General features: G+C 60.3%; 206 protein-coding genes, 1 pseudogene and 3 riboswitches (1 of these 210 cut by a window edge). Of the genes and pseudogenes, 103 read left to right on the top strand and 104 right to left on the bottom strand.

Annotation, left to right across the window (positions count from 1 at the left end; all coding sequences use genetic code 11):
• Nucleotides 1–299: 299 nt before the first annotated feature.
• Nucleotides 300–803, top strand: a complete 504-nt coding sequence (locus ABVN19_RS09570) for a hypothetical protein (RefSeq protein WP_105642558.1) — start codon at nt 300–302, stop codon at nt 801–803.
• A gap of 25 nt (nt 804–828) precedes the next feature.
• The gene (locus tag ABVN19_RS09565; protein ID WP_105642557.1) at nt 829–1,239 is read left to right on the top strand and encodes a hypothetical protein; all 411 of its coding nucleotides are present in this window, start codon (nt 829–831) and stop codon (nt 1,237–1,239) included.
• A gap of 89 nt (nt 1,240–1,328) precedes the next feature.
• Here the strand turns inward: ABVN19_RS09565 and ABVN19_RS09560 are convergent, their stop codons facing one another.
• The gene (locus ABVN19_RS09560; protein ID WP_256585927.1) at nt 1,329–1,721 is read right to left on the bottom strand and encodes a helix-turn-helix domain-containing protein; all 393 of its coding nucleotides are present in this window, start codon (nt 1,719–1,721) and stop codon (nt 1,329–1,331) included.
• Between the two features lie 317 nt (nt 1,722–2,038).
• On the opposite strand from ABVN19_RS09560, the gene ABVN19_RS09555 reads away from it, so the two are divergent.
• The 3 genes from ABVN19_RS09555 to ABVN19_RS09545 all read left to right on the top strand — a co-directional run bounded on the left by ABVN19_RS09555 (nt 2,039) and on the right by ABVN19_RS09545 (nt 3,790).
• Nucleotides 2,039–2,773 (top strand): metallophosphoesterase family protein, encoded by a 735-nt coding sequence (locus ABVN19_RS09555; RefSeq protein WP_105642555.1) that lies wholly within the window; start codon nt 2,039–2,041, stop codon nt 2,771–2,773.
• Between the two features lie 14 nt (nt 2,774–2,787).
• The gene (locus ABVN19_RS09550) at nt 2,788–3,096 is read left to right on the top strand and encodes a hypothetical protein (protein WP_256585926.1); all 309 of its coding nucleotides are present in this window, start codon (nt 2,788–2,790) and stop codon (nt 3,094–3,096) included.
• A 196-nt stretch (nt 3,097–3,292) separates the two neighbouring features.
• Nucleotides 3,293–3,790, top strand: coding sequence for a hypothetical protein (locus ABVN19_RS09545; RefSeq protein WP_105642553.1), 498 nt, complete (start codon nt 3,293–3,295; stop codon nt 3,788–3,790).
• Nucleotides 3,791–4,254: 464 nt separating this feature from the next.
• Here the strand turns inward: ABVN19_RS09545 and ABVN19_RS09540 are convergent, their stop codons facing one another.
• The 3 genes from ABVN19_RS09540 to ABVN19_RS09530 form a co-directional block, all read right to left on the bottom strand.
• The gene (locus ABVN19_RS09540) at nt 4,255–5,238 is read right to left on the bottom strand and encodes a restriction endonuclease (protein ID WP_158259245.1); all 984 of its coding nucleotides are present in this window, start codon (nt 5,236–5,238) and stop codon (nt 4,255–4,257) included.
• 783 nt (nt 5,239–6,021) lie between these two features.
• Complete coding sequence (locus ABVN19_RS09535) at nt 6,022–6,291, bottom strand: twin-arginine translocase TatA/TatE family subunit (protein WP_105642551.1); 270 nt, start codon at nt 6,289–6,291, stop codon at nt 6,022–6,024.
• Between the two features lie 305 nt (nt 6,292–6,596).
• Entirely contained in the window at nt 6,597–6,806 is a 210-nt protein-coding gene (locus tag ABVN19_RS09530; protein ID WP_105642550.1) for a helix-turn-helix domain-containing protein, read from the bottom strand.
• 348 nt (nt 6,807–7,154) lie between these two features.
• Between ABVN19_RS09530 and ABVN19_RS09525 the strand changes: the two genes are divergently transcribed.
• Genes ABVN19_RS09525 through ABVN19_RS09505 form a run of 5 tightly spaced genes read left to right on the top strand, consistent with a single transcriptional unit; the run spans nt 7,155 to nt 12,535 of the window.
• Nucleotides 7,155–7,595 carry a nuclear transport factor 2 family protein gene (locus ABVN19_RS09525; protein ID WP_105642549.1) on the top strand — a complete coding sequence of 147 codons (441 nt, stop codon included), beginning with the start codon at nt 7,155–7,157 and terminating at the stop codon, nt 7,593–7,595.
• A gap of 10 nt (nt 7,596–7,605) precedes the next feature.
• Nucleotides 7,606–8,940, top strand: coding sequence for an MBL fold metallo-hydrolase (locus ABVN19_RS09520; RefSeq protein WP_105642548.1), 1,335 nt, complete (start codon nt 7,606–7,608; stop codon nt 8,938–8,940).
• The gene (locus ABVN19_RS09515) at nt 8,937–9,692 is read left to right on the top strand and encodes an SDR family oxidoreductase (RefSeq protein ID WP_105642547.1); all 756 of its coding nucleotides are present in this window, start codon (nt 8,937–8,939) and stop codon (nt 9,690–9,692) included. The genes ABVN19_RS09520 and ABVN19_RS09515 overlap by 4 nt, the downstream gene beginning before the upstream one ends.
• A gap of 26 nt (nt 9,693–9,718) precedes the next feature.
• On the top strand, nt 9,719–10,885 hold the full coding sequence (locus ABVN19_RS09510; protein WP_105642546.1) for a serine hydrolase domain-containing protein: 1,167 nt from the start codon (nt 9,719–9,721) through the stop codon (nt 10,883–10,885).
• A gap of 9 nt (nt 10,886–10,894) precedes the next feature.
• Nucleotides 10,895–12,535, top strand: coding sequence for a GMC family oxidoreductase N-terminal domain-containing protein (locus tag ABVN19_RS09505; protein WP_105642545.1), 1,641 nt, complete (start codon nt 10,895–10,897; stop codon nt 12,533–12,535).
• Nucleotides 12,536–12,677: 142 nt separating this feature from the next.
• Here the strand turns inward: ABVN19_RS09505 and fdhA are convergent, their stop codons facing one another.
• From fdhA to ABVN19_RS09405, 20 genes are all read right to left on the bottom strand, one after another.
• Nucleotides 12,678–13,874, bottom strand: a complete 1,197-nt coding sequence (gene fdhA / locus ABVN19_RS09500) for a formaldehyde dehydrogenase, glutathione-independent (protein WP_353632800.1) — start codon at nt 13,872–13,874, stop codon at nt 12,678–12,680.
• 116 nt (nt 13,875–13,990) lie between these two features.
• Nucleotides 13,991–14,374 (bottom strand): VOC family protein, encoded by a 384-nt coding sequence (locus ABVN19_RS09495; protein WP_105642543.1) that lies wholly within the window; start codon nt 14,372–14,374, stop codon nt 13,991–13,993.
• Between the two features lie 269 nt (nt 14,375–14,643).
• Nucleotides 14,644–15,939, bottom strand: a complete 1,296-nt coding sequence (locus tag ABVN19_RS09490; RefSeq protein ID WP_105642542.1) for an NAD(P)/FAD-dependent oxidoreductase — start codon at nt 15,937–15,939, stop codon at nt 14,644–14,646.
• Nucleotides 15,940–15,977: 38 nt separating this feature from the next.
• Entirely contained in the window at nt 15,978–16,355 is a 378-nt protein-coding gene (locus tag ABVN19_RS09485; RefSeq protein WP_105642541.1) for a nuclear transport factor 2 family protein, read from the bottom strand.
• Nucleotides 16,356–16,364: 9 nt separating this feature from the next.
• Nucleotides 16,365–16,568 carry a hypothetical protein gene (locus ABVN19_RS09480; RefSeq protein WP_105642540.1) on the bottom strand — a complete coding sequence of 68 codons (204 nt, stop codon included), beginning with the start codon at nt 16,566–16,568 and terminating at the stop codon, nt 16,365–16,367.
• A gap of 4 nt (nt 16,569–16,572) precedes the next feature.
• On the bottom strand, nt 16,573–18,159 hold the full coding sequence (locus tag ABVN19_RS09475) for an NAD(P)/FAD-dependent oxidoreductase (RefSeq protein ID WP_105642539.1): 1,587 nt from the start codon (nt 18,157–18,159) through the stop codon (nt 16,573–16,575).
• Nucleotides 18,160–18,283: 124 nt separating this feature from the next.
• Nucleotides 18,284–21,040: a LuxR C-terminal-related transcriptional regulator gene (locus tag ABVN19_RS09470; protein ID WP_158259244.1), complete on the bottom strand. Its 2,757-nt coding sequence runs from the start codon at nt 21,038–21,040 to the stop codon at nt 18,284–18,286.
• 106 nt (nt 21,041–21,146) lie between these two features.
• Entirely contained in the window at nt 21,147–21,959 is an 813-nt protein-coding gene (locus ABVN19_RS09465) for an N-acyl homoserine lactonase family protein (RefSeq protein WP_105642537.1), read from the bottom strand.
• Nucleotides 21,960–22,010: 51 nt separating this feature from the next.
• Nucleotides 22,011–22,397 (bottom strand): carboxymuconolactone decarboxylase family protein, encoded by a 387-nt coding sequence (locus tag ABVN19_RS09460; protein WP_105642536.1) that lies wholly within the window; start codon nt 22,395–22,397, stop codon nt 22,011–22,013.
• Nucleotides 22,398–22,412: 15 nt separating this feature from the next.
• Nucleotides 22,413–23,324 carry an NAD(P)-dependent oxidoreductase gene (locus tag ABVN19_RS09455; RefSeq protein ID WP_105642535.1) on the bottom strand — a complete coding sequence of 304 codons (912 nt, stop codon included), beginning with the start codon at nt 23,322–23,324 and terminating at the stop codon, nt 22,413–22,415.
• Between the two features lie 28 nt (nt 23,325–23,352).
• The gene (locus ABVN19_RS09450; protein ID WP_105642534.1) at nt 23,353–24,012 is read right to left on the bottom strand and encodes a dienelactone hydrolase family protein; all 660 of its coding nucleotides are present in this window, start codon (nt 24,010–24,012) and stop codon (nt 23,353–23,355) included.
• A gap of 8 nt (nt 24,013–24,020) precedes the next feature.
• A complete protein-coding gene (locus tag ABVN19_RS09445) occupies nt 24,021–24,977 on the bottom strand; it encodes a VOC family protein (protein ID WP_105642533.1) in 957 nt (318 codons plus the stop codon).
• Nucleotides 24,978–25,013: 36 nt separating this feature from the next.
• Nucleotides 25,014–26,072, bottom strand: a complete 1,059-nt coding sequence (locus ABVN19_RS09440) for a maleylacetate reductase (RefSeq protein WP_105642532.1) — start codon at nt 26,070–26,072, stop codon at nt 25,014–25,016.
• A 100-nt stretch (nt 26,073–26,172) separates the two neighbouring features.
• Nucleotides 26,173–26,976 carry an alpha/beta hydrolase gene (locus ABVN19_RS09435; RefSeq protein ID WP_105642531.1) on the bottom strand — a complete coding sequence of 268 codons (804 nt, stop codon included), beginning with the start codon at nt 26,974–26,976 and terminating at the stop codon, nt 26,173–26,175.
• A gap of 68 nt (nt 26,977–27,044) precedes the next feature.
• Nucleotides 27,045–27,245 carry a hypothetical protein gene (locus ABVN19_RS09430; protein WP_105642530.1) on the bottom strand — a complete coding sequence of 67 codons (201 nt, stop codon included), beginning with the start codon at nt 27,243–27,245 and terminating at the stop codon, nt 27,045–27,047.
• 1 nt (nt 27,246) lies between these two features.
• Complete coding sequence (gene azu, locus ABVN19_RS09425) at nt 27,247–27,657, bottom strand: azurin (protein ID WP_105642582.1); 411 nt, start codon at nt 27,655–27,657, stop codon at nt 27,247–27,249.
• Between the two features lie 53 nt (nt 27,658–27,710).
• Nucleotides 27,711–28,019, bottom strand: coding sequence for a cytochrome c (locus ABVN19_RS09420; protein ID WP_218274692.1), 309 nt, complete (start codon nt 28,017–28,019; stop codon nt 27,711–27,713).
• Between the two features lie 26 nt (nt 28,020–28,045).
• Nucleotides 28,046–29,719 carry an FAD-binding oxidoreductase gene (locus ABVN19_RS09415; RefSeq protein ID WP_105642528.1) on the bottom strand — a complete coding sequence of 558 codons (1,674 nt, stop codon included), beginning with the start codon at nt 29,717–29,719 and terminating at the stop codon, nt 28,046–28,048.
• 51 nt (nt 29,720–29,770) lie between these two features.
• Complete coding sequence (locus ABVN19_RS09410) at nt 29,771–30,361, bottom strand: hypothetical protein (protein WP_105642527.1); 591 nt, start codon at nt 30,359–30,361, stop codon at nt 29,771–29,773.
• Nucleotides 30,362–30,525: 164 nt separating this feature from the next.
• Nucleotides 30,526–31,491 carry an AraC family transcriptional regulator gene (locus ABVN19_RS09405; RefSeq protein ID WP_105642526.1) on the bottom strand — a complete coding sequence of 322 codons (966 nt, stop codon included), beginning with the start codon at nt 31,489–31,491 and terminating at the stop codon, nt 30,526–30,528.
• Nucleotides 31,492–31,618: 127 nt separating this feature from the next.
• Here ABVN19_RS09405 and ABVN19_RS09400 point away from each other — a divergent pair, with 127 nt between their 5' ends.
• From ABVN19_RS09400 to ABVN19_RS09370, 7 genes are all read left to right on the top strand, one after another.
• Nucleotides 31,619–32,695, top strand: coding sequence for an aromatic ring-hydroxylating dioxygenase subunit alpha (locus ABVN19_RS09400; protein WP_105642525.1), 1,077 nt, complete (start codon nt 31,619–31,621; stop codon nt 32,693–32,695).
• A 355-nt stretch (nt 32,696–33,050) separates the two neighbouring features.
• Nucleotides 33,051–34,637 carry a DUF1302 domain-containing protein gene (locus ABVN19_RS09395; RefSeq protein ID WP_105642524.1) on the top strand — a complete coding sequence of 529 codons (1,587 nt, stop codon included), beginning with the start codon at nt 33,051–33,053 and terminating at the stop codon, nt 34,635–34,637.
• Between the two features lie 493 nt (nt 34,638–35,130).
• Nucleotides 35,131–36,696 carry a methyl-accepting chemotaxis protein gene (locus tag ABVN19_RS09390; protein WP_105642523.1) on the top strand — a complete coding sequence of 522 codons (1,566 nt, stop codon included), beginning with the start codon at nt 35,131–35,133 and terminating at the stop codon, nt 36,694–36,696.
• Nucleotides 36,697–37,349: 653 nt separating this feature from the next.
• On the top strand, nt 37,350–38,690 hold the full coding sequence (locus ABVN19_RS09385) for a DUF1329 domain-containing protein (RefSeq protein ID WP_158259243.1): 1,341 nt from the start codon (nt 37,350–37,352) through the stop codon (nt 38,688–38,690).
• A gap of 70 nt (nt 38,691–38,760) precedes the next feature.
• Nucleotides 38,761–39,852 (top strand): YCF48-related protein, encoded by a 1,092-nt coding sequence (locus tag ABVN19_RS09380; RefSeq protein WP_105642521.1) that lies wholly within the window; start codon nt 38,761–38,763, stop codon nt 39,850–39,852.
• Complete coding sequence (locus tag ABVN19_RS09375; RefSeq protein ID WP_105642520.1) at nt 39,849–42,281, top strand: MMPL family transporter; 2,433 nt, start codon at nt 39,849–39,851, stop codon at nt 42,279–42,281. The genes ABVN19_RS09380 and ABVN19_RS09375 overlap by 4 nt, the downstream gene beginning before the upstream one ends.
• Nucleotides 42,278–43,036 (top strand): glucose 1-dehydrogenase, encoded by a 759-nt coding sequence (locus ABVN19_RS09370; RefSeq protein WP_158259242.1) that lies wholly within the window; start codon nt 42,278–42,280, stop codon nt 43,034–43,036. Before ABVN19_RS09375 ends, ABVN19_RS09370 begins: the two co-directional genes overlap by 4 nt.
• A 654-nt stretch (nt 43,037–43,690) precedes the next feature.
• Here ABVN19_RS09370 and ABVN19_RS09365 read toward each other — a convergent pair.
• The 3 genes from ABVN19_RS09365 to ABVN19_RS09355 all read right to left on the bottom strand — a co-directional run bounded on the left by ABVN19_RS09365 (nt 43,691) and on the right by ABVN19_RS09355 (nt 46,227).
• A complete protein-coding gene (locus ABVN19_RS09365) occupies nt 43,691–43,942 on the bottom strand; it encodes a hypothetical protein (protein WP_105642518.1) in 252 nt (83 codons plus the stop codon).
• A gap of 273 nt (nt 43,943–44,215) precedes the next feature.
• A complete protein-coding gene (locus ABVN19_RS09360; RefSeq protein WP_105642517.1) occupies nt 44,216–45,169 on the bottom strand; it encodes a PDR/VanB family oxidoreductase in 954 nt (317 codons plus the stop codon).
• Entirely contained in the window at nt 45,166–46,227 is a 1,062-nt protein-coding gene (locus ABVN19_RS09355; RefSeq protein WP_105642516.1) for an aromatic ring-hydroxylating dioxygenase subunit alpha, read from the bottom strand. Before ABVN19_RS09355 ends, ABVN19_RS09360 begins: the two co-directional genes overlap by 4 nt.
• A 209-nt stretch (nt 46,228–46,436) precedes the next feature.
• Here ABVN19_RS09355 and ABVN19_RS09350 point away from each other — a divergent pair, with 209 nt between their 5' ends.
• Nucleotides 46,437–47,108: a GntR family transcriptional regulator gene (locus ABVN19_RS09350; RefSeq protein WP_105642515.1), complete on the top strand. Its 672-nt coding sequence runs from the start codon at nt 46,437–46,439 to the stop codon at nt 47,106–47,108.
• A 69-nt stretch (nt 47,109–47,177) separates the two neighbouring features.
• Nucleotides 47,178–48,425 carry an IS256 family transposase gene (locus ABVN19_RS09345; protein ID WP_105642849.1) on the top strand — a complete coding sequence of 416 codons (1,248 nt, stop codon included), beginning with the start codon at nt 47,178–47,180 and terminating at the stop codon, nt 48,423–48,425.
• Nucleotides 48,426–48,565: 140 nt separating this feature from the next.
• Here ABVN19_RS09345 and ABVN19_RS09340 read toward each other — a convergent pair whose 3' ends face one another.
• Nucleotides 48,566–49,495 (bottom strand): tyrosine-type recombinase/integrase, encoded by a 930-nt coding sequence (locus tag ABVN19_RS09340; RefSeq protein ID WP_146117311.1) that lies wholly within the window; start codon nt 49,493–49,495, stop codon nt 48,566–48,568.
• A gap of 216 nt (nt 49,496–49,711) precedes the next feature.
• On the opposite strand from ABVN19_RS09340, the gene ABVN19_RS09335 reads away from it, so the two are divergent.
• Complete coding sequence (locus ABVN19_RS09335) at nt 49,712–50,701, top strand: DNA-binding protein (protein ID WP_105641257.1); 990 nt, start codon at nt 49,712–49,714, stop codon at nt 50,699–50,701.
• A gap of 398 nt (nt 50,702–51,099) precedes the next feature.
• On the opposite strand, the gene ABVN19_RS09330 is transcribed toward ABVN19_RS09335, so the two are convergent.
• The 6 genes from ABVN19_RS09330 to ABVN19_RS09305 form a co-directional block, all read right to left on the bottom strand.
• Complete coding sequence (locus tag ABVN19_RS09330) at nt 51,100–51,969, bottom strand: endonuclease (protein ID WP_105641258.1); 870 nt, start codon at nt 51,967–51,969, stop codon at nt 51,100–51,102.
• Nucleotides 51,966–53,549 carry an AAA family ATPase gene (locus tag ABVN19_RS09325; protein WP_105641259.1) on the bottom strand — a complete coding sequence of 528 codons (1,584 nt, stop codon included), beginning with the start codon at nt 53,547–53,549 and terminating at the stop codon, nt 51,966–51,968. The genes ABVN19_RS09330 and ABVN19_RS09325 overlap by 4 nt, the downstream gene beginning before the upstream one ends.
• 366 nt (nt 53,550–53,915) lie before the next feature.
• The gene (locus ABVN19_RS09320; protein WP_177431035.1) at nt 53,916–56,099 is read right to left on the bottom strand and encodes a DEAD/DEAH box helicase; all 2,184 of its coding nucleotides are present in this window, start codon (nt 56,097–56,099) and stop codon (nt 53,916–53,918) included.
• A gap of 43 nt (nt 56,100–56,142) precedes the next feature.
• Nucleotides 56,143–57,438: an ATP-binding protein gene (locus tag ABVN19_RS09315; RefSeq protein ID WP_017135672.1), complete on the bottom strand. Its 1,296-nt coding sequence runs from the start codon at nt 57,436–57,438 to the stop codon at nt 56,143–56,145.
• Nucleotides 57,435–59,855, bottom strand: coding sequence for a TerB N-terminal domain-containing protein (locus ABVN19_RS09310; protein ID WP_105641261.1), 2,421 nt, complete (start codon nt 59,853–59,855; stop codon nt 57,435–57,437). Before ABVN19_RS09310 ends, ABVN19_RS09315 begins: the two co-directional genes overlap by 4 nt.
• 332 nt (nt 59,856–60,187) lie before the next feature.
• The gene (locus ABVN19_RS09305) at nt 60,188–60,340 is read right to left on the bottom strand and encodes a hypothetical protein (RefSeq protein WP_168216556.1); all 153 of its coding nucleotides are present in this window, start codon (nt 60,338–60,340) and stop codon (nt 60,188–60,190) included.
• Between the two features lie 102 nt (nt 60,341–60,442).
• Between ABVN19_RS09305 and ABVN19_RS09300 the strand changes: the two genes are divergently transcribed.
• On the top strand, nt 60,443–60,784 hold the full coding sequence (locus tag ABVN19_RS09300) for a hypothetical protein (protein WP_105641262.1): 342 nt from the start codon (nt 60,443–60,445) through the stop codon (nt 60,782–60,784).
• Nucleotides 60,785–60,806: 22 nt separating this feature from the next.
• Here the strand turns inward: ABVN19_RS09300 and ABVN19_RS09295 are convergent, their stop codons facing one another.
• Nucleotides 60,807–61,208, bottom strand: a complete 402-nt coding sequence (locus tag ABVN19_RS09295) for a helix-turn-helix transcriptional regulator (RefSeq protein WP_105641263.1) — start codon at nt 61,206–61,208, stop codon at nt 60,807–60,809.
• A gap of 648 nt (nt 61,209–61,856) precedes the next feature.
• Between ABVN19_RS09295 and ABVN19_RS09290 the strand changes: the two genes are divergently transcribed.
• The 6 genes from ABVN19_RS09290 to ABVN19_RS09265 all read left to right on the top strand — a co-directional run bounded on the left by ABVN19_RS09290 (nt 61,857) and on the right by ABVN19_RS09265 (nt 69,610).
• Complete coding sequence (locus tag ABVN19_RS09290; RefSeq protein WP_105641264.1) at nt 61,857–63,587, top strand: ATP-binding protein; 1,731 nt, start codon at nt 61,857–61,859, stop codon at nt 63,585–63,587.
• Complete coding sequence (locus ABVN19_RS09285; RefSeq protein ID WP_105641265.1) at nt 63,577–64,995, top strand: UvrD-helicase domain-containing protein; 1,419 nt, start codon at nt 63,577–63,579, stop codon at nt 64,993–64,995. Before ABVN19_RS09290 ends, ABVN19_RS09285 begins: the two co-directional genes overlap by 11 nt.
• A gap of 427 nt (nt 64,996–65,422) precedes the next feature.
• Entirely contained in the window at nt 65,423–66,130 is a 708-nt protein-coding gene (locus ABVN19_RS09280) for a hypothetical protein (RefSeq protein ID WP_105641266.1), read from the top strand.
• A gap of 198 nt (nt 66,131–66,328) precedes the next feature.
• Nucleotides 66,329–67,261 (top strand): ATPase, encoded by a 933-nt coding sequence (locus ABVN19_RS09275; protein WP_146117312.1) that lies wholly within the window; start codon nt 66,329–66,331, stop codon nt 67,259–67,261.
• 128 nt (nt 67,262–67,389) lie between these two features.
• On the top strand, nt 67,390–68,736 hold the full coding sequence (locus ABVN19_RS09270; protein WP_105641268.1) for an RES domain-containing protein: 1,347 nt from the start codon (nt 67,390–67,392) through the stop codon (nt 68,734–68,736).
• 181 nt (nt 68,737–68,917) lie between these two features.
• Entirely contained in the window at nt 68,918–69,610 is a 693-nt protein-coding gene (locus tag ABVN19_RS09265; protein WP_053256027.1) for an ImmA/IrrE family metallo-endopeptidase, read from the top strand.
• 132 nt (nt 69,611–69,742) lie between these two features.
• On the opposite strand, the gene ABVN19_RS09260 is transcribed toward ABVN19_RS09265, so the two are convergent.
• Nucleotides 69,743–70,111 (bottom strand): histone-like nucleoid-structuring protein, MvaT/MvaU family, encoded by a 369-nt coding sequence (locus tag ABVN19_RS09260; RefSeq protein WP_105641269.1) that lies wholly within the window; start codon nt 70,109–70,111, stop codon nt 69,743–69,745.
• A gap of 235 nt (nt 70,112–70,346) precedes the next feature.
• Between ABVN19_RS09260 and ABVN19_RS09255 the strand changes: the two genes are divergently transcribed.
• Nucleotides 70,347–71,509 (top strand): IS3 family transposase gene (locus ABVN19_RS09255; protein ID WP_105641270.1). Its coding sequence is split into 2 segments (ribosomal slippage): nt 70,347–70,602 and nt 70,602–71,509, totalling 1,164 coding nucleotides; the frame shifts between segments, so codons are not numbered across the junction.
• Nucleotides 71,510–71,601: 92 nt separating this feature from the next.
• Here the strand turns inward: ABVN19_RS09255 and ABVN19_RS09250 are convergent.
• Nucleotides 71,602–73,227 (bottom strand): hypothetical protein, encoded by a 1,626-nt coding sequence (locus ABVN19_RS09250; protein WP_146117313.1) that lies wholly within the window; start codon nt 73,225–73,227, stop codon nt 71,602–71,604.
• A gap of 730 nt (nt 73,228–73,957) precedes the next feature.
• On the bottom strand, nt 73,958–74,314 hold the full coding sequence (locus ABVN19_RS09245) for a hypothetical protein (protein ID WP_256585748.1): 357 nt from the start codon (nt 74,312–74,314) through the stop codon (nt 73,958–73,960).
• Nucleotides 74,315–74,887: 573 nt separating this feature from the next.
• On the opposite strand from ABVN19_RS09245, the gene ABVN19_RS09240 reads away from it, so the two are divergent.
• From ABVN19_RS09240 to ABVN19_RS09220, 5 genes are all read left to right on the top strand, one after another.
• Complete coding sequence (locus tag ABVN19_RS09240) at nt 74,888–75,445, top strand: hypothetical protein (RefSeq protein ID WP_028945210.1); 558 nt, start codon at nt 74,888–74,890, stop codon at nt 75,443–75,445.
• Between the two features lie 122 nt (nt 75,446–75,567).
• The gene (locus ABVN19_RS09235; protein ID WP_105641285.1) at nt 75,568–76,593 is read left to right on the top strand and encodes an AraC family transcriptional regulator; all 1,026 of its coding nucleotides are present in this window, start codon (nt 75,568–75,570) and stop codon (nt 76,591–76,593) included.
• A gap of 223 nt (nt 76,594–76,816) precedes the next feature.
• Nucleotides 76,817–78,160: an MFS transporter gene (locus tag ABVN19_RS09230; RefSeq protein WP_105641286.1), complete on the top strand. Its 1,344-nt coding sequence runs from the start codon at nt 76,817–76,819 to the stop codon at nt 78,158–78,160.
• A 30-nt stretch (nt 78,161–78,190) separates the two neighbouring features.
• Nucleotides 78,191–78,940 carry a nitroreductase gene (locus ABVN19_RS09225; protein WP_105641287.1) on the top strand — a complete coding sequence of 250 codons (750 nt, stop codon included), beginning with the start codon at nt 78,191–78,193 and terminating at the stop codon, nt 78,938–78,940.
• A complete protein-coding gene (locus ABVN19_RS09220) occupies nt 78,940–80,202 on the top strand; it encodes an OprD family porin (protein WP_028945207.1) in 1,263 nt (420 codons plus the stop codon). The genes ABVN19_RS09225 and ABVN19_RS09220 overlap by 1 nt, the downstream gene beginning before the upstream one ends.
• 117 nt (nt 80,203–80,319) lie before the next feature.
• On the opposite strand, the gene ABVN19_RS09215 is transcribed toward ABVN19_RS09220, so the two are convergent.
• The 7 genes from ABVN19_RS09215 to ABVN19_RS09185 all read right to left on the bottom strand — a co-directional run bounded on the left by ABVN19_RS09215 (nt 80,320) and on the right by ABVN19_RS09185 (nt 87,791).
• Entirely contained in the window at nt 80,320–81,552 is a 1,233-nt protein-coding gene (locus ABVN19_RS09215; RefSeq protein ID WP_105641288.1) for an MFS transporter, read from the bottom strand.
• Nucleotides 81,549–82,274 (bottom strand): 2OG-Fe dioxygenase family protein, encoded by a 726-nt coding sequence (locus tag ABVN19_RS09210; protein ID WP_028945205.1) that lies wholly within the window; start codon nt 82,272–82,274, stop codon nt 81,549–81,551. The genes ABVN19_RS09215 and ABVN19_RS09210 overlap by 4 nt, the downstream gene beginning before the upstream one ends.
• A gap of 4 nt (nt 82,275–82,278) precedes the next feature.
• Entirely contained in the window at nt 82,279–82,620 is a 342-nt protein-coding gene (locus tag ABVN19_RS09205) for a hypothetical protein (RefSeq protein WP_256585751.1), read from the bottom strand.
• Entirely contained in the window at nt 82,584–83,645 is a 1,062-nt protein-coding gene (locus ABVN19_RS09200; RefSeq protein ID WP_256585752.1) for an ATP-grasp domain-containing protein, read from the bottom strand. Before ABVN19_RS09200 ends, ABVN19_RS09205 begins: the two co-directional genes overlap by 37 nt.
• A 30-nt stretch (nt 83,646–83,675) precedes the next feature.
• Complete coding sequence (locus ABVN19_RS09195) at nt 83,676–84,758, bottom strand: radical SAM protein (RefSeq protein WP_256585753.1); 1,083 nt, start codon at nt 84,756–84,758, stop codon at nt 83,676–83,678.
• 275 nt (nt 84,759–85,033) lie between these two features.
• Nucleotides 85,034–86,725 carry an aspartate-alanine antiporter gene (aspT, locus tag ABVN19_RS09190; protein WP_028945202.1) on the bottom strand — a complete coding sequence of 564 codons (1,692 nt, stop codon included), beginning with the start codon at nt 86,723–86,725 and terminating at the stop codon, nt 85,034–85,036.
• Nucleotides 86,726–86,780: 55 nt separating this feature from the next.
• A complete protein-coding gene (locus ABVN19_RS09185; RefSeq protein ID WP_028945201.1) occupies nt 86,781–87,791 on the bottom strand; it encodes an AraC family transcriptional regulator in 1,011 nt (336 codons plus the stop codon).
• A 121-nt stretch (nt 87,792–87,912) separates the two neighbouring features.
• Here ABVN19_RS09185 and ABVN19_RS09180 point away from each other — a divergent pair, with 121 nt between their 5' ends.
• The 11 genes from ABVN19_RS09180 (at nt 87,913) to ABVN19_RS09130 (ending at nt 103,369) form a co-directional block, all read left to right on the top strand.
• Nucleotides 87,913–88,749 (top strand): SDR family NAD(P)-dependent oxidoreductase, encoded by an 837-nt coding sequence (locus ABVN19_RS09180; protein WP_084168013.1) that lies wholly within the window; start codon nt 87,913–87,915, stop codon nt 88,747–88,749.
• On the top strand, nt 88,746–89,846 hold the full coding sequence (locus ABVN19_RS09175; protein WP_218274685.1) for a hypothetical protein: 1,101 nt from the start codon (nt 88,746–88,748) through the stop codon (nt 89,844–89,846). The genes ABVN19_RS09180 and ABVN19_RS09175 overlap by 4 nt, the downstream gene beginning before the upstream one ends.
• A 31-nt stretch (nt 89,847–89,877) precedes the next feature.
• Nucleotides 89,878–91,410, top strand: coding sequence for an arylsulfatase (locus ABVN19_RS09170; RefSeq protein WP_051270648.1), 1,533 nt, complete (start codon nt 89,878–89,880; stop codon nt 91,408–91,410).
• 81 nt (nt 91,411–91,491) lie between these two features.
• A complete protein-coding gene (locus ABVN19_RS09165; protein ID WP_218274686.1) occupies nt 91,492–92,928 on the top strand; it encodes a DUF1254 domain-containing protein in 1,437 nt (478 codons plus the stop codon).
• Entirely contained in the window at nt 92,921–94,402 is a 1,482-nt protein-coding gene (locus tag ABVN19_RS09160; RefSeq protein ID WP_028945198.1) for a DUF1254 domain-containing protein, read from the top strand. The genes ABVN19_RS09165 and ABVN19_RS09160 overlap by 8 nt, the downstream gene beginning before the upstream one ends.
• Before the next feature lie 95 nt (nt 94,403–94,497).
• Nucleotides 94,498–95,502, top strand: a complete 1,005-nt coding sequence (locus tag ABVN19_RS09155; protein WP_105641291.1) for an AraC family transcriptional regulator — start codon at nt 94,498–94,500, stop codon at nt 95,500–95,502.
• Between the two features lie 199 nt (nt 95,503–95,701).
• On the top strand, nt 95,702–97,573 hold the full coding sequence (locus tag ABVN19_RS09150; RefSeq protein WP_105641292.1) for a DUF1302 domain-containing protein: 1,872 nt from the start codon (nt 95,702–95,704) through the stop codon (nt 97,571–97,573).
• Nucleotides 97,574–97,589: 16 nt separating this feature from the next.
• Entirely contained in the window at nt 97,590–98,942 is a 1,353-nt protein-coding gene (locus ABVN19_RS09145) for a DUF1329 domain-containing protein (protein WP_028945196.1), read from the top strand.
• 74 nt (nt 98,943–99,016) lie between these two features.
• Nucleotides 99,017–100,147 carry a YCF48-related protein gene (locus ABVN19_RS09140; RefSeq protein ID WP_105641293.1) on the top strand — a complete coding sequence of 377 codons (1,131 nt, stop codon included), beginning with the start codon at nt 99,017–99,019 and terminating at the stop codon, nt 100,145–100,147.
• The gene (locus ABVN19_RS09135) at nt 100,144–102,513 is read left to right on the top strand and encodes an MMPL family transporter (protein WP_105641294.1); all 2,370 of its coding nucleotides are present in this window, start codon (nt 100,144–100,146) and stop codon (nt 102,511–102,513) included. Before ABVN19_RS09140 ends, ABVN19_RS09135 begins: the two co-directional genes overlap by 4 nt.
• An 82-nt stretch (nt 102,514–102,595) precedes the next feature.
• Complete coding sequence (locus ABVN19_RS09130) at nt 102,596–103,369, top strand: DUF3313 domain-containing protein (protein ID WP_028945195.1); 774 nt, start codon at nt 102,596–102,598, stop codon at nt 103,367–103,369.
• Nucleotides 103,370–103,417: 48 nt separating this feature from the next.
• Here the strand turns inward: ABVN19_RS09130 and ABVN19_RS09125 are convergent, their stop codons facing one another.
• The 8 genes and pseudogenes from ABVN19_RS09125 to ABVN19_RS09090 form a co-directional block, all read right to left on the bottom strand.
• A complete protein-coding gene (locus tag ABVN19_RS09125) occupies nt 103,418–104,458 on the bottom strand; it encodes an ABC transporter substrate-binding protein (protein ID WP_028945194.1) in 1,041 nt (346 codons plus the stop codon).
• Nucleotides 104,459–104,510: 52 nt separating this feature from the next.
• Entirely contained in the window at nt 104,511–105,893 is a 1,383-nt protein-coding gene (locus tag ABVN19_RS09120; RefSeq protein WP_028945193.1) for an aspartate aminotransferase family protein, read from the bottom strand.
• The gene (locus ABVN19_RS09115; RefSeq protein WP_105641295.1) at nt 105,890–107,329 is read right to left on the bottom strand and encodes an APC family permease; all 1,440 of its coding nucleotides are present in this window, start codon (nt 107,327–107,329) and stop codon (nt 105,890–105,892) included. Before ABVN19_RS09115 ends, ABVN19_RS09120 begins: the two co-directional genes overlap by 4 nt.
• Before the next feature lie 69 nt (nt 107,330–107,398).
• Nucleotides 107,399–108,893: pseudogene (locus ABVN19_RS09110) on the bottom strand (aldehyde dehydrogenase).
• 34 nt (nt 108,894–108,927) lie between these two features.
• Complete coding sequence (gene argE, locus ABVN19_RS09105) at nt 108,928–110,088, bottom strand: acetylornithine deacetylase (RefSeq protein WP_105641296.1); 1,161 nt, start codon at nt 110,086–110,088, stop codon at nt 108,928–108,930.
• The gene (locus tag ABVN19_RS09100) at nt 110,081–110,755 is read right to left on the bottom strand and encodes a DUF1028 domain-containing protein (RefSeq protein WP_028945189.1); all 675 of its coding nucleotides are present in this window, start codon (nt 110,753–110,755) and stop codon (nt 110,081–110,083) included. The genes argE and ABVN19_RS09100 overlap by 8 nt, the downstream gene beginning before the upstream one ends.
• Before the next feature lie 10 nt (nt 110,756–110,765).
• Nucleotides 110,766–111,176, bottom strand: coding sequence for a RidA family protein (locus tag ABVN19_RS09095; protein ID WP_003201555.1), 411 nt, complete (start codon nt 111,174–111,176; stop codon nt 110,766–110,768).
• A complete protein-coding gene (locus tag ABVN19_RS09090; RefSeq protein ID WP_028945188.1) occupies nt 111,176–112,495 on the bottom strand; it encodes an NAD(P)/FAD-dependent oxidoreductase in 1,320 nt (439 codons plus the stop codon). The genes ABVN19_RS09095 and ABVN19_RS09090 overlap by 1 nt, the downstream gene beginning before the upstream one ends.
• 273 nt (nt 112,496–112,768) lie before the next feature.
• Between ABVN19_RS09090 and ABVN19_RS09085 the strand changes: the two genes are divergently transcribed.
• Nucleotides 112,769–113,290: a GNAT family N-acetyltransferase gene (locus tag ABVN19_RS09085; protein ID WP_036990193.1), complete on the top strand. Its 522-nt coding sequence runs from the start codon at nt 112,769–112,771 to the stop codon at nt 113,288–113,290.
• Here ABVN19_RS09085 and ABVN19_RS09080 read toward each other — a convergent pair.
• Complete coding sequence (locus ABVN19_RS09080; RefSeq protein WP_105641297.1) at nt 113,275–114,249, bottom strand: DNA-binding protein; 975 nt, start codon at nt 114,247–114,249, stop codon at nt 113,275–113,277. The two genes, ABVN19_RS09085 and ABVN19_RS09080, sit on opposite strands and share 16 nt — an antisense overlap.
• Before the next feature lie 343 nt (nt 114,250–114,592).
• Between ABVN19_RS09080 and ABVN19_RS09075 the strand changes: the two genes are divergently transcribed.
• The 4 genes from ABVN19_RS09075 to ABVN19_RS09060 all read left to right on the top strand — a co-directional run bounded on the left by ABVN19_RS09075 (nt 114,593) and on the right by ABVN19_RS09060 (nt 120,792).
• Entirely contained in the window at nt 114,593–115,555 is a 963-nt protein-coding gene (locus ABVN19_RS09075) for a site-specific integrase (RefSeq protein WP_028945185.1), read from the top strand.
• Nucleotides 115,556–115,914: 359 nt separating this feature from the next.
• Complete coding sequence (locus ABVN19_RS09070) at nt 115,915–119,223, top strand: Ig-like domain-containing protein (protein ID WP_256585786.1); 3,309 nt, start codon at nt 115,915–115,917, stop codon at nt 119,221–119,223.
• A gap of 54 nt (nt 119,224–119,277) precedes the next feature.
• Nucleotides 119,278–120,261 (top strand): SCO family protein, encoded by a 984-nt coding sequence (locus ABVN19_RS09065; protein ID WP_105641299.1) that lies wholly within the window; start codon nt 119,278–119,280, stop codon nt 120,259–120,261.
• 36 nt (nt 120,262–120,297) lie between these two features.
• Complete coding sequence (locus ABVN19_RS09060; protein ID WP_036990191.1) at nt 120,298–120,792, top strand: copper chaperone PCu(A)C; 495 nt, start codon at nt 120,298–120,300, stop codon at nt 120,790–120,792.
• Here the strand turns inward: ABVN19_RS09060 and ABVN19_RS09055 are convergent.
• Together ABVN19_RS09055 and ABVN19_RS09050 are read right to left on the bottom strand one after the other, a co-directional pair.
• On the bottom strand, nt 120,783–121,928 hold the full coding sequence (locus ABVN19_RS09055; protein WP_028945181.1) for a glycerate kinase: 1,146 nt from the start codon (nt 121,926–121,928) through the stop codon (nt 120,783–120,785). The two genes, ABVN19_RS09060 and ABVN19_RS09055, sit on opposite strands and share 10 nt — an antisense overlap.
• 104 nt (nt 121,929–122,032) lie before the next feature.
• Nucleotides 122,033–123,133 (bottom strand): sugar diacid recognition domain-containing protein, encoded by a 1,101-nt coding sequence (locus ABVN19_RS09050; RefSeq protein WP_028945180.1) that lies wholly within the window; start codon nt 123,131–123,133, stop codon nt 122,033–122,035.
• Nucleotides 123,134–123,292: 159 nt separating this feature from the next.
• Between ABVN19_RS09050 and ABVN19_RS09045 the strand changes: the two genes are divergently transcribed.
• Nucleotides 123,293–124,624: an MFS transporter gene (locus ABVN19_RS09045; protein ID WP_028945179.1), complete on the top strand. Its 1,332-nt coding sequence runs from the start codon at nt 123,293–123,295 to the stop codon at nt 124,622–124,624.
• A 200-nt stretch (nt 124,625–124,824) separates the two neighbouring features.
• Entirely contained in the window at nt 124,825–125,832 is a 1,008-nt protein-coding gene (locus ABVN19_RS09040; protein WP_105641300.1) for an aldo/keto reductase, read from the top strand.
• Here ABVN19_RS09040 and nahK read toward each other — a convergent pair.
• The 3 genes from nahK to ABVN19_RS09025 all read right to left on the bottom strand — a co-directional run bounded on the left by nahK (nt 125,810) and on the right by ABVN19_RS09025 (nt 130,885).
• Complete coding sequence (nahK, locus tag ABVN19_RS09035; RefSeq protein ID WP_105641301.1) at nt 125,810–128,380, bottom strand: hybrid sensor histidine kinase/response regulator NahK/ErcS'; 2,571 nt, start codon at nt 128,378–128,380, stop codon at nt 125,810–125,812. The two genes, ABVN19_RS09040 and nahK, sit on opposite strands and share 23 nt — an antisense overlap.
• Entirely contained in the window at nt 128,310–129,473 is a 1,164-nt protein-coding gene (gene nosP / locus ABVN19_RS09030) for a nitric oxide-sensing protein NosP (RefSeq protein ID WP_105641302.1), read from the bottom strand. Before nosP ends, nahK begins: the two co-directional genes overlap by 71 nt.
• Nucleotides 129,474–129,703: 230 nt before the next feature.
• Entirely contained in the window at nt 129,704–130,885 is a 1,182-nt protein-coding gene (locus tag ABVN19_RS09025) for a porin (protein ID WP_105641303.1), read from the bottom strand.
• Between the two features lie 335 nt (nt 130,886–131,220).
• On the opposite strand from ABVN19_RS09025, the gene ABVN19_RS09020 reads away from it, so the two are divergent.
• Nucleotides 131,221–132,291, top strand: coding sequence for an enoyl-CoA hydratase/isomerase family protein (locus ABVN19_RS09020; RefSeq protein ID WP_105641304.1), 1,071 nt, complete (start codon nt 131,221–131,223; stop codon nt 132,289–132,291).
• A 16-nt stretch (nt 132,292–132,307) separates the two neighbouring features.
• On the top strand, nt 132,308–133,459 hold the full coding sequence (locus ABVN19_RS09015; RefSeq protein WP_028945173.1) for an acyl-CoA dehydrogenase family protein: 1,152 nt from the start codon (nt 132,308–132,310) through the stop codon (nt 133,457–133,459).
• Nucleotides 133,460–133,585: 126 nt separating this feature from the next.
• On the opposite strand, the gene pedF is transcribed toward ABVN19_RS09015, so the two are convergent.
• The gene (gene pedF / locus ABVN19_RS09010; RefSeq protein WP_028945172.1) at nt 133,586–134,023 is read right to left on the bottom strand and encodes a cytochrome c-550 PedF; all 438 of its coding nucleotides are present in this window, start codon (nt 134,021–134,023) and stop codon (nt 133,586–133,588) included.
• Nucleotides 134,024–134,282: 259 nt separating this feature from the next.
• Between pedF and exaA the strand changes: the two genes are divergently transcribed.
• Nucleotides 134,283–136,154, top strand: coding sequence for a quinoprotein ethanol dehydrogenase (gene exaA, locus ABVN19_RS09005; RefSeq protein ID WP_028945171.1), 1,872 nt, complete (start codon nt 134,283–134,285; stop codon nt 136,152–136,154).
• An 83-nt stretch (nt 136,155–136,237) separates the two neighbouring features.
• Nucleotides 136,238–136,876, top strand: coding sequence for a pentapeptide repeat-containing protein (locus tag ABVN19_RS09000; RefSeq protein WP_105641305.1), 639 nt, complete (start codon nt 136,238–136,240; stop codon nt 136,874–136,876).
• Here the strand turns inward: ABVN19_RS09000 and ABVN19_RS08995 are convergent.
• The gene (locus ABVN19_RS08995) at nt 136,873–137,514 is read right to left on the bottom strand and encodes a response regulator transcription factor (protein WP_105641306.1); all 642 of its coding nucleotides are present in this window, start codon (nt 137,512–137,514) and stop codon (nt 136,873–136,875) included. The two genes, ABVN19_RS09000 and ABVN19_RS08995, sit on opposite strands and share 4 nt — an antisense overlap.
• A 169-nt stretch (nt 137,515–137,683) precedes the next feature.
• On the opposite strand from ABVN19_RS08995, the gene ABVN19_RS08990 reads away from it, so the two are divergent.
• The 12 genes from ABVN19_RS08990 (at nt 137,684) to ABVN19_RS08935 (ending at nt 150,977) form a co-directional block, all read left to right on the top strand.
• On the top strand, nt 137,684–138,349 hold the full coding sequence (locus tag ABVN19_RS08990) for a response regulator transcription factor (protein ID WP_028945168.1): 666 nt from the start codon (nt 137,684–137,686) through the stop codon (nt 138,347–138,349).
• A gap of 552 nt (nt 138,350–138,901) precedes the next feature.
• Nucleotides 138,902–139,999, top strand: coding sequence for a 3-deoxy-7-phosphoheptulonate synthase (locus tag ABVN19_RS08985; RefSeq protein ID WP_051270642.1), 1,098 nt, complete (start codon nt 138,902–138,904; stop codon nt 139,997–139,999).
• 32 nt (nt 140,000–140,031) lie between these two features.
• Nucleotides 140,032–140,313, top strand: coding sequence for a peptidylprolyl isomerase (locus ABVN19_RS08980; RefSeq protein ID WP_010226518.1), 282 nt, complete (start codon nt 140,032–140,034; stop codon nt 140,311–140,313).
• A 131-nt stretch (nt 140,314–140,444) separates the two neighbouring features.
• The gene (locus tag ABVN19_RS08975; RefSeq protein ID WP_256585756.1) at nt 140,445–142,262 is read left to right on the top strand and encodes an extracellular solute-binding protein; all 1,818 of its coding nucleotides are present in this window, start codon (nt 140,445–140,447) and stop codon (nt 142,260–142,262) included.
• Nucleotides 142,259–143,317 (top strand): microcin C ABC transporter permease YejB, encoded by a 1,059-nt coding sequence (yejB, locus tag ABVN19_RS08970; protein WP_105641308.1) that lies wholly within the window; start codon nt 142,259–142,261, stop codon nt 143,315–143,317. Before ABVN19_RS08975 ends, yejB begins: the two co-directional genes overlap by 4 nt.
• The gene (locus ABVN19_RS08965; RefSeq protein WP_028945166.1) at nt 143,317–144,339 is read left to right on the top strand and encodes an ABC transporter permease; all 1,023 of its coding nucleotides are present in this window, start codon (nt 143,317–143,319) and stop codon (nt 144,337–144,339) included. The genes yejB and ABVN19_RS08965 overlap by 1 nt, the downstream gene beginning before the upstream one ends.
• 30 nt (nt 144,340–144,369) lie before the next feature.
• On the top strand, nt 144,370–145,761 hold the full coding sequence (locus ABVN19_RS08960) for a sigma-54-dependent Fis family transcriptional regulator (protein ID WP_028945165.1): 1,392 nt from the start codon (nt 144,370–144,372) through the stop codon (nt 145,759–145,761).
• A 211-nt stretch (nt 145,762–145,972) separates the two neighbouring features.
• The gene (locus tag ABVN19_RS08955) at nt 145,973–147,364 is read left to right on the top strand and encodes a GntP family permease (RefSeq protein WP_028945164.1); all 1,392 of its coding nucleotides are present in this window, start codon (nt 145,973–145,975) and stop codon (nt 147,362–147,364) included.
• Nucleotides 147,365–147,374: 10 nt separating this feature from the next.
• On the top strand, nt 147,375–148,145 hold the full coding sequence (gene hbdH, locus ABVN19_RS08950; protein ID WP_105641309.1) for a 3-hydroxybutyrate dehydrogenase: 771 nt from the start codon (nt 147,375–147,377) through the stop codon (nt 148,143–148,145).
• A 56-nt stretch (nt 148,146–148,201) separates the two neighbouring features.
• The gene (eco, locus tag ABVN19_RS08945) at nt 148,202–148,681 is read left to right on the top strand and encodes a serine protease inhibitor ecotin (protein WP_105641310.1); all 480 of its coding nucleotides are present in this window, start codon (nt 148,202–148,204) and stop codon (nt 148,679–148,681) included.
• Between the two features lie 24 nt (nt 148,682–148,705).
• Nucleotides 148,706–150,667 carry an acetoacetate--CoA ligase gene (locus tag ABVN19_RS08940; protein ID WP_105641311.1) on the top strand — a complete coding sequence of 654 codons (1,962 nt, stop codon included), beginning with the start codon at nt 148,706–148,708 and terminating at the stop codon, nt 150,665–150,667.
• A 34-nt stretch (nt 150,668–150,701) separates the two neighbouring features.
• Nucleotides 150,702–150,977: a peptidylprolyl isomerase gene (locus tag ABVN19_RS08935; RefSeq protein WP_105641312.1), complete on the top strand. Its 276-nt coding sequence runs from the start codon at nt 150,702–150,704 to the stop codon at nt 150,975–150,977.
• On the opposite strand, the gene ABVN19_RS08930 is transcribed toward ABVN19_RS08935, so the two are convergent.
• Nucleotides 150,974–151,234 (bottom strand): DUF1652 domain-containing protein, encoded by a 261-nt coding sequence (locus tag ABVN19_RS08930; protein WP_028945160.1) that lies wholly within the window; start codon nt 151,232–151,234, stop codon nt 150,974–150,976. The genes ABVN19_RS08935 and ABVN19_RS08930 overlap by 4 nt on opposite strands.
• 120 nt (nt 151,235–151,354) lie before the next feature.
• Nucleotides 151,355–151,981: a LysE family translocator gene (locus ABVN19_RS08925; RefSeq protein ID WP_028945159.1), complete on the bottom strand. Its 627-nt coding sequence runs from the start codon at nt 151,979–151,981 to the stop codon at nt 151,355–151,357.
• 164 nt (nt 151,982–152,145) lie between these two features.
• Between ABVN19_RS08925 and ABVN19_RS08920 the strand changes: the two genes are divergently transcribed.
• The 3 genes from ABVN19_RS08920 to ABVN19_RS08910 all read left to right on the top strand — a co-directional run bounded on the left by ABVN19_RS08920 (nt 152,146) and on the right by ABVN19_RS08910 (nt 154,550).
• Complete coding sequence (locus tag ABVN19_RS08920) at nt 152,146–153,039, top strand: alpha/beta fold hydrolase (protein ID WP_105641313.1); 894 nt, start codon at nt 152,146–152,148, stop codon at nt 153,037–153,039.
• Nucleotides 153,023–153,841 (top strand): AraC family transcriptional regulator, encoded by an 819-nt coding sequence (locus tag ABVN19_RS08915; protein WP_105641314.1) that lies wholly within the window; start codon nt 153,023–153,025, stop codon nt 153,839–153,841. Before ABVN19_RS08920 ends, ABVN19_RS08915 begins: the two co-directional genes overlap by 17 nt.
• Before the next feature lie 82 nt (nt 153,842–153,923).
• Entirely contained in the window at nt 153,924–154,550 is a 627-nt protein-coding gene (locus ABVN19_RS08910) for a LysE family translocator (RefSeq protein WP_105641315.1), read from the top strand.
• Here ABVN19_RS08910 and ABVN19_RS08905 read toward each other — a convergent pair.
• Entirely contained in the window at nt 154,519–155,214 is a 696-nt protein-coding gene (locus ABVN19_RS08905; protein ID WP_105641316.1) for a metallophosphoesterase, read from the bottom strand. The two genes, ABVN19_RS08910 and ABVN19_RS08905, sit on opposite strands and share 32 nt — an antisense overlap.
• Before the next feature lie 76 nt (nt 155,215–155,290).
• Between ABVN19_RS08905 and ABVN19_RS08900 the strand changes: the two genes are divergently transcribed.
• Together ABVN19_RS08900 and ABVN19_RS08895 are read left to right on the top strand one after the other, a co-directional pair.
• Entirely contained in the window at nt 155,291–155,809 is a 519-nt protein-coding gene (locus tag ABVN19_RS08900) for a DUF3016 domain-containing protein (protein ID WP_105641317.1), read from the top strand.
• Nucleotides 155,810–155,888: 79 nt separating this feature from the next.
• Nucleotides 155,889–156,173, top strand: coding sequence for a hypothetical protein (locus ABVN19_RS08895; protein WP_028945154.1), 285 nt, complete (start codon nt 155,889–155,891; stop codon nt 156,171–156,173).
• Here the strand turns inward: ABVN19_RS08895 and ABVN19_RS08890 are convergent.
• A complete protein-coding gene (locus ABVN19_RS08890) occupies nt 156,170–156,700 on the bottom strand; it encodes a DUF2867 domain-containing protein (protein WP_105641318.1) in 531 nt (176 codons plus the stop codon). The genes ABVN19_RS08895 and ABVN19_RS08890 overlap by 4 nt on opposite strands.
• A 145-nt stretch (nt 156,701–156,845) precedes the next feature.
• Here ABVN19_RS08890 and ABVN19_RS08885 point away from each other — a divergent pair, with 145 nt between their 5' ends.
• Nucleotides 156,846–157,517 (top strand): SOS response-associated peptidase family protein, encoded by a 672-nt coding sequence (locus ABVN19_RS08885; RefSeq protein ID WP_105641319.1) that lies wholly within the window; start codon nt 156,846–156,848, stop codon nt 157,515–157,517.
• 23 nt (nt 157,518–157,540) lie between these two features.
• Here the strand turns inward: ABVN19_RS08885 and ABVN19_RS08880 are convergent, their stop codons facing one another.
• Nucleotides 157,541–157,873 (bottom strand): YceK/YidQ family lipoprotein, encoded by a 333-nt coding sequence (locus ABVN19_RS08880; protein WP_105641320.1) that lies wholly within the window; start codon nt 157,871–157,873, stop codon nt 157,541–157,543.
• Between the two features lie 225 nt (nt 157,874–158,098).
• Between ABVN19_RS08880 and ABVN19_RS08875 the strand changes: the two genes are divergently transcribed.
• Together ABVN19_RS08875 and ABVN19_RS08870 are read left to right on the top strand one after the other, a co-directional pair.
• Nucleotides 158,099–159,685, top strand: coding sequence for an ABC-F family ATPase (locus ABVN19_RS08875; protein WP_028945150.1), 1,587 nt, complete (start codon nt 158,099–158,101; stop codon nt 159,683–159,685).
• Nucleotides 159,686–159,908: 223 nt separating this feature from the next.
• Nucleotides 159,909–161,099 (top strand): MFS transporter, encoded by a 1,191-nt coding sequence (locus tag ABVN19_RS08870; protein WP_028945149.1) that lies wholly within the window; start codon nt 159,909–159,911, stop codon nt 161,097–161,099.
• Here ABVN19_RS08870 and ABVN19_RS08865 read toward each other — a convergent pair.
• Both ABVN19_RS08865 and ABVN19_RS08860 read right to left on the bottom strand, forming a co-directional pair.
• Complete coding sequence (locus ABVN19_RS08865; RefSeq protein ID WP_105641321.1) at nt 161,093–162,124, bottom strand: dienelactone hydrolase; 1,032 nt, start codon at nt 162,122–162,124, stop codon at nt 161,093–161,095. The genes ABVN19_RS08870 and ABVN19_RS08865 overlap by 7 nt on opposite strands.
• Nucleotides 162,125–162,265: 141 nt before the next feature.
• Nucleotides 162,266–162,877 (bottom strand): FMN-dependent NADH-azoreductase, encoded by a 612-nt coding sequence (locus ABVN19_RS08860; RefSeq protein ID WP_105641322.1) that lies wholly within the window; start codon nt 162,875–162,877, stop codon nt 162,266–162,268.
• A gap of 128 nt (nt 162,878–163,005) precedes the next feature.
• Between ABVN19_RS08860 and ABVN19_RS08855 the strand changes: the two genes are divergently transcribed.
• Nucleotides 163,006–163,914, top strand: a complete 909-nt coding sequence (locus tag ABVN19_RS08855; RefSeq protein ID WP_105641323.1) for a LysR substrate-binding domain-containing protein — start codon at nt 163,006–163,008, stop codon at nt 163,912–163,914.
• Nucleotides 163,907–164,266: an MmcQ/YjbR family DNA-binding protein gene (locus ABVN19_RS08850; protein WP_028945145.1), complete on the top strand. Its 360-nt coding sequence runs from the start codon at nt 163,907–163,909 to the stop codon at nt 164,264–164,266. Before ABVN19_RS08855 ends, ABVN19_RS08850 begins: the two co-directional genes overlap by 8 nt.
• On the opposite strand, the gene ABVN19_RS08845 is transcribed toward ABVN19_RS08850, so the two are convergent.
• Together ABVN19_RS08845 and ABVN19_RS08840 are read right to left on the bottom strand one after the other, a co-directional pair.
• Entirely contained in the window at nt 164,259–164,705 is a 447-nt protein-coding gene (locus tag ABVN19_RS08845; protein ID WP_105641324.1) for a DUF1294 domain-containing protein, read from the bottom strand. The two genes, ABVN19_RS08850 and ABVN19_RS08845, sit on opposite strands and share 8 nt — an antisense overlap.
• A gap of 4 nt (nt 164,706–164,709) precedes the next feature.
• Nucleotides 164,710–165,540, bottom strand: coding sequence for an undecaprenyl-diphosphate phosphatase (locus tag ABVN19_RS08840; protein ID WP_028945143.1), 831 nt, complete (start codon nt 165,538–165,540; stop codon nt 164,710–164,712).
• Nucleotides 165,541–165,819: 279 nt separating this feature from the next.
• Here ABVN19_RS08840 and pnuC point away from each other — a divergent pair, with 279 nt between their 5' ends.
• From pnuC to ABVN19_RS08800, 8 genes are all read left to right on the top strand, one after another.
• Nucleotides 165,820–166,386, top strand: coding sequence for a nicotinamide riboside transporter PnuC (gene pnuC / locus ABVN19_RS08835; RefSeq protein WP_028945142.1), 567 nt, complete (start codon nt 165,820–165,822; stop codon nt 166,384–166,386).
• Complete coding sequence (locus tag ABVN19_RS08830) at nt 166,383–166,907, top strand: AAA family ATPase (protein WP_105641325.1); 525 nt, start codon at nt 166,383–166,385, stop codon at nt 166,905–166,907. Before pnuC ends, ABVN19_RS08830 begins: the two co-directional genes overlap by 4 nt.
• Before the next feature lie 326 nt (nt 166,908–167,233).
• A complete protein-coding gene (locus ABVN19_RS08825) occupies nt 167,234–167,671 on the top strand; it encodes a hypothetical protein (RefSeq protein WP_028945140.1) in 438 nt (145 codons plus the stop codon).
• Between the two features lies 1 nt (nt 167,672).
• Nucleotides 167,673–168,245: a hypothetical protein gene (locus ABVN19_RS08820; protein ID WP_028945139.1), complete on the top strand. Its 573-nt coding sequence runs from the start codon at nt 167,673–167,675 to the stop codon at nt 168,243–168,245.
• A gap of 51 nt (nt 168,246–168,296) precedes the next feature.
• Nucleotides 168,297–169,571: a heme utilization protein gene (locus ABVN19_RS08815; RefSeq protein WP_105641326.1), complete on the top strand. Its 1,275-nt coding sequence runs from the start codon at nt 168,297–168,299 to the stop codon at nt 169,569–169,571.
• Between the two features lie 64 nt (nt 169,572–169,635).
• A complete protein-coding gene (locus ABVN19_RS08810) occupies nt 169,636–170,319 on the top strand; it encodes a C39 family peptidase (RefSeq protein ID WP_028945137.1) in 684 nt (227 codons plus the stop codon).
• A gap of 33 nt (nt 170,320–170,352) precedes the next feature.
• Nucleotides 170,353–171,129 (top strand): hypothetical protein, encoded by a 777-nt coding sequence (locus ABVN19_RS08805; protein WP_028945136.1) that lies wholly within the window; start codon nt 170,353–170,355, stop codon nt 171,127–171,129.
• A gap of 46 nt (nt 171,130–171,175) precedes the next feature.
• The gene (locus tag ABVN19_RS08800; protein ID WP_028945135.1) at nt 171,176–172,456 is read left to right on the top strand and encodes a transporter; all 1,281 of its coding nucleotides are present in this window, start codon (nt 171,176–171,178) and stop codon (nt 172,454–172,456) included.
• Nucleotides 172,457–172,560: 104 nt separating this feature from the next.
• Here the strand turns inward: ABVN19_RS08800 and ABVN19_RS08795 are convergent, their stop codons facing one another.
• Nucleotides 172,561–173,886, bottom strand: coding sequence for a sigma-54 dependent transcriptional regulator (locus ABVN19_RS08795; RefSeq protein ID WP_028945134.1), 1,326 nt, complete (start codon nt 173,884–173,886; stop codon nt 172,561–172,563).
• A gap of 318 nt (nt 173,887–174,204) precedes the next feature.
• On the opposite strand from ABVN19_RS08795, the gene ABVN19_RS08790 reads away from it, so the two are divergent.
• Nucleotides 174,205–174,471 (top strand): hypothetical protein, encoded by a 267-nt coding sequence (locus tag ABVN19_RS08790; protein ID WP_028945133.1) that lies wholly within the window; start codon nt 174,205–174,207, stop codon nt 174,469–174,471.
• A gap of 98 nt (nt 174,472–174,569) precedes the next feature.
• Here ABVN19_RS08790 and ABVN19_RS08785 read toward each other — a convergent pair whose 3' ends face one another.
• From ABVN19_RS08785 to cobW, 4 genes are read right to left on the bottom strand one after another with little or no spacing between them, the layout of a single operon-like run.
• Complete coding sequence (locus ABVN19_RS08785; protein ID WP_256585787.1) at nt 174,570–175,184, bottom strand: VWA domain-containing protein; 615 nt, start codon at nt 175,182–175,184, stop codon at nt 174,570–174,572.
• A 47-nt stretch (nt 175,185–175,231) separates the two neighbouring features.
• Complete coding sequence (locus ABVN19_RS08780; protein ID WP_105641328.1) at nt 175,232–176,230, bottom strand: AAA family ATPase; 999 nt, start codon at nt 176,228–176,230, stop codon at nt 175,232–175,234.
• Between the two features lies 1 nt (nt 176,231).
• A complete protein-coding gene (gene cobN / locus ABVN19_RS08775; protein WP_105641329.1) occupies nt 176,232–179,993 on the bottom strand; it encodes a cobaltochelatase subunit CobN in 3,762 nt (1,253 codons plus the stop codon).
• 3 nt (nt 179,994–179,996) lie between these two features.
• Nucleotides 179,997–181,067 (bottom strand): cobalamin biosynthesis protein CobW, encoded by a 1,071-nt coding sequence (gene cobW / locus ABVN19_RS08770; RefSeq protein WP_028945129.1) that lies wholly within the window; start codon nt 181,065–181,067, stop codon nt 179,997–179,999.
• 97 nt (nt 181,068–181,164) lie between these two features.
• Nucleotides 181,165–181,362, bottom strand: a riboswitch (cobalamin riboswitch).
• Between the two features lie 60 nt (nt 181,363–181,422).
• Nucleotides 181,423–181,652, top strand: a riboswitch (cobalamin riboswitch).
• A gap of 96 nt (nt 181,653–181,748) precedes the next feature.
• Between cobW and ABVN19_RS08765 the strand changes: the two genes are divergently transcribed.
• From ABVN19_RS08765 to ABVN19_RS08745, 5 genes are read left to right on the top strand one after another with little or no spacing between them, the layout of a single operon-like run.
• The gene (locus ABVN19_RS08765; RefSeq protein WP_028945128.1) at nt 181,749–181,934 is read left to right on the top strand and encodes a CbtB-domain containing protein; all 186 of its coding nucleotides are present in this window, start codon (nt 181,749–181,751) and stop codon (nt 181,932–181,934) included.
• 10 nt (nt 181,935–181,944) lie between these two features.
• Nucleotides 181,945–182,637: a CbtA family protein gene (locus ABVN19_RS08760; protein ID WP_028945127.1), complete on the top strand. Its 693-nt coding sequence runs from the start codon at nt 181,945–181,947 to the stop codon at nt 182,635–182,637.
• A 1-nt stretch (nt 182,638) separates the two neighbouring features.
• A complete protein-coding gene (locus ABVN19_RS08755) occupies nt 182,639–183,040 on the top strand; it encodes a cobalamin biosynthesis protein (protein ID WP_028945126.1) in 402 nt (133 codons plus the stop codon).
• A gap of 28 nt (nt 183,041–183,068) precedes the next feature.
• Complete coding sequence (gene cobM / locus ABVN19_RS08750; RefSeq protein WP_105641330.1) at nt 183,069–183,815, top strand: precorrin-4 C(11)-methyltransferase; 747 nt, start codon at nt 183,069–183,071, stop codon at nt 183,813–183,815.
• 26 nt (nt 183,816–183,841) lie between these two features.
• Nucleotides 183,842–184,087: a DUF1272 domain-containing protein gene (locus ABVN19_RS08745; RefSeq protein ID WP_028945124.1), complete on the top strand. Its 246-nt coding sequence runs from the start codon at nt 183,842–183,844 to the stop codon at nt 184,085–184,087.
• A 740-nt stretch (nt 184,088–184,827) separates the two neighbouring features.
• Here the strand turns inward: ABVN19_RS08745 and ABVN19_RS08740 are convergent.
• From ABVN19_RS08740 to ABVN19_RS08645, 20 genes are all read right to left on the bottom strand, one after another.
• A complete protein-coding gene (locus ABVN19_RS08740; RefSeq protein ID WP_105641331.1) occupies nt 184,828–185,670 on the bottom strand; it encodes a CsgG/HfaB family protein in 843 nt (280 codons plus the stop codon).
• A gap of 27 nt (nt 185,671–185,697) precedes the next feature.
• Entirely contained in the window at nt 185,698–186,114 is a 417-nt protein-coding gene (locus ABVN19_RS08735; RefSeq protein WP_028945122.1) for a curli assembly protein CsgF, read from the bottom strand.
• Nucleotides 186,111–186,506 (bottom strand): curli production assembly/transport protein CsgE, encoded by a 396-nt coding sequence (gene csgE / locus ABVN19_RS08730; RefSeq protein ID WP_028945121.1) that lies wholly within the window; start codon nt 186,504–186,506, stop codon nt 186,111–186,113. The genes ABVN19_RS08735 and csgE overlap by 4 nt, the downstream gene beginning before the upstream one ends.
• Nucleotides 186,503–187,030 (bottom strand): type II secretion system protein, encoded by a 528-nt coding sequence (locus ABVN19_RS08725; protein ID WP_028945120.1) that lies wholly within the window; start codon nt 187,028–187,030, stop codon nt 186,503–186,505. The genes csgE and ABVN19_RS08725 overlap by 4 nt, the downstream gene beginning before the upstream one ends.
• Nucleotides 187,005–187,379, bottom strand: coding sequence for a type II secretion system protein (locus ABVN19_RS08720; protein ID WP_028945119.1), 375 nt, complete (start codon nt 187,377–187,379; stop codon nt 187,005–187,007). The genes ABVN19_RS08725 and ABVN19_RS08720 overlap by 26 nt, the downstream gene beginning before the upstream one ends.
• A 5-nt stretch (nt 187,380–187,384) precedes the next feature.
• On the bottom strand, nt 187,385–187,858 hold the full coding sequence (locus ABVN19_RS08715; RefSeq protein WP_028945118.1) for a type II secretion system protein: 474 nt from the start codon (nt 187,856–187,858) through the stop codon (nt 187,385–187,387).
• A 3-nt stretch (nt 187,859–187,861) separates the two neighbouring features.
• Nucleotides 187,862–189,691 carry a secretin N-terminal domain-containing protein gene (locus tag ABVN19_RS08710; protein WP_036990180.1) on the bottom strand — a complete coding sequence of 610 codons (1,830 nt, stop codon included), beginning with the start codon at nt 189,689–189,691 and terminating at the stop codon, nt 187,862–187,864.
• Nucleotides 189,688–190,188, bottom strand: coding sequence for a hypothetical protein (locus ABVN19_RS08705; RefSeq protein ID WP_028945117.1), 501 nt, complete (start codon nt 190,186–190,188; stop codon nt 189,688–189,690). Before ABVN19_RS08705 ends, ABVN19_RS08710 begins: the two co-directional genes overlap by 4 nt.
• On the bottom strand, nt 190,188–190,736 hold the full coding sequence (gene pilO / locus ABVN19_RS08700; RefSeq protein ID WP_028945116.1) for a type 4a pilus biogenesis protein PilO: 549 nt from the start codon (nt 190,734–190,736) through the stop codon (nt 190,188–190,190). Before pilO ends, ABVN19_RS08705 begins: the two co-directional genes overlap by 1 nt.
• Nucleotides 190,723–191,265 (bottom strand): pilus assembly protein, encoded by a 543-nt coding sequence (locus ABVN19_RS08695; RefSeq protein ID WP_028945115.1) that lies wholly within the window; start codon nt 191,263–191,265, stop codon nt 190,723–190,725. The genes pilO and ABVN19_RS08695 overlap by 14 nt, the downstream gene beginning before the upstream one ends.
• A gap of 1 nt (nt 191,266) precedes the next feature.
• Entirely contained in the window at nt 191,267–192,055 is a 789-nt protein-coding gene (locus ABVN19_RS08690) for a hypothetical protein (protein WP_028945114.1), read from the bottom strand.
• Nucleotides 192,036–193,739 carry a GspE/PulE family protein gene (locus ABVN19_RS08685; protein ID WP_105641332.1) on the bottom strand — a complete coding sequence of 568 codons (1,704 nt, stop codon included), beginning with the start codon at nt 193,737–193,739 and terminating at the stop codon, nt 192,036–192,038. The genes ABVN19_RS08690 and ABVN19_RS08685 overlap by 20 nt, the downstream gene beginning before the upstream one ends.
• A 53-nt stretch (nt 193,740–193,792) precedes the next feature.
• The gene (locus ABVN19_RS08680; RefSeq protein WP_028945112.1) at nt 193,793–194,326 is read right to left on the bottom strand and encodes a response regulator; all 534 of its coding nucleotides are present in this window, start codon (nt 194,324–194,326) and stop codon (nt 193,793–193,795) included.
• Nucleotides 194,327–194,556: 230 nt separating this feature from the next.
• Nucleotides 194,557–195,201 (bottom strand): SurA N-terminal domain-containing protein, encoded by a 645-nt coding sequence (locus ABVN19_RS08675; RefSeq protein ID WP_105641333.1) that lies wholly within the window; start codon nt 195,199–195,201, stop codon nt 194,557–194,559.
• Nucleotides 195,198–196,733: an ABC transporter substrate-binding protein gene (locus ABVN19_RS08670; RefSeq protein WP_084168008.1), complete on the bottom strand. Its 1,536-nt coding sequence runs from the start codon at nt 196,731–196,733 to the stop codon at nt 195,198–195,200. Before ABVN19_RS08670 ends, ABVN19_RS08675 begins: the two co-directional genes overlap by 4 nt.
• Nucleotides 196,734–196,738: 5 nt before the next feature.
• Complete coding sequence (locus ABVN19_RS08665; RefSeq protein ID WP_028945109.1) at nt 196,739–197,377, bottom strand: SCO family protein; 639 nt, start codon at nt 197,375–197,377, stop codon at nt 196,739–196,741.
• A 26-nt stretch (nt 197,378–197,403) separates the two neighbouring features.
• A complete protein-coding gene (locus ABVN19_RS08660; RefSeq protein ID WP_028945108.1) occupies nt 197,404–198,051 on the bottom strand; it encodes an SCO family protein in 648 nt (215 codons plus the stop codon).
• On the bottom strand, nt 198,048–200,042 hold the full coding sequence (locus ABVN19_RS08655; RefSeq protein ID WP_105641334.1) for a cytochrome D1 domain-containing protein: 1,995 nt from the start codon (nt 200,040–200,042) through the stop codon (nt 198,048–198,050). The genes ABVN19_RS08660 and ABVN19_RS08655 overlap by 4 nt, the downstream gene beginning before the upstream one ends.
• Before the next feature lie 18 nt (nt 200,043–200,060).
• Nucleotides 200,061–205,934, bottom strand: a complete 5,874-nt coding sequence (gene mnxG / locus ABVN19_RS08650) for a manganese-oxidizing multicopper oxidase MnxG (protein WP_105641335.1) — start codon at nt 205,932–205,934, stop codon at nt 200,061–200,063.
• Between the two features lie 199 nt (nt 205,935–206,133).
• Nucleotides 206,134–206,739, bottom strand: coding sequence for a lytic transglycosylase domain-containing protein (locus tag ABVN19_RS08645; RefSeq protein ID WP_028945105.1), 606 nt, complete (start codon nt 206,737–206,739; stop codon nt 206,134–206,136).
• 176 nt (nt 206,740–206,915) lie between these two features.
• Between ABVN19_RS08645 and gspG the strand changes: the two genes are divergently transcribed.
• From gspG to ABVN19_RS08625, 4 genes are all read left to right on the top strand, one after another.
• A complete protein-coding gene (gene gspG / locus ABVN19_RS08640; protein ID WP_028945104.1) occupies nt 206,916–207,338 on the top strand; it encodes a type II secretion system major pseudopilin GspG in 423 nt (140 codons plus the stop codon).
• A 15-nt stretch (nt 207,339–207,353) separates the two neighbouring features.
• Nucleotides 207,354–208,541, top strand: a complete 1,188-nt coding sequence (locus ABVN19_RS08635) for a type II secretion system F family protein (RefSeq protein WP_028945103.1) — start codon at nt 207,354–207,356, stop codon at nt 208,539–208,541.
• A gap of 39 nt (nt 208,542–208,580) precedes the next feature.
• Nucleotides 208,581–208,695, top strand: a riboswitch (TPP riboswitch).
• Between the two features lie 79 nt (nt 208,696–208,774).
• Entirely contained in the window at nt 208,775–209,422 is a 648-nt protein-coding gene (locus tag ABVN19_RS08630; protein ID WP_105641336.1) for a TenA family protein, read from the top strand.
• Between the two features lie 3 nt (nt 209,423–209,425).
• Entirely contained in the window at nt 209,426–210,085 is a 660-nt protein-coding gene (locus ABVN19_RS08625) for a TenA family protein (protein WP_105641337.1), read from the top strand.
• Between the two features lie 23 nt (nt 210,086–210,108).
• Here the strand turns inward: ABVN19_RS08625 and ABVN19_RS08620 are convergent, their stop codons facing one another.
• The 7 genes from ABVN19_RS08620 to ABVN19_RS08590 form a co-directional block, all read right to left on the bottom strand.
• Nucleotides 210,109–211,119 (bottom strand): putative sulfate exporter family transporter, encoded by a 1,011-nt coding sequence (locus tag ABVN19_RS08620; protein WP_028945100.1) that lies wholly within the window; start codon nt 211,117–211,119, stop codon nt 210,109–210,111.
• Nucleotides 211,116–211,442, bottom strand: a complete 327-nt coding sequence (locus tag ABVN19_RS08615) for a Rieske 2Fe-2S domain-containing protein (protein ID WP_028945099.1) — start codon at nt 211,440–211,442, stop codon at nt 211,116–211,118. The genes ABVN19_RS08620 and ABVN19_RS08615 overlap by 4 nt, the downstream gene beginning before the upstream one ends.
• The gene (locus ABVN19_RS08610; protein ID WP_105641338.1) at nt 211,439–212,089 is read right to left on the bottom strand and encodes a DsbA family oxidoreductase; all 651 of its coding nucleotides are present in this window, start codon (nt 212,087–212,089) and stop codon (nt 211,439–211,441) included. The genes ABVN19_RS08615 and ABVN19_RS08610 overlap by 4 nt, the downstream gene beginning before the upstream one ends.
• Complete coding sequence (locus tag ABVN19_RS08605; protein ID WP_028945097.1) at nt 212,086–213,402, bottom strand: MFS transporter; 1,317 nt, start codon at nt 213,400–213,402, stop codon at nt 212,086–212,088. The genes ABVN19_RS08610 and ABVN19_RS08605 overlap by 4 nt, the downstream gene beginning before the upstream one ends.
• A 108-nt stretch (nt 213,403–213,510) precedes the next feature.
• The gene (locus ABVN19_RS08600) at nt 213,511–214,563 is read right to left on the bottom strand and encodes a 3-keto-5-aminohexanoate cleavage protein (RefSeq protein ID WP_028945096.1); all 1,053 of its coding nucleotides are present in this window, start codon (nt 214,561–214,563) and stop codon (nt 213,511–213,513) included.
• A gap of 58 nt (nt 214,564–214,621) precedes the next feature.
• On the bottom strand, nt 214,622–215,470 hold the full coding sequence (locus tag ABVN19_RS08595; protein ID WP_028945095.1) for a TauD/TfdA family dioxygenase: 849 nt from the start codon (nt 215,468–215,470) through the stop codon (nt 214,622–214,624).
• A 12-nt stretch (nt 215,471–215,482) separates the two neighbouring features.
• Nucleotides 215,483–216,463: a quinone oxidoreductase gene (locus ABVN19_RS08590; protein WP_028945094.1), complete on the bottom strand. Its 981-nt coding sequence runs from the start codon at nt 216,461–216,463 to the stop codon at nt 215,483–215,485.
• 195 nt (nt 216,464–216,658) lie between these two features.
• On the opposite strand from ABVN19_RS08590, the gene ABVN19_RS08585 reads away from it, so the two are divergent.
• From ABVN19_RS08585 to ABVN19_RS08575, 3 genes are all read left to right on the top strand, one after another.
• Entirely contained in the window at nt 216,659–218,158 is a 1,500-nt protein-coding gene (locus ABVN19_RS08585; protein ID WP_105641339.1) for a PLP-dependent aminotransferase family protein, read from the top strand.
• A 112-nt stretch (nt 218,159–218,270) separates the two neighbouring features.
• Nucleotides 218,271–219,332, top strand: a complete 1,062-nt coding sequence (locus ABVN19_RS08580) for a TIM barrel protein (RefSeq protein WP_105641340.1) — start codon at nt 218,271–218,273, stop codon at nt 219,330–219,332.
• Between the two features lie 31 nt (nt 219,333–219,363).
• Complete coding sequence (locus ABVN19_RS08575; RefSeq protein WP_105641341.1) at nt 219,364–220,632, top strand: MFS transporter; 1,269 nt, start codon at nt 219,364–219,366, stop codon at nt 220,630–220,632.
• A 62-nt stretch (nt 220,633–220,694) separates the two neighbouring features.
• Here ABVN19_RS08575 and ABVN19_RS08570 read toward each other — a convergent pair whose 3' ends face one another.
• Nucleotides 220,695–222,596 (bottom strand): potassium transporter Kup, encoded by a 1,902-nt coding sequence (locus ABVN19_RS08570; RefSeq protein WP_177431033.1) that lies wholly within the window; start codon nt 222,594–222,596, stop codon nt 220,695–220,697.
• Between the two features lie 144 nt (nt 222,597–222,740).
• Nucleotides 222,741–223,664, bottom strand: a complete 924-nt coding sequence (locus ABVN19_RS08565; protein WP_105641342.1) for a LysR family transcriptional regulator — start codon at nt 223,662–223,664, stop codon at nt 222,741–222,743.
• 130 nt (nt 223,665–223,794) lie between these two features.
• Between ABVN19_RS08565 and ABVN19_RS08560 the strand changes: the two genes are divergently transcribed.
• The 5 genes from ABVN19_RS08560 to ABVN19_RS08540 all read left to right on the top strand — a co-directional run.
• Nucleotides 223,795–224,958, top strand: coding sequence for an acyl-CoA dehydrogenase family protein (locus tag ABVN19_RS08560; protein ID WP_105641386.1), 1,164 nt, complete (start codon nt 223,795–223,797; stop codon nt 224,956–224,958).
• A 73-nt stretch (nt 224,959–225,031) separates the two neighbouring features.
• Nucleotides 225,032–226,234 carry a CaiB/BaiF CoA-transferase family protein gene (locus tag ABVN19_RS08555; RefSeq protein ID WP_028945087.1) on the top strand — a complete coding sequence of 401 codons (1,203 nt, stop codon included), beginning with the start codon at nt 225,032–225,034 and terminating at the stop codon, nt 226,232–226,234.
• Between the two features lie 39 nt (nt 226,235–226,273).
• Nucleotides 226,274–227,116, top strand: a complete 843-nt coding sequence (locus tag ABVN19_RS08550) for a MaoC family dehydratase N-terminal domain-containing protein (RefSeq protein WP_105641343.1) — start codon at nt 226,274–226,276, stop codon at nt 227,114–227,116.
• Entirely contained in the window at nt 227,113–227,934 is an 822-nt protein-coding gene (locus tag ABVN19_RS08545) for a CoA ester lyase (RefSeq protein ID WP_028945085.1), read from the top strand. The genes ABVN19_RS08550 and ABVN19_RS08545 overlap by 4 nt, the downstream gene beginning before the upstream one ends.
• A 196-nt stretch (nt 227,935–228,130) precedes the next feature.
• Nucleotides 228,131–230,686: the beginning of a VCBS domain-containing protein gene (locus tag ABVN19_RS08540; protein WP_353632799.1), read on the top strand. Its footprint extends 8,733 nt past the window's final position; the window shows 2,556 of its 11,289 coding nt (coding positions 1–2,556); the start codon lies at nt 228,131–228,133; its stop codon lies beyond the right edge, outside the window.

Genomic DNA, 230,686 nt, shown 5'->3' with positions numbered 1-230,686 from the left:
TTGAGCTCATGGGGATGTCACAGTCCGACTTCAAGGGTTTCGATACAACAAGCTCGTGGTTGATACCCCGATACTATCGAGGGGCGTTCTGCTACCAGTGCTTCTGTGAGCACATTAGGCATTTTCGGCTGCCAACGATGCTAACGGAGTGGTGTTCCGTCTTTCACACAGTTTGCCCTCGGCACTTGGTTCCCATACTCGATACTCCTGGGATATATAATTACAAACTCAACATGGCTTTAAAGCTATTCGGTCACTACCATTCCAATTCCAATATTGTTTCAAAGGAGTCATCAAGTATGGAGACTGGTGTACTATCGGCATTGCTGAAAGTACAGTCTCTGATGTCAAAATTTGAGATGCAATGCCAGAAGAGGGAAGATGATCGTCAGTGGCGACTGATACAATTGATTATCCGAGTGTTGCTCTATCCAAGGCACGGATTAATAACTTCCCTGTTCCCCAAGCAGCCGGTCAGCACTGATTCTCAACTGTTCAGGTATAACCTCAACCTCGGGCCTTTAATCAGTCAGGCGATTCGTCGACGGGTTGCTGTGCTCCTCACAGGCCTGCTTTTTAATTATGTCGAACAAGCAGATAGACCTGCAGCGGAGCGGTATTTGGAGTCTTATGATCATCGCCACCACTACTTCGACAATATGTACGGACTGGGCAGGTCAGCAAATATATTTACTCCTGAACGGGGACTGCAGCTCCTAAGTCAATTATTGGAACTCTCTCAAGATACTGAGAGCCCTTATCTTAGGGACTTCATCGCTGGATTCGGTAGCGGGCGTGGATAGCAAACGATCGGAGGTGGAGTTGCAAATGAATCTTGTTATTCAAGTCACATTCTCACTGGCTGTGGCTATGACTGAGGAGGGCGAGTTTTTTGGCGAGCAAGCGAAGGTCGGAATGCTTGTTTTGTTGCCCTCTCGGCGGATCATAACGTGGTTCCACGTAGCGAAGTATCCGGTAGTATCGCCTCGCATGATTTTTCCTGGACTGCTGGCGTCCGGCCTAACAAAGACATCGAAGTTCAACGCCAACAAAACATCAGACACCCAGAAGCACGAGGATGTGGTAGACGCCTTCCTGGACATCTTTTACGACTTTCCAGTTACAGTCTATGGCAGTCGCGCGACCGTGCGCGAGATCGCGAAACGAAATTTTGATTCGTTAATGCGTAGCGCGGTTGCACGTTACAACCGGCAGGTCGGAAGCTTACTCAACGAATGACCGCAGTGAACACTATTATCTTGCTAAGTGGCAGCTGGACGGGTATTAGAAATCTTTTTAAAAGGCGCAAATCTCTGTCCAAATCAGATTTACTGAATAGGTTCGCCGTCCGGCTGCTTTCTCCACAGCACGCTCACCGTCGACTTCGCAAGCCCCAGCAGCTCCGCGGTCTCCTTCTGCGTCTTTCCTTCAGCCTTGCATTGAAGCACCGCCGCTCGATTGGCAGCGCCTGACCGAATGCGACCGTGCACTGATTGAAGCTTGCCGTCGGTAAACTCGCCGTCGAGCTTGTCCAGGACACCGAGCTTCTCAAGTTTGGTGATCTCACCGGCCAGGTGTTTCAAAAATTCCTTCGGGGTCTGGCTACGGACATGAGCGCTGGCGACCGCCACGAGCGCTACAAGGTCAACGTCCAATGCAATGGCGATGTCTTCGAGCGAGGACAGGGTGGGGCTGCTTTTCGCGCGCTCGAGGTTATTCATGTGCCGAGCTTCGACCCGGCCATGAAAATCTTCTTGAGACAGGTTTCGGGCGGTACGTGTCAGTCTTAAGACTGCAGCCAGTGGTTCTCTCAACGACATTTGGTATACCCAAAGCCGAGGATAAAGCCATATTGCAAGGTTCGACTCCATGCAATATAGTGCTGTGAAATGAACTGTGCGCCACGCTTGGTGCGTTGTCCTGGTCGAGTAACTGAAGGCTGGGATGCTTGCGCTCCATCGCGCCGGCAGTCTCGGCAAGCATGCGCTCTGTAACCCAGTCTGCATCAATTTATAGCTAAATCCTCAAGGTCAGCGTTTTGAGAATCAGAATCTACTCAGACCTCCACGCCGAGTTCCACCGTTTCGACCCGCCACCCCTCGACGCTGGTGTTGAGCTGGTAATCCTCGCGGGTGACATCAACAAAAAGGCCAGGGGCGTCCACTGGGCCAACGAGACGTTCGCCTGCCAAGTCGTATACGTCACAGGGAACCACGAGTATTACGACGGGCACCTTGATCGCACCTTGCAGAAGATGAAGGACGCCGCGGCCGGCCACGTGCATGTTCTGGACAACGAATCGCTGACTCTGGGGGATGTCAGAATCCTCGGCAGCACAGCATGGACTGACTTCACGTCAACAGGGAACCAGGTCGCGGCCACCAACGCTGCCAGGCAAGGCATGAACGACTTCAAGTACATCAGGGCAGACTCGAACTACAGAAGATTGAGACCGGATGACCTGGTTACCCGGAACCACATCGCCAAGGACTGGCTCACCCAAGAGCTTGCTCAACCGTTTGATGGCAAAACGGTAGTGGTAACCCATCACTCACCATCTCCCGTGGTGATTGGTGAGCAGCATGAAGGGCATCTTACTGCAGCGTACACCAACGACTGGCAGCACCTAATCGAGGAGGCCAATGTGTGGGTGTTCGGTCACACGCATGAGGCTACAGATGTTGAGCTGGCTGGCTGCCGGGTGATCTCAAACCCCCGTGGCTACCCCGGAGAGAACACCGGTTTTGACCCTTACTTCGAGATCCAAATCTAATGGCCACTTCGGCGATGAAGCACTTTATTGACCACGCCGTCGAGCCGATAGAGCTCGAGCGGGATCTTCCCTCTGAGGTCATTCAGGCGCAGGGCATAGACTGGGGAGTAGTAGTGGATGCTTACCTGATCAAGGCCGCGAGGGCAGGGCAGAGCTACGCGGCGCTTGTTTACAGCGATCAGTCTGGGGTTTGCTCGGACGGAATGACAGTTGCTACCCCTCCACTTTGCCTGGTTGAGTCGAGGGCGGGCTTCAAGCTGATGCGCAGCTTCGATGGTCAAGACCACTTCGTGATCGCTAGCGAGCTAAGTGAGTCGCAGTGATCAGCCTTGTTGGGTTGGCTTACCAGCCAGCCTGAAGGCCCTTTAAAGCTGTAACGGTTGGTGAGGCGCGACGAGCGCCTCTGATTTACGTTCTTTGTATCCCGCTGACACAACCCGTGGACTTTTTGTGTGCGTGCGTATTCCGGTGGTATCGAGCTACCGGCAGTCTCAAAACTAAATGCACTAAGGAAAATGCATGTCTGATCTGAAAAAGATGACATTGACTGTCAAAAACTATCACCTCAAAGCCAGCGGCGAGCTCGATGCACTTTATACTCAAGTTCGATGTGAGGACAGTGAGGGTAATACATTCCACTTCAAAGAAGTCTGCATGCTGAGCTACCTGCAGAGACACGGCGCGATTGCGACTGACAGTCCTAGGGTCTGGTATTACAAGCATCTCGGTAAGAAATCTATCGTTCTAGTTGCTTGCGAAAAGGGCAATGGTAAGGTTGAGTATGACCTTGATCACATGAAGCTTGTTGCCAGATCTAGCGTGCTAAAAGGAATTGTATTCACTTTGGCTGCGGTTCCTGCAGGATTGATTATCGCCACGGCGACTTTTGGAATTGGTCTCCTGGTTATCCCCGTGGGTTTGTTTTACGGATATCGAAGCCTCTTCACAATTCCTAGAATGCTACGGCGAGAGACGCTGGTAGGCGACCTGCAAAGCCACGGCATCATGGTTCGATAGCGTTCAGAAATTGAATTGACCGCTACCTATCCATGGGGAGAGCCAGATTATATTTGGGTGATTTTCGATACCTTGAGCACGCTTCTCGAGATTCAGAGCCAACAGAACCCCTAGTGAGGCTTCTGCGGCCAGGCTTGCAGCAGGGGCGCGTCATATCACCTGACGATCTACCCTGGCTTTTGATTCACGGCCATGGAGTCGAGGCCACGGCAGCTGCATGCGGAATCAAAATCTCGCCTACCTCGCTAGCCGTGCCCCAGGATGCCCCAGAGCTGGGATCGCAGTCGATTCGGGTGTTTGAAGACGCATGGCCAGCGATAAATTTGCCGAGATCTCCTCTACGAGAAAAGGTAGAGGAGGTTTCGAGACTCATAGCATGTTCCAAGTTTCAATTTGGGCACGGTCGACACTTGGATGTTGGATATCACTCTATAGCTGGCGCCAGCATAAAAATAACTTAAAGGTTAAGCGGTCTCAGAAAATAAAGAGTCCGTTAGGTTTTCTTCAGGAGACCACAATCCTTGATTAACTCTCGTATATGTTTTGCATAGCGCAACAATCTTTGTTTCGCCTCCGAATTTTAAAGCCTCTCTCTGTATTTTGGTTAGTGATTCAAAGGCATTGCCAGTAAAGCCGTAGGTTGATATAAAAACTCCCCCGTCATATTTTTCTTTGATGAGAACGTTCATGAATGACTCTACTGCAAGCTGCCCAACCCTGTTTCCCGCTCGCCAGTGCTTGATTTCGACAGCATAGGTTTTGAGTGAGCCTTTCACTTCACCCTGTAAGATTAAATCTTTACCTCCATCTTTGCTTGAGGGCGTAAGAGTTACCGAAAATCCTATGCCTTCAAAAGCTTCAGCCATTAATCTTTCTAGGTCTCGCCACTCAAGAGTGTCAAGCGCCCTTGGGTTGCTCGCTACCGCATTGATAAGAAGCTTAGATGCGGTTTTTATAATAAGTTGTACTTCGCGCTTTGCCTCGTCATCAGATTTGGTATTTATCCCTGAAGCCCAATTTCTTAGAGCTTGCGCGTCGAATAATTCAAGTTGCTGCGGTTTATACTTGGCAGCCAAAGCTAAAGCACTCTGACTAAAGCCTGTTTTTGAAAATATCAAGGTTCTTTTTAGGCCGGAGCAGTGGGCTCTGCTTAAAGTGTGCTCTACAGTATTTCTCTCTACTTTCTGCCTGGCATAGGTTTTAACTTCGACGCCAATAGAATCCGCCATGAAAATGTCATTTCCTTGACGCTCAACCACTAGATCCCATTGGTCGACTGCACGAGTGTGCGTAGATTTAATAGAGTGATTATGCCTGATCGAACCATACCCCTCATGCTCCAGTAGCGGGAGAAGAATCTCTGAAAGCAATAACTCGGATTGGCGAGGATCATTTTCCGACAAAAACACATCAATTCTGTCGAGCAACTCGGCGGTCTCTATTTTCACAGTTCTAGGCTCTATTTTTGTGGCCTCGGGCTTATTCCGCGATGGAGTGCGAAGCGCTCCTGCACTCGAATCAACTAATGTCAAAGACGCCGCGAATGCCGGGCGCGGTAGGTCGTGGGGGCAGCCCTTTCCCGGAGCGATGGATGGGACAAACTCTTCGTACAAAGCCTAGCCAACGCAACGGCGATCCCTCGTGTGAAGATGGCTACTTCCCTTTGACTCTTACTCTTAGTCACGAACTCGCTTCCGTTTTGAGGCCAGCCGGAAGATTACCCGAAGACGATCTGCGCTGCTGTAGAGCTTAAAGGAGGTGACATGCACAGTAAGAAAAAAACCGGAGCCCTGACAGCTCTGGAGTTCGAAGCGATGATGCAAGAGTTCGACTACGCGCTGGAGGATGGCAGCAAAGCTGCGCTAAAGGTCAGATGAGCTCACGGACGCCATCGAGCGTGATGAGAAACGCCCAGATCCGAAGTTTGGTCGCTACCGGAAAACGCTCTAAGTCATAGGTTGCGGAGGGGGGAACCCGATGGTAACCGAGTCTTCGGATTGCCGCTTCCGGTCACTGTGAGTTACTCCCATTAGAGAAGACCTATCCTGTCATTTCCCTGACGAAGCCCCTAGGCCCGCATTCCAGGCATTTCAGTCCTCAAACTGGGTCAGGTTCGGGATGGCTTGCGAAAGTACTTACATGGCTACCAGCAGCGCTCAACCGGTGCGTTTCCGGGCCGAGTACCAGAAGGGCGACCAAGCCGATGAGAAGCCGTTCGCTAAAGCTAAGGATCAACCTTTATGGTGGGACTCGTTAACCGCTTGGGCCAGGCCGTCGACGGTGGATTCCTGCCGGCTCGAAATGCCTGGCGCATATGGCTTGGAATGGACTGATGCTGAGACCGGTACGTCCGACCTCTGATCCTCATCACTCATCGCCTTACGAAAGCCTTTGAGCGATTCGCCCAGATCGCCACCTAGGTTTTTCAGCTTTTTCGTACCGAAGACCAGTACCACGACGAGGAGCAGAACGATCCAGTGTTTCCAGTCAAAAATACCCACGGTGCTTCCCTCAATTCTATGTAATCAAAGCACCAACAGCCTCTCGCCGATCGCCGTGGAAATGCTCTACGCAGTTTCAGGACGGCGAAATCAGCAGCGTGGCTGTTGGCTCAGAAGGCTGGCCATTAAGGGGGCAGCCTGCGGTAGTAAAATGGGTGGTAGCTGTTCATCACGGCGATTATTTGCTCGTGAGGACAGTCCTGGTGCTTATCAATCAGGCCGCTCTCACGACCTGATCCCGCCTGTGCCGTGTGGGCCGGATAGGCTCAAGCTATCCCGGCAATTGAGTGCGACGCAGCCTCGACTCAACCATTCCCTTCAGAAGGATGCGCTGAGTTTTCGGATTGATCTTGAACCGTCACATGCATCGCTGACTTGCAAGGCTGATACCCAAGCCCGCAGGCGATCTTCCAAGCCTTTCTTGTAGTCTCCAATGCAACGTTCCCCCGGGTACCCGATAGCACCCGAGAAACGGTGGCAATAGAGACCTGGGCTTGATCTGCAACCTCCTGCATGGTTACCCGCGGGCGCTGTCTTTCCATATCGCTAACGCTTCCCGGTATTCAATGATCTAGCGGAAATATTGAAGTCGGTCGGGAAGGTACTGGGTGCGATTGCATCGAGTCGACGGTCACTGCACTCATTTTTGTTCTCCTTTCACAGCTCGGAAGGGCTGAAAAATCAGTCCGAAGCGGGATGCTCGCCACCTGTTAGGAACAAGGAAGTGCGTGCATCTCCACGACATTCAAGGGTGTGGAGGGGATCATACGAATGCAGGTTTGTACGGGCGCCTATCTTTCGAGAGGCGATTCGCACGCAGAGATGACGGGAACATGGGATCACCATAATAAAAGGAGAACCCCATGTCCCAAGCCATCTCTCGTGAAGAGCGTATAGCTGCCGAGTGGGCGTGTGAGCGTCTGGTTAAGCAGTTCGCTCAGTTGAATGACGCCCAAGATCATGACGGTATTGCCGCGCTTTTCGTTGAGGACGCACGCTTCTCGCGCCCTCTGGCCCCAGAGGATTACTTCGAGGGCCGTGAAGCGATCCGTGCGATGTTCCGTGACCGGCCGCAACGGCTGGCTCTGCACATTATGACCACCATCTTGATTGAGCCGACCTCTGCGACTACCGCACGTGGCCGCTGCTACCTCATGTATGTCTCCAACAGTGATGCTTCGGCAGCTCAGCCTGCTCCAGTAGAAGGAGCGCCCATGTACGGCCAGTTTGACGATGAGTTCGTTCTGACAGGCGAGGGCTGGCGGTTCTCAAAACGCCGCGGCAGCGTAGTCCTCAAAGGCTGAGGGACTTGCCATGACCGTTCAGAATTTTCGTCGCTGGCAGGTTGGTGATGTACGCATCACCCGCATTGTCGAGACAGCACCCGTTGGTGCCCCCGTGTCCCTCATGTTTCCCGAGGATGACGATTCGCTTATCGCGCCCCATCAGGAGTGGCTCCAGCCTCATTTCCTGAATGACGAAGGGCAGATGCTTGTGGCATGGCAGTGTTTTGTCGTTGAAACCCCTGATCGTCGAATCATGGTCGACACCTGCATTGGTAACGATCGTAAGCGCTACTTCGACATCTTCAACGATATGCAGAACCCCTTTTTGCAGGATCTGCACAGTGCAGGTTATCCACCAGAAAGCATCGACACCGTCCTTTGCACGCACCTGCATTACGACCATGTCGGGTGGAACACGCAACTGGTCAATGGAAAATGGGTACCGACGTTCCCCAACGCCCGCTACCTGTTCGGAAAGGTCGAGTGGGAGTACATGCTGGGGCTCGCGGAGGCGGGGGATTGGCATCACGCAGGGCATGTTCCTGACTGCCTGATTCCCATCCAGGAGGCGGGGTTGGCAGACTTGATCGACACTGATTTTGAGGTGTGTTCCGAGATCAGACTGCTCCCCACTCCTGGCCATACACCTGGGCACGTCAGCATCCATATCGAGTCTCAGGGGCAAGTCGCGGTAATCACCGGCGACATCATGCATCACCCCCTGCAGATGGCCATTCCGAACAAGCCGTGTGCGTTCGATCACGACAAGGCCCAGGCCTGCTGCACCCGTCAAACTTTTCTGACCCGCTACCAAGACAGCGATGCCTTGGTCATCGGTAGTCACTTCCCTGAACCCACCGCAGGCCATGTGCTCAGTTACGAATCCGCTTGGCGTTTCGAGGGGCAGGTTAGTGATACCCAGACAACCTCAAAAGGAGAACCTAGCGTGACCAAGGCAGCCAATGCGAATGAACAACTGGTGCTGGATTTCTTTGCGACTCTGAGCACGGGCGATCTCGAAAAACTGGGCACTTTCATCGATGCTGATACCACCTGGACGCCCATGATCGAAAATGTGCCAGGCGCGGGTACCCATACGGGCAAAGCTATTTGCGGAGAGTTTCTTGCTCCAGTCCGTGGCCTGTTCGTCGATGGTGATCCCAAGGTGCACGTCGACAACATCGTCTCCAGTCATGACAAGGTCATGTGCGAAACACGAGGTATCGGCCAGCTACGCAACGGGCGCTCTTACACCAACCTTTACGCTTGGGCATTCCAGATTCGCGACGGTCGTATCAAAGCCATCCGCGAGTACATGGACAGTCACTACGTGGTGACCAATATTTTGGATGGGCAGCCATGAACCACGACTTCTCTGGCTTCAATGTGTTCATTTCGGGAGCGGGAAGGGGGCTTGGGCGTTCGACGGCTGCGTACTTGGCGACCTTGGGTGCAACAGTTGGTATCGCCGACATTGATGCTGTCGGCTGCGAGGAAACGGTAGAACTGATTCGCAAGGCCGGTGGAAAAGCTCACGGTTACGTGGCAGACCTGGCGTCACGCGCCGAGTTTCTACGCGTTGCTTCGGCCTTTTCGGAGGAGGTGGGGCCGCTGCATGCCGTCCTCAACAACGCCTCGATTCTGCGCTATGCGCCTATCGACTCGATCGATGAACAGACGCTTGATCTCATGGTTGGCGCAGGCCTGAAGACAGTGTTCTGGGGCGCTCAAGCGCTGCTCGCCAATATGGATGGTGCGGTTGGCGGCACGATCATCAATTACGCATCGCCGGTATCTCATAAAGGCTTCGCGAACACCTCTGCCTATACCGCCGTGAAGGGTGCCGTGCATGCAGTGACACGTTCGATGGCGGCTGAGCTGGGGCCGCGTGGTGTGCGCGTAAACGCTATTTCTCCAGGTTCGGTACCGACTCCCGGTGCCGTCGCCTATGTCTCCCAGGATGAGTACGCCAAACGCGCTGCGAGCATACCTTTGCGCCGCTTGGGAGAGGACGCGGACATTGCCCAGGCGATTGCTTTTCTACTTAGCCCTCACGCCGCTTTTGTTCACGGCTCTGTCTTTTGTGTTGACGGCGGCATCGTCGCTGCGGGTTAACGGCCAATTTCATTTTCGAGGTGCACATGAGTGCAGATAAGGTAGAGCGGCAATTTGATGAAGGTCGCCTTCAGGAACTCCGGGCAGTCATTGAACGTGATATTGCCCAAGGGGACTATCACGGTGCTGTAATTCGCGTGTCGTTGGGCGGGAAAGTCGGTCTGGATGCTGCGATCGGCAGCGCCGACGCCGATCAGACCAAACCCTTGTCGGTTGACTCTGTTTTCAGCATCTTCTCCCTGACCAAGGCGCTCACCAACGTGCTGGCGCTGCGTTCGATCGAGCTTGGGCGCCTGGCGCTCACTACGCGCGTTGTCGACATCATTCCTGAGTTCAAAGGGGCCCCGCGTGAGCAGGTGACCTTGCTTCATCTGCTTACCCACACGACCGGGATGCCTGGGGTATGGATTCCTAAAGCAGACATGTACCAGGATCGCCTGGACGAGCTGGTGCAGGCAGTCTGCGAAAACGTTCATGGGAGCGTTCCGCCCGGCGAACGTTGCGACTACTCACCTGTTGCTAACCAAGTATTGATTGGCGAAATGCTGCGTCGTACTGATCCTAAGGGTCGTAGCTTCAGTGATTTGATCCGCGAAGACCTTTTCGAACCACTCGGGATGCATGACACCCACATGGGTGTTCGTCCAGACCTGCGGGCGCGCAAGATCGTCCCCGACATGCGTGGCGTCATTCCGATCAAATGCCTTGGGCGCACGCAGCCTGGGCCGTTCAGCTTGTTTGAAGAGGAGGTCTGCGAGGCTCCTCATGTAGGCGCTGTGTCGACGACGCGTGACATGTGGCGGTTTGCAGAGATGCTTCGTCGGGGTGGTGAACTCGATGGCGCTCGAATCCTCTCTCCCCGCATGATCGAGGTCGCACGTCGCAACCATACTGGCGATCTTTACAACGAGCTTTATCGTGCTGTCGCGCTCCGCGCTGGTTGGCTTACTCCACCACCTGCATACATCGGGTTGGGCTTCAGCGTACGGGGCGAGAAAATCGTGCATCACCAGTTCGGGACGCTCACGTCCAGGGAGACGTTCGGTAACTACGGTGCAGGCACCACGATGTTCTGGATCGATCCGACCTTGGATCTGGTGTTCAGCTGCCTTACTGCAGGTGTCATGACTCAAGCCGCCAACATCCAGCGCTTCCAGCGTCTGTCTGATCTCGCCGTTTCGGCCGTAGTGTGAGCTGAGCCCATGAACGACATCTTTGACTATGTGATCGTCGGCGGTGGATCGGCTGGCTGTGTCTTGGCCAATCGCCTGTCGGCTGATGGTCGCAACACCGTGGCGCTTATTGAGGCCGGCCCAAAAGACGATCACTGGGTACTGACCATACCCACTGGCGTGGCTGCGGCATTGAGCAAGCCGCAGTTCAGCTGGGGGTATGAAAGCACGCCTCAACTCGGGCTAGGATCTCGTCCATTCCCAATCCCGCGGGGTAGGGTTTTGGGTGGCTCAAGCTCAGTTAATGGCATGGTCTATTTCCGTGGCCATCCGGCTGACTTTGACGACTGGGCTGAGAATGAGGGCGCGACTGGGTGGAGCTATCGCGAGGTACTCCCTTACTTCATTCGCTCAGAAGACAACCCGGCGTTCGCGAACTCCCCATATCACGGTGACAAGGGCGAAATGCGGGTTTCCAGCCCGCCACGCCCTAACAAATTGGTACACAGCTTCCTTGAAGCCAGCGGCGAAATGGGACTGCCACAATGCGATGACTTCAATGCCGCGAATCCTGAGGGGCTGGGGTTGCGCCAGGCGACGATTCGTAAAGGTCGTCGTGAGTCGATGTCGACCGCCTTCCTACGTCCAGCGCTGCAGCGTAAGAATCTGACCGTCATTACCGATGCCTTGGTGGACAAAGTCTTGCTCGACAATGGCCAGGCGGTCGGCGTCAGCTTCTTGGTCAAAGGCGAGCCTCGCAACGTTCGCGCTCGTCTGGAAGTGATCCTCTCCGCAGGTGCATACGGCTCACCTGCGGTGCTGCTTCGCTCAGGTGTAGGTGACACGGCAGAACTGGTACGTCATGGCATTCCTGTGCAGCATCATCTCCCGAGCGTGGGCGTTGGGTTGCGAGACCACCCCAGTGCTGCAGTGCAGATGTACACAGACAAGGACTACACGTCGTATGGCGTATCGGCCCGTTCGATGCTCCGTAACATCGGCAACGTGGCCGAATATATGCTTTGGCGTCGTGGCCCGATCGGTGGCAATGTCTTCGAAGCGACGGGGTTCTTGCGTACCTCCCCAGAACTCGATCGCCCTGACCTGCAGCTGGTGTTTATGCCTGCACACCGCGGGCCTAAGCCAACGCTGCTGCCCATTGGCCATGGATATGGCGTGCTCTCCATCGCAGCCCGCCCGAAAAGTTACGGGCGAGTGCGCTTGGCAGACGCTAATCCAGCAACGAAGCCTCTCATCGATCCGGAGTTCTATGCACATAAGGACGACCTTGCTGTGGTACGGCACGGGTTAACCCTGGCGCGGAGAATTCTCGGTCAGTCGTCCTTTGATCGCTACAAAGCCAGGGAAATTCTTCCTGGGACGGAGGTGCAGCAGGACTCGGCGTTGGACGACTACATTCGCCGAACGACTGTGACCGTGCACCACCCAGGCTGCACATGCCGGATGGGCAGTGATCCAGAAACGACTGTGGTGGATCCTCAGCTCAAGGTTCGGGGCATCCGCGGGCTGAGGGTTGTCGATGCTTCGGTGTTCCCGACACTGATCGCTGGCAACACCAACGCCGCGGTAGTCATGATTGCTGAGAAGGCCGCCGATATGATCCTGGGTAGGCGCGCCCCTGCAGCAATAGACGTCCCTTACGCCAAGTAAACCGGCTAGCCAGGGGCGGCGTACATCGCGCCCCCGGTTATCTAAAGTCGTTACACCTGGTGGCGTATGAATCGTTGGGGCAGGAACAAAAAATCCCGGGCAAGCCCGGGATTTTTCATTGTCAACGAGTAAGGGGCAGGGGTCAGCCAACGAGCATTTTGTGCGGATCGATGACGAATTTCTTCGGCACCCCCGCGTCGAACTCGCCATACCCTTTCGGCGCATCATCCAGGCTGATGACCTGAACGCCTACGATTTCGGCGATGTTCAGTCGATCCCACATGATGGCCTGCATCAGTTGACGGTTGTACTTCATCACTGGGGTTTGTCCGGTGTGGAAGCTGTGCGACTTCGCCCAGCCGAGACCGAAGCGGATACTCAAGCTGCCAATTTTGGCGGCGGCATCAACTGCGCCTGGGTCTTCGGTAACGTACAGACCAGGGATGCCGATCTTGCCCGCTACCCGAGTGACCTGCATCAGAGAGTTGAGTACCGTAGCTGGAGCCTCCTGCTTGACGCCCGCATGGCCATGGCCACGTGCCTCGAAACCGACAGCATCGACCGCGCAATCCACTTCCGGCTCGCCCAGCAGCGCTGCGATCTGCTCATGCAGCGGGGTGTCCAGAGACAGGTCGGCGATCTCGAATCCGACGGCTTTCGCATGGGCCAAACGCACTGGGTTGACGTCACCCACGATAACTACCGCGGCGCCCAGCAAGCGTGCAGAGGCGGCCGCCGCGAGTCCTACCGGGCCGGCGCTGGCAACATAGACAGTGCTTCCTGGGCCAACGCCGGCGGTGACAGCACCGTGATAGCCAGTGGGAAGGATGTCGGAAAGGCAGGTGAGGTCTCGGATCTTCTCCATCGCTTTGTCACGGTCAGGCAGCTTGAGCAGGTTGAAGTCCGCGTACGGCACCATGACGTACTCGGCCTGGCCACCTGTCCAGTCCCCCATGTCCACGTATCCATAAGCACCACCGGCCCGTGCGGGGTTGACGGTCAAGCAGACACCGGTGTGTTGCTCCTTGCACGACCGGCAGCGTCCGCATGCGACGTTGAACGGAACCGATACCAGGTCACCAATTTTCAGGTGTTCGACATCGCGTCCCTTTTCAATCACCTCGCCGGTGATTTCATGCCCCAGCACGAGGCCCACCTGAGCTGAAGTTCGACCCCGCACCATGTGTTGATCAGAGCCGCAGATGTTTGTAGAGACGACCTTCAAAATGACACCATGCTCAATCTTCTTGCCGCGCGGATCTTGCATTTTGGGGTAGTCGATTTTTTGGACTTCAACTTTCCCAGCGCCAAGATAAACCACGCCACGATTACCAGACATACCGATACCTCTTGTTATTAGGCCCCGTACGGTGCCAAAGGGTGTAGATGCAAAGGGGTAGGGCTCAACCAACAGAGAGGATGCGCTCATAAGCTGTCTGGCGCCCCGAGAACCGTTTAGGCAGGCTGGAAGCAGTAGACTGCCAGTTTGTTGCCATCTAGATCGCGTGCGTAGGCGGCATAGGCGTTGTCCGCCCAACCACGAGGGCCAGGTGCCCCCTCATCCTTGGCTCCGGCATTCAGAGCTGCGGCGTGGAAAGCATCGACTGCGGATCGGCTTGGAGCTTCGAAGCTAACAGTGACACCATTGCCGACCGTGGCTGGAGCGCCATTGGCAGGTTTCAGCACAAAAAACGATGGGGCATTCTGCCCCCAGATCGAACCGTTCTCCTCAAGGTCTGCAATGCGCTTCAACCCCAACTGACCCAGGACATCGTCGTAAAAAAACCGGGCTTTTTCTAAGTCATTGGTACCGACGGTCACGTGCGTAAAAACGCTCATCTGCGTCCTCCTGTTTGGCATAAAGTGGGCTGCTGCAAACCAACTGCACATGTCGAAAATCATAAGAATGCTCGTATTGTTTGCTGCCCCAACATGCCGAAGAGGTAGAGTACAGGCACCTATCGATGGATAGCGGTGCACTCGACTGAGCCTTAATGGTTTGAATGCAAAATACCGAATTCCTAGAAACAAAAAACCCGGCCGCGGGCCGGGATTTGAATAGGTCTAAAGGAAGGTGACTCTGCCCAACCAAGTCGTTGCCTAGAAGGTCATTCGATCTCGCTGGTCTGACGGAGCGTGCTGGTAGTGCCGCCGACTAACTCTTTTTGTTTATCTGCTTCACTTCGCTCCGCATCCTGCCTGACCAGCGTTTCTTTCCAGTCGGGTTGATATGCCCGACTTTCCAGGCCGAAAATCGACATCAACGCACCACGCAGAATGTCGGGTTTGTTGGTCATGAAGAGGAAATTGCGCTCGTCCTCAGCTCGCTTGTCGGGATCGGATTCTTGAGTTCTGCGCTTGAATTCGATCGCCGTCGGGTTCGCCACTTCCAGGAAGATACGGCGGCGCTCATAGGCGTACCAATCGAGCACATCATCATCGGCCTGGCCGTTGAAGAGCTTCTCAAAGCAATCAATGAGTGTGACCGCATCCTGGACACCCGAGGTGAAGCCCATGCCGCCGATAGGGTTGGTTGCATGTGCAGCATCGCCGGCGAGCAGCACTCGACCATTACGGAAGGTGGATGCAGCTCGTTGGTGAACACGGTAAGAGTTCGCTCGCTCCAGGCGGTACTCAGCTCCTTCAGGGAGCCAATAACGAAGCCGCTGGTCTACACGGGCGAGACGTTCTTCATCCGTTGCATCGCTATCTTCGCCATACGCTACACGCCACAGGTTATCGCTATTGACCCTTGCGATCACAGCCCAATTAACCGGGTCTGAAATCATGTTCGACGCCGCATAGCCGTGCTTGCTGAAGTCGAAGAAGATGTTGGTGGCCATGAAGGTGTCTGGCCAAGTGAAGCCATCAAAACTTGCGCCCATCAGCTTTCGAACCGTGCTGCGTGCACCATCAGCGCCGATCAGCCAATCGGCTTCAATCATGCGCTGGCCATCTTTGTCACTGACGCGTGCAACGACGCCATGGTCATTCTGCTCAATGCCTTCCAGGGTGGTTCCCCACTGGATTTCGCTACCCGGAATCGCCAGGAATCGCTGCAGGATCATATGGGCAAGCTCGTCCTGCCCAAAATGCAGAATGTAGTGGTAGGGCGTAAGGTCTTCAACCAAACGCTGATCCATGCGCCCCACGTTGCCTGACTGCGCGAAGTAGCATTGGTACTCATAGCTCTCCGGCCCCAGTTTTTTGGCGGTTTCCAGCAGTCCGATCTTATCCAGGGCTTTAACCGTCGAGGGGAGGTAGACCATCGCTCTTGGCGAGTCGATTACCGTGGCTTCACGATCAATGACGGTCACCTGAGCGCCCCGTTGAGCCAGCCCAAATGCAGTTACAAGACCGGCAGGCCCGGCCCCCACAATGATGATGCGTTTACCAGCAGCCATCGAGAATTCCTCTTGTTGTTTTATCCTGGCGATTTGGCTCAGGGCCTGAAAGCTTCTGCGGCTGGTGCGGTGTCGGTGAACTCTTTCACCTGTTGCAGCAACCCATCTCTGATAATGAAAAGGAAGTGGTAGTGGTTGGCGTAGATCCGCTTGTTGCTCAGCTCAGCACGGCCATCTACTTCGACGGCAACACGTTCACCTTCCTCCGTCACGCCGCGAACCGTGAATTTCATGGTATGGATGACAGGCAGGACGGCCCCGAGAAAGTTTGAGAATGCCGCTTTATCCATGTCTCCGGTGTTAGGCAGCCAAAAGACCGCATCGTCGCTTGCAAGCTCCAGGGCTGCCGATAGATTGCCAGCCTCGATACGGGCCAGGTACTCCAGAGCGAGCAGCCGGTTCGGTGAAGTTTTCATGAGAATCCCCTAGCGCCTTACCAGCATGCTGATCAGGAAAAGGGCCAGCTTCGTGCTCAACAGCCGAAAACCGCCACGCAACTCTTCAGGGCGAAGCTGGGCAGAAATTGGCATAGCGCCGAAAGCGGTGCCTTTCAAAACCAGGCGATTACCATCGCGCTCCAGGGCTTCGATCTTCATTAGTTCGCTGCCATCGGGGGAATAAAGTTTCATTGCGTCAGGCCTTATTGAATTTGCTGAAGTTCATCTTGAGGTCGTCAAACACGCGCATAGCGGCTGCACGGCCGGCCCCGAAAACACCGCCGCCCGGGTGCTGGAATGGGCCAACGAGGTAAAGTCGCTCCACTCCAGGTACCGTGTTGCGCCCCAATTCTGGAGTTGGACGGTGAGAGCCGAACTGGTGCTGGTGCCCGGCAATGCCATGCAGATCGCCGCGCTGGAAGCTAGGGGAAGTGCGCTGCATATCGAGTGGCGTGTCGACATGGCGGCCGATGATCAAATCGTTGGTGAGGTTGTGGAAATAGGGCGACATACGCTCGACTAGCTGGCTTGCATAAGCTTCCTTGATCTCGTCCCAATACTCGGCAGGATGATTTCCGACTTCAAAGGGTACGTACGCCCAGGCGTGCATGGTGGCCTTCCCTGCGGGAGCGCGACTTGGGTCGAGATTGGTCGGAGACGCGAGAGCGAGCAGGGGGTCTTTCGGGAGCTCTCCATAGCGAACATCGTCGAATGAACGACGGAAGCGGGACTCACTGACTGGGAGGAGTTCGATGAAGGCTGCCTGGTCGACATGTTCACCCGCTTTGAAACGCAGCTTTTCGTGCAGCGACGCATGAATGGTGATGCAGGCACAAGGCGATGTCGTGGTTCGCTCGGCACGCTCAAATACATGAGGTGCGACCCCTGCATCCTGCAAATAACCACGCAAAAGGTGAGGGTGGATACCGCCAATCACAGCATCCCGAGCTTCGTAGCGACGACCGTCATGGGTCTGAACTGCAGTAGCACGCCCAGATTTGGTTTCAATAACCGATACGTCCACTTCGGAGATGATCTCTCCACCGTGGTCTTCAATGCAGCGAATCAGCGCAGCGGTGAGTGCGCCGCTGCCACCTACCGGAATGCCGATACCGTACTTTTCCATGAAGGCCAGGAACATAAACAAGCTGATGCCCGAGCCAAGCTCTTCGGGGCTTGCCAGGTTCTCGCCTACCATGCGCGCGAAGTGCAGGCGTACCTTCTCGTGCTCGAACCAGTCGGTGATGATCTCCCAACTGCTCTTCATCATGGTGGCAAACATCTCCCGGCCTTCCGGGCTCTGATCCATCATGGCGAACTGCGCACCCATTGGCACAGGGGCAGAGTAGAGGGTACCGATCAGCATCGGCAGGTAGTGAGCTGCAATCTCCGAAAACTTGAGGTAGGCCTCAGCATCCTTCTGGGAGAATTTCGCCAGTTCCTGGTAGTTACGCTGACGATCGCGGTACAAGCTCAACGTAGTGCCGTCATCGAACACCGAGATCAGAGGAACTTCAGGGTAGATGTACTTCAAGCCGTACTTGCTGATGAGACCCAGCTCATCGTTGCGAATCAGCGGGTTCGCCTGGATGAAGATATGGCCAACGCTGTGTTGGTCATGTTTGAACCCCGGCACCGTGAGTTCACGGGTGACCACGCCACCGCCAAACCAGGCGTTACGTTCGAGCACCAGGACTTTTTTGCCGGCTGCTGCGAGATATGCAGCGGCTACCAGGCCATTGTGGCCGGAGCCGATGGCTACAACGTCGTAAGCCGTGGACATGCTTGGTTCCTCTTGTTTTTATCGAATCGATAAGTTCACGATGCGACAAGCAATCAGACCAAGCACCTATCCATGGATAGCGTAGAGGAAGGTTAAAAGCTGCAAGCCTGGCTTGCAGCTTCACTTATCGAAGGATGCCGAGCTGACGGGCCCGTTCAGCAGCCTGGGAACGCCGCCGAACTCCGATTTTGTCGTAGATCTGCTGGAGGTACCATTTGATGGAGCCTTCTGTCATGCCCAGTTTGATCCCTATTTCACGGTTAAGCATCCCGATGCTGACCATCTCCAGGATATCTAGCTCACGACTGTTCAAGGCGCCGAAAATGGCACTCCCTTGCTCGGGGGAGACGGCGGCCTGCGCCTGGGAGGTTGGGATCTCACCACCCGCACGTTCCAACAGGTCGCTGGCAAACGCATCCACAGGCTCTCCATCAAGCTTTGCCGCCTGGAGTTGATCACGCAGCAAGCGTACCAACCACTCACCCTCATCAAGGAATACGCGAATGAACCCGCAAGGAGCCGCTTGGAACAAGGCCCGACGCAGTGCTCGTTGTGCAGCTCGTTGATCCCCAGTCAGCAGCGCAAGATGAGCAATGATGACGCTCCAGCGCAGCGCACTACGAATTGCATTGGCGGCTTCAAGGTGACGATGCCAGAGCTTGGCAAGGTTCAACGCCTCTGGTAGCCGATCCTCAGCTTGGGCGACCCTGACCCAGCACAATGCTCGGGCCTCATCACGAGTACTCACCCCCTTCTGCGGTGCAACGTCGCTTGCCGGCCCTCTGAGTTTGTTTTTACGTCCAAGCCGAATAACCTCATCTACTTCGCCTTGGCGTAAGAGCCACTTCATACGCTCCGCCAAGCTGAAAAGTCGGAGCCGTTCGAAACCGTGCTCATTGGCAAAGACATCTGCCTCGTCGAGCATGCGGAAGGCGTTAGCCTTATCGCCATCGAACATTGAAATGCGAGCGCAAGTCAACCAACCTGCGATGGCTTGGTCGACAAAGCCAATGTAGGTGGCCTGGTGAAGGTACTGTTCAAGCAATACACGAGCCTGCTGAAGCTCATCACGTTCGTAATGCACCTTTGCCAAATGAACGGCAAGCATCGCGGGCAACGGCGAACCATGTCCGGAGATGTTGACGGCTGAGCGCAACGCTATAGTCAGAGCTTGGATGGCTGCATGCGTGCGTCCTGCCAGCAGCCTTGCTGGTGCGAGAACCGCATTGTGGAACACGTGGGCGGCTTCATGCGGAAGACGATTGAGGCATTCCATACTCAGAGTATTCAAACGCTCAACCTCATCGAGTTGGTAGTGCTCCCGACGAGCATAGAGCTCGGCAGTATAAAAGCTGCCCTTCACCAACGGTGCTGCATCCGAATAATTTGCCTGCAGGTACTGTGCTTGAGATTGGATAGTAGAAGGGTCATCGCCCATCATGCCTAGCATCAGCTCACGGTGTAGCCACTCATTGCGCAGCGTTTGAATACGCTCTCGCGGGAGGAGGTGGTCTCGCTCAATTTGGTTGAGGCGTAGGCGAGCTTTTTCGAGCAATGTACGGCACGTTTCGAACTGCCAGCGCACCTCCAACTGCCAAATTTGACTGAGGATGATTGCAGGAAATCGCATGGCGATATCTTCCGGAAGCCTATCTACAAGCGCCCAGGCATTTACGTACGACGAAAAAATTTCAACGTTGTAGGTGTCGATAATCTCGGCTGCACGAAGATAATCTTTCGTGGCAAAGGCCTGGTTGAAAGCCCCCACGTAGTCACCTGTTTGTATCAAGAGTTCGCTGGCGACCATGTGAAGTTGAAGCATGAGCTTCTCATTGGTCTGACGGAGTTCGCGCTTAAGAAACTCAGCGAAGAGGGGATGGTATCGATAGCTCTTTTGCTCCTCATCCATCGCCATCAAGAACAACCCCCGACTCTCACAGTCCCGCAGCCGTGCTTGACTGTCCAACCGGCCAGTGAGGGCGTTGCAGACATCTGCATCGAGCCGATCCAAAATGGAGGTGTGGAGTAAAAACTCCCGAATATCCTGGGGTTGACGAGACAAAACGTCCTGCAGAAAAAACTCTGAAAACTGGCGTCTCTCACCTGAGAAGTTGGCCAAGTTGTAAACCTGATCAGGATCATGGCGCAGCAAGAGCGCGACCAAGACCAGTCCCCCAGCCCAGCCTTCAAGACGGTTTTGGAGCTGCCTCAATTGCTCTTCGGGAACAGACTCGACTCCAAGATGATTGAGAAGGCACAGCGCCTCCTCATGCCCCAAGCGGAGCTCGCGTACGTTGATGTCGGATACCAATCCTTGCATCCGCTGTCGAGCTACGGAGAGACAGGGCTCTCCTCTGAAACTGAGGACGAAGTGCAAGTGTGGAGGGGCGCGCTCGATCAGCATGGACAAACAACGAACAGCATCGCTCCCAGCAAGATGATGGACATCGTCGATAAACAGGTAAATCGGCGATTGGTCTCCCTGAAGCAGCTCCAGAAGGGCTGTGAGCGCTTTGCTGAGACTGGTCTCCCCAACACGAGTCAGAAGGCCATTGACGGGTATCGGCTGGCCAACGAGCTCCAGCGTTGCCTTGAGGTAGGCACTGAAGTGGGGCAGATCTCCGTCACCGTCTTCGAGTGACAGCCAAGCCGTTCTCGCACCATCTTGTTTAAGCTGTTGATAATACTGCTTAAGCAATCCGGTCTTTCCGTAGCCTGGGGGCGCTTGCACCAGAGCCATTGGAATTGTGGATGATTCCATCATGCGCTTGAGGAGCCGAGGAAACGGCACCAAGCTGTTGCAGGCAGTGAACGGGCAGAGCTTGGAGGCAATCAAAGACAATTGCAGCGGGGCATGCTGGGTCTGGAACAGGCTATTCATGCTTGTGCGCATGGAGCGGTTCTCCGCGGCTAGGGTCGATTTTTCGACCTCTTGTTACTTTAAGCCCTTCAAAGGGGCGTATAGCTCGTTATCTCTTATCAGCGGGCTATTTGTCTACGTCGCGATTCGGGGGCAGATGAAGTGCGACAATGTCATCGTCAGGATCGCCATGATACGGGTAGATTTCACGCACACGAGGGTCATGGCCAGGCACTATATGATCCGGGGAGCTGGCCCTTGCAAGGAGCTTTCGATAGCCATCCAGCATGGCACCCACGTCCAAGACGACTGGGAATGGGCAGTCTTCTTCCATGTTTGAGTAATAGTGGCTGGCATCAGAGGCAAGCACGACCCACCCTCTTGCGGTATGCACTCGCACGGCCTGCAGGCCCATCGTATGGCCACCGATGTGGAGTAGTTCAATGCCTGGGGTCAACTCGACATCCCCCTCGTGGAACACCACCCTCTGTTGATGAACGCCTCGAACGAGGTTGACCACATCCTCCACGTTGAATGACTGACGTAGCGGGCGATACAGCATGTATCGCCCGGTGGCGAATCGCATTTCCGACTCTTGCAGGTGGAATCGGGCTTGCGGGAGCAGATCCACGTTTCCGGCGTGGTCATAATGCATGTGGGTGATGATCACCTCGGTGACATCCGCTGTACTCAACCCCAGCGCTTCCAGTGCGCGTATTGGGCAGCGGAGCAGACGACGACCACGCGCGTCTGCAGCAGCTTGATTGAAACCGGTATCAACAAGGAAAACTTGCTCTTCGCGACGAATCAGCCAGATGAAATAGTCCATTGGCATGGGCAGATCATGGGCGTCGTGGGTATCGATGAAGTTTTCTCGACGCACACGATCCACATAGGCATATCGAATCGCGAATACCTGGTACTCGGGTAGTGCGTTCATGGTGCCTCCAAATTGCGTTTAGGCCACTGATCATTGATCAGTGGCCTCAGATCAGGCGTGCTCTGCTTCCCAGGCTTTTATTGCCTCGCTAGCCACTCGGAATGCAGCGAGGGCTGCGGGTACTCCGCAGTAAATTGCGGCTTGCATCAGCACGGCGCGGATTTCTTCCTTGGTAACGCCATTGGTCAGAGCTCCCTTCACATGAACACCTAGCTCGTGATGCTGGTTCATGGCCGTCAGGGCGGACAGGTTGATGATGCTGCGTGTTTTGAAGGGTAGGGTGTCATCGCCCCATACAGCGCCCCAGCAGTACTCAGTGACGAGTGCCTGCATCGGGCGATTGAAGTCATCTGCAGCCGACCAGGACTTTTCGACATGCGCGGCACCGAGTACTGCTTTTCGGTTGGCAAAGCCTTTATCAAAGAGATCATTGCTCATTGCGAGATCCTAATTTCAGTTGGGGTTATGAGGACGGGTTGGAACTTCGACGCCGGCCCATTGCTCGATCAGGCAGGTGATGCGGGTGAAGTCAGCGTTATCTCCAAAGGCTGCGCGAGTCATGTTGAGCACCTGGCGAACGCTGCTTCCAACTGGCATAGGAACACCCATAGCCTCAGCCTCGTCGAGGCAGAGACGGGTATCTTTCAATGACAGCGCAGTGGTAAATCCGAAATCGAAGGTGCGCGGCAACACGGCGCGCGGCAGCTTATCTGCGGTAGCGCTGTTACGCGCACTGCCGGCGTTGAACACGTCAAGCATGACTTGCGGGTCGAGCCCCGCCTTCACGCCCATTACAAGAGCTTCGCAGGAAACTGCCAGTGCGGTTACGGATACCAGGTTGTTGACCAGTTTCATGGTCTGGCCGAGCCCTGGCGCCTCTCCACAGAACAGCGGCTTTCCGATGCACTTCAGAATCGGAAGCAGCTCCTCATAGGTGGCATTCGGGCAAGCCACCATCAGTGCGAGGGTGCCTTTCTCCGCACCTGCTGCGCCGCCACTGACCGGACAGTCTACGGCTACAACATTCTTGGATTGAAGTCCTGTGGCCACCGCTTTGGCAGTGCGTGGCCCGGTGGTGGACAAGTCGACGAAAACGCGAACCTTATCGCCGTGTATTACCCCGGCATCGCCCAGCGCAACCTTCTGGACGATGTCCGGCGTCGGGAGGCTGGCAAATACGATTTCAGCATTGTCAGCGACGGTTTTCGGATCAGCCGCATGGGTAGCTCCCAGTGCCTGTAGGCGATCGACAGCCGCTTCATTCAGATCAAAAACAGTGAGCGCGTAACCTGCCTGAACCAGGCGACGAGCCATTGGCTCTCCCATGGTTCCAAGGCCAATAAATCCGAACTTAGGAGTGGACATCGAACTGCGTTCTCCGGTGAGGTGCCATTCAGGCAATGGTGTTTTGGGATGTGAGTAAGCGCTGGAGAAGAGAGCGCGCGAGATTGATCTCCACATCGCTCACTTCGTGCGGTCGCTTCGGGAAAATGCTTAACCGACCGCGGCCTCCCATCTGGGTGAAGACTTGGAGAGTTTCTTTTGTGCGCTCCAAAGGAACCCACTCATCCTCGTCCCCGTTGGTCATAACGATCGGGGTTTCCCCCAGGTCAGCTCCGGTTGACCATGTCATCCCCCTTGGGCCGATGAGCCCTCCAGTGAGCGAGATCAATCCACCGTAGGTGCCTGGATTGCGGTACACGTACTCACACGCCAGGCATGCGCCTTGAGAGAACCCCAGGAGTACGAGCTTTTCCCGCTTGACGGACATCTGCTCAAGCGTGGTGAGGGCAGTGGTGATGCTGTCTAGGGCGAAATCCAGCCATGGGCTGTTTTCCTCAACAGGTGCCATGAACCGGTTTGGGTACCAGGTGTTGTCTGCCGCCTCCAGTGCCAGATAAGGCATTTCGTCGAGGCCAATGCGTTGAGCCACCGCAAACATGTCCGCAGGTGATTGGTGTCGACCGTGAATCAACACTGTGGCTACGCCTACTTCCCCAGGCTGAGGCCCGAGGAAGTGGATAGATTTAGATAGGTGGGGGTTAGTGGTCATGAACCACCTCAGTACTTCAGGGGTTCAAGGTAGGCGGCAATCTCTTGGGCGCGAGCACCTAACTGCGGAGGGATCTGAATGGTTTTGCCCAGATCCTCGAACGGTTCGTCTACAAGGAAGCCTTCAGGCTTAGATACAGCAGCCTCGAACAACGCCCCACCTGGAGTACGCACGTATACGGAGTCGAAGTAACCACGGTCTTTCCGGTCGGAAACGTCGGTGTAACCCATGCCTTCGAGATGAAGCTTCACGCTGCGTTGCACATCGAGGTCGGCGACCTCGAAGGCGCAGTGGTGCACTGTGCCTTCGCCATATGCCCAGGAACCTTGAGGCAAGTTGGGCTCCAGCTGGAAATCGATGATGGTGCCCGAGCCACCATTACCCACCTGATAACGGGAGAACCCTCCGTCGGTGTCGAGCAGTTTGCCTGTCCAGCCGTAATGCATGAATTCAGCGGAGTTCTCCATGTCGCGCACAGATACAGTGATGCCATGAGTACCTCGGATGCCGAACTCCGATGGGATGACACCATTGGAGTACGGTTTGCGGTTGTCGTCTTTGATACCGACGAGCTCGTACTCGATGCCACACGGGTGCGTGAAATGCAGCAGTCGCTCACCGAACCGCTCCACCAGAATGGGGGTGAACCCGTGGCTGGCCAGGTGCCGTGCCCAGAACGTCAGGGACGACTCCGGAACCGAAAGCGCCAAGGTCTTCACCTGGCCGCTTCCGCGGCGCGCTTTTCGACCGGATTGCCGCATTGGGAAGCAAGTGATCAGCGTGCTTTCCTCGCCGATATCGTTGCCGTAGTAGAAGTGGTAGATCGGCTCTGAGCCGTCGTACAAGCCAGTTTTCTTGACGCTTTTCAGGCCAAGGACTTTGGTGTGAAAGTCGTAATCTTCCTGCGCACCACCCACGTTCAGCGTGATGTGGTGATGGCGAAGAATGTGCGGATTAAGTTCCATGGTTATCTCCAGGGGCGTTGGGTCAACAAACGCCTGTTAAGGGCGGCGGCCGAGAAACGCGTTAGCAAGCAGTTGTTTAATGCCGTCCGCCTCAATCGGCCTCGGATTCCAATACGGAGAGGAACAGGCAATTTCGACGGCCTGCGCCAGGTCTTGCTCGCGCAAACCGATATCTTTCAGTTGGGTCGGAGCTCCAAGGCTCACAGCCAGGTCATACAGGCCTGCTGCCGCATCACTCACACCTCCCAATGCCCGACAGATGCGTGCCATTGCATCCGGGGCGGCCGCGGAGTTGTAGGCGGTGGCGTGCGGGAGGACGATGCTGTGGGTTTCGGCGTGGGGGAGATTGAAGGTGCCACCCAGGGTGTGGCAGAGCTTGTGATGGATCGACATCCCCACCGCGCCCAGGCATACGCCGCATGCCCATGCTCCGAACAGCGCATCGGAGCGGGCTTCCAGGTCTTCTGGATTCTTTTGGATACGGGGCAACGCACTCGCCAAGGACGCAATACCTTGTTCGGCCAGTTGCGAGATCAGCGGATTTGCATCTTTGGAGTAGAGCGCTTCAACTGCATGAGCAATGGCATTCAGCCCGCTTGTCACGGTGATTTCAGGGGGAAGCGTGAGGGTCAGGTCGACGTCGTAGAGCACAACTTCTGGCAGCACCTTCAGCGTGCGCTGGGTTGTTTTCAGGCCGTTCTCTGTTTGGCCAATGATCGGGGTGGCTTCCGAGCCTGCATAGGTGGTCGGGATGACGACCTGCGGCAGGTCGGTATGAAGTGCAATTGCCTTACCAAGGCCAATGGTTGAGCCACCACCCAGCGCAACTACGCAGTCAGCTCTGGTGCGAGCAACATACTCCAAGGCATCATTTGTCACGTCGACTGGAGTGTGCATGGTCGCGTTTGCGTAGAGCCCTACAGCCAAGCTTCCCAGTTGCTCACAAAGGCGCTCACCATCGCGCTGTTGATGCTTGGTTGTAAGAACCAAGGCGCGGGAAGCACCCAGGGCTTTGATCTCGTCAGCAAGCTGCACGATGGTGCCGGAGCCGAAAATCACACGACTTGGCAGGGCGTTGTAAACAAAAGGTTGCATTGAAGCTCCAGGATGTTGGGCGGTTTCAGGTGAGTTTTGCGATTGAGTCACCCAGCAGCACCTGCCGAAAGATAGTGCTCTGGCTTATCGCATCACTGCTTCAGCCCAAGAATTCCAGGAGGGCTTGGCGCGCTTCTGCGGATTCATCAAGTGGCAGGTGACCGGCGTCCTCAACAACTTTCACTTGAGCTCCGAAGATGTTGTTTTTCCAAGACGCGGCTTGGCCAACCGGAAGCATTCGGTCTAGACGACCCCAGATAATCAAGGTGGGGGCGTCGATATGTTGAAGCTGCTCCGCCATATTGGGGTTATCCAGCCCGCTCTGACTTAGCAGTCGCATAACAGCGCCACCCTCTCTGGCTCGCATGCTCATGAACTCTTCGTCTGGCCCATTTGGAAGAAATGGCAGAAGAACTTGCATGTCGTTTACGAGGTAGGAAGGGAAATCTTGGGGCGGGATGGCCGAGAGATCAGGCAGTGGGTGCTCTGGGACGGTGAGGCCCGCCGGTGCGGCGAGAACGAGCTTGGTGACACGGTCTGGGTAACGAGCCGCAAACTCTGCAGCGATGCGTCCACCTAATGAACTACCGATAAGGTGCACGCGCTCTAGACCCAGTGTGTCGAGCAGCTTGGCGTAATGGTCGACGCAATCCGAAACAGAGTTGATGCTTGCGTTATCCTCAGACAGACCGAAACCTGGGTGATGTGGCAGATAGACTTTGTGCCGATCCATCAGGCCCGACGCAAAGCCGAGGCCATGCCATGTACCTCCGCCATGCAGGTACATCACTGGGGTACCTTCACCTGCTTGGTGAACAGCAACGACCGCGCCGTCGATCTGGTAGTACTGGCGTTGCCAGCCCGAAAAATCGACACGGCGATCCCCACTCGGAAGCGTGCTCATAGATACCTTCTTTTTATGATTGTGATATTGGATGGTCAGAGAGTGCTGCTAGGGGAGCTGCCCTACACCTATCTATGGATAGGGAGGGCAGCCTCCAGAGCGCTGGAGAGTTGGTCTGCTGCACCAGGCTTGAGCCGCACTTGAAATCGTTTATTGGCTGCTGCGCGATGAGTGCTTTCAAATTCAATCACGAGATCACCTGTCTCTGGCTCTTGCCGCACTACGATTGGGCCGTCGATGACCGCAAGCTGGAAGACCATTTTCTCCATGTCAGTCCACCAGCTTTAGCTGCCCCTTCATCAAGGCCGAGTGGCCAGGGAATGAACAGAAATAGGTGTAACTTTCGGCAGGCGACAGTTCACTTACGTTGAAGGTGACGCTGGTGCTTTCACCCCCTCCAATCACTTTCGTGTGGGCAACCACTCGACTGTCATCCTCCCTCAGGTAGCTTTTTGCGCTACCAGCAGCGATACCGTCAGTGGCGATCGCCTGAACGTCACTGGTTTTACTCAAGACCCAGTTGTGCCCCATTGCCGCGGCTGGCATTCGTCCAGTGTGCTGAAGCGTTACGGTGAACTGCTTGCAGCTACGGCTGACGGAAACCTCTTTCTGCAGGTAGGTCATTTGGTCGGTCGAAGCTACGGTTGTCTCGCATTGCTGTGCGAAAACCGGGGAGCTCATTACCAACAGGGAAGCTAAAAGAATGCGGGGCAACTTGATATCTCCGATGGTGATCACTGCTTTGTTCCTTGTTTGGTTAGGTAGTCCGCGATCGCATTGAGCTCCACATCGGAAATCTCAGTCTTGCGGAAGAACGGCATGATGGTGACCCCGTTGCGCACGAAGTACTTGACCATGTCCGGCGTCAGATCGGAGCGTTGCTCCAGAGCCTCAGGCAGGGCTCCCTTGTATTTAGCTCTCAGGGCCAAGGTTCCAGGATAGGCATCACCAGGTGCGTGGCATGCAGAGCACCACTTTTCGTAAACCTGCTTGCCGAGATCCGGATTACCTTCTGCGGCGAAGCACTGGGCGGCGGCGAGCAAGGAGCTCGTGAGAACGACTAGGAGCCTCATACGGAGTCGCCTCCTTTGTACCGATGCTTATCTCGAAGATGTTTCGGCCAGATGCCATAACGCCCTGGTGAAAGAATCCCTTTGGGATCTACAGCATCCTTAATCGACTCATGGAAGCGCAGCAGGGCATGGTCACCGAAGGAATAGGTATCCATCACATCTGCCTGGAATGTCGGAGCAGTGCGGTACTCCCCCCAGCCATTGTCAGCGGCCACCTTGATCAGGTGTCTGAACACCTCTCGGCTTCTTTTGTTCTGTGCTGGATCCTCGCTGATGAACAACGGGATGATGAACGTGAAGCTTCGCTCCCATGAAGGGACGGGCACGATCATAGCGAAGATCAATGGAATGCCTAATCGACGAGCCTCTGTACCCAGCACTTCGTTGATCTTGAGAACTTCTGCACCGTCACGAGGAATGACAGGGGAAAACCAAGCATGCCCATGTGTAGGCGGCGCTGGGTTCCAGTTCGAGCGGGCCCCGATGGCGAATGTCCGCAAATTTGGGATGCCAAATTGCGCTGGGTATTCGACCTTTTCTGCTTGCTCAGGTGTGAGCGGGAGTTTATAGAACTCGTGCTCAGCAAACTTGGCGTCAGGAAATGCCTTTTTGAAGCGCTCCTGAGCGTATTCCCACTGGGCGCGAATGACTTTTTCTGGGCCATAAAACGTGAGGGCACACGTCCAGAAGGGGATGCCCTTTTTCTTGGCGTAGGCCTCGTACTCCTCCGGCTTGGCGCCTCGGCCTAGCAGTGCCATGAACTCGGGATCCTGCTCTTTTGGGCCGTGTGCGAGGAACTCGTGAAGGCCGGCGAGGCTAGGAGTACCCATGGCAGGGCTGTTGATGTCTGGATAGCCAGTGAAGATCTTCGAGTTCTCCAACTCCGTCATCAACTCAACCAGCGGAACCATGTCGCTGTACTGAGAGAGATGGATGTGGCCTTTTAGGAAGGCCTCTGGCTCGGGCATCAACCAGAACCCCATTTTGGTTACAATCCCGAAATTCGATTGGCTGAAGATCCCGTCGATTGCCGGGCCAAAACCGGTTTTATACATTGCCCAGGTTTTGGATTTGGGCATGGCACCCATTCCGGTACGCATCACCTCACCGTTGGCTAGCACCACCTCCATGCCGCAATGCGCATCGAAATGATTGCGAAACTGTGCCGCGGTGTACCCCGCACCCCGATCCATGGCGTTACCAACCATGCTTCCCCAGCCCGGATCTGGTACGTCAAGCCACAGCTTGCTCTTCTTTTCCTGCAGGTAGCGGTACATGTCGAAATAGCTGACACCTGGCTCGACAATGCAATAGGCCTGTTTTTCGTTGACCTCGATGATGCGATTCATGCGTTTGAGGTCGAGTACGACGCTACCGCTGTAGGTTGGAGCCGAGCCGCCGTAGCCGAGGTTCTTGCCGGTAGAAATGGTGTAGAGCGGAATGCTGTACTGATTTGCTATCCGAGCAATTTCTTGAACTTGCTCGGAGGTATCTGGGGCAACGGCAGCTGATGCTAATCGTTCTTCGGCTTCACCCATGTAGGGCGAATATGCATCGCGATAGAGCTTCAGGTCTTCATCGCTGGTAAAAACCCATTCTTTTCCGACCACGTTGGCGAACGCGCTCAGAGCTTTCTGGAATGTTGCGGAATCGATACCGGGGGGTAGCATTGGAGTTCTCCTGGCTACTTATTTTTATGTTTGTAAAGGAGTGGAAGGCGCTTAGGAGACTTGGCTTGCTGGGACGATTACCCAGGAAACGAGGTGCTCACCCAGCCTCCCTTTGCTGGTGACTTCTCTACTGGAGCGATGGCCGATGCACTGCGACGGTGAGCAGGAGCCCAGAAGGCTGGCGAGCTCACTCGGCCATAGGTTTTCGTGTTGAAGCGCGAGCGTTGACTGCGCAGTTAGCAGGGCCGGAGCGTCGATGATGTGGGTGATTTCACCCCGGCCCATATCCCGATGCTCGACGCGCATGAGGACTTTCATGCCGCGATCCCACGCGAGGCGTTCCAGGCAGAAGAGCTGATCTTGGGTGGTCAGGCCCATGATCGATGCTTTGCCTTCTCGCCATAGTGGATCGAGGTGCTTAAGCCAGATGGCCGTGATATCTCCATTCGTAGCTAGGTGTGGGATACCCATGGCGGCCGCCCGGGCTCCGAAAGCACTGCTCATTGGAAAGCGGCGGTCAGAAAGGATGGCTTTCAGCTGAATGCTGGATTTCAGATCGAATGCTTTCGCGACCCCACCCAAACCAAGCAGGGGAAGGAGGCTTGTTGCGAGACCTGCTTTGAGTACGCTACGCCGCTTCATTTGTGATTCACCAATGAGCGGTAGGCATGGGAGAAATGATCAGGCATTACGGCGCGCTCCGATGATGTTATTGACGGGATCCGTCCTGGATCACTTTCATCGGGATGTTTACTTAAGCGCGCAGCTGCAACACCTACCCAAAGATAGTCGCAGAGTATCGCCGCTCAGCGCCTATCTGAGTGGTGTTTGGCGTACTCACGAGGCGGCATGCCGAAATGGCGGATGAAGAGTCCTCTGAATGCTCGTTCCGACTGATAGCCTACGGCTTCGGCAATTCGGGCCACGCTGCTTCGCCCCTCAAGTACGAGTTCAGCTGCCAGTTGCATCCGGCGCTCGATCAGGTACTCGATCGGTGTTTGCCCGGTACGCTTTGAAAACAACCGGCTGAAGCTGAACCGAGACATTCCTGCCTGATCAGCCAAGCGCTCCAGTGTCCAAGGGTGTTCTGGCTTGCTATGGATTGCTGCGAGTGCCCGGCTGATTCGGGGGTCATTGATTCCGCTAAGCCAGCTGCTGCTTCCGGCGGGCGTATTCAGCACGTACGCACGAACCAGACTGGTAAAAATCAGTTCGGCCAGGTGCGAGGCCGTGGCTGTGTAGCCAGGCGTGTTTGCGCTCTGTTCGGCGGCCAGAAACTCCAGCAGCGATGGAATCCATGGAAACTGCCCCCTGGCACTACGTTTCAACGTGATCACGTCTGGGAGGGCCCGCAGCAGATGATTGTCGGTGGCGCCACCGATGAGGATGCCCATGGTCAGAACGCGATCGGTGTGTGGCGCCATTCCCAGGGTCAGTCCATGTAGTGGAGTGTTTTGCCTGGAGCCCGCAGTGAGCCATGGGAGTTGCTTTAGCTCCCAATACGTTTCGAGTGCTACGCAGGGCGCGTTTGGAGTCGAAGCAAACGAATATCGAGGGCCGTGCAGGATAAGCGCGGCATCTCCTGGCTCAAGGAGCTGTGGCGGTTTGTTTTCCAGCATGAGCCAGAACGGTGTATCGATCGCGCAGAACATGTATGCGTTGGCTTGAGTCATGGCAGGGACATCCATCCCCCAAGGCGCTCCGCAGTGGAAGATGCCGACCGAGTTCGCGCCAATTTTTAGCGACAAAAGCACTTCGCCCAACAGATCCATTTTCTGCTCCGTGTGATAGATACAGCCGATTTTTAGCACAAGTCGGCGTGGTTGCGATCATTCCCTCCGCGTACTTTGAATGCTGGCGATCAATGCCACAAAAACAACAACGCCTATGAGGTGAGTCATGTTTATCCGTAATTGCTGGTACGTTGCAGGCTGGAGCGATGTTTTGAAGGGGCAGGAGTTGTTTCCCTGCCAGATCGCCAACGAGCCCATCGTGATTTACCGCAAGGCAGATGGTTCGCTCGCAGCGCTTCAAGACCGCTGCTGCCACCGCGCCGCGCCTCTCTCGATCGGGCGCCGTGAAGGTGATCACCTGCGCTGTCTCTATCATGGGCTGCGGTTTGACGAGACCGGCAAGTGCGTAGAAATTCCTGGGCAAGATCGCATCCCTCCGCAAGCCCGCGTACGCAGCTTTGCCGTGATCGAGCGCAATAGCTGGATTTGGGTGTGGCTGGGTGAAGAGGCCGAAGCAGATCCGGATCTTATTCCACCTACGGTAGCCTTGGATGACCCAAACTGGATCTTCCGGCACGGCTTCATGGACTACGATGCCAATTACCAGTTGGTGCATGACAACCTGCTGGACTTTTCGCATCTGACCTACGTGCATCCAGATAGCTTCGGTGTGGGTGAAGACTGGGCTTTGACTCGCCCAAAGGTTACCCGGATGGAGCGCAGTGTGAGGGTAGAGCGTTGGTTACCCAATCAGCCGGTACCAAATCACATCAAGGCTGAAACTGATTCAGAAGCCCTGGACATGTGGATGTACTATGACTTCTACATTCCTGGCGTAATGGTCATGTATTCCGAGGGCTATCCTGCGGGCACCTCTGAACGTTTCAACGGCGAACCTCCCGTAGGTATCGAGCCAATAACACGAGATGTGACAAATCAGTCCATTACGCCGATGAGTGCGCAGCGTTCGCGCTATTGCTACTCCTGGGCGCCGCGGCTGAAAAGCGGCAGCACTCAGTTGGCTGACGGCATGATTGCCATTGCAGAAATGGCATTCAGAGAGGATCGAGAGATCATCGAAGCGCAGCAACGTTCGATGAATCTGGCGCCTGATGCCGTGCTCGTTCCAACGACCTCCGATACCGCGCTAGGCCAGTTCCGATGGATCCTGGAGCGGATGCTGAAGGCTGAACAAGACGCCAAAGGGGATGCCGTTGTTCAGTTCGCTGCGGCACAAGCCTAAGCTCATCGCCACTGCTCTCTGACTCCCATCTGCCCGGCACTCAGACGAATGCCGGGCATGCTCGCTTCTCAAACCTTCAGTGGATGGCGCGCTAGCTCAAAGCGTTGGCGGCGTCTGCATGAGCAGCGCGAGCCGTAAAAGGGAAGGAAAAAAGGGTGCTTCATTTTGCACGTTTGGCCTGCCAGACCTCGCTGAAGAAAGCGGTACCTATCTCTCTATCTTTGGATAGGTGCTCCTGTTTGGTACCGACTCTAGTTTGCATCGTAAGGATCAGTGTCTGATTCGTTCGTCATGACTGCTGGGGCGCCTTTGCCGGGTCTCTGCGTAGACACACAACAACCGGAGAACAACAATAATGAAGAAAATGACTCTGCCCGCTGGCCTTGCGCAGAACCCGCCGTTGACTCTATCGGCCTTGGTGGGCGCGATGTTCCTGGCAACCAGTGGCACTGCTTTGGCGGTTGAGTTTGAGAGTGGCGACCTCAAAGGTAGTTGGGATAACACGATGAAGTATTCGCTTGGCTCGCGCATCAGCAAGCCCAGTGATACCAATCTTGCGAATGCCAACACGGATGACCCAGAGCACAATTTTGAACGTGGTTCTCTGATGATGAACCGCTTTGACTGGCTGACCGAACTGAACATGCGGTACCAGAATTTCGGTTTGTCTCTCAGCGCTGCAGCCTGGTATGACGACGTTTACAACCGGCACAATGACAACGACTCGCCTGGCACCTTCAACCCATACTCGGTTTCGAACAACGAATTCACCGATCAAACCCGAAAGTGGGCAGGCAGCAAGATTGAACTCATGAACGCGTTCGTCTCCGGGCAGTTCAGTCCCTTCGATGTACCGGTAAGCGTTCGACTTGGCCAGCATACCCTTCTGTGGGGGGAGAGCCTGTTCTTCACCGACAACGGCATCGCAGCAGCAATGGCGCCGGTCGATGCTTACAAGGCTTTGAGTGTTCCAAACACTAAGGCTCAAGAGTTGTTCCTGCCGACCAAGCAGCTGTCGATGAGCGCCATGTTCGAGGGCGGCTGGACAGTAGAGGGGTTCTATCAGTTCCAGTGGGAAAAAACTCGCATTCCTCCAGCCGGCAGCTTCCTGTCCTCAGCCGATATTCTTGACGAGGGCGGGGAGCGGATTATCGCGGGGCCTGGTGCTTACTTCTATCGTGGAAGCGACGATGAACCCGACGCCCCTCAATTTGGCGTCTCGTTGCGCTGGCGTCCGGAGTCCTTAAACCTCGATCTTGGCTTGTATGCCATCCAATACGATGAGAAAACTCCCCAGGTTGTGGTTAGTCCGTCGGGCGGTTTCGACCCTGTCACCGGTTCCATTGGTAGTTACCACCTGCGCTATCAAGAAAGGGTGAAGCTCTACGGTATCAGTGCAAACACTACCATTGGTCAACTGAACATTGGTGGTGAGGTGTCGTATCGCAAAGATGGCTCCCTGCGCGCCGCCGCTGATGTCCTCGATCCGGACGTTACCGGCGACACCGTTCATGCACAAATCAACGCCATCTATGTGGGTAATGCTGGGGCTTTGTGGGACGGATATACGCTCGCCGGCGAACTGGCCGGACATCACCTGACGAAAGTCACCAAAAACAACGAACAACGTGACGATACGTTAGATGACACTGCTTACGGCGTTCGAGGACTGGCGACCTTTGACTACTACCAAATTATGCCAGGTTTGGATATCCAGGTTCCGATTGGTGTTGGTTACAACATCAAAGGCCGGTCGCCCATCAGTGCTGCCTTCAACAATTACGGATCTGATGAAGGTGGCGATGTCAACATCGGGATCGTCGGCATTTACCAGCAGGACTGGAAGCTTGGCCTCAATGTCACGCACTTCTTCGGCAGCGAAGACAATAACTACTATAGTGGGCGAGATTTTGTGATGGCCTCCCTGACCCATACATTCTGATTTGTATGTGCGCATGATGTAATGCCAGGAGTCTTTTCGTAAAATCCATACGACGCATATATTAGGTCTTTACTACTTCTTGGGAGTCGCTGTGTTTGCTTAGGCCTCCAGTTACCTCCTGCTGCCAGTAAGTAGAGCAAACGCTTATGCGGTCGGGGAGGCCTAGCGCCCGATGCCCTGATCCGGGCAATGGGTGATGTAAAACACTCCCTGGTGGTAATGGGTGGATGAGGTCGTCCATCCATTGCCTCCGCACTAAATAACTTTCCTGCTAGGCCCCGCCGACATTTTAATTTGAAATGCCGTCGGGCGTCGTTATCAAATTTACAAGCACTTATACCTTTCAGCGAATACTGGAGCTCTCCGTCAGTTTTCGCTAGAAGGCTTGGTGCCTGTTGCACATTTCGGCCAGCAATTAATAGGCATGACTTAATTTTTAAGCCTGAACGAGAGTTGCTGCTCAGGGTTAGTTGCTGTCGACTAAGGAGTCCAAATGTGGAAGTCACTCGATAATATTTCGGTGAGCAAGAAATTGTCCTATGGTTTTGGAATTACTGCGGCATTGGCGTTAGGTGTCGCTGCTACAGGGTTTTATGGGATCTTCTCGCTCTTCGAGCGTGGGGACTTGATGACAGGGGTATCTGAGAGTCAGATTTTACTGCTGAAAGCTGAGGTCGCGCAGCAAAGCTATCGCATCGATGGTGTGCTGGAGTCCGCTCGAACGGCGAATGAGTTGCTGGATGCGGTGCAAAATAAGCTAAGCGCGCTGATTGAAAAGCATCCGGACAGTGCCCAGGTGCCTGCGCTGGATGAAATGCGACGCGCAGCTGCGGACTACCAAGGTCTTTTTGAGCGCATCAGGCAGAAGCAAGAAGTAGAAGCTGCCAGCCTGGCAGAGGTTGAGGCGCTGGAGCAACAAGCCAGGAGGCTCATCGAAAAAGGGGAATTCGCTTACATTGCTCAAGGGGAGGAGATGCTTGAGGTCAGTCGTCGAGTGCTAGCACTACTGGGACTGAGCTCTCTCTTGCTCGTCATTGTCGCCATTTGCTCTTCCATGGTGCTGCGTCGTCAGATTGTGAGTCCGCTTCATCGATCGGTAAGCGCCTTACGCGCCATCGCTGATGGTGATCTGCGGGCAGAATTTGATGACCGTAGGAAGGATGAACCGGGTCAACTACTGGCCTCTATGCAGTGCATGACACTAGGACTGCGGGGGATGGTGGAGCGGGTAGTCCAAGTGGTCGAGCAGTTGGGTAACGTCGCGACCGAGTTCTACGGCGTGAGCTCTCAAGCAGGTGTGACTGCCCGTCGCCAAACGGAAGAGGCTGAGCAAAGTGCCTCGGCGATGGTGCAGATGGCAGCAAGCGTCAATGAAGTAGCAGGGCATACTCAGCGAGCATCGCATGCCGCACGACAAGCTGAGGAGCAAGCCAGATCAGGCGCCGAGCTAGTCGCCGATGCGGTCGAGCGCATTAACAGGCTTGCAGATGGCGTGACAGCAACAAGGACGAGCATGATTGATCTGACTAAGGAGAGTGATCGGATTGGAAGCATTCTTGAGGTCATCCGCTCTGTAGCAGAACAAACCAATTTGCTCGCGCTAAATGCCGCGATCGAGGCTGCTCGGGCGGGCGAACAGGGTAGGGGGTTCGCAGTGGTCGCGGATGAAGTGCGCGCTCTGGCAAAGCGAAGCCAAGGCGCAACCTTGGAGATATCCGCCACGATTGACTCGCTTCAGGCTCTTATCCGCCACGCACTTTCCCAGAGTGAAGTTTGCCTTGGTCAAGCGCGCCAGGCCGTTGATCAAGCGGGCCTTGCCGATACCGCACTGCAAGCGATTACCAAGTCAGCGTCGCTCATTGGCGAGATGAGTGATCAGATAGCAACCGCGGCAGTCCAGCAAAGCCATGTCGCGGAGCAGGTCAGTCGCAGTGTCTTGCGTGTCCGGGACGAAGCTGAGGCAGGCGTTGCAAGTGCGAGCGAAAGTGGGCACTACAGTGAGGAGGTCAGGAATCTCAGTATCGAACTTCAGCGGTGGGTCAAGCGGTTTCAAAGCTAAACGGCCACGGCAAGAGGGGCACTAAGGGGAGGGCAGACCTCGACGTACATCGATCAGGATGGAGGTCATTCACCGGCGAGGTTTGCGGCGTCTGCACCTGCTTGGCCAGGGGCAGGCGCTCCGGTTGCCATCACGACGTCATATCGGATGCAAGCGAGCTTGGATTCCCCATGAGTCATTGCCTTGCAAGGGAGCGCTGAGGATGCAGTCGACATCTACTCGATGACGTCGCAGGTGAGGTCAGCAATCTCTTCGCTCATCAGGGTTTCTGGATAGGCACTTCTTATCGGTATTGCGTGGTAAGCAGTCTTCAATCCCGATGCTCATTGTCCGCCTCCGGCCCCCTGCGCCGCTCCTGCCGAAAGATAGTGATCCCGTCCTCGGCCGCTTAGTTAGATAGTGACTCTATCTTTCGATAGGTGTGTACATGCGACAGCAGAAATAGGTTAAGTCATCGGTCTGTCCGAAGGCCGAAAACGGCAGGCGCCTGATCCCGCATGGCGATGTCCTGAGTGTGCAAGAGGATGGCACTGAGGCGTTCGTAGTGTGGAATGGAAAGGCCAATCGAGCCCTCGGCTTCGCACTCACTGCGCTGCCGAACCCGATACGCCGCCGGAACTAGCCTCTGCAATAACAACAAGAGAACCATACGCATGAACAAGAATAAGATGGCTTTGCTGCTGCTATTCCCGCTTTGTATGGCAAGCAGTGCGTACGCAGCTGTTAGCGCCGAGCAAGCTAAGCAATTGGGCACCACGTTGACGCCTGTTGGCGCAGAGGTGGCAGGCAATGCTGACGGCACCATCCCCAAGTGGACAGGCGGCTTCCAGCAGAAACCAGCTGGGCACCAACCAGGATCGTTTTCGCCCATCCCATTCCCTGATGAAAAGGCCAAGTTCCAAATCACCGCTGCTAACGCTGATGAATACAAGGCGAAGCTCTCCGAGAGCGTGTACTACATGCTCAAGAACTACCCGGACTACCGCCTTGATGTGTACGACACACACCGTACCGCGTCAGCTCCGCAGTGGTTCTACGACTATGCGGCAAAGAATGCTGTAAATGCCACGTCAGCCAAAGATGGCCTGGCTATCGAGAACGCCTACGGCGGCACTCCATTCCCGATTCCGAAAACCGGCAGTGAGGTGTTGTGGAACCACCTGTTGTCCTGGAAAGGGACTGCGGTTGATACCCTGTACCGTCTTTACATGGTCGATGGCAGTGGACGTCGCTCACTGACGTCCGTCATCGACATCAATGAATTCTTCCGTTACTCCTTACCGGGCGGTGAAAAAGACTTCGATGGCTGGTGGTGGTGGCACCGAGCGAAGACCACTGCTCCCGGGCGTAGCGCCGGCGAGGCGCTGGTTGGCCTGTTCCCGAACGACTATGAAGCCCGCCAACCTGGTTCCTGGCAGTACATGCCTGGTCAGCGTCGAGTACGCAAGCTTCCAAACGTTCAGTTTGACACCCCAAACTTCTACGTCTCCGGCCTGGCCCAGTTTGACGAAGCGTATGGCTTCTTCGGCTCGCCTGAGCAATACGACTGGAAGCTGGTAACCAAGCGTGAGATGTACATTCCCTATAACACGAACGCACTGCTCGCTGCAGACCCTGAAAAAACGTTGGGTGGGAAATTCATTGATCCGTCCGTAGTTCGTTGGGAGCTGCACCGTGTCTGGGAGGTGGAAGGCACCCTGAAATCCGGCAAGCGCAACGCGGCACCAAAGCGCAAGCTCTTCATGGATGAGGATAGCTGGGCCATCGTCGCGTCCGACCTTTACGATGCCCAGGGCAAGCTGTGGCGTGGTGGTATTGGCTACACCGCGGTCAGTTATGACCTGCCAGGTGTGATCACTCTTCCTTATCAAAGCCTGGATTTCCAGCAACGTGCCTACACGATTGCTGGGTATATCAAGAATTACACACCGGTTGAACCGCGCCCCCGCTCTTACTTCACCGCTGAAGCACTCACTCAGGACGCTCTTCGCTAAGTTGCTTGAATGAGAGAGCAGCGGCGTTCTACGCCGCTGCTTCGCGATCGCTTTTACATCGGTGAATGGTATGTTTAATAAGAAAGTTGGACGAATCGCGGCGGCGTTCATGCTGAGTGGTGCTGCTCAACTGGGCCACGCAGAAGTGCTTCCAGTCCCCGAAGTACTCAAGCAGCCAAGTGTTGTGGTCATTCATCCAGAAAAAAGTTATCTGCTCAGTGTAGTCAGAGCGGGTGATCGCCTGGTAGCTGTCGGTGAAAACGGGCGTGTGATTCTGTCCGACGATGGCGCCAAGACCTGGCACCAGGCGAACGTCCCAGTGAATGTTCTGCTGACCCAAGTACGCTTTGTAACTCCCAAGGAAGGCTGGGCAATCGGTCATCTAGGCGTGGTCTTGCATACGAGTGACGGTGGCTCCAACTGGGAGGTACAACTCGATGGTGTAAAGGCTGCGAGCTTGTTCCTGGATCAAGCTCAGCGCGTTGTTGCTGAAAAAGGCGATCAAGACCCTGATGCAGCAAAAGCTCTCAGTCAGGCTGATTTCCTGGTGCAGGATGGCCCGGATAAGCCATTTCTGACGATGCAGGTGGACGATGCAAAACGGATCACCATCTTCGGTGCATTCGGCCTTGCGTTGAGCAGTCCCGATGGCGGTAAAACCTGGCTGCCGTTGCAAGCAAAAGACTTCAACCCAGGGTCGCTTCATTACTACGGTAACGCTTCACGCGACGGCATAGCGTGGGTGGTGGGGGAGCAGGGCATGCTGCTTCGCAGCCTCGAAAATGGGTCTTACCAGCCTGTTGAACAGCCGTATGCAGGCACGCTCTTTGGCGTGGTCATGAATGACAATGCTGCTATTGCGTTCGGGCTACGCGGCAACGCAGTGCGCTCACTGGATCACGGGCAAAGTTGGCAGCAAATCGATACCAGCACATCCGCCTCCATTCAAAGCGGCTTGGTGTTGAACGACGGGCGCATCCTACTGTTTGCGGAGAACGGTCAGATCGTCATGGGTGACAAGCTGTCCAATAAGTTTCAGGCCATTGACCAGCAACTTGCTCCGGCAGCGGAAGCAATCGAGATCGGTACCAACCAGTTGTTACTGGTAGGCCCAAGTGGGGTGCAGACCCTGAGTCTGTCGGCAGTGGAGTCTGCACAATGAAAGTTGAAATTCAAAACGCGAATGTGCCGTTCGATCCTGCGGCCGGCACCGTACTGGAGCGAGTCCTGTTCAGCCACCGCGGCCTGATCGTACTCATGTGTCTGCTGGTAACGCTGTTCCTGGGTTTCCAAGCGAGGCACCTGGAGCTGAATGCCAGCTTCAAAGCAGTGATCCCAAATGATCATCCGTACATTCAAAACTACCTGTCCCACGAGGACGACCTAAAGGGCCTTGGCAACAGCCTTCGGGTAATCGTAGCCACTGAAAATGGCAATGTACTTGACCCGGAATTCTTGAGCACCCTGCAGAAGGTCAACGATGAGTTGATTTTGCTGCCCGGTGTCGAACGTTCTTATGTCCAATCGCTTTGGACGCGTGGTGTTCGTTGGATGGCGGTAACTGAAGAGGGCATTGACGGAGGCCCTGTCATGCCGGACTCGTTCGATGGCTCCAAGGCGAGCATCGAAGAGCTTCAGACCAACATCATGAGATCTGGAATTGTCGGGCGCTTGGTGGCCTCGGACTTCCGTTCGAGCGCAATTGTGGTGCCCCTTCTGGACTACGACGCGCAAGCCGATCAGGCACTCGATTACGGAATGCTCTCAAAACGCCTGGAGACCATTCGCGCCAAGTACCAGAAAGACGGAATCACCATCCATATTGTTGGTTTCGCCAAGGTCATGGGCGACCTCATTGATGGGCTCCTACAAATCCTTATCTTCTTCGGCATAGCAGTGGTCATCGCCACGGCCATGGTTTTCTGGTTTACCCGATGCCTGCGCAGCACGGCCATTGTGGTGGCTTGCTCTCTGGTCGCGGTGGTGTGGCAGCTCGGATTACTGCCCATGATCGGATTCCGCCTTGATCCCTATTCAATCCTGGTGCCATTCCTCATTTTCGCCATCGGCATGAGCCACGGCGCCCAGAAAATGAATGGCGTGATGCAGGACATTGGCCGCGGAATGCACCGAGTGAACGCAGCCCGCAACACATTCCGTCGTCTATTCATGGCCGGCTTCACTGCGCTGGTGTGCGACGCAGTGGGTTTCGCAGTGCTTATGCTGGTGAACATTGAGGCGATTCGCCAACTGGCAATCACTGCGAGCATTGGGGTGGCGATCCTAATCTTTACCAACCTCATCTTGCTGCCCATTCTGTTGACCTATACCGGAGTGAACAACCAGGCGGCTGCCCGCGCGCTCGCTCAGGAAAAGGCTGCGCTGGGGGCACCGAGCGGATTCTGGAGTTTTCTTGATCTCTTTACTCAACGCCGCTGGGCGGCCTTGGCCATCGTGATCGCCATTGGGTTAGGCGTCGGTGGTGCAGCGATTTCAACGCGCCTTCAGATCGGCGACCTGGATGCCGGCGCCCCTGAGCTCCGTGCTGACTCTACTTACAACCGTGACAACGATTATCTCACCAAGCATTACGCAACCAGCAGTGATCTCCTGGCCGTCATGATCACCACACCCCCGGATAAGTGTGCAGACTATGCGACCTTGGTAAAGATGCGCGCGCTGCAGCAACGGTTGGAGCAGCAACCGGGGGTTGTGCTTAGCAACTCGTTTGCCGATCTCGCCAAACAGCTGGGCTCGGCATTCAACGAGGGAAGTTTCAAATGGGCAGAGATCGTACCTAATCAACGTGTGTTGAACTCCATTGTGACTCAGGCACCTAGAGGCCTGTTCAATGAAGACTGCAATCTGCTTTCTTTGTACGTTTACCTGGCTGACCATCGAGCGGCCACCCTCCAAGGCGTCGTTTCAGAAATTGAAAGCTTTGCGCAAGAGCACAACACCGATGACGTGAAATTCCTCCTGGCTGCCGGTACTGCCGGTATCGAAGCTGCTACCAACCAGGTGGTCAAGCACAACAACTACCTGATGCTGTTCGGTGTGTACACCGCTGTTGTCTTGTTGAGCCTACTCGCGTTCCGCTCCTGGCGAGCTGTGCTGGTTGCCGTACTACCGCTTTTGCTGACCAGTATTCTGGCTGAGGCGCTGATGGTGGTGCTCGGTATCGGACTTAAGGTGGCAACCCTACCGGTCACCGCGTTGGGCGTGGGCATTGGGATCGACTACGCGCTGTACATCCTCAGCGTTACGTTAGCCTGTCAGCGCGCCGGCGCCAGCCTGTCCGAGGCATATTCCCGATCGCTGTTGTTTGTTGGGCGTGTGGTGATGCTCACCGGGATGACTCTGGCCGCTGGCGTAGCGACCTGGATGTTTTCACCGATCAAGTTCCAAGCCGACATGGGCTTGCTGCTGGCATTCATGTTCTTGGTCAACATGTTCGGCGCCCTGATTCTTCTGCCCAGCCTGGCCGCGTTCCTTCTTCCTGACTCAAGGAGGAAAGCTGAAAACGCTGCACCGGCCACTACGCAGGACGCCGAGAAACGATGCTTTCACGTCGAGAAGGAGAAGGCATGAGTAATCTCAAGTTCGACTTCGCGGACAAGACAGTCCTGGTGATTGGCGGAACCTCTGGGATCGGACTTGCAACAGCTGATCTGTTTGCGAGTTCTGGCGCTCAGGTGATGGTGGCAGGCCCAGACGAAGACCAGGGGCGGGAGATCGTTGCCAAATTTTCTGGAAGCGTCGCCTTCCACGCGGTTGACGTTCGAGACGAGTCGGCAGTGAAGTTGTTGATTCAGGCAATGACGGAGTGCTGGGGGCGAATTGATATCGCCATCAACAATGCCGGTATCGAAGGGCCTTTTGGCCCCGTGGAAGCGCTTTCGGATGAAGATTGCCAACGTATCATCGACATCAACCTCAAGGGCATCTGGCATGGAATGAAATATCAGATCCTGCAGATGCTCTCCCAAGGAGGCGGAGTGATCGTGAACACTGGCTCCAGTGCGAGTCTGAGAGCCATCTCAAACGTCGCAATGTACAGCGCCAGCAAACACGCTATTGCGGGACTGACCAAGGCTTCTGCGGTTGAGCATGGCAGGAACAATATACGGATCAATGCAATCGCCCCGGGCCCCGTACGCACAGGCCTGTTGGAGAGGATGGTAGGTGGCCACATCCAGCTCGATGAGATCGCCAATATGGTTCCGATGGGGAGAATCGCGGAATCCTCAGAGATCGCTTCGGCAATCGCTTGGCTGGCTTCGGATAGCGCCTCCTTCGTGACAGGGCACATCCTCGCAGTGGACGGAGGCCTCACGGTCGCCTGACCACACTCAAGCCTGGCGCCTGATGGTTTGGAAAAGGTAGTTGCTGCCGTTTCAAGCTGTCAGGCGGTGAGATGTGAGGGAGGGGGCGAGCTCACTAGACCCAGTCCCACGTGGGCGGTGTCTTGGCCCCACATTGATAGTGCTGACTAATGATCATGACCAAATCATCGCTAGCCTTTCTAAAGATAGGTTAAAAACCTCCCAGGGAAGGATGAAATGGTATCAAGTCATTCCCCTAGCGGAGCGGTGAAATGAAAATAAAAAAAATGTTCGTTATGCTAGTTTGCCTCGGTCTGTTCGTAATCATATCTATTGGTATAGTCCCTCCCAAGAAGACGCCTCCCTCATTGGGTGTTGCATGTTTTAACCCACATTATCCCTGCCTCGGGTTGCCTGCAGCCTTCACGGGCTGGCCAAATCTTCGATAGGCCAACTTAAAACTTCGCTCGACCACCGACTTCTAATCAAGCCTGGTTGCAAGGGCGATGTTGTAAACCAAAAGTTTTATCTGACATCTTCAGCGCGCAAAGCGGCAGGTGGAGCTGTAGGCTGCTGAGTAGATGACCAATTAAGTGCTAGTGCTCCACTGGTGCGGGCTCGTGCGGGGCCCATTTAGAGGCAGCTACTGCTGCCTCTCTTTTTTCTAACCGCACTTCAGCCACCAGAAGGGTTGTTGCCATAACGATCTTCAGCCAGCCTCGCTGCGTCGCACTCACTCACGACCTCTTGCCATATCTCTCTGCTGAGTTTCAGCTCGGGACTGGTTTGCATCGCCACGTTCACACTGGGCTCCAGAACGCCGGCCATTGCGTGCAGCGGCTCGCGTTTCAAAGCACTGTCGAGTGCGGCGGTAGCATCAATCTCTGCGCCTAGAAGGGCTGTAGCAGCCTCTCCAGCCAGCTTCATGGTTCCGTATCTATAGGAAGGAGCTCTGGGCGACAACAGACGTCGACGTAGCGTCGTTTTCTAGGGCGGGGGTTCGCCTTCACTGAGAGCTACCTGGACGGTGTGGGCCCGTTCCTAGCGTACAGCCGTTTGTGCAATCTGCGCTTGCCCAAGGGGCTCATGACAAATCCGGGTGTCGAAGCTCAGCTTTCTGCAGCGTAAACAACAAACCCCCTGACCAAGGTCAAGGGGTTTGTTGTTTGGCAAGCGTCAGTTCTGGCTATGTGCGGCTGTTTATAAATCCAGGACGAGGCAAGCTGATTTAGCCCGGGAGCAGCACGGGGTGAACTGGTCGTTCTTGGCTCTTTCTTCTGGGCTGAGGAAGTAGTCCCGATGATCCGGTTCCCCATCGAGTACTCTGGTGACACATGTTCCGCAGATTCCCTGCTCGCAGGAGACGGGGATACAAATGCCGGCAGCATCCAGGACTTGGATGACGCTCTGATCCGAGGGTATTTGAAAGATCTGGCCTGTACTGTGGATCTGAACCTCAAAGGTACCGTCGTCGCTTCTGGAGGTAGGTGCGGCGGCAAAATATTCCTTGTGAAGGTGTGCCTCCGGCCAACCGTGCTCCCTGGCCGTATTCAGAACGAAATCCATGAAGCCTGTCGGGCCGCACACATAGATGTGACTGTCCTTGGGCTCTTGGGTAAAAAACGCCGGGGCATTCAGCTTCTGCTCAGCAGCGCCAGAGTCGAAGTGAAAGTGCACACGATCCGCGAAAGGAAGCCCCTTCAGCTTTCGCACAAAAGCAGCTTTTTCTTCTGCTCGGGCGCAGTAATGCATCTCGAAATCCTGGTTATTGGCGGCCAGTCTCTGAGCCATGCTCAGAATTGGAGTAATGCCAATCCCTCCGGCAAAAAGCACGCTGCGTTTCGCCTTCACGTCCAGGGGGAAAAGATTGCGAGGCTCGCTGATCTGAATGACTTGTCCGACACGCAACTGTTCGTGAACTGCTCTGGAACCGCCCCGGGATGAAGGATCCTTCAGGACGCCGACGCAGTAACGATGGGTTTCATCAGGGTGGTTCCAAATGGAATACTGACGAATAATCCCTTGAGGGAGGTGAACGTCGATATGCGATCCTGCATCGAACACCGGCATCGCCCCCCCGTTAGCAGGGACGAGCTCAATGCTGATGATGTCTTCAGCCTCGAGGCGGATCGCCGAAATCACCACGTTCATCATGACGCTGCTCCTTTGATGAGTAGAGCAGAAGGTTCGCGTTCAGCGGCTATGATGCGATCAAGGATTCGCCGAGATTGTACCCCTCCAGCGTCGATGTTCAGCTTGAGCAGTGCTCGCTCAGGGTAGGCGAGGAGGTTCTGCTGCTGCTGTTCAAGCATCTCCAGGTCTTCGGAGAAAATTTTGCCTTGTCCCACACGGATGGTTTCGGTCAGCTCTTCGTCACCAGGCTTGAAGTTTCGTGCCATTCCCCAGAAGTACCAGATCGAGGTATCTGTCTCGGGGGTGATGAAGTCGACCACGATGCTGCCAGCCTTATGTGTGGCATCTGCGTCGTAGCCACCCTTGCCGGCATGCGCAACACCGACCTCGATCAGGACATGGCTTGGAGGGGAGAATCTGCAGATCTGCCAGCGATCGACGGGCACATCATCGGCCAACCCGTTACCACGCAAAGCTGCTCTCCAGAACGGGGGAGCCATTACACCTTCCATGAAGCGGCTGGTGACGACTTTCTCACCCTCAACGCGGGTATGCACAGGCGCCTCGTCAATTTCTTTCTGACCAATGCTGGACGCGTGTACGTAGGTCTCATGGGTTAGATCCATGAGGTTGTCGATCATGAGGCGGTAGTCGCAGGCAATGTGGTAGAGGCCACCACCATATGCCCAGTCGGGGCTTTCAGCCCACTCAAGATGATGAATGAGCGCAGGGTCGGCTTTTTCGGGGTCGCCAGGCCATACCCAAATGAACCCATAGCGTTCCTCAACTGGGAAGCTCTTGATGCACGGGAAGCCTTGCACCCTCTGATTCGGCATAGACTCTGTCTTACCGTCGCACCCCATCACCAATCCGTGGTAACCACAAACGAGCTTTCCATCTTCTACCGTTCCCAGGGACAGCGGGGCGCCGCGGTGCGGACAGAAGTCCTCCAGGGCGGCGACACGACCCTCTGGGCCACGATAAAAAACGATCTTCTCGTTACAGATACGCCGGCCCAGCGGTTTTACCGCAATCTCGTCCGGGGTGCAGGCTACGTACCATGCATTTTTAGGAAACATCATCGGGCTCCTGTTGTTGTTCTCTGGATCCAACGATGGAGGGATGACAGGCGTAAAAACACTATCTTTCGATAGCAGAAGGGCGATTCATCAGGCCGTACATCGAGATGTCATCTGGCACGCCCCGTGACTCATCCAAAGATAGGTGGGATGCTGGCCCTAGCTTGTTTAAAGTCAGGATCTTCTCCAATGGATCCAGTGGATAGCACATGAGCGGGCCTGGGCAGCGAGTATTGAGCTTACTTAGAAAGATGATCATGGGCGGTGAGTTGGCCGCGGGACAGAGGGTGCTAGAAATCCCTACCGCTGAGCTGCTAGGCGTATCGCGCATGCCGGTGCGGATGGCATTTAGGGTGTTGGAGCAGGAAGGCTTGCTAGTGCGTCAAGGTGTGCGTGGCTTTAGCGTGCGCCCTATGACCATGGACGACTTGATTGGGGCTGTAGAGGTACGAGGTGTGCTGGAGGGGTTGGCAGCGCGGCAGGCAGCGGAGAGAGGGGTTCTGCCAGATTTCAAGGCAACACTTGTGCAGTGCATTGAGCAGGGAGACCGACTGTTCGAAAAGGGGTATGTCACAGAAGAGGATCTTGCGGAGTACCACGACATCAACAGGCGATTCCATCACGTGATCGTTGAGGCGAGCGGCAATGAAGCTATTGCGATGGCCCTCGCCCGGAATTCGCAAATGCCATTTGCGTCAGTCAGTGCATTATCTGTCGACCGAGAACATCTGCAGCAGGAGTATCGACGCTTTAATTTTGCGCACATGCAGCATCATGACGTAGTGGAGGCAATCTCTTTAGGTCATGGAGCTAGAGCAGAGTCGATCATGCGGGAGCATGCGAACGTAACACTGCGGTATGCCCGATTGATGGAGTGTTGAGCTATTTCCCAGGAAAAGGGGGTGTCAGAAATTTTGTGTTCGGGCATAACATGAGTAAGAGGTGCATGTATGCCAACCAAAAAGAAACCCCTGCGTGACCTACCAAAAATCCCCAAGGAGCTGCTCGAGCAGTTCGGTGAAGGGCTGATGACCGCAGAGGCTATCGAAGACGCTTCTGCGGCCTTCAAGAAGGCTTTGATTGAGCGAGCATTGAGTGCTGAGCTCGGTCACCACCTGGGGTATCCGCCGGGCGCGCAGCGCCCAGAGGATGAAACCAACCAGCGCAACGGCAAAACGGGCAAGACGGTTTTGACAGGGGATGGCCCGCTGCGGCTGGAGATTCCCCGTGATCGGGATGGCAGTTTTGCCCCCATTCTGATCCCCAAGCATGAGCGGCGTTACACCGGTTTTGATGACAAGATCATCGCCATGTATGCCCGAGGCATGACCGTTCGAGAAATCCGCGCTTTCCTCTCTGAGCAATACGGGACGGACGTTTCCCATGACTTCATCAGCTCAGTCACTGACGAGGTGATGGAGGAAATTGGTGCGTGGCAACAGCGACCGCTTGAGCCGATGTACCCAGTCATTTTCTTCGATGCGCTGCGGGTCAAGATCCGCGAAGAAGGCCTTGTCCGCAACAAGGCGATTTACTTAGCGCTGGGTGTTTTACCCGATGGAACGCGCGATATTCTTGGCATCTGGATCGAAAACACTGAGGGTGCGAAGTTTTGGATGAAGGTATTCAACGACCTCAAGACCCGCGGCGTAGAAGACGTGCTGATAGCCGTTACCGACGGTCTCAAAGGCATGCCAGAGGCGCTAAGTGCAGTGTTTCCGGCGACAACGCTGCAAACCTGCATCGTCCACTTGATCCGCAACAGCCTCGATTATGCGGCGTGGGATAAGCGCCGTGAGCTGGCCAAGGCGCTTAAACCGGTCTATCAGGCCATCACCGCAGAAGCGGCTGAGGAAGCACTGGGTGCCTTTGAAAATGGCCCTTGGGGAAAGCAGTACCCAGCGGTCGTGGCGGCCTGGAGACGAGCTTGGGATCGAGTGATCCCATTTTTTGTCTTCCCACCTGCCATTCGAAAAGTGATCTATACGACCAACGCTATCGAAAGCATCAACGCCCAGCTACGCAAGATCATCAAAACGCGAGGCCACTTCCCGACTGATGACGCAGCGACCAAGCTGATCTGGCTTGGGCTGCGCAACATTACGGCAAACTGGGGCTCGGCGGCGCATGATTGGAAAAATGCGATGAATCAATTTGCGATTCTGTACGGAGATCGATTTATCAGGCCGACCTGGTAAAAGCCTGGCCTGCCTGGCGGCAGGCCGTTATCGGCCCGCACACAAAAAAACTGACACTCTCCAGGAAAAAGATTTCCCTGTCGATGCGAGAGTGCTGCCCTGCTGAGCCGAGCCCGCTTGAGCAATCACCATTGCAGCACTCACCCTTCTAGCTTTCTGATCAACCCACCAAATTGCTGTGCTGGCTCCACATAGCGCAGTGCTGACTTCATATCGCTCCACCCTACGTACTCCATGAGCGTCTTGATATCCCAACCCGAACTCGCTGCCCAGGTCGCAAACCCACGCCGGATCGAATGGGCGCTGTAGATCTCGGAAGGCAACCCACACCTATCAAGGATGTCGCGAAGGAGAGGAATCAGACTGTGGGCCACAAGCGGCTTATCGCTGATGTTACCCCATCGATCAATGCCCCTGAACACACTACCGCGTGTAAGGCCGGCAGTTTCAATCCAGTTAAGGTAGGCCTCTACCGGACAAAGCTTGCTCAACGATGGGGTTTTGTACTCGCGCCCTATGTTCTGCCGATCTCCCTTGGTAGCTCCCAAGTAAAACCTGATTCCGACGTAGCGCTCGGCATGCGTGTTTTCGATCGTGAGCCTGGCCAACTCGTCTCCGCGGAATCCCCTCCAAAAGCCAATGGTGAGCAAGGCGATGTCACGGGTCGCCTTGAGAAGGGCGGCCATGTTGCCGACGGCTCTTGCCTGAGCAACCTCATCCTCCAGGTGTGCCACTGCTTTTTCGAGGTGCAGTAACGCCAGAGGAGCTGCTTGCTTCTGCTGCACGGGGTGTACCGCCCGGATGCCTTTCAGCAACTGCCTGACCTTGGGGGCTTTGGTAGGGTCTGGGAAGCCGTTGCTTTGGTGCCAGTTTGCGAGCGCAGCCAGGCGTTGCTTCAGCGTGCTCAGTGCCAGCTGGTCGGCGTACTCAGCGATGTAGCGGATTACTGACTCTGTGGTGGTGGGTAGGTATCCACCCCAGGCCACTTCGAAATGGGAGAGGGCGGCTGCATAGCTTTTCGACGTGTTCTGACGAACGCTCGCCTCTAGGTACCTGTCTGCCTTGCTCACCACTTCTACCACCCGATTTCCCCGTTTCGAGCCTGCAGTGGCTCGTTGACCAGCCGTACCACCATTCAGGCCATTTTACCCCTGCTCAAAGGCCTAACAAGCCATAACCCTCGATTATATCTTGCCAGTTGTCGGCAACTTACTAGCAAGGTTGGGGATTTTCGTATTATGTAATTGCATGACATGTGACATGACACGAAATAGTCTGGAGGGCGTATGGCGCGAGGCGGCGTTAACCTAGCGGTGGTGCAAAAGGCGCGGAACAGCCTGCTAATGCGCGGTGCGTATCCCAGCATCGATGCAGTGCGGGTGGAGATTGGAAATACGGGCTCAAAGACCACGATCGCTCGGTATCTAAAGCAGCTGGAATCTGTAGGATCAGAAGCGAACCCTCGTGAACGCATGAGCGGCGCGCTGCGCGGGGTCGTCGAAAGCTTGTTGGATCAAGTCCAGGAGGAGGGAAGCCAGGCCTTTCTTGAGGCACGTGCGGAGTTCGAGCACGAGCGCAAGCTATTGATCTCCCGAGCCGAGGCATTTGAGAGCGAGCTCGATGAACTCAAGCTCCGTTTCGACGCGCAAGGGCATATCTTGGCTACTCAAACTGAAGAGCTCAAAACCACTCAGTCCACACTGCAGACTGAGATCACGCGCAACGTCAGGCTCACCCAGAGCAACAGTGATTTCGAAGTCCGGATTCAAGAGAAGGATGGGCAGATCCAGTCTCTGGAGCAAAAGCATACGCATGCCCGGGAGGCCCTCGAACACTACCGTGCTTCGATCAAGGAACAGCGTGACCAGGATCTGAACCGCCACGAGTCCCAGGTCTACCAAATGCAGCAGGAGCTGACCGTCCTTCAGCAGACGCTCATGGTCAAGCAGGAGGAGATCACCCGATTGATCCGGGATAACGAGCGCTTCATTGCCGAAAATCGCCAGCATGCCAGGGAAGCCTCGCAACATCGTGGGGCTGTCGAAACCCTGCGGGGTGAGCTGAGCATTGCCAATGCTATTACTGCGCGTGCAGAAGGTGCGAAGGAACTGCTCGCTCAACAGTTGGAAGCAAAGAATAAAGAGGCTGGTGAGTCTCATTCGCAATTGTCAGCCGCGAAGCTAAGGGAGGTGGCTCTGGCACACAAACTCACCACCGCAGAGGCTGAGCTCATTGCTTTGCGCGAATCGAGTGAGGCGGATGGATCGCAGGCGTAATCCAGAGAACCTTGAACCCATTAGCACTTCGCGGAGCACATTTGTACTCCTTCTCAATTTGCAGCTCGCGATCCGAGCCAGGTAGTCCTCATGCGAACCAGCGCCTGCCATACCCTCTAACTTCAGGCTTACCAGTGTCTGTATAGCCGAAGCCAGCTCGCTCAAATCCCATGCAGCCACCTACACATAAGCGGCTGAAATCATAGGCGTGGAGAAGGGCGAAGTTCTATTCGTTGCCAACCATGCCTTCAATTGCTTTGGGCAAAAGCCGGCGGTATGCGCAGTGCCTTCATTGATCGCAACCTTCCATTCGGTGGCACCCGCACCAACGGGACATCTGAGTGAAGGACATGCAGTCCTTGGCAGATCTTATCGTTGGAGTAGGTGAAACGGAATACTTACTCGAATGCCCGGAAACCCTCGTCGCAGTACCACTCACTTCTGAGAAGCGCTTGGTACATGGCGGTGTCCCAAGCATTCACATGGACAGCCTTTTTTCCGGCCGCAATTACCCGAAGGTGATCTTGTACTCCGGCTAGGGCGGAGTCCGACCAGACCAGGTCGAGCGTGTCCTTAAGATTCGCGAGTTCGTTACTGGCCTCGATTGAGAACCTTGAAGCCAGTTTGTAGTCCCTGAAATGCGCTAGCACTCTGGTCTTATCGACCTGATCCCAATCCTCTGGGGGGCTCACGAAAAACTCGAGAACGGGCGGGGTTCCAGTAAGCACCCGCGCGTGTAGCCACTGGTCACTAACTATCCGCGGATGCTCCAAATACGGATGGAGGGTTTGTTGGTTTTGCGCAGTCGCAGTGGCTGCATTTTTGCCAGTATTGCAGTCCTTGCAGGCGGGTACGAGGTTCCACGGCAAGACGGACAGAATCGGGAATCTGGCTTTCGGCAGGTAGTGATCGAGAGTGCTCGCCTGGCCGAACCCACAGAATGGGCACTTTTTGCGCGGAGCTTTACCGAGTATGTCGGTGTACACCCGCCTAGCGGGTTTCGAGTCACCCACCATGTGAGAGGAGTAGGTAGCTTTCAGCTCCTTCTTGGTTACTTGGCCAACCACGATGTCGTCGTTATCGCAGTCGATAGCGGGGATCGTGAAGAGTTGATTGATAAGGCCTTTCTGCTGGTAGTCTACTGCAGCGGCAACCACCTCTGCTGTAATGGCTTGCAAGCGAGCTCTCAGATCCTCGTCAGCAATGCTGTTTACACAGAGGTCGTAGACCAGTTGCGGATCCTGAGCGGGGACGCTGATGGCTCTCATAGGTCAGACTCCCACTGCTTGTCACGTGCGATGGTCATGGATCTCAAGAGTGCCTGGCCTTCGGTGCCAATCTGACCTGCGTAATCCCCCCTAATCTGCTCATAGGAAGCACCCGTTCGAACGTCGGCGGCTAGGAGCTCATGGAAGCCCGATTTGCTCACCTCCAGACCAAAGACGTGTCGAGTCAAGACGCCAACATTCTCTGCAAACGTCTCGGCATCCGGGCGGTCGACAGTCGCTGTCTCGCCACTCCTGTTGATGATGGATACACAAGACTTGGGTACTTCCTGCAGAACTACAGGTGAGTGGGTGGCGATGATCGCTACAGCGTTTCGCGCCGTGAGCAAATCGGACAATGCCCGGGTGAAAGCAGAAAGCAGAGGAGGGTGCAGGTGGCTTTCTGGTTCATCAATCAACACCAGCGTTTTCTCGTCTACGGTTTCGACGAGCTGGGTAATGGTCAGCAGAACAATAGCGTGGCCAGAGCTCATCCCTTCGAGCATGGTAGTGCTGCGTCGGACGAACTCGGCCTTGGTTTCTGATCCATCGGCGTCAAAAACCTCAATCAGCTGGATGAGGTTCATTTCCTCGAAATTGAAATCAGATTCGAGCTTGTGAATAGCTTTGATCCACCGTGCTCTCTTTGCGCTTAGGCTAAGGCAGACTTTGAGACTATCGGCCAAATCAGTGCAGAGGTGGGGCTTGGTTTTCAACCCCCAAACATCCTCTCCCTCGGCGGCTAGCACCTTGTGCTTAAGGCCTACATATCGATATCTCATCCCCTGATTGGGGTCATCCTGGTTCGGCGGGGGATCAAATGGATCGAACGCGCTGAACGAAACCGACACCACACCTGCAAAGTCATCATTGGTCAGCGGTCGCCTGAAGCTCCACATGTTCTTGTTGAAAAAGCAGCCTTTGGCGTACACCTCCTCACTTGGCGTGACCAAGGAGTCAACCATGCCATTCAACAGGGTTGTCTTACCCACCCCGTTTCGGCCAATCAAGATGTGAACATTACTGGAGGGTTTGACATCTGGATCGACACTGAACTCGAGAGTCAGCGGTGCGATTCCGTCTGATCTTGCCTTTTCGTAAAAGAAGTCGTAAGGGGTCAATGGGGCGTCCCCGGTGAGGATCCTCTTGAATTGGTGGTCAATCGTTGTTGGGTTCACTGCCCGCAGCAGGGAAGTGCTAAACGCTAACTCTGAAGAGGAAGCCTCCCGACGCTCCTTGGAGAAAGCCACATCCCCTAACGCGTGGAGGATTGCATGAGCCTCCTCCAGCGAAAACAGCTCAAGTAGTTTCCGATAGTATTCGACGTCCTGCCCCAGGCTGAAAAATTTGGGTTCTAACGACGTGAATTCATCAGGCATCCCATGTTCAGTCCAGCCTTCAGATTGCCCTTGGTAAGCGATCTTCAAGTCACCAACTCTATGTTCGACCCCAGACCCATCAAAGATGATAAGGACAAATTTAGTTTTGTAGCCGTAGTCGTCCCAGTTATCTACATACAAAACCCCAGAGTTTCTTGCATCCTGCTGGAGCTTACCTCGGTGTTGAACCTTGATGAATTTCATGCTCATGACGTCCTTGCTCTGAGGGCACACGCGGTGTGTTTTTGGTGATGGCCATTTGGCTCCATGTTAACGGATCGATATGCTCTGAGGAACCTGATGGGAGTTAGTGGACTGGAGGAAGCAAAAACGCCGCCTGAAAGCGCGGCGCATAAGTTTACCTCCGAGGTTGAGCGGGCAACCGGGGGGCAGCACCAAGCCTGAAATTGCGTTTGATGCCGACTTGGCCAAGCAGGCCAACGCATAGGCTAGTTATGCCCTGTTCGAGATCGCCGCGAGGAAGTAGTGGGAAGCTGAGTTGCTGCAGAAGCTTTCCAATTTCGATGCCGATCTCGAAAAATGGGCGTCGGAATGAGAGTAGTGCTATCGTTATTCCTCTCTCAGCGACTCCAGTGTAAGGAGTCGAGCTGTGGTGACCGCGGCTTGGAGATCAAGATGGCTTGAGGCGAACGACTTCATGAGGAGCGGGCGAGGAAGGGCCCAATCCCATTTCTCTCGGATCATGTTTTCAACATTTTCCAAAATCGGCTCTACGTTCGAGATCTCCATTTGACCGACCACGCGCAACGCTCGCAATGTGTCCTCCGCGCCGAATGCAACTTCCAGGAATAGCCCGGTGTTTTCACACTGAATGCCCACATGCCTGAGCAACAAGGCCAGCGCATCGTTGGTGTAATCCCCTCGCCAGGTTGCCACATGGCTTACGCTGGCAGAGCCAATTATCGCCGCGTCACCCAACCCGAGAGCCCGGAAGTTACTCCGAGCCTCGTCTAGGAGAGCTTGAGCGTGTTTGTCCAGGAAGGGACAGGACGTGGTTTCCACCAACACGTTTCGCATTTCAAGCCTGACACGATCATCCACCTGGGCACCAAGCCCATCAAACTGAGGAGGCTCGCCGCCCCGAGCCGGCGTGACCACTATCACCTTCGCTTCAAGGTCGACATCCTGAACCTGCCAACGCCTTCCACCGAAGATGATGCGCTGTCCCTTGGTCAGGGGTTTGCTGACGGGCAGCGAGCCAAGTGGCTTCCCATCCCGGAGCAAACGAAACTCTTCATCGCTTGTGAAGGCGGTGTAGAACTCATAGTGGTTGATCAACCGCTCCCCGAGTTCGCCTGGTAGCAGAAGTCCTGAGCTGTCTTGGACGATCAATTCCTTCTCACCCATACCCTTGAGCAAAGCCAGGAAATCAGGCTTGGTTACGCTCGCAAAACTGCCGCTTGCTATGAGATTTCCCCATAATTGCGCCGCCGAGGCACCGCCGAGCTGAGCAATCGAAGACAAACACTGCTGCACCAGTGTCGAGGCGTGTAGGCCTCCCGATCGAGGCGGCTCAAACCATCCACTGATCAGCAAGCGGATCATAGCGACCGTTTGGACAAGGCCCTCACGTAATTGATCGGAGAGATCCGACTTAACTGTTAAAGGGCGCTCCCGGCAGTATGCCCTGAGCATCGCAGGCTCACCGGGTCGACGACCAGAGCGGCCAAGCCGTTGCCTGAGACTTGCCACAGAGGGTGGACAGCCGATCTGTGCGACCGTCCTGATACTACCGATGTCTATACCCAGTTCCAGTGTGGTAGTGCATACGGCAGAAGCTGGAGGATCTCCCGCTTTCAACGCCCGCTCGGCATCCTGGCGTAGCTCCTTGGATAAGCTACCGTGATGCGGCCAGAACTCGTTCGGTACACCATCGTTTTCGCATAGTGAGCGCAGACGGTCGGCAAACCATTCAACCTCTTGGCGTCTGTTGGGGAAGATCAGGTTGTTATGCCCCCTCAGCACCTTGTACAGGTGACCTGCGATAGCCACTTTGGTACCTGAGGTGTCTTCCTTCTCTGCGCCTTCATCTGTTGACGCATTCCCCGAGTGCTCCACCACCAGCTGCTGCATGGGCTGCTCAATGTAGCCACGCACCTGTACCTGGAGCTCTTGGCCAGAGGACTTTGACTCAATAACCGTGATGCCATCCGGGCACACTGGCCTCAGGAACTTGCGGGCCAGCGACATCTCCCCAAGCGTCGCCGAAAGCCCTACACGAGGCAGCGTTCTACCCACGACAATTTCAACCCGTTGCATGAGCGATTGCAGCTGCTTTCCACGCTCACTTCCGATGAAGGCATGAAGCTCATCGACGACGATGTAGCGAAGGTTCTGAAAAGCCCCAGCTAAGCTTGAGCCTCTGTTTACGAATAGAGCTTCTAGGGACTCCGGAGTGATCAGCAAGATGCCCTCAGGCGATTTCAAAAACCGTTGTTTCTTGCTTGCTGCCACATCGCCATGCCAAGCAACGACGGGCAGTTCGAGCCTCTCACATAACCGGCTAAGCCTGTCCCACTGGTCGTTGATCAGCGCCTTGAGCGGGCTGATATACAGCACCGCGCCTGCTGGCTCACTGTTGTTGAGCAGGTTGGTCAGGATCGGCAGGAATGCGGCCTCTGTTTTACCTGCGGCAGTGGACGCTGCAATGATCACATCGCGATCGGCGCCCACCAATGCCGGTACCGCCCACTCCTGCGCATCACGCAGAGACGTCCACCCCTGTGACCAGATCCATTGCTGAACCTCCGGGTGTAAACGCTCGAACGAAGAAGAGTCAGAGCTTGAAGCTGGCGAGCTCATCGTCGGCCTCAACTTCTAGATCTTGCTGCCCGGCCTCATCCTTGGTCAGCTCCACGGCCCCCAATAAGGTTCGCCAATCCGCGGTAGGGTTTTGCTCGATCACCGCGAGCAAGTTGATGAAAGCCGTAATGGTCGTGCGCGGCGTCCGGAAATATGCCTCGCCCAAGCGCTGATTGCAGTGCGCCATGAAAGCGGGGATGGCTTCATCCGGCAGCAAAAACTTCTCAGGCTCACCGTAGGCGTATACGTTGCGCAGCTTCTGCAAAAGCACGTAGAAGTCTTCAGGTGTCAGGCTGCTGAGTCGAATGACAGGCCCAGAAAGGTCGACCAGGCCAGACTTAGCAAAGCTGTTTTCAGCGAGGCGGGATTGCAGGGCAGGGTAGCTGTAGAGCCCCCGACGAGTGTCCATCAGAAACTCTGGTGTGCCGCCCAATACAAAACCCAGGCCTTCAGCGGAACCTTGCAACGAATCGTTGAGGATGCGCAGAATCTGTTCGTAATTGGCGTTACGGGCCTGGGTGTTTGCCAGTTTGTACAGGTTGACCAGTTCATCTAGGCATACCATCAAGCCGCCGAAACCAGCCAGGCGTACGAATCGTGACAGCAATTTCAGCTGGTCGTAGACAGAAGCATCATCGACGATCGTCCGCACGCCCAGCGCAGCGCGGGCGTCAGTCTTGGTGGAGAATTCCCCGCGTAGCCAACGAATGGCGTCAGCCTTGAGCTGCTCGTTACCTTCCTCGAAGCCGCGGCAGTAGGCGGCAATGACGTCGGCAAAATCATACCCATTGACCATCTCGGTGAGCTCTGCCAGGTACTCACGAATGACCGCCTCACTCTCGACACCTTTGGTCTTGGCTTCCGTCTTAGCCTGGGAGATGAACTTCTCAACGATACCCTGCAGAGCGCCGCCTTCTGGCTTGGTGCGGGTGGCCATGTTTTTAGCCAGCTCCGAGTAAAGCGAGCGCGCTTGGCCACCTGAAGCGTGAAGGCGGCGGTCTGGATTCAAATCGGCGTGCATGGTGACAAGCTTGCGCTCCATGGCGATGCCGCGCACCAGGTTTAGGAAGAAGGTTTTGCCCGCGCCGTACTCGCCAACGACAACGCGAAAAGCCGAGCCGCCATCCGCGAGACGATCCACATCTTTGAGCAGCGAATCGAGTTCACCCGCTCGACCTACCTGGATGAGATGCTGCCCAACACGGGGCACTACACCCGCACGCAGCGATTGAATGACCGCGTCGCGATCCTTAGCTCGTATCTTACTCATAGGGCTAGCTCATCCAGAATGTCGGGGTTGATTTCGATGGGATCATCACCTTCGGTCACGGGCATGTCGAACAGCTCAAACGCTGTGTCGTTGATCCGCTCCAAGGCGCCATCCAGCATCAGTTCCATATCACTGGCTGCGTCTTCCAGCTCGGCACGACTCCACTCAGGCCGTGACACCAGAAGCCGAAGGAACGCTGAATGCTCGACGTCCAAACCATGTACGGTAGCAAGCTGTTCGACGGTACTTTCTTCCTGCCGTTGGGGCGCCTCGGGCTCCAGGGCGCTAGGCGTCTCAGTCAGCGATTCTTCATTGAAGACACTGGCCAGGAGCGCCGACACTTCTGCCGTTTCTTGTTGCAAGCGAGCGACCTTGTCCATGTCCAGTGCAAAGCCAGAGCCAGTGCTTTCTGATGTCTGTGTCGCAGTGGCCAGCGCGGCATTCGCAGTCAGTGCCTCCACTCCATGGGAGGGACGAACAGCTGCACTGTGGAGGTCGCTGTAGACGAACTGCGGATCGAGGGCGAGCGACTTGTATACGCGCTCAAGGAGCTTAACTTCCTGTGGCGTCACCTCGCCATCCGCTTGTGCCAGGTGGGCCAGGAAGCTTGCAATTTTCCGCTTGGCCTCGATCGTCAGCGGCTCAAGCTTCTTCTTGAGGCTTGCCAATGTCGGCGGTTGCTTCAGTTGAATCTGGAGGTGCGCCTTCAAGCGTTTTCGATGCGCGACGCAGAGGTGATCCCATGAGTCAATGTGGCCGGACAGCAGACCCACCTCTTCTAGCGAGGTGTCACCGTCTACCGCAGCCACTGCACTGGCCAGGTCTAAAGTCACTGCTGCAGCGCTGTAAGCATCGGTCGACCGAAGAGTGCCTTCATCAGAGTCCGCTGCGAACAGTGCAATGGTGTCTTCTGCCTTGGGCGTACGGCTGCCAGAAAGCACATCGGGCTCTAATCCGATCCGCTTGCTTTCCAAGGCCCGGGCGAGTGCCACGACTTTGTCGCGGGAAAGCGCGCCGGCGGATTTGAAACGGCCTGCCAGCTCAGCGAAACTCATGCAGATAGTTTCGCCGCCGACGCGTTGTTCCAACTGTTCGAGTTCGGCTTTTGCTTCAGCAGGCCAGAGTTCTGTTGGCAACTGCAGGATGGCTTCCAGACTATCTCCAGCGTCTGGGTTGCGGCCCAGATATCGACTGTAAGCGTCTAGAACGGTGGTGCACTCTTCCACTATAACCTGCAGCTTGCTACGCGTTCCTGAGGTTGCCGCGACATCGGGGAGGTCGCCCACGGCTGCTGCCGGGATGTTCAATCCGGAAGAAGCAGGGCGATAGGCAATCTTCAGCTTGGTCTTGTTCTGAGGCAGCACAAGGCCATTGGGATACCGTTTTGCGAATTCGTTTTTGAAGAGTGCTGCGAATTGCTCAGGGCAACGGGTCACAGGTGTGCGCCTGGAAATGTTTGGCTCAGCGAGCGCCCAGGCTAATGCCCAGTGCGGGGGGAGTGGATACTTGTCCACGGCCATCTGGCCCAGCGCGACGCGCAGCGACATGGGCAGCTCGTACCCATCTGCGGCACTGGCGGTGGGTTCACTCATATAGCTTTGAGGTTGAACAGAACCCGCGTCGATATGGGCGAGAAAGCGGGTAGCGTAGCCGCGGAAAGAATGGTTGTCCCCGTAGAGACCAAGCAAGCGTTCGACCTCGGCCTTGATGGCAGGGATCTCTGCCTTCGCCTGAGGATCGCTCGGTGCATCGATCAGCGCGCGGCGTTCAAGCCCGTAAAAAAACAGGAACACGTATCCCGCATCCGCAGGCTGGCGGCGACCTCCCGCCAACCATTGCAGGTACGCTCGCCGCGCCTCAGGCGTGATGCTTCGGTAACTTGGCCAATAGGGCATCTGCCGCTCGGTAAGGCTCATGGGTGAGCGTGCGATTCGAAGCGTGGCATCAATCAGGGACGGTTCAGTCTGACCGAACTGGGTTGCCCGCTCGGTGATGTAGAGCATTCCACCCGGGATAGCCAATCCGGCCACGGTGATGGACTCACCTTCTGCAAGCCAGCGAACCCCCATGGGCTTTGCACTTGGCTTTGGAATGGCGTAGCTCTGACTATCGCTGGACGAACCGACTTGGACAGTATGGAAATCTCGCTCGCGGGTACCGGTGCCGAACTGGACGTTGAGACTGGGGGAGGTTGCCTGTCGAGATTCAGCGGCGATCTCCGCAACAATGTCATCCTCAGGCGCGTAGAGCTTTGCCTGGGTGGCGCGTCTGACGGCCCATACCAACGCACCTATGCCCAAGATAACTCCAAGGGCGATCCACGCTTGCTTTGGAACCTGCGCCAAAAGGGCAACAACGAATAACAAGGCGTACAGAGCGATCGGCCCGCCGCCGCTCCCTTTGCGCTTCCGTGGCATATGAGTATTCCGTACAGTTGGTAATGGCCAGATGACATTCTTACGGATTTTACGAGGCGGGCCAAGCGGAACAGACGAAGGGAGCGCTGGGCGAGATTACTTAAACGGATCCCCAACAGAGCCATCTGCTTACATGGCTATGTCAGGGCTGTGTTGCGGGAGGTGAAGGGATCGCGGCGCTGCTCTTGATACGCCCAATTTTCAGTGAGGCCATCATCTTGGTAGTGTCTCGCGATGGGTGATTAAACCCAAGAGTACACATGTACTCCTTCGCACCTCAGGCGCCTCAACTGGTCTATTGAGGCAGCTTTCGACAACGTCTCTTCTGCACTTCAAATAGCGTCTTCCAAAGCAGCGATCAGCGCCTCCAAAGCCTCAGCCAGGCGGGCGTCTTCACGGGCATCTCCGCTTTCGGGAACAAACTCTTGGCAGTGCCGTAGCAGTGCGTCTCGATCGTTACGATTCAGATCAAGTTGAATGTGCATGTCCGAAAATCCCTAGATGGTTGAACTGCAGCCCGACCCCTGGCGCTCAAGCACGCTTTGGTCGAATATTGCGCGCCGATTGGAAGCGAGGAGGACAGGGCATTGAAGGTTGAGCAGGAAGCGCAGGTGTGGTTGTACGCCGCTGAGCACTATCGTGATTCTCTCATGGCGATAGTGGGTGATGCAGTCGCCAGCTACCGCCGTAAACCGGGCCTGGACAGTTTGACTCGCATCTACAAGCAAGACGTTGGCGCCGTAGCGTTTGCAGTGCTTGAGCGCGTCCTGCCCAGCGCGGATTTGCCGCGCACCGACAGCAGCTACATCCCTGTCCGGGAACAGTTACGGTCACATCTGATTTATCAGGTGCTAAAACGCCTTGTAGAAGAGGAGGCCGTTCCAGTTGAGCTAAGGGACATCCTGTTTTCGATTGACCTTGGACTCTGACACTCGGCGATCTCAATCTCTGCTACTCGGCAAAGCACAGTTCAGCTTGAGATGACGGGTAAATAGCCTTGTGCCGGCGTGCCGACGAGGGCTTTGTTATGCAGATAGGAGTCGCTGATGAGACTACTAGGCCGCTGAGCGCGCCATTGGCCTCCAGATCTGCAACGTCAGCTTTCAACCGCTGTACCAGGGTATCAATCGGTTGACCGCTCTCCACACTCAACGTCAGTGTGAAAAGCGTCAAAGGGCTGAGCCCCATCGCATCACCTATCGCAGTCAGCTTCTCTACCGTAGGGCTTGATCGGCCGTGTTCCAGCTTCAGCATGTAGCCACGGCTGCTCGCTAAGGCCATATCCTTATGCGTCAACCCGCGGCTAATGCGCATCGCTTTCAATACAGTGGCGAAAGCTGCTTTCAGCGACATAGATGCTCCTGGCCAATGTCAGGCGAGAAAGGCCCGCAAACTATTTTCAGCGGAAGTACCCGACGTAGAGCATCTGACAGTACCACAGATACCTTCCCGCCAGTCTTAACGAAGAACCTGTTCAGGCCGGCATCGGGATAAGCCTGCAGCTTTCCCGGCGCGGAGTGCCCGTGACCATCGCGCATCGAAATCTAGTTGTTTTCACTAATTAACCAAATTTAATCAGTGACTTTCTCTGTATTTAAACTATTTTCCTGCATGCTCCCTTGAATTTTTTTTCGCGAGACGGAGTTCTATATTTGAGGACAAGAAAAAAGCGAGTGATGTGCAGCCGCAGGTGATCTGCAAGGTTCACACACGGTTTTGCCGGTTCGGTTTTTGCTTTTCACGGTTTCCAGATTTGGTCTCGGTTGCCAGGCTCGCATCTGCATTGCCCCGTAGGGGCTGAGGGGAAATCGTCTTCTTCGCAGCCTTTGGCTGCGCTTATGCTTTGAATACAAACAAACACGCCCAATTTAAAAAAAAATACATGAGCTGATTATTTTCCTGCCGTCATTTGACAGTGGTAACCCATTTTGCAGGGATGCCCCCATAGGGCTAGTATCGCCAATCAGGCCCGCGAAGACGTGGCGCAAGGAGGCGGTACCCATGGTCAGAATACGAAAGCTCGAGATCCGTCACTTTCGCGCTATTAAAGCCCTCGATTGGTCACCATCCCAAGGTGTCAACTGCCTGATTGGCCCAGGAGACAGCGGTAAATCGAGCATCCTGGATGCCATTGATTTCTGCCTCGGTGCTCGACGCAGCGTGTCGTTCAGCGACACCGACTTCTACAGCTTGAACGTCAATGTGCCCATCACGATCTCCGTCACGCTGGGATGCCTTCCTGAGACGATGATCAATCTGGAGGCCTATGGCGATTTCCTTCGGGGGTTCAATCTCCAGACAGCGGTGGTGGAAGACGAGCCAGGTGTCGGACTTGAAACGGTCGTGACCCTGAGACTGCAGGTCACTGGCGATCTCGAACCGACGTGGATGCTCTATTCAGACCGCGCGGCCCAAGTGGGTACCGAGAGAAGTCTGGCGTGGAAGGATCGCTCCCTGATTGCGCCGGCGCGGATCGGCAGCTTTGCCAACATGAATCTCTCATGGAGCCGCAACTCGATCCTCAACCGCTTGACCGAAGACAGGCCAGAGCTAAGTGGCGCCTTGGCGGGCGCAGCTAGGCAAGCCCGGGAGAACTTCGGCGCCCAGGCGTCCGCGCAACTTCGTCGTCCATTGGACATCGTCAATCAAACATCACGAGATCTTGGCGTTCCCGTGGGAGAGGGCGCACAGGCGCTGCTGGATGCCCACGCGGTTTCGATCGGTGACGGAGCTATTGCGCTGCACAACAGTGCGGGCATACCGCTTCGCTCTCTAGGCACAGGATCGTCACGTTTACTGGTGGCGGGCCTTCAGCGCATGGCAGCCGACGCTGCGACCATCGCCCTGGTGGATGAGGTTGAGTACGGACTGGAACCTCACCGTCTAGTGAGATTCTTGGACTCCATGGGCGCCAAGGATCCACAGCAACCACTTCAAGTCTTCATCACCACGCACTCCCCAGTCGCCCTGCGCGAACTCTCAGGTGACCAATTGTATGTCGTGCGCAACGTACTCGACCGGCATCTGGTATTGGCTGCTGGCACCAGCAACGACGTACAGAGCACCCTGCGCGCTGACCCTGAAGCCTTTCTGGCGAAGCAAGTTATCGTGTGTGAGGGGGCCAGCGAAGTAGGACTGATTCGAGGGCTCGATCAATTCTGGGGCTTCGCCAACAATGATTCTTTTTTGGCCAGGGGATGTGCTTATGTAAACGCTGGGGGCGGTACCACGGATAACGTTTACAACCGGGGTTCAGCATTACTTGGTCTCGGTTACCGCGTACTCCTTCTTGTCGATGCAGACAAACCGCCTACCCCGGAGGTCGCCCAAGCTTTCCTGGATCGGGGCGGACATGCCATGACATGGGGCCAGGGTCGTGCCTTGGAGGACGAATTGTTCGCCAGCCTGCCTGACTTGGCGATTGATGCGTTGATCGCGAAAGCGTTGGAAGTGAACGATCTCGAGCGTGTCGTTGGTCACATCCAGTCTAAATCCGATGGCCGATCAAGCCTACAGGCCATCCAGGAGCATCGTGCTGCCGGGAATGGGTATTCTGAGCAAACCCGTGTTTTGCTGGGGATCGCTTCGCGGATCCGCTCAAAGGGGTGGTACAAATCGGTGACGACTTACCAAGCGATTGCGAAGGACATTATTGGCCCGCATCTGCCGACAGCTCAGGGAGGCTTCCAGCGAATCATCAACGGAATCAGGGAGTGGGTAAATGCCGGCTGAAATCGATCTTCTCGCATTTCGGCGGGGTTCCGTGACGGCACCTGCGGGCTGCGGAAAAACCCAGTTGATCGCTGATACCTTGGCGGCTCACACCGATGCCAAGCCCATATTAATTCTGACCCACACGAACGCAGGTGTGGCGGCGCTACGCACCCGACTCCAACGTGCGCATATACCGACCTCAAAGTACCAGGTCGCTACCCTGGACGGCTTCGCCATGAGGTTGATCAGCAAATTTCCGGCACGCAGTGGGCACGACCCCGCAATTCTCCTGCTGGAAAACCGCGCACAGGACTACCCGGCCATTCGAAACGCCGCTGGGTTTCTATTGCAAGCCGGTCACATCGCACCCGTGATACGGGCGAGCTACTCACGCCTACTGGTCGATGAGTATCAGGATTGCAATCAGGCTCAGCACATCATCATCGCCTGGCTTGCCCAGAATGTTCCCACCTACGTCCTTGGTGACCCGATGCAGGCGATTTTCGGGTTTCGCGGAAATCCATTGGTGAATTGGCAAGCTGACGTCACCCCACATTTTCCCGCGATCGGAACCCTGGACACTCCTTGGCGCTGGCGCCGCGCCGATACCGAGCCATTTGGTCGATGGCTGCTCGAGCTACGCCGACCCTTGGCCGCAGGCGAAGGGGTGGATCTACGTACTGCACCACAGGAAGTTGAGTGGATTGCGATCCGACCTGAAACCGCTGAGGCCCAGCGGAGGAGTGCGGCCTTGGTTCGTATCAGGGACGGCGAGTCAGCCCTGATCATCGGAGATTCAACGAATCCAGCCAGCCGCTTTCGCCTGTCCAGTCAGACACCGGGTGCAACCGCGGTTGAGAATGTTGAGCTCAGCGAACTGATTAGCTTCGCCAGAACCTTTGACCCAGCTTGTGGCCAGGCGCTGAATGAGCTGGTGCATCTGGCCACGAACGTAATGACAGGGGTGGGAGCTGCCGCTCTCATGGGCCGAGTGGACATCATCCTGCGTGGTCGTAACCGCACGGAGCCGACCTCCATTGAACGGAGCGCAGTGGATTTCCATCAGGCACCAAGCCTTGCTGCCGCCGCGCATTTACTTGAAAGCTTTGGTGCCCAACCTGGAACGCATGTCTACAGGCCTGAGGTCTTCAGGGCGTGCTTGAGTGCCCTGCGGATGGCCGCGGCCGGCACCCATTCCCTAAGAGATGCGGCCTTGCAAGTTCGTGAGCGGAATCGGCTTTTAGGGCGGCCATTGTCTCGTCGGGCTGTTGGCAGCACACTACTGCTCAAAGGCTTGGAAGCGGATATCGCCGTGATTTTGAATCCTAGCCAGATGGATTCCAATAACCTCTATGTGGCGATGACCAGAGGAGCCAAGAAGCTGGTCATATGTTCCGAGAATCCCATACTTATGCCCCGTAGGTAGTCATAGGTCAGGAGAATCGCTGGGGCGCGTTTTGGCTCGTATTTTCTTCCTTTGGAGGCTCTAGAATGCGCCATTCAGATAGTATCATTTGAATTGCCTGTTCTCCGTCTCGTGCCATCCATGACCCAAGGAGGAGGATGACGACTTCTTTTCACCCAGCGTGGTGTAGGCCTAGTGGTTCATCCTCAAGTGGGTGGCAATGCCTTACTGGAGAGGGCTGGATCTGAACGATAGTGCCGAGGCAAGCTTCTCTACCGCAGCCATCCAGTATGAAACTGGCCTCGCAAAATGAGCAGGGCTCGGGGTAAATACATACGATTGCGGTCGTTGGCTGGTCGTATTTAAAGCAGGGACGATAGCCCCGAATCTTGGGAGGTGAACATCCCATGGCTGTGCAAAGTTAATTGATGACCAATTCAGGAAAATAGTGAAAAGAAAACACGAGCAATCCGTAATTGACGCTTTCTCCAAGTACATGGAGCAACGTGCGTTGGACTCTGGTCGACAGGTCACTCGCTGCTCTCTAGACGGGCAAGATACTGTTCTCGGTGCAGACTATTTGTTCACCAATCATACAAAAATACTTATGGTTGAATTCAAATACGAAAAATCGGATATTAAGCATGAAGTCCGTAAGTCGAGACGCCTTAAGCTCTGCCGAATACTGGATGTAGAAGAGGACTGGAGAAGCTTGAGCTTAGAGTGCCACTACGTGGGTTGGTCTGAAATGGAGGTGGTAAACTCAGCGAAGAGACGCGGGGTGAATTTTAACGCCTACTACTCCGAAGTTTGCAATCAGCACATCTTCGGTGAGGAGTCCGGGCTGGTGGAGGAGAATCCGAATCATGGCCCGATGCTCAAGCACAAGCATCTCGTTGAGGATTTCCTCTCAGGCAATCTCGGAACCGACTTTGTAACCTTTGAGCGCTACACCGACTGGCTGATGAGCCTGGAAGACGATGGTGAGTCTGGGATCGAGCTGATTGTTGACCACCCTGACGGGGGTGAGTTACTCATGATGGAGTTTTCCTCGGTTGGCGATTTGAAAAATTGGCTGGACTCTACAAGCTATGAGCCTCCAAAGCCTAAGTCTAAGCCCAAACCGGGCGGGTTTAGCGGGCCAGGAATGGGCTAAGCGGTCACGCATTCATCTACTCAGCAACCCGTAAGACTTGCGGCCCACGCCACCTTTCCGATGACACCGTCTTCGACCAAGGTATTAGCTGACAGCTCTAGCTCGGGCCTTGGCGCTCTAACCCGGGCGAGTTAGTCTCGAGCTTTTGCGTTGAGGCTGGAGATGCGAACGAAGCGAAGGATTACCCGGGCGTACTGTGTGGAGTTGGGCCAGGAGTTAACCATAGGCGGTGCACATCAGGCCTATTTCAACCAAAACCTGCCACGTAGCCGTTTTCTGTTCCAGTGCTCATCGCCGGAATGCAGGGCGCTCAAGGTGGTGCCAAAAATCACAGCCGTCAATTACTACATCCACCCGACCGAAAAAGCGCGCGTCAAATCTCCGCATTACAAAGACAACGAGCACTATGACCATCATGTGGACTGCGAGTGGATGCTGCCAGATGAGGACGAAGGTAGCGATGCGCCGTTGCCCGGAGAGACGGAAGTACAGACCCGCACACGCTTGGCAAAACGCCAACTCACTTCGGTAATCGATATCTTTGTTCCCCCGACACAGCCAGAGCAACCCGTGGTACGTCCACCTCGAGCAGCACCAGGCGACGAGGACGAGGCTGGAGCCAATCGTCGACGGGGCGGTGGCGGCGCAGAAGGCACCCGATCCGATCGGAAGCATCGAAGCGGTGACCTGCGTGAACTAGTGGATTACTACCACGACACACGCGAAGCCTTCAAAGACCTCTTTCCCGAGGTAACGATCAACGTGACAGGGCGTGGTGAGATACCGTTGCGTTCGTACTTCAAGAAGGTGGCTTGGGCCAGGCCTGACACTGCAGGATACGTCTACAACGGCGGTGGGCGGATTGAGCCGCGGGTAGGGGCCGGCTTCGTATTCAACTTCTATGACAAGGTTTCGGAAAAAGATGCCTCTCTCCAGGTCTCTGATGAGGTCATGACTCAGCACCGATCAAGGCGCTATGTGAATGAACTTCTCGATCAGGCACGGCTGGTAAGGTACTTAACGTTCTATTTCCTGGGCACCTTCACCTATCACGAGGCCAGCGACACCATGGTTGCAGAGGTAACTGACCTTCGCTGCCTGGCGATTGACTTGGGGCCGTTGAGGAGCTGAGCTTCAGTAAAGATAGCAGCTCCTAACCATTGGCAAGGCCGGCACCCGATGGGTAAGTGCTTAAATCAGCGAGAGGCCTTCGCCTAGACGTAGATAGGGTGTCGTGTAATGCATCCAAGGAGCAAATGATGCGTCAAGTAGTGTGTACCGATTGCCTTACCGAAACCTTCCTGCAGGATCATGCCTCGGAGAACGATATCAGCGAGTGTGACTACTGCGACCGAGAGCTCCCTGTCATGGACATGGAAGAGCTGGTAGAACTCTGCGAAACAGCAATCCATGCCTCGTACCGGGCTATCCAACAACCCGGCTCAGTGATTCATCACGGCTATCCTCCCGTCGGCGTCAGTTTGTATGATGTCCTGGAGCACATGCTAGGTGCCGATCAGGCCCTAATTTCTGATATCCATGACCGCCTGCTCGAGTCCTGGAGCTACTCGGAGAATGACGACGACCCCTATTTCGTCGAAGAGACTGAGGCCTCGTCGGAATTGACGGTAGGCTGGCGAAAAATGGAGCACAGTCTTCAGTTTGAATCCCGACTGGCAAATCCCTTAGTGGGGTCAATCCTGACCATGGTCTTCGACGGCATAGAAGATCTGCGCTCGATGGACGACCGTTCAGCCATTGTGATCGCAGGCCAAGGTTATCCAATCTCGTCATTCCAACGGGGTAGGGTGTTCCAGGATGAGCAGAGCATGGAGGAAGCGCTGACTCACCCTGAAAAGCATCTCGGCCCGGTACCAGGAGGCAAGGGATCTCCTGGCCGAATGAACGCCAAGGGAATTTCGGTTTTTTACGGCGCAACAGATGACCACACGGCAATTGCGGAGGTGCGCCCTCCGGTTGGCAGCATGGTAGTTACCGCGCGGTTCGACGTAATCCGGCCTCTGAGGCTTCTCAACCTGAACGACCTGGCTTCAATGCGTCCGCATCGGGGGTTGAGCTACTTCAATCCAATTCGCAGGAGCCTCACCGAACGCTGCGCGTTTCTGAAAGACTTACAGCGCCAGCTGACGATGCCAGTTATGCCGGACTCGGCGGAAAGCGGGTATCTGATCACGCAAGCTATTGCCGATTTCCTTGCAACCCATGAAAAGCTGAATCTCGACGGTATCTTATTTCCCTCTGTGCAGGTGCAACAGGATACGTCACTGGGGCAGAACGTCATTCTTTTCAACAAGGCCAGTGGGGTAGAAAGGCTCGAGGACACACAAAAGGCTGAGTATGTGAGTCTCTGGGAACCGGATGAAGATAGGTTGGTGTATTACCCAGAGTACTGGGAAGCGGAACCTAAAGACTCAGATCAATCCTCCCGGTACGTCCCTCTGGTACCTCCGCCGGAGCCAAGCCTACGTCTAGCTCGAGACGGCATTGTGATTCACAAAATCCAGGGAGTCCGCTTCAGCACCGAGATCGACCCAGTCCACTATGTTCCTTGGTCGCAGGACAGGAAATACCATGGGTTTCGATAGCGTGGCTGGTTCCTAACGAGAGCTCGGATCTTATAAGGGATCTCGGAACCCATCGGAGTTTAGCGGGCCAGTACCAGCCGTACCGTTCATCGGCAAAACCTATATATTGGGTTAGGCACATATTGAAAGCACTACATATTGGGCTAAATTGTGCTTGAGAGCCTACATCTGGTGTTTTGCCATGAACGAAGCCCATATCGAGAAAGCAGCGACCGATCTGCTCATGCAGATTTACCGTGATCGCCGTTACCTGTGGCCAGATCAAGATGTTCCGCCGATGATGATGCGCAGCCCCCGGATCGCTGCCATGGTCTGCGGCTACGACTACCATGAGCATCCCACCCTGGGAGACACCCATTTCAATCGGCACAACGCCGGTACTCGTATCGCGGGCCTGATTGACCGTCAATCGAACAAGATCGCCGTCGCGACTGAGTTTGGTGACAAAGTCCAGCTCTTCACCGGCGCGCATGAGATCGGCCATCTTGTGCTCCACGAAGACACTATCATGCACCGCGACCGCGCTTTTGACGGCAGTCATCTGCAAACACCACGTGCACCTGCAGAGAGACAAGCCGATCGCTTCGCCGCCTGCTTCCTAATGCCTCAGAAGCTGGTGAGAGAACGGTTCGAGTTCATGTTCTGTTGCAAGGGGCAATTGCGCTTCAGTGACGTGATTGCCTATCACCTCGACCCCAACAATCCGGATCGGCTTCTCTACTCCCCGAAAGAGTCGGGAGAACGTGAGCTGGCGCTGGCGCGATGCACCCGATTTAACAACCAGCACCTGGTGTCACTGGCCCAGCAATTCGGTGTCTCAGACTCGGCGATGGCCATCCGGCTCAAGGAGCTGGAGTTGGTGCGGTGGCCTTAGAGCGGGCAGGGAGTTCTGGCTATACCTGGAACGTGCAGTAGGCGGGAATTGTTGGGTCGCCCAGAGAGGCATCACTGTTCTGGGTAAATAAAAAAGGGGGCCTTCACAGGCCCCCTTTTTGCTCATGATGATTCACTTAGCTAACCAGTTCTCGACTTCGTCGGCACCATACTCGCTTTTCCAATCTTTCAATGTCTTGTGGTTACCACCCTTGGTTTCGACGCGCTCGCCTGTGTGAGGGTTCTTGTAGACCTTGAGCTGACGAGGCTTGCGGCTGGACTTTTCAGCCACAGCGGCTGGTGCACGTCGACTGGCAGATTGTGGGTCAAGAATGGCTACGATATTGCGCATGCTGTAGCCATACTCCGAGAGCAGGCTACGGAGCTTTTTTTCAAATTCGATTTCGCGCTTCAGGCCATCATCGTTTTTGAGGGTCTCGAGTTCGGCCAGCTGTGCAGCCAGTTTTTGCTCCAAAGCACGGAATTCGGCGAGTCTGGACATTTGATGCTCCTGTATATGGTGCCTCGAGTATAGGTGTGGGGCTACAGGCCATCAATGTGCGGATCGTGAAGAGGTAAGCTAGGGCCTAGCTCTTGCCTGGTGAACAAAGGGTTCGCAGGCGAAGATGGCGGTGAGCTATCATCCCAAACGCATTCGCCTTAAGGCCGGCCATGTAGTGGTCTAATGAAACCGGACACCCATTTAGGCGAGAATGCTCGCCAGATAGAGGTGTCTGATGACCAAACAACGTCGTTCCTTTTCCGCTGAATTCAAACGCGAGGCCGCAGGCCTCGTGCTCGATCAAGGCTATAGCCATATCGAAGCCAGCCGCTCACTTGGTGTGGTCGAGTCCGCATTGCGCCGCTGGGTTAATCAGCTTCAGCAGGAGCGCACCGGCGTTACTCCGCAGAGTAAAGCGCTGACGCCTGAGCAGCAGAAAATCCAGGAACTGGAAGCTCGAATCGCTCGCCTTGAGCGGGAGAAATCCATTTTAAAAAAGGCTACCGCGCTCTTGATGTCGGAAGAGCACGAGCGCACACGCTGATTGATCAGTTAAGTACCCAAGAGCCGGTCGATTGGCTTTGCGCAGTCTTTGATGTTACTCGTTCGTGTTACTACGCCCACCGCCTCAGGCGCCGAAGTCCCGACGTTGAGCGGCTTCGGTTGCGCAGTCGGGTCAACGAACTGTTTACGCAAAGTCGAAGCGCTGCCGGTAGCCGCAGTATCGTGTCGATGATGCAGGAAGACGGCGAGCAGATCGGGCGGTTCAAGGTGCGAGGCCTGATGCGGGAACTGGCGCTAGTCAGCAAACAACCTGGATCACATGCCTACAAACAAGCGACGGTCGAGCGGCCTGACATTCCGAATATCTTGAATCGAGAGTTTGATGTTCCGGCACCCAACCAGGTCTGGTGTGGCGACATCACCTACATCTGGGCTCAAGGGAAATGGCATTACCTGGCTGTGGTTATGGATCTTTACGCGCGCCGAGTGGTGGGCTGGGCGCTGTCGAACAAGCCGGATGCGGATCTGGTCATCAAGGCGTTGGACATGGCTTACGAGCAGCGTGGCAAGCCTCAAGGGCTTTTGTTTCACTCGGATCAGGGCTCGCAATATGGCAGCCGCCAGTTTCGCCAACGGCTCTGGCGTTACCGCATGCGCCAAAGCATGAGCCGTCGTGGGAACTGTTGGGACAATGCGCCGATGGAGCGTGTGTTTCGCAGCTTGAAAACTGAATGGATACCGACTGTGGGCTATATGACAGCTCAAGAGGCGAATCGCGACATCAGCCATTACCTGATGCATAGGTACAACTGGATTAGACCGCATCAGTTCAACAATGGACTGGCCCCGGCTCAGGCCGAGAAAAAACTTAACGTCGTGTCCGGGATTAGTTGACCACTACAAAGACACTCATCGATTCGCGTTTGGCTGAACGTAAAGCTAGATTTTTAGGTCGGCTTCTGAGGAATTCGCAAGCGCTTCCAAGCTTAGTTTATGCGTTTGTTAAAATCTGAAAACGGGTTCTCACGCAAGTGTCCAGCTTTCACAAGAGTAACAAAGCATGAATTACACCACCCTACTATCCGACTTGCACGTGCTACCTGGCTCGCTTTATCTGGAGGTAACTGATAAAACGGACGCCAATTCTGATTGATTGTGAATTCGGGATCCTCATATAAGCCGTTGTCCCTAAACGCACGACCTTGAACTACCCATTCGACTGGTGGGTTCATACAGAATACGTAAAATTGCTCCACCTCATGTCTAAAGAGCTCTGCTGGTGTCTTTTTCAGAATTAACATAGACCAAAGTGTCAGCTTTTCGAAGGCCATTAGCTTCAGCCGGCTTGAGTCTAGCATTGCTAATAGATCAAAAAATGATACGCCAGCCCGACAGACATCGATATCTAAAAACTTATTCCCCCCCACCAACATATTTACCCTAAGCGTAGCACTTAGAGGCTTGAAACTTCGAGAAGACATGCCAAAGAGGGGAATAGGAGCTATTCCGAGGGTGGAGCAGTTACTCTTTGAGAGCAAGAACACGCCGTGAATCGCTCTATGAGTCAGCTGCTTGTCACTAACTCGTTTCCTAAATCGCGCGGACGCCTGTACGCTTGCCGCCTGTCTAACCTCGACTTTTTTATTGCAATTCGGGCACCTTAGGAATAGCGACTTGAGTATCTGAGTTGGTGAATACCCACCAGGGCAGATATCAGGGAGCTCACAAGTGAAATTCACAAGAGCTCTTCGGGTGAATATCGGAAGCTGCTCTGTGAATTGTGGATATTTAGAAAGACCCAGATACTCCCGCCAGCGAAAGAAAAATTTCATGTACCCACTGGGCAATTCCCGTTCAAGCACGCCGGTATTCGTTGCAAGTCTAAACAAGCCACTATCGTACGCTGTCACCAAAAAGCACTGCATACTAAATTCATTGCAATATTTTGCCAGCTCACTATGACTGATGCGTAGATATAGAGAGGTTGCAAACAGGAACAGGCCACGTTCGCTAGCAGCCCTGCCTGGCCGATATGTTGCTAATGCCTCCATATAGACTACAGCTAGCTTTTCGGCATCTCTACAGCAGCACTGCTTGATTCCGGCTTTTTGAGGTGAAGGAGGGCATATCACAAGACCCATGAATTCAGAACCAAATCTGAGAAATTTATTCAGGGTAAAGCGCACACGCTCTGGATCTAATATTGGAGCGGAGCACGGTCGCCACTTTGGATTGGGCTTTGAAACACCTCGCTCCACTATAAATCGCTTGACTCCTACTTTCCCTAGCCATTTTTCCGGGGGAGCCCTTAGGAAATCAATAAACTTTGATATGTCTTTTCCCATAAGCGCGGAAATAGACTTTTTCTTTATAGAAAAACACCAGAGAAGCAGTCGTTCAATTATATACAGCTCTTGTCTAGCGTTCACGCGCCTCGACAAAGTCTTATTATAGTAATCCGCCAACAGCTTATAGCCGTCATGAGCACGCAGCGTGGAGGGAAGCGATTGCAGATATTCTCGTACTAGGCAGATTTCAACTACGGAACTCCCCGAGCCATCCGCCGCAGGTAGCCCTTGGCTTGTCAGCAAAGGGTGGAATGAAACGTCCATCTGTTCCCACTAGCAGAAAAAATCATCCACCGAAATGTACTCAATGTCGTGAGGTGCGGCAATCGTCGCGTTCAGGGCTTGCTCAACCCAGAATTTTCTTCCGGTTAAGTCGCGACAACGCGAACCGGGAGCACATCTCGAACGCTCGCCAAAGCATAGGGTTTTATTAGGGAAATCAACGAGATGTTGGATTCGAGGAAACTGGCTTTTCGTTCTTCCGATTAACAATCAGACGAAGCCGAGGTGACGAGGCTGCTTGCAATTTTTTTCCAAGCGGATCATCGGTGTGATTCGAAGAGTCGAGAAATCAGTGGGTTAGGTAAAAACTGGCTCCGCTTATTGATCGGACGGTGGGCGAGGCGGATGCTGAGAAATCTTATTAGGTAAGCAACGCAAGTACGCGACCTGAAAGGCTTTCCGCGAAACCGTTGGTGGTTTCCGATTAACTGGTAGAGCTCACACTATAGGTGAACGGGGATAGATCATCTCTCGCTTCCAGATATTCAATTTAACATAATATACATTATGCGAAGCTTCCTATGGAGACTCGGGGGCCCTGGGTGGACAGATTTGAAGCCAGGTTCACGACCGCTCAGGCTCCTTGCCTGGCTTGGGCTGAAAATCGGCCGGCGTCATTCCGTGGCACACGATGAACAGATCTTGGCATTTCTGCTCGCGATACCAGTCCACCACGTCGTCAATCAGCTCGTCCAGGACCCCGATTAGAATGTCACCGGAACCGCTCCAGGCATCTTTCTCGTATGGATACCGCGCCTTGGTGAAAACGTCGCGGCATCAGATCGTGCTTATCAGCAGACTCGTTCTTCCGGTGAGTTGGAATTCTATCTGCTGCTTTCAAATGCTCGTGAGCGGCCTTGATCGCGTTGTAGTCGAGTTCGTAGGTTTCAAAGACCTGGCCAAGGTTGCCATTGGGTTTTGAAACGAAGCTTTTAAGCAGGATTTCCATACCAAGTGCAGCATTGGTCTGCGCAATTGGCAGCATGTTGTCGCAATGCTTAAGATGCTTTGCTGCCGTCAAATAACGGTACGCGCTTTCGACCATCCATGGCATTAGGTGCTGCTGCATCTGGGATTGCTCCTGGGAATGGGATCAGATCAACTTGATCATCAGTGTGGTTACGGTAGAAACACTGGCGATCACTCCCAATGCAATACAATAGCCATGGGATATCAGAAAATCTCGCGGGTAATGTTCCCTGCCTCAATGTTAAGTGTTTCGTATCACTCACCAGCTTGATGATTTCAAGGTAAATCCCTTCGACTTCAGCCTGGCTTAATTGGGGCATATGCTCTCCACTCTTTTTGAGGTTTCCTAGGAGGATACCAATATCTGGTTTCTCGAAAACGTCCTCACTCCCCGTCTTTTTTGATAACGCAAAATTATAACTCAACTAAATAGTCATTTAGTTGAGTTAGATCCGATGCTCCCTGGCAACGTTCCGCATAAACGACCAGCCTCATCGCACTCCCTCCGTTTGAGAACTGTCTCAGCATACAAATCCGCTGCGCGTCCTTCTACAAAACTACCCGGAGGCCAGAAAATAGGACGTTTCCGAATTCTGTCCGGGGTCCTGTCACGTACAGTCCCTGTTGCGGATTCAATGCAGTCATTAAACCATTCAAAAAGGACAAGAATGTTATGCGCGCGGTCATCCTGCAAGGAAGCTATGGGGTCTTCCCTACCGAAAACTTGTCGCTCTCCATGCCCGCCATACAGACGTGTATTGGCCTGTATGGAGAAGACGCAACCGCTCGAAGGCTTGTGTGCGCTCACTTCGATTCTGAAAAGCAGTTAAACCACAATGTCTGTCAGATCCTGGCGGCCATCCATCACGCCGGTATGAGTGCAGGCAACACCCGTATTAAAATATTTGGCGGCGATGGTCATCTGTCACGCTTGAGATGCACACCGCCGTCCACCTATATAGGCATGCAGGTCATTGCGGCGCTGAAGGCTGCAGGCTTCACAAATATTGAGTACACCCAACACTATTCAGGGCTGATTGCACAAACATTCAATTACGAATACCGCCGCGGCGTGAGTGTCGTCGTGCCGGTATTCTCTGCGGACAGTTTCCCTTTCTCGGGTGTGCATTCGGCGGTTTACCAACGTGCGCGGCAGCGCATACAAAAAAGACCCGACCAGTACACGAGTCGCGATGCCGTGATGGACAACGTGACGCACTATTATGTTTGATCGGGTTGCACCACTGCCCTACCCCTTAAACGCTTGGCGCATATGCAAAAATGTGCGCCCCGCCGTTTACGGCCATCTGGTAAGTTTCTTTCCGGCTTGAATCAACGGATGGAGACCACGCAATGCTCGCTGCCTACAAGGGAACCACCTCCATCAGCCTTGTGCGTGAAGCCCTTTTTGGCGCAGCCCAACGGGGGTTGTGTACTGCCCTTCCCTTGCAGCAAGCGCGCATCGACCCGCAATTGCTCCTGTCCCCAAACGCGCGGGTATCGGCTGCGGCTTTCTCAAGGCTATGGGTGGCGTTGTCGGACATGCTCGACGATGAGTTCTTCGCCATCGACAGCCATCCCTTGCGACGTGGCAGCTTTCGCCTTATGTGCCATGCAACCATTGGCTGTGAATCGCTGGAGCAAGCGCTTCGGCGAATACTGGCGTTCCTGCGCATGGGGCTGGACGATCTGTACGGCGAGTTGAAGGTGGAGGGAGATTCGGCGCATATCATCATTCACGACCATGGCATCGAACGCAGGTTGTTCAGCTACGGCACCTGGTTGATCCTCGTGCATGGCCTGTTGTGCTGGCTGGGTAATCGTCGAATTCCGCTGCAGGCGTTGAGTTTTCGAACACCGCGCCCGAACGATGACAGCGACTACCGGATGCGTTTCTGCGAACACATCGAGTTCGGCGCACCGGTAACCCTCGTACGTTTTGACGCAAGTTTCTTGAAACTCAAGGTCGCCCAGTCCCACGAGAGCCTGGCGACCTTCCTCAGGGAGTCGCCCGCCAGCCTGCTGGTCAAGTACCGCAATGACGCGAGTCTCAGTGCCCAGGTCAGGCAACGGCTACGTAACCACCGCCCGGAAGACTGGCCGGCACTGGATGAGATCGCCAACCAATTGAGCATGTCCAGCTCCACCCTGCAACGGCGCTTGCAGGCCGAAGGCGTGAGTTACCAAGGGCTCAAGGACAGTCTCAGGCGCGACATGGCAATCAACTTTCTCGGGCAATCGGACTTGACTGTCTGCGAAGTCGCCGCGCAGGCAGGCTTTCAGGAAACCAGCGCCTTTCACCGCGCTTTCAAGAAGTGGACCGGGGTAAGCCCCGGCGCCTATCGCCGCAGCAGCACACAAGAGCAAAGCGCTTACTGATGGAAGTGCGGGCTTGCCCCGCGGTTGCGATCTATCGGTCGTATCGCATCGCAGTGCAAGCCCACTGCCACAGCCGGTGTCCATTTCGGTCAATCACAACGACGCCCCCGGGCATGTGACGTATTGGTAAACCCCCCTAGGATTCGCAGCAGGTAGCCCATTGGGCCCTGGCATTACGACTGTGCACTTCACAAACAAGAATAAAAGCGAAGGAAGACACGATATGCAATCAGTGAACGTCTATGCGTTGGCAGGAGATTCAAAGTTCAATCGTTTTCATGGGCGCATCCTGTTCTGGTGTGTGCTCATTCTGATCATCGACGGCTATGACCTTGCCGTGGTCGGCGCGGCACTGCCAGCGATCATGCAAGACATGAATGTCGACCCCACCAGCGCCGGCATCATGGCGGGCTCGGCTCTGCTGGGCACCATGTTGGGTGCGATATTCCTCGGTACATTGGCCGACCGCATCGGCCGGCCGCGCATGATCGCCATCTGTGTGGCGCTGTTCAGCATCTTCACCGCAGTGGCGGGCCTGACCGACGACCCGGTCAGCTTCAGCATCGCGCGCTTCATTGCAGGCCTGGGCATCGGTGGCGTACTGCCGGTGTGTACTGCGCAGATGGGTGAATACTCGCCCCTCAAGCTGCGTACTCGCCTGATTACCCTGGTTTTCGCGGGCTATTCGGTAGGCGGGATCCTGGTGGCACTCACCGCCAAGCAACTGATCGAGACTTATGGCTGGCAGTGGGTGTTCTACGTTGCAGGCCTGCCAGTACTGCTGATTCCGTTCATCCTCAAAAGCATGCCGCAGTCGATCGGATACCTGCTCAGAACCGGTCGCCAGGATGAGCTGCGCGAGATCGTGCAGAAGATCGAGCCGGGCTTTAACCTGGCAAGCAATACCGTGGTGACTGGCAACGTACCGGTGCAGGGCACCCAGGAAACCCCGGTACGCGACTTGTTCAAGCAAGGTCGCGGCTTTAGCACCGTGATGATCTGGACCGCGTTCATGACTGGCCTGTTCATGGTCTATGCCCTCAACTCCTGGCTGACCAAGTTGATGGCAATGGCGGGCTTCAGCCTGGGCTCTGCATTGAACTTCGTCATTGTCTTCAACCTGGGGTCGATCGCCGGCGCCATGGTCGGGGGCTGGTTGAGCGACAAGTTCAACATCAAGTATGTACTGGTGTGCTTCTACATCATCGGTGCTATCGCCCTCACCCTCCTGGGCTTCACCCGCGATACCACATTGTTGTTCGCGGTGGTGTTCCTGGTAGGAGCCTCTACCCTGGGCACCCAGTTGCTGGCCTATGCCTACGCCGGTGATTTCTATCCTTCGGAAATCCGCTCTACCGGTGTCGGCTTCGCATCTGGCGTGGGGCGCATCGGCGCGATTGTTGCCCCTGTGCTGATTGGCTGGCTGGTGTCGTTGGCCCTGCCGCTGCAGCAGAACTTCATGGCTATCAGCCTGGCCGGCCTGATCGGTGCCCTGGCGGTCACCTTGATCAACCAGTCCAGGGCGCAATCGACTCAAGAGAGAAAAGCCCTGGCGTTGTCGCGCTGAGTACATCGCACGCTGCCTGCAGGATCAGACATGAACCGACTATCGCCACCGCCAGCCGACGCGAAACTTGTACACCAGGCCGTTGACTGGGCAATCACCACGCGACGCAGTATCCGGGCATTTCTTCCCACCGAGGTGGCGCAGGCCGACATCGAGGCCATCCTCGATGTCGCCCGCTTCAGCGCTACCGGCGTGAACATGCAACCCTGGCATGTTCACGTGGTTGCCGGCGAAGCGAAGGCGCGGCTGTCGCGCGCCATCGCCGAACTCGATGACGATCCGGTGCGCAGCGCCCATCTGCAGGACCCATATGCCTACTACCCACGCCAATGGAAAGCGCCCTACCTCGACCGCCGACGGGCCGTGGGCTGGGCGCTCTACGGGTTGCTGGGCATCGACAAGGGCGACAAGCAGCGCATGCATGAACAGCACGGTCGCAACTACCGGTTCTTCGACGCCCCGGTAGGGCTGCTGTTCACCATTGACCGTAGCCTCGGCGAGGGCAGCCTCCTCGACTACGGCATGTTCTTGCAAAGCGTGATGGTCGCCGCGCGTGGCCGAGGCCTGCATACCTGCCCGCAGGCCTCCTTCCTCAAGTACCACGCCCTCATCTCGCAGCAATTGGGCATTGCGCCCGAGCAGATGCTGGTGTGCGGCATGAGCCTCGGCTACGCCGACCCTGCCGGTGTCGAAAACACCCTGGTGACCGATCGGGAAACGGTCAGTGCGTTTGCAACGTTCCACTTTGATCACAACAACAAAAATAAAAGGTGCCTGTAATGTCGAAACACCCTGTGAAGCTGCTGCTCGCCACGGCTGTTGCCACTCAAACCCCTGTGGCACTGGCGGACTTTGTCAATGATGCAAAGGCAAGCCTTGAACTGCGCAACTTCTATTACAACCGCGACTTTCGCAATGACGATGCACGTCAGAACAAGCGCGATGAATGGGGCCAGGGTTTCATCCTCAACCTGCAATCGGGTTTTACCGAAGGAACGGTCGGCTTTGGTGTCGACGCCCTTGGCCTGCTCGGGGTTAAGCTCGACTCCAGTCCCGACCGAACCGGATCAGGCCTGCTGGCCTACGACTCCGAGCGCAACGTCGAAGACGCATACAGCAAGATGACCGTGACCGCCAAGGCGCGCCTGGGCAAAAGCGAGCTGCGCATTGGCGGCATCAACCCGGTCATGCCGTTGCTTGCAAGCAACAACAGCCGCTTGCTGCCCCAGGTGTTTCGTGGTGGCAGCCTGGTGTCCAACGATCTGTCCGGGCTGACTTTTTCGGCGCTGCGAATCAACAAGGTGAAGCAGCGCAACTCCACCGACTTCGAATCCCTCACCGCCACCGGCTACGCGCCGGTAGAAGCCGACTATTACAACTACCTGGCCTTCGATTACAAAGCGTTGCCGACGCTGACCTTGAGCTATCACATCGCCGAGCTTGAAGACCTTTACCGCAACAACTACGTGGGCCTGAAACTCAACCAGCCACTGTCGGTGGGCACCCTTATTACCGATGTGCGCCTGTTCGACGCCAACGAGACCGGCGACAAAAGCCTGGGTGAAGTCGATAACCGTACCTTGAGCAGTTACCTGGCCTACAGCCTCAAGGGCCACACTCTGGGCGGCGGTTACCAGAAAGCCTGGGGCGATACCCCGTTTGCGTTCGTCAATGGCACTGACACCTACCTGTTCGGTGAATCGCTGGTGAGCACCTTCACCGCAGCCAATGAACGCGTCTGGTTCGCGCGCTATGACTTCGACTTCGTCACCCTGGGTATTCCCGGCCTGACCCTGGGGGTGAAGTACGCCAAGGGTGAGGACGTCGATCCGACCATGATCAATACATCACAGGCGGCCGGCCTACGCGCATCGGGTGACGACGGCCAGGAGTGGGAACGCATGACCGATATCACCTACGTGGTCCAGAGCGGCCCGGTCAAAGGGCTGTCGGTACAATGGCGCAACTCCACCAACCGCTCCACCTACGCCGACAGCGCCAACGAGAACCGTTTGATCCTGCGCTATACACTCAATTACTGAAACGGAATGACGACTGCTGCGCAGCCGATCGCAGCCTCGTACTTCGGCAGCGGCTACAGACTGCAACCCCAACTTGTAGCCGCTGGTGTCAGCCTGCGGTCGTGCTGCTATGGGCCCTCAGGATTTCTTCCATGCGCCAACGTCGATCCGCCGCTTGTTCATCCACAGCCCCATGATCACCAGCGCAACCAACGGCAAGCCATGGAACACAACAATCACCTGGGCCGGCGTCCATGCTACATAGAACGGGCCGACCAGCAGCATGCCTACGCCGAAGCCGGCCATCTGAATCAGGGTCAATAAACTGAACAGTGGCAGGCGCAGGCTATCCGGCTCGCTTTGTGCCCGGGAAATCAAGGCCACCTCAGACAGTCCATCCCCCAGGCCGGCCCACACGACCAACACCAGTGCCAACCACAACTCGGTTTGTTGAAAGGTCAGCACGAAACCGCTGGACATCAGCGCCACGCCCATCATGAACAGGCGCTCCATGCGCTGCGTGTCACGGCCTTTCAGAACTGCACTGGCCAGGCGCGCGCCAAGGAACTTGCCACAGGCCCAGACCGCCAGCAGATAACCCATCACCGTTTTTGCCGTGTCTGGCGAAATGTACTGGGACAACACGGGCCAACCGACGTTATGAGCGGCGCTACCAAGCGTGTCGAGCATGCTGATCAGCAGCATGGCTGCCAACACCGGTGCTGCACGCAGCCCTGTTCTGAGTTCGTGCCACTCGGCAGAAAGCCCTCGATGCGCAGCTACCGCGACTGAATACAACGCACGCAACGGCAAGATCAGGCTGGCGGCCAGCACATAGGTGGCAATGTTGACGGTGAACACCGCTGCGAACCCCGCAGTTGCAATCAGCAAGCCGGACAGCAAGCTGCCGAAGACCGCACCGGTGGCCGCGGCAGAGGTAATCCAAGCATTGGTGCTCACCCGCTGCTCCAGTGCAACCCAGGTGGGTAGCTGGCTGTTGATACCAATGGCAAACAGCGAATTGCACAAGCCGATCCCAAAGGCGATAAACGGCAGGATGCTCAGCTGATGCGCTGGTATCAGCACCAGCAGCGGCGTCAATAGCAGCGCCCTGGCCAGATCCAGGCCGGCCAGTGTGCCTCGCCCGGCAAAGCGCCGGAAAAACGCAATGCCGAACAGGCTGGCGACAATCCCGCCGATGACGCGGCACGCCAGGAAGATACTGACGAACACCACGCTTTCACTGAGCCAGTAGACGTAGGTGGAGAGCGCCACCATGTTCAGGAACGCGCCAAAATCCGAAATGCCTCTGGCAAAGATGATCAGGCGCGCGTTCAGGGTCGAGCGGGCCAACCGCGAGTCGTGGCTCATGAACCCTGCGCCTCTGCGTCGGGCCTTTCACTGCGCAGGCCGACGAGCAACACATCGCGCCAGGCTGGGGCCGAATCGGCCAGCGGACGAACATCGCTGGCGCGATGGTACAGTGCGCGATCATTGAACACGATGGTTTCGAGGAACTGCCCCAGCGCCAGGTTCAACACCGGGCTGTGTGTCGATTCAGTGGTGAAGAACTCCGAGACCACTGGCACCGTATTACGCTCGCCGATGAAATGCACGAATACCCAGTCCAGGCCATCCTGGTGAATCCCCGACGTGGTCGGGCTGCTGGACTGGGCATCTGCCTTGACCCGGAACGGGTGGATATCAATCGTGTACGCCTGCTCACCGAGGTGCGGGCCGATCAGCGCAAGGTCCATGGCCAGAAGCTTGTGCATGAGCGGATGCGAGATGAAGCCCTCCTCGCAGTAGCTCAAGTGATTGACGCCCTGGCGATACTCGATGGCATAGGTGACGGGCGAATTGAACGCGGTATTCCTGTCGAGCTGTAGTTGCCGCGAAGGCGACAATCGATAGCGCAGGATGCGGCGTTCGCGGTGGGTGTACGCCTGGAACGCCTCGTCGGGCACCAGATTTGACCAGTACGCTCGAAAGCTGTCCTCTTCACCGGGTTCAATCGGAATCAGATCCCGATAATCCCGGACATGGCAATGGTGATGCTCGCGCAAATGCGCCGAAATCTGTAGGACGTCCATCGCGCTACCCTGCAACCGGGTTATCGAGGATGACACGCAGGTTTTGCCTGACCGCATCATGCAGGGCATGGGCGTGTGCGGCATCGTCGACCTTGGCCCAGCACTTGAGCAAGTAGTGCTCTTCGATATCCGCGTCGATATAGCTGCCGGCGCTCTGCTGGGCATATTCCAGTACACACGCCTGGTTATCCAGGTAGTGCAGGCCTTCAATGCCCTTGAAATGGCCGCTGTGTTCCGGGTACACCGCCAGCATCGAGTAGCGTTGTCCTGCAGCGGCGACCTTTTGCGCGGCACCATCGAGTTGCGCGGTTACCCCCGGTTTGCCCAGCAGCACAGCGATATACAACTGGTAAGGATCGATGGCGGCCAGGTCACGAAATGCCGCGTTGACGTAGAGCCCCCCAGGCGCGGGTTGATTTCAATGGCCACGGGGCCCTCGGCGGTCATGCGAAACTCGAAATGCACCACCGCGTTGGTCAGGCCGACCGCGCGCAGGCAATCCACAGCGTATTGGCGGATCTGTTTGCACTGCTGCTCGGTAAAGGACGCCGGCGGTGAAATCAGCAGGTTTTCGAGCACAGTGCCGCTGCGCTCGGTAAGCACCAGTTTTTCGTTGATCAGCAGCGCATGGATCTGCTCACCGACGATCACACACTCGACACTCCCTTCAATGCCCGAGATATAGCCCTCCAGCAGCATGCTGCAGCCTGGAATGTGCGCGTGCTGCTGCCCGTCTTCGCCCGCCAGGGTGTGCGCGCAGCCGTAGAAATCCGAGTTGCTGGCAGTGCCGTGCTCGCGACGGAACTGCGCGTAATGGCTGCGCAATGCTTCCCAGTTGGAACACTTCTTGATGAACGCAGAGGCACCACCAAACGGTGGCTTGGCGATCAGCGGATAGCCCACTCGGTCAGCCCCCGCCTTGAGGGCCTGTTCGTTGCTGCACAGTGCGAACGGCACGGAGCGAAGCCCCTGCTTATCCAGTACACGGCGCATCAGGAACTTGTTGTTGCAGGCGGCAATACCCTCGGGGCAGCTGTAGACCAGCCCGAGCCGCTGGCAGACCTGCGCAACGATACACCCCACCTCCCCTTGAGCAGACGGATGCCCCGCCTGGCAGAAAATCGCACGAAGGGCGTACTGCTCCTCCAGTTGGGCAACCAGGTCCAGAATGGCGTGCTCGTTCAGCGAATCGAGCAAGAACACGGCATCACTGTCATCCCGAAGTCGTTGCAGGTGATGGCGCCCTGCTACACCCGCCGTCAGACAAAGCAATCCTTGTTCGCGGGCCGCTGCAAAGTGCGGCTCCCGGTAGTGATAGCGAACATGACGACTGTCATCGACATCAATAAAAAGAATGGCATCCTGCTTCATGATCACTACGTCCTGATTTCGTCGATGAGTTTACGCGTCCTGCCAACTGCACCAGTGGCCTTGCCAGTTACGGAAGCGGTAATACCGTTGTCCGTCGCGAACTTCAAAGTGTGGAAAGTCTTGAGGCTTTTCAACATCCAGCAAGGGCACGGTGAATTTGCCTTGTGCGTGCGGTAGAACATATTCGGGCAGGGCGATGTTGGACACACGGCGTTTAAGCCGATCCATGATCGCAATGGCCTGACTGATCGAAGCCTTGTACGCCGACGCACCGGGTGAGAACGGCATGAAGTGGTACAGGTAATAGGGTTTTACACCCAGGCGGTAAAGGTCAATAAACAGTGTGTGCAATGTGTCTTCATCGTCATTCACGCCCCGCAACAATGGCATGTTGGCAAACACAATAGGCACGACACGCTGAAGGCGCTGAACGGCGGCGGTAAAGTCTGCGCTCAGTTCAAGGGGGTGGCAGACATGCACGCCAAAGGCGTTGACTTTATATTTATCCAGCATGGCCACCAACTCATCGGTGACACGAAACGGGTTGAAACTCAAGGCCCGAGAATGAATGCGAATAAGCAGGTTGTCGCTGACGGCGCGCAATGCCGCCAGGTTCTCTTCCAGCCTGCGGTCGGCCAGCATCAAGGGGTCACCACCGCTGAGGATCACCTCCTCGATGGCAGGGTTGTTGCGTACGTACTCCACCGATGCCAGGAATGAGTGGGTGTTGGCGTTGGCTTTTTCAGTGTCGACCTGCAGGGTGCGCAAGGCCTCGAAACAGAACTGGCAATAGGCATTGCAGGTATTGGTCATCCGCAAGATGACGCGATTATCGTACTTGTGCTGGCAAATAGGCGTCTTCATCTCATGGTGCAACTCCCAATTCTCGGAAGTGCCATCGTAGTCGCCCGGTATTTCTTCATTCCAGTAGGGCACCACCTGTTGCCACAGGGGATGCTCGGTCACCGGCGCGTTATCGAGCGAGCGCATGATGAGCTCAATATAATACGGCGTGACTTGCAGCTTGCGGTCTTGCAAGTTGCGTTCGATATGCGCCGATACCTCTTTGCTCCAACCACCGCAGGCCGCGTTAAGTGTCGGTTCGTCACGCACTGCATTCTTCTGCTGCCAGCGCCAGTCATTCCATTGGCGGGCACCCTGAATAGTTCGTTCATAGATAGACATGTAGCGTGCGCCTCCTTGTGCGAAAGACACTGAGGCTAGTAAAGATGGGCGGCAATGCAGGTGAGCAACTATTTCTGTATGCTACTTGGCCGCATGAACAAACCAACACGGTAAATGACCCTCGGGGTCAATGTAACTTCAACATTACGTGTGGCGTGGACGACAACCGCTGGCACGTTCAGCGCGCCTTGATGCCGTGTTACCTACCCGGTCACTACATAAACAATGATTGGCCCGCACACCGCCAGCAGCACGTTAGAGATGGCATAGCACACGGTGAAGCCGATGACCGGCGTATTACTGCCCGACTGCTCGATGATCTTGTTCATCGACGCCGCCTCGGTCTGTGCACCGGCCAGGGCACCGAACAGAATCATCGGATGCAGGCGTAGCACGTAGCGGCCAAAGTACAGCGCCACCAGCGGCGGCACGATGGTGACTACTGCGCCTGATACCAGCAGCGCCACGCCCTGCTCCTTCATGGCCGCTATCGCGGCCGGGCCGGCCAGCAGGCCCACTACCGCACCGAAGGCGGTCAGCCCGAACTCCGAGAACGCCCATTGCGCCGCTGGCGGCAAGGCACCGGTTTCCGGATGGCGCGAGTTGTACCAGCCAATGACCAGCGCTGCGACCAATACCCCGCCACCAATACCCAGCTCCACCGGGATCATGCCGATGTGGGTCGACAACAGCCCCAGCAACGAACCGATGACCATGCCCAAGGCATGCACGGCGATGTCGCTCTTGTAGTTGCTCTCCCTAATCCGCCCCAAGCGCTCGGCCAGGGCTTCGACACTGGCGGTGCGTCCTGTCAGGGTGATCACGTCACCGCGGCGCAGTACGGTGTTGGGCAGCAATGGCAGTTCATAGCCTTGGCGGGTCACGGTGTTCACAAAGCAGCCCAACCCCTGGACGTTGCCCAGGTGTGCCTTGGCCTGGTGAATGGTCTTGCCGTTGAATTCGGCTGCGGTCAGTACGATGTCGACCTGGCGGGTAGGAAACGACAATGACTCGGGATGGTCGATCTCTGGCCCCATCCACAGCGCCAGCGTGCCGACCGCTTCGCGCAGGGCATACACACCGACGATATCCCCCGCGCGCAGAGTCAGTTGCGGGTCGCGCGCGATGACCTGGCCGGCCCGCACTATCCGTTCCACTGTCAGCGATGGATGCCGGGCTTCGATATCGACAATGCGCACGCCATCGGCTTCACCCTGCGCGATCACCTGGTGGGCGCGTACCACGATTCGGGTATAGGGCACCGTGATTGCGTCTTCTTCATTGGCGATACCCAGCGACAGTTCCAGTTCTCGCGCCGAGGCCTTGAGGTCGACCCCGAGCAGCTTCGGCGCCACCGTGCCGACGAACACGATCAGGCCGATGGTACCGAACAGGTAGGTGATGGCGTAGGCAATAGCCATGTGGCTGTTGAGCTCGGCCTTCGCCGCGCTGTCGATGGCCAATTGATTGATGGCACTGGTCGCGGTGCCCATGATCGCCGTGTCGGTCAGCGCGCCAGCGCCAAGCCCGGCGGTAAAGCCTGCATCAAAGTCGTAGAAGGTGGCCATCAGCAGAATGCAGCCCAGGGCCGTTGCGCAGAGCACGACCGATACCAACACCAGCTTGAGGGTGCCGCGATTGAGGCTGCCGAAAAACTCCGGGCCGCTCTTGAAGCCCACGGCGTAGATAAACAGTACAAAGAACACCGTCTTGAGCCCGGTAGGTACCTCCAGGCCGATCTGGCCGATCAGCAGCCCCATCAACAACGCGCCAGCTACCGAGCCCAGATGAAAGCTGCCCAGGTGAATCCGCCCGATGAACACACCCAGGGCAATGGCCAGGAACACCGCGATCTCCGGTGTAGAACGCAAGGCGTGCAAGAGAAAATCGAACATGGCGCGGGCTTCCTGTCAGCAGCTGTCAGGAGCCTAGTTCAAGGGGTTGTGCTTGTCAGATTTCCACGTTGGGTGGCTGTTGCGCCCGCCAGTTTCGGGGGGACAGGCCAGTCCATTGCTTGAAGTGACGACTGAACACCGAGACATCGGCGTAGCCAAGGTTGAGCGCCAGGTCGGTGATACTGGTGGTTTCACGCAACAAGTTGAGCCGGGCGATGTCCAGGCGGGTTTCCTGCAGCAACTGGCTGAAGCTGCTGCCTTCGGCCCTGAGACGCTTTTGCAGCACACGCGGCTGCACGCCCAGTGAGTTGCTTACTGCCTCGATGCCACATTCGCCGGTGTGCAGCAGGCTTCCGATCAGGTGGCAGACCTGGGCCTTGAGGTTTTCCGGGTATTGGGCTTTGAGCAGTTGCACGCAATGCAGCAGGTGCTCGCGTAGCAGTTCCTCGTTGGCCAACGGCGGGCGCTTGAGGTAGTCGATGGGGAAGCTGATGCCGTCGAAGGTGCTGTTGAAGCGGACTTTGCCGTAGTCGCCGGCGGCCTGCCAGTGAGCACTGCGGGCGCTGCCTTGTTGCAGGTGCAGGCGAATCTGCGGGCTATCGCCCCCAGTCAGCAGTTTGACGGCGTTGAACAATTGCGCGGCGCTGAGCTGGCTCAACTGCAGCAGGCCGAAGGCATTGCTGAAGTCGAAACGCAGCCTTACTTCAGCCCGTTCGCCCCTGCTGGCTTGCTCCAGGTGCAGGCCGCTGGCGTGCAGGTACAGGTACTGGCGGGCAAAGTTCAGCGCTTCGCCGACCGTTGCCTGGCGGCTGCCCGACAGCGCCACGTCACCGATGGCCAAGAGGTTTTGCCGGGCCGCCAGACGCAAGCCGAACAAGGGTTCCTGGCATTGCGCTGCGGTGTGGTCGAGCAGGTCGGCGGTGCTTTCATACGACACATAGCTGTTGGGCTGGCGCAGTTGCGCCACCACCATGCCGGCGCCCTGCAACAGGCTCACCGGGTTGTGACCAAGCTTGGACACCAGTGTGCTGTAACCGTCGATGGCACCGCTGCGTAACAGGAACATGTTGCATCGCCCCGCCGTGATGAGTTCGTAATAAATCAACTTTTGTTCGGTAAATGTCAAGTCGTTGCCGGCGCGTAAAGGTAAATTTTCGCCACTCCCCCTTGGCTCGACAGGTCTGTCCATGACGAACTGGAAGTTTCACTTGCCTCGCGTTGCCTATCTGTCCGGTGGCGGCAGTGGCATTGGCCTGGGCTTTGCCCATGCGCTACTGGCGCAAGGCGCAAGCGTCGCGATTTTCGACCTGCAGCTCGCAGACGACATCCTGGAACAATTGCGCAAAAGGTGCACCGCGCCGGGGCAAACCGTGCGCTGGTACCCCGTTGACATCACCGACTCAGCAGCCGTGGACAATGCAATGGCCCTGGCGCACAGCCTGCAGGGTGCGCCTGAGCTTGCGTTCAACTGCGCCGGCCTGATGCGCAACGCCGTGTTCACCGAGCTTGCCGTAGAAACGTTCGAGCAGGTGATCAGGGTCAACCTGTTCGGCAGCCGCAACTTCGCTGCCAGTGCGCTCAAGTACCTGAAGCCACAGGGGCACTTGGTGCTCATGGCGTCCCTTGCCGGGATTGTCGGCAGCTATACCCAGTCGGCCTACGCCGCCTCCAAGTTCGGTGTGGTAGGCCTGGCCGAAGTGCTGCGCGCCGAACAAAAGCTGTGTGGCATCGATGTGTCAGTGGTGTGCCCAGGCGAAATCCAGACGCCGCTGCTGACCTATGAGCGCCAGCATGGCAGCCCGGTAACCCGCGAACTCAACGCCGTGGCAGGCGTGCTGACCGTCGAGCAAGCGGTGGCCGGGATCATGCGCGGAATCCAGCGGCGTCAGTTCATGATCACGCCAGGTTTCAAGGCCCGGTTGATCCGCGCCCTGGGGCGCAAGTTCAGTTCACTGCAACGCTGGATTGTCGATCGTAATCTGGCCAGAAGCGCCCTCCCTTCCCTCAAGGATGCCCGTAAATGAGTGCATTTGAACCGATTCGTCACTTCGATAACGCCCGCAGCGCAGCTGGCCAGCAGGCCCGGGTCGAAGACACCCGGATTGCCGCAGCGCGGTTTCGGGACGACATGCTGCGTGGCCCCAAGGCCCGCTATTTTGAATCGTTCGACCTGGTCAAGGTGCCCTACCCAGTGCGCTACGGCCTGCGCAATGCGTTCTCGCGGGAGCGCCTGGTCGAATACATGCACATCCAGAACCGTCTGTTCGTGGTGCAGTTCGACACCCCCGAGGGCGTAAAGACATTGCTGGTTTCGCCCTCCGATCACGAACGCAACGGAGAAACACCGTTCTTTCGGCGCCTGCAGGACCGGACGGCCAACTGGATCAGCAAGCTGATCATCAACCGCCAGAACACCGTGCCGCAGATTCTCGCCCGCCTCGGCCTGCGCCCGGAAGACATCGACTACATCACCTACGACCACCTGCACACCCAGGACGTACGGCGCTGGCTGGGTACAGCCAGCGAGCCGGGCCTGTTCCCCAACGCCAAGCTGCTGGTGCATTGGCGCGAGTGGGCCTCGACCAACGACCTGAACCCCTACCAGGCCGACTGGTACTGCCCCAACGGCGTCACCGGCATTCCCCAGGACAAGGTGATGTGCTTCGACGGCTCGATCATGCTCGGTGACGGCGTGGCCCTGATGCATACCCCAGGCCACACCGAAGGCAACCACTCGATCGTGGTGCATACCGACGAAGGTCTGTGGGTGACCAGCGAAAACGGCGTCAGCGTCGATGCCTATGCCCCACTGCTGTCCACTGCCAGTGGTGTGGCCGACTATGCGCGGATGATCGGCACCGAGGTGATCATCAACGGCAATACCCTGGAGAGCGCAGTGGACCAGTACATCTCCATGGTCCAGGAAGCCACCGTCGCCGGCCCGTCGATGCGCGACCTGCGCTTTCCGAATGTCTTCCCGTCGTCAGAGATGACCCCGTTCTGGCTGTTCCCCGGTACTCGGCCGGCGTTCTATGTCGGCCACGCCCGACATGGCGCCCTGTACCGACGCTGCACCCGGTCCTTTAGCGCAACCCCGGTTCCTGAGCCACACTCGCTCTAACGCGTTACTCTCCACCGTACAGGACATCCTCATGCTTCTCATACGACACCTGATCCTGAGTCTCGGACTGGGCCTTGCGGTGCTGGGCGTAGCGCAGGCCGCAGAGAAACCCAATATTGTCGTCATCATGGTCGACGACATGGCGCCCATGGACGTCTCCGCCTACAACCGCGGCCTGGGCGCCGTCACCACGCCCAACATCGACCGCATCGCCCAGGAAGGCATGATGGTCTCCGACTATTACGCCCAACCGAGCTGCACGGCCGGTCGCGCCGCGTTCATCACTGGCCAGTACCCAGTGCGTACCGGCTTGACGGCGGTGGGCCAACCAGGGGCGAAAGTCGGCATCCAGGACAGCGACGTCACCCTGGCCCAGTTGCTCAAGGCCCAGGGTTACGCCACCGGCATGTTCGGCAAATCGCATATCGGTGATCGCAACGAGTACCTGCCCACTGTGCATGGGTTCGATGAGTTCTATGGCTTTCTCTATCACCTCAATGTGATGGAAATCGCTGAAATGACCAACTTTCCCAAAGACCCGGACTTCCCCGGTATCCCGCGCAACATGATCCACGCGGTGGCCACCAGCACCGATGATGCCACGGTCGATCCGCGCTGGGGTCGTGTGGGCAAGCAGAAGATCACCGACGAGGGGCCGCTGACCATCGAGCGCATGAAGTCGGTCGATGATCAGTTCACCGACCTGTCGATTGACTGGATCAAGCAGCAGAAATCCGCCGGCAAGCCATTCTTTCTCTGGTACAACCCCTCGCGCATGCACCAGAAGATCCATGTCAGCGATGAGTGGCTGGGCAAGAGCGGGCATACCGAATACACCGATGCGATCCTGCAGCTCGACTCGCTGGTCGGCAAACTGCTCAAGACCCTCGATGACCAGGGCCTGACCGACAACACCATCGTGCTGTTCACCTCCGACAACGGCGTGAACCTGTCGCACTGGCCAGACTCGGGCGCTGCTTCGTTCCGCGGTGAAAAGGGCCTGACCTGGGACGGCGGCTTTCGCGTACCAATGCTGGTGCGTTGGCCAGGCAACATCAAGCCCAACACCTGGACCGGTGAGTTCATGACCTCTGAAGACTGGCTACCCACGCTCATGGCCGCCGTGGGGCAGACCGATGTCAAAGACAAGCTGCTGACCGGCCTGCAAGTCGATGGCAAAACCTTCAAGAACCACCTGGACGGCTACAACCAGCTCGGCATGCTGACCCAACCCGGTGGCAAATCGAAACGCCATGAGTTCTTTTTCTTCGCCGAGACCCACCTGAACGCGGTGCGGGTCAATCAGTGGAAGGTCCACACCGCCCTCAAGGACAAGTGGATGGAGGCGGCCAAGGAAGTACCGGGCGGCCTGGTCATCGACATCAAGGTCGACCCCTACGAGCGCTCACCAGAAGCCGGCGACCACTTCCGCTGGCAGCAGCAGCGCAGCTGGATCATTCCGATCATTGCGCCCTACATGCAGGCCTTCGCCAAGAGCATGAACGACTTCCCGCCCTCGCAAAAAGGTGCGGGCGGCATCGGCATGGCCTCGATGGCCAACTGACGCCCCCTCTATCGCCTTATGACCCTTACCTGCCAGACCGGGCGCCCACGCGGGCGTCCGGCGCGACCATGGGAGATTTTCATGCCGAAAAACAGGATGTGGCTGCGTTGCGCCCTAGCCACCCTACTGCTCGGGGGCGGATGCCCAAGCACTGCCGTCCTCGCCCAGGTGCGTCCCGACGCCCTGCTGAGCCTGCCCACCAGCCAGGAAAGCATCGTCGCCGGGCTGGAAGGCGACGCCTACGCCAATGGCATCAACGCGTATGTCTGGGGTTATCCGCTGGTACGCATGGAGCGGGTGATCCGCGAATACACCTCGGTGCCCCACCCGCGTCCTGCCACCAGCTACCGTGCCCCGCTCAATCAACTGGGCTGGGCGCAATCCCTGGCGACGCCCGCCGCCAGGGATATGCCCACCGCCAACAACGACACGCTGTACCTCAGCGCGGTGGTCCGACTGAACGAACCCTACGTGCTGCACGTGCCCGATACCGCCGACCGCTACTACGTGGTCGATGTATTCAACCTGTGGCACGAACTTGAACACTACGTGGGGCGACGCGCCACGGGTACGGTGGCCGGTGACTACGTGCTGGTGCCGCCGGGCTGGCAAGGCACGCTGCCCGAGGGCCTCAAGCGTCTGGATGTCAGCACCCGGACGGTCTGGCTCTGGGGCCGTCTGCGGGTCAATGACGGCGAAGACCTGGCGCCATTGCACGCCCTGCAACAGCAATTCACCTTGCGCCCGCTGTCGCAGCGCGACAACCCGGGCTATCGGGCCGGCGCCCAATCACTGGCACCGTTGCCAACGGCCAGCGACGACGGCCTGGACTTCTTCCGGGAACTGGCGGCAGCCATCAAGGACAACCCGGTCCCCGCCCGTGACCACGCGCTGTTCGCCCAGTTCGCCCGTTTTGGCCTGACCGCCGAAGGCTTCGATCCCTCGCGGCTTGCCCCGGCGCAAAAGGCCGGCTTGCTGCGTGCCCTGGCCGATGGCCCGAAAGTCGCCGTCTCGGCACTGGCGTCCGCTGCACAACAGCGCAATGGCTGGGCCTGGGCCTCCGGGCTTGATCGCTTTGGTGCCAACTACCCGTTGCGCGCGCTGGTCAGCGGCCCCTACCTGGGGGGGCAGGGCGAAAAAGAAGCCATGTACCCACTGCGTTCGCTCGACGACAAAGGCCAGCAGCTGACTGGGGCCAAACGCTATGCACTGCGTTTCAAGAGTGCGCCGCCGGTGGATGCCTTCTGGTCACTGACGGTCTACAACGCCGGGGACAAGATGCTGGTGGACAACCCCATCGCTCGCTACAAGCTCGGCTCCGACACCCGAGGTTTAAAGGTGAATGCCGATGGCTCGTTCGAGGTGCCGGTGCAAGTCGTCAGGCCCGATGGTCCGTTCGCCGCCAACTGGCTACCCGCCCCCAAGGGCCCCTTTTACATGATCTTGCGGCTGTATCAGCCCAAGGATGAAGTGCTCGAAGGTCACTATGAACTGCCGCAGGTACACGTCGTTGAATAAGCGCACTCCCTCCCATGCACTACGCGGGGCACTCGGGGCCCTGGCCATCGGCAGTGTGCTGTCCACCCTGCCCGCCACTGCGGCCACCCCCCAAGCGCCTGCGGGCCCGGTGGCCAATACCGTAATGACCGAAGGGTACGCCCGGGCGGTGGCGCAGTTTGCCTACGCCTGGGGCTGGCCGCTGGTCAACCTGCACACCCGGCGCATGCTCTACGAGCGCGTGCCAGCCATCGGCATGCTCGGCCCGATGCCAGTGGCGCCGGTCAATCAACTGGCAATGTTGGCGGACTACATCGACCCCGGCATCCGCATCGTCGCCCACCCCAACCAGGACGTGGTCTACGGTTTCGGTGCATTGGCGCTGGATAAATCGCCGGTGATCGTCCAGGTGCCTGATTTTGGCGAGCGCTTCTGGATGTACGAGCTGGCCGACCAGCGCACCGACAGCTTTGCCCAGGTGGCGAAGATCTACGGCACCAAGCCCGGTTTCTACCTGGTGGTCGGGCCGGATTGGCAAGGTCAGAAGCCAACCGGTGTAGAAGCAGTGCTGCGCTCACCGACCAACACCGGGGTGATCATCCCGCGGGTGTTCATGGCCGACACCCCGCAAGATCGCGAGGCGATACAGCCGCTACTCAAGCAGATCGTCATGTACCCGCTGTCGGCCTTCGACGGCACCGTCAAAACCATCGACTGGCAGCACTTGCCCAAGCTGCCCGTACCCGCGTCCGCCGCCGCCCAGCCACCGGGCGAAACTCGCTGGGTGGTGCCGGAGCATTTCTTTGCCCAGCTCAAGCAGGTATTGGCCCAGGTGCCGCCATTGCCCGGCGAGGAGGCGCTGTATGCACAGTTCCGTGCGCTGATCAGTGCCGGCGAGGCAAACCCGGCGATTGCCAGGGTGCTGCAGGACGCCGCCCTGCACGCCGAGAAGACCCTGGTCGAGCCGTTGTTCGACCTGAGCCGCAACGGCGTGCGGATTGCCAACGGCTGGAACCGTCCCTTCAACAATGCAGCGTTCGGCACCGACTACCTCACGCGCCTGGCGATTGCAAAATCCAACATTTTCGAAAACGCTGCGCAGGAAACCACCTACCTGTTTCGCGAAGAGGACGGCAACGGCCAACGCCTTACCGGCCAGCGCAACTACACCTTGACCTTCCCGGCCGGGCAAACGCCGCCCGTCTCGGGCTTCTGGTCGTTGACCTTGTACGACAGCGTGCACTTCTTTGCCGCCAACCCGATCAATCGCTTCTCCACCGGCACCAAGAACCCGGCGCTGCGCTACAACACCGATGGTTCTCTTACCCTGTATATCCAGCACCAGCGTCCGGCCGAAGACAAGGTCGGCAACTGGCTGCCTGCTCCCGAACAGGCATTCGCCCTGACCCTGCGTGCCTATGGGCCCTGCGATGCGCTGATCAAAGGCGATTGGACGCCTCCGCCCCTGGTCGCAAGTCCAGCTTCCAACCCCTGAATCAAGGCGCCTGCCCTGAACCAGTACTCAATCCAAGCGGCCCTGCGGCCATTTTGAGTACTGGCGTTATCCAGCAACAAAGGTAGAACCCGCCCATGACTTACCTCACCCGTGCGTCTTCCCTGCATGGTTTCGATGCGTTCGCGCGCCAGCAGCAGCTCAACCCGGATGCGCTGCTGCGCGCTGCCGGACTCCCCAGCGACGCGCTGGAAGATCCCGATGCGCTGATCGCGTTCCATCGCTTTGCCCTGGTGCTGGAACTGGCCAGCAAGGCCAGCGACAATCCGTTGTTCGGCCTCGAGTTCGGCTTGCACCAGGGGGTGGGGATCTTCGGTTCGCTGTTGTACCTGGTGCGCAATGCCCGCACGGTGGATGACGCGCTGGACGATTTGGGTCGCTACTTCCACGTGCACGACAATTATGGCGATGTGGTCATCGACCATGCCGATGGTCAGGCCAGGCTCTATTACGCCACCAGCGCAGACCTGCTGCCCGGCAGCCGGCATGTCAGTGAACTGGTGGTCGGCGTGGGCCATCAGTTGATGCGCACCCTGCTGGGTAACCGCTGGCAACCGACGGCCGCGCTGTTCCAGCATGCCCCCGTCGCCAATCCTGCGCGTTACCGGCGCTTGCTGGGAGTTGTGCCACGGTTCAACGCAGCCTTCGATGCCTGGCTGTTCCCAGCGCCATTGCTCAGCGTGCCCTTGAGCGATGCGGACCCTGCACTGCACCGGCTGATGCGCCAGCACCTTGAAGCGATCAGTGAGCAGCACAACCAGCGGTTGCCCAGTCACGTCCAGCGCCTGCTGCGCAGTTTTCTGCCTAGTGGCCGGGTGACGATCGAGTGCATCGCCGATTTCATGCGCCTGAGCCCGCGCTCGCTGCAACGTCAACTCGCCGAGCAGGGCACCTCGTTCCAGACCCTGCTCGATGACACGCGCCAGGCCATGACCCTGCGTTATCTCGAAGAATCGGACATGAGCCTGATGCAACTGACCGAGGTGCTCGGCTACGCCAACCAGAGCGCCTTCAGCCGGGCGTTCCAGCGCTGGTTTGGCACCAGCCCGCGCCAATGGCTCAAACAACAGCAGTTACGTTGAACCGCCCCTCCCTGGCACGCAGCCCTGGCGGCATTTGGTAAATCGTTGGCGCGAATTGCGCGGATTTAACCGCCCTGGCTATCCATCATCCCTCCAACGCTTGTTCACCTCTCGCTTGCGCACCACGCGCAGGACGCAAGGCCTCAGGTCAACCACACCTGTTTCAAGCCTCCAACAATAATAATCAGGAGGGCATTTCATGACCCAAGTCCGTGATCGCGCCGTGTTGGCCCGCACCGTTCTACTACTGGCCCCGCTGTCACTGGCGGTGATGCAGTCGGTACACGCGGGCGAGTTCCAGTGGGGCGACATCAGTGGCCGTGCCAACGGCAGTATCAGCGTGGGTGCGCTGTGGAGCGCCGAGAACCCCGATGGTCATTACATCAACCAGGGCAACGCCGACAGCATCGGCCTGGGCAATGCCGGTAAGTTCAACCTCAACAGTGCGCGCAATGTCGACGACAGCCGACTCAATTGGGGCAAGGATGACCTGGTGTCAACGCCAGTGACCGTGCTGGGCGAAGTCGAGATGAACTGGCGCAACTACGGCGCCTTTGTCCGCGGCAAGGCCTGGTACGACTACACCCTCAACCACCACAACGTCGACTTCGGGCACTCTGCCAACGGTTACCAGGGCAACGATACCCTCAATGACAGCCACTTTGACGACCTGGCCAAGTTCCAGGGCATCGAGCTGCTCGATGCCTACGTGTACGGCGACTTCGACCTTGGCGACCACCCGCTCAATGCACGGCTGGGCAATCAGGTGGTGAACTGGGGCGAAGGGTTGTTCTTCCAGAACGGCATCAACGCCATCAACCCGGTGGACACCACGGCCCTGCGCCGCGCCGGCTCGCAGCTCAAGGAAGCCCTGGTGCCGGTGCCCATGCTGTATGCCAACCTGGGACTGAGCGACAACCTGAGCCTGGAAGCCTTCTATCAACTGCAGTGGCGTGCCTCGATCCTGGAAGGTTGCGGCACATTCTTTTCCAGCAACGACTACATCACCGACGGTTGCTACGGCGTGCCACGCGCAGGCGCAAATGACCCGGCATCCTATGCCGCCGGCCAGTACATCGCCCGTGGACCGGACAACGAACCCGGCGACAGCGGCCAGTTCGGTGTATCGCTAAGGTATTTCGCCGACCGCATCGATACCGAGTTCGGGGCCTATGCCATGAACCTGCATTCACGCACCCCCTACGCCAGCATTACCACCGACCGGTACGGCCCGGCAGGTGCCGGTTGGCGCGACCCGAACCTGGCGCCCGGGAACGCAGCACGCAATGCCAGCTACTTTGCCGACTTTCCCGAAGACATCCGAATTTTCGGCCTGAGCTTTTCCACCAACGTCTGGGGCACTGCGGTCTTCGGCGAATACAGTTATCGCCCCAACCAGCCCGTGCAACTGGCCACCGGCGACCTGATCCCGGCCTTTGCCGGCAACGCGGCACTGACCGGCGCCGTCATCGGCCAGCCGCTGACCCTGGGCAACGATGCCATCAACGCCGAACCCGGGTCGGTCTACAACGGCTACGACCGCCTGGAAATTTCCCAGTTCTCCCTCGGCTTCATCAAGTCAATCCCGCGTGTACTAGGGGCCGACAGCCTGAACCTGATGGGCGAAGCGGCAATGAAGTACATGCATGACCTGCCAGACCAATCCGAGCGCCGTTACAACAAGACCGAAATCTACGGCAGCAACCTCGCCTCGGACAGCGCCGCCGGCTGCGTGGCCGGGGCGAGTGTGCAGGCCTACCAGAAATACGCCTGCAGTCGTGACGGCTACACCAGCCAATTTTCCTGGGGCTATCGCCTGCGCGCCCAGTTGAACTATCCCGGCATGTTTGCCGGGGTCAATTTGGCGCCGTTCATGGCCTTCGGCCAGGACGTCAAGGGCTGGTCCTACGACGGCAACTTCGCTGAAGACCGGTTGCTCGGGTCGCTCGGACTGCGCGCCGACTACCTGCAGGACTACTCGGCGGAGCTGTCCTGGTCGGGCAGTGGCAACACCCCGTTCGCGCCCACCGACAAGGACTTCATTTCCCTCAGCCTGCGTATGGGCTTCTAGTACAAGAGACATCACCATGAATACTAAAAAGATACTCAGCCTCTCCCTTCTCGGTGCCCTGGTCAGTGCCGCCAGCGTACCGGCGCTGGCCGCACTGGACGCCAAGGAAATCGCCCGTCTGGGTAGCGACCTGACGCCGGTTGGCGCGGAAAAAGCCGGCAGCGCCAGTGGCAGCATCCCGGCCTGGACTGGTGGCTTGACCCAGGCGCCAGCAGGTTTCAAACCGGCCCAGGACTATGTCGACCCTTATGCCAGTGAAAAGCCGCTGTACACCATTACCGCCGCCAACATGGCGCACTACAAAAGCGAGCTGACACCTGGCTACCAGGCCATGTTGCAGAAGTACCCGACGTTCAAGATGCAGGTCTATCCAAGCCACCGCACCGCGGCCCTGCCACAAGGCGAATACGACGAAATCCGCAAGGAAGCAGCCTTGGTTTCGCTGGCAGGCACGGGCAACGGTATGCTCGATTACCAACGCAGCTCGGTGCCCTTCCCTATCCCCAAGAGCGGGCTGGAAGCGATCTTCAACCATGTCGTGCGCTACCGCGCCGGCGGCTATCACTACTACCCCACGGAGATGGTGGTCCAGGCCAACGGAAAATTCACCCCGGTTCGCCGCGACGTGACGGTCGCCATGGCCTCGGCAATGGGCAACCCCGAGCCCAACCGCCTGTACTACTACCTGGGCAAGGTCACCTCGCCCGAAAGTGTCGCCGGCAGCCAGAACCTGGTACATGAGCCGATAGACCAAAGCAGTGAAACGCGCCTGGCCTGGACCTACAACCCTGGCCAGCGGCGGGTACTGCGCGCACCGGAAATCTCCTATGACTCGCCCGTGGTCACCTCCGAGGGGCTGCGAACCAACGACATGATCGACATGTTCAACGGTGCCCCTGACCGCTACGACTGGAAGCTGGTGGGCAAAAAAGAAATGCTGGTGGCCTACAACACTTACACGCTGGCGTCCCACAGCCTCAAATACAGCGACATCATCCAGCCCGACCACCTCAACCAGGACCTGATCCGCTATGAGCCGCACCGGGTCTGGGTGGTTGAAGCCACGTTGAAGCCGGGACAGCGCCACCTGTACGCCAAGCGCGTGTTCTACATCGATGAAGACTCGTGGGCGATCCTCGTGGCCGACCTCTACGACGGTCGCGGCGAGCTCTGGCGTGTGCAAGAGGCGCACAGCCTGCAGCGCTACGACGTGCTCTCTGCAATTCACATCAGCGACGTCGCCTACGACCTGCAAGCCCGCCGCTACATCGTCTCGGGCCTGGAGAACGAGGAGAAACGCGCCCAATTCGGCATCCAGGCGAGCCTGAAGGACTTCAGCACCGCCGCCCTGCGTCGCAGCGGCCGCTAACGCTGCGCGCAACCGGGCGGCCCGCCACGCTGGCCGCCCGCCCTCTCGCCCCCATTCGCACACCAGGGTGTTTCATGACACACACGATTGCTCTTCGCCCCGCGCTGGCCTTGCTGTTGCTGGTTGTCGGCGCCACCACTCAGGCCCTGCCGCTGAACGACCGGCTGGAGCGCCCCGCCCATCTATCGCCGCTGGCCGAGCGGGAGGCACTCACCGACATTCAGCCGGTAGGCGATAGCCAGGTGATGGTCGGCACCGCCGGGCACATCCTCCTGCGCAATGCCAGTGGCCAGGTGCAACAAGCCCGAGTGCCGGTCGACCTGCTGCTCACGGCGGTGCAGTTCGTCGATGCAAAGCACGGCTGGGCGGTGGGGCACGACGGCGTGATTGTGCACAGCAACGATGGCGGCTTGAGCTGGCGCAAACAACTCGATGGCCACGCCATCAACCCGCTGCTGCTCAAGGCAGCAGAGGACGACGTTGCCCGGTTGGAACAGGCGCTAGTCGCCGCACCTGACGACCCAGCACTGGCCAGCGCCCTGGACAATGCCATGTTTGCCCTTGACGACGCCCAGGCTGCGAGCGCTGCAGGCCCTTCGCGGCCATTACTGGGGGTATGGTTTCGCAATGCCCGTGAAGGCTGGGTAGTGGGTGCCTACGGCATGATCTTGAAGACCGACGACGGCGGTGTGACGTGGCAACCGCTCAATGGTCTCGAAAACCCGGACCGGCTGCACCTGAACAGCGTGCTCGGACTTACCGATGGCAGTCTGCTGGTGGCCGGTGAAGGTGGCCGCTTGTACCGCTCGGGGGACGACGGTGCGCACTGGAGCAGCGTCCAATCTCCCACCGAAGCGTCTCTGTATGCGCTGGCACAGCTGCCCAACGGTGAGGTGCTGGCCGCGGGGTTCGGCGGCACGCTGTTGGTCAGCAACGACCAGGGCGAACGCTGGATGGCGCGCCGCTTGCCCGTAAACGTCAGCCTGTACGGCATTCGGCCACTGGCAGACGGCGGTGTGGTGCTGGCCGGCCAGGGCGGCACGTTGCTGTTCAGCCCCGACGGACAGCGGTTCGAGGCGTGGCAAGCGCCCGGCAAGGCGGCACTGCTCAACACCAGCCTGGCCCGCACAGGTGAGCTGCTGCTGGTCGGCGCCGCCGGCCTGCAGGTGCTGCCGACGATTCCCTTTAAGGTACACGCCCAATGAATGCTCCCCTGCACCCGGTCGATCACCGCGCGCCCCTCACACCCAGCGCCCTGCAACGGGCCGTTGACTTCACCGAGCGCCTGTTATTTGGTAACCGGCTGCTGGTACTGGTCTTTTTTATCCTTGCATCGCTGGTGCTTGGTATCGCCGCGCTGTCACTGCGCCCCGATGCCAGCTTCAGCCGCATGATTCCTACCGGTCACCCGTTCATCGCCAACTACCTGAAGTTCGAGGACGTGTTGCGCCCGCAAAGCAACGTCTTGCGGATCGTGGTTGAAAACCCCAAGGGTGACATCGTTACCAAGGACTTCCTGGAAACCCTGCGCGAGGTCAACGACAAGGTTTTCTATATTCCCGGTGTAGACCGCAGCAACCTCAAGTCGCTATGGACGCCCAATGCCCTGTGGGCAGAAGTGACCACCGAAGGCTTGCGTGCCGGCCGGGTGATCCCCGACGGCTACGATGGCAGTGCCGCGTCCCTTGAGCAGGTGCGGCGCAATATCCAGCGCGCGAACATGATCGGCAGCTTCGTGGCCAACGACTTTCGCTCGGCTGTCATCCGAGTTCCCTTGCTTGAGCGGGATCCGCAAACGGGCCAGCCGCTGGACTACGGCGCACTGACTCAGGCACTGGACACCCAGGTGCGCGAACACTTTGCTGCCCAGGGCGTGACGATCCGCATTATCGGCTTTGCCCAGATCATCGGTGACCTGCTGGCAGCAGCAAGCGACATTGCGCTGTTCTTTGCCCTGACTGTCGGGCTGATCACCGCGCTGCTGTACGGTTACTGCCGGTGCTGGCGCAGCACGGCGGTAACCGTGCTGACCTGCCTGCTGACGGTGGTGTGCCAACTGGGCCTGTTGAGCCTGCTGGGCTACGGATTGGACCCATATTCGATTCTGGTGCCGTTCCTGATTTTCGCCATCGGTATCAGTCATGCGGTGCAGAACATCAACCTGATGATGAGCGAAATGAGCCAGGGCGCGTTACCCATCGAGGCTTCGCGCAGGACCTTCCGGGCCTTGTTCATTCCCGGCACTACGGCGCTGTTGGCAGATGCGGTCGGTTTCATCACCCTGCTGGTGATCGACATCGGCGTCATCCAGCAGTTGGCAATCACCGCCAGCATCGGTGTGTTCGTGGCCATCTTCACCAAGATGTTCCTGCTACCGGTGTTGATGTCCTATGTCGGCGTCAGCCCCCGGGGCTTGCGCCAACAGCACAAGCGCAGCAGTTCGTCGTGGCCGTTGTTTCGTCGGGTGGCAAGTATCGTCGAGCCACGCCGGGCCGCGGCGCTGGTTGCCATCAGCCTGGTGCTGCTGGGGGTGGGCTATCAGGCCCGTCAGGACCTGAAGATCGGCGACCTGGACAAGGGCGCCCCGGAGTTTCGTCCACAATCGCGTTACAACCTCGATAACGCCTACCTGCTCGATCACTACACCACCAGCACCGACGTCTACGTGGTGATGTTCACCACGCCCCCGGAGCAATGCTCGCGCTTTGCCGCCGCGGACCTGGCCAACCAGCTTGAACAGCACCTGCGCCAGGTGCCGGGGGTGGAGTCGGTGCAGTCGCTGTACAACGTCATGCGCTTCAACATCCTGGCTCGCAATGAAGGCAACCCTAAATGGGCCGAGTTCTCCCGCGACCCGTTCGTGATGAACAATGCCCGCTCGAACGTGCCCGCCGAGTTCGTCGACCCCAACTGCAGCGTGGCGCCCATCAGCCTGTACCTGGCCGACCACAAGGCCCAGACCCTGACCCAGGTGGTCGAGGCGGTACAAACCTTCAGCCAGCGCTACGACACCGGCGACTTCCAGATCCTGCAGGCGGCCGGTAACGCCGGCATCGAGGCGGCCACCAATATCACCATCGGCCACTCGGAAAAAACCATGCTGATCCTGGTGTTCGTCATCATCAGCCTGGTGGTGTGGTGTGAGTTCCGCTCGCTCAAGGTCACCTTTGCGCTGATGGCGCCTTTGTACCTCTCGACGGTGCTGTGTGAGGCAGTCATGGTCCAAATGGGCCTGGGGGTCAAGGTTGCGACCCTGCCAGTGATCGCCCTGGGCGTGGGGATCGGTGTGGACTACGGCATCTACCTTTACAGCCGTATCGAGGCGTTTCTGCACCAGGGCCTGAGGTTCAGGGCTGCGTTCTTCGAGGCCTTGAAAACCACGGGCACGTCAGTGGCTTTCACCGGCATTACTTTGGCGCTTGGCGTGGCGACCTGGTCGCTGTCGGTCTTGAAGTTCCAGGCCGACATGGGCCTGCTGCTGGTGCTGTTGTTCGTGTGGAACATGGTCGGTGCGCTGCTGTTGATGCCCGCCCTGGCATCGCTCTTGATATTCAACAAGAACACGCGCTGAGGCAGACAAAAGATGGACTACGCTTTGGCCTTGAAACACCGCCCTGCCTTGCCAAACCCTGAAACCTTCAAGGATGCACCGCATGAAACCCATGTTCAGTCGGTTGACGCTCACTGCCGCAATGATTGCCCTGTCCGCCTGTTCCTCGACGTCCCAGCCGGGACACAGCACCAGCCTTGGCGAGGACAACCTCAAGGGCTCCGGTTTCCTGGCTGATATATACCCGCAAATGAAAGAAGGCAGCGACGGCGAAGCCCTGCGCCTGTACCGCAACCCCAAGTTCGCCTCGTCGGCAACCTTTGTGCCCTACACCAAGGTGCTGCTCGACCCGGTCAAACTGTACGCAGGCTCCAGTTCCAAGTTGAATGACGCGCCCCAGGCGCAAAGCAACGCCATCGCCCAGGGTTTCTACAACCAGTTGCATGAGCAATTGAGCAAGGACTACCAGATGGTCGACAAGGCCGGGCCAGGGACTTTGCAGATTTCGGTGGCGGTGGTCGATGCCCAGGAAGCCGACGCTTCGCTCAAGGCTGCGTCGTACATCCCCATTCCGCTGGGGGTGCCGGGTGCCAAGGCGGCGGCCATGCAGGCGGCTTCGCACACCACTGGCAAACCGCCCTTCGCAGGCCAGGTGACCATCGAGGGCAAGATGGCCGATGCCCAGACCGGCGAGATCATTGCCGCCGAAATCGACCGACGCGTAGGCGCTCGCAAACCGATCATCGGCTTGTTTGAAAGCAGCACCTACGACTCCTGGAGCGACGTCACCGAGGCCGAGCGCTACTGGGCCGAGCTGCTGCGTTATCGGCTGTGCATGCGTCGTGGGGCAACCGACTGCCAGAAGGCGAGCGAGTAACCACCGACCAGCCTCCCGGGCGCAATGGACGGTCCCGTTGCCCCGGCCTCAGCGCGCCGCCCAGGCGTTGAAACGTTGTTCCAGCTCCTCGCCATGGTCCACCCAGAACGCGGCATCCACTGCCCTCGCCCCGGCAAGGTTGGCCTCGGCCGTTGGCAGTTGTTGCTGGACGGCGGTCGGCAACAGTGCCAGGGCCTCTCGATGCACAGGCCCGTAGGGGATTTCTTGCGAGAACACTTTCTGAGTATGCGGCTGGCTGGCAAAAGCAATGAAGTCTTCCGCCAGCGCCTTGTTCGGCGTGCCTTTGACCACGGCCCAGTACTCGGGGTCGTAGAGGCTTTGCGGCCAGACGATGCTCAGTTTCATGCCTTCTTTTTGCGCCGCGGCAATCCGCCCGTTGTACGCGGCGCTCATCACCACGTCGCCGGCAATCAGCCACTGCGCCGGTTGCGCGCCGGCTTCCCACCACTGGATATTGCCCTTGATCTGGTCCAGCTTGGCGAATGCGCGGCTCACGCCTTCGGGGGTGGACAGCACCTGGTACAGCTCGGCGGGCTTTACGCCGTCTGCCAGCAAGGCGATCTCGAGGGTGTACTTGGCGCCCTTGCGCAAGCCGCGCTTGCCGGGAAACTCGGCCACGTTCCAGAAGTCGGCCCAGGAGCTGGGGGCCTTGGCGAGCTTGGCATGGTCGTAGGCCATGACCATCGACCAGACGTAAGTAGCCACGCCGCACTCACTCAGGGTGCCCGGTACGAACTGCGCCGGGTCGCCAAAGCGTGCCGGGTCGAGGCGCTCGAACAGGCCTTCGTCACAGCCACGCAGCAGTTCCGGGCTTTCGACTTCGACCACGTCCCAGCTGGTATGGCCGACATCGACCATGGCCTTGATCTTTGACAGCTCCCCGTTGTATTCGCCAGCAACGATGCGTCCTGCGCCGCTGGCGTTGAAGGGTTGGAAGTAGGCCTTGTCCTGGGCCTGCTTGGTGGCACCGCCAAATGAAATGACGGTGAGGCTCTGGGGCGTCGCCAGCGTGGCGGTACTGATCAGCGCCAGGGCGAACGGAACACTGCAACGCAAGGATCTGGACATGAAGTGGTTCCTCGAAACGGCCGGCACACCCGCGTGCGCCGGCCACAGGGGCTTAAAGGCGACCGTATTCGCGGGCGGTGCGATCTACTGCAATGCGGGTCTTGTCGACCAGTTCGTCGATGTCGGCGTGGCTTGCCACCAAGGCCGGCGCCATGATCATCCGTCCCAGGGTCGAGCGAATGATCAGGCCCTCTTCAAAACCGATGGTGCGGCAACGCCAGGCCATGTCGTTCTCATTGGCAAAGCGCTTGCGGCTGCCCTTGTCTTCGGCGAACTGCAGCGCCGCTACCAGGCCGGTGCCCTGTACTTCGCCAATCAACGGGTGATTGCCGAACACTTCGCGCAGGCAGCGCTGCAGGTAAGGGCCGGTCTCCTGCTTCACCTGGTTGACGATGCCTTCGTCGCGCAGTGCCTTGAGGTTGGCGATGGCCACTGCTGCGGCCACCGGGTGCCCGGAGTAGGTCAGGCCGTGGGCAAACACCCCGCCCTGCTCCACCAGTGCCTGGGCCATGCGCTTGGACAGGATCAGCCCGCCCATGGGGATGTAGCCGCTGGTCAGGCCCTTGGCGATCGACAGGGTGTCGGGCTCGAAACCGAAGTGCTGGTGGGCAAACCACTCGCCGGTGCGGCCAAAGCCACCGATGACCTCGTCGGCACACAGCAGGACATCGTATTGGCGGCAGATGCGCTGGATTTCCGGCCAGTAGCTTTCAGGCGGGAAGATCATGCCGCCCGCCCCCTGGAACGGCTCGGCAACAAAGGCGGCGACGTTGTCGGCGCCCAGTTCGAGGATTTTTTCCTCCAGCTGGCGCGCCGCACGCAGACCGAATTCGGCCGGAGTCAGGTTGCCTTCGTGGGCGAACCAGTAGGGTTCGTCGATGTGCGCGACGTCCGGGATCACCCCGCCCATGTCGTGCATGAACTTCATGCCGCCCAGGGCCGTGGCGCCCAGGGTGGAGCCGTGGTAGCCATTCCAGCGACCGATCATGATCTTTTTCTGCGGCTTGCCGACGATCTGCCAGTAGCGGCGCACGGTGCGGATCAGCACCTCGTTGGCCTCGGAGCCGGAGTTGGTGTAGATCGCGTGGCTGTAGTGGCTGGGCAGCAGGCTGAACAGCAGCTCCGACAGCTCCACCACCGCCGGATGGGTGGTGTGGAAGAACATGTTGTAGTACGGCAACTGCTCCAGCTGTTTGCTGGCGGCGGCCGCCAGGTCCTTGCGACCGTAGCCGAGGTTGGTACACCACAGGCCCGACATGCCGTCCAGGTAGCGCTTGCCGTCGTTGTCCCACAGGGCCAGGCCTTCACCGCGCACGATCACCCGCGGGCCTTCCTCGTTCAGGGCCTTCTGGTCGAGAAACGCGTGAATGTGGTGCGCGGCATCCGCGGCCTGGTAGTCGCCGGTGCTACGGTCGGGTTTCACTTGAGCGGTCATTGCGAGTCTCCTTGCAGGTTTTTATCGTTGGCGGTGCTCAATGCACATTCCAGGGGTTCAGGCTTGAACAGCGGCTTGCCCATCACGCACTTGATCCACAGCACGGCGATGATCGACACCACCAGCAGTACCAGGCCTGCGTAGGCAAAAATCGAGAAGGTCATTTCCGGGCTCGGCGAGACATGCCAGATCGCAAAGAGCATGCCGGCGATGCCGAACACTTGCGGCAGCGGGTAGAACGGCGTGCGAAACGGCCGGGCAACCTGCGGGTAGCGACGGCGCAGGGCAATCACGTTGACGTGGGTGATGATGTAGGCCAGCAGCCAGGCCAGTGCCGCGGCCAGCAGCAGTTGGTTGATGGCATCGGGATGGTCGTGCATCAGCAACAATGGCAAACCGGTGATCGCCGAGACGAACAGCACCGCTACCCAGGGTGCGCCGGTACGCTTGCTCTCGCGCTTGAGCACTCCGAACGCCTGGCCGTTGCGGGCCATGCCCAGGAGCATGCGCGGGATGGCAGCCAGGGAACTGTTCAAGGTGCTGCAGGTGGCGGTGATCGCCGCAGTGACCAGAAACACCTTGCCGGCCTCGCCGAACACGGTGGTGGCGAACAGGTAGTGCGGCAACACATTGCTGGCAAGTTCTGCCTGGGGCACGGTGAGCAAGGCACCCAGGCAGTACAGCGCGATGATGACGAAAATTACCGTTAGGCCGATCATCATCGAGGCCGGAATGTTGCGCTGCGGGCGGCGGGTTTCCTCTACCAGCGGGCAGACGAACTCGGCACCGACAAAGCCCCATACCGCCATGGCCGTCAGGGCTATCACCCCCAGGCCCAGCGGGTTCCAATTGCTGCCCGCGAACAGGCTCGGGTTGGGCGAGACGATGTCGCTGTTCATCGCGCTGAGGCCCATTACCAGCAGCACCACCACCATGACCACCGCCAGCACGGTCTGCAGCCTGGCGAAGATGTCGATGTTGCACAGGTTGAGCACGGTGAACAGCACCAGCACGCCCAGGGCCACGGTCAGTGGCGGCATGGAATGCGGGTAGACCTTGTCGATGATGAATTCCATCAGCAGCAACTCCGCCGACAGCGCGAACATCGCCACCACCACGTAGCCGGAAAAGGTCGCGAGGATCGCCGGAAACTGACCGATCGCCACTTCCGTGTAGCTGCTCAGGCTACCGGCCCGGGGGATCATCAGCGCAAGCTCGGAGAACGAGCAGGCATAGCTCAGGGCCAACAGCCAGGCCAGGGCCAGCGGCACGATAAAGCCGGGGCCGGCGATACCGACTCCTTGCAGCATCAGCACCATCACACCCTGGGACACCACCAGGCCGATGGCCACGGCCAACAAGGCGGTCAGGCCCAGTTTCTTGCGGGTTGCAGGCGGCGCCAGGGCGCCGGTGGACACGCTTGCATTGCTGTTCATTGGTTGCTCCATTTTTTGTTTTAGTTGGAACTGGAACCATCGCGGGACAAGCCCGCTCATCCCCCGCGATCACTCGCGCAACTGAATCCAGGTGGTCTTCAACTGCGTGTATTTGTCGAACGAATGCAGCGACAGGTCGCGGCCAAAGCCCGATTGCTTGCCACCGCCGAACGGCACGGTCACATCCAGTGCGTCGACGGTGTTCACCGACACCGTGCCGGCGTTTCAGCCGGCGCGCCACGCGGTGGGCACGGTTGAGGTCGTCGGTCCATACCGAGGCGGCCAGGCCATAGATGTGGTTGTTGGCAATGGCCACTGCCTCGTCCTCATCGTCGAACGCCGTCACGGCCAATACGGGGCCGAAGACTTCTTCACGCGCCAGGGTCATGTCGGCGGTAACGCCGGTAAAAATGCTCGGTTCGATGAAATTGTCCGAGCCATCGAAGCTCAGCTGCCGGCCGCCACAGACCAGTTGCGCCCCCTCGCTCCGGGCCTGTTCGATGTACTGCATGACTCGCTGCGCCTGGCGTGAGTCGACTATCGCCCCGGCCCTGCTCGCCGGGTTCAGCGGGTTGCCGGGTGCCCACTGGCGCGCCTTGTCGATCAGGCGTTCGACGAACGCGTCGTGAATCGAACGCTGCACCAGCAGGCGCGAATTGGCCGAACAGACCTCGCCCTGGTTGAAGAAAATGCCGAAGGCGGCTTTTTCAGCGGCCAGGTCCAGGTCCTGGCAGTCGGCGAAGACCAGGTTCGGGCTCTTGCCGCCGCATTCGAGCCACACCTGCTTGAGGTTCGACTGCGCGGCGTACTGCATGAAGTACCTGCCCACCTCGGTAGAGCCGGTGAACACCAGCGAATCCACGTCCATGTGCAGGCCGAGGGCGCGTCCGGCAACTTCGCCCCGGCCCGGTACCACGTTGAGCACGCCGGCCGGGATGCCGGCTTCAAGCGCGAGCTCGGCCAGGCGCAGGGCCGAGAACGGCGATTGTTCGGCAGGCTTGAGCACCACGCTGTTGCCCGCAGCCAGGGCCGGGGCCAGTTTCCAGGCGGCCATGTCCAGCGGGAAGTTCCACGGCACCACCGCGCCAATCACCCCCAGCGGCACGCGGGTGATGGTGGCCAGGGCGTTGCTGGCGGTCGGCGCGACCTGGTCGTAGAGCTTGTCCAGGCTTTCGCCGTACCAGGCGAATACATGGGCGGCGCCCGGTACGTCGATATTCCAGGCGTCCATCACCGGTTTGCCCATGCTCAGGGAGTCGAGCAATGCCAGTTCATCGCGGTGCTCAAGCATCAGTTGCGACAGACGCAACAAAATCGCCTTGCGCTGACCCGCTGCCATGCGCGCCCAGGGGCCTTGGTCGAATGCACGGCGGGCGCTGCGCACGGCATGGTCGATGTCGGTTTCAGCGCAGGCAACCACCTTGGCCAGCACGCGGTTGTTGGCCGGGTTGATCACCTCGAGGCGCGCACCATTCTGCGCCTCGTAGGGTTCGCCTTCGATAAAGGCACTGTCGATCAGCCGTAGTCCTGCTGCCAGGGTTGTCCAGTCATTGAAATCGTTCACCGCAGACTCCTTGTTGTTATCCGCTGTTGGAGAATCAGGGGGTAGATAGGTAAGCGGCCAGCCGGTCCATCAGGCGGTCACAGGCCGCCATCTGTTCGACGCTGACAAATTCGTCGGGTTTGTGGCCCTGCTCCATGCTGCCGGGGCCGCACACCACCGACGGGATGCCGGCCTGATCGAACAGGCCGCCTTCGGTGCCGAACGCCACGGTGGTGAAGTCGTCGCTGCCACACAGGTGTGCAACAAGCTGGGCGGCAGCGCTTTCAGGTGCGGTCGCCAAGCCGGGGTAGGCTGAAATCGGTTCAAAGCGAATCGCCGTATCGGCCTTGACCGCCTGCATGGCGGGCAACAGTTGCAGTTGGGCGTAGGTTTGCAGTTCGTCGACGACCGCTTGCGGCTCGAAGGCCGGCAAGGTACGCACCTCGAAGTCAAAACGGCAGTCGGCCGGCACGATGTTCAGGGCTGTACCACCGTTGATTACGCCCACCTGCACTGTCGAGAACGCCGGATCAAAGCGCGGGTCATGATGTTCGGGGGCTGCCAGACGCTGGCCGATCTCGCCCAGGCGGCCGATCAGCCGCGCCGCCTGCTCGATGGCATTGACGCCATAGGGCGCGTAGGCCGAATGGCACGGAGCACCCTGCACATGGCAACGCATGGCCAACTTGCCTTTGTGGCCGAGCACCGGCTTGAGTTCGGTGGGCTCGCCGATCAGGCACAACGCAGGCTTGGCGATCCGCTGTGGCAGCACCTCAAGCAGGCTGCGCACGCCCAGGCAACCGACCTCCTCGTCATAGGAGAACGCCAGGTACACCGGGCGGCGCAGGTTGCTGGCCAGGAACACCGGCACGGCGGCCAGCACCGAGGCCAGGTAGCCCTTCATGTCGGCGGCGCCGCGTCCGTACAGCTTGCCGTCACGTTCGGTCAGGTTGAAAGGCTCGACCGTCCAGGCCTGACCGTCCACCGGCACCACGTCGGTGTGCCCCGACAACACCACACCGCCCTCCACCGCCGGGCCGATACTGGCCAGCAGGTTGGCCTTGCTGCGTTCGGCGTTGTAGATCAGCTCGCAGCCAACGCCCAGGTGCTGCAGGTAGTCGCGCACGAACTCGATCAAGGCCAAATTGGAGTCGCGGCTCACCGTGGCAAAGCCGATCAGCCTGGCCAGCACGGCGCGGCTGCGCAGCTCACTCATCGCCCGGTACTCCGTAGCTTGGCGCCAGGGTCGGGTTGAGTGCGCGGGTCAGGTAATCCTGCAACTGTGGCGCGTAGGCGCTCCACAGTTTGTGCAGTTCACCAATGGGGTTTTCATCGGCCCAGTCCACCCGCAGGTCGACAATCGGCCAGACCAGCTCATCGACCACCGACACTGCCGCCGAATGCACCGCACCCGCTTCGCCACCTGCATCCTGTCCGGCCTGCAACGCCGTCAGCAGGCGTGCGGCCAGGCAGCCTTCGCTGCTTTCGAAGGCCTGAACCATGCGTTCGATCACGGCGGTGTTGGCCAGCAGGTTGCCGGCCGCCACGCATTGATCACCGGCCAGGGCATTGTGCGTGCCCAGGGTCTGGGTACCGCTGAACACTGCGGTGCGACCCTGGGCATCGACCACCGCCACCTGGCGGTACTGGCTGTAGCCGTTGCGGGTCAGGGCGTGATCCAGTGCCTGATGCGGCGCCAGGCCTTCATCAAGCGCATCGAGTACCTGCGGGCCCAGGGCTGGCAGGGTGATATTCTGGCTCGATACAGCCCCCACACCGCTACGCAGCCAGGGACAACGCGCACCGACGGCGATGCTCGACGAGCTGATTGCGATGCCTAGCTGGCCGGTTTCGGCGCAGCGGCCGACGATTGAAAAGGTCATGGCAGGCTCCTTATTCGGGGATGACCGCGATCACGTCGATTTCCATCAGCCACTGCGGCTGGCCCAGGGCACTGACCACCAGCCCGGTGGAAATCGGGAACACGCCTTTGAGCCACTTGCCGACTTCCTGGTACACCGGCTCCCGATAACGTGGGTCGATCAGGTAAGTGGTGGTCTTGACGATATGGCTCAGGTCGCTGCCGGCTTCTTCCAGCAGTTGCTTGACGTTGCGCATGGCCTGCTCGGCCTGGGCACGCGGGTCACCCAACCCGACCAACTGGCCGTTGAAGTCGGTGCCCACCTGGCCACGCACATACACGGTGTTACCGGCACGCACCGCCTGGCACAGGTCGTTGTCCAGGGTCTGGTTGGGGTAGGTGTCTTTGGTGTTGAACATGCGGATACGGGTGTGAGTAGGCATCAACGGGCTCCCATGAGGCTGGCGGCTTTGAGGTGGGTGTCGGGGGTCTGGGCCTGGCGTTGCGAGGCATCCCGGTAATCGAAATAGGCACGCTGCTTGATGATGTGTTCGCCGATGTGCCGGGCGTCGTGCCATACCCCCCAGATAAAGGCCGAGCCGCGACGAGCGAGCCATGGCAGGCCGACAAAATAGATACCGGGTTCGCTGGAGACGCCGCGCTGGTGCTGTGGCTTGCCGTCGGCCTTGAAAGCATCGACCTTCAGCCAGTCGTAATCGACCGAATAACCTGTGGCCCAGATCACGGTGGTGATGCCGGCCTTGGCCAGGTCCAACGCCAGGATCGGGTGAGTGATGCACTCCGGGTCCGGCAGCATGATCCGCGCTTCGGGTTCCTGCGGCAGGTCCAGACCGTTGGCTTCTATATAGGCATCGGCGGCATCGAGCAGGGCCAGGTAGTTTTCATCGCCACGGGCAATGTTTTCGGCCAGGTTCGACTCGAAACTCACCACGCCATCGCTGAACGCTTTGGTCAGCCCGACCAGGGTCATGCCCTGTTGGGCCAGGCGACGGAAGTCCACGGTGTGGCCACCACGGGCACCACTCACGGCGATGGTCACGTGCTCCTTGCCAGGCTGCACGCCCTCGGCGTCCCACAGGCCGAGTACACCCAGCCACCAGCAGAAATCGCGGTTACGATAGGCGCGCGGCGGGCGGTCGTGGGCGCCTACCGAGAGGTAGACCTGCTTGCCGGCGCGCTGCAGCTCATCGGCGATCTGCACGCCGGACGAGCCTGCGCCCACTACCAGCACGGCGCCTTCGGCCAGTTGCTGTGGATTACGGTACTCAGCAGAATGAATCTGATTGACGCGACCATCGACCGGTGCGATGGCCGGGATCACCGGGCGTTGGAACGGGCCAGTGGCAACCACCACATTGGTGGCTTCGATCACCCCATCGGAGGTTTCAACGGTGAAGCCTGGGCGGCCGACATTGCGCTGTACCTGGGTGACTTCGACCCCGGTACGTACCGGGGCGTTGAATTTCTTCGCGTAGGCTTCAAAGTAGTCGGCCACCTGCTCCTTGGGGGCAAAGGCATCCGGGTCGAGCCCCTCGAACTCCAAGCCCGGGAAGCGGTCGTGCCAGGCCGGGCCATTGGCGACCAGCGAATCCCAGCGCCCGGTACGCCAGGCTTCGGCGATGCGATTGCGCTCCAGCACCAGGTGCGGCACGCCGAGTCGGCTCAGGTGTTCGCTCATGGCGATGCCGGCTTGACCTGCGCCAACCACGAGCGTGTCTACTACGGTTTTATTGTTTGTCATCTCTGCGCCCTACTGAGGTTCCCCACGCGGATGGCCGTGGGTGGGTGTAGGTCGCATTCTGGGTAGCGGTGGGAAATAGCGAAATTATGATTTTTGTGGTTGCTGCACAGTAAAAAACTTGGGTATGGATTCAGAGCACTATCGCGGGCCTTATGGGGACTTCACGGGAAAACTGCAGCGGTCTCATTGCCAGCAAGCCAGCCCCTACAGGTTTTGTGCTCTGCGGTGGGCAGGCTTGACCTGTGAATTGCCCATTGTTCAAACTCGTACGCCATGACGATCACCATTCGCCTCGCCCTCCCTGCTGACGCCTCCTTGCTGCCTGCCGTCGAACGTGCGGCGGCGCAATCCTTCGCGGCTGTCCCCGGGCTGGAATACCTTGCCAGCAGCCCAGTGATCGCTGCCGACCAGCACATGGCCTTCTTGCTCACCCAACGCGAATGGGTGGCCGTCGATGCCCGGGACCGTCCGCTGGGTTTTCTGTGTGGCCAGGATTGCGGCGACGACTGGCACATCGTCGAACTGTCGGTGGATCAGGCCGCACAAGGCCGAGGGCTGGGGCGCCAGTTGATCGGCACGGCTGCCGACTGGGCTAGGGCGAATGGGTTTGCTGCACTGACCCTGACCACTTTCGCCCAAGTGCCGTGGAATGCACCGTTCTATGCGCGCCTGGGGTTCGAGCGGTTAACCGCCGAACGCTGCAGCAACTTTCTGCAGCGCCAGCTGGCGGCGGAACACACCCACGGCCTGCGCAATCGCTGCGCCATGCGCCTGGACCTTCAGGGCGTCTCCTGAACCGCTAGCACCGCCTTTTCGGCCTGGCGCAGCTGCGCCTCCAGCTTGCCGATCAATTGCAGTTGCTGACGCAACTCGGTCACCCGCTCCGCAAGGCTCAGCGCCAGGTTCTGATTCTGTTTCTCCAGCTCGTTGCGCGAGCCATCGAGCTGCGCCAGGTTCACCTCCAGCCCCTGGATCTGCGCCTGGCGCCGGTCGTTCTGGGTCTTGAGCGTGCGCTGGGCGTCCTTGAGCGTGCGGATCTGTACCAGCAGGCCTTCGTTGTCGCGGTTCAGGCGGGTCAACTCGTCTTGCTTGACGATCAGCGTCTGCTGCAACTGACGCAGCTCGACCTGAAGTTGCTGTACCTGCCCTTCATGCCGTCGCTGCTCCTGCTCGCGCTGTTCACGGCTGGCACTGCGGTAATGCTCCAGGGCGTCACGGGCATGCTGGTGTTTTTCTTCGAGCGAGGCGATCTGCTCGTCCTTGTCGGCCAGGCGCACATTGAGCTCGCCGACGGCCTGATTGAGCGTGGCGTTGCGGGTGTGTTCGGTCTGCAGGCTGCTGCGGGTGGTAGCGAGCTCTTCTGACTGTGCGGCCAGCGCGGCGGTCTGGATTTCATGTTGCTGCCGCAGCGCCGCCAGCGCTTGCTGGCTGATCTTCACCTGGGCCAGGAGCGTCTCGCGCTCGGCCTGGAACGCACCGTGCGCCTCTTCGATGCGTGCCTCCCCCTCTTCGCGCAATTGTTCGGACAACTGCTCGACCAGCGTCGCCAGTGCACCGCTCAGGCTCGGCGCACTCATCGGCGCAGCTGCCGGGTGCTGGCTGTCGAGCTCTTTGAGGTAGCGGTGAATGGTGGTTTTCGAGCCCGTATTGCCCAGTTCGATACGTACCGCGTCGATGCTCGGGTGTACGCCACGTGCCAGCAGCGTTTGGCGTGCCTTCTGCACGACTGCCTTGTTGATACCGCCACGTGCCATGGTTGCTCCTACGATTTCGTATTGTGGTACGTACTATGTTTTTACATGGTATCTCAACGAAAAAAATGATGCCTGAAAAAGCATCCTTTAAGATTGAATAATCGCGGCTTATCGCATTTGAAGGGCAAAATTGGCGCTAAACAGTCGCTGAAGGGAGGTCGAAGCCAGGTGCTCGGGGGCTTTATCACCCGGAAGACATGGCGCCGCTGCAAGCATCTTCGGATTCGTCGATGTCGTGCGGCTCCCAATCCCGAAGGCGGAAGCGGCGTGCGGCGTGCGGCGTGCGGCGCAACACAGCTGCGTTACAATGCGCACCTTGCACACCACGTTCAAAAGGCCGGCAATGAATACCATCGAGCGCTACCTGCAGGCCGCCACCCGGGACAACACCCGGCGCAGCTATCAGGCCGCCGTCGAGCACTTCGAGGTGAGTTGGGGCGGGTTCCTGCCCGCCACCGCCGACAGCATTGCCCGCTACCTGGTCGATCACGCCGCGAGCCATTCGATCAACACCCTCAAGCAACGCCTGGCAGCGCTGGGACAATGGCATGTGAGCCAGGGTTTCCCGGACCCCACCAAGGCACCGATGGTGCGCCAGGTGCTCAAGGGCATCCGCACCTTGCACCCCGCCGAACCCCGCCAGGCCGCAGCGTTGCAGATCCAGCACCTGCAACAGGCCGTCGCCGTGCTGGAGACCGAGGCCGGCCAAGCCCGGCAGCAGCACGACCTCCCCGCGCTACTGCGCGCGCGCCGTGATGTGGCTCTGCTGCTGATCGGCTTCTGGCGCGGGTTTCGCGGCGATGAACTGGCGCGTTTGCAGGTGGAACATATTCAGGCGCAGGCCGGCCGTGGCATGTCGATCTACCTCCCGCGCAGCAAGGGCGACCGTCAGGCACTGGGTGTACGGCACCAGGCTCCGGCCTTGAAAGTGCTGTGTCCGGTTCAGGCCTACCTGCAATGGATCGAAGTGGCAGGCATCGCCCATGGCCCGGTGTTTCGCAAGCTCGACCGCTGGGGCAACCTCGGCGATCAGGCGCTCAACAGCAATAGCCTTATCGCCCTGCTGCGGCGCATCCTTGAACGTGGGGGCGTGCCGGCTTCCTTATATACCGGCCACTCCTTGCGCCGGGGCTTTGCCACCTGGGCGACCAGCAATGGCTGGGAGCTCAAGGCGCTGATGAATCACGTGGGCTGGAAAGACGCCAAGTCGGCGTTGCGCTATATCGATGCCTCGGCGTCGTTCGGCGAATTGGCCGTGCTTGAAGGCGCCACCCCCTCCCTCCTCGGGCCGGCCGACCCGCTCTGATCCCCCAACCATCGGCTCGAACGGGGAAAGTTGGATCCCACTTTAGGGGAAATACACCCACCCTAATAATTATTGCACTATCGATTGCCTCAACTCTGTACCCAAGTCACTGAATAAAAGACATTTTTATTACAGGCGGCGGCGTGTTTGCCGGTTGGCTCAACTTTTGCGTTAAGCCCAACGTAAGTGGCCAATGGCTATTTCTTCGGGCTGGCCTGAAGCAGCCCACGGTACGGATCGGGGTAAGCGCTATGCATCAGTTCTCCAAGCGTCGTTCATCGCTCTTCTTTCTCAGGCAGCCGGGCGTACTGCCGGTATTGCTGGGCACATTCAGTGCCGTCACCGCCACTGCGGCCCCTATGGACGACGTAAGCCCGCCCTCACCCACCGACCCTTCGGCCTACACCCAGCCACGCACTGACGTGCAGGCCGCCCTGGATGAACTCAAGCTTTTGCCCGAAGGCAACCACGGTTCCTTGGCCCTGCCCAACGGCACATGGGGCGACCGCAACACCCCGCGCACGGAAAATACCCTGCCGCCGTCCCAGCAAACCTCGTTCAATTACCCCACCAACGGCAAAGCCAGCCCGCTGTTCGGGGCCCAGCCCTTTACCCAGCAAATGCTGCTGTACGAAGAATTCGGTACCGAGAAACTCGACCCCACCGTCGAGGCCGGCACGTTGCCTTTCCCGGTCCCCACTGTGGGGGCTGCCCCCGAACAAGACCCCAACAGCGTCGCCCGCAGCGGCCCTGCCAGTCCCGCGCTTGAAGCCTTTTTGCGTCAGCCCGGGCTGTACCCCTTCCCGACCCAGTACGCCAACGTGCTGGATCGCAACCCCTGGAAAGCGCAGATCGAAACCTTCCTCAACCGCCAGCCGGTCGGTTCGCCCGCGGAAGGACGGCCACCCGGAAAGGGCTGGTCGCACCAGCGCTGGAACGAGTTCTACCCGCAAGCTTCGGTAAAGACCGCGCAAGTGGGCGCACGGGTGAACAAGGGGCTGCGTGACAGCAGGCAGATGCACGGCTACAGCAAGGGCGAGTTCGGCCCCGACGGGCTCTACAACAATACCGCCGGTGTCACGGCCACCAAGGGTTCGACCAAGGGCATCGAGATCCGTTTTCACCCCAACATGCCGATCCAGGACCACAAGAACCTGTGGACCTTCGACGGCACCCTGCCGCCCAAGCTGCTCATGGTGCGCTATGGCCAGCCGGTGCTGATGCGCCACTACAACGGCCTGCCCATCGACCCGGCGGCCAACGGCGGCTTCGGCCTGCACACCCTCAGCACCCACGAGCACAACGGCCACTCCCCGGCCGAAAGCGATGGCTATGCCAACGCGTTTTTCTTTCCCGGCCAGTACTACGACTACCGCTGGCCCGTACAACTGGCCGGCTACGACACCATCAACACCGACGCCAAGGACCCCCGCGCAGCCTTCCCTTGCGCGCCTGGCGAAACACTCTGGGTCAACGACGCGAGCCCGGGGCTGAAAAGCTGCGAGAACGGCAGCATCAAGATTCGCGGTGACTGGCGCGAGACCATGAGCACCCACTGGTTCCACGACCACATGCTCGATTTCACCGCCCACAACGTCTACAAGGGCAACGCGGCGATGATGAACTACTACAGTGCCATCGACCGCGGCAACGAGACCTTCGAGGACGGCGTCAACCTGCGCCTGCCCAGCGGCTCGGCACTGCCCTGGGGCAACCGCGACTATGATGTCAACCTGACCTTTGCCGACAAGGCCTGGGACCAGACCGGCCAGTTGTGGTTCAACCCCTTCAACATCGACGGCTTCATCGGCGACCAGATGATGGTCAACTGGTTGTACAAGCCCTACTTCGATGTGCGCGCACGCAGCTATCGCTTCCGCATCCTCAATGGTTCTGTGTCGCGCTACATGAAGATCGCCGTGGTGCGCGAAGTCCAGGGCACCAGTGGCGAGTTCCGTGGGCCGCAGGGCTCCGGTGTTTCGTATGTACGGGTACCGTTCCACATGATCGCCAACGACGGCAACCTCATGGAACACGCCATCCCGTTCGACGGCAGCATGGACCTCAACGGCAATGGCGACCTCAAGGATGACAACGGCATCCTGCCGACCATGGCCATCGCCGAGCGCTACGACATCATCATCAACTTCAGCAAGAACGGCATCAAAGCCGGTGACAAGATCTTCTTCGTCAACCTGATGGAACACGACACCGGCAAAGGCCCCAGCAAGGAGGCGGTGTCGCTGGCCGATGTGCTGTCGGAGAAGTACAAGGCGGTGATCGACCAGACCAGCAAAGGCCCACGCTGGCGCGATGGCGACCCGGTGGTGGGCAAGTTCCTGCAACTGAACGTCAAGGCTTACAGCGGCCAGGACCCCAGCATGGACCCGGTCGCGTACGAGCCGGCCAAACCGGGTAAGCCGGCTGGCAAGACCATGATCCCGCTGACCATCAACCGTGACGATGCGACCATGCAGGCCAAGCTCAAGCTGGCCCGGCATCGCAGCTTCGAGTTCGGCCGCTCCGACGGCACCGATACGGCCCCCTGGACGATCAAGACCGACGGCGGCTTTGGCTACTCCATGGACCCCCGGCGCATTACCGCCGCGCCGCAGCTGGCCAACGGCCCGACCGATGCCGGCTATGGCGGCGACGGCACCCTCGAGGTGTGGACGATCAAGAACGGCGGCAATGGCTGGAGCCACCCAGTGCATGTGCACTTCGAAGAAGGGGTGATCCTCAATCGCGACGGCAAGAAGCCGCCGGAATGGGAAAAATGGGCACGCAAGGACCTCTACCGCGTCGGCCCCGAGGTGGACAGCTCCGAAGAGGTGCAGATGGCCATCCGCTTTCGCGAGTTCGCCGGGACCTTCATGGAGCACTGTCACAACACCCAGCACGAAGACAACTCCATGCTGCTGCGATTCGACCTGGAGCACCCGGGGCAATTGCAGTTGATGCCTTCGCCCATGCCCACCTGGGACGGGGTCGAGTTCATCGCCTCTGCCGCGCTGCCGTCGTTCCGTGACAAGGACGATGACGACGGTGGCCCCGAGGACCCCGATGACGACAAGCCCAATCAGTTGCCGGTGGCGACCAATGACAGCGGCGCCACCAAGGCTGGCAGCCCGATCACCCTCAATGTGCTGGCCAACGACAGCGACCCGGATGGCGACCTGCCGTTGGCGGTGGTCAGCCTGGAGCAGCCCGACTCGGGCACCGGCAGTGTCAGCACCGACGGTACCCGGGTGACGTTCACCCCGCCTGCGACGGTCACCGACGCCTACACCACGACCTTCGACTACAAGGTCAAGGACGCCCGGGGGGCCATCTCCAAGCTGGCCGGCCAGGTCAGCGTCGCGGTTGCACCAGCGCCCGTGGAGGTAGACCAGAACATCAAGGTCACCAGCGCCAAGGCCACGGTACGCAGCGGCAACCGCTACACCTGGGACCTGATGGGCACCAGCGCGCTGAAAATCGGCGACACCCTGGCGATCACCGCTGCGATGGTCGACGGCCCGTTGAGCCTGGGCACCGCCTCGGTACTGGTGGGCGGCACCTGGCGCCTGTCGGCCACTACCACCGGCAGCGCACCCGCGCAGCCGCCGACCGTGACGATCAAGCCGGTCAACGGCAAGGCCGTCACGGTGCCTGTCACCGTACGTTGAAACCACCCCGCCCCCGTCCGGCAGGCTGGACGGGGGCCTTTAGGAGATAGAGGCATGGGCAGGCAAACCTCTGCGACACTGCGCTGCTGCTTGCTGCTGTTGACGTTGTGCAGTGCCCAGTGGGCATCGGCGGCAGTGCCCGACAGCGACCCGGCGCAACAGTGGGGCGAGAACTACTTTCCCAATACCGTGCTGATCAACCAGGACGGGCAGTCGGTGCGCTTCTTCGACGACCTGATCAAGGACAAGGTGGTGGCGATCAACTTTATCTTCACCTCCTGCACCGACTCCTGCCCACTGGAAACCGCACGCCTGCGCCAGGTCCAGAAGCTGCTGGGCGAGCGGGTCGGGCGCGATGTGTTCTTCTACTCGATCAGCATCGACCCGGAGACCGATACACCGGAAACCCTCAAGCAGTACGCCGGCAAATTCCAGGTGGGTCCTGGCTGGCAGTTCCTCACTGGGCGCAAGGACGACATCAGTCAATTGCGCCAATCGCTGGGCCTGTTCATCAAGGGCGTGGACGACGGCAACACCAAGGACCACAACCTGAGCCTGATTATCGGCAACCAGGGCACTGGCCGCTGGATGAAAGCCTCGCCCTTCGAGAACCCCTACGTGCTCGCCGACCGCCTGGGCAAAAGCCTGCACAACTGGAAGCTGGCCAGCACCCAGACCAACAACCAGGCCCAGGCGACCACCATTCGTCCACCCAGCGCGGGCGAGCAAATCTACCGCACCCGCTGCTCCTCCTGCCACACCCTGGGCGACACCCAGCATGCCGGCATGCGCAGCATCGGCCCGGACCTGCTGGGGGTGAACCGCCAGCGCGACCCGGCCTGGCTCAAGCGCTGGCTCAAGGAGCCGGATGTGATGCTGGCCGAGAAAGACCCGTTGGCCATGACCTTGTATGAGCAGTACAACCGCCTGGCGATGCCCAACCTGCGCCTGGGCGAGCTGGAGATTGCCGCCGTGCTGGGCTATCTGCAGGAAGAGACCGACCGTTTGCAGCCGGTTCAGCAGGCAAGCGTCCAATAGTCCCCTTTTTACGCCGCTGACGACAAGGAGCTGGCCATGAACATTCGAGTGTTTGCGCTGACCGCGCTGATGGTGTGTGCTGTACCGGCCCTTGCCCAGGAATACAAAGCCGGCGCACTGCTGATCGAGCAACCCTGGTCGCGGGAGCTGCCCGCCGGGCTACTCGGTGGCGCGGCCTATTTCACCGTGCACAACACCGGCAGCCAGGCCGATGAACTGGTCGGCGCCAGCAGCCCGCGTGCGCAGAAGTCGATGATCCATGTGCAGTCTTCCAGCGACGGCCTGATGCCAATGCACCACGCTCCCGCCCTGGCGATTCCCGCCCATGGCGAGGTGACTTTCCAGCCTGGTGCCAACCATGTGATGTTGTCGGGCATGGAACAGCCATTGAAGGCCGGTGAGCAGTTCCCCCTGACGCTGGAGTTCAAGAATGCCGGCAAGGTCGAGGTGCTGGTGAAGGTCCAGCCTGCCGACACCCAGGCCAGCCACGGTGACCACAGCGGTCACCGCGGCGGCCTGGCTCAACCCTGAGGGGTGCCCGCGCAGCGCCACAGGCGGGCGATGTCTTGCGCCCGCGCCTGCAGTAGCGGCGCTGCCTGGGCGCAGGCCTGCTCAAGGCTCATCGGCCCATTGGTCAGGGCAAAGGCAGCATCGATGCCGTGGGCATAGAGCTGCTCATAGCCTTCACCCAGGGTTCCGGCAATCACCACCACCGGCACCGCGTGACGCCGGGCGACACGGGCAACGCCGAACGGTGTTTTGCCGCGCAGGGTCTGCGCATCGAAACGCCCCTCGCCGGTGATCACCAGGTCGGCGCCCTGCACTGCCTGCTCCAGCCCGGCGAGTTCTGCAACCACCTCGATACCGGGGCGGAATGCCGCCTGCATAAAGGCCTTGGCCGCAAAGCCCATGCCGCCGGCGGCGCCGCAACCCGGAAAGTCACGCACGTCCTGCCCCAGGCACTGCGCGCAGTGGTCGGCAAAATGCCCCAGGGCATGGTCAAGGGCTTGTACTTGCCCGGCACTGGCACCTTTCTGTGGCCCGAAAATCGCCGAGGCACCATTGGCGCCACACAAGGGATTGTCGACGTCTGCCGCCACTTCCAGCTGCACCTGCGCCAGGCGCGGATCAAGACCGCTGGCATCCAGGCGGGCCAGGCGGGCCAGCGCCAGGCCGCCCTCGACCAGCTCCGCTCCCTGGGCATCGAACATTCGTACCCCAAGCGCACGCAGCATGCCGCTGCCCGCATCGTTGGTGGCACTGCCGCCGATGGCCAGGATGATGCGCCGGGCGCCGGCGTCGAGGGCGGCGCCAATCAACTGACCGGTGCCGTAAGTGCTGCTGCGGCAGGCATCGCGCTGCGCCAGGCCCAATAACTGCAGGCCGCTGGCCTGGGCCATCTCGATAATTGCAGTGCGAGAGTCCGCCAACCAGCCCCAACCAGCATGCACAGGCTCGGCCAACGGCCCCCGTACCTGCAGGCTGCGCAACTCGCCGGCGCATGCCGCCACGATCGCCTCCATCGTGCCTTCCCCCCCGTCGGCCATCGGGCATTTCACCAAGTGCGCATCGGGCCAAACCTGCGCCAGGCCCAGGGCAATGGCATCGGCCACCCCTTCGGCGCTGAGGCTGTCCTTGAACGAGTCGGGGGCGATGACGATTTTCATTGTGATTCTCCTGCTCCAGATCGCTGCATGCTGACAGCTGGGTAACGCGAGAGCCTCGGTCGGATGCACAAAGGCAGTGCCCGGGCTTTGGTCACTTTGCCCAATCAGCTGTCGGCGGGCAGCAATTGCAGGCCCAGGTACAGACTGAGCAGCCCTTCGAGACGCAGCGGGTCGACCTCGCTCAATTCAGCAATGCGCTCCAGGCGATAGCGCAAACTGTTACGGTGAATACCCAGGGCATCGGCACACGCCTGGCTCTGGCCGTCGTGGTTGCACCAGGCGCGCAGGGTTGCCAGCAACTGGCCGCTGCTGTCCTTGGCGCGAATGCGCTGCAGCGGCTCGAGCAATTCATCCAGGGTGTCGTCGTTGCGATGGCGCCACAACAGCGCCGGCAGGCGATAACGCGAAAGCGTGAGAATGCGTTCGGTGGGCAATACCTCGCGCCCATAAGCTTGCAGGTCGCGCACCCGTCGATAGCCTCGGCGCAGCTGTTCCGGGCTTTGTGCAGCACCGCCGCAGGCCAGGCGCTGCACCTCCCAGCCGTGACGCTGCAGCTTTTCCAGCAACCGCGCCTCATCCAGGGCCACGCTGGCGGGCCGACACCAGAGCAACGACTGTCGGGCGGGGCTGACGCACCAGCTGTCTGGGTAACGGCTCATCAACCAACTGGCCAAGGTCTCGGCGCCCGGACCGGCAGCCAGCTCGAACAGGCAGGGAATGCGCGGCAACTGTGGCTTGAGCCCCAGTTGCCGGGCTTCATCCACCAGCCGTGGCGAATCGCCGGTACCGCCCAGGAGCAAGGCCAGCAGGTCATCGCAGCGTTGCCGCCGCCACTGCTGCTCGACTTGCAGATAACGCTGGGCGAGGAGCATTTCTGCAGTCATGCGCACCAGTTCGGCATAGGTGCGCAGTTGCTGGGGGTCGCCGGTCAGGCCCAGCACGCCGATCAATCGGCCGTCGAGCAGCAGCGGCAGGTTGACGCCCGGCTGTACGCCCTTGAGGCACTTGGCGGCCTCGGCATCGAGCTCGACAATCCGACCATTGGCCAATACCAGCTGCGCCCCTTCGTGGCGGGTATTGATACGCTCCGGTTCGCCACTGCCCAGGATCAGGCCCTGGCTGTCCATGACGTTGACGTTGCAGGGCAGGATGGCCATCGCCCGATCGACGATATCTTGCGCCAGGTCATGGTCCAGCTCGAACATGGGAGGATCCTTGTTGTCGCAATGATTGGTCCGCGGCACAGCAGGCCGCTGAAAATGCTGTGCAAAAGCACAAAGACAGCCACGGTCCGCTCACCGAGACTCATCGCAAGCCGCCTCGACGAAGGTTGCTGTGATAAACATAACAACAGAGAGCAAATCATGTCATACAGCCCTGCCCCTGACCAAGGCCAAGACGACACCCGCAACGCGCTGTATCGGCGCATCACCTTGCGGCTGATCCCCTTCATCTTCATCTGCTACCTGTTCAACTACCTGGACCGGGTCAACGTTGGCTTTGCCAAGTTGCAGATGCTCGACGCACTGAAGTTCAGTGAAACCATCTACGGCCTCGGCGCCGGGATCTTCTTCATCGGCTACGTCCTCTGTGGCCTGCCCAGCAACCTGGCGCTCAACCGCTTCGGCCCGCGGCGCTGGATTGCGTTGATGATGATCGCCTGGGGGACGTTGTCGACCTGCCTGCTGTTCGTCACCACGCCCATGGAGTTCTACGTGCTGCGCCTGTTTACCGGTGCGGCCGAAGCGGGCTTCTTCCCCGGCATCGTGCTGTACCTCTCGCGCTGGTTCCCGGCTACCCGTCGCGGGCGGATCATGGCGCTGTTCATGTCGGCGATCCCGGTTTCGGGCCTGTTGGGCGGACCGTTCTCCGGCTGGATCCTCAACCACTTCGCCGCCGGCCAACATGGCCTGGCCGGCTGGCAGTGGATGTTCCTGATCCAGGGCCTGCCGACCGTGCTGCTGGGTTTCATGGCGGTATTCCTGCTCAGCGACGGCTACGCCACAGCCAAATGGCTGAGCCCGGCCGAGCGCGAGATCATCAAGCACGACCTGGCGATCGATGCGGCCAGCAAGCCCGTGACCACCAGCGACACCCTGCTGTCGGTGTTCACCAACCCGATGATCTGGACCTTCGGCTTCGTGTACTTCTGCATCCAGAGCGGCGTGTATGCGATCAACTTCTGGCTACCCTCGATCATCAAGAGCCTGGGCTTCAGCGATGCCCTGCTGATCGGCTGGTTGAGCGCCATTCCGTACCTGCTGGCCGGCGTGTTCATGCTGCTGGTGGGCCGTTCGGCAGACCTGCGCAACGAGCGCCGCTGGCACTTGGTGGTCCCCATGCTGATGGGCGCCCTGGGTTTGCTGATTGCCGTCAACTTCGCTCATAGTCCGGTGATCGCCATCCTCGGCTTGAGCATCGCCACCATGGGCGCCCTCACCGGCCTGCCGATGTTCTGGCCGATGCCGACCGCCCTGCTCAGCGCCGGTACAGCGGTGGCAGGCCTGGCCATCATCAACTCGGTGGGGCAGATGGCGGGGTTCCTGAGTCCTTACCTGGTGGGCTTCATCAAGGACCAGACGGGCTCGACCGATGCAGCGTTGTACTCGCTGGCGGGGTTGATCGTGGTGGGTAGCCTGGTGGCGCTGCGCGTGTCGCGCACACGCACCTCCCCAGCCCTGGCCGAGCAACGGTAACTGCCTTGAACCACGACCGCTGCGCGGTCGATCGCAGGCTGTCGCCAGCGGCTACACGGGCAACCTGTTGCCGCTGCCGACGAACGAAGCTGCGATCGACTGCACTGCAGTCGCCAGGTGGGAGCGAAACGCCGGGATGGATAACCCCCTCAATCCTGTGTAGAACAGACCGGATCCAAACCGCCACGGGATACACGATCATGATCTACCGTCCACTGGGCCGCAGCGGCCTGCAGGTGTCTGCCCTGACCCTGGGCAGCATGATGTTCGGCGAACAGACCCGCCCTGAAGATTCGCTGCGCATCATCGCCAAGGCCTGGGATCAGGGCATCAACTTCATCGACACCGCCGACGTCTACAACGCCGGGCGCAGCGAGGAAATCGTCGGTGAGGCCATCGCTCGCAACCGCCACGACTGGGTGCTGGCCAGCAAGGTCGGCTTCGGCGCCGCCGAGGGCATCCCCAACCGCAGCGGCCTGAACCGCAAGCATATCTTCAATGCCATCGAGGCCAGCCTGACCCGTCTGGGCACCGACTACCTGGATATCTACTACCTGCACCGCGAAGACCACGGCACGCCGCTCGAGGTTACCGTCACCGCCATGGGTGAGCTGCTGCGCCAGGGCAAGATTCGCCACTGGGGCGTGTCCAATTTCCGCGGCTGGCGCATTGCCGAGATCTGCAATGTGGCCGAGCACCTGGGCGTCGCCAAGCCCGTGGTCAGCCAGCCGCTGTACAACATCGTCAACCGTCAGGCCGAACCCGAGCAGTTGCAGGCCGCGGCGTATCACGGCCTGGGCGTCGTGCCCTTCAGCCCCCTGGCCCGCGGTGTCCTCAGCGGCAAGTACGCACCCGACGCAGCCCCTGACGCCAACAGCCGCGCCGGGCGCCAGGACAAACGCATCCTGGAAACCGAATGGCGCCCCGCGTCGCTGGCCATCGCCCAGAAGATCCACGCCTACACCCAGGAAAAAGGTGTGGGCATGGTCGAGTTCGCGATTGCCTGGGTCCTCAACAACCAACTGGTCAGCTCGGCTATCGTCGGCCCGCGCACCCAGGCCCAGTGGGACACCTACAGCGGTGCACTGCAGGTGAAGATCAGCGCCGAAGACGAAGCCTTCGTCGACGCGCTAGTGCCCCCCGGCCACGCTTCCACCCACGGCTACAACGATGTCGCCCACTTTGTCAGCGGGCGCCTGCCACGTTGACTTCACCGCCGATCAGGTGGCTGATGGCCGCCTTGAGCTTCATTGGACGCACAGGTTTGTGCAGCAACGTGTGGCCCCGCTCGCGCACCTGCTGCTTGAGTTCGTTGCTGTAGTTGGCTGTGATCATAAATGCCGGCAGCGGCGTTCGACGCTGGGCATTGATCGCCGCCACCGCATCGATACCCGTGCGCCCGCCGTCCAGGTGGTAGTCGGCAATCAGCACATCGGCCACGGCCGTATTGATCGCCACTTGCCGGGCCAGGTCCTGCTCGCTCAGGGCGACGACCACTTCACAGCCCCATTGCTCCAGCAGCGTGGCCATGGCCGTGCAGATGGCCTTGTCGTTATCCAGCACCCAGATCCGCGCCCCCACCAGTCGCTCACCCAGCGGCTCTACCCGTGGCGCCGTGTGAATTGAACGGCTTACCTGGCGACTGCACGGCACCTCCAGGGCAAACACCGAGCCTTTGCCCGGCACCGAGCGCAATTGCAGGCGGTGGCTGAGAATGCCGGCAATTTTCTCGACAATGGCCAGCCCCAGCCCCAGGCCGCGGTCCTGATCCGGCCGCTGCACATCACCACGCTTGAACTCCTGGAAGATCTCTTCACGTTTGTCTTCGGCAATGCCAATGCCAGTGTCCCAGACCTCTATCCATACGCTCCCCCTGCGACGCCGGCATCCGAGCAACACGCGGCCGCTCGGGGTATAGCGGATGGCATTGCTCAACAGGTTGCGCAAGATCCGCGCCAGCAACTGGACATCGCTGCGCACAAACAGGCTGCAGGGGCGATAGGCCAGGCGCAGCCCCTCATTGCTGGCGGCGTGGGCAAATTCGGTGGCCAGATTGTCGAGCAAGTCGCCCAGTGCGAAGGTGGCCAGGTCCGCCTTGATCACCCCCGCATCCAGTTTGGAGATATCGACCAAGGTACCGAGCAGGCTTTCCACATCGTCCAGGGAGTGGCTGACACTACGCACCAGGGCAGGATTGGCACTCTGCTGTTCGAGCAAGGCACTGGTGAACAACCGCGCAGCATTCAGCGGTTGCAGCAGGTCATGGCTGACGGCGGCGAGAAACTTGGTCTTGGACAGGTTGGCCTGCTCGGCCTCCTGCTTGGCGCGAGTCAGTTCGGCGGTACGTTCACGCACCCGCACCTCAAGGTTCTGGTAGGCCTGGTGCAGGGCTTCGGCGGTGCGCCGGCGCTCGGTGATGTCGCGGATGAGCACGAAGATCCCCACGACTTCGCCGCTGGCGGCACGGTTGGGTACATAGGAGCGCAGCATATAGCGCTCCTGGCCGTTGACGTGGGTCTCGGCGCACTCGAATGTCACGCTTTCCCCGCCCAGCGCCCTGGCAATGTAGCCTTCCAGGCGCAGGTAATGCGCGGGGCTGTGTACCTCGCGCAGGTTCTGCCCCAGCATCACCCCGCGCGGCCAGCAGTACCATTGCTCGTACACCTGGTTGGTGAACTCGTAGACCAGTTCGGCATTGAGGTAGGCGATCAGCGCCGGCACATGGTCGGTGATCAGGCGTATCCAGCGCTCGCTCTCGCTCAGTGCCTCGGCATGCAGGTAGCGCTCGGTGATGTCGGTGAAGGTGTTGACGAAGCCGCCGGTGGGCAGCGGATGCGTGCGAATCTCCAGCATCCGCCCGTCATACAGGCGCTGCTCCCGCTCGTGGATAGCGCGACCGTTGTCATCGCGACTCTCGGGCGTCAACAAGGCCAGTTCGCTGTCGGCAATTACTTCGGCGAAGGGTCGGTGTGCCGCAATCGGCGCCAGGCCGCTGAGTTCGAGAAACCGCCGGTTCCACAACTCCAGCACGCCCTCGGCATTGACCATGGCCACGCCCTGGGACAGGTTGTCGACGGCCCGTTGCAACAAGTGCGACTTTTGCGCCACCGCCTGCTCGCGGCGGCGGGTTTCGCTGTGCTTGAGTTCGGTGATGTCGGTGAACAGCATGACCCGCCCGCCGTCACGGGTCGGCCGTTCGCTGACCTGCAACCAGCGACCGTTGTGCAAGCGGTAGACCCAGTGATCGTCACTGGCGCCGCGTTGCTCTTCATTGAACAGCCCGGTGCTTTGCATCAGGCGCTTGACCTCGGCCAGGCGCATGCCGCTGATGATGCGAATCCGGCTGTTGGCCCAGAATGCCTTGAAACGGCTGTTGAACAGCACAATGCGCAAGCCCGGGTCGAACAATACAAAGGCATCGGAGATGCTCTCGATAGCATCGACCAGGTGCTGGTGCGCGGTCTCGGCGCGCAAGCGGGCGTCGCTGAGCAAGTGGTTGCTGGCCTTGAGCTCGACCAGGGTCTGGTTAAGCGCATCGGTGCGCTCGCGGACCTGTTCGGCCAGCACCACCGAATGCTGGAACGCGGCATAGGCATCATCGGGACGCGCCCCGGACTCCAGGCGTTCGATCAGAGCCGCGTTGATGCGTTCAAGCTTTTGATTGGCGTGGCGCAGCGCTTCGAGCTCAAGGTTCGAGACGCTGGCGGGGCCGTCCGATGGCAACGCCGGTGAAGGTCTGGTTGATGTGCGTGCCATTGAACTGTTCCCCATAGGAGTTGAAACCCAGCACCTGCTGGCTGCGCAAATAGGTACCGACGGCGGCCAGGTTGTCGCTGCCGTCAAGCTCCAGGCGACGCAGAAAGCAGTCGCAACCGATGGTCACCAGCAAAGGCCCCAGGCGTTGCTGCAGGCCGTCGAAAAGGTTGTGCAAGTTCGCCAGCATCGGCCCTGGACGCATGGCGGTGAGCACGATGCCGTTCTCCACGGCGCAGTAGAAACTCAAGCTGAGATCGTCATGCACCTGCTGGATCGCCCGCACGTAGTAACGCTGGTTGAGCCGCACTGCCAAGGGGTGAGCGGCGAAGATCCGGTGATCCAGCTCACTCACCGGTATGCCGATCAGCCGGGCGTACTCCTCGGCCGCAGGCTCGGCGTTGAGTTCATGCACGCGGCGCAACTGGCGATCGGCGCGGGTGACTACCAGTTTTTCGCCCCGCGGTTCGAGGTGGTGGGTGGTGAAGACTTCAAAGTCCAGCCCGGTGTTCACCAGCAACACCACCGCCGCGCCACTGTGGAAGGCACCCTCGAAGTACACATGGGTGTGGCTCAACTGGTTGTCGTCTCCGGCCGAGCCGCCGAAATGCGGGATATCTCCGAGGGCGGCGCTCAGGGCGGCAAGCACGGTTTCCTCGCGGCTGGAAAGCCCGTCGAGCAGGGTCAGGGCGAAGCTGTGGCCCTTGATCGGCGCCAGGCTGTTGCTGCGACAGCCCGTCACCAGGCGCTCGACCATCGCCTGGGCCTGGAACAGGCTGAACTGCTCCATGGCATCGATGCGTTCGGCGGCAATGGAGAATTGTCGGTGATCGAAACCCAGGGCGGTCACGCAGCCCCGGCCGTAGCCCTGGGGGGTGATCTCACCCGCGCTGGTGCAACCGGCCAGGCGAATACCGCCGAAGCTTTGCTGCAACGCCTGGGCGAGGGATGGCAGGTCGTAGCTGGCAGAACAGAAAAACAACACAAAGCCCAGGTGCGGGTGCAGCAACTGGCTGGCCAGTTCCTGGGCCACTTGCTCGGCAGCGCTGGCGCGCGAGACGGCGCTGATCACGCCTTCGCTGGAAAATGACTGCATGGCGACGGGCTCCGCCCTGGAAGATGCAGGCAGTCTAGGGCGGCCCGGGGGTGGGCCGAATGCTACTTGGGTAGTGGGTTGGGGTGTCGTTGGTTGTATGTGCCTGGATGGCGACTGCTGCGGCAGTCGATCGCGGCCTCGTTCCTCGGCAGCGGCTACCGGTTGCAGGCCGGGACCCTGTAGCCGCTGGCGACAGCCTGCGATCGACCGCGCAGCGGCCGTGGTTCGAGCTACCAGGTCAACACCGCCCCCAGCGCCAGGGTATCGGTATCCTCGTTCTGTGCATCCCCCTCGTGCCCATCGATCTCGAACTGGTTGTACTCGGCCACAAGCTTGAGGTTGTCATTGATGTCATGGAACAGCGCAATGCCCCGCGTCTCGTAGTCGGCCCCGGTGTTCACCGCACCATTGCCATCATCCTTGGTCCTGCCATACGACAATGCCAGTCGATTCTTGCCGAACCGATATGAGCCCTGCACCAGGTAGCCGGTGCTGTCCACCTCGCGCAAGGTCGCCTCCCCGGCGTTGTTGGTGAAAAACGGATTGATGCCTTTGGCGGTAAAGCCCGAGCCGGTCAGCGAGAAGACGCCCATTTTTGCCTGTACGCCGTAGCCCACGCCCTTGGAGGTCACCGAATCGACGTTGCTGTCGGTGTTGTCCGAGGTCTGGTAGCTGCCGTTGAGCCAACTGTAGATCTGCGCACCGCCCAGGTCGAACTGGTAGGTGATCTCGCTCTCGGTGCGCGGGTTCTCCTGGTAGGCTTTGCCCACCGCGCTGTCGTCGTTGGTGTCGACCGGGTCCATGATCCCTACCGCCACTCGCAAGCCTTCCATCAAGGGGGTGCGGTAGGTGATCTGCGAGGTGGGGAATGGGTACGGGTAGCCGCTGCCGATGTTGCCGAACGACACCCCGCCGCCGTCCACCAGCCCCAGGGTGTCGCTGACCTGGCCATAGCCTGCCAACAGCTCGTCAAGCAGAATGTTGGAGCGGGCGAACAGGCCGAAGTCTTTGCCGATAAGCACTTCACCCCACTCGGTGTTGGCCACGGTGCCATAGAACTGCCGCACATCGATGGCCGTGTCGGTGCCGTTGGTTTCGCTGTCGTTGATGGTCACCCAGAACGAGGCGCGGCCACCCAATTTCAACGTATCGGCCTGGCGGGTCATGTTGAAGCCCAGGGTGTTGGGCAAAAAGCCCATCTTCACCCGTGACTGGCGCCGGTCGTACTGCTCGCCAGCGCGGTCGATGTCGCTGTTGACGTAGAAGGCGTTGATATAGCCATCGGTGGAAAAGGTGGTCTGGTCCTTGTCGTAGAGCATGATGTCGGCGCAGGCCAAGGGGCTCAAGGTCAGGGCAGACAGGCTGGTGAGCAAGGGCAGGATACGGCGATGGGCATTGTTATTGTTGTGCATGACGCGCTCCGCATTCGGGGTGACTGATTCGGAGGCGATTATCGAAAGGCCTGCACCTGGCCTATACGCTGCCTTGGCGCCAACTGCCTGCTGCTTTGGCGCAAGCAGGTAGAGGGGCGGCAAGGGGAACTACTCCCCCCTTCCGCCGTGTCACAAGGCTAAAGTGGCAACACCCGACCCGGAAGGCGCACAGCCATGCAAAAATGCAGCGACCAATTGCAGTTTTACGAATTGTAATAGGCAAATTTGCACTGTTAGGATCCCCTGATCCTCGAGCGCTTACCCAGATCGTGATATTTCACGTGGAAAATCAATAACAAAGCAGGGAGACAGCGATGACCGCGCACGTTCAAACGCCAACCCAGGCGCCGATTCTGGCCCAGGTTCGCAACCATATCGGTCACTTGACCCTCAACCGCCCCGCCGGCCTCAATGCCCTGACCCTGGACATGGTGCGCCAGTTGCAGCAGCAGCTCGATGCCTGGGCGGCCGATCCGCAGGTGCAGGCGGTGGTCTTGCGTGGCGAAGGCCCCAAAGGTTTCTGTGCAGGGGGCGACATCCGTTCGCTGTATGAAAGCTACAAGGCCGGTGACAGCCTGCACCGCGATTTCTTCGTCGAGGAATACGCCCTCGACCTGTGCATCCACCACTACCGCAAACCGATCCTGGCCCTGATGGACGGTTTCACCCTGGGCGGTGGCATGGGCCTGGCACAAGGCGCTGAACTGCGCGTGGTCACCGAGCGCAGTCGCCTGGCGATGCCAGAAGTGGGCATCGGTTATTTCCCCGACGTAGGCGGCAGCTACTTCCTGTCCCGCGTCCCTGGCGAGCTGGGCACCTACCTGGGCGTCACCGGGGTACAGATCGGCGCCGCCGACGCACTGTACTGCGGCCTGGCCGACTGGTACCTGGACAGCGGCAAGCTGAGCCTGCTCGACGAGCGCCTCGATGAGCTGAACGTTGGCGACCACCCGCTCAAGGACCTGCAAGGCCTGCTGGCCAAGCTCGGCACCCAGACCCTGGACGACGCACCGCTGGCCAGGCTGCGTCCGGCCATCGATCACTTCTTCGCCCTGCCCGATGTCAGCAGTATCGTGGAGCAACTACGGGCCGTGACCGTGGCCGACAGCCATGAGTGGGCACTCAAGACCGCCGACCTGCTGGGCACCCGCTCACCGCTGGCCATGGCCGTGACCCTGGAGATGCTGCTCCGTGGCCGTCACCTGAGCCTGGAAGACTGCTTTGCCATGGAGCTGCACCTGGACCAGCAGTGGTTCGATCATGGCGACCTGATCGAAGGCGTGCGGGCGCTGATCATCGACAAGGACAAGCAGCCGCGCTGGAACCCCACCGTCCTCGCCGACCTCAACCGTTCGCGCGTGAACCAATTCTTCGAAGGCCTGTAAGGCCTGGAGTACGCAGATGCAAGACCTGGAACTGAGCGAAGAACAGATCATGATCCGCGACATGGCCCGCGATTTTGCCCGTGGCGAAATCGCGCCCCATGCCCAGGCCTGGGAAAAGGCCGGCTGGATCGATGACAACGTGGTCAAGAAAATGGGCGAGCTTGGCTTGCTCGGCATGGTCGTCCCCGAGCAATGGGGTGGCAGCTACACCGACTATGTCGCCTACGCCCTGGCCGTGGAAGAGATCGCCGCCGGCGATGGTGCCACCGGGGCCTTGATGAGTATCCACAACTCGGTAGGCTGCGGCCCCCTGCTCGCCTACGGCAATGCCGAACAACAGCAGACCTGGCTCGAGCGCCTGGCCAGCGGTGAGGTGATCGGCTGTTTTTGCCTGACCGAACCCCAGGCAGGCTCCGAGGCGCACAACCTGCGCACCCGCGCCGAGCTGCAAGGTGATCACTGGGTCATCAATGGTGCCAAGCAATTTGTCAGCAACGCGCGTCGCGCAGGCCTTGCCATCGTGTTTGCCGTCACTGACCCGGACCTGGGCAAGAAAGGCATCTCGGCGTTCCTGGTGCCTACCGACAATGAAGGCTTCGTGGTCGATCGCAGCGAACACAAGATGGGCATCCGCGCCTCCGACACCTGCGCGGTCACCTTGAACAACTGCCGTATCCCTGCCGCCAATATGCTCGGTGAGCGCGGTAAGGGCCTGGCGATTGCGCTGTCCAACCTTGAAGGCGGCCGTATCGGCATCGCCGCCCAGGCCCTGGGCATCGCCCGCGCGGCATTCGAAGCAGCGCTGGTGTACTCCCGTGACCGCATCCAGTTCGGCAAGCCGATCAACGAGCACCAGAGCATCGCCAACCTGCTGGCCGACATGCAGGTGCAGATCAACGCTGCACGCCTGCTGATCCTGCATGCCGCACGCCTGCGCAGCGCCGGCAAACCGTGCCTGAGCGAAGCCTCACAGGCCAAGCTGTTCGCCTCGGAGATGGCCGAACGGGTCTGCTCCAAGGCGATCCAGGTGCATGGCGGGTATGGGTATCTGGAGGACTATCCGGTCGAGCGTTACTACCGCGATGCGCGGATCACCCAGATCTACGAAGGCTCCAGCGAGATCCAGCGCATGCTGATCGCCCGGGAGCTCAAGCACTACGCCTTGTAGCGGTTGGCCCCCTCAACGGTAGGAGCGAGGCAGGATGCCGACTGCTTCGCAGCCGATCGCAGCCTCGTTCATCGCCAGCGGCTACAGCGGTTGTCTGTAGCCGCTGGCGGTCGTGACTCAAGCCAGTCACTCATCCACGCGCACGGTATCGAGGTAACTGCGCACCGCCCACAACGCCTCCTGGCTGAGGTAATCGGCCATCTTCGGCATGTACACCCGGCCATCGCGCACCGCGCCGTTGCGCACCCGCTCCACAAACCACTCATCACCCATCGCGCCTTCATCAAGCAGGCGCAGGTCGGGTGCAATACCCCCGGACTTGGCTTCCAGGCCATGGCACGCCGCACAGTTCTGGTTGTAGGCCGATGCGCCTATCGAGACCGCTTCGTCGTGATCCTTGCTGTTGCGGTAGGGGTTTTCCGCCCGCCACTCTTCACCAAGTTTCTCAAGGTTGCCGATGTTGACCGCCGTCGGCGTTACGTTGCCATGGGCGAACACCGCCGCACTGCTGATCAGGCTGCCCACCACCATCAGGCTCAACCAGGCGTTTTTTGCTGTTGTCATTGTTCTGCCCTCGACTGCTGTTTGCACGCGAACACCTCTCGGCTGAAAGGTTGCTCGCCAGCTTAGGCAGCCGCTGGCTACCGCCCCATGCTGCTTTGGGGGTCGCGCTCTACTCCCTTGGTCGTAGCGCTTGTGGAGCAGTGCCAAATCACAGGCGGTTTGGGAAGTTTTCCCGCAAAGGGCGGGAGTTTTTCCGTATCAAGCCGTGCAGGGAAATCCCAGGCTAGAAGGGCCAAAACCTTCATTGGGAACTCCAATCATGACAATAAGATCGTTACCCGCCTCGCTCAAGCCTCTGACTGCTGCCGTGCATACCGTGTTGCTGATGGGCAGCCTGGCCCTGGCGGCGCCCGCCTTCGCCAAGCCGGTGAGCTGGGATGACATTGCCGATGACCACAAGAGCACCGGCAACGTGCTGCAGTACGGCATGGGCACCAACGCCCAGCGCTGGAGCCCGTTGGCCCAGGTCAACGACAAGAACGTGTTCAAGCTGACCCCGGCCTGGTCTTATTCGTTCGGTGACGAAAAGCAACGCGGCCAGGAGTCCCAGGCCATCGTCAACGACGGGGTGATCTACGTCACCGGCTCCTACTCGCGGGTATTCGCCCTTGACGCCAAGACCGGCAAGCGCCTGTGGACCTACAACCACCGCCTGCCCGACAACATTCGCCCGTGCTGTGACGTCGTCAACCGTGGTGCGGCGATCTTCGGCGACAAAATTTTCTTCGGCACGCTCGATGCCCAGGTCGTGGCCCTGAACAAGGACACCGGCAAGGTGGTGTGGAGGAAGAAGTTCGGCGACCACAGCGCCGGCTATACCATGACCGGCGCCCCGACCCTGGTCAAAGACCAGAAGAGTGGCAAGGTGCTGCTCATTCACGGCAGCTCCGGCGACGAATTCGGCGTGGTCGGCCAGTTGTTTGCCCGCGACCCGGACACCGGCGAAGAAGTGTGGATGCGTCCGTTCGTCGAAGGCCACATGGGCCGTCTGAACGGCAAGGACAGCACCCCGACCGGTGACGTCAAGGCACCGTCCTGGCCGGACGACCCGAACACCGAAACCGGCAAGGTCGAGGCCTGGAGCCACGGCGGCGGTGCCCCCTGGCAAAGCGCAAGCTTCGACGCCGAAACCAACACCATCATTGTCGGCGCCGGCAACCCCGGGCCCTGGAATACCTGGGCGCGAACCTCCAAGGACGGCAACCCCCACGACTATGACAGCCTGTACACCTCCGGCCAGGTCGGCGTAGACCCCACCACCGGCGAGGTGAAGTGGTTCTACCAGCACACGCCAAACGACGCCTGGGACTTCTCCGGTAACAACGAGCTGGTGCTGTTCGACTACAAGGACAAGGACGGCAAGCAATACAAGGCCACTGCCCACGCCGACCGCAACGGCTTCTTCTATGTAGTCGACCGTACCAACGGCAAGCTCAAGAACGCCTTCCCGTTCGCCGACAACATCACCTGGGCCAGCCACATCGACCTGAAGACCGGACGCCCGGTCGAGAACCCGGGGCAACGTCCGGCCAAGCCCGAGCCTGGCCAGACCAAAGGCAAGCCAGTGGAAGTCTCGCCGCCGTTCCTGGGTGGCAAGAACTGGAACCCGATGGCCTATAGCCAGGACACCGGCCTGTTCTATGTGCCGTCCAACCAGTGGAAAGAGGAGTACTGGACCGAAGAGGTCAACTACAAGAAAGGCTCGGCCTACCTGGGCATGGGCTTCCGGATCAAGCGCATGTATGAGGATCACGTAGGCTCGCTGCGCGCCATGGACCCGACCACCGGCAAAATGGTCTGGGAGCACAAGGAGCGACTGCCACTCTGGGCCGGGGTACTGGCGACCAAGGGCAACCTGGTGTTCACCGGCACCGGTGACGGCTACTTCAAGGCGTTCAACGCCAAGACGGGCGAGGAGCTGTGGAAATTCCAGACTGGCAGCGGCATCGTCTCGCCACCCATCACCTGGGAGCAGGACGGTGAGCAGTACATCGGCGTGACCGTGGGCTACGGCGGTGCAGTACCCCTGTGGGGCGGCGACATGGCCGAGCTGACCAAGCCAGTGGCACAGGGTGGTTCGTTCTGGGTGTTCAAGATCCCGGCCTGGGATACCAAGACAGCTCAGCGTTAAGCCCTTCGCGGTGTAAGCCCGGCCCCACTCTATGGGAGCGGGCTTGCACCGCGATAGCGGTGTCACATACCCAGGAGATACTGATGAACTACCTACCTCTACTACTGGCCATAACCCTGACTCCCGCCTTCGCCGACGACGATGCCCTGCCGCGCATCAACGGCTGCCTGATCGCCCCCGAAAGCCAATGCCCCAACGCCGACCTGCGCGACGCCGACCTGAGCAATCAGGACCTGCGCAAGATCAATCTGGCCGGCGCCGACTTGCGCGGCGCCAACCTGCGCCATGCCCGCCTGGACCTGGCCAACCTGGAAAAAGCCAACCTGCAGGGCGCCAATCTCACCCGCGCCAGCCTGCAGCAAAGCAACCTGCGCCTGGCCAACCTGCAAGGCGCCACGCTGATTGCAGTGCAAGGCTGGGGCATGTTTGCCCAGGGCGCCAACTTCAGCGATGCCAACCTCAGTGCGGCCTACCTGGAATTTGCCCGGCTCTCCGGCGCCAAGCTGCACAACAGCAACCTGCAAGCGGCCGACCTTGAAATGACCTGGCTGAGCAAGGCCGACCTCAAGGGTGCAAGCCTGGCCGATACCAACCTGCAGGAAGCCAAGCTGGGTGAAAGCAACCTGGAACGTGCCGACCTGCGCGGCAGCCGCCAGCACTACGCCAACTTCCAGGACAGCAATATGGAAGGCTGCCAGGGCTGCCCGGACACCTGGAACTAAGCGGCTACCCGCAACAGTCCGACTTCGATGGCCAGATGCACCATTTCGGCCTGGGAACGGACCTGCAACTTGCTCTTGAGCAGGGTCAGGTAGTTGGACACGGTCTTGCTGCTCAGGCACAACTGTTGCGCGATCAGGCGGTTCGAGCCGCCTTTGGCCAGCATCAGGAAAATCTCGGTTTCCCGCTGGCTCAGGCCGTGCAGCCGCGCATGCACGCCCTGCCCGCCATGGGCCTGCAACGCCAGGGCGGTGGCCAGGGCCTGCTCGATGTAGGCATGCCCGCACAACACCCGCCGCACTGCCTCAAGCACTACACCCGGCTCGACGTTCTTGGAGAGAAACCCGCAGGCACCGGCATCCATCGCCTGGCGCACCAGGCCCAGCTCGGTGTGTTCGCTGAAGAACAGCACCCGCAGTTGCGGCCAGCGCTGGCGCAGGCGCCGGGTGGTTTCCAGGCCACTGATGCCCGGCAGGTCGAAATCCATGATCACCAGCCCCGGCAACTGTTCGCCAACCTTGATCAAGGCCTCCTCACCGCTACCCGCTTCCAGAATTGCAAGGCCCTCAAGGCCCTGCTCCAGGGTCCGGGCCACACCCAGGCGCAACATCGGGTGGTCATCGACCAGCAATATGGCCATGAGAGGGTTCCTTGTCCGGCGGCAGTTCACGCCATGCTAGAGCCAGCCCCTGCCCTGGCGCCTACTACTTTGGTACTGTTTTGCTTGTCGATGGTCGCATTTCCAAAGCGTTGCGCCTGGCCTGTAATGTAGGGGTGCAGCGACAACCACAACAATAAGGTGCAAAGCCATGTACAAGATTCTGATCGCCGACGACCACCCGTTGTTTCGCGAAGCCATCCACAACGTCATCAGTGATGGTTTTCCCGGCAGCGAAGTGATGGAGACCGCCGACCTGGACAGTGCCCTGGCCTTGACCGGGGAACACGACGACCTGGATCTGATCCTGCTGGACCTGAACATGCCCGGCATGCATGGGCTGGGTGGGCTGATCAACCTGCGCAACGAGGCACCGACCATTCCGGTGGTCATCGTCTCGGCCGAACAGGACAAGCAGATCGTGCTGCAGGCCATCACCTACGGCGCTGTGGGGTTTATCACCAAATCCTCGCCGCGCTCGCAAATGACCGAGGCCATCGAGCAGATCCTCAATGGCAACGTGTACCTGCCGCCCGACATCATTCGCACGCAGAAGCCCGGTACCCGGCGCAACCACAGCGAGCACCCGGGCTTTGCCCCCGAGCTGTTGCAGGCCCTGACCCGCAAGCAGTTGCTGGTGCTCGAACGCATGACCAAGGGAGAGTCGAACAAACAGATCGCCTACAACCTGGACATCGCCGAAACCACGGTCAAGGCGCATGTATCGGCGATTCTGCGCAAGCTCAATGTGCACAACCGCGTGCAGGCGATCCTGAGCGCCGGCGATATCGACTTCACCGCCTACCTGCGACGATAGTCGTGATAAATCGTGCAGATGGAAATTAGCCATTGAAACCGCGCCGGTGCCTGAAGTAAGCTCAGGCTCATCAACTGGAGAGTCCCATGTCGCAATCCACCCTCACTCACGCACACCCCGCCGGTCGCCTCTCGCGCCCAGTGCTGGCGGTTGCCGAGTGCGCGACGGCCGCTCCCGCTGCGTTTTATTTTGGGTATTGGTTTAGCCACAGGCGCCGCTGATACCCACACCGGCGCCCACTTTCAAGGGGCCGCCGAATACGAGAATACTCAAACCCCCGGTCGGCCCCTCCGATCGGGGGTTTTGCTTTTAAGCCCCCACGCAACCGAACAGATACTGAGGATTACCCCATGAACTACGCCGCCTACCACCGTTACCCAAGCTTTACCGCCTGGCGATTTAGCCAATCCCGTTCGGGCCAGTCTGCCGCCTCCGATCGGTCACTTGTTGGTGGCACAGATACACATGACGCCAATCAGGCCAACTGTCGAACACCTCGATAGGGCCGACAGCGCGGGCAAGACCCCGCCATCCGCCCAGGGAATCCAGAACATGCAATCGTCCACACTCGCTCTGCCACTGTCCGAACCCACCGCTGCCAACAGCGCCGTCAGCCAACGCCTGCCGAGCCCGCTGTTGCTCAAGCAGCAGATGCCGCTGTCCACCGCCCTAGCCGCCCAGGTCGAACGCCACCGCAAGGCTGTACGCGCCATCCTCAATGGCGAAGATTCACGCCTGCTGCTGATTGTCGGCCCCTGCTCGCTCCACGACCCACGCTCGGCCCGCGAATACGCGCAGCGCCTGGCACGCCTGGGCGCAGAGGTCAGCGACCAGATGCTGCTGGTGATGCGCGCCTATGTTGAAAAACCGCGCACAACGGTGGGCTGGAAGGGCCTGGCGTACGACCCGCACCTTGATGGCAGCGATGACATGCACGCCGGTATCGCGCTGTCGCGCGGGCTGATGCTGAGCATGCTCGAATGCGGCCTGCCAGTGGCCACGGAGCTGCTGCAACCGATGGCAGCCGGGTACTTCGACGATTTGCTCAGCTGGGCGGCCATTGGTGCACGCACCACCGAATCGCAGATCCACCGCGAGATGGTCAGCGGCCTGGGCCTGCCGGCAGGGTTCAAGAACGGCACCGACGGCGGTGTCGGCATCGCCTGCGATGCGATTCGCAGCGCTGCCCACGGCCACAGGCACTTCGGCATGGACGCGCAAGGTTTCCCGGCCATCATCGAAACCCTGGGCAACCCGGATACGCACCTGGTACTGCGTGGCGGCAACCAAGGCCCCAACTACGATCGCCAGAGTATTGCGCTGGCGCGACAGGGCCTGGCCAAGTCGGGCGTGAGCCCACGGGTCATGGTCGATTGCAGCCATGCCAACAGCGGCAAGGATCCGATGCGCCAGCCGCAGGTGTTCAACGAGGTGCTGGAGCAGCGCTTGCAGGGCGACACGTCGCTGATCGGCATGATGCTCGAAAGCCATTTGTTCGACGGTTGCCAGGCGCTGGGCAATGCACCGCTCAAATACGGGGTGTCGATCACCGACGGCTGCCTGGGTTGGGACGGCACCGAAGCGCTGTTGCGTCAGGGGGCAGCTGCATTGCGTGACATTGCGCAGGAAAAAAGCGCTGCAATCCGGTAGTCTCGGCACTTTCTTGCAAAGGAGCATCTCCCATGGCCAAAGCCACTGCCCGTCACATCCTGGTTGCCACTGAAGACAAGTGCAACGAACTGAAGGCTCAGATCGAAGCCGGTGCCGATTTCGCCGAAATCGCCAAAGCCAATTCCACCTGCCCGTCCAGCCGTCAGGGCGGCGACCTGGGTTCGTTCGGCCCAGGCCAGATGGTCAAGGAATTCGACACCGTGGTGTTCAGCGCCCCGGTCAACACCGTTCAAGGCCCGGTGAAGACCCAGTTCGGTTACCACCTGCTGGAAGTGACCAGCCGCCAGGACTGAGTCCATCGCACCCGAATCGGTCCGCCCGGGCCGGTTCGGGTGTAGCGCTCCGAGCTGCTAAGCTACAGCCACACCCGTGGGCACAGGTAGTCAGGCGCTTGCAATCCGTTCCTTCCTCTCTCGCTGTAGTCTTGGTCCTAATTCTGGCTTGGACTCATGCCGCCCTGGCAGCTCCCAGCCACGCTCTCACGGTCTATGGCGAAGCGCCCCGCTATCCCGCCAACTTCAAGCATTTCGACTACGCCAACCCCGACGCCCCCAAAGGTGGCACCTTGCGCCGCTCGGCCATCGAGATCGGTCAGTTCGACCATGTGCTGCCCTATATCGACAAAGGCACCGGCGTGGCCGAGGTCGACGGTTGGCTGTACGCGCCCCTGGCCGTGCGCTCGCAAGATGAGCCCTACACGGTGTACGGCCTTATTGCACACCAGCTTGAACGCGCCCCTGACGGTCTGTGGCTGCGTTTCTATCTCGACCCGCGTGCACGCTTTGCCGATGGCCAGCCGGTGCGCGCCGAGGATGTGCGCTTCACTTACGAAACGCTGATGCAAAAAGGCAACCTCAAGTTCCGTACCCAGTTCGCCGATGTCGAGCGGGTCGAGATCGAGGGGCCACGGCAGATCCGCTTTCACTTCAAGAACAACCTGAACCGCACCCTGCCACTGGACCTGGCCACCTTGCCGGTACTGCCCGAGCACGAGTGGAAGGACCGTGACTTTGCCAGCGGCGGTGGTTTTGATACGCCCGTAGGCAGCGGCCCCTATCGTATCGGGCCAATCGACAACGGTCGCAGCATCACCTTTGAACGCGATCCGACCTGGTGGGCTCGGGACCTGCCGGTCAACCGCGGCCGCTACAATTTCGACCGTCTGCGCATCGAATACTTCGGCGACACCGAAGTGGCGCGCCAGGTGCTGCGCGGTGGCGGCTTTGACTACAACCGCGAGTTCTCCGCCACCGGTTACTCCATCGGCTACAACAGCCCGGCGCTGGAAGACGGTCGCTTGCAGCGCGCCCACTTGGGCAAGCAAGCACCACAAACGGCCCAGGGTTTTGTCTTCAACCTGCAGCGGCCGGTATTCAAGGACCGTCGCGTGCGCCAGGCGCTGGCCATGCTTTGGGATTTCGAGTGGAGCAACCGGCAGATGATGCGCAACCTGTACATCCGTCAGCAGAGCTTTTTTTCCAACAGCGTCCTGGCGGCCCGGGCGCTGCCGGATGCCGGTGAGCTGGCGCTGCTGGAGCCCTTGCGCGGGCAGATACCCGACGAGGTATTTACCCAGGTGTTCGAAGCGCCGCGAACCGACGGCTCGGGGCTGATTCGCGACAAACAGCTGCAAGCCCTGGCCTTGCTCCAGGCGGCAGGCTGGAAACCTGAGGGCGACCAACTGGTAAACGACCAGGGCGAGCCACTGCAGTTCACCTTCCTCAATGCCCAGACCGGCTTCGAGCGTTTGCTGCTGCCCTGGAAGCGCAACCTGGCGCAGATCGGCATCACCCTCGCCATCCGCCGGATCGACCCTTCACAGTACGTCAACCGGCTCATGGCCCGAGACTACGACATGATCGTGACCGGCTACCCGGTCACGACCTCACCCGGCATCGAGCTGTACAACGTCTTCGGCTCGACCTCGGCCAACGACCCAGGCGCCAACAACTACATGGCCCTGCAGGACCCGGCGGTCGACCGGCTGATCGAAGGGCTGGTCAAGGCCAGCACCCAGGCCGACATGCTGCGTCATGCCCATGCCCTGGACCGGGTGCTGCAGTGGAACTACTACTGGATCCCCAACTACTACCCACCCGGCTCCTCCACGGTGTGGTGGAACCGCTTCGGGCTGCCCAAGGTGCAAGCCAGCAACGACGAAGGCCTGGACAGCTGGTGGGAAGTCAGCCCCACGGCGTTGACCAACGCGCAAATGGCCGAGCGCCTCAAGGAGCAGCCATGAGCGTCAACATCCTGCGGCGGCTGCTGTTGATCATTCCGACCTTGCTGATCATCCTGCTGGTCAATTTTGTCATCGTCCAAGCCGCACCCGGTGGCCCGGTGGAGCAAGCCATCGCCCGCTTGCAGGGCATTGGCGCAAGCGCGCCCGGCGCCAGTGTCGAAACCCTGCATGCGAGCTCCCGGGCCAGCCGCGGCCTGGACCCCAAGCTGATCGAGGACATCAAGCGCCAGTATGGCTTCGACAAGTCGGCACCGGAACGCTTGTGGCTGATGCTGGGCCAGTACGCACGACTGGACTTTGGCAACAGTTTCTTTCGCGGCGCCAAGGTGACCGACCTGATCCTGGAGAAAATGCCAGTTACCCTGTCGCTCGGTTTCTGGGCCACGCTGATTACCTACCTGGTGTCCATCCCCCTGGGCATTCGCAAGGCCGTGCGTCACGGCACGGCGTTCGATGCCTGGAGCAGCAGCCTGATCGTGATTGGCTATGCGCTGCCGTCGTTCCTGTTCGCCTTGCTGTTGATCGTGCTGTTCGCCGGCGGCACCTCGCTGAACTGGTTCCCGGTGCGGGGGCTGGTGTCAGAGAACTTCGATCAGCTCAGCCTGCTGGGCAAGGTGGCCGACTACTTCTGGCACCTGGTGTTGCCGGTCGGGGCCCTGGTGATCGGCGGTTTTGCTACCCTCACCTTGCTGACCAAGAACGCCTTTCTCAACGAAATTACCCGCCAGTACGTCATCACCGCCCGGGCCAAGGGCCTGAGTGAACGCCGGGTGCTGTACGGCCATGTGTTTCGCAACGCCATCCTGTTGGTGGTGGCCGGCATTCCCCAGGCATTGATTACGGTGTTCTTTGCCGGCTCCCTGCTGATTGAGGTGATCTTCTCCCTCGATGGCCTTGGGCGCATGAGTTACGAAGCGGCGGTTTCGCGGGATTACCCGGTGGTGTTCGGCTCACTGTTCATCTTCACCGTGTTCGGGCTGTTGATCCGCCTGGTCGGTGACCTGTGCTACACCCTGGTCGATCCGCGAATCGACTTTGCCACGAGGGCGCAATGATGTTCAGCCTGTCGCCGGTCTCGCGCAGACGCCTGCAAGCCTTTCGCCGCAACCGCCGGGGCTGGTACTCGCTTTGGCTGTTCAGCTGCTTGCTGGTGCTGAGCCTGGGTGCCGAGCTGGTGGCCAACGACAAGCCATTGCTGTTGAGTTACCAGGGCCAGCTGTATTTCCCGGCCTTCAAGCGCTACACCGAACAGGAATTCGGCGGCCAGTTGCCGTTCCAGCCTGACTACCGCAGCCAGTACGTGCAGCAGTTGATCAAGGACCAGGGTGGCTGGATGCTGTTCGCCCCGATACCCTTCAGTGCCGATACCCCCAACTACGACCTGCAGCAACCCACCCCGAGCCCACCAACGGCCGTGAACTGGCTGGGCACCGACGATCAAGCCCGTGATGTACTGGCCCGGGTGCTCTATGGCACTCGAGTGTCGATCCTGTTTGCCCTGGCCCTGACCGTGATCAGCACGGTGATCGGCATTGCCGCCGGCGCCTTGCAGGGTTATCACGGCGGCTGGATCGACTTGATCGGGCAGCGCTTGCTCGAGGTATGGTCGGGGTTGCCAGTGCTCTACCTGCTGATCATCCTCAGTGGCTTTGTAGAGCCGAACTTCTGGTGGTTGCTGGGCATCATGGCGCTGTTTTCCTGGCTCGCCCTGGTGGACGTCGTGCGTGCCGAGTTCCTGCGCGGGCGCAACCTGGAATACGTGCTGGCCGCCCGTGCCCTGGGCCTGCAGGATCGCTGGGTGATCCTGCGGCACATACTGCCCAATGCCATGAACGCTACCCTGACCTTCCTGCCGTTCATCCTCACCGGCGCCATCACCACCCTCACCGCCCTGGACTTTCTCGGCTTCGGCATGCCTGCCGGCAGCGCCTCACTGGGCGAACTGGTGAACCAGGGCAAGCAGAACCTGCAGGCACCCTGGTTGGGCTTCACCGCCTTTTTTTCGCTGGCGCTGATCCTGTCCCTGCTGGTGTTCATCGGCGATGCCTTGCGCGAAGCCTTCGATCCACGGGCATAATCCCAGCCTTTGACCTTCAGGGAGCGGCCCATGCCTGCCAGTGACAGCCTCAAGGACTACCAGCAGGTGCGCCTGCTGGCGATCCGATCACTGTTTGAAATCATCGAGCAGTCCAGTGAAGGCACCATCATTGTCGACCGCGATGCCCGTATCGTCTGGATGAACGAGCGCTATGCCCGGCGCTTTGGTTTGCACAACGCCGCCAGCGCCATCGGCCAACCCTGCGAGAGCGTGATCCCCGGCAGCTTGATGCGCGAGGTATTGAGTAACGGCCGGCCGATTCTCCTCGACATGCTCGACACCCCCAAGGAGCCGTTGGTGGTCATGCGTTTGCCGGTCCATGACGGCAACGGCGAGTTGATCGGCGCCATCGGCTTTGCCTTGTTCGATGAACTGCGCAGCCTCTCGCCGCTGCTCAAGCGCTATGCCAGCATGCAGCAGGAGCTGGCTTCGACCCGCTCGTTGCTACGGGCCCGCCAGGCCAAGTACAGCTTTGCCCAATTCATTGGCACCAGCGCTGCCAGCCTTGAGGTCAAGCGTCGCGCCCGGCGTGGCGCGAGCAGCGATTCGGCCGTGCTGCTGCTGGGTGAGACGGGCACCGGCAAGGAACTGCTGGCCCATGCCATCCATGCCGCCTCGCCACGGGCGCACAAGGCGTTTGTCAGCATCAACAGCGCCGCGATCCCCGAAACCCTGCTCGAAGCCGAGTTCTTCGGCACCGCGCCTGGCGCCTACACCGGCGCCGACCGCAAGGGCCGCCCCGGCAAGTTGCAACTGGCCGAAGGCGGTACCTTGTTCCTCGACGAGATCGGCGACATGCCGCTGCCGTTGCAAAGCAAGCTGCTGCGGGTACTCCAGGAGAAAGAGTACGAGCCGGTGGGCTCCAACCAGATGATGCACAGCGACGTTCGCATTATTGCCGCCACCTCCACCGACCTTTCGGCAGCCATGACCCGGGGCGAGTTTCGTGCCGACCTGTACTACCGGCTCAATGTTCTGCCGATTCAGGTGCCGCCGCTGCGCGAGCGCCTGGATGACTTGCCGGCCTTGAGCGAGGCGATCCTCGAGGAGTTGGGCAGTCAGCATGAGCTGGATGACGATGCCCAGGCCTTGCTCGCCCGCCATGCCTGGCCGGGCAATATCCGAGAACTGCGCAACGTGCTGGAGCGTGCGACCTTGCTGGCAGACCAGCCTCGCTTGAACGCCCATGATGTGCAGGCCGCGCTGGGTAACCTGGCGCCCCTGACGGTGCAAGCGCCGTCGTTGAGCTATAAACAGGCGTGTGCCGAATTTGAGCGCAAGCTATTGCTGGACACCCTCGCGCGCTGCGCCGGGAATGTGCCGCAGGCCGCGCAGATGCTGGGGCTGGGGAGATCTACCCTGTACAAGAAATTAGTGGCGCTTGGCGTTTCGTCTCAATAAAGAGACTTGTGTTTCTTTCTTGAGACTTCGTCGCGAGGCAAGCCCGCTCCCAGCGTCTGTAGGAACGGGCTTGCCCCGCGATTCTCAAGTCAGAGACTTCTCTCTCCCCAAACTAAAAATATTCTATATATATCAATAACATAGTTAATTGGCACGATTCCCGCTATCTCCAGCAACCAACAAAAACAAGATGCATCCAAGGAGACACTCGATGAGTGTGATCATCGCCCTGGCAGCCCTGGCGCTGCTGATGCTGGCTGCTTACCGTGGTTATAGCGTCATCCTCTTCGCCCCTATCGCCGCCCTCGGCGCGGTATTGCTCACCGATCCTTCCGCTGTCGCCCCGGCCTTCACCGGTGTGTTCATGGAGAAGATGGTCGGCTTCATCAAGCTGTACTTTCCGGTGTTCCTGCTCGGCGCCGTATTCGGCAAGTTGATCGAGCTGTCGGGCTTTTCCCGTTCGATCGTCGCTGCCGCGATCCGCCTGCTCGGCACCCGCCAGGCCATGCTGGTGATCGTGCTGGTGTGCGCCTTGCTGACGTATGGCGGGGTCTCGTTGTTCGTGGTGGTGTTTGCGGTTTACCCGTTCGCCGCCGAGATGTTCCGCCAGAGCAATATCCCCAAGCGCCTGATCCCGGCCACCATTGCCCTGGGCGCGTTCTCGTTCACCATGGATGCCCTGCCCGGCACCCCGCAGATCCAGAACATCATCCCCAGCACTTTCTTCAACACCACCGCCTGGGCCGCGCCGTGGCTGGGGCTGATTGGCACAGTGTTCGTATTCTGCACCGGCATGCTCTACCTGCAGCGCCAGCGCAACAAGGCCCAGCGCGCCGGCGAAGGTTATGGCACGGAGCTGCGCAACGAGCCGGAAACTGCAGCCGACCTCACGCTGCCCAACCCCTGGCTTGCGCTTTCGCCCTTGCTGCTGGTGGGGGTGATGAACCTGCTGTTTACCCATTGGATTCCCACCTGGTACGGCAAGACCCACACCTTGCAACTGCCGGGCATGAGCGCCCCGGTGCAAACCGAGATCGCCAAGCTCACGGCCATCTGGGCAGTCGAGGCGGCCTTGCTGCTCGGTATTCTGCTGGTACTGGTGGCAGGCTTCGGCGCAATCAAGAGTCGCCTGGCCGAAGGCAGCAAAAGTGCGGTCAGCGGCGCGCTGCTGGCGGCAATGAACACCGCGTCCGAGTACGGTTTCGGCGCGGTGATTGCCTCGTTGCCGGGTTTCCTGGTACTGGCCGATGCGCTAAAGGCGATTCCCAATCCACTGGTCAATGAAGCAATCACCGTGACCTTGCTCGCCGGTATCACCGGCTCCGCCTCCGGTGGCATGAGCATCGCCCTGGCTGCGATGTCCGATACTTTCATTGCTGCGGCCCACGCCGCGAACATCCCCCTTGAGGTACTGCACCGGGTGGCCGCCATGGCCAGTGGTGGCATGGACACCCTGCCGCACAATGGCGCAGTGATCACGCTGCTGGCAGTCACAGGGCTGACTCACCGTGAAGCGTACAAGGACATTTTTGGTATTACCCTGATCAAGACCCTGGCCGTGTTTGTGGTTATCGCCACGTTCTACGCCACCGGCATCGTCTGAGGAGCAACCCATGAATCTGAACGGCAAGACAGCAGTGGTCACCGGATCCACCAGCGGCATCGGCCTGGGGATTGCCCATGTCCTGGCCCAGGCCGGGGCCAACCTTGTACTCAACGGCTTCGGCGATGCCAGTGCAGCCATCGCCGAGGTGGCCCGCCATGGTACCCGGGTTGGCCATCACCCGGCGGACCTCAGCGACGTGAAGCAGATCCAGGACCTGTTCGCCTACGCCGAGCGCGAGTTCGGCAGTGTCGATATCCTGGTCAACAATGCTGGCATCCAGCATGTCGCGCCCGTGGACGAGTTCCCGGTGGAGCGCTGGGACTCGATCATCGCCGTCAATCTGTCGGCGGTATTCCACGGTACCCAATGGGTGCTGCCGGGCATGCGCCAGCGCAACTGGGGCCGAATCATCAACATCGCCTCGGTTCACGGCCAGGTCGGCTCCGTCGGCAAGGCTGCCTATGTCGCCGCCAAGCACGGCGTGGTGGGCCTGACCAAGGTAGTGGGCCTGGAAACCGCCACCAGCAACGTCACCTGCAATGCCATCTGCCCAGGCTGGGTGCTGACGCCGCTGGTGCAGAAACAGATCGATGACCGCATTGCCAGCGGCGTTCCGGCACAACAGGCCCAGCATGATCTGCTGGCCGAGAAGCAACCTTCGTTGGCCTTCGTCACTCCCGAACACCTGGGTGAACTGGTATTGTTCCTCTGTAGCGAAGCTGGCAGTCAGGTTCGTGGTGCTGCCTGGAACATCGACGGCGGTTGGCTGGCCCAGTGACGGGCGGCTCGGGATCTGGCTGCGGTATCGTGCTTTTTTATCTGCAAGGAGGCCTTATGCGCCCAATCCCCCTCACCGCGTTGTTCACCCTGACCCTGGCTGTCGGTACTTCGGTACAGGCTGCCAGCCTCAAGGATGTGGCGCCCTACCCCGAGGCCGAAAAAGGCTTTACCCGCCAAGTGATCCACCTGCCGCAACAGGCCGATGAATCCGCATTCAAGCTCGAAGTCATGGCCGGCAAACAACTGCAGGTCGACTGCAACCGCCAGCACCTGGGTGGCAGCCTTGAAGAAAAAACCCTGCAAGGCTGGGGCTACAGCTACTACCGCCTGGAGAAGGTCATGGGCCCTGCCTCGACCTTGATGGCCTGCCCGGACAACACCCGCAAAGAAGCCTTCGTACCCGTGGTCGGCGACGGTTTCATGCTGCGCTACAACAGCAAGCTGCCAGTGGTGGTCTACGTGCCCGATGGCGTCCAGGTGCGCTACCGCATCTGGTCGGCCTCGGCTGAAGTGAAGCACGCTACAGTGGAGTAAAGGGTCCAACCAAGGGGACACGGCATGAACGACGTGCTCTGGCAGCCGAGCAAGGCGCACATCCAGGCAACACGGATGGATGCCTTCCGCCTTGAGGTCAACCGCAGGTTCAACCTCACGCTTGCCGACTATGGCGAGTTGCACCGCTGGAGCATCGAGCAGCGTGCCGCGTTCTGGCAGACCCTGGCCGACACCTTTGCGGTGCGTTGGCACCAGCCGGCCACCGAAGTCCTCAGTGAGGGCCCGCAGATGCCCGACGCCGGCTGGTTTGGCGGCGCCACCCTCAACGTTGCCGAACACCTGCTACGCCGGCGTGATGGGCAACCGGCCCTGATCGTTGTACGTGAGGATGGCGAACGCCGGGTGATCAGCCATGCCGAGCTGGCCGCTCAGGTCGCCGGGCTGCAGCGCAGCTTCAAGGCCTGCGGCATTGGCGTCGGCGACCGCGTTGCCGCGTGCATGCCCAACACCTGGCAAACCCTGGTGGCCATGCTTGCCTGCACCAGCCTGGGTGCCATCTGGTCATGTTCATCACCCGAGTTTGGTACCCACGGGATCATCGACCGCTTCGGCCAGATCGAGCCCAAGCTGCTGATGGTGTGCGCGGGCTACCCGTACGCCGGCAAGAGCATCGACCAGGTCGACAAGATCAACGAGGTACTGGCCCAGCTGCCGAGCCTCGAACAACTGCTGGTGGTGCCGTACACCCGCCCGCACAGCCGCAGCGACGAATTTCACAGCAACGCCCGCATCAGCCTGTGGGACGACTTCTACCAACCCGGCGGCGAGCCGCAATTCACCCCCCTGCCATTCGATCATCCGCTGTACATCCTCTATTCCAGCGGCACCACCGGTGTGCCCAAGTGCATTGTTCACAGCGCCGGCGGCGTACTGCTGCAGCACCTCAAGGAACACGGCCTGCACAACGACCTGGGCCCGGACGATGTGCTGTTCTACTACACCACCTGCGGCTGGATGATGTGGAACTGGCTGGTCAGCGGCCTGGCCGTGGGTACTACCCTTGTGCTGTATGACGGCTCACCCTTCCACCCCGCCCCGGAGCGCTTGCTCGACCTGATCGACAGCGAGCGGATCACAGCGTTCGGCACCAGCGCCAAGTACCTGGCCGCGCTGGAGCATGCCCACGTGCAGCCGCGCCTGAGCCACCGCCTGAATACGCTCAAGCTACTGTTGTCGACCGGCTCGCCACTGTCGCCGGAGAGCTACGACTACGTCTACCGAGAGTTCAAGGCTGATCTGTGCCTGGCGTCAATGTCTGGCGGTACCGACATCTGCTCGTGCTTTGTAATCGGCAATCCGGTGCTGCCGGTGCGTCGTGGCGAAATCCAGTGCAAGAGCCTGGGGATGGCGGTTGAGGTCTGGGACGATGACGGCCATGCCCTGATAGGTGCAAAAGGCGAGCTGGTCTGCACCCGACACTTTCCAGCCATGCCCCTGGGGTTCTGGAACGATCCGCAAGGCGAGCGTTTTCGCGCAGCCTATTTCAGTCAGTTCCCCGGCGTCTGGGCACAGGGTGACTACGCCGAACAAACCCCCACGGGTGGCATGCTTATCCACGGCCGCTCGGACGCGGTACTCAATCCTGGCGGGGTACGCATCGGCACGGCGGAGATCTACCGCCAGGTGGAGAAAATAGACGAGGTGCTTGAGAGCGTTGCCATCGGCCAGCGCTGGCAGAACGACGTGCGCGTCGTACTGTTCGTACGCCTTCAGGAAGGCGTGGTGCTGGATGAGGTGCTGCAGGCACGGATTCGCCAGGAAATCCGCAGCAACACCACCCCACGTCATGTGCCGGCGGTGATCGCTGCCGTCAACGATATTCCACGTACCATCAGCGGCAAGATCGTTGAGCTGGCCATTCGCAACGTGGTGCATGGAGAGCCGGTAAAGAACACCGATGCCCTGGCCAACCCCGAAGCGCTCGAACAATTTCGTGACCGCCCGGAATTGCGCGATCAGGCATAATGGCGCGTTTTCCGCATCGCAAAGGCATTTAGAGATGAAAGCACAGGCCCGGCATATTCTGGTCAAGACCGCTGAAGAAGCCGAACAACTCAAGCAGCGCATCGCCAAGGGCGAGGCGTTCGATGTGCTGGCCAAGAAGTATTCCACCTGCCCGTCCGGCAAGCGCGGCGGTGACCTTGGCGAGGTGCGTCCAGGGCAAATGGTCGGGGCCATCGACCAGGTCATTTTCAAAAAACCGCTTCGCACCGTGCACGGTCCGATCAAGAGCAAGTTCGGCTATCACCTGATGCAGGTGTTCTACCGCGACTAAAGGCTGTCGCTGCGCCGGCCTGCCCGCAGCCTGTGCTGATCGGCAAGATCATTGCGAAGACCGACTATCAGATTGGAAATGGCCCGGCTGCTGGTCAACTGGTCAGCACTGATGCCGGTTACCAGCAGGTCGACGCGTTCACAGCGGCGGTCGAATACCCGCACTGTCAGTGAACGGTCTGCAGCCTGGGTGCATTGGCAGCGCACCGGCAGAAAGCTGCTTTCTATGATATTGCGCAACTCCAGGGTCGAGAGCATCGGTAAGTCTCCTTGGCAGTGGCGGGCAACCTTTCCGTGTGCCCGATTCCAGCCACAAGCCTAGGGCATTTCCGCCCTCACGCTCAGATCCTTTCTCTATAAGCCCTTTACCTTACAGGCTCAGGCGCGGCGCGCTGCCAACAGGCCAGCACCGGCCAGGCCCAGCAACGTGGCACTGACCCGGTTGAACAGCCGCCGCGGCCCCGGCTGGTTGAACCAGCGCTGCAGGTAGGCCCCTAGCCACCCGTAGAGGGCGATGGCCAGCCACTCCAGCAACAGGAACATGCCGCCCAGCCAGGCAAACTGCTCGGACACCGGCACCGGGCTGCCAACCTGGATGAACTGCGGCAGGAACGCGGTGAAGATCAGGATGGCCTTGGGATTGCCCGCGGCCACCCAGAATTCCTGTCGGGCCAGGCGCAAGGTGCCGCTGCTGCGTTCGGCGACCACGGCGCTGGCGGCCACGGGGGCGCGCCACAGTTGCCAGGCAATGTAGAACAGGTAGGCCGCCCCCAACAACTTGATGGTCAGGAACAGGTACTCGCTGGTGTGCAGCACCACCGCCAGCCCCATCGCGGCCAGCACGATCATCCCGGCGAACGCCAGCAACCGGCCGACGCCCGCCACACAGGCAATCCGCAAGCCGTAGCGACTGGCGTTGTTCAAGGACAGCAGGTTGTTCGGGCCCGGGGCCATGTTCAAGGCGAAGCAGGCGGGTACGAACAAGGCGAGTGTGGACAGCTCCATGGCAGTTCTCCGGTGGCAAGGCCACAAGGTTCCGGCCAGCGGCCTGCCGGCGTCAAGGTACAGTTGGGATGGAAAACTGTGCGTGTGCGATCCGCGTGCCGGTTGACTTCTAGCGTGCAATCCACTTGCATGGTCATTCAGCACCCCGCCAGCAGAATTAGCTCATGAGCATGACGCAACAGATGGTTCTGTGCCCGGACGGCACCCGCTTGAACGCTTCGCTGCATGCCCCCGTAAACGCCCCGGCACATCTGCCGGTGATCCTGATCGCTGGCGCCTTGGGGGTACCGATGCGCTTTTACAGTCGATTCGCAGGTTTTTTCGCTGACCAGGGCTATCGGGTGCTGACCTTCAACTACCGCGGCACCGGAAAAGCGCTCGGAACCTTGGCGCCCAGGTCGCTGCGCCTGGAGGACTGGGGCCGCCAGGACCTGGACAGCATGCTTGGCAACGCCCTGGCACTGGCTGGCGAGCAACCGGTCTACCTGATCGGACACAGCATCGGCGCCCAATTGCTGGGCCTTGCCGAACGCTCCCAAGCCTTGCACGGTGCGGTCTTCGTCGGCGCCTCGTTCGCCTACTGGCGGCGCTGGCCAATGCCTCAGCGCGTCAAATACTGGACCTTGTTCAAGTTGCTCATCCCCCTGCTCACCCGCCTGTCGCCGAGCTTTCCAGCCCGCGCCGTCGGCCTTGGATCGGAAAACCTGCCAAGCAGCCTGATGCGTGATTGGGCGACCTGGGCCAACCAGCCGGACTACCTGCTGTCGCCTGCAGCAGGGCTGGAGGCCGAAGCGGCCTACCGCAGCCTCTCGCTCAAGGTGCTGTCATTGCAGTTCGCCGATGACGACTACGTGCCAGCCGCCGCAGCGGAAAAACTTTACAGCAGCTACCCAGCCCTGCACTTCGAACTGCGCCACAAAGCCGATTTGCCCGCACCGGTCGGGCATTTCGGCTTTTTTCGCGAAGTCAGCGGTGCGCGCTACTGGCCGGAGGTACTGGCCTGGCTACACGCACAAGGCGCTGGATCGATCGGAGTGCAGCATGCCTCGAGGCGCTGAAGTTCAGAGCGCATTCTGGCGCGACCCGGCATTGCCGTTTGTGGAAAGCCGCCAGGCTTGTCATAGCCGTGCCTGCTACAAGCCCCACAGTCATCCGACCTTTTCCATCGGTGCCGTGGACCAGGGCCAAAGCCTGTTTACCGGCGCAGGCCGGGGACAGGCACGGCTGGAACCTGGCACACTGGTCTTTGTTCCTGCCCGGCGCATGCACGCCTGCAACCCCGAGCCGGGCACGGCCTGGAGCTACCAGATGTTGCACCTTGACGCTGTCTGGCTACAGGCCCTGCGCCGGGAGTCCGGCCAGTCGACAGGCGACGATGAGCCAGTACGCATCAGCCGCGACCGGAGCACCTACCAGCACCTGTGCCAGCTCAACCAGGTCTTGTTCTCGTCGGCGCCGACGGTCGAGAAAGAAGCCGCTCTGATCGAGTTCGTGGGTGACTTCGATGCCGATACTCATCCACCGTTAGTGCATTCGGTACTGCCCGCCCTACCGGACGGCGCGCTCAAGACCGTGCTGCAATGCCTGCAGGATGAAGCCCACAACAGCCTGTCGCTGGGTGAGTTGGCCGAGCTGGCCAGCATGGGCCGCTACCAGCTGATCCGTGCCTTCCGCGCCGCCACCGGCTTTACCCCCCATGCCTACCAATTGAATCAGCGGGTAAACCTCGCCCGCGGCTGGTTGAGTGAAGGCGCCCCCGTCGCGGAGATCGCCTACCGCTTGGGGTTCGCCGACCAGAGTCACTTCCAGCGGGTGTTCAAGGCCCACACCGGGGTCACACCGGGTCACTATCGAAGCTGATCGCCCTGCAATTTTATTCAATACAGACGCACCGGCCTGCCCGGACAATCCCCAGCCCTACCGCTGATCAAGATCGAGTCCCATGGAGCAGTTCCTGATGGTTGCCGCCGCGCATTTTCTCGCCTTGCTGTCACCCGGGCCGGATTTTTTCCTGGTGGCGCGCAGCTCCATGAACGCCGGCTGGCGAGTGGCAACCGGCGCCTGCCTGGGCATTGCCCTGGCCAACGGCGTGTTTATCGTCGCAGCCTTTGCCGGGCTCTCGGCACTGCAGCCGCACAGTCCCGTGTTCACCGCCGTTCAACTGACGGGCTGCGCTTACCTTCTGTATATGGGGGGGCTGTTCATTCGCCATGCCGGTGGCAGTTCGCTGTCTACCGTCGACACCCGGATCGTGGTGCAAGCCTCCTGGTGGCAGGGACTGGGCATGGGCTTTATGTCCGGGACTCTCAATCCGAAGAACGCATTGTTCTATGTGAGTCTGGCGAGCATGGTCGGTGGTATCAGCCTTGGCTGGAAGCTGATTTATGGCGTGTGGATGTTCGCGGTGGTGCTGGGCTGGGATGTGCTGGTGGCGCTGGCAATTGGCAACCTGAGTGTGCGCCGCCATTTCGCCCGGGCGCTGCCCTGGCTTGAGCGAGTATCGGGGGCGGTGCTGATGTTACTGGCCCTGGGTGTGATCATTCACCTGGCATGGGATTGGCCAGCGTGAGGCTGCCCAGCTCCAGCAGGCTGAAGTGGCCACGGGACCAGCCACCGGTGTCGATATGCCAGATATTGCCCAGCACCCGGACCCGTTGCAGCGGCGTGTGCCCTACGATCAGCGCGCGCAGTCCGGCCACCGGGGTGTCGTCATCCCTCTGCAGTCGACGGCGCGACCACTGGCAATACTCCTGAACGTCTTTGTCGGGGCCTGCCTGCAATTGCTCACACAACATGGGCCAACTGGCACACGGACAATCGGCATGCAACAGGCCCACCAGTCCACCCGGTGTCTGTACCTCAAGCGCCATGGGCATTTGCGCAAAACGCGCGGCAAAGCGCGCCTGCTCACTGTCCGGCAGGTCGAGAAACCAGCCGCCACCCGCCGCACGGTACTGACCGTAGTCGAGCCAACCACCCCCGACATGCGTCACCGCCAACGCCTCGTGGTTGCCCTGTACGGCATGGAACCAGGGTTGCTCCAGCCAATGCAGGGCCCGCATACAGTCCGGGCCGCGGTCAACCAGATCGCCCACGCTGAACAGTCGATCCACGCGCGGATTGAATTCGATGACGTCAAGCTGCGCCTGAAGACGCTCAAAATGACCATGAATATCGCCCACGGCAAAATCCCGGCCCTGGTGATTGGCGGTAAACCGCTCGATCCGACTCACGTGTCTCGCTCCTGATCTCCCACCCGTGCAGGCGTACAATAGACGGTGTGCAGACAACTGCACCTGGAGGTGAATCATGCGCTGTGCCCTGATCTTTGTCGCGCTGAGCCTGCTGGCGTCGAGCAGCCTGGCGCAGGCTCCCTCGGCGTCCAATGTCGAGGTCATATACGACAAACCCGAACAGTTTCGCGATGCAAGCCTCGACAGCCACGGCTACGAGCGTGGCGCCGACGAATATGTGATGGCAGAACTGCGCAAATACCTGGAGCAACTCGGCAAGCGCTACCTGCCGCCTGGCCAGACCCTGCGTATCGATATCCGTGACATCGACCTGGCTGGCCGCTACGAACCCTGGCACCCCCAGGCCTACGAAATCCGCTTCATGCGTGACATCACCTGGCCGACCATCGACTTGCATTACGTGCTGACGCAACAGGGCAAGACCCTGGGCCAGGCCGATGCCCGGGTGAGCGACAAGACCTATCTGCAACGCCCTGGTCGTCGTGCCCAGAGCGATCGCCTGTATGCTGAAAAGGCCATGCTCGATGAATGGTTTCGCAAGCAATTTGCCGTGCAACGCCACACTTCCTATTGAAGCTGTCGAACTGCCAGCGTTGGCGCGGGGTCCAAGCAGATAAGCCTGTTCCGATCGAACAGCGCAAGGAGGAACCCTAATGGTCACTCACTTCAAGGTTGCCGGCCACCTGGCCTGCGGACACCACGGTAACAAACTGGTCTCCACCAGCGAGCTCAACCGCGTCAAATGCCGCAGTTGCCGCAACACCGACGCCTACAAGGACGCGCGACGTGAACAACGTAACGCGGCCCGTCGCGCCGCTCGCAAGGCCCGCGCCCATCCTGCGGCCAATGACTGGCGCGCATCCTGGACCGAACGCCTGACTGCCCTGCCAGGCTTGCAACGCCTGCCTCGGGGCTTTCATGGCCAGGCGTTCGTCTAGGGCCGGGCGCGTAGCAGCCTGCCCAGGGCAATGGGCGCAATGAAGCGGTGAAACGGCGCCACTGGCAGCATGTAGAGGCGCCCGAGCAGGTTGTGGGGATGCACCACGGTCGACAGCACGACAGTGCGCGGGCTGTCGGCCGTGACGGGTTGGCACAGTAGCGAGATGTACACGTCCAGGTGCTTGTCACGATCCACCAGCAACACCTCCTCAGGCGTGTTGCAGACCAGGGTGAAAATCCCCACTCGCTCGCCGGGCAGGTAACTGGCCGGGTCGCGCTGGCGATCGATGCGCGTCAGCCGTCCCAGGTCCTTGAACCCGAACGCCTGCACCACACGGTTGCGCAGCACCATCAGGTTGTCGATCCAGCCGGGCATGCTAGCCATCAAATCGAGAAAATACGCCATGGCGGGTTGATCCGCGTCTGCCAGCGCAGCTTGGTGGGCGTCGATGAAACTGGCATTGGCCACTCGCGGGTAGATCAGCGATGCGACCGGTACGTCGCAGCGAACGACTTCAGAGGGCATGTGCACGTGTCCTTACGGGCAAATGAAGGAGCGTACGAGTCTACCCTGGCCGGCATGATCCGCCGTCAGGAGATTACGGAAGTGCCCCAGCAACTCGGTTGCTGCCCTAAAGTATGGGTACCTGTCCTTACACAGGGTACCCACCATGTGCGGAAGACTCAGCCAGTACCACGGCATCCACGACTTCGTCGCCGCCCTGAGCATGCCCCACCCGCTGGCCAACCACGTCGGCGACCAGCCCCTTGAGTGCTACAACGTCGCCCCGTCCAGCCGAGTAGCCTTGTTGCGCCTCACAGAAGGTGTCCTTCATGCCGATCGGGTGCGCTGGGGATGGCAACCACACTGGGCCAAAGACCGTGCCCCGCCCATCAATGCCCGCGTCGAAAAAGTGGCCCACGGCGCGTTTTTCAAAGCCATCTGGCCACACCGCGCCATTGTGCCGATCGACAACTGGTTCGAATGGGTTGATGAAGGCGGGCCAAAGAAGCAGCCCTACCTGATCAGGCGCCGGGACGGACGCCCGGCGCTGTGCGCAGGCATCGGTCAGTTCAGTGTCGAATCCGGCGCCCACGATGGTTTCGTTATCATCACCGCCGACAGCGTCGGCGGCATGGTCGATGTACACGACCGGCGGCCGGTGGTCCTGCCCCCGGAGCTTGCCGGGCACTGGCTGGACCCGGCCATGCCCGGGGGGCAGGCCGAGCAGATGGCCCTGAACCTGGGCGAGCCGTCTGACGTATTCGAGTGGTACCGCGTAGGCCTTGCCGTGGGAAATGTGCGCAACCAGGGCGCCTCACTCATACAGCCGGTGCAGTGACGCGCTACGCGCAACCATCGCCATTATTCGATCCGGCTCCTGGGGATGCTGCCATCCCTGTTCTGCCTATAAAGGGTGTAGGGCAACACCACGGTGTCGGCTACCCCCGAGAACAGCATGTCCACCCGCATCAACCCGGCCGACGGCTGGCCGTAGCCGCTGCTGTAGTGCCCGGGCTCGGCATGCAGGGCGCAGAAATCCAGTATGGCGCCGCTGTAGATGCGTGGAACGCTGTCGCAGTGAGATTGCCACCGGGCAAGCGTGTTGCTCGTCACCTCGTCTGCCTTGAACACGGTGTTGATCGTTCCGCAACCGGCCAGCACCAGGGGAAGCATTAGAGTGGCCAAGCATTTCATTACGCACATCCTTGCGACAATTGCGCTGTTTGATTGACATTGCCGGGACATTGTCCCCGAACCTCGACCGCCACGCCAACGCAGCAACCAGACAAAGCCGGGATGTGGAACAAGACGCCAAGTGTTACAATCGGCGGCTTTACGCCCACGCCCTACGCGCCGGCATCCGTGAACGTCGGCAGTACGACTCGCGTCACACCTCTGGAAACCCCGCAGGAACCTCCCTTGATCTCCACCGCTAACATCACCATGCAGTTCGGCGCCAAGCCGTTGTTCGAGAACGTCTCGGTCAAGTTCAACAACGGTAACCGCTACGGCCTGATCGGCGCCAACGGCTGCGGCAAGTCGACCTTCATGAAAATCCTCGGCGGCGACCTCGAGCCGTCGAGCGGCCAGGTCATGCTCGAGCCGAACGTACGCCTGGGTAAACTGCGCCAGGACCAGTTCGCCTACGAAGAATTCACCGTGATCGACACCGTGATCATGGGCCACGAGGAACTGTGGCGGGTCAAGGCCGAGCGCGACCGTATCTACTCGTTGCCGGAAATGACCGAAGAAGACGGCATGGCCGTGGCCGAGCTTGAAACCGAATTCGCCGAGATGGACGGCTACACCGCCGAATCCCGCGCCGGCGAGCTGTTGCTGGGCCTGGGTATCCCGCTGGAACAGCATTTCGGCCCGATGACCGAAGTCGCCCCAGGCTGGAAGCTACGCGTGCTGCTGGCCCAGGCGCTGTTCTCCGATCCTGAAGTGCTGCTGCTCGATGAACCGACCAACCACCTGGATATCAACACCATCCGCTGGCTGGAAAGCATTCTCACGGCGCGTAACAGCACCATGATCATCATTTCCCACGACCGTCACTTCCTCAACAGCGTCTGCACCCACATGGCTGACCTGGACTACGGCGAGTTGCGCCTGTTCCCGGGCAACTACGACGAGTACATGACCGCCGCCACCCAGTCGCGCGAGCAATTGCTGTCGGACAACGCCAAGAAGAAAGCCCAGATCGCCGAGCTGCAGACCTTCGTCAGCCGCTTCTCGGCCAACGCCTCCAAAGCCAAGCAGGCCACTTCGCGCGCCAAGCAGATCGACAAGATCCAGCTGGCCGAGGTCAAGCCGTCGAGCCGTGTCAGCCCGTTCATCCGCTTCGAGCAGACGAAAAAGCTGCACCGCCAGGCCGTGACCATCGAGAAGCTGTCCAAAGGTTTCGAAGGCAAGACCCTGTTCCAGAACTTCAGCTTCACCGTTGAAGCGGGCGAGCGCGTGGCGATCATCGGCCCGAACGGTATCGGTAAAACCACGCTGCTGCGTACCCTGGTCGGCGAACTGACCCCGGATGCCGGTGAAGTCAAGTGGACCGAAAGCGCCGAGCTGGGCTACTACGCCCAGGATCACGCACACGACTTCGAGGAAGACGTGAGCCTGTTCGACTGGATGGGCCAATGGACCCAGGGCGAACAAGTGATCCGCGGCACCCTGGGACGCATGCTGTTCTCCAACGACGAGATCCTCAAGTCGGTCAAGGTGATTTCCGGTGGTGAGCAAGGCCGCATGCTGTTCGGCAAGCTGATCCTGCAAAAGCCCAACGTGCTGATCATGGACGAACCGACCAACCACCTGGACATGGAATCCATCGAAGCGCTCAACCTGGCGCTGGAGAACTACCCGGGCACGCTTGTTTTCGTCAGCCACGACCGTGAGTTCGTATCGTCCCTGGCCACGCGAATCATCGAGCTGAGCGCCACCGGCGTGGTGGACTTCAGCGGTACCTACGACGACTATCTGCGTAGTCAGGGTGTAGTGGTCTAAAGCACTCGCCTGTAGCGGCTGCCACCAGGCTGCGATCGGCCGCGAAGCGGTCGTCATTCAGCACCATCAGTGTGACTGGATAACGACCGCGTGGCAGTCGATCGCACCGCGTACCTCGGCAGCCGCTACGGCGCGATTGTTTTAAATTAGTTAGCCTGCTTTCTTTTATCCTCGCCGCCAGCGATCATGGGCCCTCTCCCTCCGCCCGCCAGCGAACGAGCTCATGTCTGCGCACCAACCCGCCCCTGCCAGTACCCTGTCGATCACCCTGCAGATCCTCTCGATCGTCTTCTATACCTTCATCGCCTTCCTCTGTATCGGCCTGCCGATCGCAGTGCTGCCAGGCTATGTGCATGACCAACTGGGTTTCAGCGCCGTAATCGCCGGCTTGACCATTGGCCTGCAGTACCTCGCCACGCTGCTCAGCCGCCCCATGGCTGGCCGTGTCGCCGATGGCCAGGGCACCAAACGGGCAATTACCTACGGCTTGATCGGCATTGCCGCCAGCGGCGCACTCACCACAGCTTCTGCACTGACGGTCGAGCTGCCACTGTTGAGCCTGCTGGTGCTACTCGCTGGCCGCGTGTTGCTGGGCCTGGCCCAGGGGCTGATCGGTGTTGCCACCTTGAGCTGGGGTATCGGCGCAGTGGGTGCCGAGAACACGGCCCGGGTGATTTCCTGGAACGGCGTAGCCTCGTACGGCGCCATCGCCATCGGTGCACCGCTTGGGGTGATGCTGGCCGACCAGGTGAACTTCGCCAGCCTGGGGCTGGTACTCACTGCGCTTGCAGCCCTGGCGCTGCTGGTGATCCGCAACAAACCCTCGCTACCCGTGGTGCGCGGTGAACGCCTGCCGTTCTGGGCGGCCTTTGGCCGGGTCGCGCCGTGCGGGGTAGGCCTGACGCTGGCCTCGATCGGGTACGGCACCCTGACCACCTTCGTGACCCTGTTCTACCTGGAGCAAGGCTGGAGCGGTGCGGCCTGGTGCCTGAGCGCCTTCGGCGTGTGCTTCATCATTTCGCGGCTACTGTTTGTCAACGCGGTGAACCGTTTTGGCGGCTACCAGGTGGCAATGGCCTGCATGGCCACTGAGGCTCTGGGCCTGGCACTCCTGTGGCTGGCCCCGAACCCGGCACTGGCATTGCTGGGTGCAGGCCTGGCCGGTTTTGGCCTATCGCTGGTGTACCCGGCACTGGGGGTCGAAGCCATCAAGCAGGTGCCAGTGTCCAGTCGGGGTGCCGGGCTGGGTGCCTACGCCGTTTTTTTCGATCTGGCATTGGCGATCTCCGGCCCCTTGATGGGAGCAATTGCCGTGCATCTGGGCTATGCCTGGATCTTCTGCATCGCCGCCCTGCTGTCGCTGGCCGGTGTCGGCCTGGCCCTGACCCTGTCGCAGCGCGCCCGCGCTCACTGATCGGCGGTATCCAGCCCGACGCGCCGGGGCCGGCCCAGGGTACGGGCAAAAAAGTGCGCAGCCTCGGCCTGCAGTGAAAGGTGGATGTCTTCACGGTCGACGCCGTCGGGGTCGTTGCACAGCGCCGCCATGTGGTGGCGCTGCTCCTCGTCACACGGAGCCATGAACACGAAGTGCCCGGCGCCGGCCAGCAGCCGGTAGTTGGGCGTGACCGGCAACTTGCGGGCCAGCGCCTGGGCGTTCTTCTCGATGGAAAGCAACTGGTCGTTGTCGCCGCTGTAGATCAATGCCGGCACCTTCACCTGTGCCAGTGCCTGGCGACCGAACATCAGGCTCAGCGGCGCCATCAACAGCAAGGCATGTACCCGGGGGTCGGCCTCGGCGGCAAGGTCGGCGCGATCGGCAATCAGCACTCCGTTGGTCTTGCAGGCGTCGGAATCGCGAGGGTGCTCCTGGCAATAGCGATGCAAACGTTCAAGGTCAGGGTGCGCCCCGGACAGTATCAGGGCCGTTTCACCGCCGGCGGAGTATCCAATCACCCCCACCCTCTCACCACGGATATACGGTGCCAGAAAGGGGTCGGCAAGGCTGGTGGTGATCGCGGCACTGATCTGCAACGGCCGCCCGTAAAGATTGCTCAAGGTGCCCAGCCGACTGTGGTCATGGGCGTTGTCGCCTGGGTGAGTCACGGCCACCACCACGAAGCCCCGACGTGCCAGGGCCGTGGCCAGGTCGTGCAGGGCCAGCGGCGAGCCGGTGTTGCCGTGGGACAGCATCAACAAGGGATAGCGCCCTATCACCACTGGCGCACCTTCAAACGCCTCCACCCGATAGCCATCGATCCGGCTGCTGCGTTCCGGGCCGCTGGAGGGATAGAACGCCAGCGCCTGTACCGGCCGGGCATCGAGCGGATCTGCGAACTGCATGCGGTGCAAGCCAACGCTCCAGTGCTGCACGGGCTCTGCCCGTACTCCCGCCGCCAGGCCCAGCAGCCACAGCACACAGAACGCCGCCACGATACGCATCAGCCCTCACCTCACCCGCCCCCGGCACTACCGGGCATATCGCCAGCATATCGCCGGGCCCATGGGCGCAGATGAAAGCTCAATGAAAAAACCGACAGCAAGCCAGGCCTGCTGTCGGTTCGGGTAGTGCGCGGTCGCGGATCAGGCGGCGGCGAACAACTCGTTGCTGATCTGCTGCTGGGCGGCGCTCATGGCATTAGCGCGTGGCTCGTCGCCGTAGGCCAGGCCGTGGGCACGGACGATTTCAAGGTCGGTGACGCCGATAAAGCCCAGGAACACCTTGAGGAACTCCTCGTGGCCGACACCGGTCGGCTGGCCCGCATGCAGACCACCGGCGGTGGACACCAGGATGACTTTCTTGTCACCGCACAGGCCTTCAGGGCCGGCTTCGGTATAGCGGAAGGTCTTGCCGGCCACCGCAACGCGGTCGATCCAGGCCTTGAGCTGGGTCGGTACGGTGAAGTTGTACATCGGCGCGCCGATCACCACCGCGTCGGCGTCCAGGAACTCCTGCAGGGTTTCGGCGCTCAGTTGGGCTTCGTGCTGCTGGGCAGCATCGCGCAGGTCTTGTGGAGTGCCGGCAGCCACCAGGGTAGCGGCGGAGAAATGGCTGATGGCGTCGGCGGCCAGGCCACGGTAGACCACTTCAACGGAAGGGTCGGCGGCTTTCCAGGCCTCGACCACGCTGCGGCTCAGCTGACGGGAGGCGGAATTGTCGCCCAGGATGCTCGAATCGATGTGCAACAGTTTCATGGGACTCTCCTGAATGAAGACCGCATCGGGGCGATCACGATGGGGACAATCCTACTTGAGCAGCGAATAGCTGATAAGACAGCAAAAATGCGTTAGTTTGTCCTACTGGCAGGACAATGGAGCGAGCCATGCAGGACCTCAATGACCTCTTCTACTTCGCCCGTGTGGTTGAAGCCGGTGGCTTTGCTGCCGCCGGGCGCCTGCTCGGTATCCCCAAGTCGCGCCTGTCCCGGCGCATTGCCGAGCTGGAAGAGCGCCTGGGCACGCGCCTGTTGCAGCGCACCACCCGGCAACTGAAGTTGACTGCGGTGGGCGAACGCTACCTGCGCCACTGCCAGGCCATGCTGCTGGAGGCCGAAATGGCCGATGAAGCGGTGGCGACCATGACCAGCGAGCCACGCGGCCGCTTGCGGGTGTCCTGCCCGGTGGGCTTGGCCCACACGCTGCTGCCGCAGGTCATCAGCCAGTTTCTGGCGTTGTACCCCCAGGTACAGCTGGACATGATCCTGCTCAACCGCCGGGTCGACCTGATCACCGAAGGCATCGATGTGGCCTTGCGCGTGCGCGACCTGGGCGATGAAGACCCGGCCCTGGTCACCCGGCGCTTGCGCCAGGCGCAGATGTACCTGGTGGCAGCGCCGGCGTTCGCCGCCGCCCATGCTCCGACTACGCCCGATGACCTGGCCGGGCTGGCGGTGCTGGGTGCCACAGACGCCGACCGCCTCGTACATTTGCGCCTGCTCGACGCGCAGGGCCGCAAGCAGGAACTGGCTATGGAGGCGCGCCTGGCCATTGATGATTTTGTCGTGCGCAAGGCTGCAGCGATGGCAGGCCTTGGCTTTACCGCCCTGCCGATCATGCACTGCGAAGAGGAACTGGCCCGTGGCGAGCTGGTGCGCCTGCTGCCAGACTGGTCGCTGCCCGGGGGCTATCTGCAGGCGGTCTATCCGCATCGGCGCGGCCTGTTGCCTGCGGTGCGGGTGTGGATCGATCACCTGGTGGCGTCTTTTGCCGAATGTGGGAAGCGTTATGTCTGAACGAAAAATGAGCGAAGCGCAGGTGGTGGACTTCTGCCTGGGCCTGCCCGGTGCGCGGGAAGACTACAAATGGGGTGGTGTGCGGGTGTTCTCGGTGGCTGGCAACAAGATGTTTGCGGTACTGGACCTGGCCGGTGCTGGCCTTTCGTTCAAGGTCGAGGCTGAACTGTTCCTGGGTTATGTTGATCGCCCCGGCGTACGCCCGGCGCCTTACCTGGCGCGGGCGCACTGGATCAGCCTGGCGCCACCCTACCCCATGGGCCGCGAGGAACTCTGCGACCTGCTGCAGCGCTCCCATCAACTGGTGGTCAGGCGCCTGCCCAAGCGCCTGCAGCCAGGGCTGCTTATCTGAGCAGCGGCCCGAGGGCGCTGCCCAGCCAGCGACCGTCCAGCAACACATGATCGATCCAGAACAACTGATGCAAGGCGACAATGGCCCAGAACGTCAGCTGGAACGACAACTTGCGGGTTTTATGCCGGAACCGCTGCTGGGCCAGCAACGCACCCGGCCAGCCGCCACACAGTTCACTGGCGTGCAACACCTTCTCGGGTGTGCGCCAGGCCTGGTTGCGGGCCTGTTGCTTGTCACGCCAATAGAGCGCAAACGTCACCAGGCTTGCCAACGGATAGGCCACCGCGGGCAACCAGGACTGTCCGCTCAGCACCATCTGCAGCGCCCCGCCCAGCGGCAACAGGCACAGGCAGCCAAACACCAGCAGTTTGCTGCGCAGGTGCTGAACGCTGCCATTGTCGCGCCCGGCACGGTGCGCAGGGTTTTGCCCACGGCTCATCGTATCAACCTTGCGCGGTAGCCCAATCGACCCAACCGAACTGCCAGGTGGCCAGGATGATCAAGCCGAAGACTATGCGGTACCAGGCGAACATCGCGTAGCTGTGGTTGGCAATGAACTTGAGCAGCCCGCGCACGGCGATCATGGCGAAGATGAACGACACCACAAAGCCGATGGCGAACACCGGGAAGTCACCCGGCTGGAACAGCTCACGGTACTTGTAGCCCGAGTACACCGCCGCACCCACCATGGTCGGCATGGCCAGGAAGAACGAGAACTCGGTGGCCGCCTTGCGCGACAGGCCGAACAGCAGCCCGCCGATAATGGTCGAACCGGAACGCGAAGTACCCGGGACCATGGCAAGGCACTGGGCAAAGCCGATCTTGAGGGCATCGGTCCAGCGCATGTCATCGACTTGCTCGACCGTGATGACGTGCTCGCGCCGCTCTGCCCAGAGCATGATCACCCCGCCGACGACCAGGGCCACGGCCACGGTGATGGGGTTGAACAGGTAATGGTGAATCACATCGGCGAACAGTACCCCCAGCACCACCGCCGGCAGGAACGCGATCAGCAGGTTGGCGGTAAAACGCTGGGCCTGTCGCTCTTTGGGCAATCCCAGCACCACGTCGAAGATCTTGCGGCGAAACTCCCACACCACCGCCAGGATTGCGCCCAGCTGAATGATGATGTTGAAGGCCATTGCCCGCTCACCACCGAAGTTGATCAGGTCTGCAACCACGATCTGGTGACCGGTGCTGGAAATCGGCAAGAACTCGGTCAAGCCTTCGACAATACCCAGTATGACGGCCTGCAGGCCAGTCCAAAGATCCATTATTCCCCCACGAAGCGATGCCCTCAGGCATGCCCCCTTTATAGTGTCTACAAGCGCATGGCGATTCGAATGCCCGGCCGTTGTACAGCGACTGTTGGTCGCAAAGTCGGCCGAAAAGTTCAGCCCCCGGAAGGTTCGCCTTCGGGGGGCCGAAATCCTAGCAGACCTGCGGGCTAAACGCTGCTGGTTGAATCCGCATATGCACCTGCGCGTTGAGTCGGCAAACGCTGCGCCAGCGGTTACAATCCCTGCCCTCTCCTAAACAGCCAAGGAACGCCGATGTCCGGCCTCGAACTGTTCGCCGCCGTGCTCGGCGTTATCGCCGTTTGGCTCACCACCCGGCAAAACCCCTGGTGCTGGCCGATCGGCCTGGTGATGGTGCTGCTGTACACCTGGGTGTTCTATGACGTGAAGCTGTATTCGGACATGCTCCTGCAACTGGTCTATGCCGTGCTGCAACTCTATGGCTGGTGGCAGTGGACCCGCCCGGACAGCAAGCGCCAGGCACGCCAGGTCACTTACCTGGACACCCAGCCGATGCTCTTCAGCCTGGGCCTGGGCTTGCTCGGCAGCCTGGCCCTGGGTGCCGCAATGGCCACCTGGACCGATGCTGCCCAGCCCTGGCTGGATGCCGCCCTGACCGGCTTCAGCCTGGTGGCGCAATGGTGGATGGCACAAAAACGCGTCCAGTGCTGGCCGCTGTGGATCGTGCTGGATGTGATTTTCGTTGGCCTGTTCCTGTACAAGGGCTTGTACTTGACCGCCGCACTCTATGCCCTGTTCACCCTGATCGCGGTGCAAGGCTGGCGGCAATGGCGGCGTGATCCTGCGTTGGTGAGCGCATGAAGGTTGTGGTCCTCACCGGCCCCGAGTCCAGCGGAAAAAGCTGGCTCAGTGGCGAGCTCCAGGCGCATTTCGGTGGTGAGCAGGTGGGCGAATATGTGCGTTACTTCATCGACGAACATCGCCGGGACACCTGCTATGCCGATATACCGGCGATCGCGCGTGGCCAATTGGCCTGGGAAGATGCCGCTCGTGCCAGGCAGCCTTCGCTGTTGATCCTCGATACGCACCTGTTGAGCAATATGCTCTGGAGTCGCACGCTGTTTGGCGATTGCCCGGCGTGGCTCGAAGAGGCGTTGTTGGCGCGCCATTACGACCTGCACGTACTGCTTTGCCCCGACGCCATCCCCTGGCACGACGATGGGCAACGCTGCCAGCCGCAACTGACCGAGCGCCAGGCGTTTTTCCAGGCTACTCACGACTGGTTGTCGATGCACCAGCAGCCCTTCGAGGTAGTGCAAGGTAATTGGGAGCAGCGCAAATACGCTGTGTTTGAGGCGGTAAGCCGCTTGCTGCAGGCCTGAGCCCCGTTCGCCCTGCGACAAATTGTCCACTTCTGAAACACTCGCCGCCACGCAAACCCGCGATCTAAAGCGGCCAACGCGTTTACAGGCAAATGTGTTAACCACCTGAAACAGTCGACCTGCGGGACCGTTGAAGCGCCCTGGCGCCCGCAAAATCACTGTGCGTACGCGCCCTGTGTCTCGGCTGCGTTACAACTTTTTTTTGACCCCCACGACAAATAAAGCCAGTTCATTGATTTTCAACAATAAATCAAAACCGGCACACCTTCTGCTCTCTTCCTCGCAACGCTGAACAGGACCAGCACCTCCGAAGAAGGAATTGGATCGTGGGAAAAATAGACAAAGGCATTTTTCACCTCCTGCTTGCTGGATGCGCTTTGGGATCAAGCGTCAGCTTGCCGGTCCAGGCCGAGAACGGCATCGTCGTCATCACCCGCGATGTGCAGCCACGCAACGCCATGCGCCCGCCCCTGGTACCGGACCCCAACCCGGTCACTGTCAACACTAACCCCTCGGCGCACATTCTCAAGCAGACAAACGAGTTGAGCGACGGTGACTTTGCCTCGATCAGCAGTGGCTCCGGGATCAACGCGCTGATCAATCAACAGACCAGCAACATCGGCACCAATATCAACAACCAGACCCAGTTGCCGAATTTGGCCGGTGGACGTACCGGCAACTCCGGAAACGGCATTTCCAACATGGTCAACTCCAGTGTGCAGAAAGGCCTGGCGCCGCTGCAGATCCTGACCGGAGGCAAGTGAGATGAAGCATACGCTGCTGATTCTGGCCTCGTTCTGCAGTGCATCGGCCTTCGCCCAACCCCCTGTGACCAACACCGCCGAGATCGACAATACCGGCATGCAATACCAGGGCAACCTCACAGTCAATCAGGCGGCTGGCGACCTGCAGCAGCAGGCCAACGCCCGGGCCTTCGCCACTGGCCACAACGCCAGCGCGACCACCGAGATCCGTCAACGCCTGCGCACCCAGGTGAGCCCGGCGATGGATGCCGGGGCCAGCATCCAGGGTGACTCCTTCAGCAACGGCAGCGGCGCCCTGGGCGTCAACCAGAGCGCGGGCGCTGCCACCCAGCAAGCCAACGCACTGCGGATCAGCATCAGCAATCAACCGCAGAACATCGACGACAGCGTCCTCATGCAACAGAACGTGGCGCTGCTCAACAACTCCGATCCAACTGACTCAGCACCCGGCTATCGCCAGGTCACTACCAGTGACCAGGCCTTCACCGGTAGCCGTGGAGTCATTCAGTTGAATCAGAGCGCAGGGGTGGGGAACCGAATGGCCAACACCCTCAACGTCCGGGTCGCGGATTGACCCAAAGGTAAGCAACAACACTTAACCTAAAATAAAGTACGGAGAATCACCATGAAACCTTCGATGGCACTCAAGCCTCTGGTTTTCGCAATTGCTGCGGTCATGGCTGTTGCTGTACAAGCAGGGCAAGGCAATAACAACAACAATCACAACAACAATAACCATCACCACAACAACAATAACCACAACCCCCACACCCCGCCTCCAACCAAAGTCCCGGTCTATGCGACCGCCAATGCGTGGGACAAGCAAAGCAGCACCAACAACAAAATCCGCAACGAAGGCACCATCAACGAAGCTGAGATGAGCAGCTCCGCCACCGGTACCAGCGGTAACGTGGGTGTCAACGTGGCGGCAGGTGCTGGCAACCAACAAGACAACGCCGCTGCCATTGCTAACGCTGGCGCAGAATCCGAACTCGACAACAGCTTCGTGTTCGGCATGGCCAACGCTGAAGCCAAAGTCAAGCAATACAGCAACAACAACAAAGTCGACAACTACGGCAGCCAAGCTTCTGCTGTGCTGAGCGCCTCGGCCAACAATGGCAGCGGCAACATGGGGATCAACATTGCTGGCGGCGACCTGAACCAGCAGAAAAACACCATGGCAATTGCCAACTCCAACGCCCCACTCGGCAACGCAACCGCAACCGCCTCCGCCGATCAGGATGGTCCTGGCCTGGTGGTGAACAACAACGCCGATCGCACCTATCGCCTGGATACGATTACGTTGACCAAGTCGGCCAGTGGCTCGTCCTCTTCTCTGAAGGGGTCTGCACTGAGCGTCGATACGAGCTCGTCTTCGAGCTGGGAAGCGGCTGGCAAGCAGAGCAACAAGTCGAGTGGCTCGGTTGGATTCGACGCCAGCGGCTCGCAGAAAGCGTCTTTGAGCGTTTCTCTGGAAGCCGGGTTTGACGCGTCCCACACTGTGTCTCACGAACACGGCTGGCACGACAGCAGCACCACCAACTCCGTGGAGGGCAATCTGAACGCATCGCTCGACGCGAAGGCAAAATCGGCGTTTGAAAAATCGTTCGATGCTTCGTTCGACAAAAAGTCCTCGTCTTCGTACGAAAAATCGGGCAGCAAAGAGTCCGAATCCTCGCTTGACGTGACCAAGCTCTACGGGGAGGCCAATGCATATGAAATGAGCAATACTGTCTCCTTCCAGATCTTGACTCCAACCGGCTGGGCCAACCCTGTCACCAACACCGCAACCCTCAGTGGCTCGGTCAACGGCGGCAGCGGCAACCTGGGCGTGAACGTGGCAGCCGGTGTCGGCAACCAGCAGAGCAACTCGCTGGCCATCTCCAACACCTCGATGTAAACGCTGTGGCTTGGAGGCCCCCTTCGGGGGGCCTTTTTCACGACAACCAGGGAGGCGTACGATCATGCGCAACATCGCTTTGGCGTTTCTGCTTTGCCTGGCCAGCCAGGGCGAAGCAGCCCAGATGCCACTGACCGTGCTGTTGCCGGGTGGCGCGGTGGTGTACAAGCCCATCCAGAGCGTACGCGAACGTAAATTTGCCGACCTGGTGCAACAGAAAACCGATTTCAGTTGTGGTGCAGCGTCGCTGGCGACCATTTTGCGCCAGGCCTACTGGCTGGATGTGGATGAAGCGCAGATCATCGAGGGCATGCTTGCACATGCCGATCAGGATCTGGTGCGCGTCCAGGGCTTCTCCATGCTCGACATGAAGAAGTACGTGGAAAGCCTGGGCATGCGTGCCCGCGGCTACCGGGTCCAACCCGAAACCTTGCACAGTATTCGCATTCCCACCGTGGTCCTGCTGGACATCCGTGGCTACAAGCACTTTGTCGTCATGCAGAAAGTCGACAAGGAATGGGTGTACATCGGTGATCCGGTGTTGGGCCACAAACGCTACAAGATCGATGATTTTGTCAAAGGCTGGAACGGCATCATTTTCGCCGTCATCGGCAAGGGTTACGACAAGACCAATGCCTTGCTCGACCCACCGCTGCCGCTGACTGCCAAGAACCGTGTCAACGCCTTTACCCCGGTGCAAGACGCAGAGTTGATGGATTTCGGATTCATCCAAAGCGACTTCTTCTAATGACAAGGGAGCATGAGGCTCCGGGAGTATCCAATGAAAACTTCAATCTGGGTCGCCGTGCTGTGCATGGCCGCCAGCCTGCCAAGCCAGGCACAGATACTCAAACCCATCGAATTGAAAGACCAGGAACTGGCGAACCTGCGGGGCCGCTATGTGATGCCTGGACGGATCATCAGCTTTGGCGTGGTCATGAGCACCACCTGGCAAAACGCCCAAGGTGATTTGATCGGCGCAAAAGCCTCGCTACAAGTTCAGCAAGCGACCCTCAAACCACAGTTCTACGTGTCGACTTTCGAGGAAAAAACCACGACCACGGCACAGCCACAAACCGCCAGCACCAACACCGTCACCTCGCCCAACCCCGGCACCGGTACCGTCACCGGTGGCGCTGGCCTGAGCACCACCGAAGGCGTCACCCAGGTCGTGCGGGCTGCCGGCGACTACAATACCGCCTACAACAACGTCGATATCAACGTCACCAAGGCCAACGAAGCACCGGCCATTCAAACACAGGGCAATGCCTTGGCCGCAAATACACCGGCGGTCATCTCCAACGAAGCAGGTTCGATGAGCGTTACCTCAAGCGGCACAGGTGTGCAAATGAACATCGTCGCCAACAACAACCAGGGCAGTGCCATGCAACGGCTTGCCCAGGGCGGGCTGATGCAGAACACCACCCTGCTCGGCGCTGGCAACCGGGTCACCAACCTGACCTCCCTCAATGTCGTGCTACGCGAGAACGTGCCGACGGCCGGGGCGCTCAGCGGAAGCCTGGACCAGCTCAAAGGCCTTCGCACACCCGGATTCTGATCTACGCTCTGTCTCATCAAATGTAGTCAGAAGGGACGGCTAACCCATGCACCGATCGTTAACGTTCAGAGCTATTGTCGTTTTAAGTAGCCTGACTCCAGCGACATTGCTCCACGCAGCACCCGATCCCCAGGTCGAGGCACTAAAACAAGAACTGATGGAGTTGAAACAGCGTTACGAAGCACAGCAGAACGCGCTGATGGTGCTTGAACAGCGCGTTCGCCAGGTCGAAGAAACACCCGTCACGCCGCAGCCCAAACGCCTGACAAAATCCCCCGCCGAACCCACCCGGGGTGGCCAGACCGTGGCTGCAGGCGCACCCGGGACCACAGGCAGCTCCTACGGCCAGTCGCTCAAGGAAGATTCGGAGCCGGCACAGAGCGTTTCCAACCTCTATGACGAAGCCAGCGGCTTCTTCGGTGGCGGCAAGTTCAGCGTCGAGACCGGCCTGACCTACACCCACTACGATACCCGAGCCCTGGTGCTCAACGGCTTCCTGGCCCTGGACTCGATCTTCCTTGGCAACATCAACCTCGACCGTATCAAGGCCGATAACTGGACCCTGGACCTGACCGCACGCTACAACCTGGACCAGCGTTGGCAGTTCGATATCAACGTGCCGGTCATCTACCGCGAGTCCACCTACTCGTCTGGCGGCGCAGGCGGCGCGGGGCCGGTGTCATCTGACGCAACCGTCAAGCGCGACCCCACCATCGGCGATGTCAACGTCGGTGTGGCCTACAAGTTCCTCGACGAATCGGAAAACCTGCCTGACGCCGTGGTCACGTTGCGGGTCAAGGCACCCACTGGTGATGATCCCTACGGCATCAAACTGGTCAACGACCCCACCAACGACAACCTTTCGGTACCTGAAGACCTCCCGACCGGCAACGGCGTCTGGGCGATCACTCCGGGTATCTCGCTGGTCAAGACCTTTGACCCCGCCGTGCTCTTCGGCAGCCTGTCCTACACCTACAACATGGAGGATTCGTTCAGCGACATCAGCCCCACGATCAACACCAAAGTCCCAGGCGACGTGAAACTCGGCGACTCCTGGCAGATTGGTGCCGGTATTGCGTTTGCCTTGAACGAGAAGATGAGTATGTCGTTCTCGTTCACCGACCAGTTCTCCAGCAAGAGCAAGATCAAACCCGATGGCGGCGACTGGCAATCGGTCCCCAGCAGCGACTACAACGCGGCGAACTTCAACATCGGCATGACGCTGGCCGCCACCGACAACCTGACCATCGTGCCGAACCTTTCCATCGGCCTTACCGACGACTCGCCGGACTTTTCTTTCAGCTTGAAATTCCCATACTACTTCTGAGCCTCGCGCCCACGAAAAAGCCCGCTTCGGCGGGCTTTTCATTGAATCCTTCGCGGGGCAAGCCCGCTCCTACCGTAGGCACGGGCTAGCCCCGCGAGCGCAGTTCAACGGATCTGATGCTTGTGCAGCAACCGGTAGAAGGTCGGCCGTGAGATGCCCAGCACCTTGGCAGCAATACTCAAATTGTCGCTGTGCCGGTTGAGTACATCGCACAACGCCTGGCGTTCGGCCCGGTGCTTGTAGTCTTCGAGGGTACCCATGCTGGCTGCGAACGCATGCTGGGTCGCCAATCCCAAGTCCTGGGCCTCGATCTGCCGCCCTTCGGCCAGGACCAGGCCACGCCTGACCCGGTTGGCCAGTTCACGTACATTGCCCGGCCAGTCGTGCTTGCCCATCGCTACCAGGGCGTCTTCACTGAAGCTGCGCGGGCGCCGCCCGGTTTCCAGGCTGTAGAAATGGGAGAAATGGCTGGCCAGCATCGACAAGTCGCCATGCCGGTCACGCAGGGGCGCAGTGACCACTTGCAGCACATTGAGCCGGTAATAGAGGTCTTCGCGAAAGCGCCCGCTCTCGATGGCCTTTTCCAGATCGACGTGGGTGGCCGCCAGGACCCGCACATCCACGTCGATCGGCTGGCTGCCACCGACACGCTCGATGTGCTTTTCCTGTAGAAACCGCAGCAGATTGGCTTGCAGCTCCAGCGGCAGGTCGCCGATTTCATCGAGAAACAAGGTACCGCCATGGGCGGCTTCGATACGCCCGATCTTGCGTTGATGAGCGCCGGTAAACGCGCCTTTCTCATGGCCGAACAGTTCGGACTGGATCAGGTGTTCGGGAATGGCGCCGCAGTTGATCGGCACGAAGGGCTTGTCGCGGCGCTGGGATTGGCGATGCAACGTGCGCGCCACCAGCTCCTTGCCGGTACCGCTCTCCCCGCGAATCAGCACCGGCGACTCGGTGGGCGCCAGCTTGCTGAGCAACTTGCGCAGTTCGCGGATCGGCCGGCTGTCCCCCAGCAATTCATGCTCGGTGCCATCGACATGGACATTGCCCTTGCCGCGCAGGCGTGCCATGCCGAAGGCCCGGCCAATAGTGACCTGCACCCGGGAGACATCGAAGGGCAAGGTGTGAAAGTCGAAAAACCATTCGCACACGAAGTCGCCGACGTTCTGGGTGCGCAACTCATCAGGGCTGAGAACGGCAATCCATTCGGTGTTGCTGCGGCTGATGAGGTCTTTCACCGCATCGGGGTGCTGCAGGTGCGAGGCCTGCAAACGCAACAAGCCGACGTCGCAGGGATATTCCTGGGCCGAGGACAAAGTACAGCTGTACACGTCCCAGCCGACATTACGCAGCCCAGGTAACAAACGGTGACAATCATCGCAGGGATCGACGATCAGCAAACGGCGGTTGGACGAAGGTTCGAGCATGACCTTTCCTTGGCGCCAAATGTTGGAATTTTAAATAGAAACAGCACGTTGGCAGGCCCGTTTGTAACAGTAGCAACGATGCGTCAGACGCCCACTACCGTCTGTCTGCAAAGCAGGGACGATAAATTGACGGCGGGGAATTTTCGTCAACTTTCAACGTCAGAGTGGACGCCTGTTACAACTTTTTTGTCGAAAACAAAAAAATTATAAACCTGCATGTGACTCCACCCGGTACTGCGTGCATCAGTACAAGTAACTCACCGCTGCACAACGCACGGTACTTTATTTTTTGTTTGGGCCCACAGAGAGACCGAACCCATGAATGCCCCGCTCCGTGTCAACGAAGCACTGCTGATTGCCGACCACGCCTTCGAGCCCTTCCAGTGTGTAGCCTGGGATTCGCCTAACGGTACTGGCGAACTGAGCCTGGCAGTGATCGACCGGACCAGCACCCGTATCGGTAGCAAACAGGTGCCCAGCAGCACCTATACCGACCCTGCGCAACTCGCGCACCTGATCGAAGAAGTGCGTGCCGAACTGAGTGAAAAAGGCTACGACCTGCAACCCTGGTCAATGCCAAAGTAACGTTGCACCGTACACATCGGGCAACTTTCTAGTTGCCCGTTCTTTATAGTGCGACACGTTGCCGCACTGTTTTCCGTAGCGATCCGTACGCGCCTTTATTATTCAATCACCTTGAAACTATCTATCGCCTGGTAGTCGGCATTTAATTGCTGCGCCAATATACGCGCACGCCCCAGGCGTACCGCTGCGCGCTCCATATCCACCAGCAAACTTGGGCACGGCAGTGGCGCCACCGGGTCCCAGGCCTTGAGCCGGCCGTCGGTCAGCACCAGGCAACGTTGTTGTTCGGCCGGAAACTGACGCTGTCGGGCCTGCAGCCAATGACGTGCCTGTTCCAAGGCTGCCAGCAACGGCGTACCGCCACCGGCGCCGAGGTTTTCAAGCCACGGCTGCAATGCCGCTGATGCCTTGAGGCCATGGCGCTGCCAGGTAGGGGTGTTGCCGCTGGCCGTGAGCAAGGTCAAGCGCGCCCGTTGCCGGTAGGCCTGATCGAAGAACCCGGCAAGCAAGCCCTTGGCCTGGCTCAGGGCCTGGTAGCGGCGGGTCGAGGCCGAGGCGTCGACGATGACCAGCCAGAGCTCGTGGGCACTGGCCCTGCGCTGCTGCCAGCACAGGTCGAGGCGTTGACGCGGTCGTCCCTTGAGCAAGGTGGCGGGCCAGGCGACCGTACCCTGGGCAGCATCGCGGGCAGCCCCCCTGGAACCTTGCTTGATGCTGCCTGGGCGGGGTTTGGCATCCGCCGAGCGCGGCCGACGGATGCTCAGGGCTTTTTTGCCCAGTTCGGCACCTCGCGTCGCGCGCCGGTGGAGGTTGCTTGTGGCGGCATGTCGCCCCAGGCACCTTGCCCTTGCTGAGCGGAGAACGACTGTCGACCCTGGGGTTCGGGCGCAGACATCTGCTGCGCGGCGCGTTCACGACGACGGTGGCGCAAGGCGAACTCGGCCACTGCATCAATATCCTCTGCCTCGATGTGCAAGGCACCGCGCCAGGCGGCATGGGCCCTGGCCGCACGTAGCCAGACCAGGTCAGCCCGCACACCATCGACGCCGGCGCCGAAGCAGCGTTCGGTGATGTGCGCCAAGGCCTGGTCATCCAGCGGAATCTGCGCCAGTCGTTCGCGCGCCCCTTGGCAACGCTCTAGCAACTGCGCCTGGGCGGGCGCCCACTGGGCACAGAAGCCTTCGGGGTCGGCATCAAAATCCAGACGCCGACGAATAATCTGCCCACGTGCTTCAGGCGCCGGTTGCCCGTCCAGGGCCACGTTGAGGCCAAAGCGATCGAGTAATTGCGGGCGCAACTCGCCCTCTTCCGGGTTCATGGTGCCGATCAACACAAAGCGGGCGCTGTGACGGTGGGAAATACCGTCGCGCTCGACCCGGTTGGTGCCACTGGCCGCCACATCCAGCAGCAGGTCCACCAGGTGATCGGCCAACAGATTGACCTCATCCACATAGAGCACACCGCCGTCGGCCTTGGCCAGCACACCCGGCGAGAATTGCGCCTTGCCCTGCCCCAGCGCCGCATCCAGGTCCAGAGTGCCCACCAATCGCTCTTCGCTGGCGCCCAGCGGCAGGGTCACGAACGGACCATCGCCCAACAGGTCGGCAAGCCCCCGGGCCAGGGTACTTTTGGCCATGCCTCGGGGGCCTTCGATCAGCACGCCGCCAATCTTCGGGTCGATGGCGGTCAGGCACAGGGCCAGTTTCAGTTCATCGGCGCCGACCACGGCAGACAGCGGGAAGTGTGCAGGTTCAGTCATCTCAAGTCTCTTCTTCGCCATCGAGCAATTGCTCTTCCAGGGCCTCGCGGTAAGCACCCGGCGCCTGCCACAAGCCACGTTGTTGCGCTTCGAGCAGGCGTTCGGTGATATCGCGTAAAGCCTCGGGGTTGTGTTGGCGGATAAAGTCGCGGGTCGGGGCGTCGAGCACATAGGCATCGGCCAGCGACTGATAATGATGGTCGTCGATCAAGTGCGTGGTGGCATCGAAGGCGAACAGGTTGTCGACCGTGGCCGCCAGTTCGAACGCTCCTTTGTAGCCATGGCGCTTGACCCCGGCGATCCACTTGGGATTCAGCGCCCGGGCACGGATCACCCGGTTGAGCTCTTCCTTCAGGGTACGGATGCGCGGACGGTCCGGCTGGCTGTGGTCGCCGTGGTAGCTGGCGACCGGCGCGCCGCCCAGGCTTTCCACGGCTGCCAGCATGCCGCCCTGGAACTGGTAGTAGTCATTGGAGTCGAGCAGGTCATGCTCGTGGTTGTCCTGGTTCTGGATCACTGCCTGGACCTGGCCAAGGCGCCGGGCAAAGTCGGCCCGTGCCGGCGTACCGTCGTCCGCCGCGCCATAGGCGTAGCCACCATGATTGAGGTAAACCTCAGCCAGGTCCTGACGGTTTTGCCACAGGCGCCCGTCAATGGCGTTTTGCACCCCGGCCCCATAAGCCCCGGGTTTGGCGCCGAAGATGCGCCACCCAGCCTGACGTGCGGCCTGCTCGGCCTCAACGCCTTGAGCGAGCAACTCGGCACGCTCGGTACGCACCCTGGCCGCCAACGGGTTGAGGTCGTCAGGCTCGTCCAACGCTGCGACTGCACGAACGGCAGCATCGAACAGGTTGATCAGGCTGCCGAACGCATCGCGGAAAAAACCTGATACCCGCAGCGTCACGTCCACCCGCGGTCGATCGAGCAGGCTCAATGGCAAAATCTCGAAGTCATCGACCCGTTGACTGCCGCTGGCCCACACCGGGCGTACCCCGAGCAAGGCCATGGCCTGGGCGATGTCATCGCCGCCGGTGCGCATGGTCGCCGTGCCCCACACCGACAGCCCCAGTTGACGCAAGTGATCACCGTGGTCTTGCAGGTGGCGCTCCAGAATCAGGTTGGCCGAGGCAAAGCCGATGCGCCAGGCCGTGGTGGTCGGCAGGTTGCGCACATCGACGGTGTAGAAGTTGCGCCCGGTGGGCAGCACGTCCAGGCGTCCCCGGCTGGGCGCGCCGCTCGGGCCTGCAGGCACGAAGCGGCCCTGCAGGGCGGCGAGCAGGCCATGCAGCTCAGCCGGGCCACAGGCATCCAGCTGCGGCGCGACCACCTCGACCAGCCCCTGCAACACAGCCTGCACATCGCACCATTGCGCGTCCTGGGGAATGTGCGCATGGCCGCCCAGGCTATCGCCGATCAAGCGGCCCGCCAACGCTTCAAGACGCTCGCGCGTGTCCCCAGCCGTTCGCCACAGGCCGGCATCAATCTCTTGCAACAGCGCCGGGCGCGGCCCGTTCCAGGGTTGTCCCAGGTCGCAATCGAGCGGGTCGAATCCCAGCGCCAGTGCCTTGGCCAGCGCCCGCAGCAGACTGGCGTTGGCTCCACGCCCGTCACCGCGGGCTACCCGCAGCAGGGCCAGCAAGGTATCGGTGCGCAAGCGCCCGGTGGGCGACTCGCCAAAAACATGCAGGCCATCGCGGATCTGCGACTCCTTCAGGTCACAAAGATAGGTGTCCAGCCGCGGTAACCAGATGGCTGCGTCGTCCAGCGCACCTTCGAGCTGTAGCTCTCGGTCAATGTGGTTGTCGCGCACCAGCGCGAGGATATCGCGCTGCAGTTCACGGGCGCGGCGCGGGTCAAGCAGCTGGGCTTCGTAGTATTCGTCGGCCAGCGCCTCCAGGTGACGCAGCGGGCCGTAGGTTTCGGCGCGGGTCAACGGCGGCATCAGGTGGTCGATGATGACCGCCTGGGTACGGCGCTTGGCCTGGGCACCCTCGCCCGGGTCGTTGACGATGAAGGGATAGATGTTGGGCAACGGCCCGAGCAAGGCGTCCGGCCAACAGTTGGCCGACAGGCCCACGCCCTTGCCCGGCAGCCACTCCAGGTTGCCGTGCTTGCCGACATGGATCAGCGCATCCGCGCCATAGCCGTGGCGCAACCAGAAGTAGAACGCCAGATAGCCGTGGGGCGGTACCAGGTCGGGGTCGTGGTACACCGCACTCTGGTCCAGTTGGTACCCCCGGGCCGGCTGAATGCCGACGAAAGTCAGGCCAAAGCGCAGGCCGGCGACCATCATCCGGCCATTGCGGCACATCGGGTCCTGCTGCGGTTCGCCCCACCGCTCGCGCACCGCGTCCTGATTGGCCTGGGGCAATTGGGCAAAGGCTGCCAGGTAGTCCTCCATCGCCATGCTTTGCAAGCAGGGACGCTGGTCGAGGCTGTCCAGGTCGTTGCTCACGCCGCCCAGCAACGCCTGAATCAGCGCAGTGCCGCTGGCGGGCAGCTCGTCAAGCGGATAACCCTGATCCTTCAGGGCTCGCAGGATATTCAGCGCTGCGGCCGGAGTGTCCAGGCCCACACCGTTGCCGATGCGTCCATCGCGGGTCGGATAGTTGGCCAGGATCAGCGCCACGCGCTTGTCCGGGTTGGGCAACTGCGCCAGTACACACCAGCGGCGCGCAAGCTCGGCAACAAAATCCATGCGCTCGGCATGGGGGCGATAGCAGACCACATCCGTCTGGCTGCGCTCGCTGCGCCAGGCCAGGTCCTTGAAACTGATTGGCCGGGTAATGATCCGCCCGTCCAGTTCCGGCAGCACGATGTGCATTGCCAGGTCCCTCGCCCCAAGGCCTTGCTCGCTGGCCTCCCAGCCCGGTTCGTTGTCCTGGGCGCAGATGGCCTGCAACACCGGAATGTCGCGACGAAACGGCCGCAGGTGCGGCTGCTCGGGGCTGGACTGGGCAAAGCCTGTGGTGTTGATGATCAACGCCGCCTCGACTTCATCCAGCCAGTCCTCGACCTGGACCAGGCAGCCGGCTTCCTTGAGGCTGGCCACGGCTATCGGCATAGGGTTGAGACCAGCCAGTTGCAAGCGTTCGCAGAAGGTGTCGATAAACGCGGTATTGGCTGCCTGCAGGTGTGAGCGGTAGAACAGGATCGGCACCACCGGCTGCATCACCTGCCAGTCGGCATACCAGTCCTGTAGTTGCGCGGCCACCTTGTGCGGGTGATACAGCGCCGTGCGCGGCAGTTGCTGTGGCTCGCTCCAGGGGTAATCGCGGTGCAGCCAGAGGCTGGCCAGGCATTTGAACAGGTTCAAGGCGTTGGCCTTGCCACCCTGGCGCAGGTAGTGCCAAAGCCGTTCGGCCTGGGCGGCGCTCACCGTGCTCAGGCTGCTGAGCTGCGGGTCCGGGCGGTCGTCGCCCGGCACCAAAATCAGCTGAACGCCGCGTGCGGCCAGCTCCAGCAACTGCTCAACGCCATAACGCCAGTAACCGACACCGCCGTGCAGCGACACCAGAATGACCTTGGCATGGCGCAACACCTCGTCCACATACAGGTCGACCGAGGCATGGTTCTGCACCTGCATGGGGTTGGCCAGGCGCAGGCTGGGAAAATCCTCGGGCAATTGCTGGGCGGTTTCGGCCAGCAATGCCAGGTGCGAATCACCGCTGCAGAGAATGACGAGCTCGGCCGGGGTCTGGCCCAGGTCGGCAATACTGTCGTCCGGCACGAAGCCACCGGGCTGGGTCCGCAGCAGGTGCATGGATCAAGCGCCCAGGGCGGCGCGCAGGCGCGCTTCCAGTTGAGTGGCGTCAAGTGCCTGGCCAATCAGCACCAGCCGCGTGGTGCGCGGTTCTTCGCTGCGCCAGGCGCGGTCGAAGTGTTTGTCGAAGCGGGTGCCCACGCCTTGGATCAGCAAGCGCATCGGCTTGCCGGGAATTGCCGCAAAGCCCTTGACCCGCAGGATGCCGTGCTGGACTACGAGTTGGGTCAGGGCATCGAGCAGCAGGCTTTCGTCGGCTTCAGGCAGCTCAATGGAGATCGAGTCGAAGGCGTCGTGGTCATGATCGTCGTGGTCGTCGTCGCCGTCATGGTGCGAATCGTGGTGGGTGCGGCGGCCATCGATATGCGCTTCGGATTCGGCGCCCAGGCCCAGCAACACTTCAAGCGGCAAGCGACCGCTGCTCGCTTCGATCACCTTGACCGCTGGCGGCAGCTCCTCCTGCACCTCGGCGCGTACCTTGGCCAGGTTTTCAGGGGCAATCAGGTCAGCTTTGTTCAGTACCACCAGGTCGGCACTGGCCAACTGGTCGGCGAACAGTTCGTGCAGCGGCGATTCGTGATCCAGGTTCGGGTCCAGCTTGCGCTGGGCATCGACTTGCTCCGGGAAGGCGGCGAAGGTGCCAGCGGCCACGGCCGGACTGTCGACCACCGTAATCACCGCATCGACCGTGCAGGCGTTGCGGATTTCCGGCCACTGGAAAGCTTGCACCAGCGGCTTGGGCAGGGCCAGGCCGCTGGTTTCGATGAGGATATGATCCAGGTCGCCACGGCGCGCTACCAGCTCGCGCATCACCGGGAAGAATTCTTCCTGTACGGTGCAGCACAGGCAGCCGTTGGCCAGCTCATACACGCGGCCGCTGGCTTCTTCCTCGGTGCAACCGATGCTGCACTGCTTGAGGATCTCGCCATCGATGCCCAGCTCGCCGAACTCGTTGACGATCACGGCAATGCGTCGGCCCTGAGCGTTGTCGAGCATATGACGCAGCAGCGTGGTTTTGCCCGAGCCGAGAAAGCCGGTAACGATGGTGACAGGGAGTTTGGCCAGTGTTTTCATGTCGATGCCCTTGGCAGCAAATGGCGGGCATGCAGGACGAGAACCACAGGCAGCACTGCCCGGGCGCGTTCGCCACCGGATCACCCCGCCCGGTTTAATGTCGGAAACTGATCGAGGCAGGTCTCCTGGCTTGCATTGCACCGGCCGGCGGCCAGTCGAACGACGCCTTCCCGCAGCGATGCAGTGGCTGTGTCGAACCGTTCAATGCTTACAGTTGCGGGGGCAGCCGCGGCTTCAACCGCGTTCCCGTCTTAGCTTCGGCCAACGCCGAAGAACCTCGAAGCGGCTAGGCTACGCAGTGCCCGGTGAGTGGTCAACTGCTGTCACAATTGACGCTTGCGTGGTTGCGTGATTTGCTAGTGCGATTCGTTTGGGTGCCCTTTACAGGGTGAAACGGGAAACCGGTGCGTCATACACGTGTTGATCACGACGTAGGACAAGTCCAGTGCTGCCCCCGCAACGGTAAGCGAGGAAAGCGTCAGAACCACTGTGCCCGCAGTTCGGCATGGGAAGGTGACGCCTTCGGCGCGGCAATCTGCCCGCCCCTCGCCAGCCCGGAGACCGGCCCAGGCTCGATTTGACAAACCCGCGGTGGGCGGGCGCTGTTGCAACCCCTGGACGGACGCCGTGCAGGGGTTTCTTGCGCTTGCCTGTTGCCGACAACACCAAGAGGAAAGCGCCATGCGTACCAGTACCGCCAGTCACTCCGCCGTTACCCCCTCAACCCTGAGCCAGCGCCTGCTGGTTGCTGTCGGTGCCTCGCTGCTGGGCCTGTGCCTGGTCTACTTCGCCGGTTTCTCGCCTATCGAAGCGGTGCACAACGCCGCCCACGACACCCGCCACAGCGCCGCCTTCCCTTGCCACTGAGTGCCGACCGATGATCAAGCGTATTGCCAGTACTGCAGGGTTTGCAGGCCTCCTGGCCGCCCTGTTGCTGACCCTGCTGCAAAGCTTCTGGGTGGCGCCGCTGATTCTGCAGGCGGAAACCTATGAAAGCGCAGCCCCGGCGGTCGAGCCCCATGAGCATGCTCACGGTGTCGCCGCCGACCATCATCATGACAGTGAAGCCTGGTCGCCCGAGGATGGCTGGCAGCGAGTGCTGTCGACCACCGGCGGCAACCTGGTGGTGGCCGTCGGCTTCGCCCTGATCCTGGCCGCGCTCTATACCCTGCGCGCGCCCAACAGCGCCCTCACCGGTGCCCTCTGGGGCCTGGGTGGCTTTGCCGTGTTCTGCCTGGCCCCGACCCTGGGGCTGCCGCCGGAACTGCCCGGTACTGCCGCGGCCGACCTGGCCCAGCGCCAGGCCTGGTGGGTGGGTACCGCTGCCGCCACCGCCGTGGGGCTCGGGTTGATCGTGTTCGCCCACAACTGGCTGTTCAAGGCCCTGGGCGTGGTACTGCTGGTAGTGCCCCACGTGATTGGCGCGCCGCAGCCTGATGTACACGAAATGCTCGCTCCCGAGGCGCTGGAAGCCGAGTTCAAGGTTGCCTCGCTGGTGACCAATGCCGCGTTCTGGCTGGCCTTGGGCCTGATCAGCGCCTGGCTGTTCCGTCGCCCGAAGCAGGCCTGACATGCAGTTGTTTGTCGGCCTGGGTTGCCGGCGAGGTTGCCCGGTCGACACGCTGGGCAACCTGCTCGAACACACCCTCAAGGCCCACGGACTGCCCCTGGCGGCAGTCGCGGGCCTTGCCAGTATTGATCTGAAGCGCGACGAGCCGGGCCTGATTCAATTGGCCAGCCGCTTGGGTGTGCCCGTTGTGTTTTTCTCGGCTGCGCAGCTGTCGGCCTTCGAGCCGCGCTTGAGCCACCGCTCGGACGTCGCCTTTGCCCATAGCGGTTGCTACGGCGTGGCCGAAAGCGCCGCCCTGGCGCTGGCCGAACAGGTTGCCGGCCCCGCTCACCTGCAGGTCACCCGCACCCTGCACGCCGATGCCACCCTGGCATTGGCCAGCGCCGGCGGCATTGGCGGATAATTCTCCCTTTCTATCCCAAGGACTGTGCATGACCGTCTACTTTATCGGTGCCGGCCCCGGCGATCCCGAACTGATTACCGTCAAGGGCCAACGCCTGATCCACCGTTGTCCGGTGATCATCTATGCCGGCTCACTGGTGCCTGCCGCTGTGCTCGAAGGACACAGCGCCCAGACCGTCATCAACAGCGCCGAACTGCACCTGGGGCAAATCATCGAGGCGATCAAGGCCGCCCATGACCTGGGCCGTGATGTGGCCCGGGTACACAGTGGCGACCCAAGCCTGTATGGCGCCATTGGCGAGCAGATTCGCCACCTGCGCGCGCTGGGCATTCCCTACGAGATCGTCCCCGGCGTCACCGCAGTGGCGGCCAGCGCTGCCCTGCTCGGCTGCGAGCTGACCTTGCCGGACATCGCCCAGACCGTGATCCTCACCCGTTTCGGCGACAAATCACCGATGCCCGAAGGCGAGCAACTGGCTGACCTGGCGCGTCATCGCAGTACCCTGGCGATCCACCTGGGGGTCAAGCACCTGGAGAGGATTGTCGAAACCCTGCGTCCGCATTACGGTGGTGACTGTCCGATTGCCGTGGTGCATCGCGCCACCTGGCCAGACCAGGACTGGGTGCTCGACACCCTGGACGGAATTGTCGCGCAGGTGCAGGCCAAGGGCTTTCGACGCACTGCGCTGATCCTCGTGGGCCGGGTGCTGGCCAGTGACAGTTTTTCCGAATCAGCGTTGTACCGTGCCAGCCATGCGCACCTGTATCGGCCCTGAACGCATACTACCCTGAGGTGTTGACCATGCTTGAATTGCGACCCAACTGCGAATGCTGTGGCTGTGACCTACCGGGCGACAGTAAGGATGCGTTGATCTGCTCGTTCGAATGCACCTTTTGCCGTGCCTGCAGCGAGCAGCCCCTCAAGGGCCAGTGCCCCAACTGTGGTGGTGAGCTGGTCAAGCGCCCGGCGCGGGCGGCTGAGAAGCTGATCAAGTACCCGGCGTCTACCCAGCGGATAGTCAAGGCGCAAGGCTGCCCGACTCACTGACCTTATCGGCGACTGCTGCGCAGTCGATCGCAGCCTCGTTCCTCGGCAGCGGCTACACCGTATGCACCGTAGCCGCTGGCGCCAGCCTGCGATCGGCCGCGTAGCGGTCGTGGTTCTGCTGTGGTGGTGAGATGGTCAAGCACCCGGCGTCTACCCCGCGGACAGTCAAGGCGCAAGGCTGCCCGACTCACTGACCTTAATCGGCGACTGCTGCGCAGTCGATCGCAGCCTCGTTCCTCGGCAGCGGCTACACCGTATGCACCGTAGCCGCTGGCGCCAGCCTGCGATCGGCCGCGTAGCGGTCGTGGTTCTGCTGTGGTGATGAGATGGTCAAGCACCCGGCGTCTACCCCGCGGACAGTCAAGGCGCAAGGCTGCCCGACTCACTGACCTTATCGGCGACTGCTGCGCAGTCGATCGCAGCCTCGTTCCTCGGCAGCGGCTACACCGTATGCACCGTAGCCGCTGGCGCCAGCCTGCGATCGGCCGCGTAGCGGTCGTGGTTCTGCTGTGGTGGTGAGATGGTCAAGCACCCGGCGTCTACCCCGCGGACAGTCAAGGCGCAAGGCTGCCCGACTCACTGACCTTATCGGCGACTGCTGCGCAGTCGATCGCAGCCTCGTTCCTCGGCAGCGGCTACACCGTATGCACCGTAGCCGCTGGCGCCAGCCTGCGATCGGCCGCGCAGCGGTCGTGGTTCTGCACGCCCTGAAGCAGCTCGCTCCTTCCGTTCTCAATTCCTCAAGGCGCCTGGTACTGGCTCAGGTACTTGTCCAGCACTGCCTTGTCGCCACTGCCATCGTCGGCCACTTGCCACAGGCGCCGTTCGATCCCTTGGGCCAGCAGGTGCCCTACCGCCGACTCGATCGCCGAGAGCACGCACAGTTGCGCCGGCTCGTTGGTGGTGTAGCCCACTTCGGCTTCCAGCAGTTTCTTGAACTCGATGAACTTGAACACCCCGGCACTGCGTCCAACCGAGTAGATGGTCTTGCTGGTCATGACGTTGGCCAGCACCTGGCCGCTGCGCACGTCCACCGCCCGCAGGTTGACCGAAACCTGGTCGACCCGATATTCGCGGGAGATATCGATGCCCAGGTAGCGCGCGCCCTCCCCGCCACTGCGCACGTTGGTATCGTAGGCAATGATGCCGCCTTCGAGCATCAGGTTGGCCGCCTGCAACGGCGGCAGTTCGCCCTGGATGTTGACCGGCGTATCGGGCTTTTTCTGCGAGGCGCGGATGATCTTGCGCTCGGTCAGCAGGTTCTGCAGCCCTTCACGCTCCAGCACCACGAACCAGCCACTGGCCTGCAGGGCATCCATCAGCATGCTCGCCGCCCCCTGGGTGACGCTGGTGGAGAAGGAGCTTGCAGGCGTCGGCTTGTATTGCCCGGTCTGGTCGCGAAATCCATACACCACCGCCATCAACCGGCCTTTGGGCCGAGGCATGTTCAGCAGGTCGTAGTAGGTCGAGGCCCGTGGCGTCAGGGTCGGGTTTTCGCTGTCCTGCTCTGCCGACATGGGCTCGCGCAGGCTGCAGCCCTGCAAGGTGGCCAGGATAATCAGTGCGGTCAGAAATCGTTTCATGATTGTTTCTCCCCTTTACCCTGCCCGTTACGGGTTCAGGCCGTTGACCAGCACTTCAGACACCTCACCGGTCGCCCGGTCAGTGATTTGGATGGTCAAGGCGCCGGAGTCATCCAGCACGTTGATCAGAAAGGCATCGGTCTGCAGGCTGCCGGTGTTGCCGTTGTTGATGTTGGTCAGCAGCTGCGAGAGCAGGCGCGACTCCAGTTGGCTGGTGAAGCGCTCCAGTGACGAAGTGCTGGCCAAGGCTGAAGCGCGGTCCTTGATGTCCGGGTCGTCATGGTCGTTCTGTGCCTGGGCATTGTTGAGCAGCCAGGTGCCGTTGAGCGGGTTGCCGCCAAACGCCGGGTTGACCGGGGTGTACACCAGTTCAGTGGCACCGGCCTGACTGCACAGGACAGCCAGCAGGACCAGGGAGGCCAGGCCGCAGGTATTGTTGTTCATAGCTCGTCCCTCTCAAGATCGGTGGTGTCTTGCAGCAGCATCTGCAGCTTGCGCTGGATGATCTGCGCCTTGACCAGGTCAGCCGCCTCATAGGCGGCGTCCTTCAGCTCGGTGGTGTTGGGTGGCAGAAAGCGTTTGTAGATCACACGTTGCTCGTACTCGACCGTCACCAGGCTGCCCCAGCGTGCGTCCGGTCTTTCGCGTACCACCAGGTTGAAATCCAGGCGGCTGGTGGCACGCAACCGCTCGGCGAAGCTGTAGTAAAAGTCGTGGCCAATGTGCGAGATGGTGTTGTCGACGATAAAGCCCATCATCTCGTCCTCGGCACCGCCGCGGGCGGTGCCGGCCAGCAGCACCAGGGCCAGGGTGCAGGCAGTCAGGCGGCGGTTCATTGCCCGGCTCCTTGCGGCGCGTCGTTGCGCACGCCGCCGTTGTCGGCAAAGGCTTTCTCGGCCACGAACTGCCAGTCGGAGTAGTGGGTCAGGCCTTCGAAGTCCGACCATTGCGCGGCAAAGCCGGTCTGTTTGAGCGGCGGCTGCTGCGACTGGCTGTAGACCCCGGTGATGCGCCCGTCGATGGAGCGCACCAGCCCCCAGTCGTCGCTGCCGGTGATCGGGTCGCTGTACAGCTGGCGAATGTGGCGCTTGGGGTTCGGGTAGCGCGGGTCTTCGAGCAGCTCCTCCAGCGTCTGCGGGTACTGGGCAAGCCCCGGCGAGCTGCGGTAGTAGCTGCGCAGTGCCTGGGCATACTGGGTGCCGACCCACAGCAGGTCGCGCTCACGTTCGCGCTGGGCGACGGTCGACCACAGGGTGACGGTAGAGCCCAGAACGATGCCGGTCACGGCAATCAGCAACAGCACGCCCAGGTAGGTGTAGCCCGCTTCGGCGGCGCTACCACTCGGCATAAAGGCTGCCATCACGCGCCCTCCCGGTTGAACCGCTCTTGATATCGGCCACCGAGCCCGCCACGCCTTCAGGCGGGGCCACCACTTGCCACAGGTCGCGGCGCTCGGTGATCGGGTCCAGGGGTGCGCTGCGCAGGTAGCGCTGTTCGACCAGTTGTTCCAGCGACTCGGGGTAGTGCCCGGTGTCGCCGTAGTAGTGGTCCAGCGCCTCGCGCATCACCGCCAGGCTCTGGCGCAAAGTGGCCTCGCGGGAGGTCTCCAGGCTCTGGAAGTAACGCGGCATGGCGATGGTCATCAAGGTAGCGATGATCGCCATCACCACCAGCAGTTCGATCAGGGTGAAACCTTGGCTACGTTTCATGCTGGTCACCACTGCCCGTAGGCGATGCCGTTGAGGCCCTTACCCCGCGCCCGGGAGTAGACGTCGAAGACGTCCTCCCCTTCACGCGGGTTCTGGGCGGAGCTTTCGTAGGTGCGCAGGCCCCAGCCGCCTTCGTCGTCGCGCTTGGCGGCAACCAGCGGGTCGCGGGGAATGCGCCGCAAAAAGTAGAACTTGGCGCCCTTGGCGCTGCGCACATCCCTCACGCCGTCGACCAGCACCTGCAGGTTTGGTGGGTAGCCCGTGGCGTTGAGCGACTTTTCGATGTAGCCGGCGTCAAAGGCGCGCTTGTAGGCGTCAATGCCATCGCGGATCTGGTACAGGGCGGTCTTGAGCTCCTGTTCCTTGCCCCGGCGAACCAGGGTTTCGGTCAGCGGTGCGGCAATCGAAGCCAGCAACCCGAGCAGGGCCAGGGTCAGCATCACTTCAATCAGGCTGAATCCTGCCATTGACCGTTTCATGGCTCAGGGCCTCACGCCGGTAGGAACGGCGGCGATGGGTTGTTCGGTTTCGACGTCGACATCGATGCTGCGGTTGAGGTTGCGGATCTGCATGCTGGTCTCGGTACCGGTCGGGAACTCCATGTCCGAGGGGCTCTGGTAAGGCAAGTTGCGCACGATCCGTGGGGTGATCGACAACACCAGCTCCGACTGGCTCTTATCGTTGCGGTTGCTGCCGAACAGTCGGCCCAGGCCGGGGATGTCGCCAAGGCCAGGGATCTTGTTGCCACTGGCGCCTTCGTCGTTGCGCACCAGGCCGGCCAACACCTGGGTTTCGCCGTCATGCAGGCGCAGGCTGGTCTGCGCGTTGCGGGTGTCGACCTGGACCGGAATGGTGCCCTGGCGAGTGGGTTCAAGGGGCTTGGCGTTACTGACCTCGAGGGAAATCTTGATCGCCACTTCGTTGTTCAGGTGAACCACCGGGGTCACTTCGAGTTTCAAACCGACATCCAGGTAGGTGACGCTTTCGGTGATCACCGGGCCCTGGGTCGAAGGTACCGAAGTGGCGCTGATGATCGGTACCCGCTGGCCGATATGGATGCGTGCCTGCTCGCGGTTGCTGACCCGGATCACCGGGCTTGCCAGGGTGTTGATGTCGTTGTCCTGGGCGTTGATCTTGGCCTGGGGCGACGGCGAGAAGGTGATGCGCTCGGAGTTGATGCCGCGCAGCTGGTCAATGGTGCTGACCGGATTGCCGTCGTTGTTGAGGATGCCGAAGGTGTTGGGCCATTGCAGGCCCAGCTCGAGGATCCGCGAACGGGCCACTTCCATCACTTCCACTTCCAGCACCACCTCGGGGTTGGACTGGTCCTGGGACTGCAGGAGTTTCTCGGCCATGCGCACCGCGTCCGGGGTGTCACGCATGGTCAGGGTGTTGAGGCGTTCATCGACGAACACATCGCGGGTCTTGAGCATGGTTTTGACCATGTTCAGCGCGGTGTTGGCGTCGATGCTGGTCAGGTAGAAGGTGCGCATGACCAATTCCTGGTAGTCCTTGGTCTTCTGCGGCGAATCGGGGTAGATCAACAAGGTGTTTTCGTTCACCACCTTCTGGTGCAGCTGGTTCTGCTCCAGCAGCAGCGACACGGCGTCTTCGATGCGCACGTCACGCACGAAGATGGTGGCTTTCATGTCCGGGCGCAGGTCTTTGTCGAAAATGAAGTTCAACCCCGCCACCTGCGACAGCACCTCGAAAATGGTCTTGAGGTTGGCGTCACGAAACTCCAGGGTCACCGGTTTTTCCAGTTTGGTTTGCAGTTGCGGATTGGGCTGGGCAGTGCGGCTCTGCACCAGCTCGATGTCTTTGCGCAGGGCCAGGCCGGCTTCGTTCTGCGGGTCCAGTTGCAGCACTTCGCGCATGTGTCGCTCGGCACCGAACAGGTCGCCGCTGCGCAGCGCTGCCTGACCCAGGGCAACACGCTCACCGAGGTTGCGCATCAGCTCGATCTGGCGCACGGCATCCTGGGCACGGCGGTTGTTCGGCTCCAGGGTCAGCACCCGGCCGTAGCCCATGCGTGCGCCGCCGAAGTCGTGGCGGCTGCGGTCGCTGTCGGCCTTTGCCAGCAGCTCTTCCACCGACTGCTTGCGCCCCTGCATCAGGGCGATGTTCAACTCGGTATCGCGAGGGTCTTCCTTGAGGGCCTCTTCGAGCCGGGCGATACCGGCTTCGTATTGCCCTTCATTGATCAGCGCCTGGCCATCCTTGCGTGCTGCAGTCGTGCCGCAGCCGGCCAGGGCGACGCACAGTGCAAGCATCAAAAATGGCGCTTTGTTGCACAACCTGGACGAATTCATGGTGCGCTCCCTACAGACAAGGTCTGGGACAGGTGCAATGGCAGGTAGACCAGGCTCAGCTCCGTGGCGGAGATCTGCTCGATCCGATAGGTGTCGTCGATCACATCACCGCGACGTACGACATAGAGCTTTTCACCGCTTTGCAGAAACACCTGCTCGTCCTCGAGGTTGTGCAGGCGGCCAACGAACTGGAACGGCAGCACCGGTGCCGAAGGTGCCGCCACCACCGCGGCCACCACCGCCGGTTTTTCCGTGACCGTGGCCATCTGCACGGCCGGCTTCCAGCTCTTGCTCGGGAACAGGTCCCGTGGCTTGAGCGCGGTCGGCTTGGCGGCTTTGCCGGCTGCAGAGGCGGCGGCGACCTGGGCCTTGTCGGCGACAGCAACGGTGGCGCGGGTATCAGCGGCCTCGTCGTCGAAGAAATACCCCGGTGCCCAGGCCAGTACGGCAGCGAGTCCGAGAAAGGCCAGCCAGGCCAGGCGGCGTTGAGTGTTCATCACGACCTCGACAGGTAAAGGGTCATACGCAGGCGGCCGGTCAGCTCGCTGTCGCCGATCTTCTTGCGTTGCAGATCGACGTCTTCGAGCACCAGCGCCGGCAGTTGACCGAGCAAGGCATGGACAAAGCGGCGGATCTGCGGGTAGCTGCCGCGCACGGGCAGGAGAATCTGGTAGCGCGCCAGTTGAGTCTTGGGGTCCACCCCCAGGGCGTACTCGCCCCGTGCCAGGCTGATGCGTTCGGTCTTGGCCAGGCTGTAGATACGGTCGATGGCCTCGGTGGCCTGGGGCTGGGCCGGTAGTTGCTTGTGAAAGTCCTCCAGTTCGCGCTGGGGTACCTGGGGCAGCTTCAGCGTGCCGCTCTTGATCTGACGCAACTGGGTGCCGGCGTCCTGATTGCGCCCTTCAAGGTCCCGTACTTGCTGCCACTGTGGCAGCACGCCGAACGCGCCGTAGAGCAAGGCCAGCACCACCAGCGCAGCACCGGCCAGGCCGACCATGCCGAGCCGCTGCGCACGTTCGTGCAGAATCAGACTAGGGATGCGCATTGCCGATCTCCCAGGTGGCCGACAGGTTGAACTGCACCGGATGTTCGGGCTGCTTGGCCATGATTTCGTGGTTGAGCAGCGACACATCGCGCAGCTCGCCACTGGCTTCCAGGCGTTTGTGAAAGGCCAGCATCGCTTCCAGGTCACGGGCTTCGGCACTGATGCGCACCTGGCCCTTGCGGGCGTCCGGGGTCAGGGTCAGCAACGCCACATCATCCTGGGGCAAGCCTTCGAGCATGTTGAACAAGCGTTCCCAGGGGCGCTGCAGCTGCTGCGAGACACTGCGCATCTGGGCCAGTTTCTCGGTCTGCTCGCGGCTTTGTGCCGGGGTCAGGGAACTGATTGTTTCCGGACGCTTGCCCAGTTGGCGTTCGACGTGCTGCAACTGCTGCTCAAGGGCTTCCTGCTGCTGGCTGAAACCTTGCTGCAGCAGCGTTGCGCCCAGCACCAGGCTTGCGCCGACGGCCAGCAGCGCCCAGGCGGCAAGGCCGGTGCGCCGTGGCTGGAAGTCCAGCTCCAGGCGGCGCATTTCAGGCCACCGCCCGGGACATGCTGCACAACACGTCACCGCCGGGCTCAGTCAGCGCACACAACTGCACGCCGTCCAGCGTCGGGGGTTGCTCCATGCGACCTGGTGCATGGAGGAATACCGGCAGCTCGCGCTCGCCGGCATTCAGTTCGCACTGGCGGGCGATCAGCGCCTGCAGCGCTGCGTCGCTGTCACCACTACCCTGGGCGCTGACCTGCTGCCAGGTGCCGTTCTGTGCCAACAGGCACACGCTGCGTTGTGGTTCGGCCAGCACGAACAGAAAGTCGCCCTGCCCCAGTTGCTCGGCAAAGCGGTTGTAGGCAGCCATCAGGTAGGGACGCACCGAGCGCGGGCGAAGGCCCAGGGTGCGGCAGTGGTCGTTGAGACGCTGCAGCAGCGCTTCGGGCACCGCCGTGGCAATCCGCGCACTGCCGGCAGCCTCCGGCGACACCACCAGGCGCCAGCCGTCCAGGCTCTGGCCGTAGTGGGCTTCAAAGCAGGCCCGTGCGTAGTGGTGCAGTTCATCAGGGCGATTGATGGCGGCGCTCCAGGGCACCAGGCAAAAGCGGCAGTACTGGGCCGACAGCAGCAGTTGCAGTTGAGCACCCTTGCAGCCGTGCTCGCCGAGCAGGCTATGGAGGGTGTCCAGGGCCTGGGTGGCGGCCTGGCTGCGCTCGGCGATAAAGCCCAGGCTGCCCAGCCACTGCTGTTTCTGGCCTTGGAGCCGGGACAAGCCGACGCCTTGGGCGCCAAGCACGGCGACGAAACGATCAGGCGACAAATGTGACACGATTGATCTCCTCCAAGGTGGTCCGGCCATCACGCACCAGCTCCAGTGCCGAGCTGCGCAGCAGGCGCAGCCCGCGTTGGCAGGCCAGGGTGCGGATCTGGGCCAGCGGCCGACGTTCAACGATCATTTGCCGCAGTTCGTCGTCCAGGTGCAGCAGTTCGGCGATGGCGGTGCGGCCGCGATAGCCACTGCCACGGCATTGGCCACAGCCTTTGCCGTGTACGAAGCGGTATTCACCGACCTGCCCGGCTTCCAGGCCCGAGAGGCTCAGTTCTTCGTCGTCAGGGTGATGGGGCGCAGCGCAGTGCGGGCATACCAGGCGGATCAGGCGTTGGGCCAGTACGGCGTTGAGGGCGGAGACAAAGCTGTAGGGGTCGACCTGCATCTGGCTGAAGCGGCCGATTACATCGAAGACGTTGTTGGCATGGATGGTGGTGAACACCAGGTGGCCGGTCAGCGCGGATTGCACGGCAATCTGCGCGGTGTCCGGGTCGCGGATCTCGCCGACCATGATCTTGTCGGGGTCGTGACGCAAAATCGAGCGCAGGCCACGGGCGAAGGTCAGGCCCTTCTTTTCGTTGACCGGGATCTGCAGCACCCCCGGCAACTGGTATTCGACCGGGTCTTCGATGGTGATGATCTTGTCCACGCCGTGGTTGATCTCGCTGATCATGGCGTAGAGGGTGGTGGTCTTGCCGCTGCCGGTGGGACCGGTGACCAGGATCATGCCGTAGGGTTCGTTGGCCAGGCGGCGCAGGCTGCGCAGGGTATGGTCTTCAAATCCCAGGGCCTGGAGCTGCACGCCGCTGACGCGGTCGGCCAGGTCCTGTTTGTCGAGCACCCGCAGCACTGCATCCTCGCCAAAGATGCTCGGCATGATCGATACACGAAAATCGATCTGCCGGGCGCTGATGCCGATCTTGAAGCGACCGTCCTGGGGGACGCGTTTTTCACCGATATCCAATTCGGCCATGACCTTGATCCGCGAGATCACCTGCTCGGCGAATTCGCTGCCGCTGACCTTGCTGATGCTGTTGAGCACGCCGTCGATACGGTACTTGATCACCAGGCCGCTACCGGTCACGCCCAGGTGGATGTCGCTGGCGTGCATCTTCAGGGCGTCGTAGAGGGTCGAGTTGACCAGTTTGACCACCCGGCTCTGGTCTTCGCTGATACTGGCCAGCGAGAGGCTTTGCACGGTGTCCAGTTCGGCGACCGCCTCGCTGTCGTTATCCAGCGAGTCCACGGCATGGAAGCTTTCTTCGTGACGGGCCAGAAAACCGCTCAGCTCGGCCGCTTGCACCAGGTACAGCGGCGCGCCCTGCAGACATTCATCGATCCAGGCAAGACGGGCAGTGTCAAAGGGGTCGGCGAACACACCCAGCACCTGGCCGTCGTGTTCGAGGAAAATGAATTCGCGTTTCAGGCATTGGGCCAGGCTGACCCGGTCAAACAGCGGGGTGGCGGCAAACAGCGCCTGGCCGTCCAGCACCGGGTAATGCAGGGTGGTGCCAAGGGCTGCGACAAAATCGGCGAGGGCAAGGCCGCTCAAGCGTTGCAGGGTGTCGATCAGGCGTTCGGCACTTTGCTCGGCGCTAGCCCGGGCTTGAGCCAGTAACTCGCGACCCAGGGGCGCAGGCGTAACAACCTGGGCGGGGACAGCGGCGAGCGACAAGGTTTCCATGGCTTGCTCTCCAGCGCGGAGCGCGGCAAGCCAGGTTCAGGTTTGCTCGCGCATTACTCCCCGGTGAGCAGTTGGTCCTCGTCCGGTCCTGGAGGCCTTGCGCCATTACGGCGGCGGTCTGCCAGCACCCAACTACCATCGAACAACTGCAGGGGGAAACTTTCACTCCTGCTCTGGCGTCGTTCGACAAACCCCGTGTCCGTGTTGCCGGTGCCCTTCTCTTCACGCTTGATGCCCATCAGGTCGAAGACTGCGCGGGCCAGTTCCGTCAGTGGAAAAGGCTTGAACAGGATATGACTGACGCCCAGCTGGGTGGCACGCTCACGGACCTCGGCGGTCGGATGAGCAGTGATCAGCACGAAATGACAGTCCCTGCGTTGGCGCACGGTCTCCAGTACCTGAAACCCCTCCATGTCGGGCAAGCGATAATCGAGCACTATTACGTCGGGTTGGGTGCGCTCGGCTTCACCGATCGCCGTTGCCCCGTCGTAGGCAACATGGACGTTCAGGCCTTGCGCATCCAGGTACGCCTGGATATTGCCCGCAAGGGTCTGTTCGTCATCGACTACCAATACTGTGTTAACCAAGGTCGACTCCTTGAAGCACCACAGGCCCGGTTTCCCGGTCTGGCGAAGTGCGACCTTGTACAGGCTTACGCATGCTTCGTGCCAGACATGAGACGGCGCTATTAACTGTGCTATGTCATTGATTCTTTAAGCGTAGACGCAAATGAGCCGTGCGCCCTCCCCCCAATGCCGGGGACCGGCTGGCACTTTGCCCCTACTGATGTCCCCAACATTGGGGGTCGAGTCAGTCGTCAGTCAAGTTTCTGCACCTGCCCGGCGTCTCGTAAACGCTGTAGCAAGGCATGGCGCGCCTGCGCCTGTTGCTGATCGATCAGGAGAGATTTTGCCAATGCCAGTCCCTGTTCAGCTTCGACAGGGCTGCTGGCATTTAGGTTCTGCTGCGCCTGAAAAGAATTCTCGTTCGCCAGATAAAACGCCTTTACCTGCGCCGCATCGGGTTCGGGCACCCGCGTGGCGTCCAGAAAGACTCGTTGCGCAGCCAGTTCATGGCGGGTGTAGTCGGCAAAACTGGTGGTATCGAAACCGGCATCGGCCAGGCGTTGTTCAAAGTTCTGCGTAGAACCGAAGGCCTGGCGCAACTGGTCGACCTGCGCGTTGACCTCGGCGTCGCTGACCGTCACCCCTTGGCGCTGGGCTTCCTGCCAGAGCAGCTCCTTGTCGATCAGGTCGTTCAGGGCCTGGTCACGCAGGCGCTTGTAAACGCTGGGGTTGCGGATACTGGTCAGCGCCCGCCCGCGGTCTTCGAGGTATTCGGCGAAATAGCGTTCAAGGCGCAGCTGACTGATCGCCACGCCATTGACCAGGGCAGCAGGTGGCACTTCCTGCGCCTGCAGCGGCAGCGCCAACAGGCACAACAACAGACCGAACAGTTTCATGGCGAATTCACCTCGACGACAGGTCGATAGGCGGCAACCGGGCGGAACACCGGGCCGGGCATTTCCAGGGTCACGACGTGGGCGCCCGCCAGACCCTGGCGGCGGCCCGGGCCAAAGCCCAAAGGTGGGGTGAGGCCGGTTTGCACGTCGTGCAGGCTTTCGAGTGCCAGCACAAGCTTCTCCCGGCTGGCGTCGCGGCCAATGCGCTTGAGCGCATCGGTCAACAGCTGCAGAGCGCACCAGGTGCTTACTTGAAGCGCCCCCTGGCGACCATCCAGGCCCTGGCGCTGGCGCAAGGCGCTCAACGCCTCGCGGCCGGAGGCCGTCCAGTCGCCGGGCACAAAGGGATAAGCCAGGAATACCCGCCGCGACCAGGCATCGGGCACCTGCGGCAACTGTCCCGCCACCTGACTGGAAACGGCGAACAGGTACGGTGTGTGACCCGCCTGCTTCAGCGCTGCTGTGAGTTGGGTAAAACTGTCGCCCTGGCCGAGAAAGAAAATCGCCTGCCCTTCCCCGTTCCAGGCATTGAGCGACTGCGCCCCGACATCACTCCAGCCTCGATCCTGCAGTGCATGCTCAAGGTTGCGAGCCAGGCCGGCCTGGGCCTCGTCGGCATACACGATCCGTGTAACGGCCTGCTCCAGGGCCAGGTTGGCCTGGGCGTAGTCGGCCAGGCTCAGCAGCTGTTCGCGCAAGCCCGGCAAGGGGTCGAAGATCTGTACACTGTCCGCCAATGCCGGCGCCGCTCCCACCAACGGGACCTTTGCCTGCTCAAGACGCGTAGCCAGGGTCGACTCCAAGGCCGGGGCCAGCGGGGCGATCAGCGCAAACACCGGGTCCTGCACCAGCAATTGCCCCAGGGCTTTCTCTGCGCTGTCCTGGTCGGGCCCTGGGTCCAGGCTGACCAGTTCAAGTTGGCGGCCATGAATGCCCCCCTGCTGGTTAATGTGGGCGATGCGGTCCGCAAGCACCGCCGCCACCACCTTCGCCGACCCGGCCAGTGGACCCTGGGTGGGCAGCAAGGTGCCCAGGCGCAGCGTCTGCTCCTCTACACCCGGATCGCGGTCATCGGCCAGGCGCTTGAGGTAGGCATTGAGATTGCGCTGGTCGGCCATGCTCAACACGAAGCGTGGCATCACCGGGTCCAGTTGATTGCCACCCGGGTCGCGGCCCTCCTGGATAGCCCGGGCCAGCGTGGCCTCGGTATAGGCCGGGTAATACCTGCCGTTGGCCTGGCGCAACTGTTGCCCCATCGCCAACCGCTGCCAACTCAACACCGGCGGACGTACGCCGCCTTCGGCGCGACCCAGGCCATCGGCGCCATGGCAACTGGCACACGGCACCACGCTGGCTGGCACCAGCATGTCCGCAGCGCCCACCCGCGCCGACACCTGGGCATCGCTGCTCGACAGCCCTTCCCGGTACAGGCGCTTGCCGGCCAGCTCGCTCGGGGTCAGGTCCAGGGCCACGGCCTGGCAGCTGGCAACCAGCATCAGTACAAGGGCCCCAGCACGCAGCACCGCGTTCATGCTGTTCAACGTCCAGCCAGTGGTTGCGACAGCAGTTGCAGGCGCTGGGCAATGGCCTGGGCGGGGGCATCGGGGCGGATCTTGCTCCAGCGCTTGTTGGCGACGTCACCGGCGATCAACTGGGTGGAATGTTGTTCAGGGCTGGGAATCAGGTGCCCCAGGCGCGCCAGCACCAGGTCCATCTGCGCTTTGTCACCGGTCAGGAACAGCCAATTGGGGCCATCCACCCCTTGCTTCTGGGCAAATTCCTTGAGTACCTGCGGGGTGTCGTTGGTCGGGTCGCTGCTCAGGGAGATGAAGGTCACCTTGCTGGCCTGCTCCTCGCCCATGGCCTCGCGTACTTCGCGCAGCTTGCGGGTAATCAGCGGGCAGGCGTCGTTGCAGTGGGTGAAGATCACATTGAGCATCACCACCTTGTCCTTCAATACATCACTGTAGAAGCGCAGGGTGCGGCCGTTCTGGTCCTTTACCAGGCTGTCGGTGAAGTACGCCTGGGCGTCATGGGTGCCGGCGGTCGGGGTGACCGGCCGAGGGTCGGCCGCCTGGGCGCTGTCGGGCTCGGTCTTGTGGCCTTCATGGGCAAAGGCCACGCTGCTCAAGATCCACAGGCAGGCCCCCAGGGCCAGCCAGTCGACACTGCGCATCGTCCCCGGACGGTGACTGGCGGCGCTCATGGTTGCACCTCCTGGGCAATGGCGGTGTGCTTGGCATGCACCCGACGGGCGCTGAGCCGGTCGATTTCCGTGACCAGCAACGCCGGGTCGGTAAAGCCATAGAAGCGCGTCCATTTGCCGCTGCGGCCATCGCCCACCAGAATCAGCGGCGGATGCTCACCCAGGTTGGCACTGAAGCTGCCCAGGCCCTTGAGGGTTTCGTTGACCGCATACGGCGTACCCGTCAACCAGCTCCAGCCGGGGCCGACCTGGAAAGTCTTGGCGTAATCGAGCAGGCGCTTGGCATCGTCGCGCTGGGGGTCGACGCTGATCGATACCAGTTGCACCTCGCTGCCCACCCGACCGCCCAGCTGCTTTTGCACCTTGGCCATGATCGAGGACACCACCGGGCACACCGTGGTGCAGCTGGTGTAGATAAAGCCCATGACCACCAGGTGGTCGGCTACCAGGTCTTTTTCCAGGCGTACCGGCATGCCGTTCTGGTCGAGCAGTTGCACATCGGCAAAGCGCACCGAGGTCTTTTCCTGGTGGACGGCGGGCGTGCCGTGGGCGCTGTGGTCGACACCATTGTGGGCCTGGGCCAGGCCACAACTGGCGGCCAGCAGGCACAGGCTGAACAGTCTGCAGCGATCGAGCATTTTCATCGCGAACTCCTTGTTGAACCGGTGTCAGACGCTTGTTGAGCCTCTGCGGGCAGCACCCGCAGGCTGGCGTAGTTCTTCTCGGCAAAGGCGTCGCCCAGTGAAGGGGCCTGTACATGCAGGTACCAGGCGCCGCTTTCAGCCAGCTCCAGGGGCGCCTCGTACACCCCGTCACCCACCTCGGTGACCTGGCTGTTGCGGGCGCGCGAGGACGGCGCGAGGAAGTAGCGCACGCTCAGGTCCTTGATGCCGTTGCGCGGCGCACCATTGCCTTCGACGATGCGAAAGCGCGCCGTGAAGGGGTTGCCTTGTACCACCACGGCGGGTTCGAGCATGAACTGGATCTGCGGGGTTTGCCGATGCGGGGCGGTGGGCGAAGCGGCCACTTCGGTACTGAAGCAGTGGATGATCTGTGGCTGGTTGAGCAGGAACGCCACGTCGAAGGTGCCTGCGGCCGGCAGCTTGACCGTCGAGCTGTACACGCCTGGCGCCACTTCCCGCAGGCTGCGGTCGATCACCAGTGCAGCCCGGGCATTGTGGCCACGGTTGGGGTAGCCGGACATCGGCGCGTTCATGCCTTCGGCGTAAAAGTAGGTGGTGTTGTCGGCCGGGTTGACCACGAACACCGAGTTTTCGTCCCGGGCCACGGTCAGCCCCTGCGCCAACGGCAGGTCGCCAGCCTGGCGCGGGGCCGAGGCGCCGGCCTCGAAGCCCTGGACAATCGGCTGGCGCCCTTCACCGAGGCTGCTCAGGTTGATCATGCTGACCTTGGATGAAGCCAGGCCCCGGACATAGGCATAGGCCTGGGTAAAGGTCAGTTGGTAGGGTTCGGCCGCCACGGGCAGGCTGTGGATCAGCCTATCGGTACTGGCGTCGATCACCAGTGCCTGGTTTTCCAGGGTGTTGAGGACGATGCCAAAGCGCCCGTCACGGCTGAAACGCATCGGTCCCAACCCTTGCTCGCCTTGGATCAGGTGGCGCTGGGTGTGGCTGCGCGCGTCGATCACGCTGATAGTGCCGTCACGCCCGTCGGCCACATACACCGCCTGGGACAGCGCCGAATAGGCCACTGACAATGGGTGCGAGCCCACCTTGACGGTCTTGACCAGGCGCATGTCACTGGCGTCGATCACGCTCAAGGTGCCACTGTCGCGGTTGCTGACAAAGGCGTAGCGCGAGTCGGCACTGAAGGCGATTTCGTGGTGGCCGGCGCCGGTGGCAAAGAACTTCATGGCCTTGCGGCTAGGAACGTCGATCACGGTCACGCCACTCTGGGCCGGATCGCTGGCATTGTTGCCGACCCACAGCAGGCGCTGGTCGGGCTGCAGGGCCACGCGCAGCGGCTGCTTGCCGGCGGGAATACTGCCAATGCGCTGGAAGGTCTCGGTGTCGATCAGTGCCACCTCCCCACGTTCGGGGATCGACACGAACACTTGCTTGTCGTCGCCGCTGGGGGTCCAGTCCATCGGCTGGCCGGGCAGTTCGATACGCGCCAGGGTACTGGTGACGCCACCCACCGACACCGACGGGTCGATCACGGTGAGGCTGGCGTCCTTGTTCAGTACCAGCAGAAAGTAGCTGTTGAGGTCGAGCAACGGCCGGGCACCAATGCTGCTCTTGAGAAACAACGCCACGCGTGCCTTGCAGCTTTTGCTGCGGTCCTTGGCAGCCTCGCCGGTCAGCGCCGGGTCCAGCCAGGCGCCGGGGGATACCCCCGACAGTGGCTGGCCGCTGTTCTGGTCAGTGATCTTGAAGCGCACATTGGCAAAGGCGCCTTCTGTCAGCACCCCGCCGCTGCCCAGCGGCCTGGCTTCGAACTCGACGGTGACACCGTCGCGGCTGAGCCGGTGCAGAGCTTGCGAATCGGCCTTGGCTTCAGCCTCGGCCAGCTCGCTGCGCGGGTCGCACCAGAGGCTTTCATAGGCGACCCCCAAGCCCATCAGGGTCATTCCGGTCAGCAGTCCCAGGTACAACGGTCTGTTCTTCTTGATCATGACCTCTTCCCCTTGCCCTTACTGCGCTGGTGGCGTGGCTGGTGGTGTTTCTTCCGTTACCCGCAGGATGCCCCACAACCCCGAGGCATTGCCGTATGCAGCGTAGTCGCGGAACAAGTAGTCGCCCGGCACCGCGTTGGCCCCCCCGGCACTGGGCACCATGAAGCTGAAGTGCGCTGCCGGCAGCACGCTTTCCTGGGCACCGATGAACATCGCCTGCGGGTTGTAGCCAAAGCGCACCGAACCAATGCCCGGCAGGCTCATGGGGTAGCCGCCGACGTCGGACTTCTCGGCCTGGTAGTTATGCAGTGGCCAGATGTGCCCATCGAGCTGGTAGGTGATACCGCGGCTGCCGCCGGTAGGCATCAGAATGTGGTTACGGAACGGCTGACCCGGCTTGGCCCAGAGCACCGGCGTTTGCGGGTCGCTGCCCACCAGGGCGTTGCTGTAGGCCATGTGCGCGTTGGGGACATCTGCCCAGCCATAGCCGTCGGCATGGCCGAATGGCGCATCCGGGGCCAGGCCGAAGCGGAACCACAGCGGCTCGGTCTTGTAGTTGATGGCCATATTGGAGTTGTCTTTCGGGTCACCCGGTACGCCATTGCCTTCGGTGGCAATGCCTTCCACGGGACGGCCGTCCGACCAGCGCATGTTCAGCGCCCGCTGCCACACCGTGGCAAAGTCGCGGTAGGCCGGCTGCCCGGGCACCTGCACCGTGGCCGAGGCCCGGCTGGCGCTGTCTTCGGTCCAGGTAGCGGTCTGCGGCAGGATGCTCATGGCACCCACCAGGCCTTTCTGCCCCTGCTTGATGACATCGGCCGGGGTGATGTTCAGGCCGCCGAACTCGATGGCGGTGGTGTTGATATTGTCCACCGAGCGGCCCATCTGCATCACCGGCTTGCCTTCACGCTCCAGGTGCCCGGCATAGTACTGGTACACCTTGCTTGGATAGGCGCCGCTGCTGCCATTGCGCGGCGGTACGGTCTGCACCGGGTTCTGGCCGACGTTGGTACCGTCCGACTTGGTGATGTCGTAGGCCAGCAGTTGTGCGTGCAGGCCGACATGGCTCGACGGACGCATCAGGTTGTTGTTGAAGGCGGTAGAGCCCTCGCTGCCCTGACGGTCGCGCTTGACCACGTTCTGCATCACGGCGGTGCTCGGCAGGTCGGGCATCACCAGGGGCAAGCGGTTCTCCAGGGTGATCTTGAGGCAGTCACCGGCCGCTGCACGCAGCACCAGGGGCTCGATCGGCACGCCAGGCTTGAGCTTGCCGGTCACAGGGTCGAGATCGGCCTTGCGCACATAGAGGATGGCGGTCGGGTCATGCAGCGGCCCGCTGTGGCCACCCACGGTGAAGGTCTCGCCGTCCTCCGGATCGGTCACGGTCACCTGCGGGATGCTGGTGCGCCGGCTGTTGTAGACCAGGGTGCCGCCGTTGGCCTTCAACGGGCCACCAACATGCTGGCCGACGCCGCTGGGGTCGTTGATGCTCACCGCCAGCGGGTTGGCGAGGATGTCGTTGGCCAGCGCCGCGACGATCTCATAGCTGCGCTGCACGGTTGGCCGGGTCCCGATGCCGGTGGCGTTTGTGGTGTAGCGCGGGCAGATGCCGTCGAACGCCACGGTATTGCGTGCAGCCATCGGCAATGGGTTGTTGGGCAGCGGGAACAGGTCGGGACGGTTGGCCGTGTAGTTGCGCATAACCCCCCAGATACCGTTCCAATAGCCTTCGTGGGCGGCATCGAGCGAGTACAGGTAGTCGCCGTTGGGTGCCGAAGAACTGGAGATCATCGACACCGGTGCCATGAAGCCCAGTTGCTCGGAGATACCCACCATCTGCGAAGCCTTCCAGCCGGAGTTCGAGCTGTTGCCGAAGCCCGAGCCATTTTGCAGCCACTTGACCCCGTGCAGGGTCACGTTGTGCTCTTCTTCATGGCCACCGGCGTGCATCCGCAGGCGTACGTTGTCACCGGAGTAGGTGCGCAGCATCGGGGTGAACGGGTCACCCGGCTCGGCGCCGGCCTTGTTGATGTGCGGCGGGAACAGCGTGGTGCCGCCGGTTGGGCCGACTGCCGAGGTGATTGCCGCCGGCGACAGGTTCATCGCCGGGATGGCACGGTCGGTACGGCTTTGCATGGCGAACGCGAGGTCACCGCCCATGCCGTCGGCCTGCATGCCGCGCTTGCCGTCCGGCGCCACCTTGTTGGGATCGTAGACCCGCAGGGCCAGCGGCTCGTTGCGGTAGTTGACGACGAACATGCCAGGGTCATCCACCGAGATGGCTTGCGGGCAAGGCCGCGATGGGCAACCCGGCGAAAGGCCGCCACGGGACTCCACCACGGCTTCGAGCAGGTTGGAGGCCTTCTGCCGCACAGGCGGGTTGATCGCAAAGCGGAAGCTGTCGGCAGTGGCCGGGTATGCCTGGCCGTTGGGAATGCCGTCCGGGCCTGCGCCTACATACACGCCGGCTTCATAGGCATGCTGGAAGTCGCTGTATTCCAGGAAGAACTCCCGATAGCTGTCATTGCGCCCGTCACCATCCAGGTCGCCGGTCTTGACCACGGCCTGCCATGAGGTCGGGCCACCGTCCTCGCGTACTGCCGGGTTGTACAGCTGCTCGCCGGTCTCCGCGTGGTACCAGGTGGAACCTGCCGGTTCCGCCAGTACGGTGGCATACAGGCCCAGTTGCTGGTGAGTCGATGGGCCGAGGTGGTCGTGCGTAAAGATGGTGCCCAGGCCACGGTCGACGTTATGCACGTTGACCACAGGGTCTGCGAACCAGCGTTGCATGGCCGTGCGTGCGCCCAGCCAGTCGGCCCGTCCGTAGCGGCCGAAGAACGGGTGGGTCTTGGCGACCGGGCACTCGGCGGTGCCTTCGCGCGGGTCGCCGCTGTGACAGCCATTGAACTCGCGAATGGCTTCAATACGCTCGACCACAGTACCGGGCGAGAGAATGCCGTCTTCATAGTTCCAGCCGTTGGCCGAGCCATCGGCGGCGGTGAGGTCCCATTTTGGCAGGTGGATGTGCTGGCCGATCACGTCGGTAGGCGTACGCACCTGGTAGTCGTCCATCTCGTAGTACGACGGGATCAGGTTGGTGTGCTGGTACATCACGCAATCGAAAGTGTTCATGCGCATCACCAGCGGCTCAGGCGGGCGCTGCTTGTTGATCACCGGCCAGGCGTCTTCCCACAGGGCAATGATGCGCGCCTGCGGGAAGTGGTAGCCGACTTTGTTGTACACCGCGTCGAACTGGATGTTGGCGCCCTTGTAGATGCGAGGACGGTCGGCGGTAAACATCGAGGAGCCGGTAAACGTCATGGCGTCCAGGCGCTCGCCACTGTTGAACTCGCCGTTGCCGGCCGCCAAGGTCAGGCGCTTGGCACGGTCGTCCATGCAGGGTTCGAAGAACGGTGCGCCTGCAGTGGGGGCGGCGCCGTTGGTGCGGAAGTTGCGCGCCACCGTCTGGTTGTCGGGCAGCACGGCGTAGCTGGGGTGTTCAAGCTTGGAATGGAAGCTCATCGCCGCCTGCTCGACGTCGGTGCCCTCCTCCGGCAGGAACACCGCCTTGGCCTTGGTGATCGACTTGGTGAAGTCCAGCGCCGTGGTGGTGGTAGTCGCCTCGCCACCGGCGGCCATGCCGTCGAGGGAATGGCGTGGCAAACCACCGTCCCAACCGCCGACTTGCGCCGGGTCCAGGTTGGCCCACAGGGCATTGCCGGTGTTTTTCAGCGCCGTGGCCATAGCAGGGTCGAGCATGTCCAGCGGCGGGGTTGGCGGACGTTGGCCGACAGTACTTTCCATGCCGCCGATCCAGAATGGATAGCCGGGGTTCTTCAGGCTGCCGTCGGCATTGCGGTTGGCTTCGCTGCGGTCGACCAGCACCAGCGAACCAATGGCACGTGGCGCCTGGTCGTGATGACCGGAGTCGTCATTGCCTTCTTCCTCGTCGTCATCGTCATCGTTCTCGGCCACCAGGGTGGGCGCCAGTTTTGGAATGACCGCCACTTTGCCCGGCATCGGTGCCATGGCCTTGCCTGGCAGCGGCACGATGGCCGGAATGGGCGTGCCGGCTACGATCTCGCCATCGGGCAAGGCACGGGCACCCGCGGCCGGTTTGCCGCTGCGCAATGCATAAGGCTCGCTGTGATAGCCGTCCTCGCCCTGGTTGGACACCTCAAGCCGGGTGCCTTCTTCAAACACGTCGTGTACCCGCCACATGCTCCACATGCCCTGGGCAAAGTGCGGGTAGAAGTGGCAGTGGTAGATCGCATCGCCCGCTACCCGGTTGCGGTTGCCCGAGCCGCCGTTGGCGATTTCATAGGTGTAGCCCACACCCGGGCCAATGCCCTGGGCGTCGACATAGTCGGAATTGTCGTCGTTGGGGTTGAACAGCCACTGGTGCCCGTGCAGGTGGAAGATGTGCTGCTCGTGACCGTTGTGGGTGTTGCGGAACTTGACGAAGTCGCCGATGTAGCTGTGGTTGACGTTGGCAGGCTCTGCCGGGTACAGGGCCATGGTGGCCTTGACCCCGATCTGCTCGGCGCTGGGGGTCTGCCCCGGGCGAATGTTCTCGAGGCCGATGTTGGCGGGCACATCGACCAGCATCGCTACGTCACCGACGGTGTGCGAACTCAGGAAGAATTCCTCATAGGAGCACGACAGGCAGTCGTGCATCGGCCCCACGCCCAGGCGGTTGGCCACCACTTCGGCCCCCATGCCGCCGGAACCGTAGTTGATCATGAACGAGTCGCGGGTCGGCTCCAGCACATGGCCCATGACCGGATCGGCCCAGTAGCCGGGGAAGGCCTGGGTGGCGGCCGCTTCATCGGTGAACTGGGCGGCGAAGTCGCGGAACGGCTCCAGGCGGTTGGGTACCGCCGGGTTGCGCTTGCCGATGCTTTCCAGCGGGTAGGTGGACGGCGGGAAGCTGCCGTCGGTGTTAGGCCCCATGACCACGGCATCGGATTCGCTGGAGATGATCTCATTGCCATCGATCATGGCAATGATCGGCGAGCCTGCCTTGCCCTCGCGGATCCAGGGCTCGCGTTGCGGATAGCGCGCCTGGTAGTCGACGATCGGCTGGCCGGTCGGCGCGCGACCGGTGGTGCTCAGGCGCATTTCTTCTTCAGTGAGGGTATTGCGGAAGGTCAGCGCTTTTTTAGGCAGCACCACCACCTGGCCGAACAGGCCGTTGGCGACGTTGCCGGCGCCACCCTGGCCGCCGAAGGTTGCGCCCTGGCTGGTGGCGGCGAAAGCACCTTCACGCTCGGCATACAAGGTGTAGGTACGGCTGGAGCCGGGGGCGATCAGGAAGTTGCCGTTGCGGCCGGTGTTGGCGGCGATGTCGCCGATGCTGTTGACCGCCTGCATGCCGTTGACCTGGAAACCCACGTGGCGGTCGGTGACCTGGTCATCGACCACGAAGCTCTCGCCACCTTGTTCATTGCCTTCGTTCTCGAACTCATTCTCTTCAGCTTCGTTTTCTTCGCCTTCGTTTTCTTCTTCGTGATCGATCCCGTGCTTGTTCGGGTTGGCCTGGTAGGCCAGCAGGTTCTGCAGGTTGACGGTCAGGCAGTCACCGGCGGCCACCCGCAGCACAATGGGCCGTGGGCGCTTGTCGGGCCGCAGGGTCACTTTGCCCGGTACTGCCGCCCCGCCCTGGGCCAGGGAAACATTGTGCTCGTCGACCACGTCGCGGCGCAGGGCGAACATCATGCCATTGGCGTTCTGTGCGCCCAGCCGGTTGAACATCAGCGGCTGATCGAGGGCGACGACGTTGGCCACCAGGTTGCGTTCGCAACGCACCGCGGCCTCGCTGCCGTGCTGCCAGCCCAAGGTGGCAGCGGCCAGCAGCAATGAGGTAAGGACTGAGCCTTTAAGTGGGGTCATTGTGCACCTCCGCTGGTGCCTGGGTTCTCTGGGGAGGCTTGAGCAAGGGCCGTGCCAGATGGTTTTTTGGTTAAATATCAAAAAGTTGTAGCCCGTACTGAATCCTGATTGGGGGGGGATTCCCCGGTATTCCCCACTAAACGGGGGTAACCCTTATCGCGGGGCAGTCCCGCTCCCACCCTTGCCCCGCGATAAGCCCTCACAGCGGCGCATCCATGGCCAGGCCCTGCAACCGCCGGTACTGGCGCAACACCTTGGGCACGTAGCGCTGGGTCTCGGCATACGGTGGCACCACCCGCCCGCGGCGCATCACCGCATCGGGCCCGGCGTTGTAAGCAGCCACCGCCAGGGTGATGTCGTTGTCAAAGAGGGTGAGCATGCGCTTCAAGTAGCGCGCCCCGCCCTGCACGTTGGAGGCCGGGTCCAGGGCGTTCTTGACGCCCAGCTCCTTGGCGGTGTCGGGCATCAGTTGCATCAGGCCCACCGCGCCACTGGCCGACCGGGCATTGGGGTCGTAGCGCGATTCGGCCTGGATCACCGCATGCAGCAGGGCTTCGGGCAGGTCGTTGGCCTTGGCCGCCGCCGCGACCACCTTGGCATAAGGCATGCCGGTGATCAGTTGCGCCTGGCCGCTACTGGCCAGGCTTGCCCCAGGTTCGCTGATCACCCGTTCGTACTGGCGTCCAGGCCGGTGGACATTGGACAGCACGTAGCTGCCATCTGCCTTGATCGAGATGTAGACATCGGCCTGGACCGGGCTGGTCGATGCCAGCCAGACAAACATTCCTGCAGTGAGCCAGCGCATGCTGCCGCCCTCCCCGTTGCGTCCCCCGAAAAGTGGGGCATATGCCCCGATTGCCGAGGCTTTTATCCACTGACGCAAGCACTGTGCCGCCTTGCCGTGCCCGTGGCGCAAAGGCTTGGCGCAGACGCGCACGGCATTTGCATGAGGCCTTGCAGACGCACAATGGAGGGCTGGTCATGCACAACAAGAAACGCGCACAACAGGGGTTCACCCTGCTCGAACTGCTGGTCGTGCTGGTGGTGCTGGGGTTGTTGGCGGGGATCGTCGCGCCCAAGTATTTCAGCCAGTTGGGACGCTCCGAGGCCAAGGTGGCCCGGGCGCAAATCGAAGGCCTGGGCAAGGCCCTGGACCTGTATCGACTGGAGGTGGGGCATTACCCCAATTCCGAGCAAGGCCTGAACGCACTGGTGGCGGCCCCCAGCGACGAAACCCGCTGGTCTGGCCCTTACTTGCAGAAAAAAGTCCCGCAGGACCCGTGGGGCCGCAACTACATCTACCGCCAGCCTGGCGAGAATGGCGAGTACGACCTGCTGTCGATGGGCAAGGACGGCCAACCCGGTGGCGAAGGTGAAAACGCCGAGATCACCAGCTGGCAGTAAGCGGAGGAACGCCCCATGCGCTACGAGCTCAAGGCACTGGGCAAGGCTGGCGTGGTCTTGCTGACGCTGGACGCCCAGGACGCCGGACAAGCCCGGCAACAGGCCGAGCAACAAGGCCTGCGGGTGGTCAGCGTGCGCAGTTGCGAGCGTTTCGCCAAGCTGCGCTGGCGGCGTGGCGAGGCGTTCGACCTGGTGCTGTTCAGCCAGGAACTGACCACCCTGCTCAACGCCGGCCTGCCACTGATCGACGCCCTGGAAAGCCTGGCCGAGAAAGAGTCGGCGCCCCAGGCCCGCAAGACCCTGGGCGAGTTGGTGCGCCTGTTGTACGAAGGCAAGTCGTTCTCCCAGTCGTTGGCGCAGTTGCCGAGTGTGTTCCCGCCGCTCTACGTCGCCCTGGTGCAGTCCAGCGAAAAGACCGGTGCCCTGGGGGATGCCCTGGGGCGCTATGTTGCCTATCGCCAACGCATGGACGAAGTACGCCAGAAGATCATCAGCGCCTCGATCTACCCGCTGTTGCTGCTGTTGGTCGGCGGTGGCGTCGTACTGTTCCTGCTCGGCTATGTGGTGCCACGCTTCAGCCTGGTGTTCGAGGGCCTGGGTACCGAGCTGCCCTGGCTGTCGCGGTTGTTGATGCAGGCCGGGATGTTCCTGCATGCCCACCAGGCACCGCTGGGCATCGGTTTTGTCGCAACGCTGGTGGGAATGTTCGTGCTGCGCCGCGACCCGCGGGTGCGGCGTTGGCTCAACCGTCAGCTCGAACGCCTGCCGGCCCTGCACCGGCGCCTGGTGATGTATGAGCTGGCACGGTTCTACCGCTCGTTGGGGATTCTGCTGCAGGGCGGCATCCCGATCCTGACGGCCATGCAAATGGCCCGTGGCCTGCTCGGGGCGGCTGCCAGCCAGCGCCTGGAGCAGGCCTGCGAACGGGTACGCGAAGGGTTGTCGCTGTCGGCGGCGCTGGAGGCCGGGCAACTGGTGACACCAGTGTCGCTGCGCTTGCTGCGCGCCGGTGAGCAATCGGGCAACCTGGGGCAGATGATGGAGCGCAGCGCCGACTTCTACGACGAAGAGATCGGCCGCTGGATCGAGTGGTTCGTACGCCTGTTCGAGCCGTTGCTGATGACCTTCATCGGGCTGTTGATCGGCTTTATCGTGATCTTGATGTACATGCCGATTTTCGAGCTGGCCTCGAGCATCCACTAGCGGGCAACGTGACATTCCTGTGCGCTTGCTGTATAGATTCGGCCCACCAAGGGGAGCCCGGCAACGGGCTGAGAAACCGCTGGCGCAAGCAGCGCGGTGACCCTACGAACCTGATCCGGATCATGCCGGCGGAGGGATGGGGATAGCCAACCTGCCTTTTTGCCGGTCTCACTGCGAGGCCGCCCATGTCTGAAACAATCGGTCTCGCTGTCGCCATCAATGAGGACAGCAGGATGACCGAACGCTTTACCGACACCCTTCGCCGCCAGAGCGAACCGCGCTGGACCCAGTCCATCGAACATCGTTTCGTCAACGAACTGATGGCCGGCACCCTGGACGATGCCGTCATGGTCAACTACCTGATCCAGGACCATCGCTTCATCGACAGCTTTCTGACCCTGCTGGGGGCCGCCATTGCCAGTGCCGACACCTTCGAGGCGCGCATTCGCCTGGGCCGCTTTACCGGGGTGATTTCGGGGGAAGAGAACACCTATTTCCTGCGTGCCTTCGAGGCGCTCGGCGTCAGCGAGGCTCAACGCCTGGAGGCACCGGATTCGGTGCCCACCGCAGGCTTCAAGGCAATCATGCAGGAAGCGGCTGCCACCCGCTCTTACGCCGCCGCCCTGGCGGTGCTCAATGTTGCCGAAGGCCTGTACCTGGACTGGGCACTGCGTGCGCCCAGGGAACTGCCACCGCGCTTTGAACATGCCGAGTGGATCACCCTGCACGACAACCCGGATTTCCAGGCCTTCGTCGCCTTCCTGCGCGCCGAGCTCGACCGTGTAGGCCCTGCCCATGAGCAGCTCAGCAGCGACTTCTTCCTGCGCGCCGTCGCGCTGGAACAAGCCTTTTTCGACGCCGCCTACGACCTCAAGGGGTAACGCATGGACATTTTCGAGCGCCTCAAGCAGGCCGCAGCCGCCGACTGGAACAGCTATGTCGACCACGACTTCGTCCGCCAGATGGGCGCGGGCACCCTGGCCCAGCCAGCCTTTCGCAAGTACCTGGTGCAGGACTACCTGTTCCTGATCCAGTTCGCCCGCTCCTGGGCCCTTGCCGCCTACAAGAGTCGCACCCTGGCCGACATTCGCTCGGCCCAGGCGGGGCTGGCGGCCATTCTCGACGAAACCGAACTGCATGTGCGCCTGTGCCAGCGCTGGGGCCTGTCACCTGAAGCGCTTACTGCCACACCGGAACACCAGGCGACGGTGGCCTACACCCGTTTCGTCCTGGACTGCGGTGCGGCAGGCGACCTGCTCGACCTGCATGTGGCACTGGCCCCCTGCGTCATCGGCTATGCCGAAATCGGTCGCAATTTAAGCCCCGAGGGGGCCGAGGCCCTGGTCGATCACCCGTACCGCGAGTGGATCGGCGAATACGCCGGTGCCGGCTATCAGGCGGTTGCGACGGCTGCCCGGGCGCACCTGGACGACCTGGCCTCACGGGCCATGACCGAACGTCGGTTCGAGGAGCTGGTGAAAGTCTTCGCCCAGGCCTCGCGCCTGGAGGCCGACTTCTGGCAGATGGGCCTGGACGCCCAGTAGCAAGGCAAGCCCCGCATTGGGGGCTACAACCCCCAATGCATCAGGGCCAGTACCAGCACGACCAGAAATACCGTCTCCCCCACCATCAAGGCAATGGGTTTGATGCCTACCTTGGCCAGTTCCTTGAGCTGGGTCTTCATCCCCAGCGCACTGATCGCCACCACCAGGCACCAGCGCGACAGGTCGTTGACCCCGCCCTGCACCAGCGCTGGCACCCAACCGGTACTGTTCAGGCACGCCAACAGCACAAACCCTACCGCGAACCAGGGCAACAGCGGCGGCCGCTGACCACTGGCATCGTCCCCGGCGCGCCGGGTGATCATCGCCGCCACCACGATCACCGGCAGCAACATCGCCACCCGCATCAATTTCACCACCGTGGCCACATCGCCGGTCTCGGTGGACATGCTGTAGCCAGCCCCCACCACCTGCGCCACATCGTGGATAGTGGCGCCCAGGAACACCCCGGCCTGCGGTGGCGACAACTGCAGCCAGTCAGCGATCATGGGGTAGAGGATCATCGCCAGGGTCGACAGCGCCGATACGCCGATCACCGTAAACAGCGTGGCATGTTCCTTCTGCTTGTGCGCAGGCAGCGCCGCCGCCAGTGCCAGTGCCGCCGACGCTCCGCAGATGGCGGTCGCACCGCCGGTCAACATGCCGAACAGCCGATTGAACCCCATGGCCTTGGCGACCACCATCGACACGCCAATGGTCACCACCACGATAATGATGACCAGTGCCACCGGCTTCCAGCCAAGGCTGGCAATCTGCTCCAGGGTAATACGCATGCCCAGCAACGCGACCCCAATGCGCAATACCGTGCGTGCGGTGAACTCGATACCGGCCTTGCAGCGCCCGTCTGCCGCGAGAAAGTTCAGGGCCATCCCCAGCAACAGGGCAAACAGCATCACCGGTGCGTCGTAGTGTTCACTCAGAAAACTCGCCGCCGCCGCCGCGATCAGGCTGACGATAAAGCCCGGCGCCAGCTCCCGCGCACGGTGGTTGACGGTGGCAATTGCGATTGTGCTCATTGGCCAGGCTCCTGGGCATCCAACACGATATACACCTGCTCACCCAGGCGTTCGACCGGGTAGCTCGGCACTTTGAGCGCCGTGGAATTGAGCAGGTAGCCGCTGGCCAGATCGAAGCGCAGGCCATGGGCGCAGCACTGGATCACCCGCCCGTCCAGACGCCCGCCGCACAACGAAGCACCCTGGTGCGGGCAACTGTCGTCAATGGCGTACAGGGTGTCGGCGACGTTGAACAACGCCAGGCTCCTGCCCTCGAATTCCACCAGCGCGCGACTGTCGCGTGCAGGCACCTTGTGGGCGGGCACGGGGTATCGAAGCGTCATGCTGCAGCCTCTGCCAGGGACTCGCGCATTACCTCGAGCAACACCTCCACAGGTTGGGCGCCAGACACCACACGGCGCTGGTTGAAACTGAAGCACGGCACACCGCTGGCCGGCGCCGGGCTGGCACTGGTGAACGGTGTACCGTCACCGCGCAGGCAGTCGGCAACCTGTGCCGGCATCAGCCCGCAGCCCTCGGCAATGCCCAGCAAAGTGGCGCGATTGCCCAGGTCCTTGCCTTGGTGAAAGTAGGCGGCAAACAATTGATCGAGCAGCGCCTCTACCTGAGTCGGATTGCCCAGGGCCACGGCGCGCTCCAGCAACCGGTGAGCATCGGCGGTGTTGGGCATGCGGCTGATGCGGGAAAAGTCGATGTGCGCACCCGCTGCGCTGGCCGCCACCCGTACCTGCGCCTGGCGGTGGCGCACTGCCTGCTCGCTGCCCAGGCGCTCACGATAGAACGCCTCGAACGGCAGGCCATCTGCAGGCATGTGCGGCAACAGCTGCACGCCCCGCCAGCGCAGGTTGACCTGTAGCCGGGGTTGCTCGGCGCGCAGTTGCGCCAGCGCACGCTCAAGGTGGCGCTGGCCGATCAGGCACCAGGGGCAGATAAAATCGAAAAATACATCGATGGACAACACAGGCTTCACGGTTTCAACTCCTGGGCCACGCCTGGCTCTGCCACCTGAGGGTCTTGCAGGCGAGCCATGTCGTTGTGGTAGTGGCGTTTGGCAATAAAGAACACGGCAGCCGCGCCGATACTGATCAGCGGCACCAGCTGGAAGGCTGCGTGCAGGCCGATCACGTCGGAGACGCGGCCGGTAATCAAAGGCCCGGTGGCCAGGCCCAACAGGTTGTTGGCCAAGGTCAGGGTGGCGAACGCGGTGCCATGCACCGAGTAATGGGTCAGGTTGGCAACCATGGCACTGGATGGCCCGTTGGTGCCGGCGGCAATCATCATCCCCAGGCAGATCAGTACCAGTTGCGCGGTGCCCGAGGGCAATGCAAAGGCCAGCGACAGCAACAGGCAACTGCCCAGGCAATAGCCAATGGCCAGGCTGATCTTGCGGTCCGGGCGCTGACGCCCCAGGCGGTCGCAGAGCATGCCGCAGAGAATGATGCCAATGCCGCTGCACAGCACGATGATGGCCGCCACGGCGCCAGCCTTGTCAGTGCCCATGTCGTAGTAGCGGTTCAGGTAGCTGGGCATCCAGACGATCACCGTACCGCCCACGAACAGCTGCAGCCCGCTGGCCACATAGGCGGCAATCACCGAACGGCTGCCATACAGGGTGTGCAGCGGCCGGGCGACCTTGCAGGCGGCTGCGGCGGCGCGCTTGGGGGCGATCTTGGCTTCCTTGACGATCAGCGGGTACAACACGGCCAGCAACAGGCCGAACGCCGCCATGCCGGCAAATGCCCAGCGCCAGCCAAAATGCTGGGCCATCACTCCGCCCAGCGCCATGCCCAGCACCGAGCCGAACATGCCTCCGGCCATGAACGCACCGGCCAGCGTTGCACGCATGTCGCGGGGGAATACCGCCACCACCACGGCGATGCCGACACTGCCATAGGCCGCTTCACCGACACCTACCAGGAAACGGGCAATGAACATTTGCTGGTAGTTTTCCGCCAAGGCGCAACCCAGGGTCGCCAGGCTCCAGAGCACAGCCATCAGCACCAGGCTCCTGATCCGGCCAAAGCGGTCGGCCAGCAACGACAGCGGAAAGGTCAAAAGCCCCACCATCAGGGCAACAATGCCGCTGAGCAAGCCCAACTGACTGTCGGTCAGGGTCCATTCGCTCTTGAGCAGCGGAAAAACGGCGTTCAGTACCTGACGCGACATGTAGTCGGAGATCAGCAGGCCGAAGGTCAAGGCAAAGACAATCCAGGCATAACGCCGCGGAATGCCACGTGAAGTGTCGGCACCATCATCTGTGGCGCTGGCGATATAGGCGGCCATGCTGCCTCCTCTGGTTGTCTGGCGTAAATCTTGTTGTTATTGAAAAGCCTGACTGATAACGCTGTAACGGACGGGTCGGCGCCTGTCGGGCGCGCCGACCCTGGTCCATCAGGCGCGCTGGGGTACGCCTTTCTGGCCCGGCAGGCGGTTAGGCGCCATGCCGTTGGCCTTGAGGGTTTCCTCGATGCTGCGGTACTGCTCGCCAATGCGGTAAATGGCACGGGCTTCCTTGCCGTTGGCGATTTCGCGGCCCAGCTCGTGGGCAACACGCACGGTTTGCTGGATCTGTTGCACCGAGCCGAAGCGCTTGCCGTGCTGGTCGATAATGGTGTCTTCGTTGCCACAGCGTGGGTGCAGGCCCATCGCCAGGGCCATGGTGTTGAACGGCAGCACGTTCTTGAGCAGCGATTCGGCGGTCAAGGTGCAGCCATTGGGCGCGCGGTGGATGAAGTTGAAGAAGTTGAACGGGTTGGGGCCGTCGAAGCCGCCGCCGATGCCAATCCAGGTCAGGTTCAGCGGGCCCATGTAGTCGCCCCGGCGCACGATGCGCTCAAGGGTTTCCAGGGCATGCATGCCGGTGAGCTGGAAGTGCGGCTGAATGTTGCTCGCGGTCAGGCGGCGCAGGTGTTCGCGTACCCAGGCAGGCCCGGCCGGTACGGTCATTTCGCTGTAGGCGGCCTGGATCGCCGGATTGGCCAGCGAGGTGCCCTCCAGGTACTCCGGGTACAGCAGCTCCATGATATTCATTTGCGTGGTGTTGATTGCCACCGTGACCTGGTCGGGCTTGGGCGTCAGGTCGGCGAGCATGTGGCGGGTGTCGTCGGACAGCCACTTGGCGGCTTCGCCATCGCTTTCCGGGGCGAACGAGATCGAACCGCCCACCTGAATGATCATCTCAGGTACCGCTTCACGCACGCCGGCAATCAGTTCGTTGAATTTGGACAGGCGCTTGGAGCCCTTGCCGTCGAGTTCACGTACGTGCAGGTGGAGTACGGTGGCACCGGCCTCGTAGCAATCGACCGCTTTTTGAACTTGTTCATCCATGGTCAGCGGAATGTCTTCGGGAAAGTCCTCAGGCATCCATTCCGGGCCGTACGGGGCGACGGTGATCACCACCTTTTCCATGTTTTCCGGGTGCAACGAATCATCGAAGAATTGCATGCTGTCATCCTCAGTCTTGTTATTGTCTTTTGTCCGCCGTGGGGCGGATCGGTAATGCTCAGAAGGTACGGTCGCCCTTGATCCCGGCGCGTTCCATCTTGCGGTGGCATGGCGGGTAGTCCATGACCGCGTAATGCTGGGTACTGCGGTTGTCCCAGATGGCGATGCTGTTGGGCTTCCAGCGCCAGCGCACCTGATACTCGGGCAGGTAGGCCTGGCTGATCAGGTAGCGCAACAGGTCCGAGGCACCGGGGTTGGCGTCCTGGCCGAAACGCACCCGTTGCGGGGTGTGGTAGTTGCTGAAATGAGTGGTGAAGGCGTTGACGAACAACACCTGTTCGCCGGTTTCAGGGTGGGTGCGCACCACCGGGTGCTCGGCATCGGGGTACTGGGCCTTGAGCGCCAGGCGCTTTTCCATCGGCATCGCGGCGCCGAAACTGGCCTCGATGCTGTGGCGAGCGCGCAGGCCTTCAATTTTCTGTTTTATGTCATCGGGGAGGTTCTGGTAGGCCAGCACCATGTTCGCCCACAGGGTGTCGCCCCCCACCGGCGGGCACTCCACGCAGCGCAACACGCAGCCCATCGGCGGCGCCTCGCGCCAGGTGGCGTCGGTGTGCCACGCGTTTTCATAGCGATCGACCGGCTGGTCGGGACGCTTGTAGATCTGCACCAGGCCCGGGTGCTCCGGGTCGCTACCGGCCACCGGGTGGTCCTCCAGGTCGCCAAAGCGCCGGGCGAAGGCCACATGTTCGGCACGGGTGATGTTCTGGTCACGCAAGAACAGCACGCGGTGCTTGAGCAGTTGTTCACGCAACTGGTCGAACAGGCCATCGTCGTGGACCGCATCCGCCAGGTTTACACCGGTCACTTCAGCACCGATGGCGCAAGTCAGTTGTTCGATGTGCATGTGTTGCCCTCTTCAGATGACGAAGATCGAGGAGCCGGTGGTTTTGCGCGCTTCCAGGTCTCGGTGCGCCTGGACGGCGTCCTGGAGGGCGTAGTGTTGGTTGATCTCGATCTTGATCCGGCCGCTGCTGACATGGTCGAACAACTCGCCGGCCAGGTCGGCCTTCTCGGCGGGGTCGGCGATATAGTCGGCCAGTGCCGGACGCGTCAGGTGCAAGGAGCCCTTCATCGCCAGGATCTGCGGGTCGAACGGCGGGATGGTGCCGGAGGCAGTGCCCACGCAGACCATCAGGCCGCGGCGCTTGAGCGAGTCGAGCGAGGCCATGAACGTGTTTTTGCCAACGCTGTCGAACACCACGTTGGCGCCCACCCCGTCCGTCAGCTCGCGCACGCGCGCAGCCACGTCTTCATGGCTGTAGTTGATGGTGTGGGTGCAACCATGGGCCTTGGCCACTTCCGCCTTGGCTTCGGTGGACACGGTACCGATCACATTCACGCCGAGCAGTTTGGCCCACTGCGAAACGATCAGGCCGACGCCGCCAGCAGCGGCGTGCAGCAGCACGGTATCGCCGGGCTTGAAGTCGTACAGGCGGCGCATCAGGTAGGCCGAGGTGAGGCCACGCATGGTCATGGCTGCGGCGGTTTCAAAAGCGATGGTCTCGGGCAGTTTGATCAGCGCGGCGGCAGGGATCAGGCGCTCGGTGCAGTAGGCACCCAGGGTGTTGAGAAAACCGGTGTAGGTCACACGATCACCGACGGCCACCTGGGTCACGCCCTCACCTACTGCCTGCACCACGCCCGAGGCTTCGACACCCATGCCGTTGGGCATCGGAATCGGGTAGGTGCCGTTGCGAAAGTAGGTATCGGCGTAGTTCAGGCCCACAGCCACCTGGCGCAACCGGACCTGGCCCGGGCCGGGCTCGCCGACCTCGGCGTCCTCATAGCGCAGCACCTCGGGACCACCGGTTTGATAAAAACGTACGACTTTGGCCATGCATGTCACTCCAATCATCGATCTGGACGCAGTGCGTCAGTTCAGGTTGATTGGACTCTAAGCCCTACGCTTGCGAGGTGCTTCGCATCGGACGACACACTGTTTTCATTTGATGACAACCCAGCCGCCAGTGGCCGCCCGCAAGGCTTTCTCGTACGATGATCAGGCCCTCTTCACCTTGCCAACGAGTCCCGAATGAAGTCCCCCGCCGGTTTGCTGCTTTCAGGTATTGAGCTCGATCGCGACAGCACCACCCCGCTTTATCGCCAGCTGTACCTGCAGATCCGCAAGCAGATTCTCACCGGGCGCCTGCAAGGGGGCATCCGCCTGCCGTCCACGCGCACCTTGAGCCAGGAACTGAACCTGTCGCGCATCACCCTGCTCAACGCCTTCGACCAGTTGATTGCCGAGGGCTTCCTGGTGTCACGTACCGGAGCCGGTACCTATGTGGGCGATGAGTGGGAGCGCGCAGGCGGAACCGAGCCGCAGCCGCCTGTGCCACCGAAGCTGTCGGCGTTGAGCCAGTCGATGCTGTCGCTGCGCAGCGATCACTTTCGCGGGGTGTCCTATGCCCATTGCGGCTCCGACACCCCGACCTCGTTCCTGCCCAGCCATGGCGCCTTCGAGGCCTTTCCCCAGGCGGTGTGGAAGCGCCTGCTGAGCCGCCATGCGCAGAAGCCGAGCAAGGCGCTGCTGGGCTATGGCGAGCTGCAGGGGCTACTGGACCTGCGCCGGGCCATCGCCGAGTACGTGTTCGACGCCCGTGGCATCGACTGCAGTGCCGAGCAGGTGGTGATCGTCTCCGGCGCGCAGCAGGCCTTCAATCTGTTGGCGATGCTGCTGCTCAATCCGCACGACCCGGTGTGGATGGAGGACCCGGGCCACATTGCCGCGCGCATAGCCTTCCAGGCCCATGGCTGCCGGGTGGTACCGGTACGCATCGACGACCAGGGCATTGATGTGCAGCAAGGCATTGCCGACTGCGCCGATGCCCGCCTTGCCTTCACGACCCCGTCCCGCCAGCATCCCTTGGGCGTGACCCTGAGCCACAGCCGGCGCCTGGAACTGATCGACTGGGCAGCAAGCCATGAGCGCTGGATCATCGAAGACGACTGCGACAGCGAACTGCGCTACAGCGGTCGCCAATTGCCGGCGCTGTATGCCATGGACCAAACCGATCGGGTGATCTATGTCGGCACATTCAGCAAGGTGCTGTTCCCGTCCCTGCGCCTGGGCTATGTGATTCTACCAAAGCCCCTGGTCGAACCCTTCTGCACCATCCGCGCTGTCATGGACCGCAGCCCGCCCACCCTGCTGCAGGCGGTAACGGCGGACTTCATGTGCGAAGGCCACTTCATCGGCCACATACGCCGCATGCGTGTACTGTATCAAGCCCGCCAGCAGTGCTTGGTGGATACCCTCAAGCGAGAGCTGGGCGGGCTCTTGCGAATTGCCCCGGTAGAAGCCGGCATGCACTTGATCGCCTGGCTACCGCCGCACCTGGACGATCAACTGGTCGCCCGGCAATTGGCCGAGCAAGGTGTTCACACCTATGCCTTGAGCGACTACTGCCTGCAGCGGTACCTGCCGCCCGCCCTGCTGATCGGCTTTGCCGGTACCCCCCAGGTCGAGGCCCCGGCCAAGGTTCGGGCCCTGGCCCAGGCGCTGCGGGCCCTGGGGCACCTGAAGCCGTAACCGTTTTGCAGTGGCCTTAACATTCGATTCGTAATGGATCTATCGAGCGATCCTCGCCGGCGCGATAAAGAACGCGCCGGTAGAACCGGTGCCCGCACCAGGAACGACTCGAATGAATGCTATCCAAGAACGCTTCACCCGGTTGCTCGATAACAAGACCAAAGGCGCTGCAGCGCCGGTGCTGTTGACCCGCGAACTGGCCGCACGCCTGCTCGAACGCCTCGATCAGGTTCGCCTGTTCGCCCATGCCTACCCCTTGTTGACCAACCTCACCCATGGTCGCCTGACGCCCTTCGACCTCCTCGACTTTGCCTATCGCCACGAACTGGCGGGGCTGAGCCTGCATATGCTCGACGGTGAGCACAACAGCCTGTCGCAGATGAGTGCCGAGCAGTTGGGCGCCTTTGCCGAGAAGGCCCAGGCGTTGCAGCTGGCTGTTCACCTTGAGCTGAGCAGCACCCTCAAGGCCGATGTCGATGCCGCGATCGCCGTGGCCAAGGCCATCGGTACCCGCAACATCCGCGTCTATTCGCGCTACGAAGGCCCGCTGTCGCAGGTGATGGAGCGGATCGCCGGCGACCTTCAATACCTCGCCCAGCAGGCCGATGCCCACGACCTTTACTTTGATTTCGAGCAGCACGAGGAGCTCAAGAGCGACGAAATCGCCCAACTGCTGAGCCAGGCCAACCACCCGCGCCTGCACGCCCTGTTCGACTTCGGCAACATGATCAACGCCTGCGAGCAACCCTTGCAGGCCTTGGCGCACCTGGCCCCGCACATTCGCCAGACCCACCTCAAGGGTGTTCGCGTGGTAGCCGAGGCCCAGGGCTTTGGCCACTACGGGGTACTGCAAGGCAGCGCCGAAGACGACCTGCCCAGCCCGCGCATGTTGTTCGAACTGCTGATGCTCGGGGAACGCGAACCACAAGTGATCGCCTTCATCCTCGAACAGGAAAACCACTACGTCGCCCCGGCATTTCGCCAACTGCACGAGCCGGCCGACCCGTTCATTGCCTACCGGGAAATGAGCGACACCCCCCTGCCCGAAGGCTTCACCCTCGAACAGATGCTGGCCGGCGAACAGCGCTGGGCCAACAACCAGGTCAGCTATGTGAAGGGCCTGCTGGCCGAATTGCGCACGCTGGCCGAACTTGCCCTGGCCACCTCCGCCTGAGCGCCCTACCCATCACGCCTGGAGAACAACAATGAGCACTCAAGACAAGGCCAAATGGTTCAAATTCCTGATACTGATCCTCGGTGGCGGCACCATCTACAAGCTGGCAAACCTCAAGGACGCGTTCTATGTCCCCATGCAGGAATTCATGGGGCTGTCGCACACTGAAATCGGCCTGCTGCTCAGTGCCAACGCCATCATCGCCACCGGGCTGTTCGTGGTCGGCGGTGTGCTGGCCGACCGCTTCGACACCCGCAAGCTGATTCCCCTGGGCCTGCTGGGCACCGGTGCGCTGGGCCTGTACCTGGCCACCTTCCCGCCCTTCAACAGCCTGATGATCGTGTTTTGCCTGCTGGCGGTATGCGCCGACTGCATCTACTGGCCGGCGTTGCTCAAGGCGGTACGTGGCCTGGGCGACGACAAGGAACAAGGCCGCCTGTTCGGCCTGCTGGAAGGCGGTCGCGGGGTGATCGACACGCTGGTGGCATTCTCGGCCCTGGGTGTGTTCATTGCCATGGGTGCTGCCGAGGCCGGCCTGAAGGCGGCAATTGTCTTCTACTCGGTCATCGACATTGCTGCCGGCGTACTGACCTGGTTCCTGCTCAAAGGCGCTCAGCCTGCACAGGCCACCACCCGGAAGAACCCAGCAGCCAACCTGATGCAGGCCGTCAAGGTCCCGGCAATCTGGCTGGTGAGTTTCAACGTGTTCATGGTCTACATCGTGTATTGCGGGCTGACCTACTTCATCCCCTACCTCAAGGAGGTCTACGGCCTGCCGGTCGCGCTGGTGGGGGCCTACGGCATCATCAACCAGTACATGCTCAAGATCCTCGGTGGCCCGGCGGGCGGCTTCCTGGCCGACAAGCAATTCAAGAGCCCCAGCCGTTACCTGAAATGGGCGTTCCTGGCGTTGCTGCCGATGATGGCGATGATCCTCCTGGTGCCCAAGAGTCCTGGCTACATCTATGCCGGCATGGCCGCGACCCTGTCGTTTGCCTTCATCGTGTTCTCCATGCGTGGCGTGTTCTGGGCGCCCATGGGCGAAGTCGGCATCGCTGCGCACATCACCGGCTCAGCCTTTGGCATTGGTTGCCTGATCGGCTATGCGCCGGGCATGTTCGCCTATGTCGGCTATGGCGCCATCCTTGACCGGTTTCCCGGGCCACAGGGCTACAACTACGTTTTCATCAGCATGATGGTGCTGGCGGTGATCGGCTTTGTCGTGGCCAGCCGGCTGCATCGGTTGGTACGCAACACCGCTCAGGTGGCAGGTGGTGAAGCCCAGGCTGCGGCGGGTTAAGTCAATCCATCGCGGGGCAAGCCCGCTCCCACCCGTCCGGCAGGAGCGGGCTTGCCCCGCGATCACATTTCCACCTGCGTCCCCAGCTCGATCACCCGGTTGAGCGGCAGGTTGAAATAGCGAAGATTGCTGTTGGCATTCTTCAGCAAGAACGCAAACAAGCCTTCCCGCCACCGCGCCATGCCCATGCGCTTGGTGGCAATCACCGTCTCGCGGCTCAAGAAGTACGTGGTGCCCATGGGACTGAAATCAAGCGCCGGCAAATGACACAGCTGCAGCGCCGCCGGCACATCCGGCTCCTCGATAAAGCCGAAGTTCAAATTCACCCGGTAGAAGCCCTCCCCGAAACCCTGCACTTCAAAACGCTGGGCCAGCGGCACCCGCGGCCGGTCCTGGGACACCACGGTCAACAACACCACCCGTTCATGCAATACCTGGTTGTGCAGCAAGTTGTGCAACAACGCATGGGGCACCGCATCCGCCCGGGCGGTCAGGAACACCGCCGTCCCCTGCACCCGGTGCGGCGGCTGCGCGGCGATGCTGGCAATGAACAACGGCAACGGCAGCGCCGACTCATCCAGCCGTTCGACGATCATCTTGCGCCCGCGCTTCCAGGTCGTCATCAGGATGAACAAGCCGATACCGGCGATCACCGGGAACGCACCACCCTGGAAGATTTTCGGCGCGTTGGCGGCGAAATACAGGCTGTCGACCAACAAGAAACCCAGCAGCAACGGCACCGCCAGCCAGCGCGGGGTCTTCCACGCCAACAGCACCACGGCCGCCGACAGCAAGGTAGTGATCAACATGGTGCCGGTCACCGCCACACCATAGGCGGCCGCCAGGGCGCCGGAGGATTCAAAGCCGATCACCAGCAGCACCACGCCAACCATCAACGCCCAGTTCACCGTGCCGATGTAGATCTGCCCCTGCTCCTGGCTCGACGTGTGCTGGATGAACATGCGTGGCACATAGCCGAGCTGGATGGCCTGGCGGGTCAGCGAAAACGCCCCGGAAATCACCGCCTGGGAGGCGATGATGGTGGCCAGGGTCGACAGCCCGATCATCGGCACCAGCGCCCAGCCCGGCGCCAGCAGGTAGAACGGGTTGCGCACAGCCTCCGGATTGCCGAGGATCAATGCGCCCTGGCCGAAGTAGTTGAGCACCAACCCTGGCAGCACCAGCAGGATCCAGGCCCGGGCAATGGGCTTGCGGCCAAAGTGGCCCATATCGGCATACAGCGCCTCGGCGCCGGTCAAGGCCAGCACCACGGCGCCCAGAATGGCGACGCCAATACCTGGGTGGACCACGAAGAACTGCACTGCCCAGGCCGGGTTCAGCGCTTGCAACACTTCCGGGCGCTGGACAATGCCGTGGATACCCAACGCCCCCAGCACGGTGAACCACAGCACCATCACCGGGCCGAACAATATGCCGATGCGCGCCGTGCCGTGTTTCTGGATCAGGAACAGGCCCACCAGCACCACCAGCGCAATCGGCACCACCCAATGCTCGATGCCGTCGAAGGCTAGTTGCAACCCCTCGACCGCCGACAATACCGAGATCGCCGGGGTAATCATGCTGTCGCCATAGAACAGCGCGGCGCCGAACAGTCCCAGCAGTACCAGTACCCGGCTCAGCCGCGGATACGGCGCCGCAGCGCGCCGTGCCAGTGCGGTCAGGGCCATGATGCCGCCCTCGCCCTGGTTGTCGGCACGCAGCACGAACAACACGTACTTGACGGTCACTACCCAGATCAACGACCAGAACACCAGCGACAGAATCCCCAGTACCCCGTCATGGTTGGCCTGCACGCCATAGTGGCCGGCGAAGACTTCCTTGAGGGTGTACAGCGGGCTGGTGCCAATGTCGCCGTAGACCACGCCGACGGCGGCGACGAGCAAGCTGATTGACGAGGTTTTTGCAGGGTTCAGGGGCGTTGCGTGGGAAGCAGATGAGCTCACGGTAAGCGGTCTCGAACACAGAGGGCCTGGACACCGCTGCCCGGCACCGGGTTTCGATGCACAAGCAGTCAGGACATTACGCCGCCAGTATCCTTGCAAGCGCTGGCGGGCGGCGTAAAAAGTCCGTAAAAAATGCCTGTCGCCCTACAGCATGTGCCCTGCCCAGATATGCCGTTCGACCAGGTCGGCGGCAATTTCGGTGAAGGCCTGGCCGACGAATTTAGCCGCCGGGCTGACCCTCCGATCTGCCGGGAACACTTGTACGAGCTTGCGCATCGGAGTCGGGTCGACCAGCGGAGCAGCGCACAGGCTGCCGCTCTGCAGGTGGGCATAGATCGAAGCCAGGGGCAGCACGGTCAGGCCGAAGCCATTGCGTACCAGGTCGACCATCGCCGCAAAGGAATCGGCCTCAAGGCTGGTACGCAAGGTAATGCCGGCCTTGCGTGCGCACTCATCGACGATCAACCGCAGCCCGTGGCGCGCACTGGGCAGTACCAGCTCGTGCGCTTGCAGTTGCGCAAAGGCGAGCGGCATGTCCAGGTGCAGGCCCGCCTGCGGCGGGCCGACCAGAATCAGGTTTTCCATCATCACCGGGACAATACGCAAGGTGTGCAGCGGCGGTGGGTCGTAGGAGATGGCGAGCTCCAGCTCTCCGCGCTGCAGCCAGTCCAGCAGATAGCCGCTGTAGGCCGAGGAAAAGCGGATACCCAGGTGGGGCTGCGCTTCACGCATTATGCGCACCCAGGGTACGGTCGCGATTTCGGCCACCGTTGGCGTGGTGCCGACCACAACAGTGCCGCGAAACAGCGTACCGCCACCCGCCACAGTGCTGCGGATCGACTCCATCTCTTCCATGATCCGCGTGGCATGGGCCAGCACCTCGCGGCCCATCTCGGTGATTTGCATGCCACGCCCATGGCGCTCGAACAAGTAGCCGCCCAGCTCCTGCTCCAACTGGCGAATCTGCCGGCTGAGGGCAGGCTGGGCGATATGCAGGCGATCAGCCGCCTTGCTCAGGCTGCCGAGCTCGGCGACGTGGATCAGTGTCTTGAGTTGAACGACATCCATAGAAACACCACCCCGGGATTATCGATGAGCTATGCCCAACCAGCATACCTCAAAGACAAAAAAGGTAGTCGTGCTCCCCTCCTCGCCTGGTCAGAATCACTGCATCCGTATCCCGGCGAGTCCAATGACCATGACCGATCGCAATCACGAAGCACTCAATGCCATCCGCGAAGGCGTGCGCGCGCTGTGTGCCGATTTTCCTGCCGAATACTGGCGCAAGATCGATGAACGCAAAGGCTTCCCCGAGGCCTTCGTCAGCGCCATGACCGCCGCCGGCTGGCTGTCGGCAATGATCCCCGAGGCCTATGGCGGTTCCGGCCTGGGCCTGGCCGAGGCCTCGGTGATCCTGGAGGAGGTCAACCGCTGCGGTGGCAACTCCGGCACCATCCACGGCCAGATGTACAACATGTTCACCTTGCTGCGCCACGGCAGTGACGAGCAGAAGCGCTACTACCTGCCCAAGCTCGCCAGTGGCGAACTGCGCCTGCAGTCGATGGGGGTCACCGAGCCGACCACCGGAACCGACACCACCAAGATCAAGACCACCGCCGTGCGCCAGGGCGACGACTACCTGATCAATGGCCAGAAGGTGTGGATCTCGCGGGTCCAGCATTCGGACCTGATGATCCTGCTGGCGCGCACCACGCCCCTGGCGGAGGTCAAGAAGAAGTCCGAAGGCATGTCGATCTTCCTGGTCGACCTGCGCGAAGCCATCGGCAACGGCCTGACCGTGCAGCCCATCGCCAACATGGTCAACCACGAAACCAACGAGCTGTTCTTCGACAACCTGCGCATTCCGGCCAGCAGCCTGATCGGTGAAGAAGGCAAAGGCTTCAAGTACATCCTCGATGGCCTCAACGCCGAACGCACCCTGATCGCCGCCGAATGCATCGGCGATGGCCGCTGGTTCATCGAGAAGTCCAGCCACTACGCCCGTGACCGCGTTGTGTTCGGCCGGCCCATCGGCCAGAACCAGGGCGTGCAGTTCCCGATAGCCGAAGCGCATATCGAGATCGAAGCGGCCGACCTGATGCGCTGGCGCGCCTGTGAGGAGTACGACAGCGGCAAGAACGCCGGCGCCGCGGCCAACATGGCCAAGTACCTGGCCGCCAAGGCCAGTTGGGAGGCGGCCAACGCCTGCCTGCAGACCCACGGCGGCTTCGGTTTTGCCAATGAATACGACGTCGAGCGCAAGTTTCGTGAGACCCGCCTGTACCAGGTCGCGCCGATTTCCACCAACCTGATCCTGTCGTACGTGGCCGAACACCTGCTGGAGTTGCCACGTTCGTTCTAGGTTTAGCTGGATCACCGCACCGCACCGCATCGTGCGGTGCCCCGGAATGCGCCATGACAAGAGAGACAACAGCATGAGCCAGCCCACACGCCCTCGCCCGCTGGACGGTATCACGGTCATCAGCCTCGAACATGCCATTGCCGCGCCCTTCTGTACCCGCCAGCTTGCCGACCTTGGCGCCCGCGTCATCAAGGTCGAGCGCCCCGGTGTGGGTGACTTTGCTCGTGGTTACGACCAACGAGTCCAGGGCCTGGCCTCGCACTTCGTGTGGACCAATCGCTCAAAACAGAGCTTGACCCTGGACCTCAAGCAACCGGTCGCGACCGAGGTGCTGGACACCCTGCTCGCCGACGCCGATGTTCTGGTGCAGAACCTTGCCCCTGGCGCCGCCGCGCGCCTGGGCCTGTCGTTCGAGGCATTGCACGCGCGCTTCCCGCGCTTGATCGTGTGTGACATTTCCGGCTATGGCAAAGGTGGGCCCTACGAACAGAAAAAAGCCTATGACCTGTTGATCCAGAGCGAGGGTGGCTTTTTGTCGGTGACCGGCGGCCCGGAGCAATCGCAGATGGCCAAGGCCGGTTGCTCGATCGCCGACATCGCAGCCGGCATGTACGCCTACACCGGGATCCTCAGTGCCCTGCTGTTGCGAGAGAAAACCGGCGAAGGCAGCCACGTGGACGTGTCGATGCTCGAAAGCCTGGTCGAATGGATGAGCTTTCCGCTGTACTACGCCTATGCCGGTGCCTGCGCGCCGGTGCGCGCCGGCGCGGCCCACGCCACCATCTACCCCTACGGGCCGTTCCCGACGGGCGATGGCAACACGGTGATGCTGGGCGTGCAGAACGAACGGGAATGGCAACAGTTCTGCGTCAACGTGCTGCATCAGCCAGCATTGGCGAATGATGAGCGATTCAACACCAACGTCAAGCGAGTGGAAAACCGTGCGGCGCTGCGCGACCTGATTGTGCAGGCCTTTGCCAGCCTGAGCCTTGGCGCCGTCACCGAGCGACTCGAGCAGGCACAGATCGCCAACGCCCAGGTCAACGACATGCAGGGGGTGTGGGACCATCCGCAGTTGCAGGCCCGTGAACGCTGGACCCAGGTCGACACGCCTGCCGGCCCCATTCCCGGCCTGTTGCCGCCGGTTACCAGCAATGCCTATGCACCGCGCATGGACCCGGTCCCGGGGCTTGGCGAACACACCGATCAGGTACTGGCAGGCCTGGGCTGGTCGGCCGAGCGGATTGGCCAGTTACGCGCACGTGGGGTGGTATGACCTTGCCCCCCTCGCCCCGCCACCGTGAAGGAGCCCACCATGAACGCACCTGATTACTCGACCTGGGTTGGCCGCATCGAAGAAAGCCGCGACCAGCTCAGCCATAACCTGGTCAAGCGCATCGCGGCCACCCTGGGCGAGGCGGCACCCAACCCTGGGGAGGCCCTGCCGCTGCTCTGGCACTGGGCATTCTTCCAGGAACCCGTGGCCGAGGCCGGGCTTGGCCCCGATGGTCATCCCGCACTGGGTGGTTTCCTGCCGCCCGCCTACAACCGCCAGCGCATGTGGGCAGGCAGCCGCTTGAGCTTCCATCGCCCGCTGCGGGTCGACGCCCAGGTCGAGCGCATCTCCACCCTGCTCAAGGTCGAGGAAAAGCACGGACGTACGGGCTCGCTGTTGTTCGTCACGGTCCGCCACGAGTTCTACCAGAACGGTGAGTGCGCCCTTGTCGATGAACAGGACATCGTCTACCGCGAACCCTCGCCGCCGAAACTGGGCAACACCGACGTGCTGATGGTCGGCCAATGGCAAGAAACCATCGAGCCCGACGCCACCCTGCTGTTTCGCTATTCGGCGGTCACCTTCAACGGTCATCGCATCCATTACGACTGGCCCTATGTCACCGAGACCGAAGGCTATCCGGGGCTGGTGGTACATGGCCCGCTGATAGCGACCTTGAGCCTGCGTGCCTTCCAGCGCGCCCATCCACAAGCCACAGTCAAAGGCTTCAGTTTTCGCGGGGTGCGCCCACTGATTTCACCCCAGCCGTTCCAGATCGTCGGCCAACTGACGGCACCAGGAAAAGCCCTGCTCCAGGCGGGGAACCAGGACGGCACTGCCCAGGTGGGCGAAGTCACCTATATAGAAGGAGGTGCGCAATGACCCCGGCGGTTGTCCGCAGTGCCCTGTTCGTGCCCGCCACCCGCCCGGAACGCATCCCCAAGGCCCTTGCCAGTGGCGCCGACAGGGTTATCGTCGACCTTGAAGACGCCGTCGAGGAGTCCCTCAAGGATCAGGCCCGCGACAACCTGCAGCGCTTCCTGCAGGCGCATCCTGGCGTCCAGGTGCTGGTACGGGTCAACGCACCCGAGCACCGGGCGCACGCCGTGGATCTTGCCTTGTGCCGGCGCTACGCCGAAGTCAGCGGCATCGTACTGCCCAAGGCCGAGTCACCCGCTCAGGTGCTCCAGGCCACGGCGACCGGCAAGCCGGTCGTGCCGATCATCGAAAGCGCCCGGGGCCTGGCGGCGCTACCGGCCATTGCCGGCACTACGGGGGTCGAGCGCCTGGCCTTCGGCAGCCTCGATCTTGCCCTGGACCTGAACCTGCGCAACGGCAGCCCCGGCGCCGAACGGCTGCTGGACCAGGCCCGCTATGCGGTCCTGCTGCACACCCGTGTCGCTGGCCTGGCCCCTGCCCTGGACGGCGTCTTCCCCACTCTCCAGGACACTGCCGGCCTTAACCTGGCAGCACAGACTGCCCGTGACATGGGTTTTGGCGGTGCCCTGTGTATTCACCCAAGCCAGGTCGCAGTGATTCACGCCGCCTTGCGGCCTAGCGACGAGGCATTGGACTGGGCAAGGCGCGTACTGCAAGCGGCGCACCACACTGACGGTGCTTTTGCCCTGGACGGCCAGATGGTCGATGCACCGGTGATCGCACGTGCCCGCTCGCTACTCGAACAGGCGGGTGACGTCTGAATCGCGTACGCCAAAGACTACGCACGCCGTCGTAACAACTGGAATTCCCTCAGAATCATCCTACGCTTGCACTGTTCAGTGCCTTGAATGAACTCAATGGAATGGTTCGCCGTGCTTTCTGAGGGTTGTTGCTATGCATGGTTCGCGTGTTTTTTCCCCTGCTCTTCATCTGCGTCCGCAAACCCAGACGCTAGCATTGGAACCCAGGATTCTGTTCGACGGCGCTGCTGCCACGGCAGCGGCCGATCAGCAACACGCCGATACGGCGGCCCCCAAGGATGATGCCAGCGCACACCCTGCCCCCACCGATGCCCCGGCGCGCAGCGAACCTGCACCCTCGGCCGCCCGCCACCTGCTGGTGCTCGACAGCCGTATCGAAAATAAAGAACAACTGGTCGCGCAGTTGCCCAGCGACGTCACCGCCCTGGTGGTCGACAGCAGCCAGGACGGCCTGGCGGCAATTACCGCAGCCCTGGCGCAACTGGGCAAGGTCGACTCGATCCAGGTGCTGTCGCACGGCGGCGCCGGGCAGTTCACCCTGGGCAACCGCACCATCACGGCGGACAACGTCGACAATCTCGCCTCCACCCTGCAACAGTGGCAAGGCAACCTGACCCAGGGCGCCGATATCCAGCTCTACGGCTGCAACATCGGTGCGGGCGACGCCGGCAAGACCCTGGTCACCGAACTGGCCCGCTGGACGGGCGCCGATGTCGCTGCGTCCAGCAACGACACCGGTAGCGCAGCCGGGGGCGGCGACTGGACCCTCGAGGTGCGCAACGGCACCATCGACCAGCATATCGCCCTGAGCGCCGCAGCCCTGGCCGACTTCGACGGCCTGCTGGCCGATGCCGCGCCCACCACCGGCCTGCCGGTGGCCGGTGACGATGTATTGCTCGGTAATACCTTCAATTTCACGGTGAACTTCACCAACCCTTCGACCCAGGAAGGCTACGCGCCGTTTCTCAATATTTTCATGCCCGTTACCGGTAGGGATGGCGATGATGGCGTGAGTTTCATCTCCGCCAGTTACTTGGGCCAGACCCTCACGACGCATGCAGTCACCTTCGATGCCTCCGGCAACGCCACCCACCCGCTGGCCAAGGACGCCAGTGGCAATTTCGTGGTGCTCAACGCTGCCACCTACGGCATGCGCGCCGGCGACCAACTGGTTGTGGTGGAGCTGCCATTTGCCAGCGTGACCGCCAACCAGCCGGTGATCCCGGTGCAGATCACCGCCAGCCTCAGCCAGCTGGCAGACACCGCTTTTTCCAATGGCACGCCGGATCTGGTGATCAAGACCAGCGGTGGCTTCGAGTTTGGCAATGACCCCCTCGACAACCCCCAGGCCGACCCCAGCCTGATGCAGGTCGGCACCGTCGACTACACCGTACACCCGACAGTACTGACGTTCGACCAGACGGTGTCCACCCCGGAAGGCGAAACGGCCACCGGCCCCAACTTCAACCGCTCCCTGACCGTGACCATCACCCCGGCACCGGGACAGACCCTGAGCAATGTGGTGGTGACGCAACCCCTGCCCGACAACGTTCAGGTCACCGCCATTACCCCGGGCCCCGGCGGCGTGCTGCGGTCAATCACGCTGCACGACGGCACGGTGATCAGCAACCCGACAGCCATCGCTGCGGCGATTGCCGCCGATAACATCTTTATCGATTCGTTCACCGTCGAGTACGCCACACTGTCGGCCGCCACAGACACTCAAGTGGCGTTCTATGTACCCGAATTCGATGCAGACGCCCAACCGGTGCTTGACCCGGTCACCGGCAACGCGGTGACCATCACCGTGGACGCGCCTTCAGCCACTGGCCAATGGGCACCGCTGGACCCGCGCGACGTAGTAGCCCCGGCGACCACCATCGACTTCAGCGGCACGGGCGATCCGGTCCAATTCGTTGCCAAGTCGATCACCTTGCTCAAGCAAGTGGGCATCCAGAACGATATCGGCCAGACCGGCGTGACCCCCGGCGATACCTTGCAGTACACCCTCAACCTGGCCGTGTCGGACTTCTTCGCCTTCGGCAAGGACTTCTTCAACGATGGCCAACTGGTGGTCCGCGACCAGCTCAGTGACGGCCAGACGCTGGTCGGCACCCCGACCCTCACCGTGACCATCAACGGTGTGGCGCGCACCATTACCCTGGTCACCAGCGTGGTCGACAACGGCGACGGCAGCACCTCGATGGTGTTCGATATCGCCCAGTCACTGCGCAATGCCGCGGCCGTGGTGGGCGGCTGGTTCAATGGCGACCTGGCCTTCGACGACCGCCTTGAAGGCGCCGCGCTGGCGGTACTGAGCTACACCGCCCTGGTGGGCCAAAGCTACCGGCCACCGTCTGGCGCCCCCCACAGCGAAATCAACGAAGGCGACGACCTGGGCAACCAGGCGGTGGTCGAAGGCACCCTGCTGCAGGATGTGCTCAACCTCACCGGCGCCTCGCAAACCGATGATTCCTCAACCCTGAGCACCGTGCCGACGCGCAACGTCGACATCGAGATTCTCGACGTCAACAACCAGCCACCACCTGCCAATGGCGAGCTGCGCCCGGGCGATGAGGTCACTTTCCAGCTCAGCTACGACCTGGTCACCGGTGACTACGAAAACTTCAAGCTCACCGCCTACCTGCCGCTGCCGCTGTTCAATGTCAGTGGTATCACCTGGACGCAGGGCGACCAGACCGGGCAATGGCAGATCGGTGACGGCAACACCAACCTGGGCGGCGTGGTGACA

Origin of the sequence: Pseudomonas vranovensis, from assembly GCF_040438935.1 — a bacterium.
Taxonomy (GTDB): domain Bacteria; phylum Pseudomonadota; class Gammaproteobacteria; order Pseudomonadales; family Pseudomonadaceae; genus Aquipseudomonas; species Aquipseudomonas vranovensis.
Note: the sequence above shows the minus strand (reverse complement) of the source record. Positions and strands in the feature narration are given on the sequence as shown.

Coding starts and splice junctions, on each gene's coding strand:
- ABVN19_RS09570 (WP_105642558.1), top strand. CDS start 300: ATGGAGACTGGTGTACTATCGGCATTGCTGAAAGTACAGTCTCTGATG.
- ABVN19_RS09565 (WP_105642557.1), top strand. CDS start 829: ATGAATCTTGTTATTCAAGTCACATTCTCACTGGCTGTGGCTATGACT.
- ABVN19_RS09560 (WP_256585927.1), bottom strand. CDS start 1,721: ATGAATAACCTCGAGCGCGCGAAAAGCAGCCCCACCCTGTCCTCGCTC.
- ABVN19_RS09550 (WP_256585926.1), top strand. CDS start 2,788: ATGAAGCACTTTATTGACCACGCCGTCGAGCCGATAGAGCTCGAGCGG.
- ABVN19_RS09545 (WP_105642553.1), top strand. CDS start 3,293: ATGTCTGATCTGAAAAAGATGACATTGACTGTCAAAAACTATCACCTC.
- ABVN19_RS09530 (WP_105642550.1), bottom strand. CDS start 6,806: ATGCAGGAGGTTGCAGATCAAGCCCAGGTCTCTATTGCCACCGTTTCT.
- ABVN19_RS09525 (WP_105642549.1), top strand. CDS start 7,155: ATGTCCCAAGCCATCTCTCGTGAAGAGCGTATAGCTGCCGAGTGGGCG.
- ABVN19_RS09520 (WP_105642548.1), top strand. CDS start 7,606: ATGACCGTTCAGAATTTTCGTCGCTGGCAGGTTGGTGATGTACGCATC.
- ABVN19_RS09515 (WP_105642547.1), top strand. CDS start 8,937: ATGAACCACGACTTCTCTGGCTTCAATGTGTTCATTTCGGGAGCGGGA.
- ABVN19_RS09510 (WP_105642546.1), top strand. CDS start 9,719: ATGAGTGCAGATAAGGTAGAGCGGCAATTTGATGAAGGTCGCCTTCAG.
- ABVN19_RS09505 (WP_105642545.1), top strand. CDS start 10,895: ATGAACGACATCTTTGACTATGTGATCGTCGGCGGTGGATCGGCTGGC.
- fdhA (WP_353632800.1), bottom strand. CDS start 13,874: ATGTCTGGTAATCGTGGCGTGGTTTATCTTGGCGCTGGGAAAGTTGAA.
- ABVN19_RS09495 (WP_105642543.1), bottom strand. CDS start 14,374: ATGAGCGTTTTTACGCACGTGACCGTCGGTACCAATGACTTAGAAAAA.
- ABVN19_RS09490 (WP_105642542.1), bottom strand. CDS start 15,939: ATGGCTGCTGGTAAACGCATCATCATTGTGGGGGCCGGGCCTGCCGGT.
- ABVN19_RS09485 (WP_105642541.1), bottom strand. CDS start 16,355: ATGAAAACTTCACCGAACCGGCTGCTCGCTCTGGAGTACCTGGCCCGT.
- ABVN19_RS09480 (WP_105642540.1), bottom strand. CDS start 16,568: ATGAAACTTTATTCCCCCGATGGCAGCGAACTAATGAAGATCGAAGCC.
- ABVN19_RS09475 (WP_105642539.1), bottom strand. CDS start 18,159: ATGTCCACGGCTTACGACGTTGTAGCCATCGGCTCCGGCCACAATGGC.
- ABVN19_RS09470 (WP_158259244.1), bottom strand. CDS start 21,040: ATGAATAGCCTGTTCCAGACCCAGCATGCCCCGCTGCAATTGTCTTTG.
- ABVN19_RS09465 (WP_105642537.1), bottom strand. CDS start 21,959: ATGAACGCACTACCCGAGTACCAGGTATTCGCGATTCGATATGCCTAT.
- ABVN19_RS09460 (WP_105642536.1), bottom strand. CDS start 22,397: ATGAGCAATGATCTCTTTGATAAAGGCTTTGCCAACCGAAAAGCAGTA.
- ABVN19_RS09455 (WP_105642535.1), bottom strand. CDS start 23,324: ATGTCCACTCCTAAGTTCGGATTTATTGGCCTTGGAACCATGGGAGAG.
- ABVN19_RS09450 (WP_105642534.1), bottom strand. CDS start 24,012: ATGACCACTAACCCCCACCTATCTAAATCTATCCACTTCCTCGGGCCT.
- ABVN19_RS09445 (WP_105642533.1), bottom strand. CDS start 24,977: ATGGAACTTAATCCGCACATTCTTCGCCATCACCACATCACGCTGAAC.
- ABVN19_RS09440 (WP_105642532.1), bottom strand. CDS start 26,072: ATGCAACCTTTTGTTTACAACGCCCTGCCAAGTCGTGTGATTTTCGGC.
- ABVN19_RS09435 (WP_105642531.1), bottom strand. CDS start 26,976: ATGAGCACGCTTCCGAGTGGGGATCGCCGTGTCGATTTTTCGGGCTGG.
- ABVN19_RS09430 (WP_105642530.1), bottom strand. CDS start 27,245: ATGGAGAAAATGGTCTTCCAGCTTGCGGTCATCGACGGCCCAATCGTA.
- azu (WP_105642582.1), bottom strand. CDS start 27,657: ATGAGCTCCCCGGTTTTCGCACAGCAATGCGAGACAACCGTAGCTTCG.
- ABVN19_RS09415 (WP_105642528.1), bottom strand. CDS start 29,719: ATGCTACCCCCCGGTATCGATTCCGCAACATTCCAGAAAGCTCTGAGC.
- ABVN19_RS09410 (WP_105642527.1), bottom strand. CDS start 30,361: ATGAAGCGGCGTAGCGTACTCAAAGCAGGTCTCGCAACAAGCCTCCTT.
- ABVN19_RS09405 (WP_105642526.1), bottom strand. CDS start 31,491: ATGGATCTGTTGGGCGAAGTGCTTTTGTCGCTAAAAATTGGCGCGAAC.
- ABVN19_RS09400 (WP_105642525.1), top strand. CDS start 31,619: ATGTTTATCCGTAATTGCTGGTACGTTGCAGGCTGGAGCGATGTTTTG.
- ABVN19_RS09395 (WP_105642524.1), top strand. CDS start 33,051: ATGAAGAAAATGACTCTGCCCGCTGGCCTTGCGCAGAACCCGCCGTTG.
- ABVN19_RS09390 (WP_105642523.1), top strand. CDS start 35,131: ATGTGGAAGTCACTCGATAATATTTCGGTGAGCAAGAAATTGTCCTAT.
- ABVN19_RS09385 (WP_158259243.1), top strand. CDS start 37,350: ATGAACAAGAATAAGATGGCTTTGCTGCTGCTATTCCCGCTTTGTATG.
- ABVN19_RS09380 (WP_105642521.1), top strand. CDS start 38,761: ATGTTTAATAAGAAAGTTGGACGAATCGCGGCGGCGTTCATGCTGAGT.
- ABVN19_RS09375 (WP_105642520.1), top strand. CDS start 39,849: ATGAAAGTTGAAATTCAAAACGCGAATGTGCCGTTCGATCCTGCGGCC.
- ABVN19_RS09370 (WP_158259242.1), top strand. CDS start 42,278: ATGAGTAATCTCAAGTTCGACTTCGCGGACAAGACAGTCCTGGTGATT.
- ABVN19_RS09365 (WP_105642518.1), bottom strand. CDS start 43,942: ATGAAGCTGGCTGGAGAGGCTGCTACAGCCCTTCTAGGCGCAGAGATT.
- ABVN19_RS09360 (WP_105642517.1), bottom strand. CDS start 45,169: ATGATGAACGTGGTGATTTCGGCGATCCGCCTCGAGGCTGAAGACATC.
- ABVN19_RS09355 (WP_105642516.1), bottom strand. CDS start 46,227: ATGTTTCCTAAAAATGCATGGTACGTAGCCTGCACCCCGGACGAGATT.
- ABVN19_RS09350 (WP_105642515.1), top strand. CDS start 46,437: ATGAGCGGGCCTGGGCAGCGAGTATTGAGCTTACTTAGAAAGATGATC.
- ABVN19_RS09345 (WP_105642849.1), top strand. CDS start 47,178: ATGCCAACCAAAAAGAAACCCCTGCGTGACCTACCAAAAATCCCCAAG.
- ABVN19_RS09335 (WP_105641257.1), top strand. CDS start 49,712: ATGGCGCGAGGCGGCGTTAACCTAGCGGTGGTGCAAAAGGCGCGGAAC.
- ABVN19_RS09330 (WP_105641258.1), bottom strand. CDS start 51,969: ATGAGAGCCATCAGCGTCCCCGCTCAGGATCCGCAACTGGTCTACGAC.
- ABVN19_RS09325 (WP_105641259.1), bottom strand. CDS start 53,549: ATGAAATTCATCAAGGTTCAACACCGAGGTAAGCTCCAGCAGGATGCA.
- ABVN19_RS09315 (WP_017135672.1), bottom strand. CDS start 57,438: ATGAGTAAGATACGAGCTAAGGATCGCGACGCGGTCATTCAATCGCTG.
- ABVN19_RS09310 (WP_105641261.1), bottom strand. CDS start 59,855: ATGCCACGGAAGCGCAAAGGGAGCGGCGGCGGGCCGATCGCTCTGTAC.
- ABVN19_RS09305 (WP_168216556.1), bottom strand. CDS start 60,340: ATGCACATTCAACTTGATCTGAATCGTAACGATCGAGACGCACTGCTA.
- ABVN19_RS09295 (WP_105641263.1), bottom strand. CDS start 61,208: ATGTCGCTGAAAGCAGCTTTCGCCACTGTATTGAAAGCGATGCGCATT.
- ABVN19_RS09290 (WP_105641264.1), top strand. CDS start 61,857: ATGGTCAGAATACGAAAGCTCGAGATCCGTCACTTTCGCGCTATTAAA.
- ABVN19_RS09285 (WP_105641265.1), top strand. CDS start 63,577: ATGCCGGCTGAAATCGATCTTCTCGCATTTCGGCGGGGTTCCGTGACG.
- ABVN19_RS09270 (WP_105641268.1), top strand. CDS start 67,390: ATGCGTCAAGTAGTGTGTACCGATTGCCTTACCGAAACCTTCCTGCAG.
- ABVN19_RS09265 (WP_053256027.1), top strand. CDS start 68,918: ATGAACGAAGCCCATATCGAGAAAGCAGCGACCGATCTGCTCATGCAG.
- ABVN19_RS09260 (WP_105641269.1), bottom strand. CDS start 70,111: ATGTCCAGACTCGCCGAATTCCGTGCTTTGGAGCAAAAACTGGCTGCA.
- ABVN19_RS09250 (WP_146117313.1), bottom strand. CDS start 73,227: ATGGACGTTTCATTCCACCCTTTGCTGACAAGCCAAGGGCTACCTGCG.
- ABVN19_RS09245 (WP_256585748.1), bottom strand. CDS start 74,314: ATGCAGCAGCACCTAATGCCATGGATGGTCGAAAGCGCGTACCGTTAT.
- ABVN19_RS09240 (WP_028945210.1), top strand. CDS start 74,888: ATGCGCGCGGTCATCCTGCAAGGAAGCTATGGGGTCTTCCCTACCGAA.
- ABVN19_RS09235 (WP_105641285.1), top strand. CDS start 75,568: ATGCTCGCTGCCTACAAGGGAACCACCTCCATCAGCCTTGTGCGTGAA.
- ABVN19_RS09230 (WP_105641286.1), top strand. CDS start 76,817: ATGCAATCAGTGAACGTCTATGCGTTGGCAGGAGATTCAAAGTTCAAT.
- ABVN19_RS09225 (WP_105641287.1), top strand. CDS start 78,191: ATGAACCGACTATCGCCACCGCCAGCCGACGCGAAACTTGTACACCAG.
- ABVN19_RS09220 (WP_028945207.1), top strand. CDS start 78,940: ATGTCGAAACACCCTGTGAAGCTGCTGCTCGCCACGGCTGTTGCCACT.
- ABVN19_RS09215 (WP_105641288.1), bottom strand. CDS start 81,552: ATGAGCCACGACTCGCGGTTGGCCCGCTCGACCCTGAACGCGCGCCTG.
- ABVN19_RS09210 (WP_028945205.1), bottom strand. CDS start 82,274: ATGGACGTCCTACAGATTTCGGCGCATTTGCGCGAGCATCACCATTGC.
- ABVN19_RS09200 (WP_256585752.1), bottom strand. CDS start 83,645: ATGAAGCAGGATGCCATTCTTTTTATTGATGTCGATGACAGTCGTCAT.
- aspT (WP_028945202.1), bottom strand. CDS start 86,725: ATGTTCGATTTTCTCTTGCACGCCTTGCGTTCTACACCGGAGATCGCG.
- ABVN19_RS09185 (WP_028945201.1), bottom strand. CDS start 87,791: ATGTTCCTGTTACGCAGCGGTGCCATCGACGGTTACAGCACACTGGTG.
- ABVN19_RS09180 (WP_084168013.1), top strand. CDS start 87,913: ATGACGAACTGGAAGTTTCACTTGCCTCGCGTTGCCTATCTGTCCGGT.
- ABVN19_RS09175 (WP_218274685.1), top strand. CDS start 88,746: ATGAGTGCATTTGAACCGATTCGTCACTTCGATAACGCCCGCAGCGCA.
- ABVN19_RS09170 (WP_051270648.1), top strand. CDS start 89,878: ATGCTTCTCATACGACACCTGATCCTGAGTCTCGGACTGGGCCTTGCG.
- ABVN19_RS09165 (WP_218274686.1), top strand. CDS start 91,492: ATGCCGAAAAACAGGATGTGGCTGCGTTGCGCCCTAGCCACCCTACTG.
- ABVN19_RS09155 (WP_105641291.1), top strand. CDS start 94,498: ATGACTTACCTCACCCGTGCGTCTTCCCTGCATGGTTTCGATGCGTTC.
- ABVN19_RS09150 (WP_105641292.1), top strand. CDS start 95,702: ATGACCCAAGTCCGTGATCGCGCCGTGTTGGCCCGCACCGTTCTACTA.
- ABVN19_RS09145 (WP_028945196.1), top strand. CDS start 97,590: ATGAATACTAAAAAGATACTCAGCCTCTCCCTTCTCGGTGCCCTGGTC.
- ABVN19_RS09140 (WP_105641293.1), top strand. CDS start 99,017: ATGACACACACGATTGCTCTTCGCCCCGCGCTGGCCTTGCTGTTGCTG.
- ABVN19_RS09135 (WP_105641294.1), top strand. CDS start 100,144: ATGAATGCTCCCCTGCACCCGGTCGATCACCGCGCGCCCCTCACACCC.
- ABVN19_RS09130 (WP_028945195.1), top strand. CDS start 102,596: ATGAAACCCATGTTCAGTCGGTTGACGCTCACTGCCGCAATGATTGCC.
- ABVN19_RS09125 (WP_028945194.1), bottom strand. CDS start 104,458: ATGTCCAGATCCTTGCGTTGCAGTGTTCCGTTCGCCCTGGCGCTGATC.
- ABVN19_RS09120 (WP_028945193.1), bottom strand. CDS start 105,893: ATGACCGCTCAAGTGAAACCCGACCGTAGCACCGGCGACTACCAGGCC.
- ABVN19_RS09115 (WP_105641295.1), bottom strand. CDS start 107,329: ATGAACAGCAATGCAAGCGTGTCCACCGGCGCCCTGGCGCCGCCTGCA.
- argE (WP_105641296.1), bottom strand. CDS start 110,088: ATGAGTGAGCTGCGCAGCCGCGCCGTGCTGGCCAGGCTGATCGGCTTT.
- ABVN19_RS09100 (WP_028945189.1), bottom strand. CDS start 110,755: ATGACCTTTTCAATCGTCGGCCGCTGCGCCGAAACCGGCCAGCTAGGC.
- ABVN19_RS09095 (WP_003201555.1), bottom strand. CDS start 111,176: ATGCCTACTCACACCCGTATCCGCATGTTCAACACCAAAGACACCTAC.
- ABVN19_RS09090 (WP_028945188.1), bottom strand. CDS start 112,495: ATGACAAACAATAAAACCGTAGTAGACACGCTCGTGGTTGGCGCAGGT.
- ABVN19_RS09085 (WP_036990193.1), top strand. CDS start 112,769: ATGACGATCACCATTCGCCTCGCCCTCCCTGCTGACGCCTCCTTGCTG.
- ABVN19_RS09080 (WP_105641297.1), bottom strand. CDS start 114,249: ATGGCACGTGGCGGTATCAACAAGGCAGTCGTGCAGAAGGCACGCCAA.
- ABVN19_RS09075 (WP_028945185.1), top strand. CDS start 114,593: ATGAATACCATCGAGCGCTACCTGCAGGCCGCCACCCGGGACAACACC.
- ABVN19_RS09070 (WP_256585786.1), top strand. CDS start 115,915: ATGGACGACGTAAGCCCGCCCTCACCCACCGACCCTTCGGCCTACACC.
- ABVN19_RS09065 (WP_105641299.1), top strand. CDS start 119,278: ATGGGCAGGCAAACCTCTGCGACACTGCGCTGCTGCTTGCTGCTGTTG.
- ABVN19_RS09060 (WP_036990191.1), top strand. CDS start 120,298: ATGAACATTCGAGTGTTTGCGCTGACCGCGCTGATGGTGTGTGCTGTA.
- ABVN19_RS09055 (WP_028945181.1), bottom strand. CDS start 121,928: ATGAAAATCGTCATCGCCCCCGACTCGTTCAAGGACAGCCTCAGCGCC.
- ABVN19_RS09050 (WP_028945180.1), bottom strand. CDS start 123,133: ATGTTCGAGCTGGACCATGACCTGGCGCAAGATATCGTCGATCGGGCG.
- ABVN19_RS09045 (WP_028945179.1), top strand. CDS start 123,293: ATGTCATACAGCCCTGCCCCTGACCAAGGCCAAGACGACACCCGCAAC.
- ABVN19_RS09040 (WP_105641300.1), top strand. CDS start 124,825: ATGATCTACCGTCCACTGGGCCGCAGCGGCCTGCAGGTGTCTGCCCTG.
- nahK (WP_105641301.1), bottom strand. CDS start 128,380: ATGGCACGCACATCAACCAGACCTTCACCGGCGTTGCCATCGGACGGC.
- nosP (WP_105641302.1), bottom strand. CDS start 129,473: ATGCAGTCATTTTCCAGCGAAGGCGTGATCAGCGCCGTCTCGCGCGCC.
- ABVN19_RS09025 (WP_105641303.1), bottom strand. CDS start 130,885: ATGCACAACAATAACAATGCCCATCGCCGTATCCTGCCCTTGCTCACC.
- ABVN19_RS09020 (WP_105641304.1), top strand. CDS start 131,221: ATGACCGCGCACGTTCAAACGCCAACCCAGGCGCCGATTCTGGCCCAG.
- ABVN19_RS09015 (WP_028945173.1), top strand. CDS start 132,308: ATGCAAGACCTGGAACTGAGCGAAGAACAGATCATGATCCGCGACATG.
- pedF (WP_028945172.1), bottom strand. CDS start 134,023: ATGACAACAGCAAAAAACGCCTGGTTGAGCCTGATGGTGGTGGGCAGC.
- exaA (WP_028945171.1), top strand. CDS start 134,283: ATGACAATAAGATCGTTACCCGCCTCGCTCAAGCCTCTGACTGCTGCC.
- ABVN19_RS09000 (WP_105641305.1), top strand. CDS start 136,238: ATGAACTACCTACCTCTACTACTGGCCATAACCCTGACTCCCGCCTTC.
- ABVN19_RS08995 (WP_105641306.1), bottom strand. CDS start 137,514: ATGGCCATATTGCTGGTCGATGACCACCCGATGTTGCGCCTGGGTGTG.
- ABVN19_RS08990 (WP_028945168.1), top strand. CDS start 137,684: ATGTACAAGATTCTGATCGCCGACGACCACCCGTTGTTTCGCGAAGCC.
- ABVN19_RS08985 (WP_051270642.1), top strand. CDS start 138,902: ATGCAATCGTCCACACTCGCTCTGCCACTGTCCGAACCCACCGCTGCC.
- ABVN19_RS08980 (WP_010226518.1), top strand. CDS start 140,032: ATGGCCAAAGCCACTGCCCGTCACATCCTGGTTGCCACTGAAGACAAG.
- yejB (WP_105641308.1), top strand. CDS start 142,259: ATGAGCGTCAACATCCTGCGGCGGCTGCTGTTGATCATTCCGACCTTG.
- ABVN19_RS08965 (WP_028945166.1), top strand. CDS start 143,317: ATGTTCAGCCTGTCGCCGGTCTCGCGCAGACGCCTGCAAGCCTTTCGC.
- ABVN19_RS08960 (WP_028945165.1), top strand. CDS start 144,370: ATGCCTGCCAGTGACAGCCTCAAGGACTACCAGCAGGTGCGCCTGCTG.
- ABVN19_RS08955 (WP_028945164.1), top strand. CDS start 145,973: ATGAGTGTGATCATCGCCCTGGCAGCCCTGGCGCTGCTGATGCTGGCT.
- hbdH (WP_105641309.1), top strand. CDS start 147,375: ATGAATCTGAACGGCAAGACAGCAGTGGTCACCGGATCCACCAGCGGC.
- eco (WP_105641310.1), top strand. CDS start 148,202: ATGCGCCCAATCCCCCTCACCGCGTTGTTCACCCTGACCCTGGCTGTC.
- ABVN19_RS08940 (WP_105641311.1), top strand. CDS start 148,706: ATGAACGACGTGCTCTGGCAGCCGAGCAAGGCGCACATCCAGGCAACA.
- ABVN19_RS08935 (WP_105641312.1), top strand. CDS start 150,702: ATGAAAGCACAGGCCCGGCATATTCTGGTCAAGACCGCTGAAGAAGCC.
- ABVN19_RS08930 (WP_028945160.1), bottom strand. CDS start 151,234: ATGCTCTCGACCCTGGAGTTGCGCAATATCATAGAAAGCAGCTTTCTG.
- ABVN19_RS08925 (WP_028945159.1), bottom strand. CDS start 151,981: ATGGAGCTGTCCACACTCGCCTTGTTCGTACCCGCCTGCTTCGCCTTG.
- ABVN19_RS08920 (WP_105641313.1), top strand. CDS start 152,146: ATGAGCATGACGCAACAGATGGTTCTGTGCCCGGACGGCACCCGCTTG.
- ABVN19_RS08915 (WP_105641314.1), top strand. CDS start 153,023: ATGCCTCGAGGCGCTGAAGTTCAGAGCGCATTCTGGCGCGACCCGGCA.
- ABVN19_RS08910 (WP_105641315.1), top strand. CDS start 153,924: ATGGAGCAGTTCCTGATGGTTGCCGCCGCGCATTTTCTCGCCTTGCTG.
- ABVN19_RS08900 (WP_105641317.1), top strand. CDS start 155,291: ATGCGCTGTGCCCTGATCTTTGTCGCGCTGAGCCTGCTGGCGTCGAGC.
- ABVN19_RS08895 (WP_028945154.1), top strand. CDS start 155,889: ATGGTCACTCACTTCAAGGTTGCCGGCCACCTGGCCTGCGGACACCAC.
- ABVN19_RS08890 (WP_105641318.1), bottom strand. CDS start 156,700: ATGCCCTCTGAAGTCGTTCGCTGCGACGTACCGGTCGCATCGCTGATC.
- ABVN19_RS08885 (WP_105641319.1), top strand. CDS start 156,846: ATGTGCGGAAGACTCAGCCAGTACCACGGCATCCACGACTTCGTCGCC.
- ABVN19_RS08880 (WP_105641320.1), bottom strand. CDS start 157,873: ATGAAATGCTTGGCCACTCTAATGCTTCCCCTGGTGCTGGCCGGTTGC.
- ABVN19_RS08870 (WP_028945149.1), top strand. CDS start 159,909: ATGTCTGCGCACCAACCCGCCCCTGCCAGTACCCTGTCGATCACCCTG.
- ABVN19_RS08865 (WP_105641321.1), bottom strand. CDS start 162,124: ATGCGTATCGTGGCGGCGTTCTGTGTGCTGTGGCTGCTGGGCCTGGCG.
- ABVN19_RS08860 (WP_105641322.1), bottom strand. CDS start 162,877: ATGAAACTGTTGCACATCGATTCGAGCATCCTGGGCGACAATTCCGCC.
- ABVN19_RS08855 (WP_105641323.1), top strand. CDS start 163,006: ATGCAGGACCTCAATGACCTCTTCTACTTCGCCCGTGTGGTTGAAGCC.
- ABVN19_RS08850 (WP_028945145.1), top strand. CDS start 163,907: ATGTCTGAACGAAAAATGAGCGAAGCGCAGGTGGTGGACTTCTGCCTG.
- ABVN19_RS08845 (WP_105641324.1), bottom strand. CDS start 164,705: ATGAGCCGTGGGCAAAACCCTGCGCACCGTGCCGGGCGCGACAATGGC.
- ABVN19_RS08840 (WP_028945143.1), bottom strand. CDS start 165,540: ATGGATCTTTGGACTGGCCTGCAGGCCGTCATACTGGGTATTGTCGAA.
- pnuC (WP_028945142.1), top strand. CDS start 165,820: ATGTCCGGCCTCGAACTGTTCGCCGCCGTGCTCGGCGTTATCGCCGTT.
- ABVN19_RS08830 (WP_105641325.1), top strand. CDS start 166,383: ATGAAGGTTGTGGTCCTCACCGGCCCCGAGTCCAGCGGAAAAAGCTGG.
- ABVN19_RS08820 (WP_028945139.1), top strand. CDS start 167,673: ATGAAGCATACGCTGCTGATTCTGGCCTCGTTCTGCAGTGCATCGGCC.
- ABVN19_RS08815 (WP_105641326.1), top strand. CDS start 168,297: ATGAAACCTTCGATGGCACTCAAGCCTCTGGTTTTCGCAATTGCTGCG.
- ABVN19_RS08810 (WP_028945137.1), top strand. CDS start 169,636: ATGCGCAACATCGCTTTGGCGTTTCTGCTTTGCCTGGCCAGCCAGGGC.
- ABVN19_RS08805 (WP_028945136.1), top strand. CDS start 170,353: ATGAAAACTTCAATCTGGGTCGCCGTGCTGTGCATGGCCGCCAGCCTG.
- ABVN19_RS08800 (WP_028945135.1), top strand. CDS start 171,176: ATGCACCGATCGTTAACGTTCAGAGCTATTGTCGTTTTAAGTAGCCTG.
- ABVN19_RS08795 (WP_028945134.1), bottom strand. CDS start 173,886: ATGCTCGAACCTTCGTCCAACCGCCGTTTGCTGATCGTCGATCCCTGC.
- ABVN19_RS08790 (WP_028945133.1), top strand. CDS start 174,205: ATGAATGCCCCGCTCCGTGTCAACGAAGCACTGCTGATTGCCGACCAC.
- ABVN19_RS08780 (WP_105641328.1), bottom strand. CDS start 176,230: ATGACTGAACCTGCACACTTCCCGCTGTCTGCCGTGGTCGGCGCCGAT.
- cobN (WP_105641329.1), bottom strand. CDS start 179,993: ATGCACCTGCTGCGGACCCAGCCCGGTGGCTTCGTGCCGGACGACAGT.
- cobW (WP_028945129.1), bottom strand. CDS start 181,067: ATGAAAACACTGGCCAAACTCCCTGTCACCATCGTTACCGGCTTTCTC.
- ABVN19_RS08765 (WP_028945128.1), top strand. CDS start 181,749: ATGCGTACCAGTACCGCCAGTCACTCCGCCGTTACCCCCTCAACCCTG.
- ABVN19_RS08760 (WP_028945127.1), top strand. CDS start 181,945: ATGATCAAGCGTATTGCCAGTACTGCAGGGTTTGCAGGCCTCCTGGCC.
- ABVN19_RS08755 (WP_028945126.1), top strand. CDS start 182,639: ATGCAGTTGTTTGTCGGCCTGGGTTGCCGGCGAGGTTGCCCGGTCGAC.
- cobM (WP_105641330.1), top strand. CDS start 183,069: ATGACCGTCTACTTTATCGGTGCCGGCCCCGGCGATCCCGAACTGATT.
- ABVN19_RS08745 (WP_028945124.1), top strand. CDS start 183,842: ATGCTTGAATTGCGACCCAACTGCGAATGCTGTGGCTGTGACCTACCG.
- ABVN19_RS08740 (WP_105641331.1), bottom strand. CDS start 185,670: ATGAAACGATTTCTGACCGCACTGATTATCCTGGCCACCTTGCAGGGC.
- ABVN19_RS08735 (WP_028945122.1), bottom strand. CDS start 186,114: ATGAACAACAATACCTGCGGCCTGGCCTCCCTGGTCCTGCTGGCTGTC.
- csgE (WP_028945121.1), bottom strand. CDS start 186,506: ATGAACCGCCGCCTGACTGCCTGCACCCTGGCCCTGGTGCTGCTGGCC.
- ABVN19_RS08725 (WP_028945120.1), bottom strand. CDS start 187,030: ATGGCAGCCTTTATGCCGAGTGGTAGCGCCGCCGAAGCGGGCTACACC.
- ABVN19_RS08720 (WP_028945119.1), bottom strand. CDS start 187,379: ATGAAACGTAGCCAAGGTTTCACCCTGATCGAACTGCTGGTGGTGATG.
- ABVN19_RS08715 (WP_028945118.1), bottom strand. CDS start 187,858: ATGAAACGGTCAATGGCAGGATTCAGCCTGATTGAAGTGATGCTGACC.
- ABVN19_RS08710 (WP_036990180.1), bottom strand. CDS start 189,691: ATGAATTCGTCCAGGTTGTGCAACAAAGCGCCATTTTTGATGCTTGCA.
- ABVN19_RS08705 (WP_028945117.1), bottom strand. CDS start 190,188: ATGAACACTCAACGCCGCCTGGCCTGGCTGGCCTTTCTCGGACTCGCT.
- pilO (WP_028945116.1), bottom strand. CDS start 190,736: ATGCGCATCCCTAGTCTGATTCTGCACGAACGTGCGCAGCGGCTCGGC.
- ABVN19_RS08695 (WP_028945115.1), bottom strand. CDS start 191,265: ATGCGCCGCCTGGAGCTGGACTTCCAGCCACGGCGCACCGGCCTTGCC.
- ABVN19_RS08685 (WP_105641332.1), bottom strand. CDS start 193,739: ATGGAAACCTTGTCGCTCGCCGCTGTCCCCGCCCAGGTTGTTACGCCT.
- ABVN19_RS08675 (WP_105641333.1), bottom strand. CDS start 195,201: ATGAAACTGTTCGGTCTGTTGTTGTGCCTGTTGGCGCTGCCGCTGCAG.
- ABVN19_RS08670 (WP_084168008.1), bottom strand. CDS start 196,733: ATGAACGCGGTGCTGCGTGCTGGGGCCCTTGTACTGATGCTGGTTGCC.
- ABVN19_RS08665 (WP_028945109.1), bottom strand. CDS start 197,377: ATGCGCAGTGTCGACTGGCTGGCCCTGGGGGCCTGCCTGTGGATCTTG.
- ABVN19_RS08660 (WP_028945108.1), bottom strand. CDS start 198,051: ATGAAAATGCTCGATCGCTGCAGACTGTTCAGCCTGTGCCTGCTGGCC.
- ABVN19_RS08655 (WP_105641334.1), bottom strand. CDS start 200,042: ATGATCAAGAAGAACAGACCGTTGTACCTGGGACTGCTGACCGGAATG.
- mnxG (WP_105641335.1), bottom strand. CDS start 205,934: ATGACCCCACTTAAAGGCTCAGTCCTTACCTCATTGCTGCTGGCCGCT.
- ABVN19_RS08645 (WP_028945105.1), bottom strand. CDS start 206,739: ATGCGCTGGCTCACTGCAGGAATGTTTGTCTGGCTGGCATCGACCAGC.
- gspG (WP_028945104.1), top strand. CDS start 206,916: ATGCACAACAAGAAACGCGCACAACAGGGGTTCACCCTGCTCGAACTG.
- ABVN19_RS08635 (WP_028945103.1), top strand. CDS start 207,354: ATGCGCTACGAGCTCAAGGCACTGGGCAAGGCTGGCGTGGTCTTGCTG.
- ABVN19_RS08630 (WP_105641336.1), top strand. CDS start 208,775: ATGACCGAACGCTTTACCGACACCCTTCGCCGCCAGAGCGAACCGCGC.
- ABVN19_RS08625 (WP_105641337.1), top strand. CDS start 209,426: ATGGACATTTTCGAGCGCCTCAAGCAGGCCGCAGCCGCCGACTGGAAC.
- ABVN19_RS08620 (WP_028945100.1), bottom strand. CDS start 211,119: ATGAGCACAATCGCAATTGCCACCGTCAACCACCGTGCGCGGGAGCTG.
- ABVN19_RS08615 (WP_028945099.1), bottom strand. CDS start 211,442: ATGACGCTTCGATACCCCGTGCCCGCCCACAAGGTGCCTGCACGCGAC.
- ABVN19_RS08605 (WP_028945097.1), bottom strand. CDS start 213,402: ATGGCCGCCTATATCGCCAGCGCCACAGATGATGGTGCCGACACTTCA.
- ABVN19_RS08600 (WP_028945096.1), bottom strand. CDS start 214,563: ATGCAATTCTTCGATGATTCGTTGCACCCGGAAAACATGGAAAAGGTG.
- ABVN19_RS08595 (WP_028945095.1), bottom strand. CDS start 215,470: ATGCACATCGAACAACTGACTTGCGCCATCGGTGCTGAAGTGACCGGT.
- ABVN19_RS08590 (WP_028945094.1), bottom strand. CDS start 216,463: ATGGCCAAAGTCGTACGTTTTTATCAAACCGGTGGTCCCGAGGTGCTG.
- ABVN19_RS08585 (WP_105641339.1), top strand. CDS start 216,659: ATGAAGTCCCCCGCCGGTTTGCTGCTTTCAGGTATTGAGCTCGATCGC.
- ABVN19_RS08580 (WP_105641340.1), top strand. CDS start 218,271: ATGAATGCTATCCAAGAACGCTTCACCCGGTTGCTCGATAACAAGACC.
- ABVN19_RS08575 (WP_105641341.1), top strand. CDS start 219,364: ATGAGCACTCAAGACAAGGCCAAATGGTTCAAATTCCTGATACTGATC.
- ABVN19_RS08565 (WP_105641342.1), bottom strand. CDS start 223,664: ATGGATGTCGTTCAACTCAAGACACTGATCCACGTCGCCGAGCTCGGC.
- ABVN19_RS08560 (WP_105641386.1), top strand. CDS start 223,795: ATGACCGATCGCAATCACGAAGCACTCAATGCCATCCGCGAAGGCGTG.
- ABVN19_RS08555 (WP_028945087.1), top strand. CDS start 225,032: ATGAGCCAGCCCACACGCCCTCGCCCGCTGGACGGTATCACGGTCATC.
- ABVN19_RS08550 (WP_105641343.1), top strand. CDS start 226,274: ATGAACGCACCTGATTACTCGACCTGGGTTGGCCGCATCGAAGAAAGC.
- ABVN19_RS08545 (WP_028945085.1), top strand. CDS start 227,113: ATGACCCCGGCGGTTGTCCGCAGTGCCCTGTTCGTGCCCGCCACCCGC.